This window comes from Nocardiopsis sp. EMB25 (assembly GCF_026797795.1).
Classification (GTDB): domain Bacteria; phylum Actinomycetota; class Actinomycetes; order Streptosporangiales; family Streptosporangiaceae; genus Nocardiopsis; species Nocardiopsis lucentensis.
The window spans coordinates 2,819,132-3,049,817 of sequence record NZ_JAMTDN010000001.1; the positions used below are offsets into that span (position 1 = coordinate 2,819,132).

At 70.8% G+C, this 230,686-nt stretch carries 202 protein-coding genes, 3 rRNA genes, 3 pseudogenes and 1 riboswitch (1 of these 209 only partly in view); of the genes and pseudogenes, 61 read left to right on the forward strand and 147 right to left on the reverse strand.

The window, feature by feature from the left end; all coding sequences use genetic code 11:
* Positions 1-30, forward strand: partial view of a hypothetical protein gene (locus KIK06_RS12075; RefSeq protein WP_268643214.1) — the 3' end only. It extends 957 nt beyond the left edge of the window; 30 of the gene's 987 nt are visible here — the last part of the coding sequence; its start codon lies off the left edge, out of view; the stop codon is at positions 28-30.
* 54 nt (positions 31-84) lie between these two features.
* Here KIK06_RS12075 and KIK06_RS12080 read toward each other — a convergent pair whose 3' ends face one another.
* Both KIK06_RS12080 and KIK06_RS12085 read right to left on the reverse strand, forming a co-directional pair.
* The gene (locus KIK06_RS12080; RefSeq protein WP_268643215.1) at positions 85-1,881 is read right to left on the reverse strand and encodes a solute symporter family protein; all 1,797 of its coding nucleotides are present in this window, start codon (positions 1,879-1,881) and stop codon (positions 85-87) included.
* Positions 1,881-2,192: a DUF485 domain-containing protein gene (locus tag KIK06_RS12085; protein ID WP_017598453.1), complete on the reverse strand. Its 312-nt coding sequence runs from the start codon at positions 2,190-2,192 to the stop codon at positions 1,881-1,883. Before KIK06_RS12085 ends, KIK06_RS12080 begins: the two co-directional genes overlap by 1 nt.
* A gap of 611 nt (positions 2,193-2,803) precedes the next feature.
* Here KIK06_RS12085 and KIK06_RS12090 point away from each other — a divergent pair.
* Entirely contained in the window at positions 2,804-3,079 is a 276-nt protein-coding gene (locus KIK06_RS12090; protein ID WP_017598454.1) for a hypothetical protein, read from the forward strand.
* 191 nt (positions 3,080-3,270) lie between these two features.
* Here KIK06_RS12090 and KIK06_RS12095 read toward each other — a convergent pair whose 3' ends face one another.
* The 8 genes from KIK06_RS12095 to KIK06_RS12130 all read right to left on the reverse strand — a co-directional run bounded on the left by KIK06_RS12095 (position 3,271) and on the right by KIK06_RS12130 (position 12,475).
* Positions 3,271-4,365: a GNAT family N-acetyltransferase gene (locus KIK06_RS12095; RefSeq protein WP_017598455.1), complete on the reverse strand. Its 1,095-nt coding sequence runs from the start codon at positions 4,363-4,365 to the stop codon at positions 3,271-3,273.
* 198 nt (positions 4,366-4,563) lie between these two features.
* On the reverse strand, positions 4,564-5,769 hold the full coding sequence (gene hutI, locus KIK06_RS12100) for an imidazolonepropionase (protein WP_268643216.1): 1,206 nt from the start codon (positions 5,767-5,769) through the stop codon (positions 4,564-4,566).
* Positions 5,766-7,148: a formimidoylglutamate deiminase gene (locus tag KIK06_RS12105; protein WP_268643217.1), complete on the reverse strand. Its 1,383-nt coding sequence runs from the start codon at positions 7,146-7,148 to the stop codon at positions 5,766-5,768. The genes hutI and KIK06_RS12105 overlap by 4 nt, the downstream gene beginning before the upstream one ends.
* Positions 7,145-8,467, reverse strand: coding sequence for an allantoate amidohydrolase (locus tag KIK06_RS12110; protein ID WP_268643218.1), 1,323 nt, complete (start codon positions 8,465-8,467; stop codon positions 7,145-7,147). Before KIK06_RS12110 ends, KIK06_RS12105 begins: the two co-directional genes overlap by 4 nt.
* A gap of 2 nt (positions 8,468-8,469) precedes the next feature.
* Positions 8,470-10,146: a urocanate hydratase gene (hutU, locus tag KIK06_RS12115; protein ID WP_268643219.1), complete on the reverse strand. Its 1,677-nt coding sequence runs from the start codon at positions 10,144-10,146 to the stop codon at positions 8,470-8,472.
* 17 nt (positions 10,147-10,163) lie between these two features.
* Entirely contained in the window at positions 10,164-11,711 is a 1,548-nt protein-coding gene (gene hutH, locus KIK06_RS12120; protein ID WP_268643220.1) for a histidine ammonia-lyase, read from the reverse strand.
* Positions 11,712-11,816: 105 nt separating this feature from the next.
* Positions 11,817-12,218, reverse strand: coding sequence for a type II toxin-antitoxin system VapC family toxin (locus KIK06_RS12125; RefSeq protein ID WP_268643221.1), 402 nt, complete (start codon positions 12,216-12,218; stop codon positions 11,817-11,819).
* Positions 12,215-12,475, reverse strand: a complete 261-nt coding sequence (locus tag KIK06_RS12130) for a FitA-like ribbon-helix-helix domain-containing protein (RefSeq protein ID WP_017598462.1) — start codon at positions 12,473-12,475, stop codon at positions 12,215-12,217. The genes KIK06_RS12125 and KIK06_RS12130 overlap by 4 nt, the downstream gene beginning before the upstream one ends.
* 121 nt (positions 12,476-12,596) lie before the next feature.
* Here KIK06_RS12130 and KIK06_RS12135 point away from each other — a divergent pair, with 121 nt between their 5' ends.
* Entirely contained in the window at positions 12,597-13,361 is a 765-nt protein-coding gene (locus KIK06_RS12135) for an IclR family transcriptional regulator (RefSeq protein ID WP_268643222.1), read from the forward strand.
* On the opposite strand, the gene KIK06_RS12140 is transcribed toward KIK06_RS12135, so the two are convergent.
* Complete coding sequence (locus KIK06_RS12140; protein WP_017598463.1) at positions 13,353-14,033, reverse strand: hypothetical protein; 681 nt, start codon at positions 14,031-14,033, stop codon at positions 13,353-13,355. The genes KIK06_RS12135 and KIK06_RS12140 overlap by 9 nt on opposite strands.
* 125 nt (positions 14,034-14,158) lie before the next feature.
* Between KIK06_RS12140 and KIK06_RS12145 the strand changes: the two genes are divergently transcribed.
* Positions 14,159-14,416, forward strand: a complete 258-nt coding sequence (locus KIK06_RS12145) for a hypothetical protein (protein ID WP_017598464.1) — start codon at positions 14,159-14,161, stop codon at positions 14,414-14,416.
* 503 nt (positions 14,417-14,919) lie between these two features.
* Here KIK06_RS12145 and KIK06_RS12150 read toward each other — a convergent pair.
* The 10 genes from KIK06_RS12150 to uvrC all read right to left on the reverse strand — a co-directional run bounded on the left by KIK06_RS12150 (position 14,920) and on the right by uvrC (position 25,274).
* Entirely contained in the window at positions 14,920-15,291 is a 372-nt protein-coding gene (locus KIK06_RS12150; protein WP_017606310.1) for an RNA polymerase-binding protein RbpA, read from the reverse strand.
* Between the two features lie 80 nt (positions 15,292-15,371).
* A complete protein-coding gene (gene secG, locus KIK06_RS12155; RefSeq protein ID WP_017598465.1) occupies positions 15,372-15,605 on the reverse strand; it encodes a preprotein translocase subunit SecG in 234 nt (77 codons plus the stop codon).
* Positions 15,606-15,897: 292 nt separating this feature from the next.
* Positions 15,898-16,674, reverse strand: coding sequence for a triose-phosphate isomerase (gene tpiA / locus KIK06_RS12160; RefSeq protein WP_017598466.1), 777 nt, complete (start codon positions 16,672-16,674; stop codon positions 15,898-15,900).
* Between the two features lie 142 nt (positions 16,675-16,816).
* A complete protein-coding gene (locus tag KIK06_RS12165) occupies positions 16,817-18,001 on the reverse strand; it encodes a phosphoglycerate kinase (protein ID WP_268643223.1) in 1,185 nt (394 codons plus the stop codon).
* A gap of 140 nt (positions 18,002-18,141) precedes the next feature.
* On the reverse strand, positions 18,142-19,146 hold the full coding sequence (gene gap / locus KIK06_RS12170; RefSeq protein ID WP_017598467.1) for a type I glyceraldehyde-3-phosphate dehydrogenase: 1,005 nt from the start codon (positions 19,144-19,146) through the stop codon (positions 18,142-18,144).
* Positions 19,147-19,479: 333 nt separating this feature from the next.
* Positions 19,480-20,460: a DNA-binding protein WhiA gene (gene whiA / locus KIK06_RS12175; RefSeq protein WP_017598468.1), complete on the reverse strand. Its 981-nt coding sequence runs from the start codon at positions 20,458-20,460 to the stop codon at positions 19,480-19,482.
* 261 nt (positions 20,461-20,721) lie between these two features.
* Positions 20,722-21,132 (reverse strand): DUF488 domain-containing protein, encoded by a 411-nt coding sequence (locus tag KIK06_RS12180; RefSeq protein WP_268643224.1) that lies wholly within the window; start codon positions 21,130-21,132, stop codon positions 20,722-20,724.
* Between the two features lie 37 nt (positions 21,133-21,169).
* Positions 21,170-22,144, reverse strand: a complete 975-nt coding sequence (locus KIK06_RS12185; protein WP_026127577.1) for a gluconeogenesis factor YvcK family protein — start codon at positions 22,142-22,144, stop codon at positions 21,170-21,172.
* A gap of 212 nt (positions 22,145-22,356) precedes the next feature.
* Positions 22,357-23,241 carry an RNase adapter RapZ gene (gene rapZ, locus KIK06_RS12190; RefSeq protein ID WP_017598471.1) on the reverse strand — a complete coding sequence of 295 codons (885 nt, stop codon included), beginning with the start codon at positions 23,239-23,241 and terminating at the stop codon, positions 22,357-22,359.
* The gene (uvrC, locus tag KIK06_RS12195) at positions 23,238-25,274 is read right to left on the reverse strand and encodes an excinuclease ABC subunit UvrC (RefSeq protein WP_268643225.1); all 2,037 of its coding nucleotides are present in this window, start codon (positions 25,272-25,274) and stop codon (positions 23,238-23,240) included. The genes rapZ and uvrC overlap by 4 nt, the downstream gene beginning before the upstream one ends.
* Before the next feature lie 147 nt (positions 25,275-25,421).
* Here uvrC and KIK06_RS12200 point away from each other — a divergent pair, with 147 nt between their 5' ends.
* Positions 25,422-26,564: a mechanosensitive ion channel family protein gene (locus KIK06_RS12200; RefSeq protein WP_268643226.1), complete on the forward strand. Its 1,143-nt coding sequence runs from the start codon at positions 25,422-25,424 to the stop codon at positions 26,562-26,564.
* A gap of 77 nt (positions 26,565-26,641) precedes the next feature.
* Here the strand turns inward: KIK06_RS12200 and KIK06_RS12205 are convergent, their stop codons facing one another.
* From KIK06_RS12205 to KIK06_RS12310, 22 genes are all read right to left on the reverse strand, one after another.
* On the reverse strand, positions 26,642-27,028 hold the full coding sequence (locus KIK06_RS12205; RefSeq protein WP_268643227.1) for a Rieske (2Fe-2S) protein: 387 nt from the start codon (positions 27,026-27,028) through the stop codon (positions 26,642-26,644).
* A 216-nt stretch (positions 27,029-27,244) separates the two neighbouring features.
* Positions 27,245-27,769: a GNAT family N-acetyltransferase gene (locus tag KIK06_RS12210; protein ID WP_268643228.1), complete on the reverse strand. Its 525-nt coding sequence runs from the start codon at positions 27,767-27,769 to the stop codon at positions 27,245-27,247.
* A gap of 13 nt (positions 27,770-27,782) precedes the next feature.
* Complete coding sequence (locus tag KIK06_RS12215) at positions 27,783-29,360, reverse strand: asparagine synthase-related protein (protein ID WP_268643229.1); 1,578 nt, start codon at positions 29,358-29,360, stop codon at positions 27,783-27,785.
* Between the two features lie 42 nt (positions 29,361-29,402).
* Positions 29,403-29,561, reverse strand: a complete 159-nt coding sequence (locus tag KIK06_RS12220; protein ID WP_017602384.1) for a hypothetical protein — start codon at positions 29,559-29,561, stop codon at positions 29,403-29,405.
* A 386-nt stretch (positions 29,562-29,947) separates the two neighbouring features.
* Positions 29,948-30,196, reverse strand: a complete 249-nt coding sequence (locus KIK06_RS12225) for a hypothetical protein (protein ID WP_268643230.1) — start codon at positions 30,194-30,196, stop codon at positions 29,948-29,950.
* Positions 30,193-30,459, reverse strand: a complete 267-nt coding sequence (locus KIK06_RS12230; protein WP_268643231.1) for a hypothetical protein — start codon at positions 30,457-30,459, stop codon at positions 30,193-30,195. The genes KIK06_RS12225 and KIK06_RS12230 overlap by 4 nt, the downstream gene beginning before the upstream one ends.
* Before the next feature lie 281 nt (positions 30,460-30,740).
* Positions 30,741-30,941, reverse strand: a complete 201-nt coding sequence (locus KIK06_RS12235; protein WP_241479766.1) for a hypothetical protein — start codon at positions 30,939-30,941, stop codon at positions 30,741-30,743.
* Positions 30,942-30,994: 53 nt separating this feature from the next.
* Entirely contained in the window at positions 30,995-31,243 is a 249-nt protein-coding gene (locus tag KIK06_RS12240; protein WP_268643232.1) for a hypothetical protein, read from the reverse strand.
* Between the two features lie 118 nt (positions 31,244-31,361).
* On the reverse strand, positions 31,362-32,567 hold the full coding sequence (locus KIK06_RS12245; protein ID WP_268643233.1) for a helix-turn-helix domain-containing protein: 1,206 nt from the start codon (positions 32,565-32,567) through the stop codon (positions 31,362-31,364).
* 173 nt (positions 32,568-32,740) lie between these two features.
* On the reverse strand, positions 32,741-33,349 hold the full coding sequence (locus KIK06_RS12250) for an RDD family protein (RefSeq protein WP_268643234.1): 609 nt from the start codon (positions 33,347-33,349) through the stop codon (positions 32,741-32,743).
* A gap of 34 nt (positions 33,350-33,383) precedes the next feature.
* Complete coding sequence (uvrA, locus tag KIK06_RS12255; RefSeq protein ID WP_268643235.1) at positions 33,384-36,218, reverse strand: excinuclease ABC subunit UvrA; 2,835 nt, start codon at positions 36,216-36,218, stop codon at positions 33,384-33,386.
* Between the two features lie 373 nt (positions 36,219-36,591).
* The gene (locus KIK06_RS12260; RefSeq protein WP_268643236.1) at positions 36,592-37,617 is read right to left on the reverse strand and encodes a TerC family protein; all 1,026 of its coding nucleotides are present in this window, start codon (positions 37,615-37,617) and stop codon (positions 36,592-36,594) included.
* A 319-nt stretch (positions 37,618-37,936) separates the two neighbouring features.
* Positions 37,937-39,025 carry a glycosyltransferase family 4 protein gene (locus tag KIK06_RS12265; protein ID WP_268643237.1) on the reverse strand — a complete coding sequence of 363 codons (1,089 nt, stop codon included), beginning with the start codon at positions 39,023-39,025 and terminating at the stop codon, positions 37,937-37,939.
* Positions 39,022-40,650 carry a murein biosynthesis integral membrane protein MurJ gene (gene murJ / locus KIK06_RS12270; protein ID WP_268643238.1) on the reverse strand — a complete coding sequence of 543 codons (1,629 nt, stop codon included), beginning with the start codon at positions 40,648-40,650 and terminating at the stop codon, positions 39,022-39,024. The genes KIK06_RS12265 and murJ overlap by 4 nt, the downstream gene beginning before the upstream one ends.
* Positions 40,651-40,660: 10 nt before the next feature.
* Entirely contained in the window at positions 40,661-41,626 is a 966-nt protein-coding gene (locus KIK06_RS12275; protein ID WP_268643239.1) for a hypothetical protein, read from the reverse strand.
* Positions 41,627-41,631: 5 nt separating this feature from the next.
* Positions 41,632-42,708 (reverse strand): copper transporter, encoded by a 1,077-nt coding sequence (locus tag KIK06_RS12280; RefSeq protein WP_268643240.1) that lies wholly within the window; start codon positions 42,706-42,708, stop codon positions 41,632-41,634.
* Entirely contained in the window at positions 42,705-43,910 is a 1,206-nt protein-coding gene (steA, locus tag KIK06_RS12285; RefSeq protein ID WP_268643241.1) for a putative cytokinetic ring protein SteA, read from the reverse strand. Before steA ends, KIK06_RS12280 begins: the two co-directional genes overlap by 4 nt.
* Positions 43,911-44,075: 165 nt before the next feature.
* A complete protein-coding gene (recN, locus tag KIK06_RS12290; RefSeq protein WP_017602156.1) occupies positions 44,076-45,785 on the reverse strand; it encodes a DNA repair protein RecN in 1,710 nt (569 codons plus the stop codon).
* Between the two features lie 85 nt (positions 45,786-45,870).
* Entirely contained in the window at positions 45,871-46,797 is a 927-nt protein-coding gene (locus KIK06_RS12295) for an NAD kinase (protein WP_268643242.1), read from the reverse strand.
* A gap of 373 nt (positions 46,798-47,170) precedes the next feature.
* Positions 47,171-47,971, reverse strand: a complete 801-nt coding sequence (locus tag KIK06_RS12300) for a TlyA family RNA methyltransferase (protein WP_026128254.1) — start codon at positions 47,969-47,971, stop codon at positions 47,171-47,173.
* 2 nt (positions 47,972-47,973) lie between these two features.
* The gene (locus KIK06_RS12305; RefSeq protein ID WP_026128255.1) at positions 47,974-48,174 is read right to left on the reverse strand and encodes a hypothetical protein; all 201 of its coding nucleotides are present in this window, start codon (positions 48,172-48,174) and stop codon (positions 47,974-47,976) included.
* A 24-nt stretch (positions 48,175-48,198) separates the two neighbouring features.
* Positions 48,199-48,960 (reverse strand): accessory factor UbiK family protein, encoded by a 762-nt coding sequence (locus KIK06_RS12310; protein WP_268643243.1) that lies wholly within the window; start codon positions 48,958-48,960, stop codon positions 48,199-48,201.
* A gap of 205 nt (positions 48,961-49,165) precedes the next feature.
* Here KIK06_RS12310 and KIK06_RS12315 point away from each other — a divergent pair, with 205 nt between their 5' ends.
* Both KIK06_RS12315 and KIK06_RS12320 read left to right on the forward strand, forming a co-directional pair.
* Positions 49,166-49,516: an SCP2 sterol-binding domain-containing protein gene (locus KIK06_RS12315; protein ID WP_026128256.1), complete on the forward strand. Its 351-nt coding sequence runs from the start codon at positions 49,166-49,168 to the stop codon at positions 49,514-49,516.
* Between the two features lie 80 nt (positions 49,517-49,596).
* The gene (locus KIK06_RS12320; RefSeq protein WP_268643244.1) at positions 49,597-50,898 is read left to right on the forward strand and encodes a DUF1015 domain-containing protein; all 1,302 of its coding nucleotides are present in this window, start codon (positions 49,597-49,599) and stop codon (positions 50,896-50,898) included.
* Between the two features lie 38 nt (positions 50,899-50,936).
* On the opposite strand, the gene KIK06_RS12325 is transcribed toward KIK06_RS12320, so the two are convergent.
* Entirely contained in the window at positions 50,937-52,436 is a 1,500-nt protein-coding gene (locus tag KIK06_RS12325) for a serine hydrolase domain-containing protein (RefSeq protein ID WP_268643245.1), read from the reverse strand.
* 134 nt (positions 52,437-52,570) lie between these two features.
* Here KIK06_RS12325 and KIK06_RS12330 point away from each other — a divergent pair, with 134 nt between their 5' ends.
* On the forward strand, positions 52,571-53,374 hold the full coding sequence (locus KIK06_RS12330; protein WP_268643246.1) for an aminoglycoside N(3)-acetyltransferase: 804 nt from the start codon (positions 52,571-52,573) through the stop codon (positions 53,372-53,374).
* 101 nt (positions 53,375-53,475) lie between these two features.
* Positions 53,476-54,483, forward strand: a complete 1,008-nt coding sequence (locus KIK06_RS12335) for an HAD-IIA family hydrolase (protein WP_268643247.1) — start codon at positions 53,476-53,478, stop codon at positions 54,481-54,483.
* Positions 54,484-54,488: 5 nt separating this feature from the next.
* Here the strand turns inward: KIK06_RS12335 and KIK06_RS12340 are convergent, their stop codons facing one another.
* Positions 54,489-54,851 (reverse strand): single-stranded DNA-binding protein, encoded by a 363-nt coding sequence (locus tag KIK06_RS12340; protein ID WP_268643248.1) that lies wholly within the window; start codon positions 54,849-54,851, stop codon positions 54,489-54,491.
* 161 nt (positions 54,852-55,012) lie between these two features.
* Here KIK06_RS12340 and KIK06_RS12345 point away from each other — a divergent pair, with 161 nt between their 5' ends.
* Both KIK06_RS12345 and KIK06_RS12350 read left to right on the forward strand, forming a co-directional pair.
* Positions 55,013-55,987: an MBL fold metallo-hydrolase gene (locus KIK06_RS12345; protein ID WP_268643249.1), complete on the forward strand. Its 975-nt coding sequence runs from the start codon at positions 55,013-55,015 to the stop codon at positions 55,985-55,987.
* 19 nt (positions 55,988-56,006) lie between these two features.
* Positions 56,007-56,897, forward strand: a complete 891-nt coding sequence (locus KIK06_RS12350; protein ID WP_268643250.1) for a GNAT family N-acetyltransferase — start codon at positions 56,007-56,009, stop codon at positions 56,895-56,897.
* Here KIK06_RS12350 and KIK06_RS12355 read toward each other — a convergent pair.
* The 7 genes from KIK06_RS12355 to tyrS form a co-directional block, all read right to left on the reverse strand.
* A complete protein-coding gene (locus tag KIK06_RS12355; protein WP_268643251.1) occupies positions 56,875-57,261 on the reverse strand; it encodes an NUDIX domain-containing protein in 387 nt (128 codons plus the stop codon). The genes KIK06_RS12350 and KIK06_RS12355 overlap by 23 nt on opposite strands.
* A 20-nt stretch (positions 57,262-57,281) precedes the next feature.
* The gene (locus KIK06_RS12360) at positions 57,282-57,932 is read right to left on the reverse strand and encodes a hypothetical protein (protein ID WP_268643252.1); all 651 of its coding nucleotides are present in this window, start codon (positions 57,930-57,932) and stop codon (positions 57,282-57,284) included.
* A 29-nt stretch (positions 57,933-57,961) separates the two neighbouring features.
* A complete protein-coding gene (locus tag KIK06_RS12365; protein WP_268643253.1) occupies positions 57,962-58,633 on the reverse strand; it encodes a hypothetical protein in 672 nt (223 codons plus the stop codon).
* Between the two features lie 430 nt (positions 58,634-59,063).
* Positions 59,064-59,179 (reverse strand): 5S ribosomal RNA (gene rrf / locus KIK06_RS12370).
* A gap of 100 nt (positions 59,180-59,279) precedes the next feature.
* Positions 59,280-62,368, reverse strand: a 23S ribosomal RNA gene (locus KIK06_RS12375).
* Between the two features lie 325 nt (positions 62,369-62,693).
* A 16S ribosomal RNA gene (locus KIK06_RS12380) occupies positions 62,694-64,226 on the reverse strand.
* Together the 16S, 23S and 5S rRNA genes form the textbook arrangement of a ribosomal RNA operon.
* An 836-nt stretch (positions 64,227-65,062) precedes the next feature.
* Positions 65,063-66,367: a tyrosine--tRNA ligase gene (tyrS, locus tag KIK06_RS12385; RefSeq protein ID WP_268643254.1), complete on the reverse strand. Its 1,305-nt coding sequence runs from the start codon at positions 66,365-66,367 to the stop codon at positions 65,063-65,065.
* Between the two features lie 265 nt (positions 66,368-66,632).
* On the opposite strand from tyrS, the gene KIK06_RS12390 reads away from it, so the two are divergent.
* The 3 genes from KIK06_RS12390 (at position 66,633) to KIK06_RS12400 (ending at position 69,153) form a co-directional block, all read left to right on the forward strand.
* Positions 66,633-67,442, forward strand: coding sequence for an alpha/beta fold hydrolase (locus KIK06_RS12390; protein WP_268643255.1), 810 nt, complete (start codon positions 66,633-66,635; stop codon positions 67,440-67,442).
* A complete protein-coding gene (locus tag KIK06_RS12395; protein WP_268643256.1) occupies positions 67,435-68,064 on the forward strand; it encodes a TetR/AcrR family transcriptional regulator in 630 nt (209 codons plus the stop codon). The genes KIK06_RS12390 and KIK06_RS12395 overlap by 8 nt, the downstream gene beginning before the upstream one ends.
* 369 nt (positions 68,065-68,433) lie before the next feature.
* Positions 68,434-69,153, forward strand: a complete 720-nt coding sequence (locus tag KIK06_RS12400; protein WP_268643257.1) for an HNH endonuclease family protein — start codon at positions 68,434-68,436, stop codon at positions 69,151-69,153.
* 76 nt (positions 69,154-69,229) lie between these two features.
* Here KIK06_RS12400 and KIK06_RS12405 read toward each other — a convergent pair whose 3' ends face one another.
* The 35 genes from KIK06_RS12405 to KIK06_RS12575 form a co-directional block, all read right to left on the reverse strand.
* Positions 69,230-69,733: a hypothetical protein gene (locus tag KIK06_RS12405; RefSeq protein ID WP_268643258.1), complete on the reverse strand. Its 504-nt coding sequence runs from the start codon at positions 69,731-69,733 to the stop codon at positions 69,230-69,232.
* Positions 69,734-69,905: 172 nt separating this feature from the next.
* Entirely contained in the window at positions 69,906-71,123 is a 1,218-nt protein-coding gene (gene lhgO, locus KIK06_RS12410) for an L-2-hydroxyglutarate oxidase (protein WP_268643259.1), read from the reverse strand.
* A 47-nt stretch (positions 71,124-71,170) separates the two neighbouring features.
* The gene (locus KIK06_RS12415) at positions 71,171-71,680 is read right to left on the reverse strand and encodes a DUF742 domain-containing protein (protein WP_268643260.1); all 510 of its coding nucleotides are present in this window, start codon (positions 71,678-71,680) and stop codon (positions 71,171-71,173) included.
* Positions 71,670-73,886, reverse strand: a complete 2,217-nt coding sequence (locus tag KIK06_RS12420; RefSeq protein ID WP_017599940.1) for a sensor histidine kinase — start codon at positions 73,884-73,886, stop codon at positions 71,670-71,672. The genes KIK06_RS12415 and KIK06_RS12420 overlap by 11 nt, the downstream gene beginning before the upstream one ends.
* Positions 73,887-74,159: 273 nt before the next feature.
* Positions 74,160-75,077 (reverse strand): sirohydrochlorin chelatase, encoded by a 918-nt coding sequence (locus KIK06_RS12425; protein WP_026127844.1) that lies wholly within the window; start codon positions 75,075-75,077, stop codon positions 74,160-74,162.
* A gap of 155 nt (positions 75,078-75,232) precedes the next feature.
* Entirely contained in the window at positions 75,233-75,850 is a 618-nt protein-coding gene (locus tag KIK06_RS12430) for a GTP-binding protein (protein ID WP_268643261.1), read from the reverse strand.
* Positions 75,831-76,349, reverse strand: a complete 519-nt coding sequence (locus KIK06_RS12435; RefSeq protein WP_268643262.1) for a DUF742 domain-containing protein — start codon at positions 76,347-76,349, stop codon at positions 75,831-75,833. Before KIK06_RS12435 ends, KIK06_RS12430 begins: the two co-directional genes overlap by 20 nt.
* A complete protein-coding gene (locus KIK06_RS12440) occupies positions 76,346-76,780 on the reverse strand; it encodes a roadblock/LC7 domain-containing protein (protein ID WP_017599944.1) in 435 nt (144 codons plus the stop codon). The genes KIK06_RS12435 and KIK06_RS12440 overlap by 4 nt, the downstream gene beginning before the upstream one ends.
* 1 nt (position 76,781) lies before the next feature.
* Positions 76,782-79,280 (reverse strand): sensor histidine kinase, encoded by a 2,499-nt coding sequence (locus KIK06_RS12445; RefSeq protein ID WP_268643263.1) that lies wholly within the window; start codon positions 79,278-79,280, stop codon positions 76,782-76,784.
* Between the two features lie 483 nt (positions 79,281-79,763).
* A complete protein-coding gene (argH, locus tag KIK06_RS12450) occupies positions 79,764-81,236 on the reverse strand; it encodes an argininosuccinate lyase (protein ID WP_268643264.1) in 1,473 nt (490 codons plus the stop codon).
* A 198-nt stretch (positions 81,237-81,434) separates the two neighbouring features.
* On the reverse strand, positions 81,435-81,965 hold the full coding sequence (locus tag KIK06_RS12455; RefSeq protein ID WP_268643265.1) for an arginine repressor: 531 nt from the start codon (positions 81,963-81,965) through the stop codon (positions 81,435-81,437).
* Positions 81,962-82,909 carry an ornithine carbamoyltransferase gene (gene argF / locus KIK06_RS12460; RefSeq protein WP_268643266.1) on the reverse strand — a complete coding sequence of 316 codons (948 nt, stop codon included), beginning with the start codon at positions 82,907-82,909 and terminating at the stop codon, positions 81,962-81,964. Before argF ends, KIK06_RS12455 begins: the two co-directional genes overlap by 4 nt.
* Positions 82,906-84,117: an acetylornithine transaminase gene (locus tag KIK06_RS12465; protein ID WP_017599949.1), complete on the reverse strand. Its 1,212-nt coding sequence runs from the start codon at positions 84,115-84,117 to the stop codon at positions 82,906-82,908. The genes argF and KIK06_RS12465 overlap by 4 nt, the downstream gene beginning before the upstream one ends.
* The gene (gene argB / locus KIK06_RS12470) at positions 84,114-85,151 is read right to left on the reverse strand and encodes an acetylglutamate kinase (protein ID WP_268643267.1); all 1,038 of its coding nucleotides are present in this window, start codon (positions 85,149-85,151) and stop codon (positions 84,114-84,116) included. Before argB ends, KIK06_RS12465 begins: the two co-directional genes overlap by 4 nt.
* The gene (locus tag KIK06_RS12475; RefSeq protein ID WP_268643268.1) at positions 85,148-85,948 is read right to left on the reverse strand and encodes a bifunctional ornithine acetyltransferase/N-acetylglutamate synthase; all 801 of its coding nucleotides are present in this window, start codon (positions 85,946-85,948) and stop codon (positions 85,148-85,150) included. Before KIK06_RS12475 ends, argB begins: the two co-directional genes overlap by 4 nt.
* Positions 85,949-85,974: 26 nt before the next feature.
* On the reverse strand, positions 85,975-87,003 hold the full coding sequence (argC, locus tag KIK06_RS12480) for an N-acetyl-gamma-glutamyl-phosphate reductase (protein ID WP_268643269.1): 1,029 nt from the start codon (positions 87,001-87,003) through the stop codon (positions 85,975-85,977).
* A gap of 438 nt (positions 87,004-87,441) precedes the next feature.
* Complete coding sequence (locus KIK06_RS12485) at positions 87,442-88,866, reverse strand: NAD(P)/FAD-dependent oxidoreductase (RefSeq protein WP_268643270.1); 1,425 nt, start codon at positions 88,864-88,866, stop codon at positions 87,442-87,444.
* Positions 88,867-89,062: 196 nt separating this feature from the next.
* Positions 89,063-89,554: a MarR family winged helix-turn-helix transcriptional regulator gene (locus tag KIK06_RS12490; protein ID WP_040690199.1), complete on the reverse strand. Its 492-nt coding sequence runs from the start codon at positions 89,552-89,554 to the stop codon at positions 89,063-89,065.
* A gap of 251 nt (positions 89,555-89,805) precedes the next feature.
* Positions 89,806-91,032, reverse strand: a complete 1,227-nt coding sequence (locus KIK06_RS12495; protein WP_026127849.1) for an aminotransferase family protein — start codon at positions 91,030-91,032, stop codon at positions 89,806-89,808.
* Positions 91,033-91,573: 541 nt separating this feature from the next.
* On the reverse strand, positions 91,574-94,063 hold the full coding sequence (gene pheT, locus KIK06_RS12500) for a phenylalanine--tRNA ligase subunit beta (protein WP_268643271.1): 2,490 nt from the start codon (positions 94,061-94,063) through the stop codon (positions 91,574-91,576).
* Positions 94,063-95,181 (reverse strand): phenylalanine--tRNA ligase subunit alpha, encoded by a 1,119-nt coding sequence (gene pheS, locus KIK06_RS12505; protein ID WP_017599959.1) that lies wholly within the window; start codon positions 95,179-95,181, stop codon positions 94,063-94,065. Before pheS ends, pheT begins: the two co-directional genes overlap by 1 nt.
* A 178-nt stretch (positions 95,182-95,359) precedes the next feature.
* Positions 95,360-96,601 (reverse strand): sensor histidine kinase, encoded by a 1,242-nt coding sequence (locus KIK06_RS12510; protein WP_026127850.1) that lies wholly within the window; start codon positions 96,599-96,601, stop codon positions 95,360-95,362.
* A gap of 495 nt (positions 96,602-97,096) precedes the next feature.
* The gene (locus tag KIK06_RS12515) at positions 97,097-97,954 is read right to left on the reverse strand and encodes a TrmH family RNA methyltransferase (protein ID WP_017599961.1); all 858 of its coding nucleotides are present in this window, start codon (positions 97,952-97,954) and stop codon (positions 97,097-97,099) included.
* Positions 97,955-97,974: 20 nt separating this feature from the next.
* Positions 97,975-98,346 (reverse strand): 50S ribosomal protein L20, encoded by a 372-nt coding sequence (gene rplT, locus KIK06_RS12520; protein ID WP_017599962.1) that lies wholly within the window; start codon positions 98,344-98,346, stop codon positions 97,975-97,977.
* A gap of 158 nt (positions 98,347-98,504) precedes the next feature.
* The gene (gene rpmI, locus KIK06_RS12525) at positions 98,505-98,699 is read right to left on the reverse strand and encodes a 50S ribosomal protein L35 (protein ID WP_017599963.1); all 195 of its coding nucleotides are present in this window, start codon (positions 98,697-98,699) and stop codon (positions 98,505-98,507) included.
* A 188-nt stretch (positions 98,700-98,887) separates the two neighbouring features.
* Positions 98,888-99,472 (reverse strand): translation initiation factor IF-3, encoded by a 585-nt coding sequence (gene infC / locus KIK06_RS12530; protein WP_083924251.1) that lies wholly within the window; start codon positions 99,470-99,472, stop codon positions 98,888-98,890.
* A gap of 371 nt (positions 99,473-99,843) precedes the next feature.
* Positions 99,844-100,677, reverse strand: coding sequence for a shikimate dehydrogenase (locus KIK06_RS12535; RefSeq protein ID WP_268643272.1), 834 nt, complete (start codon positions 100,675-100,677; stop codon positions 99,844-99,846).
* Positions 100,678-100,692: 15 nt separating this feature from the next.
* Positions 100,693-103,236 carry an endolytic transglycosylase MltG gene (gene mltG, locus KIK06_RS12540; protein ID WP_268643273.1) on the reverse strand — a complete coding sequence of 848 codons (2,544 nt, stop codon included), beginning with the start codon at positions 103,234-103,236 and terminating at the stop codon, positions 100,693-100,695.
* Positions 103,233-103,721, reverse strand: coding sequence for a Holliday junction resolvase RuvX (ruvX, locus tag KIK06_RS12545; protein WP_026127851.1), 489 nt, complete (start codon positions 103,719-103,721; stop codon positions 103,233-103,235). The genes mltG and ruvX overlap by 4 nt, the downstream gene beginning before the upstream one ends.
* A gap of 655 nt (positions 103,722-104,376) precedes the next feature.
* Complete coding sequence (alaS, locus tag KIK06_RS12550; protein ID WP_268643274.1) at positions 104,377-107,049, reverse strand: alanine--tRNA ligase; 2,673 nt, start codon at positions 107,047-107,049, stop codon at positions 104,377-104,379.
* Between the two features lie 257 nt (positions 107,050-107,306).
* Positions 107,307-107,693 carry a hypothetical protein gene (locus KIK06_RS12555; RefSeq protein ID WP_268643275.1) on the reverse strand — a complete coding sequence of 129 codons (387 nt, stop codon included), beginning with the start codon at positions 107,691-107,693 and terminating at the stop codon, positions 107,307-107,309.
* 224 nt (positions 107,694-107,917) lie between these two features.
* Positions 107,918-108,373, reverse strand: a complete 456-nt coding sequence (locus KIK06_RS12560; protein WP_268643276.1) for a hypothetical protein — start codon at positions 108,371-108,373, stop codon at positions 107,918-107,920.
* Between the two features lie 134 nt (positions 108,374-108,507).
* The gene (locus KIK06_RS12565; protein WP_268643277.1) at positions 108,508-109,101 is read right to left on the reverse strand and encodes a hypothetical protein; all 594 of its coding nucleotides are present in this window, start codon (positions 109,099-109,101) and stop codon (positions 108,508-108,510) included.
* 259 nt (positions 109,102-109,360) lie between these two features.
* Positions 109,361-109,642 carry a hypothetical protein gene (locus tag KIK06_RS12570; protein ID WP_268643278.1) on the reverse strand — a complete coding sequence of 94 codons (282 nt, stop codon included), beginning with the start codon at positions 109,640-109,642 and terminating at the stop codon, positions 109,361-109,363.
* The gene (locus KIK06_RS12575) at positions 109,639-110,031 is read right to left on the reverse strand and encodes a DUF948 domain-containing protein (protein WP_268643279.1); all 393 of its coding nucleotides are present in this window, start codon (positions 110,029-110,031) and stop codon (positions 109,639-109,641) included. Before KIK06_RS12575 ends, KIK06_RS12570 begins: the two co-directional genes overlap by 4 nt.
* Before the next feature lie 372 nt (positions 110,032-110,403).
* On the opposite strand from KIK06_RS12575, the gene KIK06_RS12580 reads away from it, so the two are divergent.
* On the forward strand, positions 110,404-111,990 hold the full coding sequence (locus tag KIK06_RS12580; RefSeq protein ID WP_268643280.1) for a serine/threonine-protein kinase: 1,587 nt from the start codon (positions 110,404-110,406) through the stop codon (positions 111,988-111,990).
* Here the strand turns inward: KIK06_RS12580 and KIK06_RS12585 are convergent.
* Positions 111,980-113,317, reverse strand: a complete 1,338-nt coding sequence (locus KIK06_RS12585; protein ID WP_017599974.1) for a replication-associated recombination protein A — start codon at positions 113,315-113,317, stop codon at positions 111,980-111,982. The two genes, KIK06_RS12580 and KIK06_RS12585, sit on opposite strands and share 11 nt — an antisense overlap.
* A 23-nt stretch (positions 113,318-113,340) precedes the next feature.
* On the reverse strand, positions 113,341-115,380 hold the full coding sequence (locus KIK06_RS12590) for a SpoIIE family protein phosphatase (RefSeq protein ID WP_017599975.1): 2,040 nt from the start codon (positions 115,378-115,380) through the stop codon (positions 113,341-113,343).
* Positions 115,381-115,981: 601 nt separating this feature from the next.
* On the opposite strand from KIK06_RS12590, the gene KIK06_RS12595 reads away from it, so the two are divergent.
* On the forward strand, positions 115,982-116,122 hold the full coding sequence (locus KIK06_RS12595; RefSeq protein WP_017599976.1) for a hypothetical protein: 141 nt from the start codon (positions 115,982-115,984) through the stop codon (positions 116,120-116,122).
* Between the two features lie 164 nt (positions 116,123-116,286).
* Here the strand turns inward: KIK06_RS12595 and aspS are convergent, their stop codons facing one another.
* Both aspS and KIK06_RS12605 read right to left on the reverse strand, forming a co-directional pair.
* Positions 116,287-118,059 carry an aspartate--tRNA ligase gene (aspS, locus tag KIK06_RS12600; protein WP_083924252.1) on the reverse strand — a complete coding sequence of 591 codons (1,773 nt, stop codon included), beginning with the start codon at positions 118,057-118,059 and terminating at the stop codon, positions 116,287-116,289.
* 169 nt (positions 118,060-118,228) lie between these two features.
* Complete coding sequence (locus KIK06_RS12605) at positions 118,229-118,906, reverse strand: MBL fold metallo-hydrolase (RefSeq protein WP_268643281.1); 678 nt, start codon at positions 118,904-118,906, stop codon at positions 118,229-118,231.
* A gap of 504 nt (positions 118,907-119,410) precedes the next feature.
* On the opposite strand from KIK06_RS12605, the gene KIK06_RS12610 reads away from it, so the two are divergent.
* From KIK06_RS12610 to KIK06_RS12620, 3 genes are all read left to right on the forward strand, one after another.
* Complete coding sequence (locus tag KIK06_RS12610) at positions 119,411-120,643, forward strand: DUF349 domain-containing protein (protein WP_017599979.1); 1,233 nt, start codon at positions 119,411-119,413, stop codon at positions 120,641-120,643.
* Positions 120,644-120,771: 128 nt separating this feature from the next.
* Positions 120,772-121,482: a response regulator transcription factor gene (locus tag KIK06_RS12615; RefSeq protein ID WP_268643282.1), complete on the forward strand. Its 711-nt coding sequence runs from the start codon at positions 120,772-120,774 to the stop codon at positions 121,480-121,482.
* Positions 121,475-122,983, forward strand: coding sequence for a sensor histidine kinase (locus tag KIK06_RS12620; protein WP_268643283.1), 1,509 nt, complete (start codon positions 121,475-121,477; stop codon positions 122,981-122,983). The genes KIK06_RS12615 and KIK06_RS12620 overlap by 8 nt, the downstream gene beginning before the upstream one ends.
* A gap of 53 nt (positions 122,984-123,036) precedes the next feature.
* On the opposite strand, the gene KIK06_RS12625 is transcribed toward KIK06_RS12620, so the two are convergent.
* The 14 genes from KIK06_RS12625 to pyrR all read right to left on the reverse strand — a co-directional run bounded on the left by KIK06_RS12625 (position 123,037) and on the right by pyrR (position 138,893).
* Positions 123,037-123,687: a hypothetical protein gene (locus KIK06_RS12625; RefSeq protein ID WP_268643284.1), complete on the reverse strand. Its 651-nt coding sequence runs from the start codon at positions 123,685-123,687 to the stop codon at positions 123,037-123,039.
* Positions 123,688-123,782: 95 nt separating this feature from the next.
* Positions 123,783-124,976 (reverse strand): methionine adenosyltransferase, encoded by a 1,194-nt coding sequence (gene metK / locus KIK06_RS12630; RefSeq protein WP_268643285.1) that lies wholly within the window; start codon positions 124,974-124,976, stop codon positions 123,783-123,785.
* 189 nt (positions 124,977-125,165) lie between these two features.
* The gene (gene coaBC / locus KIK06_RS12635) at positions 125,166-126,350 is read right to left on the reverse strand and encodes a bifunctional phosphopantothenoylcysteine decarboxylase/phosphopantothenate--cysteine ligase CoaBC (protein ID WP_268645954.1); all 1,185 of its coding nucleotides are present in this window, start codon (positions 126,348-126,350) and stop codon (positions 125,166-125,168) included.
* Positions 126,351-126,461: 111 nt separating this feature from the next.
* Positions 126,462-126,728 (reverse strand): DNA-directed RNA polymerase subunit omega, encoded by a 267-nt coding sequence (rpoZ, locus tag KIK06_RS12640; protein WP_268643286.1) that lies wholly within the window; start codon positions 126,726-126,728, stop codon positions 126,462-126,464.
* 80 nt (positions 126,729-126,808) lie between these two features.
* Positions 126,809-127,399, reverse strand: coding sequence for a guanylate kinase (gmk, locus tag KIK06_RS12645; RefSeq protein WP_268643287.1), 591 nt, complete (start codon positions 127,397-127,399; stop codon positions 126,809-126,811).
* 235 nt (positions 127,400-127,634) lie between these two features.
* Positions 127,635-127,958: an integration host factor, actinobacterial type gene (gene mihF, locus KIK06_RS12650; RefSeq protein ID WP_017546565.1), complete on the reverse strand. Its 324-nt coding sequence runs from the start codon at positions 127,956-127,958 to the stop codon at positions 127,635-127,637.
* 349 nt (positions 127,959-128,307) lie between these two features.
* Entirely contained in the window at positions 128,308-129,021 is a 714-nt protein-coding gene (pyrF, locus tag KIK06_RS12655) for an orotidine-5'-phosphate decarboxylase (RefSeq protein ID WP_268643288.1), read from the reverse strand.
* Between the two features lie 316 nt (positions 129,022-129,337).
* Complete coding sequence (locus tag KIK06_RS12660) at positions 129,338-130,279, reverse strand: dihydroorotate dehydrogenase (protein ID WP_268643289.1); 942 nt, start codon at positions 130,277-130,279, stop codon at positions 129,338-129,340.
* A gap of 27 nt (positions 130,280-130,306) precedes the next feature.
* The gene (locus tag KIK06_RS12665; RefSeq protein WP_017599989.1) at positions 130,307-131,206 is read right to left on the reverse strand and encodes a dihydroorotate dehydrogenase electron transfer subunit; all 900 of its coding nucleotides are present in this window, start codon (positions 131,204-131,206) and stop codon (positions 130,307-130,309) included.
* Between the two features lie 100 nt (positions 131,207-131,306).
* Complete coding sequence (gene carB / locus KIK06_RS12670) at positions 131,307-134,609, reverse strand: carbamoyl-phosphate synthase large subunit (protein WP_268643290.1); 3,303 nt, start codon at positions 134,607-134,609, stop codon at positions 131,307-131,309.
* Positions 134,610-134,621: 12 nt separating this feature from the next.
* On the reverse strand, positions 134,622-135,767 hold the full coding sequence (carA, locus tag KIK06_RS12675; protein WP_017599991.1) for a glutamine-hydrolyzing carbamoyl-phosphate synthase small subunit: 1,146 nt from the start codon (positions 135,765-135,767) through the stop codon (positions 134,622-134,624).
* 50 nt (positions 135,768-135,817) lie between these two features.
* Positions 135,818-137,119 (reverse strand): dihydroorotase, encoded by a 1,302-nt coding sequence (locus KIK06_RS12680; RefSeq protein WP_268643291.1) that lies wholly within the window; start codon positions 137,117-137,119, stop codon positions 135,818-135,820.
* A 125-nt stretch (positions 137,120-137,244) separates the two neighbouring features.
* Positions 137,245-138,153, reverse strand: coding sequence for an aspartate carbamoyltransferase catalytic subunit (locus KIK06_RS12685; RefSeq protein WP_268643292.1), 909 nt, complete (start codon positions 138,151-138,153; stop codon positions 137,245-137,247).
* Positions 138,153-138,893 carry a bifunctional pyr operon transcriptional regulator/uracil phosphoribosyltransferase PyrR gene (pyrR, locus tag KIK06_RS12690; protein WP_268643293.1) on the reverse strand — a complete coding sequence of 247 codons (741 nt, stop codon included), beginning with the start codon at positions 138,891-138,893 and terminating at the stop codon, positions 138,153-138,155. Before pyrR ends, KIK06_RS12685 begins: the two co-directional genes overlap by 1 nt.
* 498 nt (positions 138,894-139,391) lie before the next feature.
* Between pyrR and bldD the strand changes: the two genes are divergently transcribed.
* Both bldD and KIK06_RS12700 read left to right on the forward strand, forming a co-directional pair.
* Positions 139,392-139,886 (forward strand): transcriptional regulator BldD, encoded by a 495-nt coding sequence (bldD, locus tag KIK06_RS12695; RefSeq protein ID WP_017576791.1) that lies wholly within the window; start codon positions 139,392-139,394, stop codon positions 139,884-139,886.
* 289 nt (positions 139,887-140,175) lie between these two features.
* Positions 140,176-140,781, forward strand: a complete 606-nt coding sequence (locus KIK06_RS12700; RefSeq protein WP_017599995.1) for a GNAT family N-acetyltransferase — start codon at positions 140,176-140,178, stop codon at positions 140,779-140,781.
* On the opposite strand, the gene metF is transcribed toward KIK06_RS12700, so the two are convergent.
* Positions 140,702-141,562 carry a methylenetetrahydrofolate reductase [NAD(P)H] gene (metF, locus tag KIK06_RS12705; RefSeq protein WP_026127855.1) on the reverse strand — a complete coding sequence of 287 codons (861 nt, stop codon included), beginning with the start codon at positions 141,560-141,562 and terminating at the stop codon, positions 140,702-140,704. The two genes, KIK06_RS12700 and metF, sit on opposite strands and share 80 nt — an antisense overlap.
* Before the next feature lie 226 nt (positions 141,563-141,788).
* Between metF and KIK06_RS12710 the strand changes: the two genes are divergently transcribed.
* The 6 genes and pseudogenes from KIK06_RS12710 to KIK06_RS12735 all read left to right on the forward strand — a co-directional run bounded on the left by KIK06_RS12710 (position 141,789) and on the right by KIK06_RS12735 (position 147,134).
* A complete protein-coding gene (locus KIK06_RS12710; RefSeq protein WP_017599997.1) occupies positions 141,789-142,592 on the forward strand; it encodes a DUF817 domain-containing protein in 804 nt (267 codons plus the stop codon).
* Positions 142,593-142,659: 67 nt separating this feature from the next.
* Positions 142,660-143,748, forward strand: a complete 1,089-nt coding sequence (locus KIK06_RS12715; protein WP_268643294.1) for a polyprenyl synthetase family protein — start codon at positions 142,660-142,662, stop codon at positions 143,746-143,748.
* 113 nt (positions 143,749-143,861) lie between these two features.
* Positions 143,862-144,461 (forward strand): annotated as a pseudogene (locus KIK06_RS12720) (DUF418 domain-containing protein); the annotation flags it as partial.
* 172 nt (positions 144,462-144,633) lie between these two features.
* Complete coding sequence (locus KIK06_RS12725; protein ID WP_268643295.1) at positions 144,634-145,767, forward strand: RNA-guided endonuclease InsQ/TnpB family protein; 1,134 nt, start codon at positions 144,634-144,636, stop codon at positions 145,765-145,767.
* Positions 145,768-145,914: 147 nt separating this feature from the next.
* Positions 145,915-146,172: pseudogene (locus KIK06_RS12730) on the forward strand (DUF418 domain-containing protein); the annotation flags it as partial.
* Positions 146,173-146,240: 68 nt separating this feature from the next.
* Positions 146,241-147,134 (forward strand): SDR family oxidoreductase, encoded by an 894-nt coding sequence (locus KIK06_RS12735; RefSeq protein ID WP_026127857.1) that lies wholly within the window; start codon positions 146,241-146,243, stop codon positions 147,132-147,134.
* A 148-nt stretch (positions 147,135-147,282) separates the two neighbouring features.
* On the opposite strand, the gene thiE is transcribed toward KIK06_RS12735, so the two are convergent.
* Positions 147,283-147,945, reverse strand: coding sequence for a thiamine phosphate synthase (gene thiE / locus KIK06_RS12740; RefSeq protein WP_268643296.1), 663 nt, complete (start codon positions 147,943-147,945; stop codon positions 147,283-147,285).
* 149 nt (positions 147,946-148,094) lie between these two features.
* A complete protein-coding gene (locus KIK06_RS12745) occupies positions 148,095-148,472 on the reverse strand; it encodes an Rv2175c family DNA-binding protein (protein ID WP_394296858.1) in 378 nt (125 codons plus the stop codon).
* A 103-nt stretch (positions 148,473-148,575) separates the two neighbouring features.
* Positions 148,576-148,688: riboswitch (TPP riboswitch) on the forward strand.
* Between KIK06_RS12745 and thiO the strand changes: the two genes are divergently transcribed.
* From thiO to thiI, 7 genes are all read left to right on the forward strand, one after another.
* Positions 148,687-149,919, forward strand: coding sequence for a glycine oxidase ThiO (gene thiO, locus KIK06_RS12750; protein ID WP_268643297.1), 1,233 nt, complete (start codon positions 148,687-148,689; stop codon positions 149,917-149,919). (Overlaps the previous riboswitch by 2 nt.)
* Positions 149,910-150,125 (forward strand): sulfur carrier protein ThiS, encoded by a 216-nt coding sequence (gene thiS / locus KIK06_RS12755; RefSeq protein ID WP_268643298.1) that lies wholly within the window; start codon positions 149,910-149,912, stop codon positions 150,123-150,125. Before thiO ends, thiS begins: the two co-directional genes overlap by 10 nt.
* Positions 150,126-150,127: 2 nt before the next feature.
* Positions 150,128-150,898, forward strand: coding sequence for a thiazole synthase (locus KIK06_RS12760; protein WP_268643299.1), 771 nt, complete (start codon positions 150,128-150,130; stop codon positions 150,896-150,898).
* A gap of 264 nt (positions 150,899-151,162) precedes the next feature.
* Complete coding sequence (pknB, locus tag KIK06_RS12765) at positions 151,163-153,130, forward strand: Stk1 family PASTA domain-containing Ser/Thr kinase (protein WP_268643300.1); 1,968 nt, start codon at positions 151,163-151,165, stop codon at positions 153,128-153,130.
* 87 nt (positions 153,131-153,217) lie between these two features.
* Positions 153,218-153,880, forward strand: a complete 663-nt coding sequence (locus KIK06_RS12770) for a response regulator (RefSeq protein WP_017600008.1) — start codon at positions 153,218-153,220, stop codon at positions 153,878-153,880.
* Positions 153,881-153,990: 110 nt separating this feature from the next.
* Entirely contained in the window at positions 153,991-155,016 is a 1,026-nt protein-coding gene (locus KIK06_RS12775) for a 6-phosphofructokinase (RefSeq protein ID WP_017600009.1), read from the forward strand.
* 301 nt (positions 155,017-155,317) lie between these two features.
* The gene (gene thiI, locus KIK06_RS12780) at positions 155,318-156,601 is read left to right on the forward strand and encodes a tRNA uracil 4-sulfurtransferase ThiI (RefSeq protein WP_268643301.1); all 1,284 of its coding nucleotides are present in this window, start codon (positions 155,318-155,320) and stop codon (positions 156,599-156,601) included.
* Between the two features lie 179 nt (positions 156,602-156,780).
* On the opposite strand, the gene aroF is transcribed toward thiI, so the two are convergent.
* Positions 156,781-157,827, reverse strand: coding sequence for a 3-deoxy-7-phosphoheptulonate synthase (gene aroF / locus KIK06_RS12785; protein ID WP_017600011.1), 1,047 nt, complete (start codon positions 157,825-157,827; stop codon positions 156,781-156,783).
* Positions 157,828-158,213: 386 nt separating this feature from the next.
* Between aroF and KIK06_RS12790 the strand changes: the two genes are divergently transcribed.
* Positions 158,214-158,849 carry a molybdopterin-dependent oxidoreductase gene (locus KIK06_RS12790; RefSeq protein ID WP_268645957.1) on the forward strand — a complete coding sequence of 212 codons (636 nt, stop codon included), beginning with the start codon at positions 158,214-158,216 and terminating at the stop codon, positions 158,847-158,849.
* Positions 158,850-158,859: 10 nt separating this feature from the next.
* Here KIK06_RS12790 and macS read toward each other — a convergent pair whose 3' ends face one another.
* The 3 genes from macS to KIK06_RS12805 are packed head-to-tail and all read right to left on the reverse strand — an operon-like array spanning position 158,860 to position 161,732.
* The gene (macS, locus tag KIK06_RS12795) at positions 158,860-160,074 is read right to left on the reverse strand and encodes a MacS family sensor histidine kinase (RefSeq protein ID WP_268645958.1); all 1,215 of its coding nucleotides are present in this window, start codon (positions 160,072-160,074) and stop codon (positions 158,860-158,862) included.
* A 3-nt stretch (positions 160,075-160,077) separates the two neighbouring features.
* Entirely contained in the window at positions 160,078-160,938 is an 861-nt protein-coding gene (locus tag KIK06_RS12800; RefSeq protein ID WP_017600014.1) for a hypothetical protein, read from the reverse strand.
* Positions 160,935-161,732 carry an alpha/beta hydrolase gene (locus KIK06_RS12805; protein WP_017600015.1) on the reverse strand — a complete coding sequence of 266 codons (798 nt, stop codon included), beginning with the start codon at positions 161,730-161,732 and terminating at the stop codon, positions 160,935-160,937. Before KIK06_RS12805 ends, KIK06_RS12800 begins: the two co-directional genes overlap by 4 nt.
* Positions 161,733-162,183: 451 nt before the next feature.
* Here KIK06_RS12805 and KIK06_RS12810 point away from each other — a divergent pair, with 451 nt between their 5' ends.
* Complete coding sequence (locus KIK06_RS12810) at positions 162,184-163,035, forward strand: lysophospholipid acyltransferase family protein (protein ID WP_017600016.1); 852 nt, start codon at positions 162,184-162,186, stop codon at positions 163,033-163,035.
* A gap of 285 nt (positions 163,036-163,320) precedes the next feature.
* On the opposite strand, the gene KIK06_RS12815 is transcribed toward KIK06_RS12810, so the two are convergent.
* Together KIK06_RS12815 and KIK06_RS12820 are read right to left on the reverse strand one after the other, a co-directional pair.
* Complete coding sequence (locus KIK06_RS12815) at positions 163,321-164,268, reverse strand: ROK family glucokinase (protein WP_017600017.1); 948 nt, start codon at positions 164,266-164,268, stop codon at positions 163,321-163,323.
* Positions 164,269-164,410: 142 nt separating this feature from the next.
* Positions 164,411-164,842: a hypothetical protein gene (locus KIK06_RS12820; RefSeq protein WP_268643302.1), complete on the reverse strand. Its 432-nt coding sequence runs from the start codon at positions 164,840-164,842 to the stop codon at positions 164,411-164,413.
* A gap of 382 nt (positions 164,843-165,224) precedes the next feature.
* Between KIK06_RS12820 and KIK06_RS12825 the strand changes: the two genes are divergently transcribed.
* Positions 165,225-167,039: an AMP-dependent synthetase/ligase gene (locus KIK06_RS12825; RefSeq protein WP_268643303.1), complete on the forward strand. Its 1,815-nt coding sequence runs from the start codon at positions 165,225-165,227 to the stop codon at positions 167,037-167,039.
* Here the strand turns inward: KIK06_RS12825 and KIK06_RS12830 are convergent.
* From KIK06_RS12830 to ctaE, 5 genes are all read right to left on the reverse strand, one after another.
* A complete protein-coding gene (locus KIK06_RS12830) occupies positions 167,036-168,322 on the reverse strand; it encodes an RNA-guided endonuclease InsQ/TnpB family protein (protein ID WP_442789765.1) in 1,287 nt (428 codons plus the stop codon). The two genes, KIK06_RS12825 and KIK06_RS12830, sit on opposite strands and share 4 nt — an antisense overlap.
* Before the next feature lie 238 nt (positions 168,323-168,560).
* On the reverse strand, positions 168,561-170,204 hold the full coding sequence (qcrB, locus tag KIK06_RS12835; RefSeq protein ID WP_268643304.1) for a cytochrome bc1 complex cytochrome b subunit: 1,644 nt from the start codon (positions 170,202-170,204) through the stop codon (positions 168,561-168,563).
* 3 nt (positions 170,205-170,207) lie between these two features.
* Entirely contained in the window at positions 170,208-171,398 is a 1,191-nt protein-coding gene (qcrA, locus tag KIK06_RS12840) for a cytochrome bc1 complex Rieske iron-sulfur subunit (protein WP_268643305.1), read from the reverse strand.
* Positions 171,391-172,380 carry a cytochrome c gene (locus tag KIK06_RS12845; RefSeq protein WP_442789766.1) on the reverse strand — a complete coding sequence of 330 codons (990 nt, stop codon included), beginning with the start codon at positions 172,378-172,380 and terminating at the stop codon, positions 171,391-171,393. Before KIK06_RS12845 ends, qcrA begins: the two co-directional genes overlap by 8 nt.
* A 17-nt stretch (positions 172,381-172,397) precedes the next feature.
* Positions 172,398-173,024, reverse strand: coding sequence for an aa3-type cytochrome oxidase subunit III (gene ctaE / locus KIK06_RS12850; protein WP_169548899.1), 627 nt, complete (start codon positions 173,022-173,024; stop codon positions 172,398-172,400).
* A gap of 482 nt (positions 173,025-173,506) precedes the next feature.
* Here ctaE and KIK06_RS12855 point away from each other — a divergent pair, with 482 nt between their 5' ends.
* Entirely contained in the window at positions 173,507-173,944 is a 438-nt protein-coding gene (locus KIK06_RS12855) for a hypothetical protein (protein WP_017600025.1), read from the forward strand.
* 227 nt (positions 173,945-174,171) lie between these two features.
* Complete coding sequence (trpD, locus tag KIK06_RS12860) at positions 174,172-175,260, forward strand: anthranilate phosphoribosyltransferase (RefSeq protein ID WP_017600026.1); 1,089 nt, start codon at positions 174,172-174,174, stop codon at positions 175,258-175,260.
* A 236-nt stretch (positions 175,261-175,496) separates the two neighbouring features.
* Here the strand turns inward: trpD and KIK06_RS12865 are convergent, their stop codons facing one another.
* The 3 genes from KIK06_RS12865 to KIK06_RS12875 are packed head-to-tail and all read right to left on the reverse strand — an operon-like array spanning position 175,497 to position 178,328.
* Positions 175,497-175,772 carry an Lrp/AsnC family transcriptional regulator gene (locus KIK06_RS12865; RefSeq protein WP_017600027.1) on the reverse strand — a complete coding sequence of 92 codons (276 nt, stop codon included), beginning with the start codon at positions 175,770-175,772 and terminating at the stop codon, positions 175,497-175,499.
* A 53-nt stretch (positions 175,773-175,825) separates the two neighbouring features.
* Complete coding sequence (locus KIK06_RS12870; RefSeq protein WP_017600028.1) at positions 175,826-176,590, reverse strand: rhomboid family intramembrane serine protease; 765 nt, start codon at positions 176,588-176,590, stop codon at positions 175,826-175,828.
* A complete protein-coding gene (locus KIK06_RS12875; RefSeq protein WP_268643306.1) occupies positions 176,568-178,328 on the reverse strand; it encodes a DEDD exonuclease domain-containing protein in 1,761 nt (586 codons plus the stop codon). Before KIK06_RS12875 ends, KIK06_RS12870 begins: the two co-directional genes overlap by 23 nt.
* 133 nt (positions 178,329-178,461) lie before the next feature.
* Between KIK06_RS12875 and KIK06_RS12880 the strand changes: the two genes are divergently transcribed.
* The 5 genes from KIK06_RS12880 to KIK06_RS12900 all read left to right on the forward strand — a co-directional run bounded on the left by KIK06_RS12880 (position 178,462) and on the right by KIK06_RS12900 (position 184,071).
* Positions 178,462-178,743: a hypothetical protein gene (locus KIK06_RS12880; RefSeq protein WP_017600029.1), complete on the forward strand. Its 282-nt coding sequence runs from the start codon at positions 178,462-178,464 to the stop codon at positions 178,741-178,743.
* The gene (locus tag KIK06_RS12885) at positions 178,740-180,134 is read left to right on the forward strand and encodes an NYN domain-containing protein (RefSeq protein ID WP_268643307.1); all 1,395 of its coding nucleotides are present in this window, start codon (positions 178,740-178,742) and stop codon (positions 180,132-180,134) included. The genes KIK06_RS12880 and KIK06_RS12885 overlap by 4 nt, the downstream gene beginning before the upstream one ends.
* Before the next feature lie 353 nt (positions 180,135-180,487).
* On the forward strand, positions 180,488-181,486 hold the full coding sequence (locus KIK06_RS12890; protein WP_268643308.1) for a C40 family peptidase: 999 nt from the start codon (positions 180,488-180,490) through the stop codon (positions 181,484-181,486).
* Between the two features lie 326 nt (positions 181,487-181,812).
* Positions 181,813-182,880 carry a C40 family peptidase gene (locus tag KIK06_RS12895; protein ID WP_268643309.1) on the forward strand — a complete coding sequence of 356 codons (1,068 nt, stop codon included), beginning with the start codon at positions 181,813-181,815 and terminating at the stop codon, positions 182,878-182,880.
* A 51-nt stretch (positions 182,881-182,931) separates the two neighbouring features.
* Positions 182,932-184,071 (forward strand): glycosyltransferase family 4 protein, encoded by a 1,140-nt coding sequence (locus KIK06_RS12900; RefSeq protein WP_268643310.1) that lies wholly within the window; start codon positions 182,932-182,934, stop codon positions 184,069-184,071.
* A gap of 58 nt (positions 184,072-184,129) precedes the next feature.
* Here KIK06_RS12900 and KIK06_RS12905 read toward each other — a convergent pair whose 3' ends face one another.
* From KIK06_RS12905 to ctaC, 4 genes are all read right to left on the reverse strand, one after another.
* A complete protein-coding gene (locus tag KIK06_RS12905; protein ID WP_268643311.1) occupies positions 184,130-185,425 on the reverse strand; it encodes a L,D-transpeptidase in 1,296 nt (431 codons plus the stop codon).
* 177 nt (positions 185,426-185,602) lie between these two features.
* A complete protein-coding gene (locus KIK06_RS12910) occupies positions 185,603-186,028 on the reverse strand; it encodes a cytochrome c oxidase subunit 4 (RefSeq protein WP_017600035.1) in 426 nt (141 codons plus the stop codon).
* A 13-nt stretch (positions 186,029-186,041) separates the two neighbouring features.
* Positions 186,042-187,715 (reverse strand): aa3-type cytochrome oxidase subunit I, encoded by a 1,674-nt coding sequence (gene ctaD / locus KIK06_RS12915; protein WP_268643312.1) that lies wholly within the window; start codon positions 187,713-187,715, stop codon positions 186,042-186,044.
* Positions 187,712-188,740 (reverse strand): aa3-type cytochrome oxidase subunit II, encoded by a 1,029-nt coding sequence (gene ctaC, locus KIK06_RS12920; RefSeq protein WP_442789767.1) that lies wholly within the window; start codon positions 188,738-188,740, stop codon positions 187,712-187,714. The genes ctaD and ctaC overlap by 4 nt, the downstream gene beginning before the upstream one ends.
* A 395-nt stretch (positions 188,741-189,135) precedes the next feature.
* Here ctaC and KIK06_RS12925 point away from each other — a divergent pair, with 395 nt between their 5' ends.
* Positions 189,136-189,390, forward strand: a complete 255-nt coding sequence (locus KIK06_RS12925; RefSeq protein ID WP_040690288.1) for a sulfurtransferase TusA family protein — start codon at positions 189,136-189,138, stop codon at positions 189,388-189,390.
* 154 nt (positions 189,391-189,544) lie between these two features.
* Here the strand turns inward: KIK06_RS12925 and rpsD are convergent, their stop codons facing one another.
* The 8 genes from rpsD to KIK06_RS12965 form a co-directional block, all read right to left on the reverse strand.
* On the reverse strand, positions 189,545-190,156 hold the full coding sequence (gene rpsD / locus KIK06_RS12930; protein WP_017600039.1) for a 30S ribosomal protein S4: 612 nt from the start codon (positions 190,154-190,156) through the stop codon (positions 189,545-189,547).
* A 333-nt stretch (positions 190,157-190,489) separates the two neighbouring features.
* Positions 190,490-191,461 (reverse strand): carbohydrate kinase family protein, encoded by a 972-nt coding sequence (locus KIK06_RS12935; RefSeq protein WP_017600040.1) that lies wholly within the window; start codon positions 191,459-191,461, stop codon positions 190,490-190,492.
* Positions 191,462-191,682: 221 nt separating this feature from the next.
* Positions 191,683-192,030 carry a HesB/IscA family protein gene (locus tag KIK06_RS12940; RefSeq protein WP_017600041.1) on the reverse strand — a complete coding sequence of 116 codons (348 nt, stop codon included), beginning with the start codon at positions 192,028-192,030 and terminating at the stop codon, positions 191,683-191,685.
* Positions 192,031-192,375: 345 nt separating this feature from the next.
* A complete protein-coding gene (locus tag KIK06_RS12945; protein WP_268643313.1) occupies positions 192,376-193,485 on the reverse strand; it encodes a glycerate kinase family protein in 1,110 nt (369 codons plus the stop codon).
* 91 nt (positions 193,486-193,576) lie between these two features.
* Positions 193,577-194,191 carry a PspA-associated protein PspAB gene (pspAB, locus tag KIK06_RS12950; protein WP_268643314.1) on the reverse strand — a complete coding sequence of 205 codons (615 nt, stop codon included), beginning with the start codon at positions 194,189-194,191 and terminating at the stop codon, positions 193,577-193,579.
* Between the two features lie 32 nt (positions 194,192-194,223).
* Positions 194,224-195,150: a zinc metalloprotease HtpX gene (gene htpX / locus KIK06_RS12955; protein WP_017600044.1), complete on the reverse strand. Its 927-nt coding sequence runs from the start codon at positions 195,148-195,150 to the stop codon at positions 194,224-194,226.
* Between the two features lie 222 nt (positions 195,151-195,372).
* Positions 195,373-195,651 (reverse strand): PspA-associated protein PspAA, encoded by a 279-nt coding sequence (gene pspAA / locus KIK06_RS12960; protein ID WP_268643315.1) that lies wholly within the window; start codon positions 195,649-195,651, stop codon positions 195,373-195,375.
* On the reverse strand, positions 195,648-196,403 hold the full coding sequence (locus tag KIK06_RS12965) for a PspA/IM30 family protein (RefSeq protein WP_268643316.1): 756 nt from the start codon (positions 196,401-196,403) through the stop codon (positions 195,648-195,650). Before KIK06_RS12965 ends, pspAA begins: the two co-directional genes overlap by 4 nt.
* A gap of 117 nt (positions 196,404-196,520) precedes the next feature.
* Between KIK06_RS12965 and KIK06_RS12970 the strand changes: the two genes are divergently transcribed.
* Together KIK06_RS12970 and KIK06_RS12975 are read left to right on the forward strand one after the other, a co-directional pair.
* Positions 196,521-197,159: a DUF3043 domain-containing protein gene (locus KIK06_RS12970; protein WP_040690293.1), complete on the forward strand. Its 639-nt coding sequence runs from the start codon at positions 196,521-196,523 to the stop codon at positions 197,157-197,159.
* Between the two features lie 131 nt (positions 197,160-197,290).
* Positions 197,291-198,301 (forward strand): aldo/keto reductase family protein, encoded by a 1,011-nt coding sequence (locus tag KIK06_RS12975; protein ID WP_268643317.1) that lies wholly within the window; start codon positions 197,291-197,293, stop codon positions 198,299-198,301.
* A 224-nt stretch (positions 198,302-198,525) separates the two neighbouring features.
* On the opposite strand, the gene KIK06_RS12980 is transcribed toward KIK06_RS12975, so the two are convergent.
* Together KIK06_RS12980 and KIK06_RS12985 are read right to left on the reverse strand one after the other, a co-directional pair.
* Complete coding sequence (locus tag KIK06_RS12980; protein WP_268643318.1) at positions 198,526-198,990, reverse strand: hypothetical protein; 465 nt, start codon at positions 198,988-198,990, stop codon at positions 198,526-198,528.
* Between the two features lie 57 nt (positions 198,991-199,047).
* Positions 199,048-199,254: a hypothetical protein gene (locus KIK06_RS12985; RefSeq protein ID WP_268645966.1), complete on the reverse strand. Its 207-nt coding sequence runs from the start codon at positions 199,252-199,254 to the stop codon at positions 199,048-199,050.
* A 206-nt stretch (positions 199,255-199,460) separates the two neighbouring features.
* Between KIK06_RS12985 and KIK06_RS12990 the strand changes: the two genes are divergently transcribed.
* The 10 genes from KIK06_RS12990 to KIK06_RS13035 all read left to right on the forward strand — a co-directional run bounded on the left by KIK06_RS12990 (position 199,461) and on the right by KIK06_RS13035 (position 211,283).
* Positions 199,461-200,456, forward strand: coding sequence for a bifunctional adenosylcobinamide kinase/adenosylcobinamide-phosphate guanylyltransferase (locus tag KIK06_RS12990; protein ID WP_268645968.1), 996 nt, complete (start codon positions 199,461-199,463; stop codon positions 200,454-200,456).
* A gap of 26 nt (positions 200,457-200,482) precedes the next feature.
* Complete coding sequence (locus KIK06_RS12995) at positions 200,483-201,241, forward strand: adenosylcobinamide-GDP ribazoletransferase (protein ID WP_268645970.1); 759 nt, start codon at positions 200,483-200,485, stop codon at positions 201,239-201,241.
* A gap of 306 nt (positions 201,242-201,547) precedes the next feature.
* Positions 201,548-203,062, forward strand: coding sequence for a leucyl aminopeptidase (locus KIK06_RS13000; RefSeq protein WP_268643319.1), 1,515 nt, complete (start codon positions 201,548-201,550; stop codon positions 203,060-203,062).
* 140 nt (positions 203,063-203,202) lie between these two features.
* Entirely contained in the window at positions 203,203-204,579 is a 1,377-nt protein-coding gene (lpdA, locus tag KIK06_RS13005; RefSeq protein WP_268643320.1) for a dihydrolipoyl dehydrogenase, read from the forward strand.
* A 103-nt stretch (positions 204,580-204,682) separates the two neighbouring features.
* Complete coding sequence (gene sucB, locus KIK06_RS13010; RefSeq protein WP_268643321.1) at positions 204,683-206,425, forward strand: 2-oxoglutarate dehydrogenase, E2 component, dihydrolipoamide succinyltransferase; 1,743 nt, start codon at positions 204,683-204,685, stop codon at positions 206,423-206,425.
* Positions 206,426-206,658: 233 nt separating this feature from the next.
* The gene (locus tag KIK06_RS13015; RefSeq protein ID WP_268643322.1) at positions 206,659-207,222 is read left to right on the forward strand and encodes an NADPH-dependent FMN reductase; all 564 of its coding nucleotides are present in this window, start codon (positions 206,659-206,661) and stop codon (positions 207,220-207,222) included.
* A 425-nt stretch (positions 207,223-207,647) separates the two neighbouring features.
* Entirely contained in the window at positions 207,648-208,580 is a 933-nt protein-coding gene (locus tag KIK06_RS13020) for a TIGR01777 family oxidoreductase (RefSeq protein WP_268643323.1), read from the forward strand.
* A gap of 9 nt (positions 208,581-208,589) precedes the next feature.
* On the forward strand, positions 208,590-209,288 hold the full coding sequence (lipB, locus tag KIK06_RS13025; protein WP_026128273.1) for a lipoyl(octanoyl) transferase LipB: 699 nt from the start codon (positions 208,590-208,592) through the stop codon (positions 209,286-209,288).
* A gap of 103 nt (positions 209,289-209,391) precedes the next feature.
* The gene (lipA, locus tag KIK06_RS13030) at positions 209,392-210,369 is read left to right on the forward strand and encodes a lipoyl synthase (RefSeq protein ID WP_268643324.1); all 978 of its coding nucleotides are present in this window, start codon (positions 209,392-209,394) and stop codon (positions 210,367-210,369) included.
* A gap of 191 nt (positions 210,370-210,560) precedes the next feature.
* A complete protein-coding gene (locus KIK06_RS13035) occupies positions 210,561-211,283 on the forward strand; it encodes a DUF4191 domain-containing protein (protein ID WP_017602333.1) in 723 nt (240 codons plus the stop codon).
* A 58-nt stretch (positions 211,284-211,341) separates the two neighbouring features.
* Here KIK06_RS13035 and KIK06_RS13040 read toward each other — a convergent pair whose 3' ends face one another.
* The 7 genes from KIK06_RS13040 to KIK06_RS13070 form a co-directional block, all read right to left on the reverse strand.
* Positions 211,342-211,566 carry a helix-turn-helix domain-containing protein gene (locus KIK06_RS13040; RefSeq protein WP_017602334.1) on the reverse strand — a complete coding sequence of 75 codons (225 nt, stop codon included), beginning with the start codon at positions 211,564-211,566 and terminating at the stop codon, positions 211,342-211,344.
* Complete coding sequence (locus tag KIK06_RS13045; RefSeq protein ID WP_268643325.1) at positions 211,566-212,219, reverse strand: DUF2975 domain-containing protein; 654 nt, start codon at positions 212,217-212,219, stop codon at positions 211,566-211,568. Before KIK06_RS13045 ends, KIK06_RS13040 begins: the two co-directional genes overlap by 1 nt.
* Before the next feature lie 161 nt (positions 212,220-212,380).
* On the reverse strand, positions 212,381-213,739 hold the full coding sequence (locus KIK06_RS13050) for an LCP family protein (RefSeq protein ID WP_268643326.1): 1,359 nt from the start codon (positions 213,737-213,739) through the stop codon (positions 212,381-212,383).
* A gap of 196 nt (positions 213,740-213,935) precedes the next feature.
* Positions 213,936-215,375 carry an LCP family protein gene (locus KIK06_RS13055; protein WP_268643327.1) on the reverse strand — a complete coding sequence of 480 codons (1,440 nt, stop codon included), beginning with the start codon at positions 215,373-215,375 and terminating at the stop codon, positions 213,936-213,938.
* 275 nt (positions 215,376-215,650) lie between these two features.
* Positions 215,651-217,285 carry an IS200/IS605 family accessory protein TnpB-related protein gene (locus tag KIK06_RS13060; protein WP_268643328.1) on the reverse strand — a complete coding sequence of 545 codons (1,635 nt, stop codon included), beginning with the start codon at positions 217,283-217,285 and terminating at the stop codon, positions 215,651-215,653.
* Positions 217,278-217,853, reverse strand: coding sequence for an IS607 family transposase (locus tag KIK06_RS13065; protein ID WP_268643329.1), 576 nt, complete (start codon positions 217,851-217,853; stop codon positions 217,278-217,280). Before KIK06_RS13065 ends, KIK06_RS13060 begins: the two co-directional genes overlap by 8 nt.
* Positions 217,854-217,927: 74 nt before the next feature.
* Complete coding sequence (locus tag KIK06_RS13070; protein ID WP_017602094.1) at positions 217,928-218,404, reverse strand: RDD family protein; 477 nt, start codon at positions 218,402-218,404, stop codon at positions 217,928-217,930.
* Positions 218,405-218,735: 331 nt separating this feature from the next.
* On the opposite strand from KIK06_RS13070, the gene glnA reads away from it, so the two are divergent.
* A complete protein-coding gene (gene glnA / locus KIK06_RS13075) occupies positions 218,736-220,160 on the forward strand; it encodes a type I glutamate--ammonia ligase (RefSeq protein WP_017602093.1) in 1,425 nt (474 codons plus the stop codon).
* 137 nt (positions 220,161-220,297) lie between these two features.
* On the forward strand, positions 220,298-223,351 hold the full coding sequence (locus KIK06_RS13080) for a bifunctional [glutamine synthetase] adenylyltransferase/[glutamine synthetase]-adenylyl-L-tyrosine phosphorylase (protein ID WP_268645972.1): 3,054 nt from the start codon (positions 220,298-220,300) through the stop codon (positions 223,349-223,351).
* A gap of 117 nt (positions 223,352-223,468) precedes the next feature.
* Here the strand turns inward: KIK06_RS13080 and KIK06_RS29370 are convergent, their stop codons facing one another.
* From KIK06_RS29370 to KIK06_RS13100, 4 genes and pseudogenes are all read right to left on the reverse strand, one after another.
* Positions 223,469-223,816: a carbohydrate-binding module family 20 domain-containing protein gene (locus tag KIK06_RS29370; protein WP_268645973.1), complete on the reverse strand. Its 348-nt coding sequence runs from the start codon at positions 223,814-223,816 to the stop codon at positions 223,469-223,471.
* A pseudogene (locus KIK06_RS13090) lies at positions 223,802-225,610 on the reverse strand (carbohydrate-binding module family 20 domain-containing protein); the annotation flags it as partial. The pseudogene KIK06_RS13090 and the gene KIK06_RS29370, both read right to left, overlap by 15 nt.
* A gap of 387 nt (positions 225,611-225,997) precedes the next feature.
* Positions 225,998-226,336 (reverse strand): hypothetical protein, encoded by a 339-nt coding sequence (locus KIK06_RS13095; RefSeq protein WP_017602089.1) that lies wholly within the window; start codon positions 226,334-226,336, stop codon positions 225,998-226,000.
* An 83-nt stretch (positions 226,337-226,419) separates the two neighbouring features.
* Positions 226,420-227,040 carry a hypothetical protein gene (locus KIK06_RS13100; RefSeq protein ID WP_268643330.1) on the reverse strand — a complete coding sequence of 207 codons (621 nt, stop codon included), beginning with the start codon at positions 227,038-227,040 and terminating at the stop codon, positions 226,420-226,422.
* A 267-nt stretch (positions 227,041-227,307) separates the two neighbouring features.
* Between KIK06_RS13100 and KIK06_RS13105 the strand changes: the two genes are divergently transcribed.
* Positions 227,308-227,505, forward strand: a complete 198-nt coding sequence (locus KIK06_RS13105; RefSeq protein ID WP_268643331.1) for a hypothetical protein — start codon at positions 227,308-227,310, stop codon at positions 227,503-227,505.
* Between the two features lie 153 nt (positions 227,506-227,658).
* Positions 227,659-230,631 (forward strand): helix-turn-helix transcriptional regulator, encoded by a 2,973-nt coding sequence (locus KIK06_RS13110; protein WP_442789823.1) that lies wholly within the window; start codon positions 227,659-227,661, stop codon positions 230,629-230,631.
* Positions 230,632-230,686 lie beyond the last annotated feature (55 nt).

Below are 230,686 nucleotides of genomic sequence, written 5' to 3' on the forward strand. Positions count from 1 at the left end.
CAGGCGATGGCCGAGGCCCCCGGTGACTGACCGCGCGGCCACGTCGGCGGGCGCGGGCGGCACGCGACGACCGCCCACGCCCCCTCAGGGGGAGGACTCGGTGCCCCACCCGGTGAGCGAACGGACCCGCAGCTCGGTGTAGCGGGAGGTGTCGCGCTCGTCCGAGAGCAGACTGCCGACCACCGCGCACAGGAACCCGACCGGCACGGCGAACAGGGCGGGGTTCTCCATCGGGATGAGCTGGATGTCGATCCACGCGGGCAGCACCGACAGGTTCTCCCCGGTCACCGGGTGCGTCTTGCCCGACATCACCGGGGAGAACAGCATCAGCACCAGCGTGCAGGACAGTCCGCCGTAGATACCCCACTCCACGCCGCGGGTGTTGAACCGCCGCCAGAACAGGGTGAGCACGATGACGGGCAGGTTGGCGGCGGCCGCGATGGCGAACGCCAGCCCCACCAGGAAGGCCACGTTGAGCTCCTGGGCCCGGATGGCCAGCACGATGGCCGTCCCGCCGACCGCGCACGCCGCGAAGCGCGCCACCCCCATCTCCTGCGACTCGCGCGGCCGCCCCCACATGAGGATGTGTCCGAACAGGTCGTGGGCGATGGAGGACGACGAGGCCAGGGTGAGACTGGCGATCACGGCCAGGATCGTGGCCAACGCCACGGCTGAGATCAACGCGAGCAGCACGGCCGCGCCCACCGGCCCGGCGACCAAGCGGCCCAGCTCCTCGGCGAGCATCGGGACCGCGCTGTTGCCCGAGGGGTCCAGACCCAGAATGCGGTCGGAGCCCACCAGCGCGGCGGCGCCGAAGCCCAGCGCGAGGGTCATGAGGTAGAACGCCCCCACCATGACGATGGCCCGGTTGACCGACGTGCGCGCCGCACGCCCGTCCGGCACCGTGTAGAAGCGGATGAGGATGTGCGGCAGCGCGACCGTGCCCAGGACCAAGGCCAGGCCGAGGCTGATGAGGTCGAGCTTGTTGAACATCGTGCGCGCGGGATCGCCGGGCACCTCCACCCCCAGGCGCAGCCCCGGTTCGAGGAAGGCACGGCCGTGTCCGCTGGCCTGGGCCGCCTCCGTCAGCAGCGCGCGGGGGTCGAAGGAGAACTGGGCCAGGACCAGGACGGTGAGCAGTCCGGTGGCGCCCAGCAGCACGACCGCCTTGATGATCTGCAGCCAGGTCGCGGCCTTCATCCCGCCGTACATGACGTAGACGATCATCAGGACGCCCACGAGCACGATCACGCCCGAACGCGCCTGACCCGCGCTCAGCCCGAGGAAGGTGCCTCCCTCGTGCAGGCCGAGCAGGACCGCCACCAGCGCCCCCGCCCCGACCATCTGCGCGACCAGGTAGAACACGCACACGGTGACGGTGGAGACGGTGCAGGCGAGCCGTACCCGCATCCGACGCATGCGGAAGGCGGGCAGGTCGGCCATGGTGAAGCGGCCGGTGTTACGCATCAGCTGCGCCATGGGCAGCACGAGCAGCCAGGCCACCAGGAAGCCGATGGAGTACAGGAAACCGTCGTAGCCCTGGAGGGCGATCATCCCGGCGATACCGAGGAACGAGGCGGCCGAGAGGTAGTCACCGGTCAACGCCAGACCGTTCTGGGTGCTGGAAAAACCGCGCCCCCCGGCGTAGTAGTCGACCGCCCCGCGCGTGGTCCGGCGGGCCCGAACGGTCACGGCCAACGTGACGAGGACGAACACGGCGCACAGGGCGAGCGTCCAGCCGTGCGCGGCGCCGAACCGGCCGCCGAGGACACCGGCGAGGTCGAACGACCCGACGGCGTGGTCGAGGGTCGCGCGGGCGATGCCGTCCCCCGCGGCGGCACCGCCCGCGGCCCCGGGCGTGAGATCGGACAAGGTGATCATCAGCGGATCACCCGCCCGGACATGCACTCCTCCTCGCGCGCCCGGTCACGGATCCGCTCGGCGAGCGGATCGATCGCGCGCGCCGAGAAACGACCGAAGGCCCAGGCGAGCGCGAACGCCAGCAGGAACTGGCCGATTCCCATCAGCAGGGCGACGTTGATCGGTTCGATGACCGTCATGCTCATGAATTCCCGGGCATAGGCCGAGAGCAGGAGATAAGCCAGGTAACTGATGAGGAATCCGGATACCAGGACAGCGGACTGGAGCGCGAACCTCCTTCGCAGCTTCACGAAACTCGGGTCCACCGACATACGCTCGCACGCGCGCACCACGTCAGCCCTCTCACGCCGTCGCGCCGCCGCCGACCTGGGACCCCGTGGGCGAAAGGGCTCCCTCCGCCCGTCGACACGCCTTCCGTACGCGCCCTCCATATACTCGACCACGGTCCTCCCCCTGCGTTTCTCCTACGGATTCCGCTCCCCCACGGCATCCGCCGATGACCGGTGCGCGCCACGCGGGCCCGCGTCCGGTTCCTTCGCGGCCACCGCGTACGCGCGGACGTGCTTCGCGAAGTGGGAAATACGATAGCCAGGAGAACGGGGCCGTGTTCGCCAAACTCACAAATCGGTTGACGCGACTGACGCACACCGATCACGCGAACCGGACGAAGAAGTGCGAAATCCAACAAGTGGCGCCAAACCACGACCGGGCGTCCGCACACCGCCCTCCCGGCGCCGACACCCGCCGCCCTTCCAGCGCGGACGCGTCGTGTGCGGGCGCGGGCAGCACCCGGTCTTCGCTAGGCTTCGGGGCGACCCCGAACCCATCACGGAATCCGACATACCTCGGTTTTCCGTGTTCGTACACGTGTATGATTACGGGGTCCGCACTATTCACGCGATACCGAAGGGAAATCCCCGCCGTGGTCACCGAGGTCTTCACGCGCAAGTACTGCGATCCCCACGCCGTCCGCGAGGAGAAGGTCGAGGCGACTGAGGTCATCCAGTTCGCCTGGGAAGGCGCCGTCCGCGAGGTCGACGCCTGCGACGAGTGCGCCAAGGAGCACGAGTCCCGTTACGAGCCCCTCGTCGACTACTCGCGCCCGGTGAAGAAGCGCCGTGCCCCCAAGAAGGCACCTGCCCCGGCCCCCGCCGACAACGGTGACGCCGCCGCGGACAGCGGATCTGAGCAGGACTAAGGCCCTCCCGTCGCCCGCCACCGCCCGAGGGACCGCTTCGCGGCGGGGCGGGCACCCTCAACCGACGCCTGCGGCGCAACACCCACCTCCCGTCGCCCGCCACCGCCCGAGGGACCGCTTCGCGGCGGGGCGGGCGAAGCGGGGATCGGAGACACCCCCAGTGGTCACCGACCCCCGCGTTGTGTCACGGGTCAGCCCTGGCCCATCAACCGCGCCACCTGACCACCGCGACGCGCATCGCCGCCCACGCCCGCCTGCACCGCCTCGGCGACCGGCAGGCGGGCGTGCACGTAGGTACCACCCTGGGCCTGGACCGACGCGCCCATCCGGCGCATGATCCGCAGCATGCCCGTGTTGGCCAGACTCGTCTCCGCCCGCACCTCGGCCAGCCCCCAGTCGGCGGCCACGACCGTCAGCGCCCGCGCCACGGCCGTACCGACACCGCGGCCCTGCCACGCGTCCTCGACCAGGAAGGCGATCTCGCCCACGCCTGGATCCAGTGTGTACATCAGATGCCCCAGCGCCACGGGCGCCTCCTCCCCACGCGGCCGCACGGCCAGGGTCAGCCCGCGCTCGGGATCGCAGAACACCCGCAGCATGTGCGGACTCAGCTCACTCATCCCCGTGAAGTACCGGTTGCGTACCGTCTCCTCCGAGCAGCGACGGTGCAGATCGCTCAAGGCGGGCGCGTCACTGTCACGCACCTGTCTCAGGGACAGCACCGCTCCCTCCCCGGTACGCACGACCCGGTCGGTGGGGACCGGCCCCGTCGAGGGCATCACCGAACGCACCAGGGCGTCCGCCCTGCTGGACTCGGTCCAGGTGAACGGGTGCGAGGCACGGCGCACCAGCACCCCGCGCAGCGGACCGACGGGGACCAGCATGGCCCCTCCCTCGTCCGCGTCGCCGGCCTCCTCGATCCGGGTGAGGTTGGTCCAACACGCGTCGTCGGCCAGCAGGAGCTCCGCCAACGCCTCCGGCAGCCGGTTGGGGTGCGCGCGCAACCGCGCGGTCAGCAGCAGCGCCCGGGTGACGTCGTCCCCGACCTCGCGCCTGTGGGCGGGGACGGCCGTCACCGTGCCGGAGGGACTCAGCCGAGCGACCTCGCGGACGGCCCGGGCGTGGTTTCCGGGCACGTCCACGACGAACTCGTCGACCACGCCCGCCACATCGGTGTGCAGGGACAGGTCGACGATGTTGCCCCCGTGCCGTGCGAGAGCCCCGACGACCGCGGCGAGCCCTCCGGGCCGGTCTTCGACCGCCGTCCTAATCCGCCACAGGCCCACAGTGTCCCCCTCGGATGAAGGTGCTCCCGTCGCCGCGGTACGGCGCTGGACCGCGACGACGGGACGCGCACCGACGTGGTTCCACGGTCGGGGACCCACGTTTCGCGGACGTTAGGCGTCCGTTGAGTTCCGGCGGAGGTTTGCTGGACGCGCGTGATACGGCGTAACCGGGCGGGCCCGGGGCCGGCTCGGGCCCGGTCAGGGACGTCCCGAGACGAGCTCACCGTCCTTCCACACCGCCGCCACCAGCGGAACTCCCGGCCGGTAGGCCAGGTACAGGTGGTTGGGCGCCTCCAGGAGCGTGAGGTCCGCGCGTGCGCCCGGCGCCAGGTGGCCCACATCCGTACGGCGCAGCGCACGGGCGCCACCCGCCGTCGCCGCCCATACCGCCTCATCCGGTGTCATGCCCATGTCGCGGACGGCGACGGCCACGCAGAAGGCGAGGCTGGAGGTGAAGCACGATCCGGGGTTGCAGTCACTGGCCAGGGCGACCAGCGCACCGGCGTCGATGAGCGCCCGCGCGTCCGGGTAGGGCTGACGGGTCGAGAAGTCCACCCCCGGCAGCAGCGTCGCCACGGTCGGGTCGGGCCGCCCGGCCGCCTGCGCGAGGGCGTCGACGTCCTCCGCGGTGAGGTGGGTGCAGTGGTCGACGGAGGCGGCGCGCGTCTCCACCGCCAGCCGCACCCCCGGCCCCTCACCGAGCTGGTTGCCGTGCACCCGGGGCAGCAGACCGCGGGCGACGCCCGCGGCGAGCACCCGCCGTGAGGCCTCCTCGTCGAAGGCTCCGCGCTCGCAGAACACGTCCACCCACCGCGCGTGCGGCGCACACGCCTCCAGCATCGGCCCGGTCACGAGGTCGACGTAGCCCTGCGGGTCGTCGGCGTACTCCGGCGCGACCACGTGGGCGCCGAGGAAGGTGACCTCGTCCGTGACCCGCCCGGCCACCGCCAGGCTGCGCTCCTCGTCCGCGACCGTGAGCCCGTACCCGGACTTGACCTCCAGGGTGGTGGTGCCCTGCGCGCGGGCCTCACGCACCAGGCGGCGGGCCCCCGCCAGGAGTTCGGCGTCGCTGGCGTCCCGGGTGGCGGCGACGGTCGTGCGGATACCGCCCGCCGAGTAGGGCCGGCCGCTCATCCGGGCGGCGAACTCACGGCTGCGGTCGCCCGCGAACACGATGTGGGAGTGGCTGTCGACGAAGCCGGGCAGGACACAGCGCCCGGCGGCGTCGACCCGGACGTCGGCGTCCGGGGCCTGGGCACGCGGCCCGGCCCAGGCCACACGCCCGTCCTCGATCACCAGCGCGGCGTCGGCGATCTCACCCACCGACCCGCGTCCCAGACCGGGGTCGTTGGTGACCAGTGTGGCGATGTCGTCGACGAGGACCGCGCGGGGCGTGTCGGTCATGAGTGCAGCTCCTTGATCACCGTGTCGAGGTCGTGTGCGGTGTCGGACAGGCGCGTGTGGACGCCGCCGCGGACGGTCCACCGACCGTCGGCCATCACATGGCGCACGTCGGCGGCGGTCGCGGCGAAGACCACCGCGTCCGTGGCGCGGGCGGGGTCGGCCCCGGCGAGCCGGACCCCCTCCAAGGGGACGTTGACCAGGTCCGCCCTGGCCCCGGCGCGCAGCTCCCCCGCGTCGGCGTCCCCGTCCTCGGCGGCCCAGCCCAGCGAGCGGTGACCGTGCGCGGTGGCCGCGCGCAGCAGCGCGCCGCTGCCCAGGGTGCCGCGCCGGTGCGTGCGCAACCGCTCGTGGAGTTCGACCCCGCGCGCCTCGGCGAACAGGTCCGACTGCGCGTGCTGGTCGGTGCCCAGACTCAGCGGCGCCGGCACGAGGTCGCCCGTGCGGGGCAGGCCGTCGGCCAGGTCCCGTTCGGTCGTCGGGCACAGGCACACGGTCGCCCCGAAGTCGCGGACCGCGGCCACGTCCCCGTCCGTCAGGTGGGTGGCGTGCACCAGGGTGGTGCGTTCGGTCAGGGCGCCGGCGTCGGCGAGCACCCGGGTGGGTGTGCGATCGTAGGCGGCCAGGCAGGCGGCGTTCTCCGCGGGTTGCTCGGACACGTGGACATGCAGGGGAGCCCGGCGCTCGTCGGCGAACGCGGCCACCCCGGGCAGGTCCTCGGCCGGGACCGCCCGCACCGAGTGGGCCGCCGCGCCGACCCGGACGTGGCCGCCCTCCGGGGCGAAGGCGGCCACGCGCTCAGCCCACCCGGCCACGTCCGCGTCGCCGAACCTCAGCTGCGGACCGGTGAGCGGCAGGTGCGAGCCGTGTTCGTTCAGCCCCCCGGACAGATAGCACACGTCGAGCAGGGTGAGGCGCACCCCGGCCTGCGCCGCCGCCTCGACCAGGGCATGTCCCATCGCGTTGGGGTCGGCGTAGCGCGCACCGCCCGGGGCGTGGTGCAGGTAGTGGAACTCGCCCACGCACGTGACACCGGCCAGCGCCATCTCCGCGTAGGCCGCCCGGGCCAGGCGCAGGTAGGCGTCCGGATCCAGGCGCTCGGCGACCCGGTACATGACCTCCCGCCAGGTCCAGAAGGAACCGCCGCCCGCGTGCGTACGGCCGCGCAGGGCCCGGTGGAAGGCGTGCGAGTGGGCGTTGGCCAGACCAGGCAGGGTCAGGCCGGTCAGGACCTCGGCGTCCCCGGCCGGGTCGGCGTCCGCTGACACCGAGGTGAACCGCCCGCCGGCCACCTCCAGCAGCACGCCGCTGACGGGGGCGTCGCCGCCCAGCCAGGCCCACTCGCACCAGTACCGCCGCACGTCGGTCTCACGTCCGGTCACGACGCGGCCTCCCCCACCGGTCGGGCGAGCAGGTCCTGGAGCACATCGGCCAGGGCGAGCACCCCGGCATGGCAGTCGTCGGGACGGGCCCACTCCTGCGGCGAGTGCGACACCCCCGTGGGGTTGCGCACGTACAGCATGGCGGTGGGCACGTGGGCGGCGAGCACACCGGCGTCGTGCCCGGCGCCGGTGGGAAGAATCGGCACGCCAGTGGCCGTTGAGGGTGGAAACCCGCCACCCCGCGAAGCGCCTTCGGGCGATGGTGGACGACCGGTGGGAAGCACGGGCCCCCGGGCATCGGGGGCCCGGGTGCCGACGACGGCGGCCAGGCGGTCGCGCAGTCCGTGCGTGAACGACACCAGCGGGGTGAGCGACTCAGCCGTCATCGCGACCCCGACACCGTGCTCGCGCGCGGCGGCCTCGGCCTGGGCGCGCACGCCCTCGACCACGGCCATGAGCGTGTCCTCGGAGTCGGCTCGGGCGTCCAACCAGGCGTTGACCAGGGACGGAATAGCGTTGGTGCCGTTCGGGACGATCACCGACCTGGCCACCGTGGCACGGGCGTCATGCTCCTCGGCCAACGCGCGGGCGGCCAGGACGGTGTGCGCGAAGGGGAGCATGGGATCGTTGCGGTCGGCCAGGCGCGTGGTCCCCGCGTGGTCCGCGCGGCCGGTGAAATCCATCCGCCACCGGCCGTGCGGCCAGATCGCGCTGGCCACGCCCACCGGGTGGACGGTGTCCTCCAGGGCGCGTCCCTGCTCCACGTGCAGCTCGACGAACACGTCCAGCAGCGCGAGGGTGTCCGGGTCGGGGCCCATCAGGTCCGGGTCGTGCCCGGCCCCCTCCATCGCCTCCGCCCAGGTGACACCGTCGGCGTCGGTCAGCCCCCGCGCCCGTTCGGGGGAGATCTCCCCCGCGGTCAGGCGGCTGCCCAGACAGGGCACCCCGAAGCGGCCGCCCTCCTCCTCCACGAACACCGCGAGCACGAGCGGACGGGCGGGCCGCACACCGCGGGCGCGCAGCTCGTCGACGGCGGCCAGGGCGCTGGCCACGCCGAGCGGCCCGTCGAAGGCCCCGCCGTCCGGCACCGAGTCCAGGTGGGATCCGGTGGCCACGGCGCCGGGGCCGGGCGCGCCCCACCAGGCCCACAGGTTGCCGTTGCGGTCGGTGCGCACGTCGAGTCCGCGCGCGGCCGCCTCCCCGGTGAACCAGGCGCGGGCGTCGGTGTCGGCGCCCGCCCAGGTGTACCGGTGGTAGCCGCCGCTGTCGGCATCGCGCCCGACCGGGGCCAGGTCGGCCCACATACGGTCGAACGACACGGCTACTCCCCCTCCGCCATGGGGACGCGGATGCCGTGCTCGGCGGCCACGCGGGCCGCGTCCTCGTACCCTGCGTCCACGTGCCGGATCACACCCATGGCGGGGTCGTTGGTCAACACGCGGTCGAGCTTGGCGGCGGCCAGCTCGGTCCCGTCGGCGACGCTGACCTGCCCCGCGTGCAGGGAGCGGCCCATACCCACGCCCCCGCCGTGGTGGATGGACACCCACGACGCTCCGGAGGAGGTGTTGACCAGGGCGTTGAGCAGCGGCCAGTCAGCGATGGCGTCGGAGCCGTCCTTCATCCCCTCGGTCTCTCGGTAGGGGGAGGCCACCGAACCGGTGTCCAGGTGGTCGCGGCCGATCGCCAGCGGCGCCGAGATCTCACCGGAGGCGACGAGCTCGTTGAAGCGCGCTCCGGCGGCGGCCCGCTCGCCCTGGCCCAGCCAGCAGATCCGCGCGGGCAGACCCTGGAAGGCCACGCGCTCCCCGGCCATGCGGATCCACCGGGCCAGATGGTCGTTGTCGGGGAACAGGTCGAGGATCGCCTGGTCGGTGCGGGCGATGTCGGCGGGGTCACCGGACAGGGCCGCCCACCGGAACGGGCCCTTGCCCTCGCAAAAGAGCGGACGGATGTAGGCGGGGACGAACCCGGGAAAGTCGAAGGCGCGGGTGAACCCGCCCTCGCGGGCCTCGTCGCGGATGGAGTTGCCGTAGTCGAACACCTCGGCGCCCGCGTCCTTGAAACCGACCATGGCCTCCACGTGCGCGGCCATCGACTCGCGGGCTCGGACGGTGAACTCCTCGGGCTTGGCGGCGGCCAGGTCGCGCCAGTCCTCGAAGGCCACACCGACCGGCAGGTAGGCCAGCGGGTCGTGCGCGGAGGTCTGGTCGGTGACCACGTCGATCGGGGCGCCGCGCCCCAGGAGCTCGGGCAGGACCTCGGCGGCGTTGCCGAGCACGCCGATCGACAGGGCGCGGCGCTCGTCGCGGGCCCGCGTGGCCAGTTCGAGGGCGTGGTCCAGGCTGTCGGCGCGCACGTCCAGGTAGCGGTGCTCGATCCGGCGGTCGATGCGGCTGGAGTCGCACTCGACCACGATCGCCACGCCGCCGTTCATGGTCACGGCCAGCGGCTGGGCTCCGCCCATCCCGCCGAGGCCGGCGGTGAGGGTGATGGTCCCGGCCAGGGAACCTCCACTGTGCTCGCCTGAACCGCTCAGCTTGGCGGCGACCGCGGCGAAGGTCTCGTAGGTGCCCTGGAGGATGCCCTGGGTGCCGATGTAGATCCACGAACCGGCGGTCATCTGCCCGTACATGGTCAGGCCCTGGGCCTCCAGGCGGCGAAACTCCGGCCAGTTCGCCCAGTCGCCGACCAGGTTGCTGTTGGCGATGAGGACGCGGGGCGCCCACTCATGGGTGCGCATGACGCCGACGGGGCGGCCGGACTGCACGAGCAGGGTCTCGTCACCCTCCAGGTCGCGCAGGGAGGCGGTGATCCGGTCGAAGCTGCGCCAGTCGCGCGCGGCCTTGCCGGTGCCGCCGTAGACCACCAGGTCCTCGGGGTGCTCGGCCACCTGGGGGTCGAGGTTGTTGTGGAACATGCGCAGGGCGGCCTCCTGTTGCCAGCCCTTGGCGGACAGGACGGTGCCGCGTGCGGCGCGGACGGTACGCGGGGTGCTCATGAGGGCTCCTCGGGATCTCAGGCGAGCGCGGTGACGGATTCGGCGGCCGCGACGACGGCGCCGTCGGCGACCAGAGCGGCGACGGCGGCGATCTCGGGCGCCAGGTGGCGGTCGGGGCCGGGCCCGGACACGTGCTCGCGGACAACGCGCAGGACGGCGCCGGTGGCGGGTCCGGGCTCCAGCGGCGAGCGCAGGTCCAGTGCGCGGGCGGCGGTGAGTAGCTCGACGGCGAGCACACTGGTCAGACCGTCCACGGCGCGGCGGAGCTTGCGCGCGGCCGACCACCCCATGGACACGTGGTCCTCCTGCATCGCGGAGCTGGGGATGGAGTCGACGCTGGCGGGCGCGGCCAGGCGCTTGAGTTCGGAGACGATGGCGGCCTGGGTGTACTGGGCGATCATGTGCCCGGAGTCGACGCCGGGGTCGTCGGCGAGGAAGGCGGGCAACCCGTGGGAGCGGGCGACGTCGAGCATGCGGTCGGTGCGCCGCTCGGCGATGGAGGCGGTGTCGGCGACCGCGATGGCCAGGAAGTCGAGCACGTAGGCCACGGGCGCGCCGTGGAAGTTGCCGTTGGACTCCACGCGGCCGTCGTCGAGGACGACCGGGTTGTCGATGACGCTGTCGAGCTCGCGTCCGGCGACCAGGAGCGCGTGGTCGAGGGTGTCGCGGGCGGCACCGGCCACCTGGGGGGCGCAGCGCAGGGAGTAGGCGTCCTGGACCCGGTTGCACTCGGGGCCGCGGTGGGAGGCGACGATCGGCGAGTCGGCGAGCATGGCGCGGATGTTGGCGGCCGAGGCGGCCTGACCGGGGTGGGGACGCAGGCGCTGGAGCTCCTCGGTGAACACGCGGTCGGTACCCAGCAGCGCCTCGACGCTCATCGCCGCCGTGATGTCGGCGACCTTGAGCAGCCGAGCGAGGTCCTGGCAGGCCAGGACGAGCATGCCGAGCATGCCGTCGGTGCCGTTGATCAGGGCCAGGCCCTCCTTGGCGCCGAGCTCCACGGGGCGCAGGCCGACCTCGTTCAGGGCGGCGTGGGCGGACGTGCGCTCACCGGAGGCGTCACGGACCTCGCCCTCCCCCATGAGGGCGAGCGCCACGTGGGACAGCGGCGCCAGATCGCCCGAGCAGCCCAGGCTGCCGTACTCGTGGACGACGGGGGTGATCCCGGCGTTGAGCATCGCGGCCAGGGTCTCCACCGTGGCGACCTCCACCCCGGTGTTGCCCGAGGCCAGGGTGCGCAACCGCAGCAGCATGAGCGCCCGGACGACCTCACGCTCGACCTCGGGGCCGGTCCCGGCGGCGTGGGATCGGATGAGGGAGCGCTGAAGGCGGGCGCGCAGGTCGGGAGCGATGTGACGGGTGGCCAGGGCGCCGAACCCCGTACTGACCCCGTAGGCGGGGACCTCGCCGCGGGCGAGCGACTCGACCCGCTCCCTGCCGTGTCGGACGGCCTTGCGGGTGTCCTCGGGGATGGTGACGCGGGCGCCCTCGCGCGCGACGGCCAGGACCTGGGCCGGGGTGAGCGGGGCTCCGCCGACGGTGACGGTGGGAACTGCTGTGGTCATGCCCCCATTGCACCGCTGGTGGGCCTCCTGATGAAGGGGTGACCCGCGGGTTGTGTCTGGTATTTCAGACGACCCGACGGGGAACCCGCTCGCCCCACCCTCTCCCTACCGGATCACGCGCACCTCGCACCGCAGCCCCGGCGCGGCGGCGAGGCGAGCGTCTCCCGTCACCAGGGCGCAGTCCAGTGCCTCGGCCACCGCGACGTAGGCGGCGTCATAGGGCGTCAGGTTGGACCGCAGCGCCCAGATCCTGTCGGCCACACCCCCAACCGCATCCACATGCGCGATCGCCTGTAGGCCGTAGAGCTTGCGCGCGGCCTCCGCCTCACCGATGGACACCTTCTTGCCGAGCACGAGCCCGCGCAGCGCGCTGAGGAACTCGACGGGCTGATGGCCGGGGGCGTACCACTCACTGTCGGCCCCCAGCACACGACGCGCCGCACTGTTGGACCGCCCCGGCGCCCCCAGATAGAGGTCGATCAGGACAGACGTGTCAACGACGATCACGCGGCACCGCTCTTCCCTTCGCCGTCCGGCGACTCGTCACCACGAGCGGCCCGAACGGCCGCGACGATCTCGTCCATGGTCAGGTTGGCCCCCGGCAGAGGCGTCTGTTCGACGACCTCCCGGTTGCGGGCGAAGCGTGCTTCGCGCTCCAACACGGCGAGCACGTACGCCTGGAGCGACTGCCCCGACCGCTTGGCCTCCGCGACCAGGATCTCTCTGACCTCATCCGGAACGTCTTTGACCTGAATAGCTCCCATGGCGCCACTGTAGCTTAATTAGAGTCAATATTGGCTCTAATTAGATCCCATTTAAGCGCCAGAACAGCGCCTCGATGCGCATTCTCCTCCTCGCCCGTGACCACCGTGGAACAATCGGGGCATGAGTCTCGTACCGGCGGCCACCCGTGCTCTACGGCTGCTGCGCTACCTCGCCTCGCGGCCCGGCCCCGTGTCGGCCTCGACCGCCGCCGCCGAGCTCGACCTGCCCCGCTCCAGCGTCTACCAACTGCTGGAGGCCATGGCCGAGGAAGGGTTCGTCACCCACCTGCCCGAGGAGCGCCGCTGGGGGCTGGGCGTGGCCGCGTTCGAGATCGGCTCGGCCTACCTGCGCCACGACGGACTCGAACGGCTGACCCGACCGCTGCTGCACCAGCTGACCGAGGCCACCGGAGCCACCACCCACCTGGGCATCCTGCACGGCGCCGACACCCTGTACCTGCTCAAGGAACAGCCCCCGCACGCGCCCACACTCATCACCGGTGTCGGCGTGCGCCTGCCCGCGCACCTGACCGCCTCGGGCCGGGCCATGCTCGCCCTGCTCCCCCGCGCCCAGGTGCGTGCCCTGTACCCCGACGCGGCGGCCTTCACCGATCGCACGGGACGCGGCCCCGCCACCCCGTCCGAACTGCGCCGCGTCCTGGCGGAGGAGTTCAGGCAGGGGTGGTCCATGGAGGACGGACAAGTCACCGAGGGGTTCGTGTCCGTGGCGGCGGCCGCCACCGACCACAACGGACGCCCCGCGGCCGCGATCAGCCTGACCGTGCCCAGTGCCCGCCCGGTCACCCCTCAGGCGCTCGCCGCGCGGGTACGCGACGCGGCGGCCGACCTCACCCGGCGGCTGGACGGGCGTCGCGCCTCACCGTAGCGGTTCGCTGCGCTCGACGACCGACGGCAGCGGCGCCGTGCGCTCGACCATGCGCAGGATCCGCTCCTTGACGTCCTCGGGGACCTGGACGTAGAACTGCGTCGCCGCGTCGGCCTCCTCCAGTGCCAGGCTCTCGGCGGTCTCCGCCCAGCTGGGCAGTTCGGGGTCGGTGCGGTGGGTGTCGAGGACGAACTCGATGAAGTAGGTCAGCCTGCGGCCTCCCACGTGCACCTCGCGGATCCGCCGGATCTCCGGCCAGGCGATGAACGTCCCCTCCCCCGGAAACCACCACTTGCGTTCCTGCAGAACGGTCACCCCGTCGCTGTCGGCGCTGATGCCCTGACGAGTGATGCGCTGCGGCAACCCCCGCACGACGACGACGTTGCTGCCGGGGCCGACGAAGGCCATCACCACGGCGGCCGTACTCCACAGGACGACGGAACCGATCGGCGGATCCCCCGACACCAGGGTCCACACGAGCGAGCCGACCACGACGAGGAACCCCAGGGTCAGGACCGCGGAGAAGTACGCCACCGTCATCCACATCCGGGCGTTGGGCCCGCGCAGACTGACATAGCGCCGCAGGTGTGACACCCCGGAGGGCTGCTGGGTCAGGTCCGAGGGCACACCCAGGGCCGGGTCGGAGGCGTCGGGAGGTTCGGGGGAAGCCATACCCCCATTCTCCCAACTCTCCGGGGTGGCCGGTGCGCCGGGACAGCCCACACCACAGGCGCTCGCGGGCGGGAATCCGCGTGAAGCCCGGGCGTCGGTACCGCGCTCGGTCTAGGGTTCGCTCCATGAGACGCAACGCACGCGAGTACGACACCGAACTGCGGGCCAACGGTCGGATCATCTCCCTGGACGGAGTGGCCTACCAGGGCCGGACCGTCCTGCGGGAGGGACCCGAGCAGTTCGCACCGCTGGAGCGCTGGGCCAAGGGGGTCGCCGAGATCCTGGGCGAACCGGTGACCTGGCGCGCCCTGGACCGTGGGGAACTGGCCGCACGGGGCACGGTGCAGCCCGGGCCGGGAGCTCAGAACCTGCGCGCGCTCTGAGCACCGCACTTGGCGCACTGGAACTTGCGGTCATCACCGAGAATCCAGTCGTGCTCGCCACCGGTCGGACACGCTGACATCGACACCATCTCCTCAGGAGGGGCTGTTGGGGGTGCGTGGCGATCACTGTAATTCCCACCAACCACACGAGTCCCGGGAATGAGAAAGTCCACCCCATCCTTCACATCCGCGTCGGACCATGCCATTCCGCGATGGAAACGTCGGCACGCGGTGTGATAACCCCGTCATTCCACGCCACTACCCCCGCCTCCAACGCAGACACGCACGACCCATCCCCGCGAACACCGCGAGGGGCCCGTCGCGACGGCGACGGGCCCCTCGGACGAAGTCACGGCTGGGACGATCCCGCGGGGCTACACCTCGGGCGCCCGAACAGCGTGGGTGTCGCGCGGCCGACGCCCGTTGAGGATGCTCCGCCCCGTCGTGAAGCGGCCACCGGGGCAACGGGCGGACGAAGCGAGGCGGCTCGGAACGAGCACGGCCTAGTTCTGGGAGGCCTTCATGTGGGCCTCGACCGCCGCGCGGTCGGCGCGCAGCTTGGCGAGCGCCTCGTCGAGGATGAGCTTGCCCTCCTCCTCGCTCCGCCGCTCCTTGACGTAGGCCAGGTGGGTCTTGTAAGGCTCGGTGCGCGGCGGCGAAGGCGGGTTGGCCTTGTCCTTGCCCGCGGGGAAGCCGCAGCGTGGGCAGTCCCACTCGTCGGGGACGGCTGCCTCGCTCGCGAAGCTGGGCACGACCTCGTGCAGGTTCGCACAGTAGAACGGAACCCGGATCCGCGGGGCGGCCTCGCCGCGCTCCGCCTCGCCCATCGGGCCGGCTCCGACTCGGCTGCCACGGATGGCACTGCCACTACCCACGAAAAACTCCTTCGGCGAACGCGCTCACCGGCACTCGGGCGAGCGTGACTGTGGACGGGGGAAGCCTCTGGGGGCGCCTGCTAGGCCCGGCCGTACAGGATGCCGAGGACGATGACGGAAAGGATCCACACGATGCCGACGGCCACCGTCATGCGGTCGAGGTTGCGTTCGACCACCGACGACCCGCCGAGCGAGGACGTGACCCCGCCGCCGAACATGTCGGACAGACCGCCGCCCTTGCCCTTGTGCAGCAGCACCAGGAAGATCAGCAGCACACTGAGAACCATCACGAAGATGGACAGACCGAGAGTCACACGCTCACCCGTAGCTCGACCCCGAAGCGGGGGGATGGACACCACGGCCCCCGTTTCCCATCCGTACCGGCGACGGCGCCGCGGCGCCTGGCCGACCGGTCGGATCATGGAAGGAGGAGACCGGGACGATTTCGGATTTTACCGTGCCGCCGGCGGCACGGGTGGGGACTTGCGCGATGCACGCAGATCCCCTCAGCGAAGTCTAGCCCGACGAGAGCCCCCGTCGGACACCCCGTCCGCCGAACCTGGACGAACCGGTCCGGTGGACGGGACATCGTGAGACGTCCAGCGACTACTGGTCGCCGTAACGGATCACCTTGACGAACTCGTCGGCCTTCAGGCAAGCACCGCCGACCAGGGCGCCGTCCACATCGGTCTGGGCCATGATGCCCGGGGCGTTGTCGCCCTTGACGGAGCCGCCGTAGAGCACGCGCACCGCGTCCGCGACCTCCTGGGAGTACAGCTCGGCCAGACGCACGCGAACGGCCGCGCACACCTCCTGGGCGTCCTCGGGGGTGGCGACCTCTCCGGTACCGATCGCCCACACCGGCTCGTAGGCCACCACGATCCTGGCGGCCTGCTCGGCGGTGACCTCCTTCAGAGCGCCGTCCAGCTGGGCCAGGACGTGCTCGACCTGGCGGCCCTCCTTGCGCACCTCCAGGCCCTCGCCCACGCAGAGCAGCGGCACGATGTCGTTCTTGAAGGCTGCCTTGACCTTGGCGTTGACCAGGGCGTCGTCCTCGTGGTGGTACTCACGGCGCTCGGAGTGGCCGACCAGCACGTAGGAGCACTCCAGCTTGGCGAGCATCGCGCCGGAGACCTCGCCGGTGTAGGCGCCCTTGTCGTGGGCGGAGATGTCCTGGGCGCCGAAACCGATGCGCAGCTTGTCCCCGTCCACGAGCGTCTGCACGCTGCGCAGGTCGGTGAACGGCGGCAGGACGACGACCTCGACCTTGTCGTAGTCCTTGTCCTTCAGTGCGAAGGCCAGCTTCTGGACGAGCGCGATGGCCTCCAGGTGGTTGTTGTTCATCTTCCAGTTGCCCGCGATGAGCGGCAGGCGCTGGGACATGTCGTCACTTCCCGTCTAGGCTGTGCTTGTTTGGAGCCGGGCTCGCTCCGGGCCGCCGCTTGGCTTCGGCCCGTGTTCGGGCGCCCGAACGGCGACCCCCGGAGCTTGGCGCCCCACCGGGGGCCACCGGAGGGGGAGCGTCTCAGGCGAGGGCGTCGATACCGGGCAGGTCCTTGCCCTCCAGGTACTCCAGGCTGGCGCCGCCACCGGTGGAGATGTGGCCGAAGGCCGACTCGTCGAAGCCCAGCGCGCGCACCGCCGCGGCCGAGTCGCCGCCGCCGACCACGGTGAAGGCGTCGGAGTCGATGAGCGCCTGGGCCAGCGCGCGGGTGCCGTCCGCGTACGGCTCCATCTCGAACACGCCCATGGGGCCGTTCCAGAACACCGTGCGGGTGTCGGCGATCTTCTCCGCGAACAGCGCCTGGCTCTTCGGGCCGATGTCCAGGCCCATCCGGTCGGCCGGGATCGCGTCGACGTCCACCGCCGCGTGGGGAGCGTCCGCGGCGAACTTCTCCGCGGCCACGACGTCCACCGGCAGGACGATCTCCACACCCTCGCGCTCGGCGCGCTCCAGGTAGCCGCGCACGGTGTCCAGCTGGTCGTTCTCCAGCAGGCTGGAGCCGACCTCGTAGCCCTTGGCCTTGAGGAAGGTGAACACCATGCCGCCACCGATGAGCAGGCGGTCGGCGGTGCCGAGGAGGTTGTCGATGACGCCGAGCTTGTCGGAGACCTTGGAACCGCCCAGCGCCACGGCGTACGGGCGCGCGGGCTCCGCGGTCAGCTTGCGCAGGACCTCGACCTCGGTCAGGACGAGGCCGCCGACGGCGTGCGGGAGCTTGCCGGGCAGGTCGAAGACACTGGCGTGCTTGCGGTGCACGGCGCCGAAGGCGTCCCCGACGTACAGGTCCGCCAGCCGGGCGAAGCGGTCGGCGAGCTCGCCGCGCTCGGCGTCGTCCTTGCTGGTCTCGCCGGGCTCGAAGCGCACGTTCTCCAGCAGCGCGACCTGGCCGTCGGTGAGGGCCGCGCAGGTGGCACGGGCCGACTCACCGGCGGTGTCGGCGGCGAAGGCCACCTCGGTGCCGAGCAGCTCGCCCAGGCGGGCGGCCACGGGTCGGAGGGAGAAGCGCGGGTCCGGGGCGCCCTTGGGGCGGCCCAGGTGGGCGGCGACGATGACGCGCGCGCCGCGCTCGCGCAGCTTCTCGATGGTGGGCAGGGCCGCGCGGATACGGCCGTCGTCGGTGATCCGCTCGCCGTCCAGGGGCACGTTGAGGTCGGCCCGGACGAACACGCGCTTGCCGGAGACGTCGATGTCGTCGATCGTCCGCATGCTGGTCTCCTCGGTGGTCTGATCAGCCCGGACGTCGCGCCGGGCGAGGGTCGGGTGGGTGCTCGGACAGCGGCACCCCCTCGCGGTGGCGAAGGGGTGCCGTGGGGCGACGCGCGACGGGCGGGCCCTGTGTCCGGTGGTTACAGGTTGGAACCGACCAGCTTGGCCAGGTCGACCAGGCGGTTGGAGTAACCCCACTCGTTGTCGTACCAGCCGACGATCTTGACCTGGTTGCCGAACGCCATGGTCAGGCTGGAGTCGAAGGTGCAGGAAGGCGAGGTGCCGACGATGTCGGAGGAGACGATCGGGTCCTCGGTGTAGACCAGGACGTCCTTGAGCGGGCCCTCGGCGGCGGCCTTGAACGCGGCGTTGACCTCGTCCTTGGTGACCTCGCGGTCCAGGGTGACGACCAGGTCGGTCACGGAGCCGTCCGGCACCGGGACGCGCATGGCCATGCCGTCCAGCTTGCCCTGCAGCTCGGGGATGACCAGGGCGGTGGCCTTGGCGGCACCGGTCGTGGTCGGGATGATGTTCTGCGCGGCGGCGCGGGCGCGGCGCAGGTCCGAGTGCGGGAAGTCCAGGATGACCTGGTCGTTGGTGTAGGCGTGCACCGTGGTCATCAGGCCCTGCTGGATGCCGAAGCTGTCCATCAGCACCTTGGCCATGGGCGCCACGCAGTTGGTGGTGCACGAGGCGTTGGAGATGACGTCGTGCTGGGCGGCGTCGTACTTGTCGTCGTTGACGCCCATGACGACGGTCAGGTCCTCGCCCTTGGCCGGGGCGGAGATGATGACCTTCTTGGCGCCGGCGCTGATGTGCTTCCGGGCGTCCTCGGCCTTGGTGAAGCGACCGGTGGACTCGATGACCACGTCCACGTTCAGGTCGGACCAGGGCAGCTGGGCCGGGTCGCGCTCGGCCAGGACCTTGACGGTCTTGTCGCCGACGCGGATGAAGTCGTCGCCCACCTCGACGTCACCGTCGAGGGTGCCGAGCACAGTGTCGTACTTGAGCAGGTGCGCGAGCGTCTTGGTGTCGGTGAGGTCGTTGACCGCGACGATTTCGATGTCGCTGCCGCCAGCGGCGACCGCGCGCCAGAAATTGCGGCCGATCCGACCGAAGCCGTTGACGCCTACACGGATGGTCACGGAACCAATCTCCTCATATGTCGCACATCATTTCCACCCGCGCATTCGTCCTCGCTCGCGACGTCCGCCCCGGTGGGAGGCCGAGGCAACCGCATTGAACAGGGTTAACACGCGCCAGGTGTTGTCAGAGAGCCTAGCGGAGCGCCAACGGACCACAGCGACGGGCCCTGAGTTCGCCGCCTCGCCGACCCTCATGGATTCGCGACCATACTGACACCGACCAGCGAAGAGGTCTATACCATTGTTGGAAGTTATCCGAGGGTTTCCCCAGTTAACAAAGCCGAACACCTGAGGGGCCACAGGCAACCGCGCGTTCACACGGCGACGCTCCGGTCAGGGGACCAGCATGTCCGGAGTGAGGTTCGCCTCGGTCCCCTCGATGCCCAGATCGCTGGCCCGCTTGTCGGCCATCGCGAGCAGCCTGCGGATACGTCCGGCGATGGCGTCCTTGGTCAGCGGCGGAACCGACAGCTGACCCAACTCCTCCAGGGACGCCTGCTTGTGCGCCAGGCGCAGTTTCCCGGCGGCCACCAGGTGCTCGGGGGCGTCCTCTCCCAGGATCTCCAGAGCCCGCTCCACGCGCGCCCCCGCCGCCACCGCCGCACGGGCGCTGCGGCGCAGGTTGGCGTCGTCGAAGTTGGCGAGTCGGTTGGCGGTGGCCCGCACCTCGCGGCGCATCCGACGCTCCTCCCAGGCCAGCACGCTCTGGTGAGCGCCCAGCAGGGTCAGCAGCGCGCCGATGGAGTCCCCGTCGCGCACCACGACACGGTCCACACCGCGCACCTCGCGCGCCTTGGCGTGCACCTTGAGCCGCCGCGCCGCCCCGACCAGTGCCAGCGCCGCCTCCGGCCCCGGGCAAGTGACCTCGAGCGACATCGACCGCCCCGGTTCGGTCAGGGACCCGTGGGCGATGAACGCGCCCCGCCAGGCCGACTCGGAGTCACAGGCCCCGCCCGCGACCACGTGCCGCGGCAGCCCGCGCACCGGACGGCCGTTGTTGTCCACCAACCCCGTCTGACGGGCCAGGGACTCGCCGTCCTTGATCACCCGGACCACGTACCGGTTACCCTTGCGCAGACCGCTCGGAGACAGGACGACCACCTCGGACTCGTGCCCGAAGACCTCGGAAATGTCCTTGCGCAGGCGGCGCGCGGCCGCACCGGTGTCGAGCTCGGCCTCGATCACGATCCGCCCGCCCACCAGGTGCAGCCCCCCGGTGAACCGCAGGATGGTGGACACCTCCGCCTTGCGGCAGCATGGCTTGAGAATGGCCAGACGGCTCAACTCATCCTTCACCACGCCGGTCATCGCCATCGCCGCGATCCTCCCCTTCGAACTGGCCCGTCCCAGTGACCCGCACCGGGCACCGGTGTGCACCGACGCGGCCCCGCCACGCCCGGTTTCCTTCGAGGCAGACTACTTGACCGCTCCCCTCCCCGAAGGGAAGGGATTCACCGGCGAGTCCACCTCCCATCATGAAATGTGTCGGGATTCCCGGCCGGCGGGGAGCAGCGACGGCGAAAGACGACTCCCCGGCCCAGCCGTGGGTGCGTCCCGCCGCGTACCGGCGTGCGGTCAACCGCTCCCGGCGTCCTCCGACAACCGCTCCTCCACGTGGTCGCGCAGGACGAGCGCGTGGTTGTGCTCGGTGTCACGGGCGGCGTACAGAAGGGTGACCGGGCCGCGGCGCGCAGCCGCCAGCACAGGCTCCACCGCCTCCGGGCGGGCGTCCAGTTCAGCGCGATAGCGCTCGGCGAACCCGGCGAACCGCTCAGGGTCATGACCGAACCAGGACCGCAGCTCGGAACTGGGGGCCGCCTCCCGCAGCCACTCCACGCCCTCCAGGGACGCCCGGGACACACCGCGCGGCCACAACCGGTCCACGAGGAAGAGGCGCCCCCGCGGCGACGTCCGCCCCTCCTCCGAGTTCCCACGCGCACGCACCACGTCATACACCCGCTCCACGTGAACACCGTGAACAACCATGTCGCGGGTCTTCCCCAGCGACACCCCGTCCACGCGTTCAGCCGACCAGGATCCGCTCGAAGGCCGCTGCGAGGCGCTCGGCGTCATGGCGCGGTGAACCGTCGTCACGCCCCAGGTCGGCCAGCTCCAAACGACCGCCGATCCCGCGCACCACCCGCTCCAGCGGTTCGATCTCCTCCACCGTGCCCCGATCGGCCAGCACCACGTCCACCCCGAGTTTGGGCGCGTGCTCGTGCAGGACCTCCAGGTAGGTCTCGGGCCGAAAACCGTCGGTCTCGCCCCGTTGCGGCGACAGGTTGAGCGCCACCACACGCCGGGCCCGGGTGGTGACCAGGGCGTGCGCCAAGTCGGGGACCAGCAGGTGCGGCAGGACGCTGGTGAACCACGACCCCGGGCCGAACACCACCCAGTCGGCCTCGCGCACCGCCTTGACCGCCTGCGGGCTGGCGGGCGGAGCCTCAGGGATCAGGGAGATCGACCGCACCCGCCCGCTCGTGCTCGCGCACGCCACCTGTCCCCGAACCGTCGTCAGCTCCCCGGGCCGGTCGGGATCGATCCCCGCGACCTCGGCCGCGATGTCCAACGGCACCGAGGACATCGGCAGCACCCGCCCGTGCGCGCCCAACAGCTGACCCACCCAGTCCAGACCCGCCACCGAGTCCCCCAGCAACTCCCACAACGCCACGATCAGCAGATTGCCGACCGCGTGGCCGTGCAGTTCGCCCTCGGACCGGAACCGGTGCTGGACCACCTGACTCCAGGTGTGCCCCCACTCGTCGTCGCCGCACAACGCGGCCAGGGCCATCCGCAGGTCACCAGGGGGAAGCACACCCAGCTCTCGGCGGAGCCGACCACTGGAACCGCCGTCGTCGGCGACGGTGACGATCGCGGTGACGTCGGTGGTCACCCTGCGCAGTGCCGAGAGGGACGCGTGCAGCCCGTGCCCGCCACCCAGGGCGACCACACGGGGTGGGCGCCTCCCGTCACCGTGCGGCACCGTGCTGTTCGACATGATGGCTGTGGCCTGCCCCTCGTCCCGTGTACGGCTGGCGCTCGCGACCGCCCCGCCGCAGACGGCGCGCAGACGGTCGACCCACGCCCAGGACCGCCGGACACCGGCCCGCCAAAGGACCGGTACCAGCGGTGACCGGGCCAATCTAAGCGAAGACACCGCACTTGGCGATTCCGCTCACTCTGCGTGCGGCGCCCGGATCGGCGAGGAGGTCACTCCCGCCCGACGTCCCGGTGAACGACGTGCACGTCCACGCCCTGCGCACGGAGCCGCTCACCGAACTGCTCGGCCATGGCCACACTGCGGTGCTTACCGCCCGTGCACCCCACCGCGAGCGTCATGTAGTGCTTACCCTCACGCTGGTAGCCCTCGATGGTCAGCTTGAGCACCTCGGAGTAGGACTCCAGCATCTCCTTGGCCCCGTCCTGGGACAGGACGTAGTCGCGCACGGGGGCGTCCCGGCCGTTCATCGGCCGCAGATCGGGCACCCAGTGGGGGTTGGGCAGGAACCGGCAGTCCAGGACCAGGTCGGCGTCCACGGGCAGCCCGTGCTTGAACCCGAACGAGACGACGTTGGCGCGGATACGGCCCTCGCCGTCCTCCCCGAAGAAACCGAGCACGCGCGCCTTGAGCTGGTGCACGTTGAGCTGGGAGGTGTCGATGACCAGGTCGGCCTCGCCCCGGATCGCGCGCAGGGTCTCGCGCTCACGGGTGATGCCGTCGGTGAGCAGACCGTCGCCCTGGAGCGGGTGGCGGCGGCGCACCCCCTCGAAGCGGCGCACCAGCGCCTCGTCCCCCGCCTCCAGGAACAACACGCGCGCGGTCATGTCGCGCTTGCGCAGCTCCTCCACCGTGGACAACAGGTCCTCGGTGAAGGCCAGCGACCGCACGTCCACGACGACGGCGACCCGCGGCACGGCGCCGTGGGTACGTCCGGCCAGTTCGATCATGGTCGGCAACAGCCCGGGAGGCAGATTGTCCACCACGAACCAGCCCAGGTCCTCCAGGGCCCTGGCCGCCGTGCTCCGTCCCGCCCCGGACATACCGGTGACGATGACCACCTCCGGTGGCAGCTCGCCACCCAGTTCGACCGTCATGTGTCTCCTCCCCCGTGGGTGCCTTGCTGTGCTGGTGCCCCGTCGCCGTTTCGGTCCGAACCGGCGGTCTCGCCGGACAGGTGGGCGTGCACGGCCTCGGCCAGTTTGGGACCGATGCCCGGGACCGCCGCGATCTCCTCCGCCGTGGCCGAGGCCAGGCGTTTGACCGACCCGAACTCCTTGATCAGCGCCGACCTGCGGGTCGGGCCCAGGCCCGGCAGGTCGTCCAACGCGCTGCCCGTGAGCGCCTTGGCGCGCTTGTGGCGGTGGTAGCGGACGGCGAAGCGGTGCGCCTCGTCGCGCACCCGCTGGAGCAGGTACAGACCCTCGCCCGTACGGGGCAGGATCACCGGGTCCTCGTCGTCGGGCAGCCACACCTCCTCCAGGCGCTTGGCCAGACCGCACACGGCGATGTCCTCGATGCCGAGTTCGTCCAGTGCCCGACGCGCCGCCTCGGCCTGCGGGCGGGCTCCGTCGACCACCACCAGGTTAGGGGGGTAGGCGAACTTGCCGGGTGCGGGTACCTCCCCGGCGGAGCCGTCGCCGTGGCCACCGGTCCCACCCATCCGGGCGACCTCACCGGCGCGGGCGCTCTCCTCAAGGTAGCGGGTGAACCTGCGTTTGATCACCTCGTACATGGCGGCGACGTCGTGCTGTTCGGCGCCGCCCGCCCCGGACCCCCGAATGCTGAACCGGCGGTACTCGGACTTGCGGGCCAGACCGTCCTCGAACACCACCATGGACGCCACCACATGCTCACCCTGGAGGTTGGAGATGTCGTAGCACTCGATGCGCAGCGGCGCCTCGGGCAGGTCCAGGGCCTCCTGGATCTCGTTGAGGGCCCGGCCCCGGGTGCTCAGGTCACCGGCGCGGTGGGTCTTGTGGCGGGCCAGCGCCTCGCGGGCGTTCTTGGCCACGGTCTCCATCAGGTCCTTCTTGTCCCCGCGCTGGGGCACGCGCACGGTGACCGACGAACCCCGGCGTTCCGAGAGCCAGGAGGCGACGGCGGAGGCGTCCACTGGGGCGTCGGAGACCAGGACCTCGCGCGGGACCGCGCCGCCGGTGTCGGCGGTGGCGTCCTCGTCCGCGGCCTCCCCCGCGTCGCCGTAGAGCTGGCCGAGGAAGGTCTCCATCAGTTCCGCGGGACCGGCGTCGGTGACCTTGTCGACCACATACCCCCGACGCCCCCGAATCCGGCCGCCGCGCACGTGGAAGATCTGCACGGCCGCCTCCAACTGGTCGTCGGCCATCGCGATGACGTCGCAGTCGGTGGAGTCGGGCAACACCACGGCCTGCTTCTCCAGGGCGGCCCGCAGGGCCTCGATGTCGTCGCGGATGCGGGCGGCCCGCTCGTACTCCATCTCCTGGGCGGCCTCGCCCATCCGCGCCTGCAGTTCGCGGATGAACCGCCCGGTGTCCCCGGCCAGGAAGGAGCAGAAGTCCTCCACCAGCGCCCGGTGCTCCTCGGGGGTGGCCCGGCCCACGCACGGGGCCACGCACTTGCCGATGTAGCCGAGCAGGCAAGGGCGGCCGCTGTTGCGCGCGCTCCGGAAGACACCCGCCGAGCAGGTCCGCACCGGGAAGACGCGCAGCAGCAGGTCCACGGTCTCGCGGATGGCCCAGGCGTGGGAGTAGGGGCCGAAGTAGCGCACCCCGCGCCGCTTGGCGCCGCGCATCACCTGGACCCGGGGGATGTCCTCTTGGAGGGTGACCGCGAGATAGGGGTAGCTCTTGTCGTCGCGGTACTTGACGTTGAAGCGGGGGTCGTACTGCTTGATCCAGGAGTACTCCAGCTGCAGCGCCTCCACCTCGGTGCCCACGACCGTCCAGTCGACGTCGGCGGCTGTGGAGACCATCTGCTGGGTGCGCGGGTGCAGTCCGGCGAAGTCGCGGAAGTAGGAGGACAGGCGCGAGCGCAGGTTCTTGGCCTTGCCGACGTAGATGACCCGCCCCGAGGCGTCACGGAACCGGTAGACGCCCGGGTCGCGCGGGATGGATCCGGGGGCGGGGCGCAGGTGAGGAGTCGCAGCCATACCCCCATTCTGGTCGGTGCGAAGGACATCCGGCCACCCGAGCCGCCCACGTCACACCGGTGAAACGTCACGGGTGGATATCGGAATGCCCTAGGTTGGGCAGTACCGACGAACTTCCCAACCCGGACGTGAAAGGGGCCCTCCGCCGTGTCAGCTGGCCAATGGATCGCGATCGGTGTCGCCGTCGCGATCGCCCTGCTGCTGGTCTTCGTGGTCCACTGGCTGCTCAACCACCAGCTGGGCCGGATCTGGCCGCAGGCCCGCTTCGTGGTCGCGCGGTCGACCTTCACCGCCTACGCCGCGGCCGCGGTGGTGGGCGCCAACCTGGCGCTGCCGGACAAGGGTGACGTCGACTGGAGCACGTACCGGACCATCGAGCACGCGATGGTCATCCTCATGATCGCGTCGCTGACCGGTCTGGGGATCAGCCTGGCCTACGCCGCGACGGACATGATCCTGGCGCGCCTGTCGAACTCCAACGGCGACGCCGACCGCCGCGCCCGCCGCATCCAGACCCAGGTGCGGCTGCTGCGCCGGGTGGTCACCTCGATCATCGTGGTCCTGGCGATCTCCGCGATCCTGTTCACCTTCGACGAGGTGCGCGCGCTCGGCGCCGGTCTGCTGGCCTCCGCGGGCATCATCGGTATCGTCGCCGGTGTGGCCGCCCAGTCCACCCTGGCCAACCTGTTCGCCGGCCTCCAGCTGGCCTTCAGCGACTCCCTGCGCATCGGCGACGTCGTCGTCATCGAGGGCGAGTGGGGCCGGGTGGAGGAACTGACCCTGGTCAACGTCACGGTGAAGATCTGGGACGAGCGCCGCCTGGTCGTGCCGGTCGCCAACTTCACCACCATGGTCTTCGAGAACTGGACGAAGCAGGGCACGGAGATCATGGCGAAGGTCATGCTGCCCCTGGACTGGGAGGTCCCGGTCGAGGCCCTGCGCGAGGAGGCGGGCCGCCTCATCACCTCCAGCAAGCACTGGGACGGCCGCAGTTGGTCCTGCCAGGTGGTGGACATCCTCAACGAGGGCCTGGTGGTGGTGCGGGTCGTCGCGACCGCCTCCGACACCGGCGACCAGTGGAACATCGCGTGCGAGATCCGTGAGCACCTGGCCGCCTGGCTGGTCGAGCACTACCCCGAGTCCCTGCCGCGCAAGCGCACCGAGTTGGTCACCGGCGGGGACGACGCGGACTACGCGGCCCGGTTCCCCACCTCGGCGTTCCGCCGGTCGGGGAGCGCCCGCAGAGCCGAGAGGGCCCTGGTGGAGCACGAGGAGGCCGGGGAGAACTGATCCGAACGCGGCGGGGCCCAGGACACCAGCGTGTCCTGGGCCCCGCGGCGTTCCCGGGCACCGCCCGTGGCGCGTCCTCAGTCGAGGATGATATCGGTGCCGTCGACGGTGACGGTGAACGGCTCCAGGGGCTCGGTGGCCGGGCCGACCACGGCCTCACCGGTGACCAGGTCGAACTGGCTGCCGTGGCACAGGCAGCCGATGACCTCGGTCACCTCCTGGACCGTGCAGCCGCCGTGCGTGCAGGCCGCGCTGAAGGCCCGGTAGTCGCCCTCCTCGGGCTGGGTGACGACGAGCTTGCTGTTGCTGAAGACCGCTCCCCCGCCCACCGGGACGTCCGTGGTCTGCCCGACCACCGTGCCGCGCCGCACGTCCTGCGGCTTGGGCGGCTCACCGCAGGCCGCGGCACCGGCCGTGACGGCCGCGGCCGCCCCCGCCGTCCCGAGCAGGCGGCGCCTGCTCATCCCGCACCCGCACGTTCTCTGACCGGACACGACCGAACGCTCCTCATCTGCACCGCTACGTCCAACACTACGAACTGTAGTAGGTACTGTGGGCGGTCCTGACCAGGGGTGGCCCCGCCCGCTCCGAAGCCCGCCGTGCCGGGGGTCAGCGCACGTCCAGCACCACGGTCCCGGCGATCTTGTCGTGGATCCCCTGCTGGTTGGGCCAGTTCAGGATCAAATGGTGACCACCGTCGTCAGTCCGAGTTCGGCCAGGTCAAGGCGCTCCGCTCGGCGCGCGAGCAGGTACAGGTGACCGGCTCGCCGGTCCATCTCCTTGACCAGGGCGAACCCCTGGGTCTCGTAGTACTTGACCAGCTCGGGGAAGAAGCATCCCCGCCGCACCCACTGTCGCCCCTGACGCGCGGCCTGGTCGACCGCCCACAGAGCGATCAGGGTTCCAGGCTTGTGCTCCCGGTACCCGGGGTCGGTGACGGTCGTGAACAGGTACAGGCTCCGCTCTTCGGCCTCTTCGGGTGTCCAGTCCTTCGGCGGCGCGTGGGTCGTCACCGTGGTGCATCCGACGATGCCGCCCTCGGTTTCGAGTACCCACATGAAGCCGCTTCCAGCCTGTCCGGCGAGATCGTCGACGTTCTCACGCCATGACTCCAGTCCGCGCTGTTCCATCCAGTCACAGCGCGCGGTGATCATCGACTCGACTGCGGCGGTGTCGGCCTCGATGGCGGGGCGCATGGTGAACACGGCTGATCCTCTCTCAGTGCAGGAAGGCGGTGGCGGACAGGTGCAGGCTCAACACTTCCAGGATCTTCGCGTCGCGCTCTTCGACGTAGCGCCCGGGAGTCAGACGGTCGACCGCGGTACGCAGCCCGTCGGGGTCCACCAAACCCTCATCGAACAGCACTGAACCCTCGGCCAGCATACGAGCGAACAGCTTGGGTGCGTAGGTGGTCAGGGCGTACTCGACGACCTCGGCGAAGCTCTCCCGCTCCACCGGATACACGACGTCGTCACTCATCCCGAGCGTGGCCAAGCGACGCCGCTGAAGCTGCTTCAGCTCACGCCAAGCGAACGGGAGCTGCTCGCCGAGCGCCACCATGTCCGGGTCCGCGAACGGGTGCACCGGCCACAGTCCATGCTTGAGAAGTACCGGGGCGGTCGTCTCCAGCGTCAGCAACGTCATGGAGTTGATCAACGCAGGAGGAGCGATGCCGTCGTCGGCGAACTCCAGCACGCTCGGAACCCGCGGGCCGACCCACGAGAGGATCTGCGCGTCGGTGATCTCGCCGAGCCCCTTGTGGGGCTCCTCCTCCTGAGTGAGGGCGACCATCTCGTCTCCCCCGAGGCCGGTCACGACGGTGCGGGCCCCAGCGGCGGCGATCGAGCGTGCCATCTCGACGAACGGCCGGTGCAAAGGCTCCTCCGTGGGGTTGACCACGCGGCCGTTGACCCAGGGGCAGTCAGGCGAGAGCGGCAGGTACCGCATGGCGTCGACGACCAGGTCCGAGTCGGCGAACCGCACACGGTCGCGGATCTCGGCGCGACGCCGGATCTGCTGCTCACGCCCAGGACCGCCGATCAACAGCGTTGCCGTGGGAAACCGGCCCGGGTACCGCTCGGCCGCGCGGGTGGCCACGGTGCCCGAGTCGAACCCGCCGGTCAGGTGGAACAGCGTGGTCTCCTCCGCCCAGGGGCGGCGGTCCATCGCCGTGTCCATGGTCGAAATGAACGCCCCCAAGACGTCGGCATCCGGTGCCAAGTCACGAGGCGTGCGGTGCAGGGCGGGATCGGGATAGGTGATCCACAAGTGCCCGCCGAAGTGCGCGGTCGCGCGCTCGGTGAGCCGGTGCACACCCCGGTACAGCGTCTCCGTCGAGTAGCGGGGCCGGTAGATCAGCAGCCGAGAGACCTCCTTGGGGTTGAGCCCGGTGGCGTGTGCGCGCAGGTCCGCCATGTCCCACGACCCGACCAGGGCCGTGCCGTCGGTGGCCAGGTAGAGCGGAGTTGTCCGGGCCGAACCGGCGGTGACGCGCACCGGCCGGTCGGGTTCGGTCTCGACGAGGACGACGTCGGTCGGCCAGCCGGTGACGGCGTCGCGGGCCTGGTCGTACTCGGCGGGGGTGAGGTCGCGAACCTCGGGATCGCAGACCGCCCGGTCGGCGACGCGTTCGCGGACCACGAGCAGGGTGCGCCGTCCGTCGGTCGCGGCCAGGTGCTCGACCATCGGGTGGTCGAAGGGCTCGATGCGGCTGCGGGTGTCCAGGGTGCTGTAGCACGCCCCGGACCAGTGCCAGGTCGGATTCTCGCTGTAAGGGGTCAACTGCAATCGCAGCATGGGCGCTACTCCGGGGCGTGCGTCGTTCAACGGGTCAGGTGGTTAGCGGGCGGTCGTGTCGTAGGTGTGGGCGGCGTCGCCCGACCCCGAGGACTTCTTGTACTCGTGGCTCTGCGCCGGGGTCTGCACGACCGCGCGGCGGGTCGCGAGGAACAGGCCGGTCACCTGCTCGCTCGTGGGCGGTGGGGTGAAGTCGTTCACCGCGTTCTCCTCTTCTGCTGGTGTTGACGGTTGCCCAGCGGGTGATCCCTACTGGGCGGGCACCGTTCCCGCAGGGGGACGGCGCTTGGTCCCGCGTGCCTGGGTCGGAACCAGCCAGGCACGCGGGGTCTGTGGTGGTGCCCGTTATCGGGGCGGATCTCCGTCTCGGCTGACGGACTCATCCGTCTGCGGGGTTTATCTGGTCACGGTCAGGACGTCTCGGCAGTGGCGGCAGGTCGCGGTGCGAATCCGATCCTGCGCGCCGGGTGGGTCCGGGATGTAGTCGTGCTGCCCGCTGGCGGTACCAGTGCACCGGGTAGCTCCGTCCACCGTTCCCTCCTCGGGGGAGGGTGCGGCCCCGGCCGGGGGCAGGGGCCGCACCCGGCTCAGACCGCCGCGACGGCATCCGGCAGGTTCTCCAAGGGGGACTCCCACACGAGCGTGTGCGGGTGCGGATCCCGGTATCGCGAGCGGGCCACCCGGATCACCGGCCCTACGGCTGCGGCGTAGACCGCGTGGCATTTCAGATCGGGACCCAGGTAGTGGACGACGGTGCCACGCTCGGCGGCCCACTGCTTGAGGGCGGACACGTCGGGCAGCTCACGAATGTCGCACACCATGCGTCGGTGCTTCATCGCGCCACCACCCCCTGGCGGGGCACCCGCTCGTGCCCGGTCTGGTAGGTGATCGGCGAGGCCGCGATCGCGTTGTCGAGCAGATCGACCGCGCCGGTCAGGTCGCCAGTTCCAGCCGCGTAGTCGACCGCCTGGCGGACGGCGTCGGCGCGGGTGTGCTCCAAGGCGTCCCGGTCGGCGCGGCCGGTGTCGGTCGGCGCGGCCGGGAGGGTGAGCGCGTCCCGGATCGAGGCGAGCAGGTCGCCCATGTCGGTGTCGATCATGCGGCGCCTCGCAGCAGGATCTTCACGGCCGGGGAGAGCGGGGCGAGGTCGCCGCCAGGCCAGGCCATGTGGGCCCGGACGCGGGCGGCCGGGGCAGAGGGGCGGGTGTAGCGCCGGACTCGGCGCGACCGGTGTCGTGAAAACAGTACGATCTTCATGTCTGCCTGCCTCTTCAGGTAGACCGGGCCCGGGGTGTTCGCTGCACCGCCGGGCCGTTTCAATGTGGTTGGGGCCTGATCCGAACGGAGACGGGGATCAGGTGCGCAACGCGGTAGGCGGCTTCACTGGTGCGTCGCTGTTGACGTGACCCTCAGCGCCTCGAAGAGCCGCACACGGAGTTCGGTGATGCTCGCTGCGGTGACACCGACGAGACCGTTGTCCGCGCCGGTTCGCAGGGCGCACCACCAGCCGGGGGACTTCCACACTTCCCAGCCCGGAAACTCCCTGTGGAACTGGGCGACCTGACGGTCACGGTCGTCCACCAACCGCGGCCTTGCCGGTGCCACCGGTTCGGTTTTCTGCCGGGGTCGGTGCGTCACGACGCCTCCAGCTGCTGCACGAGGTCGTCGTAGGTGTCAGCGGTCAGCTCCTGCGGCCTGCCCGAGGCGGGGGTGGTGATACGTACGGCGCACCACTCGCGGGCTGACTGGTCCTCGTCCCTGGACCGCCAGAAGCGCCATCCGGGGTACGTGCGCCGCAACTGTCCCAGCCGCTGCTCACTGCCGTGGTCGCTGGGCCATGGGCCGTGCAGCGACTCCCTTTCGAGCGCGCGTGTTCGCGCCATCGTGGACCTCCCTCACTGGTAGGTGAGGGAGACGCTACGCAGAGTTCGATGGAGTTCCCAGGGACAGAGCGTCCGGGTTCACGAGTGACGTGTCAGTAACCCGGACGCTCCGTCCGAGTTACTCGCTGGTGGTGCGGAATGCGGACACGAGCCCCGCCAACGGGTCGCTCATCCGCGCCTTACGCCGCCGCAGTTCTTCGGTGAGCGCAGCTCCGAACTTCTGGTGCCGGAACCACTCCGGCGACAGGGCTTGCGCCTGCGCGGCCGTCTCGATGGCGTCATCAGTCCGACGACGCAGAGACTGAGACTTCGCCACATCCAGCAGGTGCCGCCCGTACTGGATTGACAGCAACTGCCGGGCGTCCACCTTCCCAGCGGCCTTGAGTGCCTCGGCGGGCTTGCCCAGGACGGTGTAGATGTGCGCCGACTGGACCGCGAGCTGGGTCGGACCGAAGCTGATCCAGTACCGGCGCGAGTCCTGGTCCATCTGAACAGCAGCCGACCGAGCGTCTCGCAGGAACTGTCGCGCAGACGAGAGCCGGTCCGCGTCCGATCGGTGAGCGTCTGATCCCGCCAGCACTGCGGCCTGCATGAGCAGCCCGCCCCATGCCGCGATCCGTGCTTGGTCGCGGTCACCCATTCTCGGAGCGACGCTTTCGGCTGCACGCACCACGAGATCCTCAGCTTCGGCGTAGCGGCCCATGTGCAAAAGCACCCACGCGTAGGTGCCCGTGAAGCTCACGGGGCGGTAGGGGTCATCGCCTTGGCGAGCGATCATGATCGCGCGTTCCACACCGGTCAGTGCGGCGTCGACCTTGCCGGTGTGGACCAGCAGGGCGCTCGCGAGGTCGTAGGCGTGTGCGTAGGGTGCCGCGACGGCGGAGGTGCCGTGTTCGTACTCGGCGATCCGGCAGTCTCGGAGCAGGTCGGGTACGAGTGCGGCGAGTGCTCCGAACTCTCCTGCGAAGTACGCCCCGTAGCCGCGTCGGACCGTGCGCATCAGCTCCTCGGGGGAGGCCGGGCGACCTTGAGGGCGGTCGGGCAACAGGAGCTGGGGGTCGAAGATCGCGTTGCGTACGGCGATCACCGAGGAGGTGCCCACGGGGGTCAGGCGGGCGCGTTTGCGGATGAGGTCACCGGGGTCGCAGTCCAGGGCTCGGGCAAGCTTGACGATGCTGGGTAGTGAGCCGACCCGGGCACCGCGTTCGAGGCGGCCCACGTAGTCGGCCGAGACGCCTGCCCGGTCGGCGAGCGCTTCTTGGGTGAGTCCGGCGTCTTCTCGGCGTTCCTTGAGCTCGGGGCCGATCCTGATGGCCTCGTCCATAACGAAGGTCCCGTCTTCGGCTGGGGAGTGTGCACTGCCAGCCTAGGCTGGGACCTTCCTTCATGTCAGGGTTGCAGCGGGGTTGTGCCCGTGCTTCCCACCTGCGTAGGTGCGCTGTGGGCGGTCCTGACCAGGGGTGGCCCCGCCCGCTCCGAAGCCCGCCGTGCCGGGGGTCAGCGCACGTCCAGCACCACGGTCCCGGCGATCTTGTCGTGGATCCCCTGCTGGTTGGGCCGGTCCCAGGCGGCCATCCCACCGGTGAGCAGGACCACGACCATGAGGGCGGCCCACTGCGGCACGCTGGGCAGAGCGAACAGCAGGACGGGCAGGCCGAACAGGGCGGCCCGGACGGTCAGGGCCGCGACGGGCACCGGGCCGAGGCGGCCCGCACCGGCCGCGGGCGCCACCTTGACACCCACCAACCGCTTACCGAGGGTCTGCTGCCAGCGGGCCACCGCCAGGGTCTCGTAGCCGGTGTACAGGACGAAGAACGTGACGGCCAGGAAGTACCCGTACCTGCGCGGGCCGTCACCGGAACCGCCCAGGAGGTTGAGCGCCCCCAGCCAGACGAGGGCCAGGAGCAGGGCCACCAGCAGGGCGGGCAGCGCCACCACCACCATGTCGACGGCGCGGGCCAGGACCCGCGACCACCAGGTCGCCAGCGGGTACAGCCGCTCCTCGGGCCCGGCAGGGCCGGGCCGCCCCCCGGCTCCCGGGGTGCCCGGGTACGGGTACCCCTCCCGGGGCGCTCTCCAGTGCGGGTCCGGGGGTGGCTGGTTCATGCGGTGTCCGACCTCCTGGACGGTTCGCGGCGACTCAGAGCATCTTGGCCAGGAACTGGCCGGTGTAGGACTCGGCGACCGCGGCGACCTCCTCGGGAGTGCCCTGGGCCACCACCCGGCCGCCCCCGGAACCGCCCTCGGGACCCATGTCGATCACGTGGTCCGCGGTCTTGATGACGTCGAGGTTGTGCTCGATGACGATCACCGTGTTACCGGTGTCCGTCAACCGGTTGAGCACACCCAGCAGCTTACGGATGTCCTCGAAGTGCAGGCCCGTGGTGGGCTCGTCCAGAACGTACACCGTCCGCCCGGTGGAGCGCCGCTGGAGCTCGGCCGCGAGCTTGACCCGCTGGGCCTCACCGCCGGACAGCGTGGTGGCGGGCTGGCCCAGGCGCACGTACCCCAGCCCCACGTCGGTGAGGGTCTGCAGGTGGCGGCGGATGGCGTTGATCGGCTCGAAGAACTCCAGGGCCTCGGCGATGGGCATGTCGAGCACCTCGGAGATGTTCTTGCCCTTGTACCGCACCTGGAGGGTCTCCCGGTTGTAGCGGGCGCCGTGGCACACCTCACACGGCACGTACACGTCGGGCAGGAACTGCATCTCGATCTTGAGCGTGCCGTCACCCGAGCACGCCTCGCAGCGGCCGCCCTTGACGTTGAACGAGAACCGGCCCGGCTGGTAGCCGCGCGTCTTGGCGTCGGTCGTCTGCGCGAACAGCTTGCGGATGTGGTCGAAGACACCGGAGTAGGTGGCCGGGTTGGAGCGCGGGGTGCGGCCGATCGGGCTCTGGTCCACGTGCACGACCTTGTCCACCTTGCCGGTGCCGTTGACCCGCAGGTGGCGCCCGGGGACGTCGCGCGCCCCGTTGAGCTCCTTGGCCAGCGCCTTGTACAGGATCTCGTTGACCAGCGTGGACTTGCCCGACCCGGACACGCCCGTCACGGCGGTGAACACGCCCAGCGGGAAGGTGACGTCGACCCCGTCGAGGTTGTTCTCCCGCGCCCCGCGCACGACGAGCTCGTGCCCCTTGGTGCGGGGGCGGCGCGAGGCGGGCAGCGCGATGGAGCGACGTCCGGCCAGGTAGTCGCCGGTCATGGAGTCAGGGGAGGTGAGCAGCTCGTCCACGATGCCCGACACCACGACGTGGCCGCCGTGCTCACCCGCGCCCGGACCGATGTCGACCACCCAGTCGGCGGCGCGGATGGTGTCCTCGTCGTGCTCGACGACGATCAGCGTGTTGCCGATGTCGCGCAGGCGCTGGAGCGTCTCCAGCAGCCGGGCGTTGTCGCGCTGGTGCAGGCCGATGGACGGCTCGTCCAGGACGTAGAGCACACCGACCAGGCCCGACCCGATCTGGGTGGCCAGGCGGATGCGCTGGGCCTCGCCGCCGGAGAGCGAACCGGCCGAGCGCGCCAGGCTGAGGTAGTCGAGCCCCACGTCCAGCAGGAAGCCCAGCCGCGCGTTGATCTCCTTGAGCACCTGGGCGGCGATGACCATGTCCCGCTCGGACAGCTTGAGGTCGGCGAGGAAGGCGGCGCTCTGGCTCAGCGACATCTGCGCGACCTCGGCGATGGACCTGCCGCCGACCGTCACGGCCAGCACCACCGGCTTGAGACGGGTTCCCTCACAGGTGGGGCAGGGCACGGTGCGCATGTAGCCCTCGAGCCGCTCGCGGCCCCAGTCGCTCTCGGTCTCGGAGTGGCGCCGCTTGACCCAGGGGATGACGCCCTCGAACTCGGTGTAGTAGGAGCGGTTGCGCCCGTACCGGTTGCGGTAGGTGACGTGGACCTGGGTGTCGTGGCCCTCCAGGATGGCCTTGCGCACGCGGCGCGGCAGCCGCTCCCACGGGGTGTCCAGGTCGAAGCCGATCGCCTCGCCCAGGGCCGTGAGGATGCGGTCCCAGTACCCGGAGTTGGTGCCGCCCGTCCACGGGGAGACGGCCCCCTCCGCCAGGGTCTTCTCCGGGTCCGGAACGAGCAGGTCGGCGTCGACCTCCATCCGGGTGCCCAGCCCGGAGCAGTCCGGGCAGGCGCCGTAGGGGGCGTTGAAGGAGAACGAGCGCGGTTCGAGCTGTTCGAAGGACAGGTCGTCATAGGGGCAGAAGAGGTGCTCGGAGAAGACCTTCTCCCGATCGACGTCGTCCTCGGGCAGGTCGACGAAGTCCAGGACGATGGTCCCACCCGCGAGCTTGAGCGCGGTCTCCACCGAATCGGTGAGGCGGCCCCGGGCGGAGGGCTTGACGCTCAGGCGGTCCACGACCACCGCGATGTCGTGCTTGTCGTAGCGGCCGAGCTTGGGCGGCTCGTCCATGCGGACGGCGGCGCCGTCGACGACGGCGCGCGTGAAGCCCTTGGTCTGCAGGTCCTTGAAGAGTTCGACGTACTCGCCCTTGCGGCCGCGCACGACCGGGGCGAGCACCTGGAAGCGGGTGCCCTCGGTCATCTCCAGGACCCGGTCCACGATCTGCTGCGGAGTCTGCCGTGCGATCTCGCGGCGGCACTCAGGACAGTGCGGCACGCCCACGCGCGCCCACAGCAGCCGCAGGTAGTCGTACACCTCGGTGATGGTGCCGACGGTGGACCTGGGGTTGCGGCTGGTGGACTTCTGGTCGATGGACACCGCGGGCGAGAGGCCCTCGATGAAGTCGACGTCCGGTTTGTCCATCTGCCCCAGGAACTGGCGGGCGTAGGCCGAAAGGGACTCGACGTAGCGCCGCTGTCCCTCGGCGAAGATCGTGTCGAAGGCCAGGGAGGACTTACCGGACCCGGACAGGCCGGTGAACACGATCATGGAATCGCGTGGCAGGTCCAGCGAGACGTCCTTGAGGTTGTGCTCGCGTGCTCCCCGGACTACCAGTTGTTCGACCATCGAGTGAGACATCCTTCGGCTTGGGCGCACAGGACGCGACCTCGTCGCGCGACGTCGGCTGACCCGTGTGTGGGCTTCGCGGTCCGGTGGACGATCAATCGGCCGCCCCGGCCCGGGAACCGGGCGCGCGAAAGGGGGTGGGAAGAGGACGCGGGCCCCGCGGTCCCTCCCGTCCGACAAGACTAACGACCACCGGCGGCGGTTTCTTCCACCTCGAGGAAGTGGTGGCGCCCGGACGACTCCACGTCGGGCACCACCACTATAGACGAACAGGCGTTCGAATTTGGTTGTTTTCGAGAACCTGGACGGAAAACCGGACCCGCCCAGCGCCCTGACCGGGGAAGGACCGCGGCACCGCCCTCTCCGCCAGCGGTCAGGACCGGTCAGCCGCGGCGTCCTCCTCCGCCGCCGCCTCGACGGCGGGCCTGCGGCGGGCGTCGGCACGGGCCTTGACCAGGCTGGCGACGATCGTGACCGCCATGAGGCCGATGATCACGGTCAGCGAGGTGCCGATACCGATCTCCGGGGCGTGCACGCCGTTCTCGTGCAGCGCGTGCAGGATCATCTTCACACCGATGAAGACCATGATCGCGGACAGGCCCCAGCTGATGTAGACGAGCTTGTCCATGAGACCGGCCAGCAGGAAGTAGAGCTGGCGCAGACCCAGCAGCGCGAAGGCGTTGGCGGTGAAGACGATGTAGGCGTCCTGGGTCAGCCCGAAGATGGCCGGGATCGAGTCGACCGCGAAGACGAGGTCGACGACGCCGATGGCGACGATGACCAGGAGCATCGGGGTCACGTGCCGCCTGCCGTCCAGCTTCACGGTCATGTGCGCGCCGTGGTAGTCGTCGGTGACCGGCCAGAAGCGCTTGACCAGGCGCACGGCCGGGTTCTGGGTGAAGTCCTTCTCCTCCTCGTCACCCTTCACGTGGTCACGGACGATCTTGTAACCGGTGTAGATGAGGAAGGCGCCGAACAGGTAGAAGACCTCGCTCCAGGCGTTGATCACCTGCGCGCCGAGGATGATGAAGAAACCGCGCATGACGAGCGCGATGACGATGCCGATGAGCAGGACCTCGTGCTGGTACTTCCGGGGCACCGCGAAGGCGCCCATCAGGAGGTAGAACACGAAGAGGTTGTCGACGCTCAGGCTCTTCTCGGTGATGAACCCGGCGAAGTACTCCGCGCCGGCGGTCGAACCGCCGAAGTACATCAGGCCGAAACCGAACAGGACGGCCACACCCACGTAGAAGGCCGCCCACCAGGCGGCCTGACGGACCCCGAACTCCTTCGGGCCGCTCTTCTTGCTCCAGGGGTGGTCGACGATGGCCAGGTCGATCGCCAGGACGGCGACCATACCCAAAATGGTGACGGCCCAGACCCACAGGGGAACGCTCACGGTCGGAAACTCCTCCGGTCGGTGCGCGCGGGAGCACTGCGCGCACGTCGAACTACCGGAGGTCTCTCCCGTTCGCCCGACGTCGGCACGAACCGACGGAACCGGGAACACGACACTGTGCTCCGTGATGACGGCCCCGCCGCGACAGGGATACTCCCCTCACGTGACATACGAGGGTACCGAGGCACACCTCACGACATGAGTGCGAAACCCGGCCCGCACCCAGCATGTCATCAAATACCCACGGAGGGAAGTCGGCCACAGGGTGGCGTTCACCATGCACCGGGGTTCGGAGCACGTCCCAGACCCCGCCGGCACGTCAGACGCCCCGACGCGCGACCGCCGCGTACACGCCCTCGGCCGCCGCCACCGCGTCCTCCTCCGTCGGCAGGTTCCGGGCCGCCGCACGCGCGCGCACACGCAACTCCCCGGCCAACTCCGGCTCGTCCAGCACCCGCCCGACCGCCGCCGCCAGGGCACGCGGGTCGTCCGGCGGCACCATGAGCACCGTCCCCGTGTACAGGTCAGGGATACCGCCCACCCGCGTGGCCACGACCGGCAACCCCGCCCGGAGCGCCTCCATGATCACCAACGACGGCCCCTCCCACCGGCTGGACAGACAGAACACGTCCGCCGCCGCCAACAGGTCGGCCACGTCCGAGCGGTGACCGAGCATGCGCACGTCCGCCTTCAGCTCGGCCGCCGTGTCGTGCAACCGCCCCCACAACGGCCCGTCCCCGGCGATCGCCACCACCGGCTCGGGACGCCGCTCGGCGATCGACGGCGCCGCGGCCAGCAGGGTGTCCAACCCCTTCTGCTCGGACAACCGGCCGATGGTCAGCACCAGCGGCCGCTCAGGACTCACCGCCAGATCGGCCCGCGTGGCCTCACGCCCATTCAACGGATCCCCGACCGCGGGCGCCGCCACCACCGCCATCCGGGCCTCACGTGCCCCAGCCGCACGCAGCCGCCGAACCAGATCACCCGAAACACCCAGGGCCACCTCCGCCCGCCGAGCCACGATCCGCTCCAGCACGGGATAGGCCAACGACAACGGCCCCGTGACCGACGGCGGCGCGTTGTGCGCCGTCACCACCAACGGCGACGCCCCCGCCAACGCGCACAGTGCCCCCGCCCGCACCCCGTGGGCGTGCACGACATCCGCTCCGCTCACCAGAGCGCCCAACCGCAGGACGACCCCCGGGTCACCCAACGACGGGGCGGCACCGATCGGGACCGGCACGAACCGGATCCCCGCCCCGGTGAACCCGAACGCCCGGTCGGCCGAGGCCGGCCCGAGCACCGCCACCCGGTGTCCCCGCCCGCGCAACCCCTCGGCCAGCGAACGCACGTGCCGCCCGACCCCTCCGGTGCTGGTCCCGACGACCAGCGCGATCCTGCGGTTCACCGCTCTGCCCTCCTGCCCTCTCGTACGCTCCTGACACGGGTGGCCACCGCCCGCGGCGCGGACGGGTCCACCAACGCGGCCACGACCGCGAACACCACCAACCCGGCCCCTGCGGCCACCATCGCCGAACCCGCGGCCCGCCACACGTCGTCCAGGGGCAACACCGCCGCGACCGTACGGCCCACGGCCCACCCCGCGACGCCTCCCACCAGGGACGCGACCACCGACCGGCCCACCCCCGCCAGCGCCGCCCGTCCATGCGCACGCGCCGAACCCGCGCACGACAAGACCGCCGCCAAGGTGAGCCCCACCGTCATCGACGCGCCCTGCGCAGCGATCGTCCACTCCGCGGGCACCGCCCACACCAGCACGACCGCGCCCGTCATCACCACCACCCAGCCGGCGACCTGGGCGGCGGCCGCCCGGCGGCCGTCGTGGGAGGCGTACAGCGCCCGACCGAGCAGGGCCACCAGACCGAACCCCACCACGCCCGGAGCGTAGGCGAGCAGCGCCCGCTCCAGCGCCAACGGGTCCTCCCGCGCGAAGACCACCGCGACCGGGACGGCGCCCGCCGCCAGCGCGGTGCCCGCTCCCGCCGTGGCCACGGTCGTGGCCCGGGCCGCACCGGAGACCAGGGTGGCGAACCCCTGCCGGTCACGGTCGGCGTGCGCCACCGCCAGGGCCGTGAAGGCACTGGTGGCGACGGGGACCGCGATCACCCCGTAGGGAAGGGTGAACAGAGCCCAGGCGTAGGTGTGCAGCACGGCCGCGCCCGCGCCGCCGCCGTGGTTGGCCAAGGCCACGAACAACAGCAGACACACCTGCATGGCCACGAGGGGCAGGAGAGAGGCGACAGCCAGCGCCCTGACCCGCTCCCCCACCCCGGGCGGGAACGTCAGACGCGGGCGGGGACGCACGCCCAACCCCGCCATCGGGCCGAGCACGGTGAGGAACAGGGCGGCCACCCCGGCGGTCGTCCCCAGCGACAGCGTGAGCTCGGCGGCCGTGGACAGCTCCCCCACGTCCTGGCGGCCTCCGGCCCCCAAAGGGACGAAGACGAGGTAGGCGGTGATCACCACGAGACTCGACACGAGCGGAGCCAAAGCGGGCGCGAGGAACCGGCGGTGGGCTTGGAGCACCCCGTACAGGACCGCCGCCAGGCCGTAGAAGACCACCTGGGGGGCGAACACGACGAGCATGCGCGCGGCCAGGGCGAGCAGGTCGGCGTGGTCGCAGCCGCTCACCGGCCCCAGCATGAGCGCGACCACGGGGACCGCGGTGGCGGCGAGCAACACGGACAGGGGAACAGCCAGCAGCAGGACCCAGGTGATCAGCGCGGAGACGGTGTGGCGTACCCGCTCGTGGTCGTCCCGCCTCACGGAGGCCGCCAGAACCGGCACGACCATCGCGGCGAGCGCCCCGCCGATGACGATCTCGAACAGAACCGCGGGCAGCTGGTTGGCCGTGACGTAGGCGGTGCCCAGACAGGTGTCTCCGACCGTCCGGGCGAACACCACCGTCCGCCCGAAGCCCGCCACCCGCGCTCCGACGGTGGCCAGCGCGATGACCGCCGCCGCCGTGCCGACGCCGCGCGTCACCTCGCGGCCGAGGGCGGCGCGGGGCACCGTGCTCCCCTCACACGCACCTGCCCCAGCGGTCGAGGCGGCGCAGGGCCGGCACACGGTCGATGACCCGGGAGAAACTCGTGCGCTCACTGGCCAGGGTCAGGGCGACGGCCCCGCCGAGCAGCACCAGGCGCACCGGTCTGGGCGCGCGGGCCACGGCCGCCACCCCCAGGGCGGCGCCGAGCGCGTTGGCGCCCGCGTCACCGAGCATGGAGCGTTCGGCCAGGTCGTCGGGGAGCAACGCGGCCGACGCCCCCACCACCGGACCGACCAGGGGCGCGGCCGGGGAGGCCAGCGCCGGGGCCGCCGCCAGCAGTACGAGCTTGGCCGCACGGCCCGGGCGCAGGTCGAACAGGTTGACCAGGTTGGCGCTGGCGGCGATGAGCGCCCCGTCCAGGAGCGTGTCGGCCGCCGACCGGCGCAGCAGCGCGGCCGAGGCCACCCCCGTGGCACCGATACCGACCATCTTGACCAGCCCCGTGGTCACGCGCCCCCGGGCCAACGCCCCCAGGTGACCGCGCAACCCGCGCGCGGCGGGGGATCCCGACAGGTCGTCGTAGGCCCCGAACGCGGCGGCCCCGGCGGCGGCCAGGGCACAGGAGGCACGCGCACGCGGGGTCAGCCCCGGAGTGACCAGGCTGGCGGCGCACACGCCCGAGGCGAGCGCGGGCCCCTCCTGCAGGGTGACGGATCGGCCCCGGAAGTTGGTCCGCCGCCACGGGTCCGGCTCGTCCGCGACGGTTCCGGCGCCCGACCCCTCCCCGGGCCCCTCAGCCCCGGCCGGTGCTTTCGCCGACGGCCCGGGCGCGCGGACCGGCCGGGGCCGCGTGAGCAGCGTGTAGGCGGCGCGGGCGGCCACGGCCCCCGCCATGGCGCCGACCAACCCCTGGCTGAGGGGACGCCCACAGGACAGGAGGACCTCAACGATCGAAGGCCGACCACCGGGGGTGGCGGAGGACGACGGACGCGTCACCACCGGCCTCACTCCCCGGCCCGGGCGGCGTGGCGCGCCTCGTCCCGCGAACGGGTGTCCCCCGCCCCGTCGGACTCTCGCCCCCCGGAGTCCTCATCCTCGGTGTGCCTCGGTTCGGGCAGCGGGTCGGGAACGAAACCCACCGCTCCCTCGCCCATCCCGTAGGCGAGGGCCGCCCCCTCCAGGCTCGCCGCCAGGGCCAAAACGGTGATCACATCACCCATCGGACGCCCAGCCAGGTCAACAGTGGTGAAGGCGGACTCCTGGGCGCGGGCTCGGGCGATGAGACCGCCGGGTTGGCCGGAGACGGCGTCCCCGGCCAGGACCGTGGGGCCGACCTCCTCGCGCAAAGCGGCGACGAACGCGGTCAGGGCGGTCTGAGCGGCCTCGGAGTCGCCCTCGGAACCGAACGCGGGCGCGACCACGACCACCGCGTCGGCGGCCTCGGCCGGATCACCGTGGAGCTCGACCAGCCCGCCCTCGGCGAAGGCGGCCAGCACCGCCTCAGCCGTCCGGTCGTCCGCCTCCTCGTCTTCACCCTCGTCGCCCTCGTCGTCCTCGTCCTCGTCCTCGTCGTCCTCAGAACGCGTGTCGCGAACCAGCGCCCGGCCCAACTCCGTACCCGCCCGGTGGTGGGCTCCTCCAGTGAGCCGGTCGGGGTCGCGCGCGACCTGGACCGCCAGCTCTCCGATGAAGGTCGCCTTGTCACCGTCCACCAGATCCGGGGTGAGGTCGACACGACCGACCACCTCGCCGTCGGCCTCCTCGACCCGGTCGGCCAGCGCCGCGACCACCTCACCGTCGGCCCCCGGGGCGGCCACCACGACCACCCCCACATCGTCGAGCCGACGGTCGAGCACGTCCTCGGAAGCGGCCTCGGCGAACATGTCGGCACCCGCACCGACGCGCTCGGCCTCGTCACGTTCGGCGCGCAGCTGCTCGCTCTGGCCGCGCAGGTCGGCGGTCTCCGACTGGAGGGTGTTGAGCAGCGGGTCCTGAAGCATGGTGGTACCCAGGACGAGCCCCACGGTGAGCGCGAGGAACACCGCGACGATGGACACCAGGTGGTAGCGGAAGTCGATCACGTGAACAGCCCCGTCATCCAGTAGGAGAACGCGTCCCAGCGCGCCGCGAGGAAGGTGAGGTAGACCTGGCCCGCCGGGGAGCTGTAGGCGGCGACGACGATGGTGATCAGGCAGGCGGCCACCAGGCCCAACAGAGCCCACGGAGAGATCCGCGAACGGTAGAGGCGGCTGACCCCCTTGGCGTCCACGAGCTTGCCGCCCACCCGGAGGCGGGTGAGGAACGTACTGGCCATCCCCGAACGCCCCTTGTCGAGGAACTCCTCCAGGGTGGCGTGGGTGCCGACGGCCACGATGAGCGCGGCGCCCGCACCGTCGGCCAACATCATCGCCACGTCCTCACTGGTCCCGGTCGCGGGGAAGACCACGGCGGTGTGACCGAGATCGGTGAGCCGGGACAGCCCGGGGGCGCGACCGTCACGGTAGGCGTGGACGACCAGTTCGGCGCCGCTGCCCAACGCCCGGTCGGAGACGGAGTCGAAGTCCCCCACGATGATGTCGGGCCGGTACCCGGCCTCCATGACCGCGTCCGCTCCCCCGTCGACGGCGATGATCACCGGCCGGAACTCGCGAATGTAGGGGCGCAGGGCCGCGATGTCCTCGCGGTAGTGGTAGCCGCGCACCACGATGAGGGCGTGGCGTCCCTCGATGCCGGTGGTGATGGCCGGGATACCGACACCGTCGAGCAGCAGGTCGCGCTCGTGCTGGAGGTAGGCCATGGTGTTGGCGGCGAAGGCCTCCAGCTGGGTGGCCAGGCCCGCGCGCGCCTCGGCCATGGCCGCCTCGACCGTCCCAGGGTCCTGGAGGGTGCCGCGGGCGATGACCTCGTCCCCCCGGTAGAGGGTGGCGCCGTCCAGACGCAGACGCTCACCGTCGCGCGCCCGGGTGAACACCTCGGGGTCGACGTCGTCCACCAGCGGGATCCCCGCCGCGACGATCATCTCGGGGCCCTGGTTGGGGTAGCGACCGCTGATGCTGCGGGCGACGTTGAGCACCGCCGAGACACCGCACCCGACGAGGGCCTCGGCGCTGACCCGATCGAGGTCGACGTGGTCGATGACGGCGATGTCGCCGGGGTGGAGCCGTTTGGTCAGGTTCTTGGTGCGGCGATCCGAACGGACAGGCGCGACCAGCCCGGCGGGCGCGTCCCCCCGGGAGCGGCGCAACCGCAGGACTGTGGCGCTGAGCGCATCCGATACCTTCATCGATCGCATACTGTCAGAACTCACTTACTGTGAGTCATAACAGCTGGTCGGTCGGCGTGTTCTCAGCGTCAGTGTGCCCTCAGCACCCGCCCGCGCAAGGAACTCGGGAAACCCCACGGACCCCGCACCAGGTATCGGAGCGGGGCCCGGACGGGGTCTCGCGGATCAGGCCGCCGGGTAGGCGCGCTCCGGATCGGCGTTGGTGAGCAGCTCCTCGGCGTGGGCCCGACCCAGCTCGGAGTCCTCCAACCCGGCGAGCATGCGCGACAGCTCCCGAACCCGCCCGGCCCGGTCCAACCGGACCACACCGCTCTCGGTGACCAGCCCTTCGGTGGACTTCTCCACCACCAGGTGGGCATCGGCGAAGGCCGCGACCTGGGGCAGGTGGGTCACCACGATGACCTGGGCCCGCTGGGCCAGGCGGGCCAGACGGCGACCGATCTCGACGGCGGCCTTACCGCCCACCCCCGCGTCGACCTCGTCGAAGACGAACGTGGGCACCGGATCGGCACCAGCGAAGACCACCTCGATGGCCAACATGACACGGGAGAGCTCACCACCGGAGGCCCCCTTGTGCAGAGCCAACGGAGGCGAACTCGGATGCGGCGCCAACAGGAGCTCCACATCGTCGCGCCCGTGCGGCCCGAACTCCTCCCCCGTCTGGATGCGCACACTCACCCGCGCGTGCGGCATCGCCAACGCGGTCAGCTCCTCGGTCACGGCCACGCCGAACCGCTCGGCCGCCTCGGCACGGATCCGCGTCAACTCCCCAGCCGACTCCTCCAACCGGGAGTACAGGTCGTCGGCCTCAGCCCGCAGCGCGTCGATCCGCTCGTCGTCGCCCTCCAGCTCGTTGAGCCGCTTAGCCGCGTTCTCCGACCAGGCCAGCACCTCGTCAGTCGTCTCACCGTACTTGCGGGACAGCTGGGTGAGCAGGGCGCGCCGCTCCTGCACCGCCGCCAGACGGGCCGGATCGGCCTCCACCGACTCCCCGTAGGAGGCCAGCTCCGTGGCGGCATCGGAGATGATGTAGGACGCCTCGTCCAAACGGTCCCCGATCGCACCCAACCGCGCGTCGTGCTCACGCACCGACGTCACCGCCTGCCGGGCCGTCGAGAGCAGGCCGACCACGTCGACCTCCACATCGGAGGCCGGGTCTCCGACCAGCGCCTCGTGCGCCGTCGTGGCCGCCACCCGCAGGCCGTCGGCGTGCGCCAGACGGGTCTCCTCCGCGAGGAGCTCGGCGTCCTCACCGGGCTGCGGCTGCGCCGCCTCGATCTCCTCCACCCCGAACCGCAGCAGATCGGCCTCCTGTGCGCGCTCACGGGCGCGACGCACGATCTCCTCCAACTCGGCCGAGACCTCACGATGCCGCCGATAGGCCGCCGCGTACCGCTTCAGCTCCTTGGCCAGTTCCGGCCCGGCGAACCGGTCCAGGGACGAGCGCTGACGGTCAGCCCGCAGCAAACGCTGCTGGTCGGACTGGCCGTGCACCGCGACCAGGTCATCCGCCAGGTAGGCGAGCAGACTCACCGGGGCCGACCGGCCGCCCATCGTCGCGCGCGAACGCCCCTCCGCCGACACGGCACGGGTGAGGATGAGGACATCGTCGTCGATGTCGCCACCGGCCTCCAGGACCCGCGAAGCCACCCGACCGTCGCCGGGAACCGTCAAACGGCCCTCGACGACCGCCCTGGGGGCGCCGGGGCGCACACGCTGGGGGTCGGCCCGTCCGCCGAAGAGCAGCCCGAGCCCGGTGACGACCATGGTCTTTCCCGCACCGGTCTCGCCCGTCACGACGGTCAGTCCCGGTGACAACTCCAGAACGGCGTCATCGATGACCCCGAGCCCCTGGATGCGGACTTCCTCCAGCACCGAACCCTCTCCTGATAGTTGACGCCTGTGCGTTCACACGCGCGCCGCACGCGCGTACGCGACGTGCCAGGAACCGTGTCCTGGTTCAGCGGTCGCGCTCGCCCCGCCCGCGCCAGCCCGCGACCGGCAGACCGAACTTGGCCACCAGCCGGTCGGTGAACGGCGCCCGGTGCAACCGGGCCAGCCGAACCGGCGTGTCCGCACGGGTGATCTCTATCCGTGCCCCGGCGGGCAATTCGACCATACGCCGTCCATCACACCAGAGCACGCCCGGCGCCGTGTCCGGCAGCACCTCCAACGCGACCGTCGCACCCGGCCCCACCACGAGTGGACGGGCGAACAGGGCGTGGGCGCTGAGCGGGACGACGAGCATCGCGTCGACGTCGGGCCAGACCACCGGCCCCCCGGCGGAGAAGGCGTGTGCGGTGGACCCGGTGGGGGTCGCGCACACCACACCGTCACAGGTCCAGCGGGACAGCGGACGGCCATCGATCTCCAGGACGGCCTCAAGAATGCGGCGGGCCTCGCCCTTCTCCAAGGTCGCCTCGTTGAGCGCCCAGGTCCGCACCGGGGGCGCCCCGTCACCACGACCGCCGTTGAGAACCGCGACGTCGAGGGTCATACGCTCCTCGACGACGTAGTCACGTCGGACCACGCTCTGCACGGTCTCCCCGAGATCCTCGCGTTCCGCCTCGGCCAGGAAACCGACATGGCCCAGGTTCACACCGAGCAAGGGGGCACCCGCCGGACGCGCGATCTCGGCGGCGCGCAGCAGGGTGCCGTCACCGCCAAGCACCATGACCAGCTCGACACCCTCGGCGGCCTCCGCCGGTTCGACCGCCTCGACCGGTGCCAGAGCGCACCCCTCAGCCGCCAGCTCCTCGACCTCGCCCTTGAGCATGCGCACCGTCAGCCCGGCCCGGGTGAGGCTCTGGTGGACCAGGTGGGCGCTGCGGATCGCCGCGGGCCGACCGGTGTGGGCCAGCAGGAGAACACTGCGTCCGCTGGTCATCGCCGTCCCCTTACGTTGGCTCCCCCGGCGGGGAGTCGGATGCGGGCCGGGAGCGGTCGCTGACCCGGCCGGGTCACGTTACCGGACACCGAGGACACGGTGCCACGCCGTCAGGGCATGCGCGGCGGACACCTACTCCGCCGCGCGACTCCCCAGCACAACCCTCGCGACGTCCTCATCAGCCGAAAGTCGGCCCGGGCGGGCCCCGCCGCGCGACGCCGTTGAGCTTACGAAGCAGGCACGGCGGGGAAACCCCTTCTCCGGCCTCGCCGGAACCGCTCTGGGGACGCCCGCCCGTCGCCCTCCACCGCCCTCAACGAACGCCTGCGGCGCGGTCCCCACCCCGCGACGAGCAGCATCCACCGAACACGCCCTAGCGGGGCCCCTCGTCAATCGCCCGGGCCAGCCGATCAGGATCCAAGGGCGGCGCACCCGCGCGCATCCACAGGAAGTACTCGACATTGCCTGAGGGCCCCGGAAGCGGACTCGCGGTAACGTCCACAGTGCCCAACCCCAGTCCGAGCGCGTGCTCGGCGACACGGGTGACCGCCTCGGCTCGCAGGGCGGGGTCACGGACCACACCACCGGCCCCGACGCGCTCCTTGCCGACCTCGAACTGGGGCTTGACCATGAGGACGAAGTCGGCGTCAGGGGTGACGCAGTCACGCAGCGGAGCCAGGACCAGGGTCAACGAGATGAACGACAGGTCGCCCACAACCAGGTCGGGGCGGGGCTCACCGATCCGCTCGGGCGTGAGCTCACGGACGTTGCACCGCTCCATCACCCGCACACGCTCATTGCTGCGCAGGGACCAGGCGAGCTGCCCGTAACCGACGTCGACCGCCGTGACGCGCGCGACCTCACGTCGCAGCAGCACGTCGGTGAACCCACCGGTGGAGGCCCCCGCGTCGAGCGCGTGCCGACCGGAAACGTCCAGAGCGAACGCGTCCAGGGCACCGATGAGTTTGTGGGCGCCCCGGGAGACGTAGGGCGGTTCCTCCGAGGGGGTGCGCACCACGATGGGCTGATCGGTGCCGACCTGGGTGGCGGCCTTGGAGGCCACCATCCCGGCCACACGGACGTACCCGCCCTCGATGATCTCGGCGGCGTGGCCGCGGGAGCGTGCGTGCCCGCGGCGGACGAGTTCCGCGTCGAGCCGACTGCGTTTTGCCATGGTCACCTAGGATACCGGGGGCCGGCGGGGGCGTTCGCGTCCTGGTCCAGGGCACCGAGCACCGACGACAACTCCTGGTGCAGGGAGTCGAGGACACCGACGTGCTCGGCGGTGGGCAGCCCGTCCAACGCGGCCAGCCGCTCGCGCGTACTCGTGAGGGTCCGCTCGGCCAGTTCCGCGGCCTGTTCCGTGGGGTCCGTCATCACTCTCCCCTACTCGTGTCGGCGCTACTTCTTCGCGGTTCCCTTGCCCTTGGTCGTCCGCTTGCTCGCGGCGCTCTTACCGGTCGAGCGCGCACGGCTGGACCGCGTGGTCGACTTCGCGGCGCCCTTGGCCGTGGAACGCCCCTTGCCGGTCGCACCCCCCGTCTTGGCGGGCTGGGGCTCGGCACCACCGTCAGCCTCCGACCGCTCCTCCCCGGAGTCCTGCCGCTCCCGGGGGTCCCCCTCGGTTTCGGAAGCGGAGTCGTCGGCCACCGGAGACTCGGTGTCGACGGAGGCCCCATCTGCGGGCTCGGGTCGCGGTTCGGGAGCGACCGCCTCCTCGACGGGGGCGGTCTCCGGTCCCGGGGCGGCGATCGCGTCGGGTCCGGGACCAGGCTCCGGGCCCGCCTCGACGGGCGCGAAGACCCGCTCGGAAACCTGGTGGCGCGCGGCCAGACGGCGTTCGAGTTCAGCGACCCGACGCGCGAGGCGGTCGTGCTCCCCCCGGGGGACGACGTCCATCCGTTCCAACTGCCGTTCGACCTCGGACCGGACCAGGGCGGCGATGGCGGCACGGTTGGCCTGACTGGTCTCGATGAGCTCCCCCGCCAAGGCCTGGATGTTCTGACCGACCCTCGGCGGCAGCGCCTCGCCACCCGCCCGCTCCGGCGCGGCGGTACCGCTGGCTCGCAACAGCGCCTTGGCCGCCGCGACGGCCTCCTTACGCGACAGCTCTGTGAGGCCACTGGCGGCATCGAGATAGGTGCGTACCGCGTCGACGACCATGTTTCACGTGCTCCTTGATGGGACCGTGGAAGGAAGGGCAAGGGGAGGGGCGCACGGGGCGGGGGAGCCGCGGCGCGACGTGGGGGGTCGCGGTCAACGCTACCGGGGCGCGGGCCCCGATCGCACGGGAACCCGGGAGGCGGCGCCTTTCGTCCCGTTCGCGACGGCAGGCCCCAACGCGCACCGGATAGGGCATCATGTGGCCATGAGCAGCATCGAGGCGTGCCTGGCCGGCATCGCGAGGGTGAACGAACGCATTATCGCCCAACCCGAGTCCGAACGCCGCAAGCACATCCGCGAACGTTCGGTCAGCGTCGTGGTCCCGGACCTGTCGACGGTGTTCGACATGCGACTCACCCTGGACGGTCTCGTGGACATCACCCACCGCCCCTCCGACCAGACGGCACCCTCCCCGCAGGTGCGGGTGACCGTGGGCAGCGCCGACCTGGTCGAGCTGGCGGAGGATCGGATGGACTACGCCCGTGCGCTGCTCACCCGCCGCGTCAGGGTGGACGCCAGCATCAGCGACCTGCTGCGTATGCGCCGCCTGATGTAGCGCCTCCCCCGCGGGCCGAGCGGATCGGGATGACGCCCCGACCAGGCGGCACACCGGTGGATAGGCGGTACCGTTCTGAGATGCCACGCCAACCTCTCGCACTGGCTCCCTTCCGAGGGCTGCGCTACACGGACCTGGACGTCGGGCGGATCCTCGACTCCGGTGAGTTCGAGGTCGCCAACCTCCTCGCTCCTCCCTATGACATCCCCGGCCCGGAGGAGACGCTCGAACTCCTGCGATCGGACCCACACAACGCCGCCTACCTCACGGTTCCCTACCAGCTGAACCTGACGATGCCCGGTAGCTGCGGCGGCCAACCCGCACGGTTCATCTACGAGAAGGCGGCCGCACGCCTGAACACGTGGATCGACGACGGTGTGCTGGCCCAGGACCCCGAAGCCGCCCTGTACGTGTACGAGCAGGTGACCGTGGACGGGACCCGCCAACGCGGGCTCATCGGCGCGCTGAGCCTGCCCTCGTCCACCGCGCCCGGCCCGGTGCGACCGCACGAGCAGGTGGAGCACGGCCCGGTGGGCGACCGAACCCTGCTGATGTCCAGCACCCGCGCCAACCTCGAACCGATCTTCCTGCTGTACCCCGGCGGGAACGGTGCGGCCACCCAGATCACCGAGGACGCGGGGAATCACGGGGAACTGCTGGTGGAAACCCACACGGCCGACGGGACCCGGCACCGGCTCTGGGCCATGACCGACCCGGCGACCCACGCCGAGATCGAAGCCGACCTCGCCCCCCGCACCGCCCTGATCGCGGACGGCCACCACCGTTACGCCGCCTACCAGCGAATGCACGAGTACGGCGACGACCCGGGATGGGCGTACGGCCTCGCCTACCTCGTGGACAGCGACGCCAATCCCCCGGCCCTGAACGCCATCCACCGCGTCGTGCCGAAGCTGACCGCCGACCAGGCGGCCGAGTCCGCGCGGTCGGTGGCCCGGGTCGAACGCCTGGACGCCTCCTGCCTCCCCGAAGCCGAGCGGACCCTCGCCAAGGCGAAGCACCCGGCCCTGCTCCTGGCCGACCCGAGTGGCGGCTTCCACCTCGTGTCCGGTTTCAACCCGCGGCGTCTGGCGGAGGCCGCCCCCTCGCGGTCCGACGCCTACCGGGAGCTGCCCACGACCGCACTGCACCACGTGCTCCTCCCCCTGTGGGACATCCCCGACCACCGCGTGCGCATGGTGCACGACGATTCCGCCGAGGCGATCGAGGCGGCCCGCCAGGGGGAGGGCACAGCCGTCATCGTGCCCCCACTGAGCGTGGAGCAGGTGTACGCGGTCGCCGAGCACGGCGAACTCACCCCGCGCAAGTCCACCTCGTTCGGCCCCAAACCTCGCAGCGGCCTGGTCATGCGGGTCCTGCCCTGACCATCGCGCTCCGCCCACCCCCCGAGTGCGGACCACGATCACCCCCGACGCGGGATCGAGCTCGCCCACCGCACCGCACGAACCGCGTACACCCCGGCCACCGCGACCCCGGCGACCACCAACAGGGTGAACCCGGTGGGAATGACGTAGAAGGTCTGTTCCCAAGTGACATGACGGTTCTGGGCCAACAGCCCGAGGAGACGATTCACGAACACCGCGGCGAGGATCACGGCCAGGCCCGGCAGCAGACGCACCGCGGTACGCCACCGGGGGCGAGCTCGGGCGGCCTCGACCCAGACCCCGGCACGCCGCACCCCCCGGTACCCGAGGTGGACGGCGAGCCCCGTCAGGGCGACCAGGACCAGGTCGAGCGCCAACAGAACCGCTCCGGCCGGGTCGGTGGGCTCCTCGCCAACGGCGAGGGCCACCAGCCCCGACAGCAGGGCGTAGGAATCGGAGCTGCCCAGCCCAGTGGGAGCCATCACCGCGATCCCGTACCCTCTCTCCGGCAGCAGCGCCTGGTAGGCCGTGTACGTGAACTGGACACCACCGTGCGACAGCATCGGCGTCCCCGCCGGTGTGTCCCGGGTGTTCCAGCCCAGGGCGGTGCTCTCGCCCAGCCCGTCCTCCGCGAGAGGGGTGTGTGTGGTGTCGACCCCCTCCCCCGACAGGACACGGGCACCGTCGGCGCCCTCTCCCCCGTTGTTCTGCGCGATGAGCCACCGGGCCATATCCGTGGCGGTCGTGACCATTCCGCCCGCGCCGTTGAAGTAGCTCTCCGGCTCCACGATGGGGACCGCTCGGCCGAGGATCGAGATATGGCCTCGTGCCACACCCGCCTCGAACACCTCGTCGGCGGTGTCCACCGTGGTGGTGGCGTCCATGCCCAGGGGTGTGAACGTGCGCTCGTCCAGGAACTCGTCGAAGGGTCGCCCCCCGACGACCTCCACCATGCGTGCCGCCACGTGGTAGTTGGGATTGTGGTAGTGCTCCTCGGTCCCCGGTTCGGCGGCCAACCGGACGTCGGCGAGGCGGGCGACCGCACCCTCCAGGTCGTCGGGGACGGGCGCCCCCTTCTCCGCGAAGGTGCTGTCGGCCATCCCGGAGGTGTGGGTCAGCAGTTGGCGGACGGTGATGTCCTCCGAACGCGGGTCCGCCGTCGTGAACTCGGGCAGGTGCGCCACCACCGGGTCGTCGAGCGTGATCTCCCCGTCCTCGACAAGTTGCATGACGGCGAGCGCGGTGAAGGCCTTGCTGACCGAGGCCGCGCCCATGGGGGTGTCGGCGGTCATCGGCTCGCCCCGGGAGTCGGTGCCATACCCGGCGGTGTGCACCACCCCCGACCCCCGGGTGACAGCGACGGTGGCGCCGGGCAGCGGCGAGGAGTCCAGATAGCCACCCACGTAGGCGTCCACGGTCTCGGGCGTCAGCGGACCGGAGGAGACCGCGGACCTGGTGTCGGCCGCGACGGGAGCGGCGCTGAGGAAGGTGGCGGCGACGGCCAGGAGGCCCGCCGCCACAGCCTTGATCGGGAACATGGTGACCATCGTGTTCCACGGGACACGGCCGGCGCGACGGTGTCGGCCGCACCATGACCCTGCGGTCCACCACACCCACATCCGTACCGTCGTCCCCCGCCGTGGGGAATGACCGAACGAAAGCCGAGGACCCCATGACCGTCCCCCGGCCCACGAATCCCCGCTCCCCCCTGACCCGGTCCTCGCTCACCCGAGACCTATCCGCTCTCGGCGTCAGAGAGGGCGACACCCTCCTGCTCCACTCCTCCCTCCGCTCCCTCGGCTGGGTGTGCGGCGGAGCACCGACGGTGGTCCACGCACTGACCGACGTGCTCGGCGCACGGGGAACCGTCACCGTACCGACCCAGACCATGGACAACTCCGACCCCGCGACCTGGACGCACCCACCCGTCCCCGAGGACTGGTGGCCGGTCATCCGAGCCGAGTCGCCACCGTTCGACGCGAGGGTGACCCCGACCCTGGCCATGGGGCGGATCGCGGAAACCCTGCGCACATGGCCCGGCGCGGTACGCAGCACACACCCGCAGACCTCCTTCGCCGCCCTGGGGCCCCAAGCCGGCCGACTCATGTCGGAGCACGCGCAGGACTGCCGACTGGGCGAACGCTCCCCGCTCGCCGGGCTGGAGCGGGCCGGCGCCCGCGTCCTGCTGCTCGGGACGGGGTACGCGTCCTGCACGGCCTTCCACCTCGCGGAGTACCGGTTGCCCCGGCCCGCCCAGGAGGAGTTCTCGTGCGCGGTCATGACCACCGAGGGGCGGCGGGCGTGGGTCACCCACGACGACGTGGCTCTGGACGCGAGCGACTTCGAACACCTGGGAACGGCCTTCGAGGGCACGGGTGCCGTGACGACGGGGCGAGTGGGCCAGGCCACGGCACGGTTGTTCTCCCTGCCACGGGCCGTGGAGTTCGCGACGGGGTGGCTGCCCCGACACCGCTGACGAGTGCGACGCAGCGCACACCGGGGACGGGCGGCCCCGCTCACCCCGGCGCCCGTAGCCTGGACACGTCCACTCCCATCGCACGGAACGGGTGCCCCGCCATGTCCCTGCTCGCCGCCGACCGCCCGCTCTCGGAGCTGTACGACGCGATGCTCCTCGACCTGGACGGCGTGGTCTACATCGGTCCGCGTGCGGTGCCGAGCGCACCGGAGGCCGTGGGCAAGGCGCGCGCGGCGGGGGCACGGGTGGCGTTCGTGACCAACAACGCCGGGCGAACCCCCGCCCGGATCGCCGAGCACCTCACCGATCTCGGCGTCACCGCCACCCCCGAGGACGTCGTGACCTCGGCCGAAGCCGCGGCACGTGTGGTACGCGATCGGTTCCCGACCGGGTCGGACGTGCTCGTGGTGGGCGACACCGGACTGCGCCAGGCCATCCGGCGCATGGGGCTGCGGCCGGTCACCGTGGCGACGGAGTCGGTGGTGGCCGTGGTGCAGGGATACGCGCGCGGAATGTCCCGCGACCTCCTCGACCAAGGCGCGCTCGCGGTGGCCCGGGGCGCGCTGTACGTGGCGAGCAACGCCGACGCCACCGCACCCAACGAGTGGGGGATCACCCCGGCCAACGGCTCCTTCGTTCGAGTCATCGCCCACGCGACCGGCGTGGAGCCGATCATCGCGGGTAAACCCATGCGCCCGCTGCACGAGGAGGGCATCCTGCGCACCGGAGCCCGCAATCCGCTGATCGTCGGCGACCGCCTGGACACCGACATCGAGGGCGCCACGACGCACGGGGCCGCCGGGATGCTCGTGTTGTCGGGAGTGGCCACGCCGTTGGACGCGCTGGCCGCACCAGCGCACCAGCGCCCACGCTACCTGGCCTGGGACGTGTCGGGGATGAACCAGACGCACCCAGCCGTGGTCCGGGAGGGAACTCGGACCCGCTGCGAGGGGTGGACTGCCGGCACCGACGGCGGCGAGCTCCGCCTGGAGGGAACCGGAGACCGGTTGAACGGGCTGCGCGCACTGTGCGCGGCGGCGTGGGCGGACGACACGGTGGACCCGACCGGCCCGTCCGTACACGAGGCGCTGAACCACCTGGGTTGGTGACCCGATCACGACTCCTCCCCCTTCTTTCCCACCCGCTCCGCCGTGCGCACTTCCACCTCATAGATGGCGCGCACCCCATCACGGACCCGCCGGACACGCCTGCGCAGTGCCCCGGTCATCTCGACGACCTCATCCAGCCTCCAGGCACGGACCCGTTCCTGAACACCGGGGTCGAAGCTGACACAGGTGATGGAGTCGGAGCGGTGTCCCCGGAACCTGGACTCGTCCGTGCGGGCCGCACAGATCCGCCAGGTGGCGATCCGGTCCCCACTGGGCAGTTCCCGGACCGAGGGTTCGCCGGTGATGCGCCCCGCCACGACGATCTCATTGCGATGCCCCGCCCGCGCGGGGGTCGTCCGCTGGCCCATGTACCGTCCTTCCCGAAGTGCGCTAACTCCAGGCTCGCGTGGCCTGAGCCGAAGGAAAAGCCCCATCTCGAACCTGTGGACAACTCCCCCTGCTCCCTCCCGTCAGGGACGACCTGTCCTAGAGTCGGTGGTCTCAGCCGCGTGACCGGACAGGAGTGCTTGTGGACGTGAACGACCTGCCCGAGGGAATCACCCACCTGGGCGACGACGTCTTCGCCATCGACACGATGCTCGCCGGGTACCCGGGCGTGGTGTCGGCCTACCTGATCCGATCCGAACGACCATGCGTCGTCGAGGTCGGCACCGCCGGGTCGGCACCCGTTCTGCACCGCGCGATCTCCCACCTGGGGCTGGCCGCCGAGGACCTGGCGACCATCGTCGTCACGCACATCCATCTGGACCACGCGGGCGGCACCGGCGACATGGCGGCCGTGTTCCCCGACGCGGAGATCGTCGTCCACGAGCGCGGCGCCCGGCACCTGGCCGACCCGAGTCGGCTGATGAGCAGCGCCGCGATGGTCTGGGGCGACCGGTTGGAGACCCTGTTCGGGCACATGCGCCCCACCGAGGCGCCCCGGATCCGCGCGGTCGGCGAGACCGGGGAGATCGATCTGGGCGGAGGCCGCCGCCTGGTGTCGCACTACGCCCCCGGACACGCCAAGCACCACATGGGCCTGGTCGACACCGCCAACGGCGACCTCTACGTCGGCGACGCCCTGGGGGTGTACAACCCGCTCACGGGCGACGTCCGACCGGCGACCCCGCCCCCGGACTTCGACCTGGACGCGTGCCTGCGCACCCTGCGACTGTTCGGCGACATCGAACCGCGACGGCTGATGTTCTCCCACTTCGGTGCCGCGGAGTCGGTTCAAGAGACGATCGAGCGCGCGGAGGCCGAACTGCGGGTGTGGGTGGAGACCGTACGCGAGTCCCACGGCACCGTCGGCGACCTGGACCACGCGATCGCCATGGTCCGCGACAAGGTGATGACCCGGTACGCCCCGATGCCCGCCGGGGGTCCGGAGGTCCTCGACACGCTCGCGGGAGCGGAGACCAACGTGTCCGGCATCGTGCACTGGTTGGACCGGCTGGAGGCCGAGCGCGCCGAGAAAAAGGACATGCGGCCCGGGGAGTGACGCACTAGGGTCGCCCGACATGACGATCCGAGAGCTCACCGCGGACGACGTCCCCGAGGCCCACCGTCTTCTGAGCGACGCCTTCCCCGCTCTGGTCGTGTCCGAGGAGGCCGTGGGCTGGCGCCTCGAACACGGATCACCCGGCGCGGACCACCGCGCCCTGGTCCGTGTGCAGGACGGCCGGATTACCGGGCACGTCCGTTCGGTGCTGCGCGACGGGGTCGGTACCACCCTGCTCATCGCGGGCGAGGACGGGACGGGCACGGACCTGTTGACCGCCTCCGAGCGGAGCTTGGTCGAGCGGGGCGCTCGGAGTCTGCGTGTGACGGCGGCCGAAGAGGCGGTCCAGCGCGACGGTCAGGCTCTCCTCGAACTCCTCGGCGGGAGCGAGGTGGTCGACACCCACCAGATCCTCGGGCTCGACCTCCAGAACCTGCCGCCTCTTCCGGCCGCGCCCGTCGGCGCGGAGCTGCGCACGTGGCACGAGCTCGATCCGCGCGCGCTGTACGAGCTCGACCGCCTCACCAGCGCGGACGAACCCGGGGAAGCACCTGCATTCGCGTCGTTCGAGAACTGGTACGCAGAAGTGTGGGGGCACCCTCTCTACGACCTGGACCTGAGCCTGGTCCTGCTGCTCGACGGCAGGCCGGTGGCCATCACCTGTTACGTCTCAGACCGCAGGGCCCGGATGGAGTCGGCGATGACCGGCACCCTCCGTGAGTACCGGGGCCTGGGGCTGGCCGGCTATGCCAAGACCGCCGCTCTGCACCGTGCGCGGGAGAAGGGCTTCACCCGTGCCTACACGGGCAACCACACGGACAACGCGCCCATGCTCGCGATCAACGAACGACTGGGATACCGGCTCGTGGGCAGCGAGCACACCTTCGTCAGGGAAGTTCCAGCTCCGTGAGCAGATGGGCGTACAGGCCATCGGACCACGACAGGTCCTCGGGCAGGTAGGCGAACTCCCGCACCTCGACGGTCTCGAAGTCGCCGCTCAACGGCGCGACGTCCACGACCTGGGCGCTGGTGACCACGGTGACGTGCCCGCTGGCCAGAACGTAGTACCCCAGCACGGACACCTCCCCGAGGGTGGCGTTCGCCTCCTCCCGGACCTCACGCACGACGGTGTCGTGGACGTCCTCCCCGGGTTCGGCGTGTCCGCCGGGGAACTCCCAGGCCCGATCCCGGTGGCGCACCATCAGCAGCCGGTCGCCCCGCAGCGTCAGGCACACCACCGAGTCGTGGGACTCGGGCAGCACCCCCAGATGCACCCGAGCCCCACCGAGCGGCCTCAGTCCCGCTCCTCGTCGTCGGTCTCCTCGGCTTCTTCGGCGTCCGTCCAGATGATGCCGTCGTGGTCGACATCCACGAGTTCGACACCCTCCAGGGCGGCGAGGCGCTCGTCCGCGTCGGTGACGCCCTCACGGTCCACCGCGGACGCCCGCGCGAAGTACTCGCGAGCGTCGTCCTCGCGGCCGAGTTCCTCCAGGACGTCGGCGTAGGCGTAGAAGAGCCGTGCGATCCACGGCCGCGCGCGGCGTTCCTTGAGTTCTGGGACCTGGAGTTCGACCAGGGCGGCCTGGAGATCACCCATGTCGCGTCGGGCCCCGGAGGCGACGATGCGCAGCTCGATCCGATCGGCGGCGTCCAGCTTCGCGGCCGCCGGGTCGTTGCCGATCTCCAGCGCACGCTCGGGTCTGCCGAGACCACGCTCGCAGTCGGCCATGATCGCCAAGAAGCTGTCCCGACCACTCATCCGACGAGCGGCTCGCAGGTCGGCGAGGGCCTCCTGCCACTTGCCCACCGTGTAGGCCGCGACACCCGACGCCTCACGGACTCCGGGTACACGCGAAGCCTTGCGGCGAGCGAAGGCCGCGTGCCCGTACGCCCGCTCCGGGTCCTCGTCCAGCAGCAGGCCGGCGGCAACGATGTGCTTGCCCACGAGTTCGGCCAGGGACTTCGGCAGCGAGTTCAGGTCACGCTTGGTCTCGGGATCCAGCTGCTCGTAGGTGGCCGCCTCCGGCAGCGGAGGCGCGATGTCCGCGGGGTCGCGGTCACGATCACGGGATCGGTCGTCCCGGCGGTCGTCGCGACCCCGGAAGCCGCCACGGTCATCGCGCCGGTCGCCACGGAAACCACCCCGACGATCATCACGCCGGTCTCGGTAACCACCACGCCGGTCATCGCGACGGCCCTCACGGCGATCACGGTCGTCGCGACCCCGGTAACCACCACGGTCATCCCGCCGGTCATCGCGACCCCGGAAGCCACCACGATCGTCCCGCCGGTCATCCCGACCCCGGAAGCCACCACGATCGTCCCGCCGGTCATCCCGACCCCGGTAACCACCACGGTCATCCCGCCGGTCATCCCGACCCCGGAAGCCACCACGATCGTCCCGCCGGTCATCCCGACCCCGGTAACCACCACGGTCATCCCGCCGGTCATCCCGACCCCGGAAGCCACCACGATCGTCCCGCCGGTCATCCCGACCCCGGTAACCACCACGGTCATCCCGCCGGTCATCCCGACCCCGGAAGCCACCACGCCGGTCATCGCGCCGGTCGCCGCCGCGTCCCCTCTCACCCCGGGAACCGCTATAGCCGGAACGGGAGCGGGGTCCGTCGCCGCGTCCCCGACCATCGGGCCTCCCGGAACGGTTGCCGCTACGGTCGTTGGCTCCGGAATCCTCGCGGTCTCCCGATCGGCTGTCCTCAGTCATCAACCCGTCCGTCAACATTCAAAAGCGCCGCCAGCGTAGGGTGCGGCAGCGCATCAAGTATTTGTCCCCCCAGCTTACGGTATCTGTACCCCCGGAACGCCCTCCCCAGGGGTGACCAGTCCCCCAGCACCGAAGGCGCCGTGAGGTCACAGCACCTGGCTGGGAGGTGGCCCGTTGGTTGTCCACAGGTCCACAACACGGGATAGCACCCCACCTCCCACCCACGCTTAACTAGAAACCGGGGGGACCCACCCCACGCACCCACCCCCACACCCCATCGTTCACAAACGCACAAACCCCGGCACACAAAAAAAGGGGGCCGCCCCGTCAAGGACGACCCCCCAAGAAAAACCGTGGCAGCGACCTACTCTCCCACCCCACCACAGGGCAGTACCATCAGCGCACAAGGACTTAACGACCGGGTTCGGAAAGTTACCGGGTGTAACCCCTCTGCCATAACCACCACGGAAACCCAACACCACCACAACCCCCACCCCCACAAAGGGAACCAAGGAGCCACAGCGGAAAACCGTGTGAAACAGTATGCGCGAACACCCAATTATCTGCAGCGGACAAGCCCTCGACCTATTAGTACCGGTCAGCTCCACCCCTCACAAGGCTTCCACACCCGGCCTATCAACCCTATCGTCTCTAGGGAGTCTTACCCTCTCAAAGGAGGCAGGAGACCTCATCTCGAAGCAAGCTTCCCGCTTAGATGCTTTCAGCGGTTATCCCTCCCGAACGTAGCCAACCAGCCATGCCCTTGGCAGGACAACTGGCACACCAGAGGTTCGTCCGTCCCGGTCCTCTCGTACTAGGGACAGCCCTTCTCAAGTCTCCAACGCGCACAGCGGATAGGGACCGAACTGTCTCACGACGTTCTAAACCCAGCTCGCGTGCCGCTTTAATGGGCGAACAGCCCAACCCTTGGGACCAACTCCAGCCCCAGGATGCGACGAGCCGACATCGAGGTGCCAAACCATCCCGTCGATACGGACTCTTGGGGAAGATCAGCCTGTTATCCCCGGGGTACCTTTTAGCCGTTGAGCGACACCGCTTCCACACGCCGGTGCCGGATCACTAGTCCCAGCTTTCGCTCCTGCTCGACACGTCCGTCTCACAGTCAAGCTCCCTTGTGCACTTACACTCAACACCTGATTACCAACCAGGCTGAGGGAACCTTTGGGCGCCTCCGTTACTCTTTAGGAGGCAACCGCCCCAGTTAAACTACCCACCAGACACTGTCCCCGAACCGGATCACGGTCCAAAGTTAGATGCCCGAAACAGTCAGAGTGGTATTTCACCAACGCCTCCACCGCCACTAGCGTGACAGCTTCACCGGCTCCCACCTATCCTACACAAACCATCCCAAACACCAATGTCAAGCTATAGTGAAGGTCCCGGGGTCTTTCCGTCCTGCTGCGCGAAACGAGCATCTTTACTCGTAGTGCAATTTCACCGGGCCCATGGTTGAGACAGTGGGGAAGTCGTTACGCCATTCGTGCAGGTCGGAACTTACCCGACAAGGAATTTCGCTACCTTAGGATGGTTATAGTTACCACCGCCGTTTACTGGCGCTTAGATTCCCAGCTTCGCGGGCCGAAACCCACTAACCAGTCCTCTTAACGTTCCAGCACCGGGCAGGCGTCAGTCCGTATACAGCGTCTTACGACTTCGCACGGACCTGTGTTTTTAATAAACAGTCGCTTCCCCCCGCTATCTGCGACCCCACCCAGCTCCGACCGAAAAGATCTTCACCAGACAGGGCTCCCCTTCTCCCAAAGTTACGGGGACAATTTGCCGAGTTCCTTAACCATGGTTCACCCGAACGCCTCGGTATTCTCTACCTGACCACCTGCGTCGGTTTAGGGTACTGGCCACACACGAACTCGCTAGAGGCTTTTCTCGACAGCATGGGATCACTCACTTCACCAAAAACGGCTCGGCATCACGTCTCAGCCACACGGTGCGCGGATTTACCAACACACCAGCCTACACGCTTACCCCCGGACAACCACCGCCGGGTAGAGCTACCCTCCTGCGTCACCCCATCACTTACCTACTACAACATCGGTTCCCAGACCAGAAAACCCAAGCTCCCCGAAGGGACCCTAGGCATCCAGCGTGGTTAGCATCCGTCGCCTCGATACTGGACGCTCGTGCACGGGTACGGGAATATCAACCCGTTATCCATCGACTACGCCTGTCGGCCTCGCCTTAGGTCCAGACTCACCCTGGGCGGATTAACCTGCCCCAGGAACCCTTAGTCAATCGGCGGCAACGTTTCTCACGTTGCTTTCGCTACTCATGCCTGCATTCTCACTCGCACACCCTCCACCACACGATCACTCGGCAGCTTCACCGGATGCACGACGCTCCCCTACCAACCCAGCCAAACGACTGGGCTCCACAGCTTCGGCGGTGTGCTTTAGCCCCGCTACATTATCGGCGCAGAACCACTTGACCAGTGAGCTATTACGCACTCTTTAAAGGATGGCTGCTTCTAAGCCAACCTCCTGGTTGTCTCAGCAACTCCACAACCTTTCCCACTTAGCACACGCTTAGGGGCCTTAGCTGATGATCTGGGCTGTTTCCCTCTCGACTACGAAGCTTATCCCCCGCAGTCTCACTGCCGCGCTTCACTTCACCGGCATTCGGAGTTTGTCTGACGTCAGTAACCTTGTCGGGCCCATCAGCCAAACAGTAGCTCTACCTCCAGCAAGAAACACGCGACGCTGCACCTAAATGCATTTCGGGGAGAACCAGCTATCACGGAGTTTGATTGGCCTTTCACCCCTACCCACACCTCATCCCCCAGGTTTTCAACCCTGGTGGGTTCGGGCCTCCACGAGGTCTTACCCCCGCTTCACCCTGGACATGGGTAGATCACTCCGCTTCGGGTCCACAGCATGCGACTCAACGCCCTCTTCAGACTCGGTTTCCCTACGGCTACCCCACCCGGGTTAACCTCGCCACACACCATGACTCGCAGGCTCATTCTTCAAAAGGCACGCCATCACCAACCCGAAAGTCAGCTCTGACGGCTTGACAGCACACGGTTTCAGGTACTATTTCACGACCCCTCACCGGGGCACTTTTCACCTTTCCCTCACGGTACTAGTGCACTATCGGTCACCAGGACGTATTTTGGCTTAGCAGGTGGTCCTGCCAGATTCACACGGAATTCCTCGGGCTCCGCGCTACTCGGGAGAACATCAACACCTAACCAACGACTTCATCTACGGGACTCTCACCCACTACGGTGCTGCTTCCCAACAGCTTCAACTATCGTCGATATCAGCGCTCCAGGCCGGCAGACCTGAAAAGATGCACCCCACAACCCCGCACACGCAACGACTGCCGTCTATCACACGCGCACGGTTTAGCCTCTTCCCCGTTCGCTCACCACTACTCAGGGAATCACTGTTGTTTACTCTTCCTACGGGTACTGAGATGTTTCACTTCCCCGCGTCACCACCAACTGCCCTATACATTCAGACAGCGGCAACCCGACACAACTCGGGCTAGGTTTCCCCATTCGGACACCCACGGATCAAAGCTCGGTTGACAACTCCCCGTGGACTATCGCGGCCTCCCACGTCCTTCATCGGCGCCTGGTGCCAAGGCATCCACCGTATGCCACTATCACTTGGCCACTACAGATAACAAGATGCTCGCGCACACTATTCACAAATCAAAACACCAACCGCATACCCAAACACCACTCACACCAGAAGCAAGAAGACTCATCGTCTCCCACCACCAGAACAAGAGTTCTCCGGGGCGGTCCGCGGGAACCAACCCAAGGGTTGCTTCCTCAGACACCCAACAGCGCGCCCCCGGGCGCTTCTAGTCGCCCGGGGCAAAGTTCGATTCTCATCTAAGCCACTCCCAACCGGTTCCACCAAGGGAACCCGGCGGGTCCACTTTCGAGTCCGACCAGCACATAGGAAAAACGCTGGTCTGTGAAAGACTCCTTAGAAAGGAGGTGATCCAGCCGCACCTTCCGGTACGGCTACCTTGTTACGACTTCGTCCCAATCGCCAGCCCCACCTTCACTCATTCCCTCCCACAAGGGGTTGGGCCACAAGTTTCGGGTGTTGCCGACTTTCATGACGTGACGGGCGGTGTGTACAAGGCCCGGGAACGTATTCACCGCGGCGTTGCTGATCCGCGATTACTAGCGACTCCACCTTCATGGGGTCGAGTTGCAGACCCCAATCCGAACTGAGACCGGCTTTTAGGGATTCGCTCCACCTCACGGTATCGCACGCCCATTGTACCGGCCATTGTAGCATGTTTGCAGCCCAAGACATAAGGGGCATGATGACTTGACGTCGTCCCCACCTTCCTCCGAGTTGACCCCGGCAGTCTCCCATGAGTCCCCACCATTACGTGCTGGCAACATGGAACAAGGGTTGCGCTCGTTGCGGGACTTAACCCAACATCTCACGACACGAGCTGACGACAGCCATGCACCACCTGTCACCCACCAACTAAATGACCCCACATCTCTGCAGGTCCACGGGTGATGTCAAACCTTGGTAAGGTTCTTCGCGTTGCGTCGAATTAAGCAACATGCTCCGCCGCTTGTGCGGGCCCCCGTCAATTCCTTTGAGTTTTAGCCTTGCGGCCGTACTCCCCAGGCGGGGCGCTTAATGCGTTAGCTACGGCGCGGAAACCGTGGAAAGTCCCCACACCTAGCGCCCAACGTTTACGGCATGGACTACCAGGGTATCTAATCCTGTTCGCTCCCCATGCTTTCGCTCCTCAGCGTCAGGTAAGGCCCAGAGACCCGCCTTCGCCACCGGTGTTCCTCCTGATATCTGCGCATTTCACCGCTACACCAGGAATTCCAGTCTCCCCTACCTACCTCTAGCATGCCCGTATCCACTGCAGAACCGGAGTTAAGCTCCGGTCTTTCACAGCAGACGCGACACGCCGCCTACGAGCTCTTTACGCCCAATAATTCCGGACAACGCTCGGACCCTACGTATTACCGCGGCTGCTGGCACGTAGTTAGCCGGTCCTTATTCCCCACCTACCGTCAACCCCGGGAGAACCCGGAGCCTGCGTTGGTGGTAAAAGAGGTTTACAACCCGAAGGCCGTCATCCCCCACGCGGCGTCGCTGCGTCAGGCTTTCGCCCATTGCGCAATATTCCCCACTGCTGCCTCCCGCAGGAGTCTGGGCCGTGTCTCAGTCCCAGTGTGGCCGGTCGCCCTCTCAGGCCGGCTACCCGTAATCGCCTTGGTAGGCCGTTACCCCACCAACAAGCTGATAGGCCGCGAGCCCATCCCTGACCGAAAAACTTTCCACCCTCCACCATGAGGTGGTGGGTCGTATCCGGTATTAGACGGCGTTTCCACCGCTTATCCCGGAGTCAGGGGCAGGTTGCTCACGTGTTACTCACCCGTTCGCCGCTCGTGTACCCCGAAGGGCCTTACCGCTCGACTTGCATGTGTTAAGCACGCCGCCAGCGTTCGTCCTGAGCCAGGATCAAACTCTCCATAAAGGTCACTCAACCCTGCCCGACCACCTGAAAGGGGTCTGGGCGGGTAAACCTAGAAGTAATCCTGACCAACCACTCTCGTGGTTAATCAAAGGAACCCTTCACACCGAACACGTGGTTCGTGTGTGACGGGGCCAAAACAAACATGGCTTAAAGAAAATCAAACACGCGCTGTTGAGTTCTCAAGAAGCAACCGCTCTTCCCGTACAAGCCCCGGTTTGTGTGTCCGGTCGCTCTTCCGTGGAAGGCGTCTGCGTTTCCGCTTTGTTGTGTCTTTACTTTATCAGGTGTTCCGTGTCCCGCCAAATCGGCGGTTTCGGATCAACCGAACGGGGTAAAGCACCCGTCTTTGTTCCATCTGCGTCGTATCCGTTCCGGTGATAACCATCGGTCTGGAAAGCGACTCCCCGACTCTACCGGATTCAAGTGGATGCCCGAACCACGATGAGGAGAGGAAGATATGGAGTGCGGCCCGGTTCTGAGCTGACCCCTGAGGATCGCTCGCCGTCCCGCAGCGACTCTTTCGAGTATAGGGAGATGACCTCTGGACGTCAAACCAGACCCCGGATCGGGTGGCAACCCGTGGATCCGGGGCCCTGTCGCCCCTGTCCGGGCGGCATCTTCAGGCCCCTGACGCGTCCGGACCTCACACCAGGACCGGGTGACCGCGTCGGCTCTGTCACTGTCAACTCGCTACCTGCCCAGGACATTCCTCATCGAAACCCCCATCCCGTCGACAACCGTCAGCGCATCCCCGAACCCCCGCGATCACACCCGCGCACGCGTCGGGGCCGACGCCCCAAGGACATCGGCCCCGATCGGCACGGAGGCGTCGCGGGTCAGGCTCCGTCGAGGATGACTCCACCGATGTTGCGCTTGCCCTTGCGCAGCACGACGAACCGTCCCTCGAGGACGTCAGCCGCACTGATCCGCGCCTCGACGTCAGCGACCTTCACGTTGTTCACGTACGCCCCACCCTCCTGGATGGCACGGCGGGCGGCGGACTTGCTGTTGGTCAGACCGCTCTGCGCGAACAGCTCAGCGACGGTCGGCAGTTCCTCGACCGGCCCCGACACCTCGGCCTTGGGCACCTCCGACAGCGCGGCCTCCAGCGTGCGAGCGTCCAGTTCCGCCAGGTCGGCACGGCCGAACAGGGCCAGGCTGGCGTCGATGACCTTGCGGCACTCCTCCTCACCGTGCACGAGCGTGGTGAGCTCCTGCGCCAGGGCGCGCTGGGCGGCGCGGGCCTGCGGCCGCTCCTCGGTCTGGCGCTCCAGCTCCTCGATCTCGCTCCTGCTGAGGAAGCTGAACACCTTGAGGTAACGGATGACGTCGCGGTCGTCGGCGTTGAACCAGAACTGGTAGAAGGCGTACGGCGACGTCAGCTCGGGGTCGAGCCAGACACTGCCCGACTCGGTCTTGCCGAACTTGGTGCCGTCGGCCTTGGTGAGCAGATTGGTGGTCAGGGCGTGCGCCTGGCCGTGCGGCTCGTTGCCGTCCATCCTGCGGACCAGGTCCAGCCCCGCCGTGATGTTGCCCCACTGGTCCGAACCGCCGGTCTGCAGGGTGCACCCGTAGCGCCGGTAGAGCTGGACGTAGTCGTAGGACTGGAGCAGCACGTAGCTGAACTCGGTGTAGCTCATCCCCTCGCCGTCGAGGCGGCTGCGGACGGTCTCACGCGCGAGCATCTGGTTGACACTGAAGTGCTTGCCGACGTCGCGCAGCAGTTCGATCGCGTTGATCTCGCCCAGCCAGTCGGCGTTGTTGGCCAGGATCGCGTCGGTCGGCTCCGGCTGCTCGCCCTCGGGAGTGAACCGGAGGAAGGCCGACAGCTGCGTACCCAGGTTGTCGACCCAGTTCAGCACCGTCTCGACCGAGTTCATCTGCCGCTCGGCGGTGGGCTTGGGGTCACCGATAAGCCCCGTACCACCGCCGACCAGCGCGATCGGACGGTGCCCCGCCTGCTGGAAGCGGGCCAGGGTAAGGATCTGGGTGAGGTGACCGACATGCAGGCTGCCCGCCGTCGGGTCGAATCCGCAATAGAGGGTGATCGGACCATCGGCGAGCGCCTTGCGGAGTGCGTCAAGGTCGGTCGTCTGCGCGAGCAGGCCGCGCCACTGGAGTTCGTCGATGATGTCGGTCACTGTCGTCTCTCTGTCGCTAGGGCGGGCCCCGGGCCCGATCTGCTGGGAAGTGTAGGCCGGGTCATTGCGGACGATCACCCGGTTTTCCTCGTACCCCACGCTATCGGGCCCGCTGGGGTGACCATCCGCCACACACAACGCCAGGGGCCACCGGGAAGAATCCCGCCCCGGCACCGCCCCTCGGCGCCTTGGCGGCCTTGACAGGAGAAAGCTAACAGTCTTAGCTTTTAGGCTATAAGCGCTAGCCAATACAGGGGAGCTCGACGTGCACCGTCTCCACCGCCCACAGGGGCGGATCGCCTACGACCTCTACGGCCCTGGAAACGACGGCACGCTCGTCGTCTGTGTTCCCGGGATGTTCGACCACCGCGCCTCGTTCCGGTTCGTCGGCGCCGCACTCGCCGCCGCCGGATTCCGAGTCGCGGTCATGGACCTGCGCGGCCACGGCGACAGTGACACCACCTTCGACCGCCACGACAACCGCGCGGCCGCCGAAGACGCCCTCGCACTCATCGAGGAACTCGGTGGGAACGACGCCATCGTGGTCGGCTGCTCCATGGGCGCAGCCGCGGCGGCCATCGCCGCCCAGGAGCGCCCCGACCTGGTCGCCGGGATCGCCCTGCTGGGTCCGTTCCTACGCAACGCCAAGCCGAACCTGTTCACCAGGATCGCGCAGAGGCTGCTGCTCGTCCGCCCATGGGCGCCCAGGGCGCTGGTGGCCTTCTACGACAGCCTGCACGCCGGCCGAAAGCCGGAAGGACACGAGGAGCAGAAGGCGCGCGTCCTGGCGATGCTGCGCCCCGCGGACCGTTTCCGGGCCGTGTTCTCCACCATCTACGCGCCCAACGAAGAGGTTCTGGAGCCGAGCGGCCTCAGGGCGAAGGCCGTGGTGCTCGTCGGTGAGCAGGACCCGGACTGGCCGGACCCCGCGGCCGAGGCCGCATGGGTGGCGTCGGTGGTCGGCGGATCCGTGGAGATGGTCCCCGAGTGCGGTCACTATCCGCAGTCCCAGCGGCCCGATGTCGTCGTGCCCGCCCTCCTGAACCTGGCCGAGCGGGTGCGTGCCGATGCCTAGGGCCGGACTGTCCCCACGGCTGGTGGCGGAGGAGGCGGCCCGGCTCATCGACGAGCAGGGCCTTGACGCCCTCTCACTGGCGGCAGTCGCCAAACGGTTCGGGGTGGCGGTTCCGAGCCTGTACAAGCACGTCGACGGCCTGACCGGGCTGCGGCGCGAGGTCGGCCTCCTTGGAGCGGCCGAACTCGGTGAGCGGCTGCGCGCCTCCGCCACCGGCCTCGCCGGGGTCGACGCACTACGCGCCGTGGCCGCGGCCTACCGCCGCTACGCGCACACCCATCCAGGTCGTTACGCCGCGCTCCAGCGGGCCCCCGGCGGGGACGACCGCGAGGCGCGGCGGGTTTACGCCATTCCGGTGGAGGTGCTCACGGCCGTCCTGAGCGGGTTCGGCATCGACGGCGACCAGGCGGTGCACGCCGTCCGTGCCCTGCGCAGCGCACTGCACGGATTCGTGGACCTGGAGGCGCAGGGTGGGTTCGGGCTGCCCGAGGACGTCGACGAGAGCTACGGACTCCTGGTCGAGGGGTTCGTGCGGGCCTTCCGGAGCTGGCCCGGCACCGGGCCCGCCCGAATCGGGGACGAGAAGGGCGCCGAGGGCGAACCGACGGGAGGAGGGTACTGACGCTGGCTGAACGTGTCGGCGTCGCGGGTGTCGTCAGTGACGACAGCGGTCGAGGGACCCTGGTGCTGGCTGGCGGCCGTCCTGTACACGTGGCGTACCTTCCGGGGGCGACTGAGCCGGACACGGGCATCGCTGTACAGCGCGGGCATCGGACCGCTGCTCATGGGATCGTTCGTGTACGACCTCCTCTCCGGTCAGCGTCTCCCCGGTCGATCCCCGCGGTCTCCTCCCGAGCACTCGTTCCCTCTCCACGCGCGAGGCGAGTCCCCGTCGGCCCGGCGCTGTTCCCCCTGGCCCACGCATACGCCAAGCTGGTGGGGCGCCCCGGAGCACCCCGCCCGGGGAATCGGACCGCGTTGGAGTACCCCCATGTCCAAGAAGATCCTCACCAGTGCCGCCGGTGTCCTCGTCGTCGTCGCGGCACTCGCCCTGTACCAGATGGGGGTGATCGACCTCGGCCCTCAGGAGTCGGACCAATCGGGTACCGGTGGCACCGCGGCCAACGGGGCACCCACCGAAGGGGCCGGCGAAACGTCGGCGAACGGTTCCCCCGACGCGGACGGGGCTCTCCAACTGCTGGAGGAACTGAGCATCGTGGAGGAGAACGATCCTCCCGGCTACGACCGTTCCCTCTTCCCGCACTGGGAGTCGGGGGTGCGGGACAACTGCACCGCCCGCCAGGTGGTCCTGCTGCGTGACGGTGAGAACGTGGAGGTCGACGACGAGTGCCAACCGGTCTCCGGTACCTGGTACAGCGAGTATGACGGGGAGACCCTCAACGAGGCCGGTGACATCGACATCGACCACATGGTTCCGCTCAAGGAAGCCTGGCGTTCGGGTGCGAGCGAGTGGACGACCGCCGAGCGCGAACGCTTCGCCAACGACCTGGACGCCTCCCCTCAACTGTGGGCCGTCAGCGCCTCCAGCAACCGCTCCAAGAGCGACGAGGACCCGGGTGACTGGCTACCCCCGCTGGAGTCCTTCCACTGCGACTACGCGGTGTCCTGGATCGAGGTCAAGCACACGTGGGAGCTCACCGTGGACCCGGACGAGGCGCGGGCCCTGCGCGAGGTGCTCGCGGGCTGCTGAGCCTCCGCCCGGATCGCCGGCCCATGGCCGCGTCCGCCCGTCCGACGCGACGGGCGGACGCGGCCGCACCGCTCCGTCAGACGAGGGGACGCTGACTGATCCCGCGCGCCGTCGCCAGCAGTTCCTCCTGGCCGAGGAGTCCGAAGGTGTCCCGGACCTCCACCGCGACCCCCGGCTCGGGGGACCAGAAGGCCTCGGTCTCGCCGTGCAGGGCCCGGGCCCCCTGGTTGTCGAACTCGTCGAGCTCCCAGTCGTCCGGGGAGCGCTCGTGGTACTCGGCAAGGAACGCGCGGACCGAGTCCAGGTCCGCGAGCCGGTCCCCGCGCATGACGAGAACCTGGAGGACGACCCTGGCGCCTCCGCCCTCCAAGGCCTTCTCCCACACGCGGGTGGAGAAGGACACGTCGCCCCACTCGTAGTCGAACTCGTCGACCGACGTCTGCTCGTCGACCTGCGCGGGCAGGTAACCGACGGTGAAGCCGTCCACGTCTCCTCCAGGGTCGGCGGCGGCCGGTGCCGCCGTGAGTACGAGTGCGATCAGGGCGGCGAGTGCCGCCACGAGCCGTCCGGTCATGGTCATGGGCACCTCCGACGGTGGTCCCGGGCCCCTCCCGATTCCCCGTCCCCATCCATGATCGAAGCGCTTCGGTCCCCTCACCAGGGTGCGCCCGAACCTGTGGATAACTCCGCTCCGACACACCCCCGAACATTCCCGGAACCGCCCGTGGACGTCCTGTCCCGGTCGGCCACAGTCAGCGTTCGGGGACGTGGTGGTCGGCGAGGAACTCGGCGATCGCCAGCGAGGACGTGGCCGCGGGTGAGGGGGCGTTGCGCACGCACACCACCCGCCCGTGGGTGTCGACGTGGAAGTCGTCGAGCAGGGCACCGTCCCGCCCCAGCGCCTGCGCCCGAACCCCGGATCCGGCGGGGCGCAGGTCGGCGGCGCTGATCTCGGGTACGAGCCGACGCGCCTGGCGGGCGAAGACCGCCCGCGAGGACGACACGAGGGCCTCGCGGACGCCCATCGTCCAGTGGCGGCGGGCCAGCTTCCAGAAGCCGGGCCAGGCGAGTGTCCGCGCGAGTTCGCGCGAGTCGAGGTCACGGGCCAGATAGCCCTCGCGCGCCGTCGCGAGAATGGCGTTGGGACCGGCCATGACCTCACCGTGGACGTGGCGTGTCAGGTGCACCCCGAGGAACGGGTACCTGGGGTCGGGGACGGGATAGACCAGCCCTCGCACAAGGTGGCGGCGCTCGGGGACGAGTTCGTGGTAGTGGCCGCGGAAGGGCACGACCCTGGGGTCGGCGGTCGATCCCGCCATCCGCGCGAGTTCGTCGCCGTACAGGCCGCCGCAGACCACGAGACGGTCGAAGCGGTGGATGCGCCGCTCGCCCTCGGGGGTTCCGGTGAGGACCTCGACCCCGTCGTGGTCCTGCCGCATGTCGATGACGGGAGTGTGCAGGAGCACACGCCCGCCGGAGCGACGCACGTCGTCGGCGAGTTGTTCGGCGACGGCGACGAAGTCGGTGATCGCCGTGGTGGGCGAGTGCAGAGCCGCCACACCTGCGGCGTGGGGCTCGACGTCGCGCAGTCCGCCGGGGCCGAGTCGGACCACGCCGGGGACGCCGTTGTCCTTCGCGCGCCGCTCGATGGCCTCCAGCCGCGCCGTGTCGTCGGCGTCGGCCGCGACGAGGAGCTTGCCGACCTCCTGGTAGGGCAGCCCGTGCTCCGCGCAGTACTCCCTGAGCAGCCCGACCCCCCGTCGGCACAGGGTGGCCTTGAGCGACCCCGGCCGGTAGTACAGGCCGGCGTGGACGACGCCGCTGTTGTGGCCGGTCTGGTGCGCGGCGACCCGGGCCTCCTTCTCCAAGACCGTGACGTGGACGCCCGGTCTCTGGAGGGCGAGCCGCCGGGCGAGGGCCAGTCCGATGATTCCGGCGCCGACGACGCCGACGTGTTCGGTGCTGCGCATGCCGGAACGCTAGCAACACCGAACACCGACGCACCTGGCAGGGTCGGTCAGAGTGACCTCAGTCCCACGAGAACCGCGTGCAGGATGTCCTGGTGGGCCAGTGGCCGGGAGGGGCCGCAGAGCTGGAGCGACCCGTCGTCCACCATGTCGGCGACGATCACTCGGACCTGGCCCACCGGCAGCCGCACCTCCACCGCCAGTTCGACCAGTGTCCGTGCGTACCGGGCGTGCTCCAGTATGGCGCCGCGCTCGGGCCGCAGCCACTCCCGCCGTCCGGGCGTTCGGGCGGCGACGACGTGCCCGAGCAGGTCCATCCCGCGTCCGCGCGCGATGCCGCCCGACCCCGCCGCGTCGGGGTCGCCCGCGTCGACCGCGAAGGGACGCAGGAACCTCTCCCGACCGTCCCAGGCGCCGTCCGGGTCGGGCCGTGCCGTGTCGGGGACGTCGGGCTCCGGTGCGCGTGGGACGTCGACCTCCGGAACCGGGACCGACCCGATGTCAGGGTCGGGGAGACGGTGACCGTCCCCGATTCCCGCCCGTGATGTCTCAGCGCTCACCGTGGCTCCCGTGCGGTGTGTGGGGCGGGGGGACGACCTGGGGCCCGCTGGGGTGTGCGGGGTGGGGGGGAACCCCGCCGGGCGGAGCGGTGACCTGGGGCCCGCTATGCCCGATACCGGGGACGGGTGCCCCTCCCCCTTCCTCGGGGTGCCGTGTGGGGTCAGGTATCGGGCCGCCCGTCGGCACACCCGACGGCGGGGTCCCCCGTCCCGCGACCGTCGTCGCGTTCTCCAACGGTTCGAGGAGGGTGTCGGGAACGAGCACGGTCGCCCGTGTCCCGCCGTAGGGAGACGGGCGCAGCCAGACACGGACCCCGTGCCGTCCGGCGAGCCGGGCCACGACGAACAACCCGAGACGGGGGTCGTCGGGCAGGGCCATCACGTCGAACTCCGGAGGCTGGTCGAGCGTCCGCGCCGCGGCCGCGTACCCGTGCTCGGACATGCCCAGGCCCCGGTCCTCGACCTCCACCGTCAGGCCGTCCGCCACGGGCGCGCAGCTGACGTCCACGGGGGTTCCGGCCGGGGAGAACTGGGTGGCGTTCTCCACCAGTTCCGCCAGCAGGTGGACGACGTCCTCGACCGCTTGCCCCTGGAGGAGGGCCCGCGGCGCCGAGGTCAGGCGCACCCGTTCGAAGTCCTCCGTCTCGGCGATGGCCGCGCGCAGCACGTCCACGAGCGGACGCGGCTGTCGCCAGCGGCGGGCCGACTGGCCGCCGCCGAGGATGATGAGGTTGTCGGCGTAGCGGCGTGCCCGTGTGGCCAGGTGGTCCAGACGGAACAGGCGGCGTAGTGCCTCCGGGTCCTGCTCGTGGTACTCGATCTCGTCCAGTAGGCGCAGTTGGCGCTGGACCAACGTCTGGTTGCGGAAGGCGACGCCGAGGAACGCCCGGTTGGCGCCGCGCCGGATCTCCGCCTGGCGGACCGCCGCCTCCACCGCGGCGACCTGGGCGCTGTCCAGGGCTTCGGCGACCTGCCCGATCTCGTCGTCCCCGCACTCGTCCAGCAAGGGCAGCTCCTCATGGACGTCGACCCGGTGTCCCCTCTGGGCCCGGTCGAGGATGGTGGGCAGGTCCTCGTCACGGTCCAGGATCTGTTCCCGAAGCCGGTCCAGCCGGTCGGTGAGGCGGCGCGAGGAACGGCCGACGACGGCGATCGCGGCGACGCCCGCGCCGAGGGTGGCCACCGCGGCGGCCACGCCGAGGGAGACGCGCAGCAGCGCGGTGCTCCAGGCCAGGTCGACGGTGCGTTCGACCTGGAGCCGGGTCAGCCCGTCCAGGGCCAGCGCGGCGGCGGCCGAGGAGCCGTCCCACTCGACGTCGGTGACGTCGATGTGGGTGTTCCATCCGGGGAGCGCGCCCTCGATCGCCTGATCACCCTCCCCCGTAGCGGCCTCGGCGATCGGGGAGCGGGTGACCACCCGGCGGCTGACCCTCTCGGCCCGGGTCCAGGCGTCCTGGGAGACCATCTCCTCGTAGCGTTTCCTCACGCTGGGGTGCATGGCGGGTTCGGCGGTCTCCAGAGCGTCGCGGTAGGAGGCGGTGAGGTAGGTGAAGTGGGCGGTCTCCTCATAGCTCATCTCCCCCGCGGCGATGACCCCGGCCAAGAGCGCGTCCGCCCGGGCGAAGGCGGACCGGGCTCCGAGCAGTTCCTGGGTGAGGACCGCGTCGGTCAGATTCTCGCCGCCGTCGGTGGAGTGCAGAAGGGCGGTCGTGGCGTCCTGGACACCGTCGAGGACGTCGCCGTACCGGATCAAGGCCTCTCCTCGGCCCGCGTTCCCCTCGTCGACGTCCGTGCGCAGCTCGGTGAGCGCCGTGGGCGCCTCCTCGACCGTGGCCGCGCTGCGTTCGACCTCGTCACCGCCGACCGACGAGGAACCCGCAACGGTGACCGCCCGGGTCAGGGATGCGTCGGTGCGCTCACGCTGCGCCTCGAGCTCGGCGCGTCGTCCGTCGTCGGCCGCCTCCCGCTCGCCGAGGCCGAGATGGACGACGGTCAGACGCCGTTCGGCCCGTAGTTCGTTGGCTGCCGCGGAGTAGGCACGGGCCCCCTCCCTCGCTTGGGCGACCGCGTCCATCAGCTGGACCGCCTGGACCGTGCCCACAGCGGCCACGACGAGCCAGAGCGCCAAGAAGCACAGGCTCGGGATCAGCACGATACGGGTGAGCTGCGCGCGGATCGTGGGCGCGCGGTCGCGGGTTCTACGCATGGCCCCCTCCAGCCTGTGGATCCGCCGTGCTCCTCGGCAGGCGCTTCGGCGGAGTGCGGTCGTTGTGAGGCTATCGGAGTTTCATTGCCCTACGCTGTCAAACAATCACGAATAGTTATCCTTTGTGGCGGGAGCGTCCTCTCCAGGTGTGCTAAGGAATCCCTGTTTCGTCTCGAAACCCGCAGGTCACGGCAGCACACACGGCAAAGGGCCACCCGTGGAACGGATGGCCCCGTATGTCTTGCCGTGGGACTCGGCGTGTCGCGCCCCGGGTCAGGATTCCGGGCGGTGTCGGGAACCCACCGGCGCGGGGAGTTCGTCGACGGTCGGCGGCTGCTCGACCCCCAGCGAGTTGAGGACCTCGGCGTAGCGCAGCGCCGCGATCTTACCCAGAAGGCTGTCCGCCCCCAGCGATGTACCCAGTCGCGCCCCGAAACGCTCGGCCAGCGCCTCCAGATCCGCGCGGGGCAGCTCGGGCCCCAGCGCGCTCGGTGCGATCACCGGACGCTGGCACCCGCCCTGGCGGAGCTGGCCGACGGTCTGCTCCACCGACGCCGCACTGTCCAGATCCGCGGGCAGGACGGTCAGCCCGAGACGGGCCGCGAGCAGGACCGCGCTCACCCCGGCCGCGCCCACCGCGCCCTCACCGCCGACCGCGCCGACGACGACACCGTCAGCCATCGTCGTGTCTCGAGCCACCACGCTGATCAGGCGCATACGGTCGGCCCGCACGAAGCCGGCCTCGGCCAGGCGCAGGTGCAGGACCTCGGCCAGCATCGGGTGGGGACCCAGTCCCTCGGTGACGCGCACGTTCGCGCCCGAGGCGGCCACGGCCGCGGAGATCACCTCGGACACGGTCTCGTGCGGCGCGGTGACCAGGGGCACCACGACACCGGCCAGCGGACGGTCGTCCCCGTCGTCCAGTCCGGTGAGCGCCTCGGCGAGTGTCTGTTCGTCACCCTCGGTGTGTCCGAAGCGGATCGTGACCTCTGGGCGGTAGGCGCGTACCAGATCGGCCATCCGGGCACCGATCGACCCGCCGTCGGCGTCCCGGGCCTGTTCGGCCGTTCCCGGGACCGCCATGACCAGCGCGGGAGTACCGAACCAGTTGTCGAAGGACAACGGGTTGCGGTGTCGACCGGAACGACGCTTGGGGAGTTCGCGTGGAGGAAGTCGGTCTGAGTTTCGCATACCAGGATTCAGATAAGAGGCGGATGGGGCGATCAGGGCAGATCACGGCCAAGGTCACTGCCGCGACATTGTAGCGTTCAACACCGCATTTCGAGGGCGTGTGTCCCGAACGTATACCGGACCCGCCCGTCGGCCCGGCGCCGGGGCGCCGAACCTCATCCGCTCAGAGCCGGGCTCCGCACCCTGAGAACGTGCGTGATCAGCTCAACGAGGACCTCCTTGCACGACGCGCGTACCCGTGCGTCGGCCATCAGGATCGGGACGCCCTCGGTGACGTCCAACGCCTCGCGCACCTCCTCCGCCCCGTAGTCGTCGGCACCGTCGAACCGGTTGACCGCCACGACGAACGGCACCCCACGCCGCTCGAAGAAGTCGACGGCGTGGAAACAGGTGTCGAGCCTGCGTGTGTCAGCGAGCACCACCGCGCCCAGCGCTCCCTCGGACAACTCGTCCCACATAAACCAGAACCGGTCCTGGCCGGGCGTCCCGAACAGGTACAACACGATGTCCGAGTTAATGGTGATGCGACCGAAGTCCAGAGCCACCGTGGTCGTGGTCTTGTCCTCCACGCCTCCGGTGTCGTCCACCCCGAAACTGGCCTCGGTCATGACCTCCTCGGTACTCAGCGGGGCGATCTCGCTGACGGAGCCGACCAGGGTGGTCTTGCCCGCGCCGAACCCCCCGGCGACGATGATCTTGACTGCCTGCGGGATCGGCTCCTGCCGGGTCGGTTCCCGCGCCCCCGGCCGGGTCTCAGAGTCTGCGGATGCCATCGAGTACCGCCTGAAGTACTTTCTTCTCGGGAAGCTGGGTCACGGGTACGGAAGCCCGCGTGCGAACGTCTCCCTCAGCGACGAGATCGCCCAGGAGCACCTTCACCACGGTCATGGGGACATCGAGCCGTGCCGATATCTCCGCGACCGAGATCGGCCGCCGACACAGCCGCAGGATCTCCCGTTGCTCGGGCTCCAGGGGCCGTTCGGCCCGGCCGCGGACGGCGACCACGATGGTGATCATGTCCAACCGCGGCCCGTAGTCACTGGGGCGCGTGCGCCCCCTCGTCATCGTGTAGGGGCGGACCAGGGAGCCTCCTGGGGCATCACCCGCCAGGACGCCCGGCGAGGGCCCCTCGGAGGTCGGGTGGGTCCGCCCCCGATACCAGGGCGCGGACCGGCCGTCGGCCGGCTCCGTGCCCGAGGTCCCGGTACCCGCCCCCTCCGCGGATACGGGTCCCGGAAGGACGATGCCACGTTGTTCGCCCGGTGTGTTCACGAACCCGTCCCTCCCATGGCGCTGAGTCCAGCGGACCGCCGGGGCGCAGCCGTGAGGAACTGCCCCACCCGCCTGACCCGCAGGTTCATCTCGTAGGCGACCAGACCGACATCCGCGTCCGCGCTGGCCAGCACCGCCAGGCAGGCCCCCGACCCCGCCGCGGTGACGAAGAGGTAGGAGTGCTCCATCTCGACCACGGTCTGGCGGACCTCTCCTCCGCCGAAGTGCCGTCCCGTCCCGCGCGCCAAGCTCTGGAACGCGGACGCGAGCGCCGACAGGTGCTCGGCGTCCTCGGCGGCCAACGCGCGGGACCGTCCCAGGGACAGCCCGTCGGCCGACAGCACGATCGCGTGGTCGGCGCCGACCACGCGATCGACCAGATCGTCCAACAACCAGTCCAGGTTGTCCGCGGCCTTGCTCTTGCCCACCATCTCAGTCGCTCTCTCCCGTGTGATCGTCGGTACCCGCACCGACCTGACCGTCACTTCCGTGTTCGCTCCCGTCGACATCCCCGGCCCGTCCGCGGCGCGTCCCCGCGTTGAAGGCGTTCATCATCTGGCGTGCCTGTTCCGGGCTCCGGCCCGCCGACCTCGGCGCGCGATCCTCGCCCCGGTCCTCCCTGAGCTGTGGTGCGAGGTTGGCCTGCCGCCTGCGTCTGGGCAGCCCGGGCCGGTCGGGACCGGCCCCCACGCGGCCGTGTCCGTGTTCCTCAGCCTCACCGGCGCCGGTTCCGTCGGCGTCCGGGGACGCCAGGTTGGGAACCCTCCGGAGCACGGGCGAGCCGGTACCGCGCGGGGACCGGCCCACGCGGGTGTCACCGTCCGGGTACGGGGGCACCGGGCGCAGCAGGGGGCGCTGACGTCCGGAGGGCCCGCCCGCGGCGGCGAGGATGTCGTGCGTGCGTGCCTGGTCCCACCGCTCCGGTGTGGCGTTCCCCCCGGTCCGGGCGACGCCGTTGATCCGGGGCCGCTCAGTCCCCCCGCCCGTACCGGACGTGATGAGCGCCGACGGAATGAGCACGACGGCGCGCGTCCCTCCGTAAGGCGACGAGCGCAACTGCACGCCGACGCCGTGTTTGTGCGCGAGGCGGGCGACGACGAACAGGCCCAGCCGGGCGTCGGTGCCGGGGCCCATGACGTCGAACTCGGGCGCCTCGCTGAGGGTGGTGTTGGCCCTGAACAGGGCGTCCTCGGTCATGCCGAGTCCGCGATCCTCGACCTCGACGGCGACCCCCTTGGGCACGGTCTCGGTGGCGATGGTGACCTCGGTGTGCGGCGGGGAGTAGGCGGTGGCGTTCTCCACCAGCTCGGCCAGCAGGTGGATGACGTCGGCTACGGCGGCGCCGGCCAGCGAGAGTTCGGGTACGGAGGTCACCCGGACCCGCGCGTACTCCTCCGTCTCGGAGATGGCGCCGCGCAGGATGTCCATGAGGGGGATGGGGTGGCGCCAGCGCCGACCGGGCTGCGCCCCGCCGAGGATGATGAGGTTCTCAGCGTGGCGACGGCCGCGGGTGGCCAGGTGGTCGAGCTGGAAGAGGCTCTCCAGCAGGTCGGGGTCCTCCTCCTCGCGTTCGACCCGGTCCAGCAGTTGGATCTGGCGCTGCACGAGTGACTGGTTCCGGTGGGCGATACCGAGGAAGACCCGGTTGACGCCCGCCCGGAGGTCGGCCTGTTTGACGGCGGCGCTGACGGCGGTGCGCTGGGCGATGTTGAAGGCGTCCGCGACCTGGCCGACCTCGTCGTCTCCGTGGTCGAGCTGCTTCATCTCGGTGTCGAGGTCGACGGTGTCGCCCGCCTCCAGTCGACGCACGATGCGGGGCAGGTCCGAACGTGCGGTGCCGAGGGTGTCGGAGCGCAGTTTGGCGAGCCGGTAGGTGAGCCGGCTGGCGGAGCGGGCGGCCACACCGTAGGCCACGGTGCCCGCGAACAGGGAGACGATGCCGCCGCCCAGGGCGAGGGTGAGCATCCAGGAGCTGGCGTCCTCCCCGGCCGTGACGACGGATCCGGTTCGGGCGTCGATGACGGCGCCCAGATCGTCGGTGACGCGGTCGGCCGCCGCACGCCACCCGTCGGTCCCGATGGGCGGGGTGGTGTCACGGGTCTGTTCCGCCGTCACCGGATCGATGGTGATCGGGGGGTCGTGGCGGGCGAGAGTGTCGGTGATGTCGAGGGCCTCGTGCCAGGCGTCGCTCTCGGCGAGCGCACTCGCGGTGGGGGCGTCCGCGTCGAGGGCGGACCGGCCGGGGCTGCTGGTGGTCACCCGGTGGCGGGCGTCGGCGGCGAGCTCGGCGACGCGCAGCTGGTCCTCGCGGGTGAGGCGGTCCCCCGCGAGGATCGCGCTGACGCGGGCGTCGGTGTGGCTGAAGCTCTCCAGGGCCCACATGAGGTCGGTGGCGGCGGAGGCCTCGGCTGAGGCGGGGCCGTCGTCGAGAGCGCGCGCGATGCTGGCGTAGAGCCGAATGCCCTGGTGGACTGCCTTGGTGTAGCTCGCGATCGTGTCCTCGGTCCCACCGGGGGCGGCGAGGTTGTCGGCGCGGGTCTGCTCGACCTCGTCCAACGAGGTGAAGAACGCGTCAGCGAGGTCGGGGACACCCGGCTCATCGCGTGCGCCGAGGCTGCCGCGTAGGTCCCGCACGCGTTCGAGGGCCGTATCCGTGGAGCCGACGGCGTCGACGAAGGGGCGTCGCGTCTCGGGCCCGGGGGCCGCCAGGTACTCGACGCTGAGTCGGCGCTCCTCCTGGAGCCGGGCGAGCGCGCCGGCGAGTTCGATACCGTCGCGTCCGTCGTTGACGGCGGCGCGAAGGGAAACCGCCTGGATGAGCGTGGCCGTGCTCAGGACGACGAACAGGGCCAGGAAGGTGATGCTGGGGATCAGCACCATCCTGTTGAGCTGTGCTCTGATGCCGTGACCGGTGGTGACCGGCTGTCCCATCGCGCTCCTCCCCACCGACTGGTCGCGAGCTCCGATCGGCGTGGCCCCTCCGCACCCGGTCGGACTGGCCGTCCGGGGGTCGTCGCGTGGCGTGCCGGGCCCGTGGAGGCACGCGCGATCCCGCTGTGCGCGGGGAGTACAGGCAAGGCCACGTTTGGTGCCCGCAGACTCAGGACGCTATCGCACTCAGGGACCCGGTGCCGGGGGAACGCGGAAATGGATACGCGGTGGCCGCTGGAGCCGTGGAAGCGGACGTGGTACGGGCTCGGATACGACGCGAAGGGGGACCGCGCCGCAGGCGACGTTTGAGGGTGGTGGAGGGTGACGAAGAGGGAGGGACCGCGCCGCAGGCGACGTTTGAGGGTGGTGGAGGGTGACGAAGAGGGAGGGACCGCGCCGCAGGCGACGTTTGAGGGTGGTGGAGGGTGACGGGCGGGCACGCCCGCCACCCGCGGACGCGCCCGCCGCCGACCCGGATCCCGGTTACCCGGCCTGAGCGGTGAGCTGGTCGGCGAGCCAGCCGTCCCGGTGCTCGGCGACCCCGGCGCGCAGACGCTCCAGCTGGTCGGCGACGCGGACCGGCGCTGTGCCGCCCTTCCCGGCACGGGAGGCGAGGGAGCCCTGGACGGTGAGGACCTCGCGCACCTTCGGCGTGAGGTGCTCGGAGACGGCCGCGAAGTCGTCGTCGGTCAGGTCGGGCAGGTCGATCCCGCGCTCCTCGCACACGCGCACGCAGGCCCCGGCGATCTCGTGCGCCTCGCGGAAGGGCACGCGCTCACGGACGAGCCACTCGGCGATGTCCGTGGCCAGGGAGAAGCCCTGGGGCGCCAGCTCCGCCATGCGGTCGGTGTGGAAGGTGAGCGTGGCGACCATGCCGGTCATCGCGGGCAGCAGCAGGTGGAGGCTGTCGACCGCGTCGAAGACCGGCTCCTTGTCCTCCTGGAGGTCCCGGTTGTAGGCGAGGGGGAGCCCCTTGAGGGTGGTGAGCAGGCCGGTGAGGTCACCTACGAGTCGGCCGGCCTTGCCCCGGGCGAGTTCGGCGACGTCCGGGTTCTTCTTCTGCGGCATGATCGACGAACCGGTGGAGAAGGCGTCGTCCAGGGTGACGAAGGAGAACTCCTTGGTCGCCCACAGGATGACCTCCTCCGACAGGCGGGACAGGTCCACGCCGATCATGGCCGTGACGAACGCGAACTCGGCCACGACGTCGCGGGCGGCGGTCCCGTCGATCGAATTCTCCGCCGATGCGGGGAAGCCCAGCTCGGCGCCGACCGCCTCCGGGTCCAGGCCCAGTGACGACCCGGCCAGCGCGCCCGACCCGTAGGCGGACACGGCGGCCCGGCGGTCCCAGTCGCGCAGGCGCTCGACGTCGCGCAGCAACGGCCAGGCGTGGGCCATCAACTGGTGGCCGAGGAGCACGGGCTGGGCGTGCTGGAGGTGGGTGCGGCCGGGCATGGCCGCGTCGGGGTGCGCCCCGGCCTGGTCGGCCAGGGCACGGACCAGCGCCAGGAGCTCGTCGGCGATGGAGCGGGCCTCCTCGCGCAGGTACATGCGCACAAGGGTGGCGATCTGGTCGTTGCGGGAGCGTCCGGCCCGTAGTCGGCCGCCCAGCTCGGGACCGACCCGTTCGATGAAGCCGCGCTCCAGGGCGGTGTGCACGTCCTCGTCCTCGAAGACGGGGGTGAACGCGCCCGATGCGACGTCGGTCTCCAGCCGGTCCAGCCCCTCGATCATCCGGTCGAGTTCGTCTGCGGTGAGCAGTCCGGCGCGGTGCAGCGCGCGGGCGTGGGCGCGCGATCCGGCGATGTCGTGCCGGGCGAGCCGCCAGTCGAAGTGGGTGCTCAGCGAGAGCCGGGCCAGCGCCTGGTCGGGGCCGCCCTCGAAGCGGCCGCCCCAGAGGCGCAGGGCCTCGGGCTGGCCGGTGCCTGGCGTCTCGGTGCCGGGCTGATCGGCCATGGTGGTCTCCTTCGGTGGAACGTGGACGTGGACGTGTGGGGGGTGGGCCTCAAGCTACTCCCGGGGTGGTCGGCCCGAGGGGGCTACCGTTCGGCTGCCGTCAGGTGAGGGTGGCGGCGGGTGAGGGGCGGGCGAGAACCCCCGGCCTTTCGGGCACCCGAACACGAGCCGAAGCGAAGGCTCGGAGAGAGCACCCACTCAGGGCCTGCGGTCGGCCAGGCGTAGGAGCGCGTCGGCCAACTCCTCGCCGCCCTGGGGGTCGCGGGATATCACCAGGATGGTGTCGTCCCCGGCGATGGTGCCCAGGATGGCGTGGAAGTCGGTGTGGTCGATCGCCGAGGCGAGGAACTGGGCGGCCCCGGGAGGGGTACGGACGATGACCATGTTGGCGGAGGCCTCGGCCGACACCAGCAGGTCCTCGGCCAGCCGGGTCAGGCGGGCGCCGGAGGCCTCCGACAGGTCGAGCGTGTCGGGGCGGGTGCGTTGCAGCCGCTCGCCGCCCTCCCCGGGCAGCACGTAGGCCAGGTGGCCGTCGGCGGTGCGCAGCTTGACCGCGCCGAGTTCGTCCAGGTCCCTGGAGAGGGTGGCCTGGGTGACCTGGACGCCCGCCGCGGCCAGGCGTTTGGCCAGCTCGCCCTGGGACCGGACGTCCTCGCGGGTGAGGACGTCGGTGATCCGGGCGTGCCGGGCCGCCTTGGTCATCGGCGCGGTACCGGCGTCGTTGGTCATCGGCGCTCGCCCCGGGTGTCCCCACTGGCCCCCAGGAGGAAGGCGAGGAGGGCCTTTTGGGCGTGGAGGCGGTTCTCCGCCTCGTCCCACACCACGCTCTGGGGGCCGTCGATGACCTCGGCCGCGATTTCCTTGCCCCGGTAGGCGGGCAGGCAGTGCAGGACGATCGCCTCGGGGTGCGCCGCGCCGAGGAGTGCGGTGTCGACGATGTAGGGGCGGAAGGGCGCCTCGCGATCGTCGGCCTCGCCCTCCTGGCCCATGGAGACCCAGGTGTCGGTCGCCAGGACGTCGGCGCCGTCGGCCGCCTCGCGAGGATCGGTGGTGACGGTGACCGAACCGCCCGTGTCCTTGGCGATCTCGGCGGCGCGGGCGAGGACGGCGGGGTCGGGATGGTAGCCCTCGGGCGCTCCGACCCGCACGTGGAGTCCGGCCGTGGCGCCGCCCAGCAGGTAGGAGTGGGCCATGTTGTTGGCGCCGTCGCCGAGGTAGGCGAGGGTGAGGCCGGCCAGGACGCCCTTGTGCTCGCGCACGGTCTGGAGGTCGGCGAGGATCTGGCAGGGGTGGAACTCGTCGGTGAGGGAGTTGACCACCGGCACCGAGCTGGAGCGGGCGAGGGTCTCCAGGTCGGCCTGGGCGAAGGTCCGCCAGACGACGGCGGCCACCTGGCGTTCCAGGACACGGGCGGTGTCCGCCAGGGGTTCGCCTCGGCCCATCTGGGTGGTGGCGGTGTCCACGACCAACGGGGTGCCACCGAGATCGGCGACACCGACGCTGAAGGACAGCCGGGTCCGGGTGGAGGGCTTGTCGAAGAGGAGCGCGACGGTCCGCGGTCCGGCGAGCGGGCGGTGGTCGAAGCGATCCTTCTTCATCGCGTCGGCGAGGTCGAGCACCCGGGCCTGTTCGGCCGGGGAGAGGTCATCGTCGCGCAGGAAGTGCCGGTTCATGACTGCTTCTCCTTCGTGGCGGCGGCCTCGGCGGCGTCGAGGACGGTCGGCAGGGCCTCGATGAACACGCCGATCTGCTCGGGTGTGATGACGAGGGGCGGGGCGAGGCGGATGGTCTCGGGGCCCACGGCGTTGACGAGGAAGCCTCGGACGGCGGCCTGGTCCTGGACGTGGGCGGCGACGGGGGCGGTCAGGGTGAGGGCCCGCCAGAGTCCGCTGCCGCGCTGCCCCTCCAGGAGCGGGTGGTCGATCGCGTCGAGCTGTTCGGCGAGCAGGTCGCCCATGACGGCGGTGTGGGCGAGCAGGCCCTCGCTCTCGATGGTGTCGAGGACGGCGAGGGCGGCGGCGCACGCCACGGGGTTGCCGCCGAACGTGGAGCCGTGGTCGCCCTTCTGGAAGGCGTCGGCGTAGTCCCCGAAGCCGACGCAGGCGCCGATGGGCAGTCCGCCGCCGAGGCCTTTGGCGAGGGTGAGGACGTCGGGACGCACGCCCGCGTCCTGGTGGGCGAACCACTGGCCGGTGCGCCCGACACCGCTCTGGATCTCGTCGAGGACGAAGGCGGCCCCGGTCTCGTCGCACACGGCGCGCACGCCCGCGAGGTAGCCCTCGGGCGCGGGGACGACCCCGGCCTCGCCCTGGGTGGGCTCGGTGAACACGGCGACGCAGCCCGTGTCGACGGCCTCGGTGAGGGCGTCGATGTCGCCGTGGGGGACGAACCGCACGTCCATCCCGTAGGGACCGAAGGGCTCACGGATGGAGTCCTTGCCGGTCAGGGCGAGGGAGCCGGAGGTGCGGCCGTGGAAGCCGCGCGTGGCGGCGACGAAGTAGTGGCGGCCGGGTCCCGCGGCGCGCTTGACGAGCTTGAGGGCCGCCTCGTTGGCCTCGGTGCCGGAGTTGGCGAAGAAGACCTTGGCGTCGCCTCCGAGGAGGGCGACGAGTCGTTCGGCGAGCTCGACCTCGCGCTCGTGGACGAACAGGTTGCTCGTGTGGGCGAGCGTGGCCGCCTGGTGGGCCACGGCCTTGACGAGGGCGGGGTGTCCGTGGCCGAGACCGGAGACCGCGATTCCGGCGATGAGGTCAAGGTACTGGCGGCCGTCGACGTCGTAGATCTCGCAGCCTCGCCCGAGGCTGAGGGCGATGGGAGGGACCCCGTAGTTGGGCATGAGCGCGGCGGAGAACCGCTCGCGCAGGTCGGCACCGCTGGTCACTTCACGCCTCCTGTGCTGTGGGTGGTGGTGTCGGTGGGGCGCCAGGGGCGCGGGTGGTGGCCGTTCCCGGCGAGCAGGGCGGCTTCGAGTTCCTCGTCGGCGACCATGGTGCCCACCCCCTGGTCGGTGAAGACCTCCAGCAGGAGCGAGTGCGGGACGCGGCCGTCGATGATGTGCGCCTGGGGCACGCCGCCCTCGACCGCGTGCAGGCAGGCCTCCATCTTGGGCAGCATGCCAGACGACAGGGTCGGAAGGAGGGAGCGCAGCTCGTCGACGTTCAGGCGGCTGATCAGCTCGGTGTTGTCGGGGTAGTCGGCGAAGAGCCCCTCGACGTCGGTGAGCATGATGAGCTTGCTGGCCCCCAGGGCGACGGCCAGCGCGGACGCGGCGGTGTCGGCGTTGACGTTGTAGACGCCCCCGTCGTCGGCGCGGGCGACGCTGGAGACCACGGGGACGCGGCCGTCGGCGAGGAGCGCGGCGACGGCGCCGGGGTCGACGGCGGTCACTTCGCCGACCCGCCCGATGTCCACGGTCTCGCCGTCGACGGTGACGGTCTTGCGTTCGGCGGTGAGGATGTTGGCGTCCTCCCCGGACACGCCGACGGCGAAGGGGCCGTGCTGGTTGACGAGGCCGACGATCTCGCGGTTCACCTGGCCGGTGAGGACCATGCGCACGATGTTCATGGCCTCGTCGGTGGTCACGCGCAGGCCGGCGGTGAAGGTGGACTCCACCCCGGCACGGTCGAGTTCGGCGCTGATCTGGGGGCCGCCGCCGTGGACGACGACGGGGCGCAAGCCGGCGTAGTGCAAGAACACGATCGACTCGGCGAAGCGGACCCGCAACTCCTCGCTGACCATGGCGTTGCCGCCGTACTTGACCACGACGGTGCGGCCGTGGAAGCGGGAGAGCCACGGCAGCGCCTCGATGAGGTTGGCGGCCTTGTCGATGGCGCGTGCCCGGTCCTCCACGGGGTCCGCGGTGGGGCCGTGTTCGGTGTCGGGGTTGGGTTGCTGGGCGGGCGGACGGGAGATCATGTGGGTGTTCCGTGGTCGGTGGCGGGGACGTCGGTGCCCATGGCTCCGGTGTCGGTGTCGACCTGGGCGGCCAGGTCCGCGCAGACCTCGGCGAGCAGCGCGGCGAACGCGTCCGGGTCGGGGCGGACACCGCTGGCGCCGCTGGCCATGAGCAGTGCGACGTCGTTGGTGGCGGTCAGCGGGGCGAAGGACTTCGCCATGGCCGGGGCCAGCACCTCCTGGCACTGGTCGGCGGTCAGGTCCGCGTCCGTGGTGAGCACGCACTGGACGGTGGCCACGGAGGGGTCGGGCCCCTTGGCCATCGCTCCGACGGTGTAGCCGTCGCCGCGTCGGAAGACGATCTTGGCGACGGTGTCGGTGGTGCGGATCGCGTCGGCGGCGGCCAGTCCCCCGCCGCGGCTCGCCTCGTCGAGCGCGGCGGTCACGCCGTCGCACAGGAAGTCCAGGGGCGGCCGGACGTCGGCGGGGCCGCTGGAGCACACCACGACCTCGGCGGCGGAATCGGACAGGGCGTCGGCGGTGTGTTCGGCGACGGCGTGCACGTCCTGGAAGCCGAGGGGACCGGTACCCGCGTTGGCGCCGTCGGAGTTGAGGACGGCGGCGCGCACGCGCCCGCCCGCGACGACCTGCGCGGACCACAGGACCGGTGCGGCTCGGTCGGTTCCGCCGGTGAACACGGCCCCGGCCGCTCGGGAGGGACCGTCGTTGACGACGACGGCGACGTCCCGGGCGCCGCCGGTGGACAGACCCGCGGCGACTCCCGCGGCGCGGAAGCCCCGGGGTGCGGTGACACTCACGGTGTGCCTTTCTGTCTTGGGGCGTGTCAGGGAGCGACCGCGGTGAGCGGCAGTCCGGTGGTCTCGGGCAGGCCGAGGGCGAGGTTGGTGCTCTGGACGGCGCCGCCCGCGGTGCCCTTGGTGAGGTTGTCCAGGGCGGCGACGGCGACCATGCGGTTCGCGTCGGGATCCACGGCGACCTGGAGGAGCGTGGTGTTGGCCGCGAGGGTCATGGCGGTGCTGGGCCAGGTGCCCTCGGGCAGGAGGTCGGTGAAGGGCTCGTCGGCGTAGGTGGTCTCGTAGGCGGCGCGGACCTGCGCGGCGGTCACGCCGGGACGCAGGGGAGCGGTGCAGGTGGCGAGGATGCCGCGGGGCAGGGGGGCGAGGACCGGGGTGAAGGACAAACGGACGGGTTCGCCGGTCACGGAGGTCAGGTTCTGCACGATCTCGGGGTTGTGGCGGTGGGTTCCGCCGACACCGTAGGGGCTCAGGGCCCCCATGATCTCACTGCCGACGAGGTGCGGCTTGGGTGCCTTGCCCGCACCCGAGGTGCCGGTGACGGCGACGACGGTCAGGTCGGGCTCGACGAGCTGTTCCGCCAGTCCGGGGAAGAGGGCGAGGGTGGCGACGGTGACGTGGCAGCCGGGAACGGCCACCCGCCGCGCTCCGGCGAGTCGTTCCCGCTGCCCGGGCAGTTCCGGGAGACCGTAGGGCCAGGTGCCCGCGTGCGGGGTGCCGTAGAAGCGTTCCCAGGCGGCCGCGTCGTTCAGTCGGAAGTCGGCGCCGCAGTCGACGACCAGGACGTCGTCGCCCAACTGCTGGGCGATGTCGGCGGACTGGCCGTGCGGCAGGGCGAGGTAGACGATGTCGTGGCCGCGCAGCTCCTCCACGGTGGTGGGGGCCAGTACGCGGTCGGCGAGCGGGCGCAGGTGCGGCTGGTGCTCGATGAGGGGGGATCCGGCGTTGCCTCCGGCCGTGAGGGCACCGATCTCGATCTCCGGGTGGCCCAGCAGCAGACGCAGCAACTCGCCTCCCGCGTATCCGCTGGCTCCGGCGATCGCGGCGGTGTATCCCATGGTGCTCCCCCATTCGAAGCTGACTGAACTATCATGCACGCCTCTGCAAGTTTATGCAAACGTACACGAAAGAGACCCGGCCGCTCCGGCCGGGGTCGTAACGCACGCGAAGGGGACCGGCACGTCGACTGCTCGGTGACCTCGATCTGCCAGCGTGAGGTCGGTTTCCCCGGAACCCGCCGGCAGAGTTCCTCTCGCCCCTTGACGGCCTCCGAGGCCAGGGATGCGGGCCTCGTCCGCACGAGGGCGAGCAGGAGACGCGACGCGGTCCCCGCGCCTCGGGCTCACTCCACCCCCCCGGTGGAGGCACCGGACCGAGGTCGGCACCAGGGTCACCCTGACGGGTCAGCGCCGCGAGGGTCTCGAGATCGGCGCAGACCTCGGCGGTGTGCCTCCACCGTGTCACCGGGGGAAAGACCGGGGCAACCGAAGAACTGGTCAGCGACCCGCGATGCGGGTGGCCAGCCCGGCGAACCGGGAGGTGTGGGCGCGCTCCTCGGGGGTGCGGGACTCACGGCGGTCGGCCGTGCGGTAAAGACCGTAGATCACCTGCGTGCCCACCCAGCGCAGGGGTTCGGGTTCCCAGCCGCGGACCTGGTGGCCTACCCACGGCAGGCGGGTGAGGTCGGTGCTCCGGCCGAGGACGAGGTCGCGCAGGGTCCGCCCAGCGAGGTTGCTGGTGGCCACGCCGCTGCCCACGTAACCGCCCGCCCAGCCCAGGCCGGTCTCGGTGTCCAGGTGCACGGTGGGGCACCAGTCGCGCGGCACACCGAGCACTCCGGACCAGGCGTGCTCGACCGGCACGTCGGCCACGTCGGGGAACATGCGCGTGAGGGCGCGCCAGAGCTCGGCGATCGCCTGCGGCTGGGTGGATCCGTCCCGGTCCTGAGCGGATCCGAAACGGTAGGGCACACCCCGGCCGCCGATGGCGATGCGGTCGTCGGCGGTGCGCTGGGCGTAGACGTAGGAGTGCGCGGTGTCGCCCAGGACCTCGCGTCCGCTCCAACCGATCTTCTCCCACAGGGCGGGGGCGATCGGCTCGGTGGCGATCATCGAGGAGTTCATCGGCAGCCACTCGCGGCGCTGACCGCGCAGAGTGGAGGTGAACCCCTCGGTGCCGCGGATGACGTGGTCGGCGTACACGGTGCCGTGGTCGGTGACGGCGGCGGGGCGACCGGTGTCCCGGCGCGGGCGGATCTCCTCCACGGAGGTGCCCTCGAAGATGTCCACGCCCAGGGACTCGACCACACGGGCCAGGCCCGTGACGAGTTTGGCGGGCTGGACGCGGGCCGCGTGCGGGGAGTAGGCGGAGGCCACGGCGCCGTGGACGGCCAGCCGGGGCTCGTGCTCGGGCTCCAGCACGTGGATGTCGTCGGGCCAGTAGCCCCACTCCTGGAGGTAGTCGATCTCCTCGACCAGGCGGTCGCGCTGGGCGGCGTTGGTGGCGACCAGGCGCATGCCGCCCTTGACGATGTCGGCCTCGATCCCCTCGGCCTCGGCCACGGAGGCGACCTCGTCGACCGTCGCCATCATCGCGCGCTGCAGGGCGATCATGGCGGCCTTGCCGTGTGACTGCGCGTAACGTTCACGGGAGCCGGCGAACTCAGCCGACAGCCACCCTCCGTTGCGCCCGGAGGCTCCGAATCCGGCGAACTCGCGCTCGACGATCGCGACCCGCAGGTCCGGCTGGGCCTTCTTGAGGTAGTAGGCGGTCCACAACCCCGTGTAACCTGCGCCGACGACGCAGACGTCGTAGTCCGCGTCGCCGGGCAGGGCCGCCCTGCGCTCGGGCAGCCCGGACTCGCGGAACCAGAACGAGACGGCGCCGTTGCAAAAGCGCGAGGATCGGGGAATCGGCCTCATCTGCGCGGCTGTGGTGAAAAGTCTCATCATTCCCCCCGGAACCTCATCGCCCACGGCCCACCCCGCGTGGGACCCCAGAACTCCCGCCAACCTACACGGGAACGAAGGCGCGTGGGATGTTTTCGACACGTTCGGGCGGATCGGCGTGGGGAGGTCGGAGGAAAACGACTACACAGCGTCCGAGCCGAGGATCCCGTCAACGGCACGCACTGTCACGGAGAGTACGCGCCAGCGAGGCCAGTTGTCGAACTCCGTCAGCGCCGAGCGGGTCCAGGACGTGCTCGCGGAGCCGTTCAACGTGCTTGACGCGCACCTGGTCGATGAAGGCCAGTCCGGCGTCGGTGAGGGTCGCGTACACGACCCGGCGGTCGGAGTCACAGGCCGCCCGCTCCAGGTAGCCCTCGCGCTCCAATCGATCGGCGAGCTTGGTGAAACCGCCCGTGCTCAGGCTGACCTCACGTGCGAGGCGACTCATGGGCAGCCGGTGGCCGGGGGTCCGCTGGAGGCGGATGAGCACCTCGAACCAGGGGCCCGCCATGTCCCTGCCGTCCGGTGTCACCCCGCCGAGCAGTTTGGGCTGGAGCGCGTTCATCGCCTCGTGGAGCAGCCCCCAGGCGGTGATGAGGTCATCGTCGCTGGGCACCCCGGAGCCCACACCCGCTGAGCCGTCTGCCGTCCGTGCCGTCATGTCCCGCGCTCCCCCGTCGTCCGCGGGTGGGCTCCGACGCTTCCCACCCTCAAGAAATATCTTCCCAGAAAATATTACTCGATGGTGGAGATAGAGGCCAGCACGTTCCCGGCGTCGCACCCGAAGCGTGACGATACGCATCGGATCGGATATTCCAGAGGCGGCGGAGAGGGTGGAGAGGAGGGGCCGGTGCGGGGTTCGTCCTTGATCGTGTCCCTGCCGTCTTCGGGGCACGGCAGGGACACGATCCCTCAGTGCCTCGCGGCCACCGCGTCCAGGGCGGCCGTGAGAGTGGAGACCATGTGGTCGATCTGCTCCCACGTGATGACGAGGGGCGGCGAGACGAGCAGCGCCCGGGGTACCGGCCGCAGGATGACCCCGCGGGAGCGCGCCTCGGCGAACACCTCCGCCGTGGTGATCCCCCGTTCGGTGAGCGCCTCCTCGGTGAGTTCCACGGCGCCCATGACACCCACGCCCGACCGGACCTCGGCCACCAGCGGGTGGCCGCTCAGGGTGCGCAGCGCGCTGTCGAGGTGGCGCTCGACCTCCAGCGACACCGTGAACAGGTCCTCGCGCTCCAGGATGTCCAGGTTGGCCATGGCCGCGGCACAGCACGCGGGGTGCCCGGCGTAGGTGGTGCCGTGCATGAACGGGTGACCCGGTTCGTTCCAGAACGGATCGGCCACCCGCCCGCTGACCACCACCCCGCCGAGGGGCAGGTACCCGCTGGAGACACCCTTGGCGAACACGATCATGTCCGGGCTGACACCGAAGCGCTCGATGCCGAACCAGTTACCCATCCGGCCGAAGCCGCAGATGACGCTGTCGACGACGAACAGTACTCCGTACCTGCGACAGACACTCGCCACCTCGGCGAAGTAGCCCTCCGGCGGCGCGAACACGCCGCCGGCCCCGATGACCGGTTCGGCGAAGAAGGCCGCCACCCGCTCCGGCCCCACGCGCAGGATCTCCGCCTCCAGAGCGTCCGCGGAGTCGTACGGGACCACGGAGGTGTCCTCGACGAGCGGACCGTAGCCGGTGCGGAAGCGCTCCATGCCGATGATGCTGGTCCCGAAGCCGTGCAGTCCGTGGTAGCCACCGGTGCGGCTGATGAGGTGGGTGCGCTGCGGTTGCCCGAGGACCCCCCAGTAACGACGGGCCAGCTTGGCGGCGGTGTCGATCGACTCGCCTCCCCCGCAGGTCAAGATGACCTTCGGGTCGTCGACCGGCGCGTGCGCGGCCAGCCGTTCGCTCAGCTCCCAGGCGGGCCGGTTGGTGAAGTCCCCGTAGACGGTGTAGGCCTCCAGGGTGCTGATCTGCCGGTGGACCGCGTCCGCGATCTCGGTGCGGCCGTGCCCGACGTTGCTGTACCAGAGGCTGGACGTCCCGTCCAGATACCGGTCGCCGGACGTGTCCCAGAGCCACACACCCTCGGCGCGCTCCACGACGAACTCCGGGCCGGTGGCCACGGTGTTCATGTCGCAGAAGGTGTGCCAGAGGCGACTGGGCCCCCTGTGTTCCTTCGGGACGAGCGCGGACGAGACAACCGTTTCGGTCATATGGCGACCTCCGAGCCGAGTCATGCGCATGAGCGCAGCGGAAAACTCAGGTTGAACCGACCCACACTTGGGCGCCCAGAGTGTGTCAGGTGCTTGCAGGCTAAGTTCTCCACCCACCAGTGAGCAAGAGCCAAAACGATCCTTCATGCCCCGAAACCCAAACTTCATGCGGGCTACCCTCGGCAACCAGCACCAAAACCCCTTCTACGCAGGAAAAACGGGGCGAAAATCAGTTCAGATCCGACCCGCGGGAACCGACGGTTTCGCCACGCTCCGGGTGTCCCGGTTCACGTGTGCGGCATCCACCCGACACGACGACGGCGGGGCCGGTCGCCCCCTTCCGGGAGAACCGGCCCCGCCGTACCTCTCCGGGCCCGCGGCCTGTCTTCTGGGGCGATCGCCCCAGGGGTGGCGCCCGAACACGGTCCGAAGCGCGGCGAAGGCCCGAAGAGAACACCGCCTACGCGCGCGGAGTCGCCCCCGTGCGCTCGGCCGCCGTCGCCACGGCGGCGTCGCGCGCGGCGGTGGTCTCCTCGGCGGTCAGCGTGCGGTCCTCGGCTCGGAACCGCAGGGTGAAGGCGATCGACTTACGCCCCTCCCCGACCTGCTCACCCGTGTAGACGTCGAACAGGCGGACGCTCTCCAGCAGGTGACCCGCGCCCTCGGCCAGGGCATCGCCGACCGTTCCGGCCGGGACCGCCTCGTCCACGATGAGGGCGACGTCCTGGGTGGCCACCGGGTAGGTGGACACCTCGGGAGCGACGGTCTCGGTGCGGGCCCGCTCGATGCGGTCAAGGTCGACCTCGACGGCCGCGCTGCGCTCGGGCAGGGAGAACGCCTTGACCGTGCGCGGGTGCAGCTCACCGGCGTGGCCGACGAGCACGCGCTCACCGTCCACCCGCGTGTAGAGCGCCGCGCAGCGGCCGGGGTGCCAGGGGGCGTGCTGGTCGGCCTCGACCTCCAGCTCGACTCCGGCGACCCGGGCGACGTCCCGCGCCACCTGGATCGCGTCGGCCCAGGAGGCCGGGCGGCCCCGTCCCCACCACCCCGCACGCTCGGCGTCGCCCGCCAGGACCGCACCGACCCGGCGCGGTTGGTCGGGCAGGGCGGCGTCGATCTGGCGGAGCTCCTCGGCGCTGGGCCCCCGGTCCACCGGCAGCAGCGGCGCGCGGGTCGATCCGGGCTTGGGGCGGTACACCAGGCCCATTTCGAAGAGCGCGACGTCGGGGAAACCTCGGCCCACGTTGCGCGCCAGGGCCTTGAACAGGCCCGGCAGCAGCGTGGTGCGCAGTAGCGGCTCCTCGTCGTTGAGGGGGTTGGCCAGGCGCAGGCCCACCCTGCGGGCGTCATCGGCCTCCAGCTGGAGCCCGTCGAGGTCACGTTCACCCACGAAGGGGTAGCTGAGCACCTCGTTGTACCCGGTGGCGGCCAGGGTCCGCCCGACCGCGCGGCGCAGTCGCTGGCCGGCGGTCAGCCCGCGCCCGGAGGGGGCTCGCGGCGGAACCGAGGGGATGTTCTCGTAGCCCTCGAGCCGGATGACCTCCTCGGCCAGGTCGTTGGGGTCGGTCAGGTCGGGCCGCCAGGTGGGCGGGGTGACCGCCAGGGTGCCGCCGTCGGCCTCGATGGAGCAGCCCAGGAGGCGCAACCACTTCTCCGTGGTGCCCTCGGGGTAGTCGACCCCGGCGACGGCGCCCGCGTGGGCGGCGTCGGCGCGGATCGGCTCGCGGGGCGTGGTCTGGTCGACGTGGGTGTAGGCGTTCTCGACGGTGGCACCGCCCAGCTCGGCGAGGAGCCCGACCGCACGGGTGGCGGCGGCCAGCTGGACGGCGGAGTCGATACCGCGTTCGAAGCGGCGGGAGGACTCCGAGGACAGCTGGTGGCGGCGCGAGGTCCGCGCGATGTGCATCGCCTCGAAGTGCGCGGCCTCCACGAGCACCTCGGTGGTGGTCAGGGAGATCTCCGTGGACAGCCCGCCCATGACGCCCGCGATGTTGACCGGACCGGTCGGATCGGCGATGACGATGTCGTCGGAGTCCAGGGCCCGCTGGACGTGGTCCAGGGTCTCCAGCTTCTCCCCCTGCGCGGCGGGACGCACGCTCAGGGCGCCCTTGAGGCGACCGCGATCCCAGGCGTGCAGCGGCTGTCCGAGTTCGAGCATCACGTAGTTGGTGACGTCGACCGCCAGGGAGATCGGACGCACACCGCTCTGGTGCAGGCGGCGGCGCATCCACATCGGAGTGGGCGCCTGGGGGTCGAAACCGGTGGCGCCGCGCAGGACGTAGCTGTCGCACACCTTCGGGTCGACCTCGGCCGGGTGGCCCTCACCGGTGGGCACGGCGACGTCGACGGCGGCGGGGTCGCGGAAGTCCACCCCGTACAGGGCGGCGGCATCGCGAGCCACGCCGCGCATGGACAGGGCGTAGCCGCGGTCCGGGGTGACGGCGATGTCGAGGACGTCCTCGCGCAGGCCGAGCGGACCGATGGCGTCCGCGCCGGGCTCGCCGAAGCCCTCGGGCAGGACGATGATGCCGTCCGGGTCCTCCCACAGCCCCAGCTCGGGGGTGGAGCAGATCATGCCCGCCGACATGCGGCCGTAGGTCTTGCGGGCGCCGATGCTGAACCCTCCGGGCAGCACCGCGCCGGGCAGCGACACGACGACGAGGTCGCCCTCGACGAAGTTGCGGGCGCCGCAGACGATCTCCTGCGGCTCTCCGGTGCCGTTGGCCGGCCCGACGTCCACCCGGCAGAACCGGATGGGCTTCTTGAAGCCGGCGAGCTCCTCGATCTCCAGCACGCGGCCGACGACGATCGGGCCGCTGATGTCGGAGCCGAGCTCGTCGACGGTCTCGACCTCCAGCCCGGCCAGGGTCAGCTTGGCGGCGAGGTCGCGGGCGGTGACGTCGGACGGCAGGTCGACGTACTCCCGCAGCCAGGTCATGGGGACGCGCATCAGTTCTCACTCCCGAACGCCGAGGTGAAGCGGACGTCGCCCTCGACCATGTCGTGCATGTCGCGCACCCCGTGCGCGAACATCAGTGTCCGTTCGATTCCCAGGCCGAAGGCCCAGCCGCTGTAGACCTCGGGGTCCACCCCGGCGGCGGTGAGCACGCGCGGATTGACCACGCCGCAGCCGCCGATCTCGATCCACCCCTCGCTGGAGCAGGTGCGGCACGGCGCCTCCGGGTCGCCCACGGACGCGCCGCGGCACGCGAAGCACTCCATGTCCACCTCGGCGGACGGCTCGGTGAAGGGGAAGTAGGAGGCACGGAACCGGGTCCGCAGGCCCTCGCCGAACATGCCGTGCACGAAGGCGTCGATGGCGCCGCGCAGGTGTGCCAGGGTGATGCCCCTGTCCACGACCAGGCCCTCCAGCTGGTGGAAGACGGGACTGTGCGTGGCGTCGAGCTCGTCGGTGCGGAAGGTCTTGCCGGGCGCGACCACGTAGACGGGCAGCTCGCGCGAGAGCAGGGCACGCACCTGGACCGGGGAGGTGTGGGTGCGCATGACCAGGCCGGTCTCGCCCCCGTCGGGGCTCTCGACGAAGAACGTGTCCTGCATGGTGCGGGCCGGGTGGTCGGGCAGGAAGTTGAGGGCGTCGAAGTTGAACCACTCCGCCTCGATCTCCGGCCCCTCGGCGACCTCGAAGCCCATGCCGACGAAGATGTCGGCCATCCGCTCGGCGACGGTGGTCAGCGGGTGCCGGGCCCCGCGCGGCGCGCGGTCCCAGGGCAGGGTGACGTCGACCCGCTCCTCGACGAGGACACGCTCGTCGCGCTCGGCCTCGAGGACCGCCTGGCGGGCCTTGAGTGCCTGGCCCACGTCGCGGCGGGCGCCGCCGACGCGCTTGCCCGCGTCGGCCTTGGCGGCCGGGGGCAGCGCGCCGATCTCCCGGTTGGCGAGCGCCAGCGGCGAGCGGTCGGAGGCGTGCGCGAGCCGGACCTCCTTGAGTTCGGCGAGGTCTCCGGCGGCCTCGATGGCGGCCAGAGCCTCCTCACGCATACGGGCGACCTCGTCGGGGTGCAGGGGGGTCACCTCGACGGGGTCGAAGGAATTGTTCGGTGCAGACATGGTTGGTTGCCTCGCCGCCGGGCCCCGCGACGGGGGTGGGCGGCAGTCACGGTCCGCCCCCGGGGGCGGACGAAGCCGACAGGACAAGCACAGGCGGGTTGCGGGCGGCCCGGGTGACGGGTCCACCGCCGCGGCCCGGGCACGCTGAGACGCCCACCGGGGCCGAAGGTCTGAGGTCTCAGACGAACTCGGGGGTCCCGGCGGGCATGGTAAATCGGAACTCGGCGCCGCCGCTGGGGGCGCGCCCGACGGTGATCGTGCCGCCGTGGGCCTCGACGAGACCCTTGACGATGAACAGCCCGAGGCCGGTCCCGCTCCGGTGCTTGCTGCGCCAGAACTGACGGAAGACGCGCGGAATGGTCTCGGGCGCGATGCCCTGGCCCTCGTCGCGCACCGACACCGCTGTTCCTCCCTCGCACGGCTCGATCACGATACTGACAGTACCAGCGCCGTGCCGCACCCCGTTTTCCACCAGGTTCGACAGGATCTGGCCGATCTTGTCGGAGTCGAGCCACATCTGCGGGAGTTCGCCCCGGGTCTCGACGCGGAAGCGCTCCTCCGGCTCCCCGGCGGCCACGCGTCCGGCGACGACACGGCGCACGGCGTCGGGAAGGTCGACGACCTGGCGGCGTACCTCCAGACGGCCGGACTCGATCCGGGAAACGTCGAGAAGGTCGTGGATGAGGCGGGTGACGCGGTCGGCGTCGGCGTTGACCGTCTCCAGCATGAACAGCTTCTGCTTGTCGGTGAGCCGTTCCCACTTGGTCAGCAGGGTGGAGGTGAACCCCTTGACGCTGGTCAGGGGGGAGCGCAGTTCGTGGGCGACCTCCGAGACGAGGTCGGCGCGGCTGCGGTCGGCGCTGGTGGCGGCGTCCCTGAGCGTGATGACCAGGCGGACCAGGTCACCGCCGGGCCGGGCGCGCACGTAGCGGGCGGCCACGAGGATCTCACGGTCGTCGGGGAGGTAGAGGGCGCGTTCGGCCTGTCGGACGCGGTCGCGATCACCGCCGTAGGGGTCGCTGGCCTCCCACCAGTCGTGGCCGTCGGGGCCGACGAGGGCGAGGGCCTCCCGGAAGTCGCGGCCGAGGGCGGAGCGAGCCGGGATACCGGTCAGATGGGAGGCTTGGGCGTTGAACAGGACGACACGGCCGCCCGCGTCGGCGACCACCACCCCGTCGGGGAGGTCGTCGGCGTGCAGGGGGGCGCCACCAGGTCCTCCGGAGGCGCCGTCGACGTCCCAGAGGGCGGTGTCGCCTGCTTCCGTGACGGTTGTGAAACGAACGCCCGAATCGCGCGTATTCTCCGGTTCAGAGGGAATGTCGGTAGCTGGTTCGGCCCCCCGAACGGGGTCTCCCATGGCGTGCCCGGTCCCACCGTCTGAGTCCTCCGCCGGGTGACCCGCCTGCCGGCCGCTGCCCACGCCTCTCCCCGCTCCCCTTGAAGATCCACGACCGCACGTGCGCCGGGCCGAGAACCGCTGACCGGTGGCGTCCGCCCCACGTCCGCGGGCACCACCGCAGGTTGTCTACCCTGCACTCCGACCTGGTACGCCTTGTGGACCGGGATCGGGACGTCCAGCGGTAGACGAGCGTACAAGCACTCCCCGAGCGCCCGCCCTCCGTGGACGGGGATCCTCCGTCCACACGGCGCGGCGCGTGCTCACACCGTGTCGTCAAGCCTGCCCGGCGACGACGGTCCACCCCAGCCCCGACCCGTGAGGCGGGTGGGCGCGCGACCGCCTACGCGGAATCCGCATGGTCCTCCGTGGCCCGAGAACGACCTTATCGGTACCGGCCGCCTGAGGATGTGCGTTTGAGGTCGAACGCACGACCAGCGGCAGGTTGTGCCCGGCCCGCTCGGACGCCGGGTGCCACGGAGAGTGAGGGCGCGCCCTCTCCGGTGGGGCGGGACCGGGTCAGGCGTCCACGCTCGGGGATCGCCGCTGCTGACGGGCGGTGGTGTAGAGGCAGACCGCCGCGGCCGTGGCCAGATTCAGGCTTTCGGCCCCGCCGTAGATCGGAACGCTGACCGCTCCGTCGGTGAGGCGCACCGTCTCCTCGGGCAACCCCCAGGCCTCGTTGCCGAAGACCCATCCGACAGGGCCGTCGAGGTCACCGCCGTCAGCGACCTCGTGCAGGTCGCGGGGGCCGCCGCCGTCGGCGGCCCACACCACGGCCCCGCGTTCGCGCAGGAAGTCCACGGCCCGGGCGACGGGGACGCCGACAACCACCGGCAGATGGAACAGGCTCCCGGCGGATGCGCGCACGCACTTGCCGTTGTAGGGGTCGACGGAGGCGTCGGTGAAGATCACGACGTCGGCCCCCGCCGCGTCGGCGGTCCGCAGGACGGTGCCCGCGTTGCCGGGGTCGCGCACGTGGGAGAGCACGACCGCCAGACGGACGTCGCCGACCCGGTCGAGGGGCACGTCGACGAACTCGCAGACCGCGATGATCCCCTGGGGGGTCACGGTCTGGGCCAGCTCCGACATCACGTCGAGACTGACCCGGTGGGTGGGGACCCCGGCCTCACGGGCGGTGTCCACCAGCGTGAGGTGGCGCTGCATGGCCTCCGCCGTGGCGAAGACCTCGACCACCCCGGCACCGGCCCCCTCCGGGGACCGGCTCTCATCGGCCGCGGCGGCCAGGGCCTCCCGGACCGCCTGTGGTCCCTCCGCCAGGAAGCGCCGCTCGCGTTGGCGGAAGGTGCGCTTGGCGAGCCGCCGAACCCCCTTGATCCTGGGTGAACGGATACTCGTGAACTCGTGGCTCGCCATCGCGTCGTCTCCCGAGGGCGTCAGGCCGCGGCAGAGGCGGGGAGGGCCTGCTTGGCCTTCTCCACCAGGGCGGCGAACGCGGCCTCGTCGTTGACGGCCAGCTCGGCCAGCATGCGACGGTCGACCTCGATGCCGGCCAGCTTCAGGCCCTGCATGAGGCGGTTGTAGGTGAGGCCGTTGGCGCGGGAGGCGGCGTTGATGCGCTGGATCCACAGACGACGGAACTGCCCCTTCCGGTCCTTGCGGTCCCGGTAGGAGTAGGTCATCGAGTGGAGCATCTGCTCCTTGGCCTTGCGGTACAGGCGCGAGCGCTGACCGCGGTAACCACTGGCGCGGTCGAGGATGACCTTGCGCTTCTTCTTGGCGTTGAGAGCCCGCTTCACGCGTGCCACTGTGACTCCCTCGTTGTCTCTTCCGGCGCGCACGGCGCACGGAGGCGGCCCGGCTCAGACGAGCCCGGCGACCGTGATCGCTTCAGGTTGCTCTCCTCCGGGTGCCGTCACCGCGCCGGGCGCGTGGGCACTCCCGAACGGGAGGAGAAGGGTTCGGCCTACTTGCCGAGGAGCTTCTTGATGCTCTTGGTGTCGGCGGGGGCAAGCACGGCCTCGTTGCTCAGCTTGCGCTTGCGCTTGGAGGTCTTGTGCTCAAGGATGTGGTTCTTGTTGGCACGGCGGCGCATGATCTTGCCGGAACCGGTGACCTTGAAGCGGTCCTTGGCTCCACTGTGGGACTTGTTCTTCGGCATGTCGCCGTCGTCTCCTACTCCGTCGGCGCGCCACCAGCGGTGGGCTGGTGACGCGGTTCTTCCGCTGCTATGGCGGGCTCCCAGCGCGCGTCCGACCGACGCGTCCGGGCCGTTCGCGCACAGCCCACCCCACCACCCGGCTTCCGTTCACACGGCGACCGGGCGGTGGGGGACTTCCCCTGACGCCGCTACGCCTGTTCGCGCTGCTGGCGGCGGGTCCTGTCCCCCGCCGCTGCACGGGCCTCGGCCTTGTGCTCGGACCGCCGCTTGTGCGGGCCGATCACCATGACCATGTTGCGGCCGTCCTGCTTGGGCTGGGACTCGACCGTGCCAAGATCCTGGACGTCCTCGGCCAGCCGCGCCAGCAGTCGACGGCCGAGTTCGGGCCGGGACTGCTCGCGCCCGCGGAACATGATCGTCACCTTGACCTTGTCCCCGCTCTTGAGGAACCGGACGACGTGACCCTTCTTGGTCTCGTAGTCGTGCGGATCGATCTTCGGGCGGAGCTTGATCTCCTTGATGATCGTGTTCGACTGGTTCTTGCGCGACTCGCGCGCCTTCACCGCGGACTCGTACTTGAACTTGCCGTAGTCCATCAGCTTGGCGACCGGCGGGCGGGCGGTCGGCGCGACCTCGACGAGATCGAGGTCGGACTCCTGCGCCAGACGCAGCGCGTCCTGCACGGAGACGATGCCGACCTGCTCACCGTTGGGTCCGACAAGACGGACCTCGGGCACCCGGATGCGGTCATTGATGCGGGGCTCGGCGCTGATGAGACCCCTCCCTAGCTTTCTCGGATTACCTGGGACCGGCCGTCCGCCGGGAGGAGGACGGCCTGTTCGACCGGGGCTCCCGAACCCGTCGGGCCTCCCGGCCGCGTCGGGGTCCCCGAAAAGCGAAAACCCCGCCAGCATGTGCAAGCGGGGCGATCCGACCGATGTTCCCGACGGCGGACACGCGTGTGCGCCGGATCCCCTGGGGGACCACTGGCCAGCACGACGCGGCTGCCCGTTCATCGGACCGGAACCCACACGGGCCGAGCCCGGCAGGTGGGAGGATCATTCTCCGCTTGCGGTTCCGGTGTGCGCGCACACCGGACCAAGTCGATACCGCACCACTCTAGCACCACACCCGGGGTGCTCGGTCACGTGGCGTCGGCGCCCGCGCGGCGGTCCAGTTCCGCCTCACCCGCCGCGCGCATGGCCGCGACCGGAACGTCGGCGATCCCGGTCATCAACCGGACCTGGGCGACCGCCTGGTGCAGGAGCATCGGGAACCCGCCGACCACACGACCGCCGCGCTCGGCCACCGCGCTCGCGGCGGCGGTGGGCCACGGCGAGTAGACGACGTCGAACAGGTCGGCGCGCGAGGCGGCCAGGAGGTCGGCGTGGCGGTCGGCCGCGCCCGAGGGCAGGGACGACACGACCAGGTCCACGTCCAGGTGGGCGCCGATCTCGGTGAGCGGCGCGACCCGCACGGGGTGCCCGAGCCGCTCCGCCGCGGCGGTGACCTCGCCCGTGCGGGACGTGTCGCGGGCCAGGACCGTGACGGCCGAGGTGAGGCCCAGCCGGAGCAGTGCCGCGAGCGCGGAGGCCGCCGTGGCTCCCGCGCCCAGGATGACCGCCTCGCGCGGTGAGCCGATCCCGGCCTCGGCGAGCGCGGTGGCCACACCCTCGACGTCGGTGTTGTGGGCGTGCCACCCGCCGTCGACACGGACGAGGGTGTTGGCCCCGCCCACCCGGCGGGCCAGGTCGCCGACCCTGTCGGCCAGGTCCAGGGCCCGGCGCTTGAGCGGCATGGTCAGCGACAGGCCGGCCCACGTCTCGTCGAGTTCCTTGAGGAAGGGCGCCAGCCCCTCCTCGTCACACTCGTACCGGCCGTAGGACCAGTCGTCCAGACCCATCGCCGCGTAGGCGGCGGTGTGCAGGACCGGTGAGAGCGAATGGGCCACCGGCGAGCCCAGGACCGCGGCGCGCACGGGCGCCTCCCTTCCCTACCAGCCGTCGCTGTACTCGGCCACCATCTGGTTGTGCTCATCCAGGGTCCGGGAGAAGCCGGTCTCACCGGTCTCGGGGTTGACGAGCGCGAAGTAGAGGTAGTCCGTCTCGGCCGGTTCCAACGCGGCCTCGATGGCGGCCTGTCCGGGAGCCACGAACGGGCCGGCGGGCAGGCCGGCCCTGCCGTAGGTGCCGTAGTCGCCCGGGTCCGCCTCACAGTCGATCTGCTGCTGCTCGGTCAGTGCGAGGCCGTGCGTGCCGAGTTCGTAGAAGCACGTGCTGTCCATCTGGAGCGGCATGCCCTGGTCCAGGCGGTTGTGCACGACCGCCGAGATGTTGGCCATGTCCTCCTCGCGGCCGCTCTCCGCCTGGACGATGGAGGCGATCGCCATGACCTGGTTGGGGTCGTATCCCAGGCCCTCCGCACGCTGCTCCAGGTCGATCTCCTGGGCGACCCGGCGGAACTCCGTGACCATGGTCCGCAAGACCCCGGCCGGCTCGGCGCCGGGGTCGAACCGGTAGGTCTCGGGGAACAGGTACCCCTCGGGGCCCTGGGTCGCGTACTCGGGCAGCCCCAGGTCGGCGTTGTCGTAGGCCTCCTCCAGGTCGGCCACCGGGATGCCCAGCTGCTCCGAGAGGGTCTGGAGGACGCCGTCGCCCTCCTCGACCGCCTGCGCCCGCAGCCCCTCCGGGATGGTCACCCGCCCGCCGAGGCGGTTGGCGTCGTCGAGCAGGGCGGCCACCGCGCTCTCGCCGCTCATGTTCTCGGCCAGGGAGTAGGTACCGGGCTCCAGCCCGCCCCCGCCCTCGTCCTCGGCGTCACCGAGCGCGGCGGTGAAGGCGCGGACGCTGGCGACCACACCGGCCTCGACCAGGGCCTCGCCGACCGCGGCGCCGGACTGGCCGTTCTCGATGACGAAGACGACCTCACCCGCCCCCTCCCCGTCGTAGTCGGCGGGCACGACGTAGCGGAACGCGCCGTAGCCGCCCGCGCCGACGACCAGGACGAGCACGACGGCGGCCGCGGCCGTCAGCTTCCTGCCCCGGTTCCTACGGGCCTTGGCTCCGCCCGAACGCTTGTTCCTCTGCGCCTGCTTGAGTTGCTTGCGCTTTCTGCGGCTGCCGCCGTAGGCCTCGGCGATGTCGTTGAGGTTGGGCTCCTCGTACCCGTCGTCCTCGTCGTCGTAGGCGGGCTCGTCCGGCTGGTCCTCGACGGGGTCGGGCTCGGCGACCGCGGGGGCGCGCCTGCCGCCGCGCCTGCGGCGGCCCCGGCGACCGGCGGGCTCCTCGTCACCGCGGCCGCGTCGACGGCGCCCCCGACGTCCGGCGGGCTCGTCGTCGGCGGGCGGTTCCTCCTCGGCCGTGACGGAGTCGTCGTAGTCGTCGTAGTCCGCGTAGGCGTCGTAGTCCGCGTAGCCGTCGGCCCGGTCCTCGTCGTGGCCGGGCTCGGAGAGCGCGTCGGCCTGGGCTCCGGGCGCGGCCAGCGCCGCGGTGTCGGCCGGGACGTCGGCGAGGAAACCGCTCTCGTCGGCGGCGGGCTCCGGGGCCGCGCGCCGCGAGGAGCGGCGCCGGCCGCGACGGCCGGGAGTCTCCTCGGCGGGCGGTGGCGTGTCCGGTTCCTCCTGGCGGGCACGCCTGCGGCGGGTGCCGCGTCGGGGTTCGTCGACCACCGGCGTGGGGCCCGTGGCGGGGGCGTCGTAGGCCTCCGCGGGGGCCCCGGTCTCGTCCTGGGCGGGTTCGGGGGCTCGGCGGCGCCCGCGCCGTGCGGCCGGGGGATCGGCGGGGGCCTCACGCTTGCGGCGGCCCCGGCGGGGACGGTGCTCCTCCTCGGGCTCGTCCATGAGGAAGGACGGCATGGGACCGTCGTCCTCGCCCCACAGCGGTGACGGGGACTCGGGTTCCTCGGCGGGTCGGGCCCTGCGGCCGCGCTGGGGCGGCTCCTCGGCCGGAGCGGAGGGGGCCGTCGGGTGCTGGCCGCCGAGGTCGGCGAGGGCGGCGAGCGCGTCCTGGGTGGGGTCGGCGGCGCCGCGCGGGGGCGCGGCGGCACCGGGCCGCTGGGGACGCGGGGTGTCGGAGGCCTGCTGGGGGTGAGGGGTACCGGGCGGCTGGGCACGGTCCGTCTCGGCTCCCTGGGGGCGGCCCGCGGCGGAGCGCGCGGCACGTCCGCCGCGCAGGGCGTCGGCGGCCCCACCACGACGCGGCGGCTCACTGGGAGGGCCCTGCCTGCGGCGGCGCCCGGGGTTCTGCGCGCCGGGGCCCAGGGGGTCCTCGACCGTACCGCCGCGGGGGGCACGGTCGGGTGTACGGGGGTCTCCGGGCGCGCGACGGTCACCCCGCGCACGGGGGTCGTCCGCGGCGCGGCGCGGCTGAGGACGGCCGTCGGCGTCGAACCGCTCGCCTCGGGGCTCCGGCTCGGGACGGGCCCGACGTCCGCGGGGCCTCGGCTGGGTGGGGATGGGGTCGGTCAGCGGGTCGTAGTCGTAACCGCGATCGACGTGTCCACGAGAGGGATCGTCGGGGTAGGAATCCCTGTCGTTCATGATTCTCCCTGGCTGGAGCGGACGATCTCGCCCGGGGGGTGGCCTGTGGACCGTTCCTGGTCCAAGGTGCTCTGCAGGAGCACGGTGGCGGCCGCTTGGTCGATCACCGACCGACGCGCCCTGCCACCCTTGGCGCCCTTCTTGGCGAAGGCGGCTCCCGAGAGCAGCTGCGCCTGGGCCGTCACCGTGGTGAGGCGCTCGTCGACCAGGCGTACGGGGATGGGATGGAGGATCCCGGCGAGGGCGGTCGCGAACTCACGCGCGGACCGGGCCGCGGGCCCCTCCTCGCCGGACAACGACGCGGGATAGCCCACGACGACCTCACGTGCCTCGCGTTCCACGACCAACTGGGCGATGCGGTGGATGTCGCCCTTGCCGCGTCGGATGGTCTCGACCGGGCTGGCGAGTACGCCGCTCGGGTCACTCGCCGCGACCCCGATACGGGCGTTACCGGGGTCGATCGCCAGACGCACACCGTGCCTCAAGGGCGTGTCTCCCCCGGACCGGGGACGGCGTACGGGCGGTCCGTGCCGTGGACGGCGCGGCACCGCGGCTGGGAAATCCTCAACACGGTGGTCCTGTTCGTCAGCTGGATCGCGGGAATCGCCGCGTGGACAGCCGCGTGATCGGCTGTGACGCGCCACAGTATGCCCGATTCGGTGACAGTGCGCAGCCTCGCAGGTGGTGACTGGTCGGCAGCTCCCCGTGGAGCGGAGACCGCGGTCACGCCCGCGTCAGCGGCGGATCCGGGGCCCGCACGTCTCGTCCGAGTGTAAGCCACCCACGTGGGATGTCCGGGCAGGCCGCTTTCTGAAAAGGTGTACCACTACGTACCGTGGTGGGACGACACGCCCTGGTACGCGGAAATACGAAGGCGGGTGCGGAATCGGTTCCGCACCCGCCTGGCGTGTCGTGTCTGTTTGGGGCCTCCGCTTCGCTTTGGCCCGTGTTCGGGCGCCCGAAGAGGCAGGGATGCTTCATCCTCGGCTACGCCTATCGCTCGTTCCTCGCTGCGCGGCTCGCCTCGCCCGCCCGTCGCCCGCCACCACCCTCAACGGACGCCTACGGCGCAGCCCTATTCATAAGCACCCTGCCGGCGCCCGAACGACAAACCCCCTGGGGCTGCCTGGGGCTGAGCCGTCAGGAGGCGGCCACACGCGCCTCCACCGCGCGCAGCGCCTCGTCGACCTTGCTCGCGTCGCTACCGCCGCCCTGGGCGATGTCCGGCTTGCCGCCGCCACCGCCGCCGAGCGCGCGCGCCGCGACGCCGACCAGCTCGCCCGCCTTGATCCCGGCCTTCTGCGCCGCCTTGTTCGCCGCGATCACCACGACCGGGCGGTCCTTGGGCACCGATGTCATGGCGACGACGACGGGCTCGTCCTCCCCCAGCCGCCCGCGCACGTCCAGGACGAGCTTGCGCAGGTCGTCGGCGCCGGCGCCGTCGGGCGCCGGGGTGGCGACCACCAGCGCGGAGCCGTGGCGGCGCGCACCGTCGGCGATGGACCCCGCGGCCTGGAGCACCTGGGCGGCCCGGAGCTTGTCGATCTCCTTCTCCGCGGCGCGCAGCCGGGAGACCATGGCGTCGATCCGCTCGGGCAGCTCCTCGCGCGGGGTCTTGAGCTGCTCGGAGAGCTGTCCGACCAGGGCCGACTCCTTGGTCAGGCGGCGGAAGGCGTCGACGCCGACGGCGGCCTCGACGCGGCGCACGCCCGAGCCGACGGAGGACTCGCCGAGCAGCTTGACGATGCCCAGCTTGCCGGTGGAGCCGACGTGGGTGCCGCCGCACAGCTCGACGGAGTAGTCGCTCATCTCGACGACGCGAACGCGGTCGCCGTACTTCTCGCCGAACATGGCCAGGGCGCCCATCCTCAGCGCCTCGTCCAGGCTCTTCTCCTCGGTCTGGACGTCGATGTCACCGGAGAGGACGTGGTTGACCTCCTCCTCGACGCTCGCCAGCCGCTCGCCCCCGAGCGGGTTGTCGGCGGTGAAGTCGAAGCGCAGGTGGCCGGGGCGGTTCTCCGACCCCGCCTGGCCCGCCGAGGGGCCCAGCGCGTTGCGCAGGGCGGAGTGGATGAGGTGGGTCGCCGAGTGGGAGCGCTCGATCGCGTGGCGGCGGCCGGTGTCGATGGCCGCGTGCACGGAGTCGTCCAGGACGACCTCGCCCGAGCGCACGGTGCCCCGGTGCACGAACAGGCCCGGCAGGGGCTTTTGGACGTCCTCGACGTCCACCACGCCGCGGCCGTCGACGGTGAGCGTACCGGTGTCGGCGAGCTGACCACCGCTCTCGGCGTAGAACGGCGTGCGGTCGAGGACGATCTCGACCTTCTGCCCGGCGCGTGCCACGGGCACGCCCTCGCCGTCGACCACGATGCCGCGCACGAGCGACTCGCTCTCGGAGTCGGTGTAGCCGAGGAAGTCGGTGTCACCGGCCTTCTCGTGCAGCCGCGCGTACAGGGAGATGTCGGCGTTGCCGAGCTTCTTGGCGCGCGCGTCGGCCTTGGCCGTGTCGCGCTGGCGCTGCATGAGCTCGCGGAACTGGTTCTCGTCGACGCTCAGGCCCTGTTCGGCCGCCATCTCCAGGGTGAGGTCGATGGGGAAGCCGTAGGTGTCGTGCAGCTGGAAGGCGTCCGCGCCGGAGAAGACGGTGCCGCCCGCCGCGCGGGTGCGCTCGGCCGCCCGGCCGAACAGGGCGGTGCCCGCGCGCAGGGTGTCGGCGAAGTTGCGCTCCTCGGCGTCGATGACGCCGTGGATGACCTCCGCCTTGTCCAGCAGGTCGGGGTAGATGTCCTTCATCGCGTCGATGCTGACGTCGGTCAGCTCGTGCAGGAAGAGGGTGTCACTCTCCCCGGACAGCAGACGCAGGTTGCGGACGGAGCGGCGCAGGATGCGGCGCAGGACGTAGCCCGCCTTCTCGTTGCCGGGCTTGACGCCGTCGCCGACGAGCATGACGGCGCTGCGCACGTGGTCGGCGACCACGCGGAGCATCACGTCGTTGTCGTGGTCGTCGCCGTAGCGGGTGCCGGTGAGTTCGGCGGCGTGGTGCAGGACACGGCCGATGATGTCGGTCTCGTAGATGTTGTCGACGCCCTGGAGGACCGCCGCGAGCCGTTCGAGGCCCAGACCGGTGTCGATGTTCTTCTTGGGCAGTTCGCCCAGGATCGGGAAGTCGCCCTTGTCGCCGCCCTCACCCCGCTCGTACTGCATGAAGACGAGGTTCCAGATCTCGATGTAGCGGTTGTCGTCCACCGCGGGGCCGCCTTCGGCACCGTACTCGGGACCGCGGTCGTAGAAGATCTCCGAGCACGGGCCGCAGGGCCCGGGGACGCCCATGGACCAGTAGTTCTCCTCCATGCCCAGGCGCTGGATGCGCTCGGGCCGGACGCCGACCTTGTCGCGCCAGATCTCGGCGGCCTCGTCGTCGTCCAGGTAGACGGTCACCCACAGCTTCTCCGGGTCGATGCCGAAGCCGCCGTCCTCGACGGGTGTGGTGACCAGCTCCCACGCGAGCGGGATCGCCCGCTCCTTGAAGTAGTCGCCGAAGGAGAAGTTTCCGAGCATCTGGAAGAAGGTCGCGTGCCGGGAGGTCTTGCCGACCTCCTCGATGTCCTTGGTCCGGATGCACTTCTGGACGCTGGTGGCGGTGGAGTACTGGGGCGTGCGCTGGCCCAGGAAGTAGGGCTTGAACGGGACCATGCCTGCGGGCACCAGCAACAGGGTCGGATCCTCGGCGATCAGGCTTGCCGAGGGCACGACGGTGTGTCCGTTCTTCTCGAAGAAACTGAGGAAGCGGCGCGCGATCTCTGCCGTCTCCATTGATGCCCTCCTGTGCTTGCCTGCGCCGCCCGGGGCGACGTGGGGGTCCCGTGGGACCGTCGTGACGCGTGATCTGGTGACCGGCCCATCGTAGAGGGGACCGCACCGCACGCGCGCGTGGTTTCGCGGTGGCCGCCGGGGCCCGTGCTGATGACGACAACGGCGGCGGCCTGGTTGTTCCAAGGCTTCGGGTGTTGGTCCAAGGCTATCGCCGCTGGCCACCGCGCGGGCCCTGGCGGGGTCCACCGCCCGTCGGATCAGAGCCGGTAGAACGCGCGCACGCCGGGGGTGAACATCAGTCCGAGCATGAGTCCGGCGAAGGCCAGCGGAACGAACGAGAGGTAATCCCCGGCGATGATCGCGACCACAAGGATCAGCGACGCCACCGTGTGGAAGGCGATGATCCCCCAGAACAGCCCGCGCCTACGGCGGCCCATCATCGCGGCCAGCGTGGTGGACACGACGCCGTAGGTCAGGGGGATGAGCGCGACGAACCCGGCGAACGCGAGGAGGAATCCGAAGGCCCCGGCGGCCTCCTGATCCTGGGAGAGCTCCGCCGAGGCCTGGCCCAGGCCGAGGCCGAGGAGGGATATCCCGCCGATGAGGAGACCGATCAGGATGCCGAGCACACCGCCGATGAACATGAGGACGCGGACCGCGACGCCCGCCCCGGGCAGCGCGTCGGGGTCCCGGTGGGTCGGGGCCGCGGGAGGGGGCGGGGGCGCGGGAACCTGCCCAGGTTGTCCGTAGCCGACGGGGGATACGGATGCCCGTGGCCGGGCTGCGGTGGGTACTGGGAGGGGCCAGAGTCGCCTGAGGGGTGCACGGTGACCTTTCTGGGATGTCTGTTCTGGCTCGGCGGGAAAATCTACAGAGGGCGTCCGGGGTATCCCGGACCACGCTGGTCGGGGCGGTACCGCGGTGGGCCGGTGCGGGCCCGGCGGAAGTAGGCGCGACCGTCCGAGGTCATGAGGAGCGCGACGGTCGCAACAGCGAAGAAACCGAACGCCGCGGCCGGGACGAAGTCGAGCGCGGCGAGGAGCGCCGAGGACGGGATCGACAGCGCCTGGAAGGCGACCACGGACCAGAGCACGGCCGGCCCGCCGCCCCTGAGCAGGGATGCCAAGGCACCGGAGGCGATCGCCCACCCCGACGCGGTCAGGAGCACGACGAGCGCCTGTGCGGGGTCGTCCGAGGTCTCCACACCGGTCAGGAACGCGCTGTCCGGGTAGAGGAGATACGAACCGTACCCCCCGGCCATCAACAGCTCCAGGCAGGCGCCGACGATCATCAGCGCCCTCGCCGTCGTCACGACCGTGGGCATCCGGAGCGGATGGTGCCGCGGAGGCGCCGGTGGTGCGTGGTGGACGGGCGGGGGCACCGGGTGTCCGGGCGGCGGGCCGTGACCGACGGGCGGGGCCGGTTGCCACCGCGGTCCGTGGTGTGGGGGGTTCGGGTTCACCGCGTGCCCTGCCCGCCGGGAGGAGGCGTCGGCGGCTGGTGGTGGGGCGGGTGCCCGCCGGGGGGTCGGGACGGACCGTATGCCCCCGGGGCCGTGGCGGCCTGTTCCGACGGCTTCCTGTAGTACCGCCCGGTGGGCGGGATGGAGATGAGGATGATGTTGGTCAGGGTGAACAGGTTGCCGAGACTCCGGATGGAGCTCCCCGGGTCCGGCTCACCCGGTGGCGGTGTGGGCGCGGCGCTGTAGGTGAAGCCCAGGTAGAGCAGAGCGAGGATATGGAAGGCGAGGATGCTCCACCTGACCGCCTTGGCGCGGCGCTTCGCCAGGATCGCGAGCGCCAGGGACCCCACTCCGTAGAGTCCGAAGACCCCTCCGGCGAGGAGGGCGAACACGGGATCCGCGGCCGCCACGAAGAGGCCGACCGCGGCGGCCAGCGACAGCCCCGCCGTGGCTCCGACGAACATCAGGATCCGGACGGTCAGGAGCGTGCCCGGCATCCTCTGGGGCACGGCCGCCTGCGCGTAGCCGGGCGACGGCACGGGGTAGGGCGCGTACCCGGACTGCTGCGGGTAGCCGCCGTGCGAAGGCATCGGCCCCTGGGGGTGACCGTACGGATGGACTGGGGGGTGCGCGCCGGGATGCGGCGGGGTATCCGGGACGTGCGCGTCCGGAGCGTGGGGCTGCGGCACACGGCCCGGCTGGTGCGGGAACTGCCCGTGCGGGGGTTGGGGTTCACTGCGCGCCTTCTCGTGGCATGGGGTCAGGACCCGGAAACCCTACTGTGCGTTCCCGACAAGTCACGAAAGGTCCTGGTCGCGCACGGCTCACACCGTGCGCGACCCGCGTCCGTCACCGACCGGGAAGGCGCCGCGGTGTCTCCCCCGGAGCGGACAGTGCCGCCCGCCCCCTCCCGGGCGTGTAGCGCGCCAGGAGTTCGGCCTCCCGCTCCCGGACCTCCTCGGCCAGGTCCTCGTTGAGCTCGCGCAGAGCCCCCTTGTACTCGGTGACCTGGCCCTCGACCCGTTCGGCGATGCCGCCCGGGGTGAGCGCGCGGCGCGCCCGACCGACCCGGTGGACGACGTAGCCGCCCAGCGCGGCCCCCGCCGCGAGGTAGAACAGCTTCCCGATCACCGGTTCTCCTTCCGCCTGCGGGAGCGCACGACCGCGAGGGCGCGGCGCTGTCCCACAACCCGGCGTACCGCGTAGGTGAACGACGCCACGCGCACCAGCGGTCCGGTGACCACCGAGCGGGTCAGCGCCGTCATCGTGGACACGTCCTCGGAGGTGGCCTGCACGTTGGCGGTGATCTCCTCGACGCGCTCGAGCGAGGAGTTGGTCCGTTCCACCGTGGAGGCGACGTCCTCCAGCAGGGGCGGGGTGCGGTCCCCCACTTCCGAGACCACCGCCGTGGCCGCGTTGATGAGCTTGATGAGTTTGACGAGCGCCACGCACATGAACGTGGCCAGCACCGCCCAGACCACCGCGGCGACGAGCGCGGCGACCTCTCCTCCGGTAAGCATGCGGGCTCCGTGAGCAGATAGAGGATGACTTCGAGGGTGTGAACGGCCCCTCATGCGGGGGCGTCGGGGGTGGCTCCCAGGTGTGGGCGTCGACTGCGCCGGGTCGGGCCGCCGGAACCGTGACCGGGCGGCCCCGGGATGGGTCGGGGTTCGCCGGTTTCGGCTGACCCTATCGCGTCCGGCCACCGTCCGCCGGAGGGCGGCACGGCGAGCCTTGGGACGAAACGGTCACGGGTACATCACCAATCCGCTGGTGAGCGCTGTGAGGGATCGACGGTCGCCCACTCGTCCGGGAGAATGACTGCAGAGTGGGATCTTCCCCATGAAGTCCGGACACTCCTCACCGCGCTGGAAGCACCGACAGGACCACCCATGAGCGCTCGTCCTCCCCGAGAGATCTCCGTACTGGTACCCCCGGACCTGTCTCCGCTGTACCCCGCCGACCCCGAGCGGATCGGCCCGTACCTGGTCCTGGGCCGACTCGGCCAGGGGGCCACCGGCACCGTCTACGCCGCCGTCGACGTGACCTCGCCGTCCCCTGGCGACCGTCTGGTCGCCGTGAAGACACTGGTCTGTCCCGAACTGGACGAGCCGGAAGTCTATCCCGCCCTCGCCCGGCGGCTGCGCGCGCTGTCCGGAGTCGACTCCACGCGCGTGGTCACGCCCCTGACCTTCGACTCCGACGCCAACCCCCCGTGGCTGGCCATGCCCTACGTCGGCGGGCAGCGCCTGTCCCACTACGTCACCAGGCGCGGCGGGCTCGGCAGCGGCAAGTTGATCGCCCTGGCCACCGGCCTGGCCGAGGCCCTGTCCGCGCTGCACGCACACGGTGTCTCCCACGGGTCGCTGCGTCCCAGCGACATCGTGGTGGGACCGGACGGGCCGCGTGTGATGGAGTGCGCCGTGGCGGCGTCGCCGGAGCGTCTGCGTGGCACCGCGGCCAGCTGGACGAGTCCGGAGCGGGCCAGGGGCGGGGCCGCGGCCCCCGCGGCGGACGTGTTCGCCTGGGGCGCCCTCGTGGCCTTCGCGGGGACCGGGCGTCTGCCTTTCGGTTCCCGCGAACCGGACGAGATCGTCGAACGCGCCGCGGCCGGAGCGTTCGACCTCGACGACCTGCACGCGGGCCTGCGGCCGATCGTGTCCCGTGCGTTGGATCCGGACCCGGACCGTCGTCCCACCGTGGCGGAGGCGGTTGACGCGGTCCTGGCCGTGTGGGCGACCGAACTCGCGGCGGCCAGGACCGCTGAGGAGGCCGAGGAGGGCGGGGAGACGGCACAACGCCCCGTACCCGACCGTGCGGAGCTCCTGCGGCTGCTGGAGCACGAGTGGCGGGCCCTCGAACCGCCCGCCCGCGTGCCCGAGGTGGTGCGGCTGGAGGGGCGCCTGTCCCAGCACCGCCCGCGCCGGGCCCTGTTCCTGTCCGGGACGGTGGCGCTGGCCCTCGGGATGATCGGCGTCGGAGGGTGGATCCTCACCGGCCTGTTCGCCGACGACGAGCCCGAGGACACGCTGGTCTCCGAGGTGGCCGAGGCCCCCTCTCCCTCCCCGAGCGAGGAGGAGGAACCACTGACCCTGGTGGCCCGGTTCGACCCCGCCGAGCAGGAGGATCCGGTGGAGGGACCGTGGGTGTTCACCCCCGTCGACCGCGAGGACGAACCCGTGCGCGGCCAGGGCGTCCCGACCCACGACGAGTGGGCCGAGCAGTGGGACGTGGCGGGCGAGCCCCGGGAGGCGGTCATCCGCGAGGACGCGGCGGTGCTGTGCGCGAAGTTCTGCGCCGCTCCCGACCACCTGTTCATCGACGTGGACGGACGGGGCACGTGGGAGCTGACCGGCTCCGACTTCATCGACTACCTGTCGTGGGGGCCCGTGATGATCGTCGAGATCACGTTCGCCGAGGACGGCGGGAACGACGGGCCCCGGGAGATCGTCGCGGTCACCGAGCTGTTCACGGACTGATGCCGCGCAGCACGTCCTTGATGCGACGCAGGACCTCGCCGAACCGGCGTTCCGCGCCGTGGCCGGTGGGCCGGTAGTACTCCCGGTCGGTCAGCCCGTCGGGGGCGTGCCGCTGGGGCGCGACCCCGCCCGGGTAGTCGTGGGCGTAGCGGTAGCCCTCACCGTGGCCGAGTTCGGCGGCGCCCTTGTAGTGGCCGTCGCGCAGGTGGACGGGGACCGGTCCGGCGTTGCCCGCGCGCACGTCGCCGACGGCCTCGTTGATGGCGGTGATCACGGCGTTGGACTTGGGCGCCAGGCTGATGTGGATGACCGCCTGGGCGAGGTTGATCCGCGCCTCGGGCAGACCGACCAGTTCGACCGCCTGCGCCGCGGCCACCGCGGTCTGGAGGGCGGTCGGGTCGGCCATGCCCACGTCCTCGCTGGCGTGCACGACCAGGCGCCGCGCGATGAACCGGGGGTCCTCCCCCGCCTCGATCATCCGCGCCAGGTAGTGCAGGGCGGCGTCGGGGTCGCTGCCGCGCATGCTCTTGATGAACGCGCTGATGACGTCGTAGTGCTGGTCGCCGGAGCGGTCGTAGCGCACGGCGTGCCGGTCGACGGCGCGCTCGACGTGATCGGCGGTGATGGTCCTCGGTTCGGCCCCGGGAGGACCTGAGACGAGCGCCGCGGCCTCCAGGTAGGTCAGGGAGCGGCGGCCGTCGCCACCGGCCAGGCGGACCAGGTGCTCGACGGCGTCGTCGGCGAGTGTGTAGCGGCCGTCCAGACCGCGCTCCTCGGCCAGCGCCCGGTCGAGCAGTGCGCGCACGTCGGTGTCGTCCAGGGACTCCAGCGACAGCAGCAGGGAACGGGACAGCAGGGGACTGACCACGGAGAAGAAGGGGTTCTCCGTGGTGGCGCCGATGAAGCTCACCCAGCGGTTCTCCACGGCTGGGAGGAGGGCGTCCTGCTGGGTCTTGTTGAAGCGGTGCACCTCGTCGACGAACAGGAGCGTCCGAGTGCCGTGCATCCCCAGCCGCCGCCGGGCCTCGTCGACGACGGTGCGCACGTCCCTCACCCCGGCGCTGACCGCCGACAGCTCCACGAAGCGGCGCTTGGTGACGTGGCTGACCACGGTGGCCAGGGTGGTCTTGCCGGTTCCGGGCGGGCCCCACAGGAACACGGACATGGGCGCGTCGTCCTCGACCAGGCGGCGCAGCGGGCTGCCCTCGCCCAGGAGGTGGCGTTGGCCCACGACCTCGTCCAGGGTGCGGGGCCGCATGCGCACGGCGAGCGGTTCCTGTCCCCGGGCGGCCTCGGCTCCGGCGTCATCGAACAGTGTTTCGGACACCCACCCAGGGTAGGGCACGCGCGTCAGGGCACCGGTTGGTCCGCCCTGTCCGGCTCGGTGCCGAGCCCGGCGTTCGCGTTGTCGGTCATGCGGGTGATGAGCAGGGCGATGTCGTCACCGCGACCGGCGGGCGCCATCTCCGCCAGGACGTGGGCGGCCGCCTCGGGGTCCTCACCGTGTTCGGCCAGGGCCTCCCCGACCAGGGCCAGCCCCTCGTTCATGGGCAGCTCCGAGCTCTCCACGAGCCCGTCCGAGCAGAGCAGCAGCGTGCCGCCGGGCGGGAGGGCACGCGTGGTGACGGTGTACTCGGTGTCAGGCAGGACGCCCAGCGGCGGCCCGGTCTCGGGCTCCCAGAACTCGTAGCTGCCCTTGGAGGCCAGGACGACGGGCGGCTGTCCCGCCCACGCGGCCTGCATGATTCCCGTCTCCCGGTCCAGGACCAGGTAGCCGCACGTGGCGAAGACGATCTCGCCGGTCTCGGTGAGCAGGCGGTTGGTCTCGCCCAGGACCACACCGGGGTCGGACTGGTTGGTGGCGTAGGCGCGGAAGGCGACGCGGATCTGCCCCATGGCGGCGGCCGCCTCGACACCGTGGCCCTGGACGTCGCCGACGAGCAGCCCGACGCGGTTGTCGGGAAGCTCGATGACGTCGTAGAAGTCGCCGCAGATGCGCCAGTCCGCGCGGGAGGGCAGGTACTTGGTGGCGATGGCCATGTCGGGGAAGCTGGCGACCTGGCGCGGCAGCATGCGGCGCTGGACGGCGTCGGCGAGTTCGAGCTCCGCCTGCTGGGCCTTGATCCGCTGCAACGCCTGACCGGCCAGCCCGGCGAAGGTGAGCATGAGGGCGCGTTCGTCGCGGCTGGCGTGGTGGGGCCGGTCCCAGGTCATCTGCCACACGCCCAGGGCGACCTTGCCGTCGCCGAAGATCGGGACGGTCGCCCAGGCCTGGCCGCTGACGTTGCGCATGAGCTCGACCGCGGCCGGGAAGCGGCTGATGATCTCGGCGCGGCTCTCGAAGAAACGGGGCTGGCGGTCCTGGATCACCGCGCCCATGGGGAAGTCGGTGTCGTCGGCCCGGCGGCCGTCGAGCTGTTCGATGTTGCCGCCGCGCGTGCGGGCTCCGGGCGAGGTGCGCAGCAGACCGTCCTCGACGTAGAGGGCGGCGGCGTTGATCCCGCCGAAGATCGGCAGGAACTCCTCGCTGAGCAGGTCCATGACGTTGTCGACGGTGGTGGCCGACACGAGCTTGGACGACAGTTCGGTGACCAGGCGACCGTGCTCGGCCTCGGTACGGCGGCGGTCCGCCAGGCGGCGGACCAGCTGCACGTGTTCGGTGACGTCGTCCACGATCCCGACGAGGCGGTCGGGGCGGCCTGGGACGAACCGGGCCCGCACGTGGAGGGAGCGCTCGTCGCCGAGGCGATCGAAGACGCGGAAGCGTTGTTCGTAGTCGCGACCGCGGAAGGCGGCCGACATGGCGTCACGCACCCGGGCGATGTCGTCGGGGTGTACGCGCTCCAGGATGTGTTCGAGCTGTCGCTCGCCGCCCGCGAGGAGGTCGCCGAGGGGCGTGGGCCCGAACAGTTCACGCAGGCGCCCGGTGCCCAGGTCCAGGCTCCAGAGCACCGAGTCGGAGTTGTCCGTGCGCAGCTCGCCGACCACGCGCAGGTCCGCGTCGTCGGCGGAGAGGACGTGCAGGAGTACGACCAGGCGGGGCTCCGGCGCGGCACCGTTGGCGGAGGGCACCGGTCGCAGGTCGGCCTCGACCAGCTGGGGGCACGAGGAGTCGGAGACCAGCCGCAGGTGGACCCGTTCAGCCCAGTTCCCGTCGAGGGCCCGCGCGTGGGCCCGCGCTCCGCGGGCGGCGTCGTCACCATCGAGGAGGTCGTACCAGGCGCGCCCGGCCAGCTCCGTCCCGTCGAGCCCGACAAGCTCGGCGAAGGCCAGGTTGGCGTGCAGGATCGCGCCGTCTTCCCGAGTGAGCACCATGGGCTCGGGAGCGTGGGAGAACGCCCCCGCGAGCGCGTACTCGGAGCCATCGCCTGAGGCGCGTTTTCCGTTCACGTATGACTCATCCTCATGTCGTCTCGGACGTCACACCCGCGCCCGGACGCGGTACCCCCGGAACGTTCCGATTCGGCCCATTCTAGTGTCCGGAACCGGGCTCCTCAGGTGGGGAACCGACGGCCGTGGCCGTCGGTCAGCCCCTTCACCACCCGCGTGACCTGGGCAGGCGCGGCGCACCACGGTTGGCTGGGAACAGGGGTGAGCTGCCGACCCCGCTTGAGGTGGGACTTTGGCCGACCTCAGGGCGCGAATCGTTACGCTCGTGTGACTCATTGGCGCACAATGCGCTCGGCCACCGATCCGACCGCGAAAGTGGGCGGACCCACCGTTTCACCGTGCCCACTCCACGACACGCGCGAACCGCGGTTCGGAAAGGGTGATTCGCCCCCAACGGTAGGGGATGACGGGCCTCACCGCATCCGTGACGGCCTGCCGCGGGCGTCCGCGGCCGAGTCCGGCCACAATTCCCACGCCGGGGTCACTCCCGATAATCCCTGAATATCGCCAAGTGACCGAATGCGACAGGTTCGAAGTCATGCGAATCCGGGCACCGAACATGTCAGGTTCGAAAACTCGCCGGAGCCCCAAGGACGCATTCATGTACCTGGTACGCGAGGCCGCCGTCGTGGACCTGGCCACCCACGGCACCACCTGGAACTGGACCTGTCGACTCTGTAACCACAGCAACCCCGACGACGAGAACATCTGCTGCCAGCACTGCGGAGCGACGAAGCGCTGAGACGCCGCCTCTTGCCCAGCGCGACGTCCGTCGGCCCCGGCCCGGACACGACGGGGGGCGGCACGCACGTCGCGCACCGCCCCTTCGGGCGCCGTCATCGCCATCGCGGCGACCGCGGCTCCTTGTCGGCGATCACCGCCGTGGGCTCGACCCCTGCCCGGCCGTCACTGCTTCTTCTGGTGCTCAGGGGGCAGGACCGTGCGGATGTGCACGTCGTGTAGCTGCTGGTCGGAGACCGCGGAGGGCGCACCCATCATCAGGTCCTGGGCGTTCTGGTTGAGCGGGAAGGCGATGGTCTCGCGGATGTTGGGTTCATCCGCGAGGAGCATGACGATCCGGTCGACACCGGGCGCGATACCGCCGTGCGGCGGGGCACCGAACTTCAGTGCCCTGAGCATGCCGCCGAACTCGGCCTCGACAGCCTCCTTGTCGTATCCGGCGATGTCGAAGGCCTTGTACATGATCTCGGGTGAGTGGTTCCGAATCGCCCCGGAGGACAGTTCGACACCGTTGCAGACGATGTCGTACTGCCACGCGAGGATGTCCAGCGGGTCCTGGGTGTTCAGGGCCTCCATACCGCCCTGCGGCATGGAGAAGGGGTTGTGGCTGAACGCGACGTCGCCCTGCTCGTTGATCTCGAACATCGGGAAGTCGACGATCCAGCAGAAGCGGTAGACCTTCTCCTCGAAGAGGTCCGCGCGCTTGCCCGCCTCGACGCGGACCGGCGCCATGATGCGGTTGATCTCCGCCTCGTCCTCACTCGCGCAGAAGAACAGGCCGTAGCCGGGACCGGCGCCCAGGGTCGAGAGCAGTTCGTCGCTGATCTCGGTGACGAACTTGGCGATGGGGCCGGTGAGCTCACCGTTCTCTCCGACCTTGAGCCAGGCCAGGCCCTTGGCCCCCTGCTCGACCGCGAAGTCGCCGATACCGTCGAAGAACTTCCGAGGCTTGTCACCGACCCGCGGGACGGCCAGAGCGCGCACCTTCTTGCCCTCGAAGGCGCGAAAGTCGGTCTTGTCGAACAGCGCGGTGACGTCGAGCATCCGCATCGGCACGCGCAGGTCGGGCTTGTCCGTCCCGTACCACTCCAAAGCGTCCCGGTAGGCGATGCGCGGGTAGGGGGAGGTGATTTCCCAACCGTCGGAGAACTCCCGGAAAACGTCGGTCATCACCTTCTCGATGACCTCGAAGACGTCCTCCTGCTCGACGAAGCTCATCTCGACGTCAAGCTGGTAGAACTCGCCCGGGGAGCGGTCCGCGCGGCTGTCCTCGTCACGGAAGCAGGGAGCGATCTGGAAGTAACGGTCGAACCCGGCGACCATCAGGAGCTGCTTGAACTGCTGCGGCGCCTGGGGAAGAGCGAAGAACCGGCCGGGGTGCAGACGCGACGGCACCAGGAAGTCGCGGGCTCCCTCGGGGCTGGAGCTGGTCAGGATGGGGGTCTGGAACTCGTTGAAGCCCAGGTCCGTCATCTTCTGCCGGATCGAGGCCACCACCTGGGAACGGAGCATGATGTTGCGGTGCATCCGCTCACGGCGCAGGTCGAGGAAACGGTATCCGAGACGACGCTCCTCGGAGGTGTTGTCCTCCGGGAAGACGGTGAGGGGAAGTTCCTCGGTCGTGCCGAGCACCTCCATCTCCGTGGCCTCGATCTCGATCTCACCCGTGGGGAGGCCGGGGTTGACGTTCTCGTCGCTGCGCGCCGCGACCTGGCCGGTGACCCGGATCACCGACTCCTTGGAGATTCGGCTGAGCTGCTCGAACACCGGGGACTCGGGGCGTGCCATGAGCTGCGTGACGCCGTAGTGGTCGCGCAGGTCGACGAAGAGCAGACCGCCGAGATCACGACGGTTGTGCACCCAGCCCGAAAGGCGCACCTGCTGCCCGACGTGCTCCTTACGGAGCTGACCACACGAATGAGTCCTGTAACGATGCATGAGTTACCAAGTCCACTAACTACACGGCTGGGCGAGGATGCCGGGTTTCCCGAAGACGGACCCGGCTGGAGGCACGGCATGCCCCTTGACATCTGGAATCCTACCGCCAACGACTCGGCCGAGCCGCCCGGTCGAGGGCGGCCGGGGCGGGGTGGTCGGAGCCGCGCGGTCAGCCGGTCAGGGCACGCAGGTAGGGGTTGGTGGCCCGCTCGCGTCCGACGGTGGTGGCCGGACCGTGGCCGGGCAGAATCCGGGTGTCGTCGGAGCGTGCCAGGACGGCCGAGGCGAGGCTGGCGTTCATCGCCGCCGGATCGCCGCCCGGGAAATCGGTCCGGCCGATGGAGCCGGCGAAGACCAGGTCCCCGGCGAGCATGACCGGGGACTGACCGGCGGAGGCCAGGTGGTAGACGACCGACCCCGGTGTGTGGCCCGGGGTGTGCTCGACGGTGAACTCCAGTCCGGCGAGGGTGAGGGTGTCACCGCCGTCGACCTCCACGAGGTCCTCCGGCTCGCGGAAAGGGCCCGGGCCGAGCAGCGCGGACAGCTGCGCGGCGAAGCCGGGGTCGACGCCCGCGGCGGGCTCGGTCAGCAGACGCCGGTCGGCGGCGTGCAGGTGAACCGGCAGGCCCGCCCGGTCGGCCAGCTCGGCGGCCGACCACACGTGGTCGAAGTGGCCGTGGGTGAGCAGGACGGCGGTCGGAGTCAGGCCGTGTTCGGCCAGGGCCTTGCCCACCTGCTCGGTGGCGTCCTGGCCCGGGTCGACGAGGACGCAGTCACCGCCCGGGGCCGGAGCGAGCACGTAGCAGTTCGCGGCGAGGGGCCCGGTGGCGAGCGCGGTGATGAGCACGCAGGATCGTCCTGTTCCTCGGTTGGTTGCGGTTGCTGGATTCGGGGGTGGAGGGTCCGGGGCCGGCGAAGGCACCGCCCGGCCACGCGCCCCGCCCGTTCCGGCTGACCGGGCGGACGTACCCTACGAGTACAGAGCCTACCGACGCGCGCGGGGGCGGCGAACCGATGTGCGAGGGGGTGCGCGGCTTTGATCACCATTCGATCACCGCACGCGTCGGGCCTCTTTGCCAAACCGCGTGGTAATGCCATATTGGTCACCGGTGCCGTGTGCGCCGCGTCCGCCGACCAGCGCCTCTCCACGGCGGGTCCCCGGCCCGGCCAGACGCACGAGGGCGCCGCCGCAGACACGGTGATCTGCGCAAGAGTGAACCACGGCGCGTCGATGCCCGCCCAATCGTATGGATATCGTGCTGAGCACGGTGGTACCCATCACGAACAGGTGCGGGACGCCGCGACGACCCGAACCCGCCTACGGCCGGGCTCATGACAGCAGGAGGACACGGTGACCACGGACCCTTGGGGCCGCGTAGACGACGACGGCACGGTCTACGTGCGCACGAGCGAAGGCGAGCGGGTCGTCGGATCGTGGCAGGCGGGGGCCCCGGAGGAGGCCCTGGCCTTCTTCCGCCAGAAGTACGACGCGCTGGTCACCCAGGTGGAGCTGCTGGAGAAGCGGCTCCGCAGCACCGACCTGTCCGCGTCGTCGGCGATGTCCAGCATCGACAAGCTGCGCTCCCAGGTCAGCGAGGCGCACGCGGTCGGTGACCTGGACGCCCTCACCCGGCGGCTCGACGCGCTCGCCGGACGCGCCGAGGAGCGCAAGGTCGAGCAGAAGCACGCGCAGGAGCAGGCGCGCGGGCACGCCCGCGAGATCAAGGAGCGCATCGTCGCCGAGGCCGAACGGGTCGCGGTGGAGACGACGCACTGGAAGTCCGGCGGTGAGCGGATGCTCCAGCTCATCGAGGAGTGGAAGAAGGCCCCGCGCGCCGACCGGCCCACCGAGCAGGCGCTGTGGAAGCGCATGTCGGCGGCGCGCAACTCGTTCTCCAAGCGGCGCAAGGCCTACTTCGCCAACCTCGACCAGCAGCGCGAGGAGGTGCGCGCGGTCAAGGAGCGCATCGTCGCCGAGGCCGAGGCCCTGTCCGACTCGCAGGACTGGGGCCCCACGGCCCGCGCCTACCGCGACCTGATGCAGCAGTGGAAGAGCAGCGGACGCGCGGACCGGGCCAGCGAGGACCGGCTGTGGGCACGGTTCAAGACGGCCCAGGACCGGTTCTTCGACGCGCGCAACGCGGTCTTCGCTGAGCGTGACGCCGAACTGCGCGTCAACGCCGAGGCCAAGGAGCGGATCCTGGCGGAGGCCAAGGACGAGATCCCCACGATCTCCGACCCCCGCCGGGCCCGCGCGCGCCTGCGCGACTTCCAGGAGGCGTGGGAGGAGGCAGGAGAGCTGCCACGCGACGTGCGTGACCAGCTGGAGGGCGCCTTCCGCCAGATCGAGGACTCCGTGCGCCGCGCGGAGGACGCCGAGTGGGAGCGGACCAACCCGGAGGCCCGGGCCCGCGCCCAGGCCACGGTCGAACAGCTGGCGACCGCGATCAATGATCTGGAGGCGAAGCTGGAGAAGGCGCGCGAGCGCGGCGACTCCCGGCGGATCAAGGAGCACGAGGACGCGTTGCAGGCTCGGCGCTCCTGGCTGGCCGAGGCGGAGAAGGCGCTCAGCGAGCTGAGCTGACGCTTCTCCCGGACACGGGCGGGCCGCGTCCCCTGGCAGGGGACGCGGCCCGCCCGTATTGGTGAGAATGGTGGGGAGTCCGGGCCCGAACCGGGGGCCCGCGCCCATCGACGTGCTCCGAGGTCTCCATGCCCGACTCCACACCGCCGCCGACCGTCCTGGTCGTGGACGACGAACCGAACATCCGCGAGCTCCTCGCCGCTTCCCTGGAACTGGACGGCTTCACCGCGGTCCGGGCCGGGGACGCGGCGGGTGCGCGGGAGAGCGCACGGGAGCACGGACCGGCACTGGCGGTCGTGGACGTCATGCTTCCGGACGGGGACGGGTTCGCGCTCGCCGCCGATCTGCGGGCGGAGCACCCGGACCTGCCCGTGCTGTTCCTGACCGCGCGGGACTCGGTGACCGACCGTGTGGCGGGTCTGCGGGCCGGCGCCGACGACTACGTGACCAAGCCGTTCAGCGTGGAGGAGGTCGTCCTCCGGATCCGCGCGATCCTGCGGCGGGTGGGAGCGGTGGGGCGGCCGGACGAGGGTCGCGTCCTGCGGTACGAGGACCTGGAGTTGGACGAGGACGCCTATGAGGCGCGCCGGGGCGGGCGGACGATCCGTCTGTCCCCCACCGAGTTCGAGCTGTTGCGGTACCTCATGGCCAACGCCGGGCGTGTGCTGACCAGGCCGCAGATCCTGCGGACGGTGTGGGGCCAGGACGGCGACGACAGCCGGGTCGTGGAGACCTACATCAGCTACCTACGGCGCAAGGTGGACGTGGACGGCCCCCCGTTGATCCACACCGTCTGGGGCGTGGGGTACAGCCTGCGTCGGAGCCGTGACCGTGGCTGAGTTCCGGCGTGCGCGCCGCCTGCTGCCCGTGAGCCTGTGGGGGCGGCTGGTGTTGTCGGTGCTGGTGCTCACCACGGTGGCGATGGCGATGTTCGGTGTGGCCGGGTCCGTGCTGCTGCGCCAGTCGCTGACGGCGGAGGTGGACGAGCGGCTGGCCCGGATGATGGCCCCGTCGGTCTCGCGCGAGGAGTCGCCGCCGGACATGGGGCACGCCGAGCCGCCGGCCCTGCCGTCGGATCTGCGGGAGTTGCGGCTGGCCTCCGACGGGACGCTGCTGTGGCGTGTGGGACAGACGGAGGAGGACCCCTCGGGTCCCGACGTGTCGGGGTTGACCGCCGAGGAATTGCGAGAGGCTGACGGGTCCGTCTTCGAGCTGCCGGACACGGAGGGTGGCGCCGACTGGCGGGTCAGGGTCGGGGCGGCTCCGGACGGGACCGTCGCGATGCTGGCGCAGTCCCTGGCCGGGGTGGACACGACGTTGGCCCTGCTGAGGTGGGTGCAGCTCGGTGCGGGCACGGCGGTGCTGGTGGCCCTGGCCTCGGGCACGGTCGCGATCGTCCGTGTCCAGTTGCGCCCGTTGACGCGCATGCAGCGCGCGGCCGACGCCATCGCGGGTGGCGACTTCGAGGCACGCGTTCCGGAGGACCGGCGGCACGGCTCCGCCTCCGAGACCGCGCGCCTGGGCGCCGCGCTCAACACGATGTTGGGGAGGCTGTCGGAGGCGTTGAGGGAGCGGGAGGCCACGGCGGAGCGGATGCGGCGGTTCGTGGCCGACGCATCGCACGAGTTGCGCACCCCCCTGGCGTCGATCCGGGGGTTCGCGGAGCTGTTCCGACTGGGGAGGGAGCGTGGCCGGGTCTCGGCCGATCCGGTGGTGGACGACTGGATGCGGCGCGTGGAGTCCGAGGCGGAGCGCATGGGGACGTTGGTGGACGGCCTTCTGTTGCTGGCCCGCCACGACGAGCAGCCGGAGGTGGCCGCCGAGGACGTGGACCTGGCCGAGCTCGTGCGGGAGGGGGTCGCGGCGGCGCGGGCCCGGGAGGGGGGCACGGGGGAACGGGTGGCGTCGGAGACGGTGCCCGGGGTTCGGGTGGTCGGTGACCGGTCACGCCTGCGGCAGGTGCTGGACAACCTGATAGGCAACGCCCAGGTGCACACGCCGCCCGGAACCCCCGTACGGGTGTGGGTGGAGGTACTGGAGGACCCGGATCGGTGGACTCCGTCGGAGGAGGCGGTCCGGGTCGGCGCGCTGCCGTCGAGGGTGGGCCGTGTGGTCGCGGTGTGCGTACGCGACGAGGGGCCCGGGATCCGGGCACAGGACCGAGCACGGCTGTTCGACCGGTTCTTCCGGGCGGACGAGGGCCGCTCGCGCCACACGGGGGGCGCGGGACTGGGACTGGCGATCTCGGCCGCCGTCGTGTCCGCGCACGGCGGGGTCCTGGAGGTGGTCAGCGGGCCCGGTCAGGGCACGCTGTTCCGTGTGTTGCTACCGCTCGGCTGACGGGTACATCCCCCGTACCGGCCCTGTCCCCCGGGCCTGGCCACCACGGTCGGTCAGCGGCGTGAGTCCAGGTGGTAGACGTTCGCGGGCGTGGGATCGGCGGTCCCCTTCGGTTCCGCGCCGGTCCCCTGGTCCGCCTCGGCCGCCGCCTCCGTTCCCGTTTCCCGCTCCGCGGCGGACGCGGGCCGCCGCAGGCGTCGGTGGAGTCCGATCGCGCCGGCCGTCAGTAACGCCGTCAGAGCGGCACCGCCGATGACCCACGGAGCGATGACCGGACCGCGAACGATGTGGACCGCCGAGGCGCACGACGCCAGTGTGGCGTCGGGAGCGGGGCGCACGCACACGGTGGTGACCGAACGGTCCTCGTCCGGGACATCGGTGATCTCGCCGACGGCGGTCAGCACCGCGCGTTCCCCGGCTTCCAGGGCCCCGGTCCAGACGATCCGCCCGTCCTCGACGGCGGCCTCGGGTGAGGTGGAGGTGACCTCCATGGCCGGGGAGACGAACTGCACCACCTGAGCCTCGGGAAGGGCCTCGCCACCGGAGTTGCGGATCCGGATGGTGAGGTCGACCCGGTCGCCCTCGCGCAGGGGCTCCGCCTCGACCGCGGCCTCCACCACGACGTGGAGTGTGTCAGCCCCTGGAACGGGCGCCATCAGGAGGGCCGAGAGTCCTCCGGCTGACAGCGCCGTGAACACGGACATGGCGGACCCCCTCCGACAACCAGAATCACTATGCGTACATAGTATGTCGCAATGGGTGATATTTCTAGTTCGGGAGAGGATCCGCCGGTGAGATCCTAGGCGCCGACGGCCGACCGCAGCGCGGAGGCACGGTCGGTCCGCTCCCACGTGAAGTCGGGCAGCTCGCGGCCGAAGTGGCCGTAGGCCGCGGTCTTCGCGTAGATCGGGCGCAGCAGGTCGAGGTCGCGCACGATGGCGGCGGGCCGCAGGTCGAAGATCTCCTTGACCGCCTTCTCGATCAGCTCCGGGGCGACCTTCTCGGTACCGAAGGTCTCGATGAACACACCGACCGGGTGCGCCTTACCGATGGCGTAGGCGACCTGGACCTCGGCGCGCTCGGCGAGCTCGGCGGCGACGATGTTCTTGGCGACCCAGCGCGTGGCGTAGGCGGCCGAGCGGTCCACCTTCGACGGGTCCTTGCCGGAGAAGGCGCCGCCGCCGTGGCGGGCGTAGCCGCCGTAGGTGTCCACGATGATCTTGCGGCCGGTCAGACCGGCGTCGCCCATGGGGCCACCGATCTCGAAACGGCCGGTGGGGTTGACCAGCAGCCGGTAGTCGTCGGCGTCCAGGCCGAAGGCGGACACGACCGGCTCGATCACGTGCTCACGCACGTCCGGGGCGAGCATCTCGTCGAGGTTGATGTCGGCGGCGTGCTGGCTGGAGACGACGACCGTGTCGAGGCGGACCGGGGTCTGGCCCTCGTACTCGACCGTGACCTGGGTCTTGCCGTCCGGGCGCAGGTAGGGCACCGTGCCGTTGCGGCGGACCTCGGACAGGCGCTCGGAGAGCGAGTGCGCCAGCTTGATCGGCAGCGGCATGAGCTCGGGGGTCTCACGGTTGGCGTAGCCGAACATCAGGCCCTGGTCACCCGCGCCCTGCCGGTTGAGGGCGTCGTCCTCGTTCTCGACACGCGCCTCATAGGCGGTGTCGACACCCTGGGCGATGTCCGGGGACTGCGCGTCGATGGAGACGTTGACCCCGCAGGAGTCACCGTCGAACCCCTTGGCGGACGAGTCGTAGCCGATCTGGAGGATCCGCTCACGCACGATGGCGGGGATGTCGACGTAGGTCTGGGTGGTGACCTCACCCGCGATGTGGACCTGACCGGTGGTGATCAGCGTCTCGACCGCGACCCGGCTCGTGGGGTCGTTGGCGAGCATCGCGTCGAGGATCGAGTCACTGATCTGGTCGGCCATCTTGTCGGGATGGCCTTCGGTGACCGACTCGGAGGTGAAAAGGCGGCGGGACACGTTGCCTGACTCCTTGCAGCGGCTGCTGGCTGACATGTACCGGCGGCACGGGGCCGACCGGCGTGGTTGGTTGTCGCTCCACTGTAACGGGACCGATGAGGGTGGAAGTCCCGTGGTCGGGAGATCACGGGTTCCCGAAGGAAGTGTTGCGTACTCGGAGGTAGGAATCCAGTCCCGCGTGGTGGTGATTTACGGCAGACGCTCGGCCACGAGATCCCAGACCCGGTCCGCCAGGTCCTCCTTGGGGCCGAACGGCACGTCCACGGCGGCGCCCTCGGAGGTGAAGATCACCGCCTGGTTGTCCTCGGTGCCGAAGGCACGACCGCCACCGACCTGGTTGACCACGAGGAGGTCGCAGCCCTTGCGCTCCAGTTTGGCGCGCCCGTGGGCGAGCACGTCGTCGGTCTCGGCGGCGAAGCCCACGATGGTCTGCTCCCCGCCGTCCGCCGCCCGGGAGGCGACCAGTCCGGCGAGAATGTCGGGGTTCTCTGTCAACTCGATCGGCGCGGGCGCGGCCCCGGACTTCTTGATCTTGCTCCCGACACTGGCGGCGGGGCGGAAGTCGGCCACCGCGGAGGCCATGACCACGACGTCGGCCCCGACTCGCTCGGCGGCCATGGTCTCGGACAGGTCGAGCGCGGACTCCACTCGGACGACGCGGACCCCGGCGGGATCGGGCAGGGCGACGTTGGCCGCGACGATCGTCACCTCGGCGCCTCGGGCGGCGGCGGTCCGGGCCAGGGCGTATCCCTGTTTGCCCGAGGAGTGGTTGCCGATGAAGCGGACCGGGTCGATCGCCTCGCGCGTGCCCCCCGCGGAGATCACCACGCGCCGGCCGGTGAGGTCGGCGCCGCCCCCGCGTAGGGCCATGCGGGCCGCGTCGAACAGCTCGGCGGGCTCGGGCAGGCGCCCTCTGCCCGTGTCGGCCCCGGTCAGGCGCCCCTCAGCCGGGTCCAGAACGGTCGCTCCGCGCGCGCGGAGGGTGGCCACGTTGGCCTGGGTGGCGGGGTGCTCCCACATCTCGGTGTGCATCGCCGGGGCGAACACCACCGGGCATCGGGCGGTCAGGAGCGTGTTGGTCAGCAGGTCGTCCGCCAGCCCGGCGGCGGCCTTGGCCAGGATGTTGGCGGTGGCCGGGGCGACGAACACGAGGTCGGCGGACTGACCGATGCGCACGTGGGGCACCTCGTGCACGTCGTCCCAGACCGCGGTCGCCACGGGCTGCCCGGACAGGGCGGCCCAGGTGGGCTCTCCCACGAAGCGGAGCGCGTCGACGGTGGGCACGACCCGGACGCGGTGACCGGACTCGGTCAGTCGCCGGAGCAGCTCGCAGATCTTGTACGCGGCGATGCCGCCTCCGACGCCGAGGACCACCTGGGGCGTGCGGGCGGGTTCTGTCTCACTCACGAAAGGAGTTCTACCAGGTGCCGTCGCGGACAGGCACGGTCGAGCCCCGGCCGAGCTCGCGAGGCCGCGTAAGCGCCGTCAGTTGCCCTCGTAGGGCTCGGCGGTCAGCAGACCGGACTTGACCTCGCGCAGGGCGATGGACAGGGACTTCTCCTGGACGTGGGTCTCCACGAGCGGGCCGACGTACTCCAGCAGGCCCTCGCCGAGCTGAGCGTAGTAGGCGTTGATCTGACGGGCCCGCTTGGACGCCATGGTGACCAGGCTGTACTTGCTGTCGACGCACTCCAGCAGGTCGTCGATCGGCGGGTTGGTGATGCCTTCGGCGACGGGCTCGGTACCAGCCACTTCGTATCCCCCCAGGGACGGTCTCCGGCTCGTCGAAAGCCGTGACGTGATTGACAGGTGGGCGCCCGCGAACGGCGGTATCACGCCTTGGGCGCTCTGATCAACGCTAGCAGCTCGTCGCATACGTCCCGTACGGACGTGTTGACCAGCGTGGTGTCGAACTCCTTCTCCGCGGCGAGCTCGATTCTGGCCGCGTCCAGCCTGCGCTGGACGACCTCCTCGGACTCGGTGCCGCGGCCGGTCAGACGCCGGACGAGCTCCTCCCACGAGGGCGGCGCGAGGAAGACGTGCAGGGCGTCGGGCATGGACGCGCGCACCTGGCGGGCGCCCTGGAGCTCGATCTCCAGCAGGACGGGAACACCGGTGCTCAGCCGGTCGCGGACCGGGGCGCGGGGGGTGCCGTAGCGGTTGCCCGCGAACTCCGCCCACTCCAGCAGTTCGTCGTCGGCGACGAGCCGGTCGAACTCCGTGTCGGAGACGAAGTGGTACTGGACGCCCTCACGCTCACCGGGTCGGGGAGCCCGGGTGGTCACCGACACCGAGAGCCACACGTCGGGGTGGTCGCGGCGGATGGCGTCGACCACCGTGCTCTTCCCCACACCGGAGGGACCGGACAGGACGGTCAGCCGTTTCTCCTGCGGGCTGGTCTGGGCTCCGGACGCGTCTGGCATGGGTGGATCGGGCTTCCCTTCGAGGTCTCCGCGGTCGCGGGAAGCTCCATTTATACCACCGCGCCGCGGCACGGAGGACGCGTCGACCTGGGGCCGAGCGCCCGCCGTCCGCGGCGCGGGTCAAGCCTCACCGGGGGTTGGGCCACCACTGTGGCACGATGCCGCTCCCGCACGATCGGGGAACGGTTCCCGCCGCGACTGTGGGGGACGCGGACGGGCCGGTGCACTACGGGAACTACTTGGTCAGGTCCCCGAACTCGCTCTCGAGAGCGGCGCGCTGGTTGGTTCCCAGGCCGCGGACACGGCGGGACTCAGCGATGTTGAGCCGCTCCATGATCTGCTTGGCACGGACCTTGCCGACACCGGGCAGGGATTCGAGCAGAGCCGAAACCTTCATCTTGCCGATGACGTCGTCCTTGAGGCCGTTCGAGAGGACCTCGGACAGCGAGATGCCGCCGTTCTTGAGCTTGTTCTTGACCTCTGCACGCTCTTTTCTGGCCTTGGCGGCCTTCTCAAGAGCGGCACTGCGCTGCTCGGGTGTGAGGGGAGGAAGGGCCACGCCGGGTCACCTCGGATTTCTACTCGTTTGTAGAGGGCGGACGCCTGCGCAAGTTAGTAGGTCCGACCCCCCTTAGGCAACGCAAAGTGGCCCTTCAGCGGCTATTTCATCGAATGAACTACTGAGAGTTACAGCTTCATTGCGTTCTGAGACGAAAATCAGGACCTTGGTCCCGGTTGAAGAGACCGAAAAGCGTGCCACCAGTGCAGGTCACAGAGGGGTGACGCAGGTCACTGTCGGCTTTGAATTTCGGTTTTCGGACACACTTAATTGGTGACCGTCCGTGATCCACAACTGCGCGTGATGGGACCACTGCGACATCCCGCCCACACCTCCCTCCGATGCTCCGCTAGGCACGGACCCCGGCGCGCCGTACCGCGGCGGCGATCGCCGCCGCGGCGGCGCCGGGGTCCGCCGCCCTGGTGATCGGCCGACCGACGACCAGCAGGTCCGCTCCGGCCGCGACGGCCTCCTCCGGGGTGGCGACCCGGGACTGGTCACCCCTGTCCGCCCCCGCCGGGCGCACGCCCGGCGTGATCAGGGTGATGTCCGACCCCACCTCGTTCCTCACCAGGGCCACCTCCTGCGGCGAGCACACCAGGGCACGGGCCCCGGCGCCCACCGCCATCGCCGCCAGACGCCGCACCGCGTCGCGAGCCGGACCGAGCAGCCCCACCTGCTCCAGATCCTTCTCACTCATCGAGGTGAGCACCGTCACGGCGGCGATCCTCGTGTCCGGCGCGGCCTCCACCGCCGCCCGGACCATGTCCGCTCCCCCACTGGCGTGCACCGTGAGGATCGACGGCCGCAGGCCCGCGACGCTGCGCGCCGCGCCCGCGACCGTCGCCGGGATGTCGTGCAGCTTCAGGTCGAGGAAGACCCCGACGCGGTTGGCGCCGCGTACCGCGCTGACCACCTCGGGGCCGTACCGCAGGTACAGCTCCAACCCCACCTTCACCGTGCTCACGTGCGGTGCCACGGCGGAGGCCCAGGTGGCGGCGGTCTCGATGTCGTCGGCGTCGATCGCGACGGCGATCGGCGCGGGCGCGGTGGGCGCGGTCATGTCGGTTTCCCCTCTTCGTCCGACACCGTACAGTCGGTGTCAGCACCTGCACCTGTGCTTACGAATGTGCTTACGAAAGCACTAGCCGATGCACGTTCACTGTCATGTGCACACACCAAGGTGTGCGATTCCCCGGATGAGGCACTTCATGCGCCCCAGCCATGTCACTTCCCCGTAACGGCTGTCGAGACGGCCGTGAGCGGCCCTTTTCCCGGATCGGATGATCGGGGTGCCGGATACGCGCGTTCGGCCGGAGAAGGCCGTCTGAGCGCCGTTCAGCCCGGTCAGGGCACCCACGCCCGGTCCAGACCGGGCCTCAGGCCCCCACCCCCGATCTGTGGGCCGCGCCGACCAGGTCGACGGCCCGCTCCACCCCGCGCGCCTCCAGCGCCTCGGTGAACTGCCGGAGCACACGCGCACACGCGGACGGATCGGAGAAGTTGGTCGTACCCACCGCGACGGCGCTCGCCCCGGCCGCCATGAACTCGACCGCGTCCTCGCCCGTGCGCACCCCGCCCATGCCCACGATCGGCACATCGGGCAGAGCCTCGTGCACCCGGTAGACACAGCCCACCGCGAGCGGGCGGATCGCCGGACCCGACAGCCCGCCGATCCCGCCCGCCACGGCCGGGCGCAGGGTGCGGGTGTCGATCGCCATACCGCGCACGGTGTTGATCATCGACAGTCCGTCCGCCCTCGCCTCCACGCACGCCGTGGCCAGTTCCACGACGTCGGGCACATCGGCGGAGAGCTTGGCCAGGACCGGGACGTCCGAACGGGCGTGCGAGCGCACCGTGCTCACCACCGCCGCCGCGCTCGCCGGGTCGTCGACGAAGTACCGTCCGCCCGGGTCGGCCGGGTCCGGGCAGGCGAGGTTGACCTCGATGGCGCTGACGCCGTCCGCCTCGGAGACGCGTCGAGCCAGTTCGCCGAACTCCCCCATGCCCGTTCCGGCGATGGACACGATCGCCCGTCCGCCTCGGGAGAGCAGCCAGGGAAGGTCGCGCTGGAGGAAGACGTCGACTCCGGGCCCCTGCATGCCGGTGGTGCTCAGCATCCCGCTGGGCGTCTCGGCCATGCGCGGCGCGGGGCGTCCCGCGTGCGGTTCCAGCATCACCGACTTGGTGGTCACCGCGCCGATCGTGGAGATGTCGAAGAAGCGCGCCAGTTCGCGGCCCGCCCCGGCGCACCCGGCGGCGGTCACCACCGGGTTGGGCAGCTCGGCCGGGCCGAGCCGGATCCTGAGGTCCGTGTTCACCGTTCCCACCCTCCAGGTGCGTGCCGGTCAGGCGATGTCGCGCGCGGACTCGGCCGCGCGGGCGGCTTTGGAGCCCTTCCAGCCCGGTGCGCCCAGGGCGTCGAAGGGGATGGAGCCGACGTCGTCGAAGCGCACCCGTTCGCCGCGAAACACCGGGCCGTCCACGCAGGAGCGCACCATGCGGGTGACACCGTCCTCCCCCACGACGGGGATCACGCAGGTCATGCAGATCCCCGTACCGCAGGCCATCGTCTCCTCCACCGAGACCTGGACGGGCACGCCGTGTTCGCCCGCCACCGCCGTGACCGCGCGCAGCATGGGCATGGGGCCGCAGGCGTACACCGCGTCGGACCGGGCCTCCTCGATGACCCGGCCGAGCACGTCGGTCACCTGGCCGCGTGTGCCGAAGGACCCGTCGTCGGTGGTGAAGACGGCCGTCTCGGCGACACGGCGGGCGGTGATGGCGCTGAACACGCGGTCGGACGAGGCCGCGCCCAGGACGAAGTCCACCCGGCAGCCCCGCCGGCGCAGGGCCTGGGCGAGCGGGAACAGCGGGGCGCTGCCCGACCCGCCGCCCACGAGCACGCAGTTGACCGGGTCCCGCGGCAACGGGAAGGGGCGGCCCAACGGTCCGACCACGTCCAGCAGGTCGCGCGATCTTCGTTCGGACAGCCACGCGGTACCCGTCCCCCGCACGGCGAACAGGAACTCGACGGTGCCCCCGTAGTCGGGTTTGACGTCGTGGATGGCGAAGGGGCGGCGCAGCAGGGTGCTGGAGTGGTCGCCGCCCACCCCCACCGTGACGAACTGCCCGGAGCGGAAGCGCTCGGCCACGCCCGGCGCGACCACGGTGATGGCGTAGTAGGCGTCCACCCGGCGCACGTTCAGCACGGGGCACCTGATCTGCACCGGTCCGTTGTCGCTCATGGTGTCCTGGAGCCTTCCTCGCCTCGGCCGTGCGTTCGCCGTGGGCGCGCGGTCCACGGCGAACGCACTCTACTGCGTCCGAGCCCGGTCTCCGGCCCGGTTACGCCCGGCTGGCGTCGAGGGTGCTCGCGTGCTCCTGGAGGGAGCGCACTCCCACATCGCCGCGCACTCGCGCCTCGATCGCCTGTACCGCGGCGGCCAGCCCCTGGACCGTGGTCACGCTGGGCACGCCGCGCACGACGGCCGCGGTGCGGATCTCGTACCCGTCCAGACGCGGTCCGGCCTGCCCGGCGCTGCCGAAGGGGGTGTTGACGATGAGGTCGACCCCGCCGTCGTGGATGAGCTGCACGATGGTCGGCTCGCCGTCGGGACCGGGGCCCTCGCTGTGCTTGCGCACGACGGTGGCGCGCACCCCGTTGCGGCGCAGGACCACGGCGGTGCCCTCGGTGGCCAGGATCTCGAAGCCCAGGTCGGCCAGGCGCTTGACCGGGAAGATCATCGAGCGCTTGTCCCGGTTGGCCACGGACACGAACACCCGGCCGCTGGAGGGCAGCTGTCCGTTGACGGCCAGCTGCGACTTGGCGTAGGCGGAGCCGAACTGTACGTCCAGGCCCATGACCTCGCCGGTGGAGCGCATCTCGGGGCCGAGGATGGTGTCGACGCCCTCGCCCTGCTTGTCGATGAACCGGCTGAAGGGCAGCACGGCCTCCTTGACCGAGACCGGCGCGTCGGCGGGCAGGTCTCCGCCGTCGCCCTCGGCGGGCAGCATGCCCTCGGACCGCAGCTCGGCGATGGTGCTCCCGGCCATGACGCGGGCCGCGGCCTTGGCCAGCGGCACGGCGGTCGCCTTGGACACGAACGGCACGGTGCGGGAGGCGCGCGGGTTGGCCTCCAGCACGTACAGGACCCCGGAGGCGAGCGCGTACTGGACGTTGAGCAGGCCGCGCACGCCGGTCCCCCGGGCGATGGCCTCGGTGGAGTAGCGGATCCGCTCGATGTCCTCGCTGCCCAGGGTGACCGACGGCAGGGTGCACGCCGAGTCGCCGGAGTGGATCCCGGCCTCCTCGATGTGCTCCATGACGCCGCCCAGGTACAGGTCGGTGCCGTCGTAGAGCGCGTCGACGTCGATCTCGATGGCGTCGTCGAGGAAGCGGTCGATCAGGACCGGGTGCTCGGGGCTGACCTCGGCGTTGCGCCGGATGTAGTCGGCGAGCATCGTCTCGCTGTAGACGATCTCCATGCCCCGGCCGCCGAGCACGTAGGACGGGCGGACCATGACCGGATAGCCGATCTCGTCCGCGGCCGCCTTGGCCTCCTCGAAGGAGTAGGCGGTGCCGTGCTTGGGCGCGGGCAGCCCGGCCTCGGCCAGGACCTTGCCGAACTCACCGCGGTCCTCGGCCAGGTCGATGGCCTCGGGGCTGGTGCCGATGACGGGCACCCCGGCGGCCTTGAGGCGGCGGGCCAGGCCGAGCGGGGTCTGTCCGCCCAGCTGCACGATGACCCCGGCGACCGGTCCGGTGGCCTGCTCGGCGCGGACGACCTCCAGGACGTCCTCCAGGGTGAGCGGCTCGAAGTAGAGCCGGTCGCTGGTGTCGTAGTCGGTGGAGACGGTCTCGGGGTTGCAGTTGACCATCACGGTCTCGTACCCGGCCTCGGACAGCGCGAAGGAGGCGTGGACGCACGAGTAGTCGAACTCGACGCCCTGGCCGATGCGGTTGGGTCCCGAACCGAGGATGATGATCTTGGGCCGGTCGCCGGTGGGGACCTCCGTCTCCTCGTCGTAGCTGGAGTAGAGGTAGGGCGTGCGGGCGGCGAACTCGGCGGCGCAGGTGTCCACGGTCAGGTAGACGGGGTGGATGCCCAGGGCGTGACGCAGCTCGCGGACCACGTCCTCGCGCTTGCCGGTGATCTCGCCGATCTGGACGTCGGAGAAGCCCAGTCCCTTGGCCTCGCGCAGCAGGTCCGCGTCGAGCTTGGGCGCGTCGGCCAGCACGCGGGCGGTCTCCTCCAACCGGAGCATCTGGTCGAGGAACCACGGGTCGATCCGGGTGGCCTCATGCAGTTCCTCGACGGTCGCTCCGGCGCGCAGGGCCTGCTGGACCTGGCGCAGGCGGTGCTCGGTCGGGGTGGCGGCCCGGCGCAGCAGGTCGCCCTTGTCCCCGGGCTCGCCCGCCCAGGTGAAGCCGACGTCCGCCTTCTCCACCGAGCGCATGGCCTTCTGGAGGGCCTCGGGGAAGGAGCGGCCGATGGCCATCGCCTCGCCGACGGACTTCATCGTGGTGGTGAGGCCGGGGTCGGCGCCCGGGAACTTCTCGAAGGCGAACCGGGGAACCTTGACGACCACGTAGTCGAGCGTGGGCTCGAAGCTGGCCGGAGTCTCCCGGGTGATGTCGTTGGGGATCTCGTCGAGCGTGTAACCGACGGCGAGCTTGGCGGCGATCTTGGCGATCGGGAAGCCGGTGGCCTTGGAGGCCAGCGCCGAGGAGCGGGACACGCGGGGGTTCATCTCGATGACGATGATCCGGCCGGTGGTGGGGTGGACGGCGAACTGGATGTTGCAGCCGCCGGTGTCCACGCCGACCTCGCGGATGACCGCGATGCCGATGTCGCGCAGTTTCTGGTACTCGCGGTCGGTCAGGGTCATGGCGGGGGCCACGGTGATGGAGTCACCGGTGTGCACGCCCATGGGGTCGAGGTTCTCGATGGAGCACACGACCACGACGTTGTCGTTGGTGTCGCGCATCAGCTCCAGCTCGTACTCCTTCCAGCCGAGGATGGACTCCTCCAGGAGCACCTCGGTGGTCGGGGAGAGCGCGAGGCCCTGTCCGGCGATACGGCGCAGCTCGGCCTCGTCGTGGGCGAAGCCGGAGCCGGCGCCGCCCATGGTGAAGGACGGCCGGACCACGACCGGGTAGTCCAGCTCCTCGGCGGCGTCCAGGCACTCCTGGAGGGTGTGGCAGATCCGGGAGCGCGCGGACTCGCCGCCGATGCGCTCGACGATCCCCTTGAAGGTCTCGCGATCCTCGCCGGACTGGATGGCCTCGATGTTGGCGCCGATCAGCTCGACGCCGTACTTCTCCAGGATGCCCGCCTCGTCCAGGGCGACGGCGGCGTTGAGCGCGGTCTGCCCGCCCAGGGTGGGCAGCAGGGCGTCGGGGCGCTCCTTGGCGATGATCTTCTCGATCATCTCGGTGGTGATCGGCTCGACGTAGGTGGCGTCGGCGATCTCCGGGTCGGTCATGATCGTGGCCGGGTTGGAGTTGACCAGGATGACCCGCAGGCCCTCGGCCCGCAGAACCCGGCAGGCCTGGGTACCCGAGTAGTCGAACTCGGCCGCCTGCCCGATCACGATCGGGCCGGAGCCGATCACGAGGACGGATGAAAGGTCACTACGGCGCGGCATGCTCTTCCTCTACTACTGCTTGGCAGCCGGTGCGGGCTGGGCGGACATCAGGTCGCAGAACTCGTCGAAGAGTCCGGCGGCGTCGTGGGGGCCCGCGGCGGCCTCCGGGTGGAACTGGACGCTGAACGCGGGGCGGTCCAGCAGCCGCAGGCCCTCGACGACCTGGTCGTTGAGGCCGATGTGGCTGACCTCGGCCCGGCCGTACGGGGTGTCGAAGGGGGCGTCGAGCGGCGCGTCGACGGCGAAGCCGTGGTTCTGGCTGGTGATGGCGACCTTGGTGGTGCGGGTGTCGCGCACCGGCTGGTTGACGCCCCGGTGGCCGAAGGTCAGCTTGTAGGTGCCCAGGCCCAGGGCGCGGCCCAGGATCTGGTTGCCGAAGCAGATGCCGAAGAGCGGCTTGCCCGCGTCCAGGACTCCGCGCATGGCGGCGACGGGGCCGTCGGCGGTGGCGGGGTCGCCGGGGCCGTTGCTGAAGAACACGCCGTCGGGGTCGAGGGCGAGGATGTCCTCGGTGGTGGCCGCGGCGGGCAGCACGGTGACGCGGCAGCCGCGCTCGGCCAGGCGCTGGGGCGTCATGGCCTTGATGCCGAGGTCGACGGCGGCCACGTGGAAGCGGGTCTCGACGCCCTCGGGCGGCAGGACCTCGTAGGACGCGTCGGTGCTGACCTCGGCGGCCAGGGCGGACCCGGCCATGGGCGGCTGCTCCATGATGCGGGCCAGCAGCGCCTTCGGGTCGGTCTCGACCGTACTGATCGCGGCGCGCATGGCGCCCCGGTCGCGCAGGTGGCGGGTCAGGGCGCGGGTGCCCCTGAGGGCGATGCCGACCACGCCCTGGCGGCGCAGCTCCTCGTCGAGGGTGCGCTGGGCGCGCCAGTTGGAGGGGATGCGCGCGGGCTCGCGGACGACGTACCCGGCGACCCAGATCCGGCCGGACTCGGGGTCGTCGTCGTTGACGCCGGTGTTGCCGATGTGCGGCGCGGTCATGGCGACGATCTGGCGGTGGTAGGAGGGGTCGGTGAGGGTCTCCTGGTAGCCGGTCATCCCGGTGTTGAAGACGGCCTCGCCGAAGGTCTCCCCGGTGGCGCCGAAGGAGCGGCCGTGGAACACGCGGCCGTCCTCGAGCACCAGAATCGCCGGTCCGCCGGTTTCCTCGGACACGTTCTCCCCCTCTACCGAACCAGTTCTGACCTGGATGTTCGCTGTCGTGTTCAACTGATCTTCCCCTCCAGGACGGTCGGAACCCCGCGCAGGAAGGTCGCGCGGACCCGGCCGGGCAGGGTCATGCCGCGGAAGGGGGTGTTGCTGCTCTTGGTGGCCATGGCCCCGCCGTCGACCTCGACGGGGTCCGCCGGGTCGTACAGGACGACGTTGGCGGGCTCACCGGCGGCCAGGGCGCGGCCGTGCTCGGAGACGCGGCCGATGCGGGCGGGTGCCGCGGACATCCGGTCGGCGACCTGGTCCCAGGTGAGCAGGCCGGTGTCGACCATCGTGCGCTGGACGACCGCGAGGGCGGTCTCCAGGCCGACCATGCCCATGGCGGCGGTGGACCACTCGGTCTCCTTGGCCTCCACCGGGTGGGGGGCGTGGTCGGTGGCCACGATGTCGATCGTTCCGTCGGCCAGCCCCTCGCGCAGCGCCTGGACGTCCTCGGCGGTGCGCAGGGGCGGGTTGACCTTGTAGATCGGGTCGTAGCTCTCGACCAGGTCGTCGGTGAGCAGCAGGTGGTGGGGGGTGACCTCGGCGGTGACGTCGCAGCCGCGGGCCTTGGCCCAGCGGATGATGTCGACGGACCCCTTGGTGGAGACGTGGCACACGTGCAGGCGGGATCCGACGTGCTGGGCGAGGAGGCAGTCGCGGGCGATGATCGCCTCCTCGGCGACCGCGGGCCAGCCGGGCAGGCCGAGGCGGTCGGAGACGCAGCCCTCGTTCATCTGGGCGCCCTCGGTCAGGCGGGGCTCCTGGGCGTGCTGGGCGACGACGCCGTCGAAGGCTTTGACGTACTCCAGGGCGCGGCGCATGAGCAGGGCGTCGGAGACGCAGATGCCGTCGTCGGAGAAGACGCGGACCTGGGCGGCGGAGTCGGCCATGGCGCCGATCTCGGCGAGGCGTTCACCGGCCAGTCCGACGGTGACGGCGCCGACGGGGCGCACGTCGCAGTAACCGGCCTCGCGGCCCAGGCGCCAGACCTGCTCGACGACCCCTGCGGTGTCGGCGACGGGGTCGGTGTTGGCCATGGCGTGGACCGCGGTGTAACCGCCCATCGCGGCGGAGCGGGAGCCGGTGGCGACGGTCTCGGCGTCCTCGCGGCCGGGTTCGCGCAGGTGGGTGTGGAGGTCGACCAGACCAGGCAGGGCGATGAGGCCGTCGGCGTCGATGGTCTCCGCGCCCTCGGGGGCGTTCAGGTCGGGGCCGACGGCCTCGATCCGGCCGTCGGCGAGCAGGATGTCGACGGGGTCGCCGCCGAGCGCTCGGGCGCGGCGGATCAGGTGCGGTCCGTGGGTGTCGGGCATCGCTGTGTGGATTTCCTCGTGTTCGGTGTGCGGAAGGCGGGTGCGGGCGCGACGGGGCGCGGGCGCGCGGCCCTGGTGTGGCGGGCGCGCGGCCCGGCGGACGCCGGTCGGGCCGTCGTCGGCGGTCAGGAGCCGCCGAGCAGCAGGTAGAGGACGGCCATGCGCAGGCTCACGCCGTTGGCGACCTGTTCGGTCACGGTGCAGCGCGGGGAGTCGGCGACCTCGGCGGAGATCTCCATGCCGCGGACCATCGGGCCCGGGTGCATGACGATGGCGTCCCCGGGCATGCGTGCCAGGCGTTCGCCGTCCAGTCCGTAGTTGCGGCTGTACTCGCGCACGGACGGGAAGTAGGACTCGGTCATGCGCTCGGCCTGCACCCGCAGCATCATCACCACGTCGGACTTGGGCAGGACCTCGTCGAGGTCGTAGGAGACCTCGCAGGGCCAGGTGTGCACCGAGACCGGCAGCAGGGTGGGCGGCGCGACCAGGGTGACGTGCGCGCCGAGGGTGGTCAGCAGGAGCACGTTGGAGCGGGCGACGCGGCTGTGCAGGATGTCGCCGACGACGGCGACCCGCAGCCCCTCCAGGCGGCCCAGGCGGGAGCGCATGGTGAAGGCGTCCAGGAGGGCCTGGGTGGGGTGTTCGTGGGTGCCGTCGCCCGCGTTGAGCACGGAGCCGTCGACCCAGTTGGCGAGCCGGTGGGCGGCCCCCGAGGCGCTGTGGCGGATGACGACGCCGTCGGCGCCCATCGCCTGGAGGGTCAGGGCGGTGTCCTTGAGGCTCTCGCCCTTGGAGACGCTCGACCCCTTGGCGGAGAAGTTGATGACGTCGGCGGACAGGCGCTTGGCGGCGAGCTCGAAGGAGGTGCGGGTGCGCGTGGAGTCCTCGTAGAAGAGGTTGACGACGGTGCGCCCGCGCAGGGTCGGCAGTTTCTTGACGGAGCGGTCGCTGACCCGTGCGAGCTCCTCGGCGGTGTCCAGGACGAGCGTGGCCTCGTCGCGGGTGAGGTCTCCGGTGGAGAGCAGGTGGCGCATCAGGAGTTCCCCTCCGTCGTACCGGGGCGCGTCGGGCGAGAACCGGGCCGCAGGCCTCCTTTGAGGGTGGTGGAGGGCGACGAAGAGGGAGGCTCGTCGGCCGTAGGCCGTCGTTTGAGGGTGGTGGAGGGCGACGGGCGGGCGGGGCCGAGCAGGACCGCGTCGTGGCCGTCGGTCTCGGTCAGACGGACGGTGACGTTCTCACGCAGGGAGGTCGGCAGGTTCTTGCCGACGTAGTCCGCGCGGATGGGCAGTTCCCGGTGGCCGCGGTCGACGAGGACGGCGAGCTGGACCGCGCGGGGGCGGCCGAGGTCGCCCAGGGCGTCCAGGGCGGCGCGCACGGTACGGCCGGAGAAGAGGACGTCGTCGACCAGGACGACGACGCGGTCGTCGAGGCCGCCCGCGGGGATCTCGGTCTTGCCGAGCGCGCGGGCGGGGGCCATCCGCAGGTCGTCGCGGTACATGGTGATGTCGAGGGAGCCCGTGGGCACCTTCAGGTCCTCGACGCGTTCGATCCGCTGGGCCAGGCGCTGGGCGAGGGGGACGCCGCGCGAGGGGATGCCCAGCAGGGTGACGTGTTGACCGCCCTTGGTGCGTTCGAGCACCTCGTGGGCGATGCGGGTGAGGGCCCGGTTGATCTCGGCCCCGTCGAGGACGGCCCGGCCGTCCTCGGGTGTGTCGGGGGACGTCGTGGGGTCGGTGGACCCGGCGTCACCCCTCGTCTGGTTTTGCGCACGCAAAGTAGTGACCCCTTCCCTGCCTCACTGGACAGGACGTTAAAGGATGTCGATCGGGGCCACGCTACCAGCGACGACAGGGACCCTCCAGAGGCGTCCGGCGCCAACCCGTCACGAATGTGACTCTCGTCACATAAAGAGTGGGCGCTTCATCACCCAAGGGTGACCGTTTCATGACTGGCCGGATTGGCCCCACGAGTAGGCAAAACACGAAAATGCCTGTCAGATCGGGCTTTTCGCCCACCTGATCTGCCCCACTCGCACCGATCAGTACAGACATGAGAGGTGTCTCACTTACGCACGGTTTGGCCACTGATTCGTCGCGTTTCACACCAACGGCTTGACCTGGAAGCCAGACCCCCCTAGCGTCACTGTCTGTAACCATTGCCGGGTGGGGTTGCACCCCGTGACCACCGATGGACCGCCTCGGCGGCCCGCCGAGGACGAGCGGACGTCTCCCCCACCACGCCAGCCACCGTCACGGCCGGGAGCGACAAGAAGATGCCATCCGAATACGCGAAGTCCCTCGGTGCGCGACTGCGTGCCATCCGCACCCAGCAGGGCCTGTCCCTGCACGGCGTGGAGGAGAAGTCCCACGGGCGTTGGAAGGCCGTCGTGGTCGGCTCCTACGAGCGCGGTGACCGCGCGGTCACCGTCCAGAAGCTCGCCGAACTGGCCGACTTCTACGGCGTCCCCATGTCGGAGCTCCTGCCCGGCGGAGCCGCCCCCACCCCCCTCGGCCCGACGCCCAAGCTGGTCATCGACCTGGAGCGCATGCAGCAGCTCCCGCAGGAGAAGGCGGGCCCGCTCTCCCGCTACGTGGCCACCATCCAGAGCCAGCGCGGTGACTACAACGGCCGCGTGCTGTCCATCCGCCAGGAGGACCTGCGCTCACTCGCGGTCATCTACGACAAGTCGCCGTCGGACCTGACCGAGGAGCTCATCAACTGGGGCGTCCTCGACCCCGAGGCGCGCCGCGCGGTCGACGCCTTCTAGGACCGACGCACCGCCCCGACCGGGCACGCACGAGAACCGGCGATCCACGGGACGCCGGTTTCTTGTGTGTCCGGGGCCGCCGCCGACCGTGACCGGTCCCGACGGGCCGCCCCGAACACGAGGGCGGCGCGGCCGGACGTGGGGCTTCCCCTCCCCAGCCCGGCCGCGCCGTCGTCCGCGGGGGTGACCCGTCGGACCACAATCGAACGCCAGTTCGATTGACCCCCAGTTAACCCCAGCCCGCCGAACGCGTCAAGCGTTCCGGTGACGGTCGGACTACGCTTGCGGAGTGGTACCAGACACCGAACTGCGCGAACTCGCCCCCGCGGCCTTCGCACACGCCGTCCCCGCCCTCCTCGGGGTGTACGAGGCGGCCATGCGCCCCCCGTCCGAACAACTGCCCGGCCGGGCCTCCGTCATGAACGGCCACGCCCACTACCCCGGTTTCCGCTCGGTGGTGGCGGTACACGGAGAACGACCGGTCGGCTTCGCCTACGGGTTCCACGGCTACGACGGCCAGTGGTGGCACGACGTCGTCACCGACGCGCTACGCGCCCGCGGCCGGACCCGGCTGGCGCGCCGGTACCTGTCCGACCCCCTGGAGATCGCCGAGGTCCACGTCCACCCGGACACGCAGAACCAGGGGGTGGGCAGGGCGATGCTGCACGCCCTGTGCGAAGGCAGGACGGAGCGCACCGCGGTGCTGTCCACACGCGAGGGACCGACCGCGGCCCGCCACCTGTACCGTTCGTGCGGGTTCACCGAACTGCTGGAGGAGTTCTCCTTCCCCGGCAGCCCGGATCAGCCCTTCTCGATCATGGCCGCGCGGTTGCCGCTGCGGAACTCCGGGGGGCGACCTCCCGGTAGATCTCCCTGGTGGCGGTGGACTGGTTGAAGGTGATGAAGTGGATGCCCGGCGCGCCCTCCTGGAGCAGCCGCTCGCACATGCCCTGGGCGTACTCGATACCGAAGGCCCGCACGGCCTCGGGGTCGTCGCCGAGGCCCTCGTAGCGCCGCGCCAGCTCGGGCGGGAAGGGGGCCCCGGACAGTTTCTCCGAGTGCGGGATCGAGGCCAGCTTCACCACGGGGAACACCTCGGGGATGATCGGCACCTCGCAGCCGCGGGCGGCCACGCGGTCGCGCAGCCGCAGGTAGTCCTCGACGTCGAAGAACATCTGCGTGATGGCGTAGTCGGCGCCGGCCTCGCACTTGCGCACGAAGTGGTCGGTGTCGGTCTCGACGTCGGCCGACCGGGGGTGCTTGTACGGGAAGGCCGCCACACCGACGCTGAAGTCACCGCTCTCCTTGAGCAGTCGGACCAGCTCCTCGGCGTAGGTCAGCCCCTGCGGGTGCCGGACCCACTCGCCCGTCGGGTCGCCGGGCGGGTCGCCGCGCACGGCCAGCATGTTGGACACGCCCGCGTCGGACAGCCGTCCGATGAGGTGCCGCAGCTCCGCCACCGAGTGGTCGACCAGCGTCATGTGCGCGACCGGCAGCAGCGTGGTGTCGGTCGCGATGCGCTCGGTGGTCTCCACGGTGAGGTCGCGCGTGCCACCGCCCGCACCGTAGGTGACCGAGACGAACGAGGGGCCCAACGCCTCGATCTCACGGATCGCGCGCCAGAGCCGCGCCTGGGACTTGGGCCCGCGCGGAGGGAAGAACTCGAAGGAGAACATCGGTTCGCCCGCGTCGAGGAGTTCCCGGATCTGACGCGGCCGTGCGGCCGTGTTTCGGAGCCCCGCGGGGCGTGTCGGTGCTGCCAGCATGCGTACAACCTTAGGCGAGCCCCCCTCACCCGCCGGAAGGGGTGTCCCACTCCGTGAGACGGTGAACGCGAAATGTGTCCGGACACACCCCCCGAATCCGGATGCGTCGGACGGGTGCTCCTGCGATCATCGGCCGATGGCACCGCGTTCCCCCCGACTCCTGTACGTCCTCGCGCAGCTCCTGAGGTTCGCCTGGCTCCAGGCCCGGGCGTGCGCCTTCGCGGCGTGCATGTTCGTCGGCATGGCGGCGTCCACCGTGGTGCCCCTGCCCCTCCCCCGTTACGACGCGCTCCTGCTGTACGCCGTGGCCGTGACCGCCGTGTTCTGGGGGCTGCGGCTGGAGAGCGGGCGGGAGATCGCCGCGATCGCGGGCTTCCACGTCGTGGGGCTGGCCTTCGAGCTGGTCAAGGTACGGCTGGGGTCGTGGTCCTACCCCGAGCAGGCGTGGACGGTGCTGTGGGGTGTGCCCCTGTACAGCGGATTCATGTACGCGGCCGTGGGCTCCTACATCGTGGGGGCGTGGCGACTGCTGGAACTGTCCCTGGTGGGCTACCGGGCCCGGGCCACCACCGCCGTGGCGGTCGCGATCTACCTCAACTTCCTCACGCACCACTGGCTCCCCGACCTGCGAGCGCTGTTGGCCGTCGTGCTCATCGTGGTGACGTGGGGGACGTGGGTGTACTTCACCGTGGGTGAGGCGCGCTACCGGATGCCGCTGTCCCTGTCGTTCCTGTTGATCGGGGTGTTCCTGTGGGTGGCGGAGAACGTGTCCACCCTGTTCGACGCCTGGCGCTACCCGCACCAGGCGGACGGGTGGGACTTCGTGCACGTCGCCAAGCTCGGCGCGTGGGCGCTCCTGGTGACGGTGTCCTTCGTCCTGGTCGCCAGCTGGCACCAGACTCGGGACAGCGGGGAGAAACACGCCTCGGACGTCCGCTGAGCGAAAGCCGGCCGGCGTTCCCGCGAAACCGGACCGCCCGTCCCGACCAGCCGCTAGTGTGCTGGGTATGGCCCCTTCCCCTTCCTCAGCCACGTCCGTCTCACCCGTCTCCGTCATCCGCTCCGCCGTGGACGGCGAGCTGACCGCGTTCTGCACCACGCACCGGGCGCGGCTCCTGGAGATCGGCGCCGAGCTGGCCCCGGCCATGGACGCCCTGGAGGCGATGCTCTCCGGTGGCAAGCGTCTGCGCCCCACTTTCTGCTACTGGGGCTGGCGCGGCGCGGGCGGCGCCGGGGACGACGGGCGGATCGTACGCGCGGCGGCGTCCCTGGAGTTCCTCCAGGCGTGCGCGCTGATCCACGACGACGTGATCGACCGCAGCGACACCCGGCGGGGGCTGCCCGCCACGCACAAGCGGTTGGCGGCCCTGCACGCCGAACACGGGTGGAGCGGTGACAGCGAGGGGTTCGGGCAGGGCGCGGCGATCCTCATCGGCGACATCTGCCTGGCCTGGTCCGACGAGATGTACCAGGCGAGCGGGTTCGCCCTGGAGACGCTCCAGGCCGGTCGGCCGCCCTTCGACGCGATGCGCACCGAGGTGATGGCGGGACAGTACCTGGACACCCTGGAGCAGGTGCGGGGCACGAGCACCCGTGAGGCCGCGCTGCGCGTGATGCGCTACAAGTCCGCCAAGTACACGATCGAGCGGCCCCTGCACCTGGGCGCGGCGCTGGCCGGACGCCTCGACGCCCTGGAGGGCGTCTACACCGACTACGGCCTGCCCCTGGGAGTGGCCTTCCAGCTGCGCGACGACGTCCTCGGGGTGTTCGGCGACCCCGGCACCACCGGCAAGCCCGCTGGGGACGACCTGCGCGAGGGTAAGCGCACCCTGGTGGTGGCCGAGACCCTCGCGCGCGCGGGGAAGGCCGACGCGGACCGGTTCCGCACCCTGTTGGGAACACCCGACCTGTCGGCGGAGTCGGTCGAGTGGATGTGCGCGCTGATCACGGACTCCGGGGCGCTCAAGGCGTGCGAGGCCGTCATCGAGGAGTACGCCGGGCAGGCGATGGACGCCCTGGAGAGCCCCGGTCTGGACGCCGCCGCCCGCGAACCGCTGCGGCGGCTCGTGGTGGCCGCCACGTCCCGGACGCACTGACCGCCCCGGGGCGATCGCTCCCCGACGAACGGGTGGGACAGACCGTACGAAAGTAGGTTGTCCCACCCCGTTTCCCCCCGGTTGAATCGGCGGCAGCCACATCGCCAGCACGGGGGGCGTCGGACGCGGCCGCGCAGTTCTTCACCATGGTGGCCGTGGACTCGCGCAGCTACCCCATGTTCGCGTTCCTGTTCGGCTACGGCATCGTGCGGCTGGCCACGCGTCAGGAGGCGGCCGGGGCCGGCCCGAAGGACGTGTCCGCCCTGCTGCGGCGGCGCAACCTGTGGCTGCTGGGGTTCGGTTTCGTCCACGCCCTCCTGCTGTGGTTCGGCGATGTCCTGGGCGCCTACGGACTGGCCGGTCTGGTGTTGTGCTGGCTGTTCCTCCGCCGCAGGGACACCACGCTGCTGGTGTGGGCCGGGGCGCTCACCGGGATCATGGTGCTACTGTCCGCGGTCGGCCTGCTGGGGCTCGTGTTCCAGCAGACCGGTACGGAGACCGCGACATCGGTCTCCGACGGTGTGGACATGATGGCCGGCAACATCGAGAACCCCTCCGTGATCGGCGCCGCCCTCGGCCGTATCACCGCCTGGCCCGTGGTCGTCCTCGGCCAGGGTCTGGTGGGGCTGGTGGTCCCCACCGTGATACTGCTCGGATTCTGGGCCGCGCGCCACCGGATCCTGGAGGAGCCCGGGCGCCACCTCGTCCTGCTGTGCGTGGTGCTGACCGCACTGACCGCCGCCGGGAAGCGCTCGATCTCGTGCTACCTGTCTTATCCGAGAGTGCTCCGGCGTTCACGCCGAAGGTGAATCGAATCCGAACCCTCGCTCGTCCGTCAGCACAGGCGGCCCCGGTCTTGTCGTAGGCGGGTGTGAGGATGCGGGTGTGCAGCTCCGATACCAGTTCCGTGCGTACCCGGACGCCGACCAGCGCACCGCGCTGGCCCAGACGTTCGGGTGCGCTCGCGTGGTCTACAACGACGCCCTGCGAGCGCGTGAGACCGCCCGCGCCGACGGCGAGGCGTTCCCCAAGACCGACGAGTTGTCCACGCGGTTGATCACCGACGCGAAGAAGACCGCCGAACGGTCCTGGCTGGGCGAGGTATCGGCTGTGGTCCTCCAGCAGTCCCTGCGCGACCTGGAGGCGGCCTACCGCAACTTCTTCGACGGTCTCAAAGGCAAGCGCCCCAAGATGGGGCCGCCCCGGTTCAAGTCCCGCAAGGACCACCGCCAGTCGGTCCGGTTCACCGCCAACGCCCGCTGGAAGATCACCGAGCAGGGCAAACTGTCGCTGCCCAAGATCGGCGAGGTAAAGGTGAAGTGGTCCAGGCCCCTTCCCTCAACCCCGTCCACGGTGACCCTCATCAAGGACGCTGCAGGCCGGTACTTCGCCTCGTTCGTGGTCAAAACCGACGACGAGCCGTTCCCGGAGACCATGGCTGATGTGGGCATCGATCTGGGGTTGGGGCACTTCGCGGTGCTCTCCGACGGCACTAAGTTGTCCAACCCGAGGTTCCTGCGTCGCGCGGAGAGGAAGCTGAAGAAGGCCCAGCGCGCCCTGTCCCGCAAACAGAAGGGGGCCAAGAACCGGGTCAAGGCGCGGGTCAGGGTCGCCCGCGCCCACGCGAAGGTCACCGACGCGCGCCGCGAGTTCCACCACCAGCTCTCCACGAGGATCATCCGCGACAACCAAGCGGTGTACGTGGAGGATTTGTGTGTGAAGGGGCTGGGGCGCACCCGGTTGGCCAAGAGTGTGCACGATGCCGGGTGGTCGGCGTTCGTGGCCATGTTGGAGTACAAGGCCGCCCGGTACGGGCGCACGTTCGCCAGGGTGGACCGGTTCCTGGCCTCCTCCCAAACCTGTTCGGAGTGCTGGGTGGTGGACGGGCCCAAACCGCTGCACGTGCGCACCTGGACGTGCTCGGGATGCGACACCGAACACGATCGGGACGTGAACGCGTCCAGGATTGTGCTCGCCGCTGGACGGAAACTCGCCGGAGCGCGGGAAGCGGAGAGCTGAAACGCCTGTGGAGTCGGGGTAAGACCACCACTTTCGGGTGGGGCTCCGGTCAGCGAAACAGGAACCAGCGGGCGCCGTGAGGCGCACCGCGCCCACAGCCGCGAGGCTGTGGGAATCCCCGGGGGCCGACCCCGGGGAGGACGTCAACTCGGGCAGTCGGTTCTGTGCGCGCCGCTGCTGTCCGCCTGGGGGCTCGGACTGGCCGTGCATCTGACCTCGTGGAGCATGGTCCTGTTCGCCGTCGGCGTGTGGCTGGTGACGGTCGTGACCGCCTACGTGCTGGAGCGTGCGGGCCGACGCGGGCCGGCCGAGGTCCTGCTGCGCCGGCTGTCCTACCGTCGCCCGCTCGGGAGACAGGTCACGGGGTCCTCCGACGACACGGACCAAGAGCGGACCACCCGCTGACCGGAAGCCGCAAAAACGCGCGTGCCGTTCGGCGCCCGGCCCGCCTCGATCCCTCAGGATGGGGTGTCATGGGCGACGATCACATGACAAACCACACCATAGGGGTGACCGGGGCGACCGGGGCGATCGGTGGACGCGTCGCGGCCCGGATCGCACGGCTCGGGCTGACGCAGCGGCTCATCGTCCGCGACATCAACCGGGCACCCGAGTACCCCGGAAGCAGCGCCGCCATGGCGGCCTACGAGGACACCACGGGCTTCGAACGGGCCTGCCGCGGGGTGGACACACTGTTCCTCGTGTCGGCGACCGAGTCGGAGGACCGGATCGACGCGCACACGAGCGCGGTGGACGCGGCGGTGAAGGCGGGGGTGTCGCGGATCGTCTACCTGTCCTTCCTGAACGCCGGGCCCGCGGCCACCTTCACCTTCGCGCGGACCCACTTCTTCACCGAGGCGCACATCCGGCTGTCCGGCGTGGCGCACACGTTCCTGAGACCCAGCCTGTACCTGGACCTGTTGCCGCGGTGGGCGGACGAGCACGGTGTGGTGCGCGGGCCCGCCGGTGACGGCCGCGTCGCCTGGGTTTCACGCGACGACGTGGCGGACGTGGCGACCGCGGCACTGACCGACCCGGCGGTGGTCGCGGTGTCGGCGAACGCGACCTACGACGTGACCGGACCGGAGGCGCTGACCCTGGGCGCCACGGTGGACAAGCTGTCCTCGCTCACCGGACGCACCGTCCGGTACGTGCCGGAGACCTGGGATGAGGCGTTGGAGTCACGCCGCGCCGGCGGGGCACCCGAGTGGGCGGTCGAGGGGTGGGCGTCGTCGTACGCGGCGATCGCCACCGGGGAGATGGACGTCGTCGCACCCACCGTGCCGAAGCTGACCGGCCACCCGGCCCAGTCCATCGAGGGGTTTTTGCGGCGCCACCCGAGCGCGCTGTCGCACGTGGCCGTGTGACCGCCGCCGCGGGTGGCGTCCCCTGAGGCGGTCGCCTCAGGGGGTTTCGGTCGGGCGCCGCCAGAGTTCTCAGAGGTCGGGAGCGCGCCGTAGGCGCCCGCCGAGGGTGCCCGCCCCGCAGTGGGGCGAAGGCCCGGGGAGAACACCGCTACGCGCGGGCGGCCAGCCGGGCACGCAGCTCGGCGGCGGCCGCCCTGGGGTCCTCCGCCTCCGTGATCGCACGGACGACCACGACCCGGCGGGCCCCGGCCTCCAGCACACGGTCGATGTTGGACAGGTCGATGCCGCCGATGGCGAACCACGGCTTGTCGGTGTCCAGGGCCGCGACCCGCTCGACGAGTTCCAGTCCGGCGGCGGGCCGTCCCGGCTTGGTCGGGGTGGCCCAGGTCGGGCCGACGCAGAAGTAGTCGCTACCGAGTTCGGCCGCGGAGGCGGACGCGGCCTCGATGTCGTTGTTGGAGCGGCCGATGATCGGGTCCGCCCCGATGATGTCCCGGGCCATGGGGACGGGCAGGTCACGCTGGCCCAGGTGCAGGATGTCGGCGCGTACGGCGCGGGCGATGTCGGCGCGGTCGTTGACGGCGAGCAGGGCGCCGTGCCGCTCGCAGGCCTCCCGCAGCACCTCCAGGGCCGCGATCTCCTCGCGGGCCTCCAGGTCCTTGTCGCGGAGCTGGATGATGTCCACGCCCCCGGCGAGGGCGGCGTCGGCGAACTCGGCGAGATCACCGCGCTCGCGCCGGGCGTCGGTGCACAGGTACAGAAGGGATGCGTCCAGGTGCTTGCGCAGGCTGGTTCCGTGGCTGGTCCTCACGTTGCCACCCTAGGGCCTGTGCCGTGGGTCACCCAAGGGGAGACCCACGGCGGCGTGCCCCGGGTCCGTCCGCGGCACGGTGGCCCGCCGGGGTCGCCGTTCGCCCGACGGACGGGCCGGAGCGAGGCGAGGGCCCGGGGAAGGGCGGCTCAGAAGGCCAAGCCCTGGGCCCGACGGCGGACCTCGGTGCCCCGGTTCTCGCGCATCGCCTGGATCGGGGTCCCCGGCAGGGACTCGTCGGGCGTGAACAGCCAGCGCAGGGCCTCCTCGGTGGAGAAGCCCGCGTCGCTGAGCAGCACCAGGGTGCCCGGCAGCCCCTTGACGAGGTCGTCACCGTCGAGGAACGCGGCCGGGATGGACAGTTCGCCGGAGCGGACCACGCCCATCATGCGGTTCTCCCGGATCAGCTGCTTGATCCGGTTCGGGCTCACGCCCAGCGGCGCCGCCGCCTCCCTGAGGGTCAGCCACTCGCCGACCAGAGCGTCGATGTCGGGTTCGTGTTGTGTCACACCACCAATCTGCCACATCGGCGAAGGGGGGCGGACACCCTCGTGGGGCGGGGCCCCGAGCCTCCGGGGAGATCCCCGTCACCACCTCCCGGACCGGGGTCATCTAGGATGAACGCGGAAGTGAACGTCCCGCGGGAGCCGGGTGGACCCGGCTGAGAGGGAGGCTGGTCCGGCCTCCGACCGCACGAACCTGATCCGGGTCATACCGGCGAAGGGAGTGGAACCCGGCGCCATGCGCATTTCGAACGAACCCCGCCCCGCGACGAGTCGTCCTACCAATGTCGGTGACCGGGTGGTGGTGGTCGGCGGGGGCCTCATCGGGCGGGTCACCGCCTGGCGCGCCGCCCAACGCGGGCTGTCCGTCACCCTGGTCGAACCCGACCCCGTCGACGAACCGCGGCGTGCCCGGGCCTCCTCCGTGGTCGCGGCGGGCATGCTCACACCCACCACCGAGGCGGTGTTCGGGGAGGAGCGGCTCGTGGAGCTCGGTGTCCGCTCCGCGGGACTGTACGCCGACTTCGTGGCCGAGCTGGAGGAGGTCAGCGGCGTTTCGGTGGGCCACCGCACCACCGGCACGCTCCTGGTCGCCTTCGACCGGGACGACCTGGCCGTCCTCGACGACCTCCACGGTCTGCAGAAGCGCATCGGCGCCACCGGTGAGCGGCTGACCAGCCGCGAGTGCCGACGCCTGGAACCCATGCTCGCCCCGTCCGTACGGGGCGGCCTGCTCGCCCCCGACGACCACTCGGTGGACCCCCGTCTGCTGCTGCGCGCCCTGGCCGTGGCGGGTGAACGGGCGGGTGTGGTCGAGGTGGCCGACCGGGTCGAGGGGGTCGACCGCGCCACCGGCGGCGCCCGGCTGGGCGTGCGTCTGGCGGGAGGCGGTGTGCTGCCCACCGACCAGGTGGTCCTGGCCGCGGGCTGCTGGAACGAGCGGATCGCGCTCCCCGAACCGGTGGTGCCGCACCTGCGCCCGGTCAAGGGCCAGTTGCTGCGGATGCGCCCGCCCGCCGGTGAACCGCCGCTCGTCTCCCGTACGGTCCGTGGCCTGGTCCGGGGCTTCCCCGTCTACTTCGTGCCCCGGGAGGACGGCGAGGTCGTCGTCGGCGCCACCCAGGAGGAGCTGGGGTATGACACCGCGCTGACCGCCGGAGGGCTCTGGCAGGTCCTGCGCGACGCGCGCGAACTCGTCCCGGGGGTGACCGAACTGGAGATCACCGAGACCTGCGTCGGCCTGCGCCCGGGTTCACCCGACAACGAACCGCTCCTGGGTCCCACCCGGATTCCCGGGGTGCATCTGGCGGGCGGGCACCACCGGCACGGCGTTCTGTTGACGCCGGTCACCGGTGAGGCCATGGGCGAGGCCCTCACCAGCGGCACCCTGCCGGAGTACGCCCGCCCCTTCGCCGCCGACCGCGGGCTGGGCGGCGACCACACGAGCACGTGGGAGAAGCAGTGGAACTGATCATCAACGGCGACCGGCGCGAGGTCACCGAGGGCACCACCGTCGGCGCCGTCGTGCGCGACCTGACCGTGACCGGGGACGGCGAGGTCCCCGGCGGCATCGCGGTGGCCGTCAACGACGAGGTCGTGCGACGGACCGCCTGGGCGGACACGCGCCTGGACACCGGAGACCGTGTGGACGTCCTGACCGCCGTGCAGGGAGGCTGACCATGACCGACATCCTCGACGACCCGCTGGTGATCGCCGGCACCTCCTTCGGGTCCCGACTCATCACCGGCACCGGGGGCGCCCCGTCGCTGGAGGTGCTGGAGGAGGCGCTCGTCACCTCGGGGACCGAGCTGACCACCGTGGCGATGCGCCGCGTCGCTCCCGGCACGCGGGGGTCGGTGTGGGACGTCCTGACCCGCAACAAGATCCGGCCCCTGCCGAACACGGCGGGCTGCTTCACCGCCGCCGACGCGGTGCGCACCGCCAGGCTCGGCCGGGAGGCCCTGGGCACCGACTGGGTGAAGTTGGAGGTCGTCGCGGACGAGCACACGCTCCTGCCCGACCCCGTGGAGCTGCTGGACGCGGCGGAACGACTGGTCGACGAGGGCTTCACCGTGCTCCCGTACACCAACGACGACCCCGTCCTGGCCCGCCGCCTCGAACAGCTGGGCTGCGCGGCGGTCATGCCGCTGGCCGCGCCGATCGGCTCCGGCTTGGGCATCCGCAACCCGCACAACCTGGAGCTGATCGTCGAACAGGCCGGGGTGCCGGTGATCGTGGATGCCGGGATCGGCACCGCCAGCGACGCCGCCCTGGCCATGGAGCTCGGTTGCGACGCCGTCCTGCTCGCCACGGCCGTGACACGCGCCCAGGACCCGGTGCGGATGGCGGCGGCCATGCGCGACGCCGTACGCGCGGGGCGCGGCGCGCGTCTGGCGGGGCGGATCCCCGTCCGCCGACACGCCCAGGCGTCATCCCCGGCGATCGACTGACGACGCGCGGTAGGCGCCGCCGGAGCCCCCGGCGGCGTCACGTACGGTGGTGGGGTGAGCGGTGCGCCCGGAGCGGCACCGCACGACTGACGACGACCCAGGCGCGAACGCCTCCCACACAGGCGGTGTGGGGCGGCGCCACCGCGATCCGCGGGGCGGTCCGGGCACGAGCTTCCGCTATCGTGTCGGTTCGACACCCGGTGTCGGGTACGCGCCACCGGCCGCGAACGCCCGCGCTCCCCGCAGCAAGGACACTACTCCGCCGTGGACATGACGACTTCCGATCCCCTCGTAGGCGCGACGCTGGACCGACGCTACTTCGTCGAGTCCAGGATCGCCGGTGGCGGGATGGCGACCGTCTACGTCGCCCACGACCTGAGGCTCGACCGGCGACTGGCGCTGAAGGTGATGCACCCGTCGCTCGCGCAGGACCCCACGTTCGTCCAGCGCTTCATCAACGAGGCCCACTCCGTCGCCAAACTCTCCCATCCCAACGTGGTCCAGGTCTTCGACCAGGGTGAGGACCAGGGCCACGTCTTCCTGGCCATGGAGTACGTGCCGGGTCTGACCCTGCGCGACCGGTTGAAGGCCGCCGGACGGCTGAGGCCGCGCGAGGCCCTGCACGTGATGGCCTCCGTGCTGGCCGCGCTGGGCGCCGCCCACCAGGCGGGGATGATCCACCGGGACGTCAAGCCGGAGAACGTCCTCATCACCCAAGAGGGCATGGTCAAGGTGGCCGACTTCGGTCTGGCCCGGGCCGTGGAGCAGTCCAACCAGGGCCTCACGCGTACCGGCACCCTCATGGGTACCGCCGCCTACCTCGCTCCCGAACAGATCGAGCAGGGTGTGGCCGACGCGCGCACCGACGTCTACGCCGCGGGCATCATGCTCTACGAGCTGCTCACCGGCGGGCAGCCGCACACCGGTGAGACGCCGATCGCCATCGCCTACCAGCACGTGACCGAGGACGTCCCGCGTCCCTCGCACTTCCTGCCCGGGCTTGCGCCGGAGGTCGACGACCTGGTCACCAAGGCCACGGAGCGCGATCCCCGGTACCGGCCGAGCAACGCCGGACAGTACCTGGCCAAGGTCCTGGAGGTCCTCAACCGGCTGCCCGAGGACGGGGAGTCCGCCGGGGGGCCGCTGCCCCCGGTCGCGCAGACGGGCGCCTCGACGGCGTCCGTGACCGCCCCGCAGCTCATCGCGGGCGGTGCCGGCCCGGGCACCGAGAACGCCACGATGGTCGTGGACATGGGCGGCGCGGACCTGGACGGTGACGGCTACGGCGACGGTTACGACGAGGACGAGGACGACGCCCTGCGCAGGCGGCGCCGGCTCCTCCTCGGGATCGGCGGCGCGATCATGGCGATCGTCGTGTTCGTCGCCGGCTGGTGGCTGTTCCTCGGCCGTTTCGAGAACGTTCCGGACGTGACGGGCGACAGTATCGACGTGGCCCGCGACACGGTCCGCTCCGAGGGCCTGATCCTGGTGGAGGCGGCCGAACCCGTCTACAGCGACGTCGAGGCCGGAGCGGTCGCCCGGACCGAACCGGAGGCCGGGGAACGGCTGTCGCCCGGGGACGAGGTCACCGCGTACGTGTCCCAGGGCCCGCAGGTCGTGGAGATGCCCGACCTGGTGGGCGAGGACATCGCCGACGCCACGGCGGCCATGGAGGAACTCGGCTTCAGTCCGGACAGCCTCGAGGAGGAGGTCGTGGACGCCGAGGACGTCACCCCCGGCGAGGTGATCTCCACCGATCCGGCTCCCGGGGAGGACGCCGACCGCGAGGAGACCGTCACCATCCAGGTCAGCCGGGGCATCCAGGTGCCCGCCGTGGCCGGCCAGAAGGTGGAGGACGCGCAGCGGACCCTGGAGGACCTGGGGCTGACCGTCGATGTCGTCGAGGAGGAGAGCGAGGACGTCGAGGAGGGTGTGGTGATCACCCAGGACCCCGACAACGGCAGCACGGTGGGCGCCGGCGGCACCGTCACGCTCACCGTCTCCACCGGACCGCCCGGGGTCGAGATCCCCGACGTCGTGGGCCTGCAGGTCGGCGAGGCCCGCGAGCAGCTCAAGGAGGCCGGGTTCAAGGTGAAGGTCGAGCGCATCGCGGGCGGCAGGACCGTGGCCCGGCAGTCCCAGACAGGCGAGGCCCCGGAGGGCACGGAGATCACGATCACCGCGACGCCCGGCGGCATCGACTTCGGCGACTTCGGCGACTTCGACGACTGATCGATCGCGGTGAGGGGCGGGTGGGGCGCGTGGCGCCCCGCCCGCCCCTTCTCCTGTGCGTCCTCCTCCCGGGATAGGCTCGCCCGCATGGAGAGCGAAGCGATCCGGGTACTGGTGGTGGACGACCACCCGATGTGGCGTGACGCGGTGGCGCGCGATCTCGACGAGGCGGGTGTCGAGGTGGTGGGGACGGCGGGCGACGGCGCCAAGGCGCTGCGTATCGCCCCGGCCGTCCGGCCCACGTTGGCCGTCGTGGACCTCAATCTGCCCGACATGACCGGGGTGGAGCTCACCGCGGGCCTGGTGGCCCTGGACGAGCCGCCACGCGTACTGGTGCTCTCGGCCAGCGGGGCCAGTGACGACGTCCTGGCCGCCGTCAAGGCGGGTGCGACGGGCTACCTGGTCAAGTCGGCGGGCCGGGAGGAGCTGTTGGACGCGGTACGCCGCGTGCACACCGGCGAGGCGGTCTACACCCCGGGGCTGGCGGGTCTGGTCCTGGGTGAGTACCGGCGCCTGTCGGCGGCGGGCTCCCCTGGGACCGCCGATGAGAAGCCGCCGGTACTCACCCCCCGGGAGACCGAGGTCCTGCGGCTGGTGGCGAAGGGACTGGCTTACAAGCAGATCGCGCGGCGACTGTCCATCTCCCATCGGACGGTCCAGAACCACGTCCAGAACACCCTCACCAAACTGCATCTGCACAACCGGGTCGAACTGGTCCGATACGCCATCGACCAGGGCCTCGACGGGTGAACGAGCGGTGAATTCGCCCTCGGGGTTGGCCTGGGCCGCGCCCGGACACTATGGTCTAGACCATATGGCGGCAGGCGCCGCCCAGATCCACAACGTCGAGGAGAAGTCGCATGCGAGTCGGTGTTCTGACCGGTGGTGGGGACTGCCCCGGTCTCAACGCGGTCATCCGCGCCGTGGTGCGCAAGGGCATCAAGGACCACGGCTACGAGTTCGTCGGCTTCCGGGACGGGTGGCGCGGCCCCCTCGAGGGCGACACCATGACGCTGGACGTGGAGGCCGTCCGCGGCATCCTGCCGCGCGGCGGAACCATCCTGGGCTCCTCCCGCACCAACCTCATGAAGATCGAGGGCGGTGTCGAGCGGGTCAAGGACAACATGGCCGGTCTGGGCGTGGACGCCCTGGTCGCCATCGGTGGTGAGGACACGCTGGGCGTGGCCCGCCAGCTGCACGAGCGCGGCGTCAACGTGGTGGGCGTGCCCAAGACCATCGACAACGACCTCAACGCGACCGACTACACGTTCGGTTTCGACACCGCCGTGAACATCGCCATGGAGGCGATCGACCGCCTGCACACCACGGCGGAGTCGCACCACCGGGCGCTCGTGGTCGAGGTCATGGGCCGCCACGCCGGATGGATCGCCCTGCACTCGGGCATGGCCGCGGGTGCCAACGTCATCCTCGTTCCGGAGCGCCCGTTCGACATGGACGAGGTCGTCAAGCACGTCGAGAGCCGGTTCCGCACCCAGTACGCGCCGATCATCGTCGTCGCCGAGGGCGCCCACCCCAAGGAGGGGCAGATGGAGCTGGCCACCGGCGAGAAGGACTCCTTCGGCCACGTCCGCCTCGGCGGCATCGGCCAGCGCCTGGCCGACGAGATCGAGCGCCGCACGGGCAAGGAGGCGCGCTCGGTCGTGCTCGGCCACGTGCAGCGCGGCGGCACCCCCACCGCCTTCGACCGCGTCCTGGCCACCCGCCTGGGACTGCACGCGATCGACGCCGTCGCCGCGGGCGACTTCGGGAAGATGGTCGGCCTCCAGGGCACCTCCATCGTCCGCGTCGACCTGGCCGAGGCCACCGACACCCTCAAGACCGTCCCGGCCGAGCGCTACCAGGAGGCCGAGACCTTCTTCGGCTGACGGGAGCCCCTCCGTCACCCCTCACCGCCCAGGGGCCGCTTCGCGGGGGAGCGCACCTCCCCGACGGTCACCTGCGGCGCGGTGCCCCTTCTCGGCGCCGCGGGAGGCCGAGCCCCCCGCTCGCCGTCGCCCCCGAGCGCGGCGGGCGGGTGCGTTCGCGGCCCCGTGTGGCCGGTACCCCCCGGAAAACGGCTGGAGCGGTGGGCCCGGTGTTCGATACTGGAGGGGGACGGCGGGTGTGCCCGGTCCCGCCGCCGTCGCATCCACGTCGCACCGGGGCGCATCCACCGGAGGTAGCACCATGTCCGCGTCGCTTGAGTCCGCGCCGCTCCCCGCAAACCCGGCCGGAGCCGACGCCGGACTGGGCGAGCTCTGCGTTCTGATGAAGCTCGGGGAGATCGTCCTCAAGGGCTCCAACCGCAAGCTGTTCGAGCGGCGGCTGCACAACAACATCCGCAACTCCGTACGCGATCTCGGCGAGATCCGGCTCTCCCAGCGCGGGTCCGGCGTGATCATCGTCCGCAAGCCCGGCGCCTCCGACATCGAGGTCGCCGAGATCGCCGACCGCATGGCCAACGTCATGGGTGTCGTGTGGGTGCACCTGGTCCGCAGGGTCGCCAAGGACCTGGACGTGGTCACCGACGTCGCGGTGCGCTCCATGGCCGACCGGGACGGGACCTTCGCCGTGCGGGCCCGCCGTCGCGACAAGCGCTTCGAGATGACCTCGGCCGAGCTGGCGGGCTACCTCGGCTCGAAGATCATCGAGGCGCACGGGTACCCCGTCAACCTCAAGCGCCCCGACAACACCCTCTACGTCGAGGTGGACAAGGACGAGGCGTTCGTGTTCACCGACGGCGTCCCCGGCCAGGGCGGTCTGCCCGCCGGGATGAGCGGGCGCGGCCTGGTGCTGATGTCCGGCGGGATCGACTCCCCCGTCGCCGCGCACCGGATGATCCGGCGTGGACTCAAGGTCGACTTCCTGCACTTCTCCGGGATGCCGTTCACCGGCCCCGAGTCCATCTACAAGGCCTACAGCCTCGTGCGCCAGCTCGACCGCTTCCAGGTGGGTTCGCGGCTGTTCGTCGTGCCCTTCGGCAAGGCGCAGCAGCAGCTCAAGAGCTCTGGGATCGAGCGGCTCCAGATCGTCGCCCAGCGGCGGCTGATGCTCAAGACCGCCGAGGCCCTCGCCGACGACCTGGGCGCGGAGTGCCTGATCACCGGGGACGCGCTCGGCCAGGTGTCCAGCCAGACGATGACCAACATCACCGCCCTGGACGACGCCGTGGACATGCCGATCCTGCGCCCGCTCATCGGGATGGACAAGACCGAGATCATGGACCAGGCCCGCCGGATCGGCACCCTGGCCATCTCGGAGCTCCCGGACGAGGACTGCTGCACGATGCTGACGCCGCGCCAGGTGGAGACCGCGGCCAAGATCCCGGACCTTCGGCAGATCGAGAAGCGGCTCGACGCCGAGGAGCTGGCCGAGTACCTGGTCGGCACCGCCCAGCTCCACAAACCCAGCTTCCTGGGCGAGGAGGCCCCCGCTCGGGTGGCGGGCCCAGCGGCCGCCACCAGCGCCTGACCAACGCCGCCCCGTCCGTGCCGGCGGCACGGACGGGGCGGCGTTGGTCACGGACGCCTACGGCGCAGTCCGATTCACGCTCGTTCCCCGCTCGCGGCTCGCCTCGTCGTGCGGCACCCCGCCGGCGCCCAGACCGAACCCTCCCGGGCCTGCGCCCCGCTCCGGAGCGCCGTGACCGCTCAGAGGGCGGCGAACTGACGGCCCGGGGCCGGGGTCAGCTCACGGCCGCCGAGGGTCGCCAAAGTGCCCGCCACGTCGCGCAGCTCGGCCAGGTCCTCCTCCAGGAGCGCCTGGGGGCCGTCGCACAGCGCGTTCTCGGGGTCCGGGTGCACGTCCACGATGACACCGTCGGCACCGATGGCGATGGCCGCGCGCGAGAGCGGCAGGACCAGTTCGCGCTTGCCTCCCGAGTGCGACGGGTCCACGATCACCGGCAGGTGGGACAGGTTCTGCGCGACCGGGACCGCGCTGATGTCCAGGGTGTTGCGTGTGGCCTTCTCGAAGGTGCGGATGCCGCGCTCGCACAGGACGATGTCGAGGTTGCCACGCTGGGCGATGTACTCGGCGGCCATCAACCACTCTTCGATGGTGGCGCTCATACCGCGCTTGAGCAGGACCGGCTTGCCCGCGTCGCCCGCCGCCTGGAGCAGGGCGAAGTTCTGCATGTTGCGGGTACCGATCTGGAGCATGTCGGCGTAGGAGGCGACGAGTTCGACGTCGGCGGCGTCGACGACCTCGGTCACGATCGGCAGCCCGGTCTCCTCGCGCACGTCGGCCAGGATCCGCAGACCCTCCTCCCCCAGGCCCTGGAAGGCGTACGGGGAGGTGCGCGGCTTGTAGGCGCCGCCCCGCAGCAGGGACGCACCCGCGGTCAGCGCCATGCGCGCCGCTTCCAGGGTCTGCTCGGGCGTCTCGACGGCGCACGGACCCGCGATGACCGTCATGTGTTCGCCACCGATCGGCACGCCGCGCACGTTCACCACGGATCGGCTGCTGTGGTTCTCTCGGCTGACCAGCTTGTACGGGGCTGAGATGCGCAAAACGTCGCTCACGCCGGGTTTGGCGGCCAGTCCCAGGTCCTGGAAACGCTCGACGTCACCGACCAGGCCGATGATCGTGCGGCTCACGCCGCGTGTCACGTACGCCTCGCCCCCGGCGGAGGAGACGAGCTCGACGAGATCGTCGATGTTGTCGGAAGTGGCGTCCGGTGCCATCACGATGACCATGTGCGTTGTCCCTGTTAGTCGTATGGGTGGCTGAGCCGCACGGTAGCCGCGCTTCACCGGGTGGTCGGTCCGAAACGCCAAGGAGCCCCGGACCGTCCGGCCCGGGGCTCCTTGTGAGGTCTTCCCTGTCAGCGCAGCGCTTGACAGGCGACCGTCCGAGGATCGGGCCGGTAGCCATAAAAGCGCCAAAAGTTCCGCTGCATGTGAGCGACTATAGCGCACACCCGGCGATCCGCCACACAACCGGGGGGAGTGACGTAGCTCTCGTGTCGGCCTGGCAGGATGGCCAGATGTCGACCTTTCCCCACAGGACGGGAGGAGCCGCCCACCAGGGGCGGACACGAGAGCTGGGCCGACAGGCCGGAACCAGACGAACGGAGGACGCGTTGTCCGACGGAACGGGGGATGGTGACCGGGGGGACACACGGGCGGCCAGGCTGCCGCCGGGTCAGGCGCTACGGGGCGAGCACAAGGCCTTGCACTACGGGCCCGTACCGACCTTCCGGCCGCACAGGTGGGATTTTCGGGTGATGGGAGCCACCGAGACACTCGGCAGCCACCGGTGGACGTGGGAGGAGTTCGGGCGACTGCCCGTGACCGACTCGGTGAGCGACTTCCACTGCGTGATGCGCTTCAGCGTCCCGGACGTGCGCTGGCGGGGAGTACGCGCGGTGGACCTGGTCCGGGTGGCGCCACCCGGACCCGAGGTCACGCACGTGATGGCGTGGGGCGAGTACGGCTACAGCGCCAACCTGCCACTGGACGTCTTCCTGGGTGAGGACGTCGTCCTCGCCACGCACCGGGGCGGTGAGCCGCTGGCCCCGGAACACGGGTTTCCGCTGCGTCTCGTGGTGCCCAGCCTGTACGGATGGAAGAGCGTGAAGTGGCTGCGCGCCGTGGAGTACATGACGAAGGACCGGCGGGGGTTCTGGGAGGAGCGCGGCTACCACAACCGCGCCGACCCCTGGAATGAGCAGCGCTTCTCCTACCAGGAGGAACCCGGTCACGGCCCCCCGGCGTAGGGCCTCCCGGTCAGGCGCTCCCCCGCGCGCGGTCGCGGGGGAGCCGCAGTTCGACCTCCGTGCCCTCACCGGGCTCGCTCACGACCTCGGCCGTCCCTCCGAGGTCGCGCAACCGCCCCAGGACCGACTGGGCGACGCCCAGTCGGCCGTCCCGGCGCGCTTCCTGGAGCCTCCCCCGCGGGATGCCGGGCCCCTCGTCCCGGACCGACACGGTCACCGCGTCATCCTCGTCCTCCACCAGGACCCAGGCGGGGGTGCCCGCGGGACAGTGCCGCGCCACGTTGTCCAGTGCCGCCGCCACGGCCGCGGCGAGTTCCCCCGCCGCCCAGGCCGGCAGGAGGACCGGCGTGGCGGGCGCGGAGACGGACACGTGCACCGACTCCGACCGGCGCACCAGATCGCGCAGGTCCAGCGTGCCGGAGCCGTCCGCGCTGTCATCTCCTGGGCCTCCGGGCGCGGGCGCCCCGACCGCGACGGCGCCCACCGTGCCCCCGGCGCCGGCGCCGTCGCCGTCGACGAGCCCGTCGGTGAACAGGGAGCGCAGCCGGACCTCCTGTTCCCCTGCCATCCGGCCCAGTTCGGCGGCTTCTCCGCCGGCCTCGGCGCCGCGTCTGCTCACCAGGGCCAGCACCTGGAGCACCGAGTCGTGGACGGAGCGGGCCAGCTGTTCGCGCTCGCGGATACGCGCCTCCAGGGCCACCGCCCTCGCGAAGCGCTCCTCGGCGCGTTCGGCCACCTGTGCCATGTAGCCGACGGCCAGGCCGGTGAGAAGGAGCAGCACCACCCCCCGGACGGTCGCGTCGGTCACGGCGGCGTCCATGAGGACGCGCAGGGTGATGTCAGCGAAGCCGTAGAGGAGGGCGACGGCGGCCGCGCCGCGGCGACCCCAGATGACGCTGGCCGACAGAGCGGCCCCGGCGAACCAGTAGCCGCTCAGCGGCGGGGCCTGGGTGAGGTAGTAGGCGGTGGCGGCGGGTGCCGTGGCGAAGAGACAGGCGAAGGCCACGGTGAGGTCTGCGCTCAGGAGGCGTCGCGTGCGCCGCGAGGGGCGGGCGTAGGCGCGGGTGGTCACCGCGGTCCACACCATCATGAGGGCGAGCACTGTCCACGCCACCCAGGGGCGGCTCAGGTAGGCGTGGTGCTGCACGGCGAGGACGACGGAGTAGACGAGGGAGGCGGCACGGAAGACGGCGATCGCGCGCCAGAGGGGGACGTCGAAGCCCAGGGCTCAGACCACCGCCCCGTCGTCGGGTCCGTCGCCTCCGGGTCTGCTGTCGGTCATGCGCAGGATGAGCACGACGAAGCTGACGAGGAAGGCGGCGATCGCCACGAACATCAGCCAGTTGGGCAGCGTGATCCCGACGAAGGCGGCCCCGAAGAGTACGGTCGGCCCGCCCAGGAGTCCGAACCAGGCGGCGATGCCCGCACGATCGCCCTGGAGCAGCGGGGGCGGGGGCGGCGGTTCGTAGTGGCCCTCGCGGTCGGCCTCGACCCTGCGGCGCGCCTCCTCCTCGGCGGCCTCGCGGGCCAGCGCGTCACCGCGGTCGAACGGCGGCCCGTCCGCGAGCAGATCGCCGAGGGGCGGCTCGTCGCGCTCGTCGGGGACACTCAGGTTCTCCGCGTCGGGCCAGGCGGCCCGACGCCGGGCCGCGGCGGTGTCGCCCTCGCCCTCGTAGAAACGGGCGACCAGGTCGCTCCAGACCTCGTCCTCGTTCGGGGGTTCCACGGGGGGCGCGTCGGGATCGCCGTGGGTGGGCGGCCCGTCCAAGAGGTCCCCGCCGCGCGGGGTGTCGAGGGCCCCGGCGGTGGGTGCGGTACCGGTCCGACCGCCGAGGTCGGGCAGCTCCGATCCCAAAACGCGCTCGGCCGCGGCGCGTTCCTCGGCATCCACGTACAGGTGGTCCGTGGGCGGATCCTCGGTCTCTCCCCCACCGCCCGGTTCGAGGACGTCCTCCTCCAAGGGCACGGCGTAGGCGGCGATACCGCTGCGACGCAGCGCCTCCAGCATCCGGTCGGCGTGGGAGGGCGCGAGCAGGACCAGGGGAACGTAGGCATCGGCGAGCAGGCCGTTGCCCCGACGTTGTGTCATCGGACGGCTCCTTCCCCGCTTCTCCTCTGCTCTCGCACGAAGGCGAGGCTTCCGTCGAAGATCTCGGCGGCGTCGTGGTCGAGCGTCGCCACGTGGTAGCTGTCGTGGAGCAGGTGGATCGTCAACGACGTGTTGACCGCCCTTCTGGCGAGCATACGCAGACTTCGCGGTCCGACGACATGGTCCTGAGGGCTCCGGTAGGCCAGGATCGGCGCTCGCAAAGCGGACATGCCCACCTGAACCTCGCGCCACAGCTTCGGGAGTGTCGCGGCGGCGGCCGTGGGCGTGCGCGTGTAACCGCCCTCCCTCTCCCCCGGCTTGGCCACGTCGCTCGTCAGCCCCGGGGTGGAGGGCATAACCCGCCTGACCAGCCCGCGGAACGGGGCGACGAGCGGGAGTCGGATGTCCTCCACCACGAGGGAGGGGTTGACCAACACCACACCGCGCACGGTGTCGGGGTGCTCCTGGGCCAGGCGCAGGGTCAGGGCGCCGCCCATCGAGAGCCCCATGACGAACACCTCGTCACAGCGCGCCGCCAGGTCCAGCAGCGCCCGTTCGACGGCGGCGTACCAGTCGTCGCTGGTGGTGAGGTTCATGTCCTGCCAGGTGGTGCCGTGGCCCGGCAGCAGGGGCACCTCCACGCTGTGCCCCTCCGCCGCCAGGTGCTCCGCCCAGGGGCGCATGGAATAGGGCGATCCGGTGAAGCCGTGGCAGAGGAGGACGCCGACCTCGGACCCCCGGTGGCTGTACGGTTCCGCGCCCGGCAGCAAGGGGGTGACGGCGGTCGGTCTCATGGAGCGGCTCCAGGGGCTCGTGCGGTACGGGGGCGGGTGACGGCAGGCCCCCGGCTTCAGCCTGCCTCGGCGTGAAACCCCGGGCTCTCACCCCCGGGAGGAATCGCCACACAGACTACCCCGGGTACCTCGACAGGCACCGAATCCCCCTTGCGGAACCGCTTCCCGCGTCCGGGCCCGCGGAGGGGCGGTCGCGGAGGTCCGGTTTCACCCGGTTCGGCCGACACCGGCCGATCACCGGGGGAACGGTATCCTTTACCAGGCCGGGCGCGGCAGTCCGTTTGGAGGCGCTTTGGCAGTCGCCCCCGTGCGATGGGAGGATGGCGCACGTCAGGTAACGCTCCTCCCCACCCTTCGGGCGGAGGCGCTTGCGACCTTGTTGGCCGAGCGGGACAGGAACCGTGGCAGACCCTGCCCAGGACTCCCCGCGTGTGCAGGGGTGATCTCAACGATGTTCTACTGGGTGGTCAAGGCGATCCTGGGGCCGGTACTGGCCGTTCTGTGGCAGCCGCGCGCCGAGGGCGTGGAGAACGTGCCGCGGCGCGGCGCGGCGATCATGGTGAGCAACCACCTGTCCTTCTCCGACCACTTCTTCGGTCCCCTGCCGCTGCCGCGCAAGATCACCTTCCTCGCCAAGTCCGAGTACTTCACCGGCACCGGGGTCAAGGGGCTGGTCAGCCGGGCGTTCTTCACCGGTGTGGGGCAGATCCCGATCGACCGCTCCGGTGGAAAGGCCAGTGAGGCGGCGCTGCGCACGGGTCTGCGTGTGCTCAAGCGCGGCGACCTGCTGGGGATCTACCCCGAGGGCACCCGGTCCCCCGACGGCCGCCTCTACCGCGGCCGTACGGGTGTGGCGCGCCTGGCCCTGGAGGCCAAGGTCCCGGTGGTGCCGATGGCGATGATCAACCTGGAGAAGATCATGCCGCCCGGCCGGACCGTCCCGAAGCTGGGCGTGCGCCCCAAGGTGGTGTTCGGCGAACCGCTGGACTTCTCCCGCTACCACGGGATGGAGCGCGACCCCCGGGTGCTGCGCGCCGTCACCGACGAGATCATGTACGCGCTGATGTCGCTGTCCGGCCAGGAGTACGTGGACCGGTACGCCCAGTCGGTCAAGGCGGAGCTGGAGGCCGAGGCCAAGGAGGCCCGGCGTGAGCAGCACGCCAGCGACAAGGACCGCAGGCGTGCCGAGCGCGCCAAGCGCAAGGAGGAGCGCCGTACCCGCAAGGAGGAGAAGCGGGCCGAGCGCAAGGCCGCCAAGGAGCGTGCGAAGGACGGCGGGGAACCCTCGGGCTCTGAGGACTGACTCCGTTCCCGACACGAGTAGGGCGCGGCTCCGGTGATCGCACCGGGGCCGCGCCCTGTTTGTTTTGGTCCTCCGCTTCGCTTTGGACCGTGTTCGGGCGCCCTCAAGGCAGGGATTCTGCCCGCCCGTCGCCCACCACCACCCTCAACGGACGCCTACGGCGCAGTCCCTCCTTCGGCGGCGCCTATCGCTCGTTCCTCGCTACGCGGCTCGCCTCGTCGTGCGGAACCCTGCCGACGCCCGAACGGCAACCCCCTCGGGTAACCACCCCGCCCAGGGCCCCGGTCAGTGCCGGGCGAGGTCTCCGGCGCCGACGATCCCCGCCTCGCCGCCGAGCTCGGCCAGGCGCACCTCGGCCAGGCGGCGGTGGGGGCGCCCGGACACGTGGCGGCCGAACGAGGCGCGGACCGGGTCCAGCAGAATCGCCCCCGCGTCGGACACACCGCCGCCGAGGACGAAACACTCCGGGTCGAGGATGGCGGCGAGGTCGGCCAGTCCCAGCCCCGCCCACTCGCCGACCGCGGCGAAGCACTCCAGGGCGGCCGCGTCGCCCTCCAGCGCGGCCTGGGTGATGATCGGGCCCTGGACCCGCTCCACGGTCCCGTCGGCGAGCTTGAGCATGCGCTCCGCCTTCTGGGGGTCGGTACGGGCGCGGTCCTGAGCCTCGGCGACCAGTGCGCGTCCGCTGGCGTACTGCTCCCAGCAGCCGTGGTTGCCGCAGGGGCACCGGCGGCCGAAGGGCACCATCCGGTAGTGGCCCACCTCCGAGGCCACGCCGAAGCGGCCCCGGTACAGGGCGCCGTCCAGGACCAGACCGCCGCCGATACCGGTGCCCAGGGTCACACACACGATGTGGTCGCTGCCGCGACCCGCGCCGAAGCGGGCCTCGGCCCAGGCGGCGGCGTTGGCGTCGTTCTCGACCACGACGGGCAGGCCGACGCGCTCCTGGACGCGGTCACGGAGGGGGTGGTCGCGCAGGCCGAGGTTGACGGCGATCTGGACCGTGGCACGGTCCTCGTCGACGAACCCGGCCACACCCACGCCGACCGCCCCGCAGTCCGCCTCAGGGCGCCTGTCCCGCAGTTCGCGGACGGCGCGGGCGACGACGTCGGCGAGGGCCTCGGGGTCATCGGCCGGAGTGGGGTACTTGACCTTGTCCAGGATCTTCCCGTCGAGGTCAACGACCCCGGCGGCGACCTTGGTCCCGCCGATGTCTACGCCGATGGTGAGCATGGGGGCGACTCCTCCGTACTTACGCCCGAACTCTGACATAAGTAACAAGGTTCATGGCAGAGATCTTGCAAATGGGGTACAAACCATTCGATTAAACCAGCCCGCAACCCCTGGGAACACCCCTTCGGCGAAACCCGTGGATCTAGACCGGTTCGCGCCCTGTGACCTGCTTGTCCGCACTGGGCGCCGCGGCACCGCCACGCTCCGCCCCCGGGGTGTCGTTACGGGTCTGCTCCAGGGAGCGCTCGACCACGTCCCAGGTGCGCCCGAGCGCGTCGGCCACGACCAGACCCGCCCGGCCCAGGTGTCCGGCGAGCTCCGGAGCGCTCGTGCGCACGATGTCGAGGACCTCGCCGAGCGGCCGGCGCTCCGGTTCCGTCTCCAGCCGGATCGCCTCCGACCACACGTCCTCCTTGACGGGAGGCGCGGTGACCGCGCTGACTCCGCGCCGGACCCCCGCGGCGAGCAGCTTGCGCTGGAGGCCGTCGACCAGTCGCAGCGCGTCGTCGACGAGGTCGGGGGCGGGAGCGCGCCCGCCAGAAGCCCCTTCGCCCCGAGCGTTGTTCTCCGTCATGTCAGACCTCCTTGGGACCGGCTTGCCGTTGGCTTCACGTTAACCGGGCCCCGAACCGCCCTACAGGCCCCTCAGGGCCGAATCAGGGGCGAACCAGGGGTGCCCCGACCGCATCGGGCCCCGGCCTCCCAGCCCAGAAAACCCGGCATTTCACGCGTTCTTCACGTCGGGTGCACGAACACCACGCAGGCGATAGTGTCGCGTGCGCGGGAGGAGGAGTCGGGACGAACCGTCCGCCCCACGCGTCCACCCACGTCAGACACCGGGTTCGGTCACCGTTGGATACCGAACGGCATGCCGTCCTACTCACGAGTAGCATGGTGTTGTTACGGTCGTCACGTCCCCACACATCAAAACCCCGTACACGCCCAGGAGCCACAACGTGCGCGAATACAGTTCTCCCGCGAAAGCTGAGATCTCCGACGACGCGCGACTGACCGACACGCTCTACGCGCGCGCGGCCAGCGAGCCCAACGCCGTCGCCGCCCGCCGGCTGGAGTCCGGACAGTGGCGCGACGTCACCGTCGCCGAGCTGCACGGCGACATCACCGCGTACGCCAAGGCGCTGATCAACGCGGGCATCGAGCACGGTGACCGGGTCGCCCTGATGTCACGGACCCGCTACGAGTGGACGGTCGTCGACTACGCGATCTGGTCCATCGGCGGCGTCACCGTCCCGATCTACGAGACCTCCTCCGCCGAACAGGTCGAGTGGATCCTCTCCAACTCCGGGGCCAAGGCCGCCTTCGTCGAGACCGACTCCCACGCCGAGCGCGTCGAGTCGGTCCGCGCGAACACCCCCGACCTGGGCAACGTATGGCGGTTCGACGGAGACGACCTCACCTCCCTGCGTGCCACCGGCGCCGACATCGACGACGAGACCTTCGACAAGCGCCGCACCGCGGTCAAGGTCGACGACCTCGCCACCCTCATCTACACCTCCGGCACCACCGGCCGCCCCAAGGGCTGCAAGCTGACGCACCGGAACTTCCTCTTCATCGCGCACTCGGCGCTGGAGGGTCCGGCCAAGCAGATCCTCAAGGGCACGTCGAACCCCTCCACCCTGCTCTTCCTGCCCCTGGCACACGTGTTCGCGCGCTTCGTCCAGGTGATGGTGATCGAGGGCAAGGCGGTCCTGGGCCACTTCTCGACGACCGGCCCCGAACTGATCGACCAGTTCTCCGTCTTCAAGCCCACCTTCATCCTCGCCGTCCCGCGCGTGTTCGAGAAGGTCTTCACCAAGGCCGAGCAGAAGGCCACCGCCGAGGGCAAGGGCAAGATCTTCAACGCCGCCGCGAACACCGCGATCGACTACAGCAAGGCACTCGCCACCGGCCAGGTGCCCTTCGGTCTCAAGCTCAAGCACGCCGTGTTCAAGAAGCTCGTCTACGGCAAGCTCATGGACCGCCTGGGCGGCCAGTGCAACTACGCCGTCTCCGGCGGTTCGGCCCTCGGCGCCCGGCTCGGCCACTTCTTCCGGGGCGCGGGTCTGACCATCATCGAGGGCTACGGCCTCACCGAGACCACGGCGCCCACCACGGTCAACAGCCCCGGCTTCAACAAGATCGGCACGGTCGGCCAGCCCCTGCCGGGCACCAGCGCGCGGATCGGCGAGGACGGCGAGATCCTCGTCAAGGGCGACCACATCATGGTCGGCTACTGGGACAACGAGAAGGCCACCGAGGAGGCCTTCACCGAGGACGGCTTCTACCACACCGGTGACCTCGGCGCCCTCGACGACGACGGCTTCCTCAGCGTCACCGGCCGCAAGAAGGAGATCATCGTCACCGCGGGCGGCAAGAACGTCGCGCCCGCGGTCCTGGAGGACCGTATCCGGGCGCACACCCTGGTCAGCCAGTGCATGGTCGTCGGCGACAACCGCAAGTTCATCGCCGCCCTGGTCACGATCGACCCCGAGTCGTTCGAACAGTGGAAGTCCGACAAGGGCAAGACCGGCGAGATCGCCGACCTCACCGAGGACCCCGACCTCAACGCCGCCGTCCAGGAGGCCGTGGACAACGCCAACAAGGCCGTGTCCAAGGCGGAGGGCATCAAGAAGTTCCGCATCCTGCCCAGTGACTTCACCGAGGAGAGCGGCCAGCTCACCGCCTCCATGAAGGTCAAGCGGCACGTGGTGAACAAGAGCTGGAGCAAGGAGATCGACGAGATCTACAACGTGTCATCTTCTCAGTCCTAAGACCGAGCTTGCCGGTAGGCGCCCGGCTGGCTGCCGGATCGACCTCCGCGTCCAGGCAACCTCAGGGGCTTCCAGGGACGGATGACTGCCGCCACGCGTCCCACGCGACCTCGCCTCGAGCGGCATGGTCGCGGGAAGCGTTCCGGTAGGCGCGCGCGGGCGACGCCGCACGACCGGCGGGTGAACAAGGTCTGGCTGGTGCGGTCGCCCTTTTCGCGGTGACCGCACCAGCTACGCGTCTGGGACGTGTGGGCCGGATCCACGAACACCACGGGTACACCCGCCCCGCGGGCCCCATACGAGATGAACTCGCCTAACCGGGCGAAGGCCCAGGAGTGCGGCGCGGCCCGTTGGGGCGCCCGGAGGGGACTGCGGCCGAAGACCGTCGGTTGGGGCGGTGGAGGGCGACGGGCGGGACGTACCCTCTGCCGGATGCCCGAAAGATCTTCCAGGGCGATCCCGCGCGAGGTGCGTTCAGCCTCGGCCACGATGCGTTCGGAGATGCAGTGGTTGGCGTCCTTGGCGACGCGTGATTCCCTGCGTCGCTGCCGCTTCAACACACGTTTGGCGGACGTGGTGCCCTTGGCCTGCAACTTCTGGCGTAGACGCTGCTGCCGCCCGCGGTACCGGTTGAGCTTGCGCCCGGCCATGACACGGCCATCGCTGGTGGTGGCGATGTTGACGATCCCCAGATCCACACCCAGGAATCCCTCCGGGTCATACTCCTCGTCGTCGGGCACGGTGAGCGTGACGGACAGGAACCACACCCCGTCCCGATACAGCAGGTCGGACTCTCCGCGCTTGTGCTCGCCCAAGGCCTTAGCCGCATCAGGTGAGCAAGCAAAGGGCACGTCCTTCAACCGTCCCCGGACAGTCCACAACGAGATCGTGCGGGCGTCCACACAGAAGGAAAGGTTCCTCTGGTCGTAGGGCTGTGCGGCGTCCGACCGGAAGACGATCGGCTTTTCCTCGACGCGCTTGCGCCGCTTCGACCCGGGTTTTCCATAGTTCCCGGCCTTCAGGTTGGCCTTGAACGTCGTGTAGGCGTCGGCGACCTTCTTGATCACGTGCTGGGCGGCCTGCGATCCGAGCCCGGCGGCTCGTACACCGGCGTGGGCGAGCTTACGCAACGGGTAGTTCTTGGTCGTCCCCGTCTCGTGCGCGATCTCGGATACCCGATTGGCCTGGTCGTTGACCGCGCCCAGGGTCGCCTCCAACGCCGCCGCCCGCTCAGGCGACGGCGTGAGTCTGAGCTGCACGATGATCGTCGACACACGCACCATTGTGTGCCCGCTCGGTGACAGAGTGCAGCGAAGCGCACCTGAAAATGATGCTCGTCACTCATGGTTCGCCAGGGCATGGGCAGCGATTCCTCCCGGGCCTGAAGCCCCGGGTCCTGGCCCAAACGAGCCGTCCCCGCAGTCACACGCCCGTGCTCGCACCCGCACCGTGGGATCCCGGACACACGCGACGGGCCCGGCCGAAACACGGCCGGGCCCGTCGTCGTCGGATGCGCGCGTCCTAGTGGGCGGCGGACTCCTTCTCCTCGGCGGAGTGGTGCAGGTGGTGGCCGCTGTGCGGCTCCACACCCTCGAAGGACACGTTGTCCTTCGTGTACCAGTGCGCCAGGGCGCGGCGGAGCCTGCCCGTGGTCTTGCGCTTCTGGGGGCTCTCCACACCCTTGTCGTCGGTCTCCTCGCCCAGGGCGGTCGAGGTGATCGTCGGCTTGCTCAGGAGCGCGTCCACGGTGTCCTGCGAGCTCTCCTTGTGCACCTCGATGAACTCACCGCTGGGCAGCTGCTGGATGATGCCGCTCTCGTAGCCGTGCTCCAGGGTGTCGCGGTCGCGCCGCTGCAGACCCAGGCAGATCCGCTTGGTGACGATGAACGCGATGATCGGCCCGATGATGATCGACGCACGGAAGATGTACGTCGTCAGGTACAGGTCGATGGAGAACGTCTCCGACAGGATGTCGTTCGAGCCGGCGAGCCAGAGGATGCCGTAGGCGGTGACGCCCGCGACGCCCAGACCCGTGCGGACCGGGGCGTTGCGCGGCCGGTCGGCCACGTTGTGCGGCCGCCTGTCCCCGGTGATCCAGGCTTCCAGGAACGGCCAGGCGGCCAGACCGCCGAACAGCAGACCCATGAGGCCCAGACCCGGCACGAGGACCGCCACCGGGACCGCGTAGCCGAAGATCTGGAAGTCGAACGTGTTCGGGAAGATCCGCAGCGCTCCCTCCAGGAAGCCCATGTACCAGTCCGGCTGGAGGCCGGAGGTGATGGAGGTCGGCGTGAACGGACCGAACAGGTGGATCGGGTTGACCTGCACGAGCCCGGCCAGGCCGGCGGCCACGGCGAACGTGAAGAAGAAGAACCCGCCCGCCTTGACCGCGAACCCGGGGAACATGGGCGTTCCCACCACGGTCTTGTTCGTCTTGCCCGTGCCCGGGTACTGCGTGTGCTTCTGGTGCCACAGGATCATGAAGTGCGCCACGATGAGCGCGAGCAGCAGAGCCGGCAGCAGCAGGATGTGCAGCATGTACAGGCGCGGGATGATCAGGTCGCCCGGGAACTCCCCGCCGAACAGGAACATCGAGACGTAGCTGCCGACCAGCGGCAGGGCCATGATCACACCCTGGAGGATGCGCACGCCCATGCCGGAGGGCAGGTCGTCCGGCAGCGAGTAGCCGAAGAGGCCCTCGACGATGGCGATCGTGAAGATCCCGACGCCGATCAGCCAGTTGATCTCGCGCGGCTTGCGGAACGCACCGGTGAAGAACACACGGAGCATGTGCACCACCAGCGAGGCCACGAAGATCAGCGCGGCCCAGTGGTGGATCTGCCGGACGAGGAACCCGCCGCGCACATCGAAGTCGATGTACAGGGTCGAGGCGTAGGCCTCACTCATCTCGACGCCCTGGAGGCGCTCGTAGGAGCCGTCGTAGACGATCTCCGCCATGCTCGGCTTGAACCACAGGGTCAGGAAGACACCCGTGAGGAGCAGGATGATGAACGAGTACAGCGCGATCTCGCCCAGCATGAACGACCAGTGGTTCGGGAAGACCTTGCGAAGGTTCTTCTCACCGGTCTTGGCGAGGTGGAAGCGGTCGTCGATGAAGTTGCCGACGCCGCGCAGCGCCTTGGGTGCTTGCGTGGTCTTACTCATCGACTAGTCCTTCGCGTAGTCCCAGAACGTCGGCCCGGGCGGCTCGGTGAAGTCGCCCGTCGCGACCAGGTAACCCTCGTCGTCGACGCCGATCGGCAATTGCGGAAGGGGACGGTGCGCCGGACCGAACACGACCTCGGCGGCGTTGGCCGCGTCGAAGGTCGACTGGTGGCACGGGCACAGGATGCGGTGCGTCGTGCGCTCGTACAGCGCCGCCGGGCAACCCACGTGGGTGCAGATCTTGGAGTAGGCGACGATTCCGTTGTGCGTCCAGTTGATCCGCGGCTCGTCCTGGCCCTCGACCGTCTCGGTCATGCCCGACTTGTAGTCGCCCTCCGGGATCTTGATCAGGAGGATGACCGACTTGGCCTTGTCGTTCAGGCTGAGGTGGTAGTTCTCCGCGTACCGCTCGGACTCGCCCTCGCCCTCACCGTGGTCGCCCTCACCGTGGCCGCCCTCGTGCACGACGTAGGGCAGCGCGGTGATCATGCCGTTGGGCTCGGACTCCAGGTCCTCGGCTCGGATGAACCGGTCGGTGCCCTCGACCACCATGCGCACGCCGTCCGCCCAGGGGGTGTCCCTGAGCTTGTCGCCGGGCAGGGGGCCGGTGTCGCGCAGGAGCACGATCGGGGCGATGCCCAGCGGCAGCATGGCGGCGATGAGCGTCCGCCGCATCAGCGGACGCTTGGTGAAGCCGCTCTCGTCGGCGCTCTTCATGAAGAAGGCGCTGAAGGAGCTCTTCTCCTCGTCGTCGGAGGGCAGGTCGTCATAGGGCGAGGAGACCTCGTAGTGGGGCATCACCCTGCGCGCCCATACCGTCATACCCGCGCCGATACCGAACAGCGCCAGGGCGAGCGTGCTGCCGAGCAGCACGTTCGAGTACTGGCCGATCCGCGGGTCCGCGATCGCCGGGACGTCCTGCGCGTTCGGCGGGAACAGGTAGTAGGAGACCAGGAAGCCGATACCGCCGAGGAAGGCGATGACGAACCACAGCGAGGCGATCTTCTCGCCCCGGCGCTGGACCTCTTCCGGGTGTGCGTGGGTCTCGGAGGCCGGATAGGGGCCCTCGTGCTCGGCCTCGGCGGAGGCGGTGGAGACCACGCTCTCCTCGGCCTCGGAGGACGGGGTGCCGAGCACGCGCTCGGGACCGTCGGCTCCGGCCTCGGTGTTGTCGTTGTTGTTGTTCTCAGTCATGTGCACGCTGCTTCGCGGTGATCCAGATCGCGCAGGCGATGATCAGTGCCAGGCCGATGGTCCACGAGATGAAGCCCTCGGCGACCTGACCGACGCGCGCCAGGTCGAAGACGCCGCCGGCGTTCGGCTCGGCCTCCAGGGTCTTCACGTACGAGATCAGCTCCTGCTTCTCGTCGGACGTGATGACCGTGTCGGAGAACATCGGCATGGCGCCGGGGCCGGTGACCATGGCCTCGTAGATCTCGCGCGCGCTGGCGTCGCGGATCTGGGGAGCCCAACGGCCGTCGGTGAGGGCGCCGCCGCCACCGGACCAGCTGTGGCAGTGCGCACAGTTGGTCAGGTACAGCTTCATGCCCAGCTCGGTGTCGTCGGCACCGGCGATGTAGGCCTCGTACTCCGCCTCGAACTCCTCGAGCGCGGCCTCGTACTCGGCTTCGGCTTCCTCGACGGCCTCGTGGTACTCGTCCTCGGAGTCGAAGTCGGCGCGGTTGACGCTGAACTCGTCCCGTTGGGGGGCGGTGTCCGGGACGTCGTAGGGGATGTCCGCGCCGCTCTGGCCGTCCCTGATCTGCGCGTTGTAGTACGCGATCAGGTTGACCAGGTCCTCCTCGGACATGGCCATGGGCTTGCGCGGCATCTGCGCGTCCGGGTTCGCCGACGGCATACGGCCGGTGCTGACCTGGAAGTCGATCGCCGCGGGGCCGACCTCACGCAGGTCCGGGCCGATGACGTCGCCGTCCTCGGTCCGCATACCGGAGCCGTCGTAGTTGTGGCACGTGGCACACGTCTGGTCGAAGATCTCGCGGCCCTCGGCGACGTCGACGTCCTCGGGGGACGGCGCGTCAGCGGCGAGGGTCTGCGCCTGCGCCTGGTCGGTGGTGGGGGCCAGTGCGGCGTACCCCACCCCGAACAGGGCTAGCGCGAGGATGACGACGACATACCCCGCCAGGGGATGCCGTCGCCGCGCGGTAATCCATTTCACGGTTTCCCCGTTTCGGGTTACTGGATGAAGTAGATGGTGAAGAACAAAGCGATCCAGACCACGTCGACGAAGTGCCAGTAGTAGGACACGACGATCGCGCTGGTCGCCTGCTGGTGGGTGAAGCGCTTCGCGGCGTACGTGCGTCCCAGCATGATGAGGAACGCGATCAGCCCACCGGTGACGTGAAGCCCGTGGAAGCCCGTGGTCAGGTAGAACATCGACCCGTAGGCGCTGGACTGGAGAGTCAGGCCCTCGTGCGCGATGAGCACGTAGTACTCGTAGGCCTGTCCGAGAACGAAGAACAGGCCCATGAAGAACGTCAGGAAGAACCACGCGCGCAGCTTCTTGACGTCACCGCGCTCGGCGGCCCAGACGCCGGCCTGCGCGGTGAAGCTCGAAGCCACGAGCACCACGGTGATCGCGGTCGCCCACGGCACGTTGAGGTGCGTGTCCGGCCACGGCCCCAGTTCGGGGTTCCCGTTGGTCACCGATCGGATGGTGAAGTACATCGCGAACAGCGCTGCGAAGAACATGAGCTCGTTGGCCAACCACACGATGGTGCCAACGCTCACCAGGTCAGGACGCTTTGCCGCACCATGCTCTGGTGTCGGTGTTGTTTTGAGGTTCGCGGTTGCTGTCGCCACGGGAGCATTATTACGGCATCTCGCGGAGACCCGTACTCGACCCCCCGTAAGGGGGCGGATCAGTACCGGTTTCGACCATCCGGACGCCCCGGACCGGGGCGTTCACCGTGACTCGCGCGTTACTGTACCGACTCGGCCGCCGTTCGTGCGTCAGCGACCCGCCCACAGCCGCCGACAGGCGTGATCCTGGGCGGCTGAGGCGATCCGTACCCCGGCGGAAACCGCTCCAATCCACCTCCGCCAACGCGCAGGTATCGAAACGGTCACCGTTGCACAACGCCACGCGCGGGGCGGGTGAGTACACCCCCCGGGAGTGCTGGCATCCTGGGAGTGTCGAAGGTCTCAACCCCGGAGCCCCGGCCCCACCGGGCCCTGGGCACCGGGAGCGCGAGGCAATAGAGTCGATGACGAGAGAACCAACGAACGCCCGGCCGCGCCCCCTCGACGGCGGCCGAGGACCGACGTGATGGGACGGTTGCGCGATGGTGGTCAGCGGTACGGACACGGGTGCCCGGATGCGCGTGCTGGTCTACAGCGACAAGGCTGAGACCCGCGAGCAGGTGCGCATGGCCGTCGGCCGCCGCCCGGCCGCCGACGTGCCCCGCGTGGAACTGGTCGAGTGCGCGACCGCGCCCGTCGTGATCCGCAGGCTGGAGTCGACCGACCCCGCCGAGCGCATCGACGTGGCGATCCTCGACGGCGAGGCCGCCCCGGTCGGCGGCATGGGCCTGTGCCGCCAGCTCAAGGACGAGATCTTCCGCTGCCCGCCGGTCCTGCTCCTGGTGGGCCGCCGCGACGACGGCTGGCTCGCGACCTGGTCGCGGGCCGAGCAGGTGGTGAGCCACCCGATCGACCCCGTCGCGCTGGCCGAGTCCCTGGCGGAGCTGATGCGTCAGCGCGCCGCCGCCCTCAGCGGGTGACCCGGTGGGCGCCCCCACGACTCTGAGCGACCGAGAGAACGCCGACAGGGAGATGCGTCGGCGTTCCGTCGTGCACGGAGCACTCAACCACGGTGCGGACACCGGGCGATGGCGTGGCCACGCCCCGTCCCTTCCCCTGGGGCGTTGAGCACCGGTCGGCCGCCGTCGCGCGCCGCCGTCTCCGTACGCCCCCACGCCCGAACCCGCACCGTGGAGTCGAAGAGAAGATGAACACCGTCCCGCCCACCGCTTCCGACGACCAGTCCGCCGTCACCGAGCGGACCTGGTCCAACCTGATCACCGCCCTTCTGGGCGGGGTGACGCTCAGCGCCGCCGACACGGCCTGGGCGATGAACGAGATCATGTCCGGATCGGCGACCGACGCGCAGATCGCCGGATTCGCCATCGCGCTGCGCGCCAAGGGCGAGAGCGTGTCCGAGGTGACCGGCCTGGCCAGGGGCATGCTCGACAACGCCGTCCGCGTCAGCGTTCCCGGGCCGACCCTGGACATCGTCGGGACCGGCGGCGACCGCGCGCACACCGTGAACGTGTCGACGATGGCCGCGATCGTGGCGTCGGCGGCGGGCGCGCGCGTGGTCAAGCACGGCAACCGCGCGGCCTCTTCCTCCTGCGGGACCGCGGACGTCCTGGAGCGGCTCGGCGTGGTCCTGGACCTGCCCCCGCGGCTGACCGCCCGGGTGGCGGAGGAGGCGGGCATCACCTTCTGCTTCGCGCCGCTGTTCCACCCGTCGCTGCGCTACGCCGCCAAGCCGCGGCGCGAGTTGGCCGTGCCGACGGTGTTCAACTTCCTGGGGCCACTGACCAACCCGGCGCGGCCCACCACCTCGGCGATCGGGGTGTTCGACGAGCGCATGTGCGAGGTGATCGCGGGGGTCTTCGCCGGTCGCGGTTCCTCGGCGCTGGTGTTCCGCGGTGACGACGGCCTGGACGAGCTGACCACGTCGACCACGTCGACGGTGTGGGTGGTCAGCGGCGGCGAGGCACGCCGGGAGCGACTGGACCCGGCGGACCTGGGGATCGGGCGTTCCGCGCCCGACGCGCTGCGCGGGGGCGACGTGGAGTTCAACGCCCAGGCCGTGCGCGACCTGCTCGCGGGCCGGCGCGGCCCGGTGAGGGACGCGGTCCTGCTCAACGCGGGCGCGGCGTTGGCGGCCGTGGACGGCGTGGAGGGCTCCCTGGTGGAGGCCGTGCGCGCGGGTTACGAGCGCGCCGCCGCAGCCGTGGACAGCGGAGCCGCCGAGCGGGCGCTGGCCGCGTGGGTGGAGACCAGCCAGGGCCTGGCCAAGCAGGTCTGAGACCGCCCCGGCCGGGCCCGCGAGCTTGCGAGCGCGCGAAGAGCACGGCGAGGGGCGTACGGGGTCCTGCAGGACGAGGCAAGCCGCCAGCGAGGAACGAGCCAGGCGCCGCCGAGGACGAAGGATCCCCGTTCCCCACGCCCCGAGCCCCGACGCGAGCTTGCGAGCGCGCGAAGAGCACGGAGGGGCGCGGTGTCCGGGTGTCCGGACTCCGCGCCCCGCGTCGTTCCGGTGTCCTACCAGCCCAGGGCGAAGGCGGACTCCAGGTCGTGCTTGGAGTAGGCCTGGAAGGAGATGTGGGTGTCGGAGGAGATGACTCCGGGCACCTTGTTCACCCGGCCCGGGATCACCTCCGCCAGGTCCTCGTGGCGGCGGACCCGCACCATGGCGATGAGGTCGACGCCGCCGGTGACCGAGTAGACCTCGCTGACACCGTCGATGTCGGCGATCGCCTCGGCGACCTCGGGGATGCGGTGGACGTCGGCCTTGATCATGACGATCGCGGTGATCACGGTGCCTCCATGGCGGGTCGGCGCGGGACGGGCCCCGGGCGAGGGGCGCACCGTCAGTAGACGTCGGACAGCCGCGTCCCGGAGCGCCATCGCAACCGGTAGACCACCAGTCCCGCGGCCACCCCGGCGAGGAATCCGTACACGTGCGCCGCGTAGGCGACGTTGGACCCGCCTCCCGGAGTGGTGGAAGTGGTGACGTAGAGAAGATACTGAACCGCGAAGTAGCTGCCCACCAGGGCCCACCCGGGCAGCCGCATCGGGATGACGACGAACACCAGCGTGGTCACCCTGCTGCGGAACTGTACGACGAGGTAGGCGCCGAGCACGCCGGAGATCGCCCCGGAGGCCCCGACCATGGGGATGACGCCCTCGGTGTCCACCAGCGCGTGCCCGTAGGCGGCGGCCAGGCCGGTGACCAGGTAGAGGATGAGGAAGCGGAGGCGGCCGATCCGGTCCTCCACCACCGGTCCGAAGACGAACAGGTACACCATGTTGCCCAGCAGATGGGCCGCGCCTCCGTGGACGAACATCGAGGTGAACACGGAGAGCCAGACGGACTTGCCGTCCAGCGCCCCGCACTCGGGTGTCATGGGGGGTGCCAGGTCGGTGCGGCCGAGCATCTCGTCGGGGACCGCGCCCCAGCGCATGAAGTAGTGGTCGATCGCGCAGAACCGCTCGGCGAGTTCGACCGGATACCAGACCGCGGTCATCGCCAGCGGGGACGCCAGGTAGGCGAGCACGTTCACCGCGATCAGCGTGTAGGCGACCACGGGGGCGCGGCGGACCGGGTAGTCGTCATTCAGCGGAAGCGCGGCCATGCGCCCAGTGTGTCATTCCGGTGTGGGCCTCCGCGCCGCGCAGCGGGCAGGTCCACTCTCCCTCGATCTCGACCAGCCTGGTGGCGGGGTGGACGAGCCAGTCGAGGATCAGCTCGGTCTCCTCGGCGGTGGCCCGCGGGGTGGGCCCGACCCCGGCCGGGACGCGTTCGGCGGTGGCCGTGAGCGAGGTCAGGAAGGCCGCCGGGTCGGTGCCGGGGGTCAGGACGGCGCTGGCGGCCAGGCGGCCGTGGCGGACGACGCAGGTCTCCCACCCCGTTCCTCCGGGACGCGAGGCGACCAGGTGCGGGACGGCGGCGATGGCGGACAGGCGTTGCGCGCGCCGGGCGCCGCGCAGGAACGCCACGAGCCGGTCGCGGTGCGCGGCCGCCTCCTCGTAGCGCAGGTCTGCGGAGAGTTCGGCGATGCGACCGGTGTGGGCGGTCATGACGGGTCCCGGGTCCCCGGTCATCGCGGAGCGGGCGGCGTCGGCGTGGACGGTGTAGCCGGCGTGGCTCTCGGTGCCGTCGCACGGAGCGCCGCACCGGCCGAGTTGGGCGAGGACGCAGGGCTCGACCAGCCGGTCCCCGGCGCGGGAGGCCAGCGGCCGCCCACCGGGGACCGGGGTGAACGTGTGGGTGCACTGGCGCAGCGGGAACGCGTGCAGGAGCGCCTCCTTGGCCCGTTCGGCCTCCTTCGCCGAGGAGTAGGGGCCCAGGTAGGGGGCGCCGTCGTCGCGGACCGCGCGCACCACCGACAGCCGGGGGTAGGCGTCGGTGGTGAGTTTGACCCAGAAGACCCGTTCGGGGTTGCGCGACCTGCGGTTGTAGGGCGGTTTGCGCTCGGCGATGATCCGCAGCTCCCGGACCGAGGCCTCCAGGTCGGTCGTGCAGACGATGGGGGTGACGCCCTCCACGAGCGCGGTCATCTCCCGGATGCGCTGGCGGTTCTCGGCCGCGGTGAAGTACGACCGCACGCGTCGGCGCAGGTTGGCGCTCTTGCCCACGTAGAGGGTGGCGCCGCGCGCGTCGGTGAGGACGTACACCCCCGGTTCCTCGGGCAGGTCCTCGGCCAGGTGGCGCCGGGCCCGCTGGGCGCGGCTGGCGGGCTTGGTGACCGCGCGCAGCTCCTCCAGGCTCTGCACCCCGGCGGGGGCGAGGCGCTCGATGAGTCCGTGCAGGACCCCGACGGTGGCGCGGGCGTCGTCCAGGGCGCGGTGGGTGGGGGTGGTGGTCACGCCGAAGTGCGCGGCGAGCGTGCCGAGCCGGTGGTTGCGGACCTGACCGCGGTCGAGCGCGGCGCGGGCCAGCCGCAGGGTGTCCACGACCGGGGGGTCGGGCCACCGCTGGCCCAGGCGTTCACAGGCGGCCCGGAGGAAACCGGTGTCGAAGGCCGCGTTGTGCGCGACGAACGCGGTGTCGGGCTCGGCGGTCAGCAGGGCCAGCAGGTCGGGGAGGACCTCCTCCAGGGAGGGGGCCGTGGCCACCATGGACTGGGTGATGCCGGTCAGGAGGGTGATGTTGGCCGGGATGAGGGTGCCGGGGTCGACCAGTGTGGAGAACTCGTCCAGGACCTTCCCGCCACGCGTCCTGACCGCGCCGATCTCGGTGATGCGGGACCGCTTGGCGCTGGTCCCGGTGGTCTCCAGGTCCACCACGACGAACGTCGTCGCGGCCAGCGGAGTGCCGAGGTCGACGATGCTCGTTTGGACGCCGGTGGACGCCGCGGACTGTGGAACCACGCGGTCAGGGTAGTCGGGGCCGCCGACCGAATGACCGACGAATACGGTCTGACCTGCCCGACATGGAAAGATGGGGGTGAAGGGGCTGAAGTGTCCTTGCGCCCCAAGATGAGCACGATCGAAGGAGGAAACCGTGGGGATCGCGATGCCGGGTGACAGTGAACGGTGGCGGTGCACCGGGTGCGGCAACCTCACGCGGTTCGACGTGACCCGCACGGTCCGCTCCGAGGACTTCGTCCACCAGGATCTGGCCGGTCGCGGCCTGGTCGAGGAGCGGTCGGTACTCACCGAGACGGTGGAGCGGGTCCGGTGCCGTTGGTGCGGCGCCACTGACAGCGTGGAGATCGTCCCCCGCCCCGACGCCGACGGCTCGGCCGCCGACGCCTCGGCTGAGAGCACGACGGGTCGGGCATGAGCGCCCGCCCGGAGGCGGGCGGCGACTCCGACGACTCGGAGCCGCTCGGCCGGGACGAGGGGTCGGACCGCGGGGAGCGGGCCGACGCCGAGGACGAGCGGCTGCGCAGACCCCTACCGGAGCAGGTCCGGGCGAGGGTGGTCGAGTACGGTTCCGACGTGCTGGGCGGCATGCCCACGAGCGAGCTGCCCCCGCTGCTGCGGCGGGTGGCGCGGTTCGAACCGCGCCGCCGCGCCCGGCTGGCCGGACCCCAGATCGCCGCGCAGTTGGAGACCGACGACGACTTCCGGGGGCGGGTGGCCGCCCGGGTGGACCAGGTCTGGCCCGAGCTGGCCGAGGGGCTGCGCTCGGGCGTCGTCCCACCCGCCGCCGACCCGGTGGCGGTGGCGGCCTGCGCCTACCTGCTGCGCCCTCGGGGGTGGCCGGAGATCATCGAGGGCGTCCACACCGAGTTGGAGCGCCAGAGCAGCGCGAAGGAGGCGGACGAGACCGCCGAGGCGCTGGACGCGGTGCGTCGGCAGCTGGACGAGACCAAGCACGGCCACCAGGCCGACCTGGAGCGGCTGCGCGGCCAGATCCGGGGGCAGCGCGCCGAGATCTCCGAGCTGCGGCGCAAGGTCCACACCGAACGCCAGCGCGCCAAGGAGGCCAAGGCCAGGGCCGAACGCGCCCTGGCCGAGACCGCGGACCGGGAGAGTGAGTCGGCGACCCAGGTCAGTGCCCTGGAGTCGGAGAACCGACGGCTGCGCTCCCGGTTGGCGGAGGCCGAGGCCCAGGTGGAGAGCGCCCGCCGCGCGGTGCGATCGGAGCGCAACGCCGACGAGGCGCGGCTGCGCGTGCTCCTGGACGTGCTGGTGGAGGCCTCGCACGGACTGCGTCGCGAACTGGCCCTGCCCACGTCCCTGGACAGCCCCGCCGACCACGTCGCCGAGGCCACGCGGGAGCAGCGCCGAGTGCCGTTGGGCGGACTGCCCGACGACGACCCGGGACTGCTGGAGCACCTCCTGACCGTTCCGCGCGTGCATTTGTTGGTGGACGGCTACAACGTCACCAAGACCGGGTACGGAACGCTGCCGCTGGCCGACCAGCGCACCCGCCTGCTGGGCTCCCTGGAGGGGTTGGCGAGCCGGACCAAGGCCGAGATCACGTGCGTGTTCGACGGCGCGGACGTCGACACCCCGCCGGTGGTCGCCCAGCCGCGCCGGGTTCGGCTGCTGTTCAGCGCGCCCGGGGAGACCGCCGACGAACTGATCGTGCGGCTGGTGCGCGCCGAGCCGCCGGGGCGGCCGATCGCGGTCGTGACCTCGGACCGGGAGATCGTGACGGCCGTGCGCTCGGCCGGAGCGCGGGCGGTACCGTCACCGATCTTCCTGCGCAGGTTGGAGCGGTAGGAGTGACGGGGTCGTGCCCGGCGGTGGCGGCACGACGACCACACAGGTTCGTTACCTCTTCGTGACCATGGGTCGCGCACGTGTGTCTGCCTGGAACAACACCACTGGTGGGGTTCGGGTGGCCGCGTGCGCGGTTCCGTGTGTACTGGGTCCCATGGTTGAGGGGTGCGGTACCGTCCGCTAGGTTCTTTCCGGAGCGTGAGTGCTCTACCGGGTAGAACGCGACACTTGTGCCCGCCGCCCGGTCGGATCCCCTCGCTCACGCGCGTCCGCGCCCCCGCGCGGACGGCCTCCCCCGTTGTCTCCCCAGCACCCCCGTGCGGATGTCCCTACCCCAAGGAGCGTGGACCGCCATGAAGAACCCCGGTGGTCGGCGTACGGCTCGCCGACTCGCGACGACCGGTCTCGGTGTGGTCGTCGCCGGAACCCTGATCTCCCCCGGAACCGCCCACGCGGAGCCGACCCAGGAGGAGGTCGAGGACCGCATCGAGGAGCTCAACCAGGAGGCCGACGCCGCGGTCCAGGCCTACAACGAGGCCGAGGAGGACCACGAGACCGCCAAGACCCAGTACGAGGAGCTGGACGAGCAGGTCGGCGACGAGGAGGAGCGCTACAACGAACTGCGCGAGCGCGTCCAGCAGTTCGCCAGCGCCGCCTACCAGTCGGGTGACCTGGACTCCACGGCCAACATCCTGACCTCCGACGGCCCCGAGGCCCTCCTGGAGCAGAACGACGACCTGAACTACCTGTCGGAGCAGCAGCTCGCCCAGCTGGACGAGTTCGGCGAGTCCTCCGAGCGCCTGTTCTCGCTCAAGGACGAGGCCGAGGAGGCCCTGGAGGAGGCCGAGGAGGCCCTGGAGGAGGCCGAGGAGGCCAAGGACGAGGTCGAGGAGGCCATCGCCGAGCAGGAGGCGCTGCTGGCCCAGTTCCCCAGTGCCGACGCCTCCACCGACGGCGCCGACGACACGCCGGGCGGCTCCTACACCGGACCCGCCTCGGGCAGCGCGGGCGCGGCCCTGGACTTCGCCTACGCGCAGATCGGCAAGCCCTACATCTACGGCGGCACCGGCCCAAGCGGCTACGACTGCTCCGGTCTGGTGCAGGCCGCCTGGCGCGCGGGCGGGGTCAACCTGCCGCGCACCACCTACGCGCAGGCCGAGGTGGGCCAGCGCATCTACGACATGAACGCGCTCCAGCCCGGCGACATCATGTTCTTCAGCAACCTGGGCCACGACGGCCTGTACGCGGGCAACGGCCAGATGGTGCACGCCCCGCGCACGGGGCGCAACATCGAGGTCGTGGGACTGGCCGCCTACTGGGCGGGCAAATTCCAGTTCGCCGTCCGTCCCTGACGGCGCCCCAGATCTCAGCGAGGGCCGTCACCCGTCCGGGTGGCGGCCCTCGCGCCGTCCGGGGTGCGGCCCGTCACAACATATTTCGGACACCTACGGCGATCCGCCCGAAGGTAACGAATCAGTTGAGACCGGAGTGAAGGATGCACTAGTGTTCATCGCCGAGCGTGGTCGCTCCTCTTCACCGCCCCCTGGTGGTGACGGCCTCGCCCGGATCGGGCACACCCCCACACCGTTTCGGCTGGCGCCGTTCACTGCCCGAGACCCGCCCGGTTCAACCCTCGGCCCCGGACGGCCGGACCCGAGGGGAGAAAGGTGTCCCCACCGTGTCTGCTTGCCCTGCCCCCAGCGGCCGCCGCGCCGCGATCATCTCCTCCCTCACCGCCGGTGTCCTCCTCGTTCCCACCGCCGCCCTCGCCGAGCCGTCCGTCGAGGACGTACGCGAGCAGATCGAGGCCCTGGACGAGGAGTTCGGCCGCCTCAACTCCGACTACAACGAGGCGCAGGAGACCCACGAGGCCGCCGAGGCGCGGCTCGAGGAGATCAGGGCCGACCTGGAGGACACGCGCGAGACCGTCGACGAACTCGGTCTGAGCGTGCGCGCCCTGGCCAACCTCGCCTACACCGGCGCCGACCTGACCTCCCCCGCCCAGCTCTTCGGCGCCACCGGCCCCGAGGACATGCTGGCGCACGAGGCCGACCTGACCTACCTCTCCGAGCAGAACGACGACGACCTCGCGCTCTACGTCGAGGAACTGGAGTACCTGGAGTCGCTGGAGGTCGAGGCCGTCGCGACCGAGGAGGAGGCCGCGCAGGCGCTGGAGGAGGCGGAGGAGGCCACGGAGGAGGCCGAGGAGGCCATCGCCGAGCAGGAGGAGCTCCTGGAGGAGCTCACCGCCGAGGAGCGCGCCGAGGCCACCCAGAACACGACCGGTGGCGGCAGCGGCGGAGGCGGCGGCAACAGCGGGAGCGGAGGCGGCAACGGGGGAAGCACGGGCTCGTCCGGCGGCGGCGCCACCTACACCGGTCCGGCCTCCGGCAACGCGCGCACCGCGTTGAACTTCGCCTACAACCAGATCGGCAAGCCCTACGTCTGGGGCGGCACCGGCCCGAACGGCTACGACTGCTCCGGACTCGTCCAGGCCGCGTGGGGAGCGGCGGGCGTGCGACTCCCCCGCACCACCTACGACCAGGTCAACGCGGGTACCCGGGTCTCCTGGAGCAACATGCAGCCCGGTGACCTGATCTTCTTCCGGGGCCCCAACCCCACGCACGTCGGCATGTACGCGGGCGACGGCATGATGGTGCACGCCCCGAACTCACAGAGCACGATCTCCGAGGTGAGCCTCAGCGGCTACTACCAGTCGGTGTTCTACGCCGCCGTCCGCCCCTGACCGGGTGCGCCCACGCGGCACGGGCGCGGCCGCGACCCTAGACTCGCGTCCGTGCCGCGAACCCTGATCATCACCAACGACTTCCCGCCGCGCCCCGGGGGGATCGAGTCCTTCGTCCACGAACTGGCCCTGCGCCGCCCGGACGACTCGGTCGTCGTGTACTGCTCCTCACCCGCCGACCGCGACGCGCGGGCCGACCCCGACTTCGACCTGCGCCAACCCTTCCCCGTCGTGCGCGACGGCGCCCGCGTCCTGCTGCCCACCCCGCGGGTGGCGGCACGGGCCCGGGCCATCGCCGGCCTGGAGGGGTGCGACACGGTCCTGTACGGCGCGGCCGCCCCCCTCGGCCTGGTGGCGGGCACCCTGCGCGAACACGGCACCGTACGGCGCCAGGTGGCCCTCACCCACGGCCACGAGACCGGCTGGTCGGCGCTGCCCGGGGCCCGCGAGGCGCTGCGGCGGATCGGCGACACCACCGACACCGTCACCTACCTGGGCGAGTACACCCGCCGTCGGCTGGCCCGCGCCCTGTCCCCAGGGGCCGCCGACCGCATGCGCCGCCTCGCCCCCGGCGTGGACACCGAGCGCTTCCGCCCCGGGGCGGGCGGCGAGGAGATCCGCGCCCGCCACGGACTGGGCGGGCGCCCGGTGGTGGTGTGCGTGTCGCGGCTGGTGCGGCGCAAGGGTCAGGACACGCTGCTGCGCGCCTGGCCGCGCGTCCTGGCGGACGTGCCCGACGCCGCGCTGCTCGTCGTCGGGGACGGGCCCGACGCGGAGCGGCTGCGCTCGGCGGCGCGCGGCATGGACTCCGTGGTCCTGACCGGCGCGGTGCCCGCGGAGGAGCTGCCCGCCCACTACGACGCTGGAGACGTGTTCGCCATGCCGTGCCGGACTCGGCGGGGCGGACTGGACGTCGAGGGACTCGGCATCGTCTACCTGGAGGCGTCGTCCACCGGGCTGCCCGTCGTCGCCGGTGACTCCGGCGGGGCCCCGGACGCGGTGCTGGCGGACGAGACCGGGTACGTCGTCGACGGCTCCCTGCCCGGACCCACCGCGCGGGCGCTCATCCGCCTGCTGCGCGACCCCGACCGAGCCGCCCGGATGGGCGCACGGGGCCGGGAGTGGGTGTCGCGGGAGTGGAGCTGGGACAGGGTCTCCCAGCGCCTCGACGCGCTCCTGAGCGCTCCCTGAACGCCTGGCCCGAGCGCCGGGCCGGAGCGAAGCGCAGCGCAGGCCCAAGCGAACACGGCTACAGGTCGTCGCCGTGGACGGAGCCGGGGGTACCGGAGCCGTCGGTCACCTGCGGCTCGCCCGTGACGCTGTGCTCCAGCCACTCCTCCCACGACCGCTGGTAGAAGCCCCAGCCGTTGTCCCACTCCAGTTCGCGGGAGGTGCCCGTGGTCACCAGCAGATCCCCCATGAGGGACCGCTCGTAGAACCACCGGGCGTCGGCCACCGACATGTTCGTGCAGCCGTTGGAGGCGTTGGCGCGGCCCAGGTTGCCGAGGTTCCACGGGGCGGCGTGGGTGAACTCACCGCTGTTGGACGTGCGCACCGCCCAGTCGACGTCGAGGCGGTAGTAGCCGGGTGAGCCCTTGGGGATGCCGACCGTGGCCGAGTCCATCACCAGCGTCGCGTACTTCTCCATGGTCACGTGGATCCCGGACGTGGTGGTGTTGAAGCGGCGCAGGCCCTTGCCGTTGCTCACCGGGATGGTGCGCACGGCCTCACCGTCCACCGCCACCCGCATGCGGTGGTCGGGCACGTGCATGGTGGCGACCAGCTCACGGCCCACCTCGAACTCGATGCGCCGGTCGCGCGTCCCGTACACACCCTCCGCGGCCTCCACGCCCGCCAGGCGCAGGTCGACGCTGACGCGCTGGTAGGGCTCCCAGTACTCTCGGGGCCGGAAGACGGCGGTCTCGTCGTCGAGCCAGTTCCATGCGCCCTCGGTCGCCTCCTCCGAGGTGACCTCCATGGAGTTCTCCACCTGCCGCTTGTACTCGACCGGCTGGTCGAAGGTGACGACCACGGGCATGCCCACGCCCACGACGTCGCCCGTCCTGGGAAGGTTCGCGGCCAGTTCGAGCCGGTGCTCCCCGTCCACGCCCGCGGTGGCGAACTGGGAGACCACCTCGGTCTCTCGGCCCGTCCCGTCCTCCGCCGTGGCGTACACGCGCACGGAAGCGCCGGGTCTCAGGTTCCAGTCGCTCACCCAGGAGGTCCGGTCCTCGCTCAGGTCCCCCTCGGCCGCCGCGTCCGTCTCCCCACCGCCGCCCGCGGCCACCGGCCGCGCGGTCCCGGGCTCCGCCGGTTCCTCGTGGGCGGCCTGCTCGATCCGCACGTCGGTGATGGTCCCGTCCTCGACCGAGACGCGCACGGGGGTGTTCGGCGGCACGGAGGCCCGCCCCGGGGCCGGGGTCACGGTGATGCGCGGACCGCCGCCGGGTTCCGCGCTCTCCCCTCCTCCGGTGGTGCAGGCCGTCGCCACGAGGACGGCCACCGCCGTTCCAGCCACCGCTGACCGGGAAACTCGACCGCTCACGCCAGGACCTCCCGCCTTACGAAGGGGTCGCCGCGGTACCGCCGCACAAGGCGAACCCCGGTGGCCGGACGGGTTCCGCTGACACGGAACCCTCCGGCCACCGGGGCGGCGACCTCTATATCCTACCCTGAGCGATGAACCAAGTACAGAAGGTGATCATCTGGGCGGGTCAGGACATCAGTGCTGGAACTCCTTGCGGTAGTACTCGAAGACCCAGCCGATGGCGGTGAGGGTGACGGCCAGAGCGCCGATGAACACCATCCACCAGCCGATCGCCACACCCACCGCCATGAAGGCGATGGCCAGCGCGACGAACAGCGGCCACCAGCTGTGCGGGCTGAAGAACCCGAACTCTCCGGCGTTCTCGGCGATGTCGCCGTCCAGCCGCTCCTCCGCGGGAAGGCCGTGGAAGTGCTCGCTGCGACGGGCCGCCTGCCAGAGCCAGAAGCCGATCATCCAGCCGAAGCCGATCGAGACCACCAGGGCGGTCGAACCGGTCCACTCGATCGAGCCCGTGTCCTGGTAGGACCAGTACATGTACAGCAGGGCGGCCAGACCGAAGAAGGTCGATACGCCCATGAACAGATAGGCCTGCATCTTCATCGTGAGCTCGCCCCTACTCCTTCGTGACGCCCACCGGGACGGCGCCCGGGGCCGCGGCGTGCGGGTGGTTCAGGTCGAACGCGGGACGCTCGGAGCGGATCCGCGGCAGCGACGTGAAGTTGTGCCGCGGCGGCGGGCAGGAGGTCGCCCACTCCAGGGAGCAGCCGTAGCCCCACGGGTCGTCGACGGTCACCTTCGGCGCCTTCTTGGCCGTGATGTACATGTTCCAGAAGAAGATCAGCGTCGAGGCGCCCAGCACGAACGACGAGATCGACGAGAACTGGTTCAGGTCGGTGAAGCCGTCCGTGGGCAGGTAGTCGGCGTAGCGGCGGGGGAAGCCCATCGCGCCGAGCCAGTGCTGCACCAGGAACGTGCCGTGGAAGCCCAGGAACAGCAGCCAGAAGTGGACCTTGCCGAGCCTCTCGTTGAGCATCCGCCCGGTGAACTTGGGCCACCAGAAGTAGAAGCCCGCGAACATCGCGAAGACCACGGTGCCGAACACGACGTAGTGGAAGTGGGCCACCACGAAGTAGGAGTCGGTGACGTGGAAGTCGATCGGCGGTGAGGCCAGCAGCACACCGGTCAGACCACCGAAGAGGAAGGTGACCATGAAGCCGATCGTGAACAGCATCGGCGTCTCGAAGCTGAGCTGTCCGCGCCACATCGTGCCGATCCAGTTGAAGAACTTCACACCGGTCGGGACCGCGATGAGGAAGGTCATGAACGAGAAGAACGGCAGCAGCACCGCGCCGGTCGGGAACATGTGGTGCGCCCACACGGTCACCGACAGGCCGGCGATCGCGATCGTCGCGCCCACCAGGCTCTTGTAGCCGAAGATCGGCTTGCGGCTGAACACCGGCAGGATCTCCGTCGCGATACCGAAGAACGGCAGCGCGATGATGTACACCTCGGGATGGCCGAAGAACCAGAACAGGTGCTGCCAGAGGATGGCGCCGCCGTGCTCGGGGTTGTAGACCTGTGTTCCGACCATGCGGTCGGCGCCCAGGGCGATCAGGGCCGCGGTCAGGACCGGGAAGGCGATGAGCACCAGGACGCTGGTGAGCATCGTGTTCCAGGAGAAGATCGACATGCGGAACATCGTCATGCCGGGGGCGCGCATGCACAGACCGGTGGTGATGAAGTTGACCGCCGCCAGGATGGTGCCCAGACCGGACACCGCCAGGCCGAGGATCCACAGGTCGCCGCCCAGGCCCGGGGAGCGGACCGCGTCGGACAGCGGGGTGTAGGCGAACCAGCCGAAGGCCGCCGCGCCGCCGGGGGTCAGGAACCCGCTGACGACGATGAGGCTGCCGAACAGGTACAGGTAGTACCCGAACAGGTTCATCCTCGGGAACGCCACGTCCGGTGCGCCGATGTGCAGCGGCATCATGATGTTGGAGAACCCGACGAACAGCGGGGTCGCGAACATCAGCAGCATGATCGTGCCGTGCATGGTGAACAGCTGGTTGAACTGCTCGTTGGACATGAGCTGCATGCCCGGGGCGAGCAGCTCGGCCCGCATGAGCAGGGCCAGCACGCCGCCGAAGAGGAAGAAGGCGAACGAGGTGATCAGGTACATGTACCCGATGACCTTGTGGTCGGTCGACGTCAACCAGTTGACGATGATCGACCCCTTGCGCGACGGTGCCTGACCTTCGGTGCGCGCTTTACTCACGGTGGTGGTCATGACTCGTCATTCTCCTCGGCGTCGGCCGACCCGGTGTCGTCCTCGGTGTCCTCCGCCTCGGCTTCGTCACCCTCGTCGGTCGCCTCGGTCTCCTCCTCGGCGGCCTCGGTGCCCTCGGCCCGCTCGGAGGCCTCGTCATCGTTGGCGGCCTCGGCGTCTGCCTGGGCCTGGGCGGCGGCCTCGTCCAGCTCGGCCGCCTCCCGCTCCGCGAGGGCGGTCTGTTCGGCGGCCCACGCGTCGTACTCCTCCTGGGAGACGACCTCGACGTTGAAGAGCATGCGGGTGTGGTCGGCGCCGCACAGCTCGGCGCAGCGGCCGATGTACTCCCCGGAGGTGCCCTCCTGGAGCTGGACCTGGAAGGCGTTGTCCCGGCCGGGGATGACGTCCATCTTGAACGCGAACTCCGGGATCCAGAACGAGTGGATGACGTCCGTCGCCCGGAGGTCGAAGTGCACGACCGCGCCCTCGGGGAGAACGAGGGTGGGCTGCGTCGAGGGGTCGGCGCTGCCGGTCGGGTCGGGGGTACCGACCTCGGAGAACTGCACCTCGCCGCCGTCGTCCAGCGTCTCGTCCAGGTAGTTGAACTGCCAGGCCCACTGGAAGGCGACGACCTCGACGTGGACGTCGGCGGGCTCGTCGGTCTCCAGCAGGTAGGCCTGATCGCGCGCGGTGAAGTAGAAGAGCACCGAGATGACGACGATCGGCAGGATGGTGTAGAGCGCTTCGATGGGCATGTTGTACCGCACCTGCGGCGGCAACTGCTCAGAGCGCTTGCGGTGGAAGATGACCGACCAGATGATCAGTCCCCACACGAGAATGCCGACCGCGAACGCCGCCACCCAGGAGCCCTGCCAGAGCGAGAGAACCCGCTCGGCCTGCTCGGTGATCGGCTCCGGCATGCCCAAACGAGTGAGCTCGTTCGACGCGCAGCCGGTCGCGGCCAGCCCCAGCACGGCGAGCGCGGCGCCGCGTGGTGCCCATCGGCGCGTCTTGGAGCGCCGATTCTCTTGGCGGGTCGGACTCACGGATTGCCTTCCCAGCGGTGAAGCCCGCGGATCGTCCGCGGGCGGCCTAAGTATCCAAAGCTTGTCAGGGGGAAACATTATCGCGAACCGTCCAGCGTCCTGTTCATGGGCTGACCTGGTCAGCGTGTTGCCAGACAGCCTTTACGGGACGCGCGGCGGCACACGGAGCCGGGCCCGTTCGCCCGCGGAGGGCAACCCTCCCGGCTGGCTACGAGGCGCGGCCCGGCGCGTCCCCCCGGGCCCCCGTCCGCGATCGTTCGCCGTCGACCGGCGCGCGGTGCGCGAGGCGGGACCAAGGTGAGCGTATCGCTGGGTTTACGACGCCCTTAACCGGGTTCGCCTTAGTCGGAGGAGCGGGTCAAGATTGGGACACAGGACGACGACACCGCGGGGGGATGACCGTGCCCGAGTATCCGAACGAGCGACCTTTGGTGACCGTGGAGGCGGTCGGCCGCAAGTGCCCGATCCCGATCCTCATGCTCGCCCAACGCCTGCACGAGGTGCCCATCGGCTCCGTCATCGCCGTCACCGCGGACGATCCCGCCGCGAAGGCGGACATCCCCGCCTGGTGCCGGATGAAGATGCACGACTTCGTCACGGAGGAACCCCTGACCCGGGGTAGCGCTTATCACATCCGCCGCAGGTACTGAAAGGCCGCCCCTGGTCGCGGTTGCGTTGCGGTAACGATGTGCCTCCTCCGGAACCGGCGGGTGGCGCACACCACGCCGTGGACGCGCCAGAGGCCGCGCGGACGGCGAACGTCCACACGGCCTCTGCCCGGCTCGGGGCTGGGAACAGCCCTGTCTAGCGAGCGTAGAACTCGACGACGAGCTGCTCGTCGAAGGGCACCGGGATCTGCTCACGCTTGGGGCGGTCGACGACCGCGATGCGCAGGTCCTGGTGGCTCACGGCGAGGTGGCCGGCGATCTTGTCGTCGGCGTGGACGCCCTCGGCGGCCTCGACGAACGGGACCATCTGGCGGGACTTCTCCCGCACGCTGATGATCTGGCCCGGCTTGACCTGGAAGGACGGGATGTCGACCTTCTTGCCGTCCACGGTGATGTGGCCGTGGTTGATGAACTGGCGGGCGGCGTAGATCGAGGCGGCGAAACCGGCGCGCAGCACGACCGTCGCCAGGCGCAGCTCCAGCTCGGCGAGCATCTCCTCACCGGTACGGCCGGGGCGCTTCTTGGCGTTCTCGTAGACGCGCAGCAGCTGCTTCTCGGTCAGGTCGTAGTACCAGCGCACCTTCTGCTTCTCCGCCTGACGGACGGCGAAGTCGCTGCTGTTGCGGCGGACACGGCGACCGTGCTCACCGGGCGGGTACGGACGCTTCTCGAAGTAGCTGACCGCCTTACGGGTCAGCGGGGTGCCGGCGCGCCGGGACAACCGCACCTTCGGTCCGGTGTAGCGCATGCGTAGTCCTTTCACAGTGAATCCGGGAATCCCAGGTAAGGCTGGCCTAGATCTGGGAGGCGCCTACGGCGCCCGAGTCCCGCCGACGGTGCGGCTGGGACGGGTTCCCACCGTCGCGGCGACCCCGCGCGGACGGCTTGGGCTCGGAAAAGCCCGGCACGCGTTTCAGCGCACCGGGTGGCACGGGGCTCCCCGTGCTGGTCGGCGGAGGCCGACCGTCGGGCAGCGGCCCGGTCCAGGACCGGGTCGTGCGGGTCGCGACTTACTACTCTACGGGTTCGCGGACACCGCCCCGACCAGGACGGCGCGTCCAGGCCGGGGCGGCACGGCGGATCACACGAACGGAGCGACCTCGGCGGCGACCTCGGAACCGTAGGAGCGCTCCAGGCGCTCGGTCAGGGAGGCGCCGGTCAGGGAGTACTCCTGGGGTCCGTCCGCCTCCAGGCAGTGCGCGGCCGTGGCGTTGCCGACCTGCGCGGCGCGCTCCAGGGGCAGGCCCCACGAGTGGGCGGCGAGGAAGCCGGCCCGGAAGGCGTCGCCCATGCCCGTGGGGTCGACGAGTTCGCCGACGGCGGCGGACGGGACGTGCACGCTCGGCTCGCCCTCGCGGTCGATCCGCGCGCCCTTGGCTCCCAGGGTCGTGACGCGGGTGCCGACCAGTTCGAGGATCTCCTCGTCCGACCATCCGGTCTTCTGTTCGGCGAGCGCCTTCTCGTACTCGTTGCTGAACAGGAAGGCCGCCCCCTCGATCAGGGAGCGGACCTGCTCGCCGTCCATACGGGCGAGCTGCTGCGAGGGGTCGGCGGCGAACGGGATGGAGCGCGACCGGCACTCCTCGCTGTGGCGGACCATGGCGGCCGGGTCGTCGGCACCGATGAGGACGAGGTCGAGGCCGCCGACACGGTCCGCGATGGGCTGGAGTTCGATGTTGCGGGCCTCGGCCATGGCGCCCGCGTAGAAGGAGGCGATCTGGTTCTGGTCGAGGTCGGTGGTGCAGATGAAGCGAGCGGTGTGCCGCAGTTCGGAGATATGGACCGCGGAGGTGTCGACGCCGTGGCGGTCCAGCCAGGAGCGGTACTCCTCGAAGTCGGTGCCCGCCGCGCCCACGAGCACGGGGGTGAGGCCGAAGCCACCCATACCGAAACAGATGTTGGCGGCGACCCCGCCGCGCCGTACGTCCAGCTCGTCGATGAGGAAGGAGAGGGACAACTGCTGGATCTGGTCAGGGATGATCTGCTCCGAGAACCGGCCCTGGAAAGTCATCAGGTGGTCGGTGGCGATGGATCCGGCAACCGCGATACGCACGGGACGAGGGCTCCTTGCTGGGAGGCGTCAGTCGGTGTCGACTCGATGGGCGCGGTCGCGCCCGTTCGGACCGCCCCAGGGTATACAGCGACTCACCGTTCTCGGGAGGAGACCGGCCGGAACCGGGCATGGCGGAGGGGAGGGCGGTCGTGGCCGCCCTCCCCTCGGGCACCGTGCCCCGGTTGGCCCGGGGTCAGGGGGATCGCCGTGTGGCGTGGCGCCTAGTTGAAGGAGTCACCGCAGGCGCAGGAACCGGTCGCGTTGGGGTTGTCGATGGTGAACCCCTGCTTCTCGATGGTGTCGACGAAGTCGATCGTGGCACCCACGAGGTAGGGGGAGCTCATCCGGTCGGTGACGACCTCGACCCCGCCGAAGTCGGTGACCACGTCCCCGTCGAGGTCACGCTCGTCGAAGTAGAGCTGGTAGCGCAGCCCCGAGCAGCCGCCGGGCTGGACGGCGACGCGGAGACGCAGGTCGTCGCGGCCCTCCTGCTCCAGGAGCGCCCGAACCTTGGCGGACGCCTCGTCGGTGAGGATGATCCCCTCGGTGACCTCGCTCTGAACCGTCATGTTGTAAAGCTCCTCTGGAAAGGGGTCGCGGCTGCCTGGCCACCCCGGGTGGCGTACGGGACGGACCCGCCTCGACGGATCCGATCCTCCTCAACGGGTGTCAACGTCCGGGGTCGATACCGCATTCCGCCGCGCGGCGGCTGTGTTCTCCCTGCCGCCGTGGCCCCTGATCGTGGAGTGGCCACGGCTACGCACGATATCTGTGTGCGGTTCCAGGGTAATCCTCCCACCCGTCGCCCGCCACCGCCCAGGGCGCCGCTTCGCGGAAGGGCTGGGGCACCCTCAACCGACGCCTGACGGCGCAGCGCCCCCCACTTCGTCGCCCGCCACCGCCCAGGGGCGGTCTCAGCGCGACCAGCGGCGGGCGATGTCGGCGGCCATCGAACGCAGCTCATCGGCCGAGCGGCCCATCGCGGCCTTCACCGAACCCGCCGACTCCACCAGGGAGTAGGTCTCCGTGATACCGGCCGCGGCCGCCTCGGCGCGGCCGACCTTGACCGCACCGGCGGTCACCACACACGGAACCCCGTACTCACTGGCCATGCTCGCGACTCCGTGCGGAAGCTTGCCCCGCAGGGACTGCGAGTCGAAGGAGCCCTCACCGGTGATGACGAGGTCCGCGTCGGAGAGGCGTTCAGCCAGGCGGACCGCCTCCAGGACGCGCCGGACACCGGACTCCACGGTGCCGCCCAGCAGGAGCAGGCCGAAACCGAGACCGCCCGCGCCTCCCGCGCCGGGGGTGTCGCGGATCTCCCCCCGCGGGTCGACCCGGTCGGCGAACGCGGTCAGTGCCGCGTCCAGGCGCTGGACCTGGTCGGGGTCGGCACCCTTCTGCGGGCCGAACACGGCGCTGGCCCCGTGGATGCCCAGGAGCGGGTTGTCGACGTCGGTGGCGGCGATGAGGCGGACCCCGGACACGGCCCGGCGGGCCGGTTCGAGGTCGACGCCCTCGGGTGTGTCCGCGAGGGGGCCGCCGCCGTGGCTGAGAGCGGCGGCCGGCCCGGCGCCGAGGGCCGCCAGCATGCCCGCGCCGGCGTCGTTGGTGGAGCTGCCGCCCAGGCCGACGACGACGGTCGTGGCGCCCGCGTCGACCGCTCGGGCGATGAGCTCGCCCACACCGTGACTGGTGGTCCGGCCGGGGTCCCGGTCGACGGCCGGGACCAGGTGGAGCCCGCAGGCCTGCGCGCTCTCCACGTAGGCGGTACCGGTCCCGGTGTCCAGGAGGTACTCGGCGGTCACCGGCGTGCCGAGGGGACCGGTGACCCGGGCCTCGTACACCTTGCCGCCCAGGGCGGCGTGCAGGACCTCGACGAAACCCGGGCCACCGTCGGAGAGCGGAAGCAGCTCGGTCGTGGCGGAGGGATCGGTCCGGTGCCACCCGTCGGCGACGGCCTGAGCGGCCTCGACCGCGGAGAGGGTTCCGGCGAACTTGTCTGGGGCGATGACGATACGCACGTGGCCATTGTGCCGGTCAGTCCGCGGTCGCACCAGACCTTCGGAGCAAATTTATCCGTTTAGTGGATTTTGATTTCCGTATAGTGGAATCTCAGTTCTGAGGATGCAGCCCCGGGGCCCCGTAGACCGGGAACCAGCGGGACCTGTCGCGCTCGACCGGCAGGTCGGTACCGATCACGGCCTCGACCTGGAGTTCGAGCGGGTTGTCCCGCCGGTGCCCTCCCAGCGGGGCGAACGGGTAGAAGGTGCCGCGTTTGTACAGGTAGACCAGCCCCAACGCCCGTCGCCGCGTGTCGGTGAACCCCACGAGCGAGCACAGCAGCGAGGGGCCGTAGCCGTTCGCCTCCAATGTCGAGTTGACCGCGTGCAGGTCGGTGACCAGGCCGGAGATGTCAGGATCGGTGACCTCCCCCTCTCCCGGCTCCGCGCCCCCCGCGCGCATGACCAGCCAGGTGTAGCCGTAGTCGTCGGCCACCTGCTCCACGGGGGGCCCACCGCCCGCGCTGAGCAGCGCGGTCACGTCGCGCTCCAGGTCGGCGAAGGCGGCGCCCTCCGCCGCCCGGAAGGCCACCGACCCGGTGCCGGTGGGCGAGAAACCCGCCGACGCCCGCAGGGTCAGGGCCGCCGAGGGCAGCCCGAACAGTGCGTCCAGGTCGGGGCGCGCGGGCTCGGAACGGCCCAGGATCGCACGCCAGAGTCTCTTCACGGGTGCCTCGCCTCGGTGTCGTGGTGTGGTGGTCAGGACCCTTGGCCGAGTTGCCGGGAGATCTCGGCCAGCTGGGCCAGGCGCTGGTCCACCGGAGGATGCGTGGCGACCAGGCGACTCATGCTGAAGCCCTTCCGGGTGAGGGCGGGAGCGAAGAAGAAGGCGTTGAACGGTTCGGCCTGCCGCAGGTCACGGGTGGGGATGCGGGCCATGTCACCGGTGATCCTGGTGAGCGCGCTGCCCAGCGCCGACGGACGACCGGTCAGGTAGGCGGCGGAGCGGTCCGCGGACAACTCGCGGTAACGGGACAGCGCCCGGGTCAGCAGGAAGCTCAGTGCCCAAGCGACCGCGCTGACCAGGACCACCAGCAGGGCGATCACGGCGGGCGCCGGTCCGCCGTTGTTGCTCCGCCCCCCGGCGGCCCCGCTGAACACGGCGAAGCGCAGGCCCGCCTGGGTCAGGAAGCCCGCGACGATGCCGAGGAACCCGGCGATGGTCATGACCATGACGTCGCGGTGCGCCACGTGGGAGAGCTCGTGCGCCAGGACCGCCTCCAGCTCCTGGCCCTCCAGGCGCCGCAGGAGACCGGTCGTCACGCAGATCACGGAGGTCTTCTCGCTGTGCCCGGTGGCGAAGGCGTTGGGTACGTCGGAGTCGGCGATACCGACCCGCGGTTTGGCCATGTCGGCCATGGCGCACAGCCGGTCGATCACGGCGTGCAGCTCGGGTGCCTGCTGGGGGCTGACCTCGTGCGCGCCCATGGAGAACATCGCGATCCTGTCGGAGGCGAAGTAGGAGAAGAGCGCGAACCCCCCGACCACCAGGAGGACCAACCAGACACTCATGCCGACCGCGATGAGACCGACGACGAAGGCGACGTAGACCAGGGTGAGCAGACCCATGGTCGTCACCATCCGCGTGGTGAGCCCTCGGTCCGGCCTGAACTTCGAACCCGCCATGACGACTCCTCCCAACCCGTGGTTCGGAGTCTAGTTCGCCCAGGTCGGAAAGGGTTTGAGACACACCACGGCCGCCGTGACGCGAGAAGGGTCACGGCGGCCGTGGGCAAAGCACGCGCACGCTGTCACGGGGCGCGTCCGACTCGCTCACCGGTCGACGCGCGCCGTTCGTGGGGACGGGCGGTCCGCCTGGACGGAGGGCGGCCCACCCGGTCGGAGGGGTCAGCCGGGGATGAGACCGTCGTCCTGGAGCATCTCCCGCACCTCTTCCATGGTGGCGTCGGCGGGCGGGAGGATCACCTGTGAGGGCTTGAGGTCCTCGGGGGGGAGCGGCTTGCCGTCCGCGCGCACCCTGTCCAGCAGGTCGTGCAGCGCCTGACGGAACGTGGCCTCGTCGCCCGACTCGATCGCCGCCTCCAGCTGGGAGTCGACGGAGTTCAGGACGTCCAGGTCGGCGTCGGTGAGGTCGAGCTGCCCCTCACCCAGGATGCGGACGATCACGAGCCCTCCCGGTTGTTGCCGCCCTCGATCTGCGGGGCGGAGCCGCCGTTGCCCTGTCCGAGCTCCATCTTCATGCGCTCGAGCTCGGCGTCGACACCGGAACTGCTGGCCATCCGGTCCAGCTCGGCCTGAATGTCGTCCTTGGCGGTGCCGGTGACGTCGTCGAGCGCCCCGGAGGCCAGGAGCTCGTCGACCGCGCCCGCGCGCGCCTGCATCTCGGCGGTCTTGTCCTCGGCGCGCTGCACCGCCATGCCGACATCGCCCATCTCCTCCGAGATCCCGGAGAAGGCCTCGCTGATCTGTGTCTGGGCCTGGGCGGCGGTGTAGGTGGCCTTGATGGTCTCCTTGCGCGTGCGGAAGGCGTCCACCTTGGTCTGGAGGCGCTGGGCCGCCATCGTGAGCTTTTGCTCCTCGCCCTGGAGGTTGGCGTGCTGCTCACGCAGCCCCTCGATCTGGCTGGCCAGACCGGAACGGCGGGTCAGGGCCTCACGCGCGAGGTCCTCACGGCCCTGGCCCAGGGCCGCGCGGCCCTGGTTCTCCAGCTTCTCGGACTGCTGCTCCAGCTGCTGGATCTGCAGCTCGACGCGTTTGCGGGAGGTGGCGACGTCCGCGACGCCGCGCCGAACCTTCTGCAGGAGCTCAAGCTGCTTCTGGTACGAGTAGTCGAGTGTCTCCCTTGGGTCCTCGACCGAGTCCAGGGCCTTGTTGGCCTTGGACTTGAAGATCATGGAAAGTCGCTGAAACACGCTCATCGGCGTGGCCGTCCCCTTCTCGGTGCGTACATCGGCTGTTCCCAGCGGGCGCTTCGCCCAACCCTACGCGGTCTGGCCCGCGGTCGCCATAAAGCTGTGACCGGCTACCCTGAAGGTGTGTTCCGACGTCGCTCCGCTACCGCAGCCACGGATTCGAAGCTTGCCGAATCCGCCAGCCAAGAGGCCACTGAGTCCACCCAACCTAAGGGATATACCCCTAAGAAGGGTGTCCCCACCCCAAAGCGCAAGGAATCCGAACGTGACCTGCGCAGGCCGCTCAACGTCCCGCAGTCGCGCAAGGAGGCCTACCGGGCCTACCAGGAGCGCCTCGACCGCCAGCGCGGGCGCAAGGCCCGTGACGCGGGCGCTCCCAAGGGCGAGGAGCGCTACTTCCGCCAGCAGGACATGGGCGAGGCCAGGGCCTTCGCCCGCGACTTCGTCGACTCGCGGCGCTGTGTCAGCGAGTTCTTCCTCCCGCTGTCGGTGCTCATCCTCGCGCTGTCCCTCGTGAACGTGCCCCTCGTGCAGATGGCCGTGTACCCGCTGTTCGTGCTCATGCTGGTCACGATCGTCACCGAGGGCGTCATCGTGGGCCGCACGGTCAAGAGGCGCGCCGCCGAGTACTTCCCGGACGACCCGTTGGTCAGGGGTGCGGGCTGGTACGCGGCGATGCGGCAGATCCAGTTCCGCCGCCTGCGCCTGCCCAAGCCCCGGTTGAAGGTCCGGGACGACCCCACGCCGCGCCACGCGCGCTGAGGCCGGGGCCACGGACGGTGAGCAGGGCCGGTGCGTGCACCGGCCCTTCACCCGAACCGACATGGGAGCGCTCCCGAACAGGCTCCGGCATGTCTCGCGCGCCGGCGCGCTCCCCCGCTACAGTGCTCCGCATGGAGTTTCGGCATCTGGGCAACAGCGGTCTGGTCATCAGTGAGATCGCCTACGGAAACTGGATCACACACGGCTCTCAGGTCGAGGAGGAGACCGCCGCCGCCTGTGTGCGCGCGGCGCTGGACGCGGGCGTCACCACGTTCGACACCGCGGACGTCTACGCGCAGGGCAAGGCGGAGGAGGTCCTCGGCCGGGCGCTGAAGGGCGAGCGCCGCGACGGGCTGGAGATCTTCTCCAAGGTGTTCTGGCCCATGGGCGAGGGCAAGAACGACCGGGGGCTGTCCCGCAAGCACGTCATCCGTGGCGCGGAGGACTCCCTCCGCCGGCTGGGAACCGACTACCTGGACCTGTACCAGGCTCACCGGTTCGACTACACGACCCCGCTGGAGGAGACCATGCGGGCCTTCGAGGACCTGGTCCGCCAGGGCAAGGTCCTCTACGTGGGCGTCTCCGAGTGGCGGGCCGAGGAGATCGAGCGCGCGCTGAAGATCGCCGACGAGATGGGGTTCGACCGCATCGTCTCCAACCAGCCGCAGTACAACATGGTGTGGCGGGTCATCGAGTCCGAGGTCGTGCCGGTGTGTGAACGCGAGGGCATCGGCCAGATCGTGTGGTCGCCCATCGCGGGCGGGGTGCTCACCGGTAAGTACCGCCCCGGCCAGGCCGCCCCGAGCGGTTCGCGCGGAGCCGACCCGAAGAGCAGTCACTTCGTCAAGGACATGACCGAGGACGAGGCGCTCCTGCGGAAGGTCGCGGAGCTGGAGCCGCTCGCCGCCGAGGCGGGGCTGAGCATGGCGCAGCTGGCCATCGCCTGGGTCCTTCGCAACCGGAACGTGTCCGCCGCGATCGTCGGCGCCTCCCGCCCGGAGCAGGTGCGCGACAACGTCGAGGCGGCCGGGGTCACACTCGACGACGCGCTGGTCGCACGCATCGACGAGATCCTGGGCGACAGTGTTCGGCGGGACGCCGCGCTCACCCGCAGCCCGGAGGACATCCGAAACCTCGGTTAGGTTTCCGGAGCCCTCACCCGAGGGGGTTGTCGTTCGGGCGCCGGCAGGGTTCTGCACGACGAGGCGAGCCGCGTGGCGAGGAACGAGCGGCAGGCGTGGCCGAGGAGGAAGAATCCCTGCCTTGAGGGCGGCCGAACACGGGCCGAAGCGCGGCGGAGGCCCAAAACAAACACGACGGCGCCCCGGCACCCGACGGGTGCCGGGGCGCCGTCGTGTCCGGCGGGTCAGCGCGCCATGTCCCGCGCCAGGTGGGAGCGGTGCGGCCGTCCGGTGCGCCAGAGCCGCCGCAGGTCGGCGCGGGTCTGGTGGGAGAGCTGGAGGTGGAAGTAGTTGACGTGCTCACCGACGGCGAACAACCACATACCGACCCCGGGCCACACCCGTGTCCAGAGGATCCCGTCGGACAGGGACCAGCCGATGAACGCGCCCGCGAGGAGGAGGAGCCCCGCGTTGACCCACCTCAGGAAGCGAAAGACCGCCATACCCACCGGTCGCGGCGCCCGGGTGCGCAGCTGGTGGACCTTGGCCCACCAGTAGGCGCTGCCCTCGACCAGCAACAGGGTGCCCAGACCGAACCCCGCCAGGTTGACCGGGGAGGGCGGCACACTGAGCACGTCGAAAATGATGAAGGCGAACAGGGGGATGTTGACGAGTTCGAGTACCGCGAGGTTGCGGAGGGTGGAAACCATGCCCCAATGGTCCCGTTCCGTCGGGACATCCGCGTTCTCGGTGCGGCCGGGAGCGGACTACTCGGCCCCTTCGAGCGACATCGCGTAGGCCTCCCGGTCATCATCCATCAGCGCGACCCGCTCCACGCCGACCTCGGCGAGCTCCCTCCAGTGCTCGCCCAGCCAGCTCTCCGCGTCGCCCCGCGAGGTGAAGGCCTCCTCAGGCAGGTCCGCGCCCTGGGGCTCCCCCTCGTCGGCCCCGATGTACCGCCAGGTCCACGCCATGTCCGGCCGCCCTTCGTCGCCGATCCGCCGGTGTCCGTCACCGGCTCCTGCCCCGAGCTTAACCAAGGCTTGGCGCGTCATGCTGTTTACTTCTTCGGGTGCGTATCCGATTTCTCGGGACAGCGGGTCACGCGGGCTGGCCGGCCCCGCAGTGCACCTGTGCCTCCTGCAACCAGGCGCAGGCGGAACGCCGCCTGCCGCTGCGCGTGACCGTCGACGACCGCTTCCGCATCCGCCCGGAGGGCGCGGTCGGACCGGTGCCCCCCGGGTACACGGTCACCCACGCCGCGGACGGCGTTCTGGTCGAGGGCCCCAACGGTGGGCGTCTGCTGTTCGCGCGCTCCTCCCCGGGGCCCGCACCGGGCGGGCCCCCGGTCGAATCCGACCACGCGGACACCTCCGCTTACGCCGCGACGGCACCACCGCAACAGGTGGACATGGTGATCGTCGACGTGGCGCGACGACCTGAGGTCATCGGGGAGCTGCGGCGGTCCGGAGTGATCGGGGTGACCACGGCGGTCGTGGCGGTCGGCGGTGACCACCGGGTCCGTTCTCCTTGGGAGTTCGCCCGCAGGGCGCGGCTGTGGGGGGCGTTCGCCCCCGGCGACGGTCACGTGATGTCGTGCCCGCCCACCGTGTGGCCCGAGTCCCGGCCGCACGGCCCGCACCGCGTGCTGATCACCGGCGGGGCTCGTTCCGGTAAGTCCACCGAGGCCGAACTCCGCCTGCTCGCCGAGCCCCGCGTGGTCTACGCGGCCACCGGCCCCGCACCCGACCCGGAGGAGGACCCCGAGTGGGCGGAGCGGGTCGCAACGCACGCCGGCCGCCGTCCCTGGTGGTGGCGGACCGAGGAGACCGCCGATCTGGTGGGGCTGCTCAAGGGGGCGCGCGGCTCCGTGCTGGTCGACTGCCTCGGCACTTGGCTGACCGCCGTCATGGACCGGCACGGGATGTGGGCCGACCCGCCCGGCCGGGACGCCCCGGAAAGGCTGGAGGCGGAGGTCGGCGGCCTCCTGGAGGCATGGCGGACCACCCAGGCCTACGTGGTGGCGGTGACCAACGAGGTCGGCTCGGGCGTGGTCCCCGCGACCCCTGCCGGGCGACTGTTCCGCGACCACCTGGGCAGGCTCAACCAGTGGGTGGGGGCCGAGTCCGAGGAGGTCGTCCTGGTGACGGCGGGCCGCGTCCTGGACCTGCCGTGAACGGGGACGCCACGGCGGGCGCGCGGATGGCCCTGGGCACGTTCACCGTCGCGCCCGTGCGCGTGGAGCGGGTGGACCGCGCCGCCGCCGGGTGGGCGATGTTCTGGGCCGCGCCGCTGGGCGGGGTGCTCGGCGCCCTCATCGGAGCCGTCGCCCTGGCGGGCGCGGCCCTCGGCCTGTCCGATCCGCTGGCCGCGCTGTTGGCGGTGGGCCTCGGCGCGCTGCTCACCCGGGGACTGCACCTCGACGGACTGGCCGACCTCGCCGACGGCTTCGGCAGCAACCGCCCCGCCGAGGGCGCGCTGGAGGTGATGCGGCGGTCGGACATCGGCCCGTTCGGCGTCATCACCCTGGTGGTCGTGCTGGCCGCGCAGGTGCTGGCGCTCGGCCAGCTGGTCGGGACGTCCCCGGGCGCCACCCTGGCCGGTGCGGCCGCCGCGTGGGCGGTGGGACGCCTGGCGGTCACCCTCGCCTGCACTCCGCGGGTGCCCTCGGCCCGGCCCGAGGGGTTGGGCGCGCTGGTGGCGGGCACGGTGGGCGCCCGGCTCGCCGCGGCGGGCTGCGTGGTCGTGGCCGTGGTGTGCGCGATGGCCTGGCTCCACTCCCCCCTCTCGACCGCGGGCTGCGTGGCCGGAGTCGTGGCCGGACTGCTCGTGGCGGGCGTGCTGCTGCGGCGCTCGGTACGGCGCCTCGGTGGGATCACGGGTGACGTGTTGGGCGCCCTGGTGGAGTCGGCGACGGCCGCGGCACTGGTCACGGCGGCGGCCGTCACCTCCTGGGGGTGAACGGCCCGGCCGTGACGCGGCCCACTTCGTACCAAGCTCCAAGCACCCCGCGGACCGATGTCACCAGCATCACATTTTTTCACACGGAGTTTCGCACCCCGCCCGCCTGGGCAGAGCCGACCGGTCCGGGCGACCCCGTACGACACCCCCCACCGGCGACCAGAGCCCGCCTCCCCGCGTGGAGCGGACGCGGTCGCCCCGGGGAACGCCCCTGCTCCCGCCGCGCACGGAGTGCCCCGTCAGCGCCCGGGAGGGCGCGGGGTGCCGCGTCGCCGCCGCGTTCACGAGGCGACTAGCATCGGGGACGTGAGCACGTCGTTGTCAGTACATACGGAGTCCCCCAGTTCGCTCGACGCCGACGCGGTTGTCGTCGGTTACCACTCCGGAGGCGACGCTCCGGAGCCCGCGTCGGGCGCTCATGACGTCGACGCCGCCTTCTCCGGTGGCCTCGGCTCGACCCTGTCGCTCCTGGGAGCGAGCGGCGAACCCGAGGAGGTGCACACCCTTGCCTCCCTCGGAGCCGTCACGGCCCCGGTCGTCGTCGCGGTCGGTCTCGGCCCGGCGCCCACCGACGGTCCCGTCGACTCCGACATCCTGTCCCGCGCCGCCGGAGCGGCCCTGCGTTCCCTGTCCTCGCGCCCCGAGGGCACCGGCCGCGTCGCCCTGGCCCTGCCGGCCGGAACCGCCGATGAGGCGGCCGCGGTGGCGCTCGGCGCCCAGTTGGGCGCCTACTCCTTCGACCGGTACCGCACCGGGGAGAAGGCCGCCAAACGCGACGGCCGGACCGTCGACCTGACCGTGGTCTCCACCGCCTCCGGCGCCGCCGAGGCCGTGGAGCGCTCCAGGATCCTGGCCGAAGCCGTCTCCCTGACGCGTGACCTGGTCAACACCGCCCCCGCGGACCTGGTCCCCGAGGACCTGGCCGCGGCGGCCCAGGACACGGCCCAGCAGGCCGGCCTCCAGATCGAGGTCCTGGACGAGCAGGCCCTCGCCGAGGGCGGCTACGGCGGTCTGACCGGAGTCGGCCAGGGTTCGACCAACCCGCCCCGGCTGGTCCGCCTGGCCCACAGCCACCCGGAGGCCGGCAAGACCGTCGCCTTCGTCGGCAAGGGCATCACGTTCGACTCCGGCGGCCTGTCCCTCAAGCCCGCGGGCTCGATGGACTGGATGAAGTCCGACATGGCCGGCGCCGCCTCCGTGCTCGCCGCCATGCGCGCCATCGCCGCCCTGGAGCTGAAGGTCAACGTCGTGGCCTACCTGGCCGTGGCCGAGAACATGCCCAGCGGTACCGCCCAGCGCCCCTCCGACGTCCTGAGCATCTACGGCGGCAAGACCGTCGAGGTCCTCAACACCGACGCCGAGGGCCGTCTGGTCATGGCGGACGCCCTGGTCCGCGCGCACGAGGACGAGCCGGACCTGATCGTGGACATCGCCACGCTGACCGGCGCCCAGCTCGTCGCGCTCGGCACCCGCGTGTTCGCCGTCATGTCCAACGACGACACCGTCCGCGACGAGGTCGTCGCCGCGGCCGGAGCCGCCGGTGAGGCCGCCTGGCCGATGCCGCTGCCCTCCGAGCTGCGCGCCGGCCTGGACTCGTCCGTGGCCGACATCGCCAACGTGGCCGGGGAGCGCTGGGGCGGCATGCTCTCCGCGGGCGTGTTCCTCAAGGAGTTCATCGAGGACGGCGTCAAGTGGGCGCACCTCGACATCGCGGGCCCGTCCTTCAACCAGGGCGGACCGCACGGCTACACGTCCAAGGGCGGAACCGGCGCGGGCACGCGCACCCTGGTCCGCATCGCCGAGGAGTACGCCGGCAAGTAGGACTCGGGGAGGGACGGCGGTCCCGTGAGCCGGAGCGCCGCCCCTCCCCGGTCCCCGCGGACCGGGCGCCGTCCCCCCACGTGCCGGTTCCGCGACCCACCACCCGGAATCACCAGCCACTGAACAAGGAGTTCGTTCCCGTGAGTGAGAGCGGCGGCACATTCGACCTCGTCGTCCTTGGCGGCGGCAGCGGCGGCTACGCGGCGGCGCTGCGCGCGGCGGAGCTCGACATGAGCGTCATCCTGATCGAGAAAGACAAGCTGGGGGGCACCTGCCTGCACCGCGGCTGCATCCCCACCAAGGCGCTCCTGCACTCGGCCGAGGTCGCTGACTCCGCCAAGGAGAGCGAGAACTTCGGTGTCAAGGCCACCTTCGAGGGCATCGACATCGACGCGGTCCACAAGTACAAGGACAAGGTGATCAGTGGCCTGCACAAGGGCCTGAGCGGGCTGGTCAAGTCCCGCAAGATCACGGTCGTCGAGGGTGAGGGCCGCCTGACCGGCCCCGACGAGGTCACCGTCGACGGCACCGTCTACAAGGGGCGCAACGTCCTGCTCGCCACCGGTTCCCAGCCCAAGACCCTGGGTCTGGACATCGACGGTGAGAAGGTCATGACCAGCGACCAGGCCCTGGACCTGAACCGCGTCCCCGAGTCGGTCATCGTCCTGGGCGGCGGCGTCATCGGCGTGGAGTTCGCCAGCGTCTGGCGCTCCTACGGAGCTGACGTCACCATCGTCGAGGCCCTTCCCCACCTGGTCCCCGTGGAGGAGGAGTCCAGCTCCAAGCTGCTGGAGCGGGCCTTCCGCAAGCGCAAGATCAAGTACGAGCTGGGCACGCCGTTCGAGTCGGTCAAGACCACCGACGCCGGTGTCACCGTCACCCTCCAGGGTGGCAAGACCCTCGATGCCGAGGTGCTGCTCGTCGCCATCGGACGCGGCCCGGTCTCCGAGGGCCTCGGCTACGAGGAGCAGGGCATCGCCCTGGAGCGCGGCTTCGTCAAGGTGGACGAGAACCTGCACACCGGTGTGGGCAACGTCTACGCGGTCGGCGACCTGATCCCGACCCTCCAGCTCGCCCACGTCGGCTTCGCCGAGGGCATCTTCGTCGCCGAGCACATCGCCGGGCTCAACCCGCCCGCGATCGACTACGACGGTGTCCCGCGCGTCACCTACTGCGAGCCCGAGGTGGCTTCGGTCGGCCTCACCAGCAAGGCGGCCAAGGAGCGCGGCCACGACGTGGTCGAGATGAACTACAACCTGGCGGGTAACGGCAAGAGCCAGATCCTCCAGACGCAGGGCGCGGTGAAGGTCATCGCCGAGAAGGACGGGCCGGTCCTGGGCGTCCACATGGTCGGCAGCCGCGTCGGCGAGCTCATCGCCGAGGGCCAGCTGATCTACAACTGGGAGGCGCTGCCCTCGGAGGTGGCCCAGCTCATCCACCCGCACCCGAGCCAGTCCGAGGCGCTGGGCGAGGCGCACCTGGCTCTGGCGGGCAAGCCCCTGCACGTCCACGACTGACCGCACCACCCGGGGGCGGGCCGACGCGGCCCGCCCCCGCCACATCCGCGCTGCCCAGTCAAGGCGTTGGGCAGATTCCGCGCCCAGATCCAACGAGGAACCCATGCCGACTTCCGTTTCCATGCCCGCCCTGGGTGAGAGCGTCACCGAGGGCACCGTCACCCAGTGGCTGAAGAACGTGGGCGACACCGTCGAGGTGGACGAACCACTCCTTGAGGTCTCCACCGACAAGGTGGACACCGAGATCCCCTCCCCGGTCGCGGGAGTACTCACCAAGATCCTCGTCGACGAGGACGAGACCGTGGAGATCGGCGCGGAGATCGCGGTCATCGGCGGCGAGGGGGAGGGCGCCGACGAGGGCGAGAGCGCTCCCGCCGCCGAGGCCGCGCAGCCGGAGCCGACCCCGGAGCCCGAGCCCTCCCCGGAGCCCGCCGCCCCGGCCGCGGCTCCCGCTCCGGCCGCCGAGGCTCCGTCCGCGCCCGCGCCCAGCGGCGAGGAGACCCCGGTGACGATGCCCGCCCTGGGTGAGAGCGTCACCGAGGGCACCGTCACCCAGTGGCTGAAGAACGTGGGCGACACCGTCGAGGTGGACGAACCACTCCTTGAGGTCTCCACCGACAAGGTGGACACCGAGATCCCCTCCCCGGTCGCGGGAGTACTCACCAAGATCCTCGTCGACGAGGACGAGACGGTCGACATCGGCGCCCAGATCGCGGTCATCGGCGGCGAGGGTGCCGCTCCCGCGCCCGAGGCCCCCGCCCCGCGGGCCGAGCCCGCCCCCGAGGCCGCCGCGGAGCCCGCTCCGGCTCCGACGCCGGCTCCGGCCCCCGCGCCGGAGCGGGAGGCCGACGTCCCCAGGGTGGACATCGAGACGCTCAGCGGCACTGGTCGGGCCTCCGGCACCGACGCCGTCACCGAGGCGTACGTGACGCCGCTGGTCCGTAAGCTCGCCGCCGAGAACCGTGTCGACCTGAGCCGGGTCAAGGGCACCGGCGTCGGTGGCCGGATCCGCAAGCAGGACGTGCTCCGGGCCGCCGAGGAGCAGAAGGCGGCCGCCGCGCGCGCCGCCGCCCCCTCCTCGCCGTCCTCGACCGCGCGCAAGGGCGCCACCGACACCTCCCTTCGGGGCCGCACCGAGAAGATGAGCCGCCTGCGTCGGTCGATCGCCGACCGTATGGTCGAATCGCTCAACACCGCGGCCGAGACCACGCAGGTCATCGAGGTCGACGTCACCAAGATCGCGCGTCTGCGCGAGCAGGCGGCCGCCGACTTCGCCCAGCGCGAGGGCGTTGCGCTGGACTTCTTCCCGTTCTTCGCGCTGGCCGCGGTGGAGGCCCTCAAGGCCAACCCGAAGCTCAACGCGGTGATCGACAGTGACAACGACGAGGTCAGCTACCACGACGTCGAGAACCTCGGCGTCTCCGTGGACACTGACCGCGGCCTGCTCGTCCCGGTCATCCGTGACGCCGGCCACCTGGGTCTGACCGACCTGGCCCGCAACATCACGGCACTGACCGAGCGGGCGCACACCGGGCTGCTCGGGCCGGACGAGCTCGGCGGCGGTACGTTCACGATCGCCGAGACGGGGAGCACCGGAGCCCTGTTCGGCACGCCGATCATCAACACGCCGCAGGTGGCCATCCTCGGCACGGGCGCGGTCGTCAAGCGGCCCGTCGTGGTCGAGGACCCGGCGATGGGCGGCGAGGTGATCGCCGTCCGGTCGATGGTGTACCTGTCGCTGTCCCACGACCACCGCCTGATCGACGGCGCCGACGCGGGCCGTTTCCTCCAGTCCGTCAAGGAGCGCCTGGAGGAGGGCGCCTTCGAGGCCGAGCTGGGTCTGTAGCCCCGTTCCTCCTGTTCCGTCGGGTCGGACGCCGCGCGGCGTCCGGCCCGACGCCGTCACGGAGGGGGGACGCGCACCCCGGGTTGACCTCAAGTCAGGTCGAGGTTCTACCGTGGACAGCGCCCCCCGACGAACGAACGCGGCCGAGCCATCCCTCCCAGGGCGGCCCGGCACACGAGGTCGGCGGCAGTGCGCGGCACGCGCGCCGTCGGCCCGCGGACACGAGGACGTACATGCACAACCTTCGTATCGCGGTCATCCTGGGTGGTAATCGCAACGGCCGGACAGGGCCGGCGGTCACCCGCTGGTTCCTCGATCGGGCACGAGGCCACGGGGGCGCCGAACTCGATGTCCTGGACGTCGCCGACCTCGGGACCGCGGAGGGCCACGGCGCTCCGCTGGCCGATTTCGGTGCCCGGATCGACGCCGCGGACGCCTTCGTGGTCCTCACCCCCGAGTACAACCACGGCTACCCCGGACCGCTCAAGGCGGCGATCGACTCGGCCCGCCGGGAATGGACCGCCAAGCCGGTCGGGTTCGTCTCCTACGGCGGCCTCTCCGGAGGTCTGCGGGCGGTCGAGCAGCTCCGGTTGGTCTTCAGCGAGCTGCGCACCGCGACCCTGCGCGACACCGTCAGCTTCCACAACGCGCAGGCGCTGTTCACCGCCGACGGCTCCCCCAAGGAGGACATGTCCGGCGCGGAGGTGGCCGTGGCCACCCTGCTCGACGAGTTGCTGTGGTGGGCCCGGGCGCTCAGGGCCGCCAGGGAGCGTGAGCCCTACCCAGGTCAGCCGTAGGCTGTGCTCGTTTTGGGCCTCCGCTTCGCTTCGGCCCGCCCGTCGCCCGCCACCGCCCGGGGGCCGCTTCGCGACGGGGCGGGCACCCTCACTTGCAGCACCCTGGCGGCGCCCGAACGGTAACCCCGGAGACGGGGACGGGGCGGCGCCGATGGCGCCGCCCCGCCTTCTTACCCCACCAATCACCATCCCCTGATGATCCCCATCATCAAAGGTCTGTGGACGGGCGTGCACGGCCGGCCCGGCAGTGCGTCGCCCACGGTAGCTCCGCGCTGACGCGGAGTTCCATGTCCCACCTTCAACGTAGAAGACCTCGGCGCGCCGTGCAGGACTTTCGGCGAAAAAGGCCGGGAAAAATTCGCCGACCGCCCGCGCGATCGGCTGGTGTGGTCCGTGTGTGATCCGCAGAGGGTAGGTCCCAGGACATGAGAGTCGCTATCACGGGAGCCTCGGGATTCATCGGCGGCGCGCTGACCGCGTCCCTACTGAAGGACGGCCACTCGGTGGTGCGGATGGTGCGTCACCCTCCGCGCGCGGAACGCACCGCCCGTCTGGAGGAGGCGGAGTGGCGCCCCGAGCAGGGCAGGGTGGACACCGTGGCGCTGCACGGCGCCGACGCCGTCGTACACCTGGCGGGCGTGCCCATCGGCACCGCGCTGTGGACACGGCGCAGGCGCTCGCTCATCCGGCGCAGTCGGGTTCGCGGCACGCGGATCCTGTGCCGGGCGATCGCCGCCATGGACTCCCCTCCCCCTCGCCTGCTCAGCGCCTCGGGTATGCACTTCTACGGAGACACCGGCGGGGCCGTGGCCACCGAGGACTCGCCATCCGGCACCGGTTTCCTCTCCGAGGTCGCCCAGGCTTGGGAGGCCGCCACCACCCCGGCGGAGGAAGCGGGGGTGTCGGTGGCGCACCTGCGCACCGCGGTCGTCCTGGACCGCTCGGGTGGCCTACTGCGATCGCTGCTTCCCCTGTACCGGGCGGGGCTGGGCGGGCGCCTGGGGTCGGGGGCCCAGTACATGAGCTGGATCGCCCTGAGGGACCACGTCGGGGCGATGCGCTTCCTCCTGGAACGCCCCGAGCTCACCGGCCCGGTGAACCTGTGCGCGCCCGAGCCGGTGAGCAACGCGGCCTTCACCGAGGCGCTGGGACGGGTGTTGGGGAGGCCCACACTGCTGCCCGTCCCGGCGACGGCGTTGCGGGCGACGCTGGGGGACTTCGCTGAGGAGACCGCCCTGCTGGACCTGCGGGCCGTGCCCGAACGCCTTGTGAACGCGGGGTATTCCTTCACGTTCCCCACCATCGACAGTGCGCTATCCGACATCCTGGCCAGACCCGCCCGCCGCGCCGGGGCGTAAGGTGTGGGTGTGAGTGATCTCGTTTACGCATGGATGGGCGACTCGCCAGTCCCGTACCACCAGGGCTGGGATCTCCAGAAGCGGCTCCACGAGCGCCGCGTCGCCGACGAGGTGGCCGACACGGTCCTCCTGCTGGAGCACGAGCCCGTCTACACGGCGGGCAAGCGCACCGGGAGGTGGGATCGTCCCACCTCCGACCCGGGAGCCCCCGTCGTCGACATCGACCGCGGCGGGAAGATCACGTGGCACGGTCCCGGCCAGCTGACGGTGTACCCCATCGTCAGGCTGCGCGACCCGATCGACGTGATCGCCTACGTCCGCATGCTGGAGGAGGCCATCATCCGCACCATCGCGGAATACGGCCTCACCGGGAAGCGGGTCGAGGGGCGAACCGGGGTCTGGCTGGACGCCGCCCCGGAGCGGGGGCTCATCGAACGCAAGATCGCCGCGATCGGCTGTCGCATCGCCCGCGGGGTGGGGATGCACGGGCTCGCGTTGAACTGCGATAATGATCTGTCGTGGTATGACCGGATCGTCCCGTGCGGCATCTCCGACGCCGGCGTCACCACGCTCACGGCCGAGGTCGGGCGTGCCGTGACCGTCGGCGAGGTGCGACCGCACATGGAACGACACCTGGCGGACGTCCTCGGCGCGGAGGGGTACAGCCACGCCGACGGCGCCGCGCTGCTCGCCGACGCCACCGCCTGAGGATGACCACCCACACCAGCCACAAGTCCCCCACCGGGACCCAGTGCCCCCACGAGGGGCGGAGTCGTCCCCGTCACGGGGCACAGAAGGGAACGGGTTCACGTTGACCGTCGCTCCTGAGGGCCGCAAGCTGCTGCGCGTGGAGGCGCGCAACAGCGAGACCCCCATCGAGAAGAAGCCGCCGTGGATCAAGATCAAGGCGCACATGGGGCCCGAGTACACCGAGCTCCACTCCCTGGTCAAGAAGGAGGGTCTGCACACGGTCTGCCAGGAGGCCGGGTGCCCCAACATCTACGAGTGCTGGGAGGACCGGGAGGCCACCTTCCTCATCGGTGGTGACCAGTGCACCCGCCGCTGCGACTTCTGCCAGATCGCCACGGGCAAGCCCACCGCGCTGGACCGCATGGAGCCGACCAAGGTCGCCAACTCGGTGAAGACCATGGAGCTGCGCTACGCCACCGTCACGGGTGTGGCCCGCGACGACCTGGAGGACGGCGGCGCGTGGCTGTACGCGGAGACGGTCCGCAAGATCCACGAGCTCAACCCCGGCACCGGTGTCGAACTGCTCATCCCGGACTTCAACGCCGACCCCGACCAGCTGGCCGAGGTCTTCGGGTCGCGGCCCGAGGTTCTGGCGCACAACGTGGAGACCGTGCCGCGGATCTTCAAGCGCATCCGTCCGGGCTTCCGCTACGAGCGCTCCCTCGAGGTCATCACCCGCGCCCGTGCGGACGGCCTGGTCACCAAGTCCAACCTGATCCTGGGCATGGGCGAGACCCGTGAGGAGATCAGCGAGGCCATGCGGGACCTGCACGAGGCCGGGTGCGACCTGCTGACCATCACCCAGTACCTGCGCCCCTCCAAGCTGCACCACCCGATCGACCGTTGGGTGAAGCCGCAGGAGTTCGCCGAGCTGGGCGAGGAGGCCGAGGAGATCGGCTTCGCCGGGGTCATGTCCGGGCCGCTCGTGCGTTCCTCCTACCGAGCCGGACGCCTGTACAAGCAGGCCCGGGAGAAGCGGGACGCCGAGGCCGCTTCCGGGGCGAACGCCACGCGTTCGGACATGACAGCCCAGTCGTAACCAAGCTGGAACGGTGGCCCTCGGGTCACCGTTCCGCAGTTGGGGGGCGGCGCGCCTATCCTGGTGTGGAGAGGCGCCCCGCTGGCGGCGCCGGATGGCGCCGCACGTAGGTCGACCGCGAAGAGGAGGCAAGGCAGCCCGGGGACGCCGTTCCCCGCCGACGGAGTCGGCGCTCGCTGCCTGAGAGCACGATGGCGAAGAAGCCCAAGGGTTCCGAGAAGACGACCCCGGCCAAGGGCCAGGCCGAGAAGCAGCCGGGCCGGCTCAAGCAGATCGGCATGGTCGCCAAGGTCGTCCACCAGCAGAGCCCGCGCAGTATCCCGATCGCCGTTGCCGTCGCGGTCGTCATCCTCGCCGTCGCCGTGGGGATCGGCGCCTGGACCGGATCGTGGCTCCTGTGGACGCTCACGGGTGTCCCGGTGGCCTTCCTCGTCGGCTTCATCATCTTCACCCGGTCGGCCCAGCGCGTCCAGTACAAGATGCTGGACGGCCAGCTCGGCGCCGGGATGGCGATCCTGGAGAACATGCGCGGCAACTGGGTGGTCGAGCCGGGCGTGGCCGCCAACAAGCAGATGGACGTCGTCCACCGCGTGGTGGGGCGCCCCGGCGTGATCCTGGTCGGAGAGGGCGACCCGGGCCGCCTCCGGCCGCTCATCGCCGGTGAGAAGAAGCGCGTCGCGCGTGTGGCGCACGACATCCACATCTACGACTACAAGGTCGGCAACGGCGACGACCAGGTGCCCATCGACAAGCTCCAGCGCACGCTGGTCAAGCTGCCCAAGCTCCTGGACAAGCCGGACGTCGCCGAGCTGAACTACCGGCTCAAGGCGCTCCCGCCCGCCATGCAGATGCCCAAGGGCCCGATGCCCAAGGGCGCGAAGCTGCCCAAGGGCATGCGCGGCCGCATGGGCTGACCGCACGCCACGCGCGCGAGGGGCCGTCCCGCTTCGGGACGGCCCCTCGCGCGTGCGTTCAGTCCTCCTCGTATCCGATGAGGTCGCCCGGCTGGCAGTCCAGCTCGCGGCACAGGGCGGCCAGGGTGGAGAAGCGGATCGCGCGCGCCCGACCGTTCTTGAGGACCGACAGGTTGACGACGGTGACGCCGACCCGCTGGGCGAGCTCGGTCAGCGTCATCCCCCGGTCGCTGAGCAGCTCGTCGAGGTGGATCCGGATACCGGTGGCCTCCTCGGGCGGCATCAGACCAGTCCCTCGACGTCCTCGCGCAGGCCGGTGCCGCGCCGGAACACCTCGGCCAGAGCGGCCAGGGCGAGGCCGACGAAGACCAGCGGGAAGGGAACCTCGCCGACTCCGACCCCGAAGGCGACCAGGACCAGGCCGTCGGGGTCCAGGGCCCGGGACTGGAGTTCGGCGTCGGTGAAGACCCGCACCAGCGGAACGGCCAGGGAGCCGACGGTGACGGTGGCCGCGACGACGTACATCCGGCGCACGTTGGCGGGAACGAACGGGTCTCCTTGGGCGAGCGTCCGGGCCATCCGCAGCAGGACGACGAGCACGAGGAGGGTGGCCGCGACGCCGACCAGCGTCGGGAGCACGAGCAGGAGCCGCTCCGGGAGCGTGGGGTCGTGGAAGGTGACCGCCAGGGACTCGGTGGCACGCACCTCCACGTCCTCGCCGGTGACGGGGACGTCGACCGGTGGCGGGGGGGTCGCGGCGGGCGCGTGGACGGTGATGGTGGTCAGCTCCCCGGCGGTGTCCGCCGGTAGGAGCGGCGTGGTCCACACCAGGAGGAAGAGCCCGGTGAGGGAGGTGGCCGCGATTCCCATGAGGAGAAGGCCCCGAAGGACGACGTCATCCGCCTTGGACCAGGCGAGGCGGGTGCGGGTGGACATGTTCGACCTCTCTCATATCGTTTTTCGATAATAACGATAAACGATAAGTCCATGTCTGTCATCCGCCCGAACGGCGGGCCGCACCGGCTCCGGGCACGCCGAAGGCCCCGCACAGGCCCCAAACGGGCACCTACGGGACCTTCGGCGGTCAGGGCGGGGAATCAGTCGCAGGAGACCTGGTCGGCGGCGGAACGGCTGTCCAGTTCGTCGAGGGGGCTCCCACCGTCCTCGGAGTCGGCCCCGCCCCCATCGGAGCCCGCGGTGGCCAGGCCCGCCCAGTCGGCGGCGCCCATCACCAACTCCAGGTCGTCGCCGAGGTCGGGAGCCTCCTCCACTCGGGCGGTGTCGAGCGCGTCGGCCAGCGCCCGGGCCTGCGCCTCCCGGCCCGGTCCGTGGTAGACGGTGGTCTCCTGGGGGGTCCGCAGTTCGGGGTTGCCGATCCCGGTGACCGTGAAGCCCTCGGCCTCCAGCAGCGGCCGGACCACGCCGGCCAGACCGTCGGTCGCGGTGCCGTTGAGCAACCTCAGGGAGACGTCCGAGGGCTCGACGTCCTCCTCGGCGGCGCCGTCCCCCCCGCCCTCGTCCCCTTCGGCCAGGGACTCCCCGGCTGAGACGGCCGCGAACAGCTCGCTCGCCTGCGGCTCCCGGAGCTCCACCTTGTACCTGAACTCCTGCGAGTCCCCGACCGGCACCGTCACCATGTTCATCCGATCCAGGTCCACGTCGCGCATGGCGATGACCAGTTCGGCCATCGTGTCCATGGTGAGCGCGTCGTCGGTGACCAGGTTGTCGGTGACCGAGTCGAGGAGGGAGTAGACCGAGGTCGGGCTGGAGAGGAAGTCACCGCCGGTCACCTCCCGCACCAAAGAGCCGATCAGCCGCTGCTGGCTCTGGATCCGCTCCAGGTCGCTCCCGTTCTCGGTGCTGGCCCTGGACCGCGCCAGGCCCAGGGCCTCGGTCCCGTTGAGCCGCTGCCGTCCGGCCTCCAGCCGGAGGTGGGCCTTGGGGTCGTCGATCGGCGCGGGGATGCACATCTCCACGCCACCGACGGTGTCCACGATGTCCTCGAACCCGGCGAAGTCGACCTGCACCATGTGGTCGAGGTGGACACCGGTGGTGTTCTCCATCGTGTTGCCCAGGCAGTTCAACCCGCCGTACATCATCGAGTGGTTGATCTGGTCCCGGCCGCCGGACCACCCCGGGGAGTCGCCGACCGGATCGCAGGCCGGGATCTGCACGATGAGGTCGCGCGGCACGTTCACCATCGTCACCGCGCCCGCGTCGACATTGACGTTGACGATGATCAGGACGTCGGGCCGGTCGCCCCCCGACTCGGTGTCCACCCCCAGAAGCAGGATGTTGTGGACGCCCTCGACGCGGTCGGGCCGGTCGCCCCAAGCGTCGGTGTCGATGGTCTCGGTCCGGATGTCGAACGCGGACACGTAGGTTCCGTAGGCGGTCAGACTGACGGCGATGAGCACACCCGTCAGGACGCACGCCACCCATTGGCCCGCGCTCATGCGTGAACGCGGGAACGGGCGGGAGGGTGTCTTCCTGGCGGCCAAGGGGGCACCGATCCGGTATGGGACGGGGAGGGGGGTGTCCGACGGGGGCACGGTGCTCGGAACACACGGAAACGGACGTGATGGCCCGGATCGTACCCGACCGCCGTGATCTCCGCGAGACCATGAACCGGGCGGCTGCCCGGGCCACGGCTCAGCAGGGGCTGTCCTCCGCCGCCTCCGCGGTGATGCCGCCCAGGTCCTCCGTGACCGAGGCCTCCGACTCAGCGGCTCCGGAGCCCGCGACACCGACCCAGTCCGCGCCCAGGACCAGCTCGAGGTCGGCGCCCAGCCCCTCGGCCTCCTCGGTCACGGCCTGCTCCAGAGCGTCGGCCAGCACGGAGGCCGCCGCCTCCTGGCCGGGCGCGTGGTAGACGGTGGTGACGTCGGGGAACCGGGCCCCGGGGTTGCCGGTGTTGGTGACGACGAACCCCTCCGTCTCCAGCTCCCCCTGAACCTGCGCCGCCAGCCCGCTGATCCCGGTGTTGTTGCGAACGTCGACCGTGATCTCCGAGGGGTCGGGAGCGTCCCCGTCACCACCGGAGTCGTCGGGACCCTCCTCCTCGTCCTCCCCGTCGCCGCCCGTCAGGTCGGCGCCGGCGTTGATCGCCTCGAAGAGCTCGGAGGCGTCGGGTTCGCGCATGATGAGCCGGTTGGCATCGTTGGGGCTCTGCCCGTTGGGGACGGTCAGGAACTGGACGTTGGCCAGATCGACCTCGCGCATGGAGATGGCGATGTCGGTCATGGTGTCGACGGTCAGGTCCTCGTCGGTGGAGATGGAGTCGGTGACCGCCCCGAGGAAGTTGGTGACCGTGACCGGGCTGGTCATCACCTCGCTGCTGAGGACGCCGCGCAGCATCGCGCCCATGAACTGCTGCTGGCGTCCGATCCGCGACAGGTCGCTGCCGTCGCCCTGCCCGTAGCGGGAGCGGACGAAGCCGAGCGACTGCTCGCCGTCCAGGGTCTGGAGTCCGGCGTCCAGTTCCAGGTGGGCCTTGGGGTCGTCGATCGGCGCGGGGATGCACATCTCCACCCCGCCGATGGCGTCCACCATGTCCTTGAAACCGGTGAAGTCCATCATGACGAAGTGGTCCAGGTGCACACCGGTCACCTGCTCGACGGTGTTCCACTGGCAGCCGATGCCGCCGAAGGTCATCGCCGAGTTGAGCATGGCCGTCTGGGGGATCATCCCCTCGTAGCCCTCGGCCGGCTCGCAGCCGGGAAGGTCCACGACCAGATCGCGGGGGAGGTTCACCAGGGTGGCCGTGCCGCTGTCGACGTTGATGCTGGCGATGAGCATCGTGTCGGGACGCTCGCCCTCCGCCTCGCCGTAGTCGGCGTTCTCCCCCGACCGGATGTCGGAGCCGATGATGAGCAGGTTCATCACGCCCTCGACGCTCACCGGCCGGTCCCAGGCGTCGGTGTCCACCTGGTGGGTGGTGATGTTACCAACGATCCCCTGATACCAGCCGTATCCGCCGAGGCTGGCGATGATGGCCAGCGCGGTGGCCACGCACGCGACCCATTGACCGGTGGACAACCGCCCACGGTCGAACGGGCGCGAGGAGCGGGGGGCGGAGCGTCTTCCAGCCATACGAACCTTCGGGATGGTGCGTTACGACCCGTCGAGGGGCGGGGCGATGGGGCCCGTGGGTCAAGAATGTTCCCAGGGAGAGTAATGAACGGATGTTAACAGCAGCTAAGAAGGGGTGTGTCCCGCTCCGTTCGAGGCCGCGGGCCGGCGGGGAGCCCACCGAAGGCACACGCGGCGGTGTCCGGGGAGGGAAGGGCAGGTGAAGTCGGGGTGGCGGCGCGGGAACCGCGCGCGGGCGGGCGCGTGGGATGAGGGGATCCTTGACGAAACCGTTCCTAAAAACTGAGCATGAGTTGCGCATGCTCAGCCGAGCGCCCCGAACGGTCTTGGGCGTTCTGGTCCACCGCGTTCCGTCCGCGTCCAGCGCCATCGGATCGTGTCCGTGGTCCGGGTGCGCGGGGGCGGTCTCCCTCACGCCCCCGGTCACGTGGTCCGCCCTGGGCGGCCCGATGCCCCGCACCATCACCCTGGTGGTGCGGGGGCGGTGCCACCCGTCGCCGGATCGCGTGCCCCAGGGCGCGCCTACCGATCGCCACCGAGGCGGCGGCGTGTCGGGAAGTCCTGCGTTTCTTGCCGGTCAGCGGCTTCTGCCAGTGCCGCGCACCCCACATCGAGGTGTAGGCGGGATCGACGGCGATGACGCCGATACCGGTTTCCGCGCACATCGACACCAGCCGTGCGCGGAGTCTGCCGGTGGGGATGCCCGAGATGAGGTGCCGGAACCGCTTCCTGCGGCCGTGCTTCTCCCGGCTCTTGGAGTCGGTGAAGTCAAGGTCTTCGATCGCGATGGCCCGCACACCGCGGCCCCGTGCCCAGTGAAGGAGGCGGGTGAGGGCGTGCCGGAGTTGGGCGTCACGCCGGTTGGCGGTTCCGGACAGGTCGTAGTCGAAGCGGCGCGGGGCACCCATCGGGTTGCCGTGGGTGTCCAGGAGCCATGCGGCCAGGTGGTCGGCGTTGGTGTCCACACCGATCACACCCCCGGCCCGCAGCGTGTCCAGCCCGACGACGGGCAGGTCTTTTCGGGCCCAACTGGCGTCCAGGTACCAGCGGTCTCGTTCGGTGTCCAGGTGGACGCGGTAGGCCACGGCCCGGTTCGCCTCGATGCGGTCGCGCCACTCCTCGCCCCGGTGCGCGAAGGAGACCTTCGCGGCCAGCACGTACCGTCCGTGGCGGGCGTTGGCCAGGCCGACGAGCGGCGCGGGCAGCTTGATCGACACTTCGCCGTCCGGGGTGAGGCGGATCGTCTCGTTCCCGTGCCGCTTGCCGGACTCGCCATCGGCGGCCAGAAACCAGCGGGCCGCTTCCCACTCCGAGCGCCACTCGGCTTCGGTTTTCTGCGCGGCGGTGAGGTTGTGGCGCTGGTGGAGCAGCCGCCCGCCGCCGCGAACGACCGAGACCTTCCCCGCCTCCCACTCAGCTCGCACACGCTCGTAGCGCTCTTCGAGGATCGCCAGGCGACGCGTTTTGTGGAACCACTCGCCCCTGGAGCGGTAGCCGCCGGGCTTGCCCCGGCTGCCCTTCTGCCCGATCGGGAGCGACAGGCGGTGCCGGATCGTGCGGATTCCAGCGTCCAGCGACTGCAGGTGTGCGTGTTGGGCACGGCGGGACAGGCCCCACTGGTCGTGGGTGGTGGCGGTGACCGAACCCGCCCACCGCGACGAGGACTCGGCGGTCAGGTCCCGCTTGCGCTGCGCCCAGGTGTGGGTGGAATGGTCCAGGCCGTCACGGCAACGCCGAGCCAGATCGGCCGATGCGAGGCCTCCCATGTGATCGCCCACAGCACGCAGGACCTTCTCGTCCTCGGGCGTGAGGTCCTTGAGACGGTCGCGGATGCTCACGCCGCAGGGCCCGGCGGCGACGAACGGCCGGGCGATCTGCCGCAGATGCTTCTTCTTCGCGGGCTCAGCCATGCTCGGCGGCCTCCAGGGCCTTGCGGGCACGGTTCTTCGCCGACCGGCGCCCGTACAGGCGGGCGCAGAACGATGTCAGGACATCCGCGATGTCCTGCGTCAGGTCGTCCTCGCCCTCGCCCTGGTCGAGCACCACCAAGCGGCGGCCCGTCGCGGACAAAGCGGCTTCGATCAGCTCGACGTTCATCCGGCCGAGGCGGTCTTTGTGCTCCACCACGACCGTGGTCACCGCCGGATCGGCCAGCAGCCGTTTCGCCTTCGGGCGGCCACCATTGACGCCCGAAGCGATCTCGGATTCGATCCGCACGACCTTGTGCCCGGCCTTCGCGGCCCACGTCGACAGGCGCGCCGTCTGCCGGTCCAAGTCGGACTTTTGATCGTGGGAGCAGACACGGGCGTACAGACCCAGGCCACCGATCGTTTCCGGTGTTGTGGCGGCGTCGATGTTCACCAGGATCGTGCGTGGCCCCACGCGCCGAGCCGGCACGGGAAGCGTGCCGTTCTTGAACCACCGGTACGCGGTGTGGGGGTTCACCCCCTGTGCCCGTGCCCACTCCGTCAGATTCACACCATGATCATAGTGCAACCAAAGTCATGTCATGCACACTTATACACACTCCGCCAACGGCAGTTCGCTACCCCTCAGAAACGGGTGGCGACCGTGCCCGCGGCGCGGTCGTGCAGTCCCCGGGTGTCACGGTCGTAGATGACGGCGGGGATGACCAGGCACAGCAGCAGCGTGCGAACGGTCATGGACACGAACCACGGCCAGGAGCGCTCACCGGTCGCGGTGATCCCGACCCCGACCAGACGGCGGCCGACGGTGGTGCCGAACAGCGTGAGCAGCACGATGCTGAGCGCGGCGTACACGACCAGGGCCGTGTTGCTGATCAAAGGGGCGACCTCCGCTTGGGCGGAGACACCGGACCCGACCAGCCCCACGCGGTAGGCGACCAGGGCCAGCAGCATCGCCAGGGTCCAGTCCAGTGCCAGTCCGGCGAGGCGGCGGCCGACACCGGGCACCGAGCCGGGGCCGCTCTCCGGCAGGCCCAGGCGGTTGCCCCGGTAACGGAAGCCGTCCTCGGGCGCGGCCGCGCCGCTGCGCCTCTCGTCGCTCATAGCCTTCACGGTATCGGCCCGGCACACGCGTCCGCGCCGGTCCCGGCGTCGGATGGGCCGGATTCGACACGCGTACCGGAGTGGTTCCGGTCACGGGAGACCCCCGGCGAACGTCCTGTTTTCTCCCCTTGCATGGTGGAATCACCTGTTAACGCGGGTTGGTCTGCGAAAACGGCGGGCTCCGTAACATGCAGGAAACAATCGAGACATGGCGTGGAAACCACCCCCTCCTAGCTTCGATGACGAAGCCGGGAGGCGGCGTGTGCTCCGAGGCGTCCGCGACGGAGCGGATCGGAGCCGGTCGCCTCAGCCACCTGCACGGAGGTTCGTTTTGTTCAGCAGCGTCGACGAGGTGCTCGCCTATATCCGAAACGAGGACGTCAAGTTCCTCGACGTCCGGTTCACGGACCTGTTCGGAGGCGTGAACCACGTCACCCTCCCGACCGAGAACGTCGACGAGTCGACGTTCACCGATGGCCAGATGTTCGACGGGTCCTCGATCCGCGGCTTCCAGGCCATCCACGAGTCCGACATGCTGCTGCTCCCCGACCTGAGCACCGGCGTGCTGGACCCGTTCCGCAAGCACAAGACGCTGAACATGACGTTCTTCGTGCACGACCCCCTCACGCTGGAGTCCTACAGCCGGGACCCGCGTAACGTCGCCCGCAAGGCCGAGGCCTACCTCCGTGGCTCGGGTGTCGCCGACACCGCCTTCTTCGGCCCCGAAGCCGAGTTCTACATCTTCGACGACGTCAAGTTCGAGACCCGGGCCAACACCGGCTTCTACGAGATCGACTCCATCGAGGGCGCCTGGAACACCGGTTCCTCCATCGAGGGCGGCAACCGCGGCTACCGTCCGCGCTACAAGGGTGGCTACTTCCCGGTCGAGCCGGTCGACCACTACAGCGACCTGCGCTCCGACATGGTCCGCGCCCTGATCGACTCCGGTCTGGAGGTCGAGCTCCAGCACCACGAGGTCGGCACCGCCGGCCAGGCCGAGATCGGCATCAAGTTCGGCACGCTGCTCCAGCAGGCCGACCGCGTGCAGCTGTACAAGTACATCGTCAAGAACGTCGCCAACGAGGCGGGCAAGACGGCCACGTTCATGCCCAAGCCGCTGTTCGGTGACAACGGCTCCGGCATGCACTGCCACCAGAGCCTGTGGAAGGACGGCGCGCCGCTGTTCTTCGACGAGTCCGGCTACGGCCAGCTCTCCGACACCGCCCGCTACTACATCGGCGGTCTGCTCAAGCACGCGTCGGCGCTGCTCGCCTTCACCAACCCGACGGTGAACTCCTACCACCGCCTGGTGCCGGGCTACGAGGCCCCGATCAACCTGGTGTACAGCCAGCGCAACCGCTCGGCCTGCATCCGCCTGCCGCTCACCGGTTCCAACCCGAAGGCCAAGCGCATCGAGTTCCGCGTGCCGGACCCGTCGGCCAACCCGTACCTGGCCTTCTCCGCGATGCTCATGGCGGGCATCGACGGCATCAAGAACAAGATCGAGCCGCCGGAGCCGGTCGACAAGGACCTCTACGAGCTGCCCCCGGCCGAGGCCCAGGCCATCAAGACCGTGCCCGCGTCGCTGGACGAGGCCCTGGAGGCCCTGGAGGCCGACCACGAGTTCCTGCTCGAGGGCGGTGTCTTCACCAAGGACCTGCTGGAGACCTACATCGACTTCAAGCGCACGGAGGAGATCGACTCCCTGCGGCTGCGCCCGCACCCGCGTGAGTTCGAGCTCTACTACGACATCTAGGTCGTCGGGAAGCTCCCAGGGGTGACGCCCCCGCGCACCCCTCCTCGGGGCCGGTATCCGCTCGGATACCGGCCCCGACCCGGTTCCGGGGCCTGCCCGGTTACCGTTGACGCGTGGCAAGGGACGGAAAGACCAACATGACAGCAGGCGCGCTGGCCAGGCGTGGCTTCAGTGACAGCACCCGGGCCCTGCGACTGGTCGAGGAGGCCGGTCTCGATCCCCGGACCGACACCGACGTCATCGACGCCCTCGCCGAGGCGCCGGATCCCGACCAGGCGCTGCTCGGCCTGATCCGGGTCCTGGAGGCCGACCAGGACCCGGACGAGGTCCTGGCGGTCCTGCGCGAGGACTCCGACCTCCGTGCCCGGTTGTGCGCTGTCCTGGGCACCAGCACCGCGCTCACCGACCACCTGGTCCGCCACTCGGGCGACTGGCGTGAGCTGCGCGGAGCCGACGCCGCCCGCTCCCCCGCCCCGGAGGAGCTGCGCCGGGGCCTGTTGCACACCGTCGGCGCCGATCCCGACTCGCCGGCGCCGACCGCCGCCGTGTTCGACGGGGGTTCCCCCGACAGCCTGCGGCACGCCCTGCGCGTCGCCTACCGCAGGCGGGTCCTACGCCTGGCCGGTCGGGACCTGACCGGGGTGTGCGGCGTCGAGGAGGTCGCCGCCGAACTGGCCGACCTGGCCGCCGCCACCCTCGACGCGGCGCTGGCCGTGGCGCGCGCCGAGCACCCGGAGGACGCCGCCCGGTGCCGTCTGGCCGTGATCGGCATGGGCAAGTGCGGCGGCCGCGAGCTGAACTACGTCAGTGACGTCGACGTGGTGTTCGTGGCCGAGCCGGCCGAGGTTTCCGAGGGCGACGAGCCGGTGGACGAGCAGGCCGCGATGCGGGCGGCCACCCGCCTGGCCACCGCCATGATGCGCATCCCGTCCGAGACCGACGCCGAGGGCGTGCTGTGGGAGGTGGACCCGGCCCTGCGGCCGGAGGGAAAGAACGGGCCGCTGGTCCGCCCGCTGGCGAGCCATCTGGCCTACTACGAGCGCTGGGCCAAGACGTGGGAGTTCCAGGCGCTCCTGAAGGCCCGCCCGATCGCGGGCGACGCCGAGCTGGGCGCGGCCTACCAGGCGGCGATCTCGCCAATGGTCTGGGAGGCCGCGGGACGCCCGGACTTCGTGGAGGACGTGCAGGCGATGCGCCGCCGGGTGGTGGCGCACATCCCGGTCGGCCAGGCCGAGCGGGAGCTCAAGCTGGGGCCGGGCGGACTGCGCGACATCGAGTTCTCGGTCCAGCTGCTGCAGCTGGTGCACGGGCGCACGGACGAGCGGTTGAGGTCGGGGAACACCCTGGACGCGCTCGCCACCCTGTCCGAACACGGGTACGTGGGTCGCAGGGACGCGGTGGGCCTGGCCGACGCCTACCGGTTCCTGCGCCGTGTGGAGCACCTGCTGCAGCTGGAGCGGCTGCGTCGCACGCACATGATGCCCGACCCGGCCAGCCCCGACGGACCGGGGCAGCTGCGGCGGCTCGGGCGGGCGCTGGGGTACACGGCGGACCCGGTGCGGGAGCTGACCGAGGCGCGGCGCAGGGTGTCGGCCGAGGTGCGGCGGCTGCACGAGAAGCTGTTCTACCGCCCGCTGCTCAACGCCGTGGCGCGGCTGCCGGAGGAGGAGGCGCGGCTCTCGCCGGACCAGGCGCGGGCACGGCTGGAGGCCCTGGGGTTCGCCGACCCGGGCGGGGCCCTGCGACATCTGGAGTCGCTGACCTCGGGGGTGTCGCGGCGGGCGGCGATCCAGCGGACGCTGCTGCCGGTGATGCTCGGCTGGTTCTCCGACGCCCCGGACCCGGACGCGGGGCTTCTGGGGTTCCGCCAGGTCAGCGATGCCCTGGGCACGACCCCGTGGTACCTGCGGCTGTTGCGCGACGACGTGCGGGTGGCCGAACGGATGGCCCGGTTGCTGGGCACCAGCCGGTACGTCACCGACCTGCTGCTCCGCGCCCCCGACGCGGTCGCGACGCTGGCCGACGACGCCGACCTGGCACGCCGTGAGCCGAAGGTGCTGGCCGGGGAGGCCGAGGCCGCGCTGCGGCGCTACGACTGGTCCGAGGAGTCGGTGTCCGCGGTGCGCGCGCTGCGCCGCCGAGAGCTGCTGCGGACGGCCGCCGCGGACCTGTTGGAGGTGTCGTCGGTCGAGGAGGTCGGCGCGGCCCTGACCGACATCGCGGCCGTCACCGTCGAGGCGGCGCTGAAGGTGGCGTGCAACCGGGTGGTCGCCGCGTCCGGGGACGAACCGCTCACACGGGTCTGCGTGGTCGCGATGGGCCGGTTCGGCGGCGGTGAGCTGACCTACGCCAGCGACGCGGACGTGATGTACGTGCACGACCCCCTGCCCGGGGCGGACACGGGAGCGGCGACGCGCCAGGCGCTGGCGATCGTGCGGGAGCTGGCGCGGCTGCTGGAGATGCCCGCCGCGGAGCCGCCGCTGAAGGTCGACACCGACCTGCGCCCGGAGGGCCGGAGCGGACCGGTGGTGCGCACGCTGGAGTCCTACGCCGCGTACTACGGGCGCTGGTCCCAGGTGTGGGAGAGCCAGGCGCTGCTGCGGGCCCGGCCGATCGCGGGCGACCCGGAGCTGCGCGCGGCGTTCACGGCCCTGATCGACCCCGTCCGGTACCCGCAGGGCGGCATCGACCCCGCCGCGGTCCTGGAGATCCGCAAGCTCAAGGCCCGGATGGAGGCCGAGCGGCTGCCGCGCGGCGCCGACCCGACCCTGCACACGAAGCTGGGCCGGGGCGGGTTGTCGGACGTGGAGTGGGTGGCCCAGCTCGTGCAGCTGCGCCACGCGCACGAGTTCCCGGACCTGCGGACGACGGGGACGTTGGAGGCGCTGGAGGTGGCCGTGGCGCACGGTTTCCTGGCGGCCGACGACGGGACGGAGCTGGAGCGGGCCTGGCGGCTGGCGTCGCGGGTGCGCGGCATGGTCATGCTGGTGCGCGGCCGGGGCGGCGACTCGCTGCCGAGCGACCTGCGTGTGCGGGCCGCCCTGGCGGAGGCGATGGGGTTCCGCAGCGGTGAGGAGACCGAGGACGGCGAGGAGGCGTCGGAGGGGCCCGCCGAACAGCTGACGGAGACCTACCTGCGCACCACCCGGAGGGCGCGGTCGGTGATGGAGCGGGTCTTCTACGACGACTGAGGGACGTGGAACGGGGGCGCCCCCGCGCGAAGGAGTGTGCGCGGGGGCGCCCCGACCGGGGGGAGTGGTCCCGGTCCGTCACCGGAGGCCGTGACGGGGACGCCCGCCGGTGGTGTGTCAGCTCCAGTGGTCGCTGAACGCCTGCGTGCAGCCGCCGTCGCTGTCGTCACTGGTCGCGACGAAGTTGCCGCCCGACGTCCACTCGACGTTCCCGGAGCCGTCGATCTTCACGTACTTGTACTCGAACTCCGTGCCGATCGTCAGCTCGGTGGAACCGCCCCACCAGGGGTAGCTCGCCTCGTTGGTGCTCAGCCGCAGGCCGCTGGCCGGGTCCCAGGAACCGAGCTCGGGAATCGATCCGACGACGTAGACCTCCTGGCCGTAGTGGGTCTCGGCCTGGACGTTGAACTCCGTGGCCACCGTGGTGCAGGTGGTTCCGCCACCGCCGCTCGACCCCCAGGTCACGCCGCCGGAGGGGGGACCGACGCGGTTGTCGCCCTCCTCCCAGACGGCGTTCCCGGAGCCGTCGACCTTCACCAGCTTCCACTCGGCCGCCGAGCCGATCTCGGGCGTTCCGGTCCACACGGGGTAGGAGCTCTCGTCGGTGGTCAGCCGCACTCCGTCCTGGGGGGTCCAGGAGCCGAGCTCGGGCGTGGATCCGACGACGTACACCTCCTGGCCGTAGTCGGTGTGGACGGTCGCGGAGAGCGTGTCGTCGGTGCCCCCGTCGCACTCCTCGGGGTCGTCGCACACGCCGCCGACGTGCAGCGCGACGGCTCCGTTGGCGGGGACCGAGACGGTGACCCGTCCGTCGGAGACGGTGAACGAGCCGTTTCCCGCAGCGTTCTCGTAGGTGTCGTCGGGAAGGTTGGTGTCGACGGTCAGGTTCCAGGTGCCCCCTCCGGCGTTGAAGGCGGCGAACCCGCGGTCGCCGCGGTCGAAGGCCAGGCGGGAGTTCCCGTCGGTGGCTCGCTGGATGACGGCGGTGTCACCCGTGGAGTTGCGGAAGGCGGCCATCCCGGCGACGGCGGGGTCGCGGTGCTCGCAGATCCATGCGGCGCTGGAGCAGTCGGTGTCCTCGGTGATCCAGCCCGCCGGGTTGCCGGGGACCTCACCGACGCTGGGCGGCCCCTGAGCCTCTTCGTGGAAGTCGTAGCTCGACATCACCTTCGGGTGCCCGTAGGGGTGGGCGAGCATGAACGCGGTGGCCAGGTAGTAGCGTTCACCGTCCTTGTGGGTGAGGGCGGGGGCCGAGCGCTGGGTGTCGTGGTTGTCGATGAACACCGTGGCCTGGTCGTCGGAGAGGCCGCCGTAGTCGGGCAGGTCCGCCAGCCCGGAGATGTTGCCGTCGGCGAACTTCCCGGCGACGTCGCGCTGGTAGTCGAAGTTGGTGGCGCGGCCGCCGTCGAAGGTGTACTGGGTGTAGGGGATGGTCGCGTCGCCGTAGACCTCGTAGTAGACGTCCGGCTTGCCTCCGAACCCGGGCACGTCGTCCAGGTTGGCGAAGATGTCCTGGACGTGGGCCTCGGGGACGTGCTTGGCGGCGTCCACGCGGAAGCCCGCCACACCCATGTCCACCAGGCCGTTGAGGTACCGCCGGATGTTCCCGCGCACCTGGGGGTCGGCCGTGTCGAGGTCGGACAGCTCCAGGAGTTGACAGTTCTGCACCTCCCACTTGTCGCCCCAGTCGGAGATGGTGTCGTAGCAGGGTTCGAAGTCGCCGTGCTCGTAGGCGGCCGACCCGTCGCCGAACAGGTCCGGGTAGTCGTAGTACTCCCAGTCGGTGCCCGCGCTTCCGGTGCCGGAGCCGGGACCCGTCATGTGGTTGATGACGGCGTCGACGTAGATCCTGACCCCGTTGTCACGGCAGGTGTCGACCATCGTCTGGAACTCCTCGGCGGTTCCCCGCCGGGTGTTGTCGATCCGGTAGGAGACCGGCTGGTAGTCCTGCCACCAGGGGTACTCGGCCCCCTCGGCCGAGGGGATGACCACGTGCTCCTGGGGCGGGGAGACCTGGACGCCGCCGAAGCCGTTGGGGCCGAGGAAGTCGGCGCACTCCGCGGCGACGGAGTCCCAGGTCCATTCGAAGAGGTGGACGATCGTCTCACCGTTGGCCTCGACCGTGGCGGCCGGGGCCTGGGGGACCTCCTGGGGTGTCGCCGCTGAGGCGGGCGCCGCCGCCAGCGCGGGTACCGCCAGTGCGGTACCGAGGGCGAGGGCCGCCAGGGCCCCGCCGAGTCGGTGTCGTTTCGAGCTCATGCGCGCTCCTTGGGGGAGTTTCTCGGTGGGGCCGCGCTGCCCCGCCGTCACACTCTTGCACTTGCTGCAAGAGTTTGCGTGGAGGTGACGAACGTAACAGAACCCCCGACTCTTGTGAACAGGGGTTCGCTTCGCGTTTCCACCGTCACGCAGTGCGATGAATTCGGCTCCGAACTGCGATAACCCAAGCGCGCGGCGGATGCCCCGACCTGACCGGGACTCTGGCGAAGCGGTCTTGACCTGCGAGTCAACTCTGCTCTGGGGGACGGAAAATCAACGCAAGATTCCTGAAAGCACGCAAGAAAAAGCCGGCGCCGGCGAGGTTCGAGACCTCGCCGACACCGGCGGTCGAGCGGATCGGACGACTGCGGGGCCGTCCCGGACCCCTTACCAGAACACCGCGACGCCGATGTTGACGATCGCGAGGACACCGGCCGCGGCGGCCAGCCGGTTCGAGGGCTTGCGGAGGTTGAGGACCCCCAGGATCACCACGGCCAGGGCGATCACGAGCTTGACGCCGACCTTGACGTGGTTCATCTCCGGGTCGCCGGCCATCTCGGCCACACCGACGAGGGCCAGTCCGGTGACGAGCTGGAGGAGGGAGCTGTGCAGCAGCACCTTCGTCGACTTGGCGTTGCCGGTGATCACCTGCATGAGGAAGCCCGCGACGATGCCGGCCAGGCCGATCATGTGCAGGAAGACGAGCGCGGAGTAGAAGATGTCCATGGCGCCAGACTACTACGACGCGTAGTTTTCGAACCGGTTTTCATGACACACCGACGTAACGATACCCCGAGGGACTGTCCCGGTCAGGGCCGCGCCGTCCTTCGCGTGCGCCAGAGCAGCCAGACCAGCGCCAGGCCGAGCGCCGCCCCGGCCACCCGCACCGACCCGGCGCCCACGAACGCGTCCACCCTGGACATCATGGTCGGTTCACCCACCACCAACGTGTCGCTCGCGCACGACGTCGGGTCGGCGTCGCGGTCCAGCAGCAGGCACGCCGTGCTCATCAGGCGGTCCCCCGCGACGGCCCCCGAGGGCACCCGGACCCGCAGCGCGAACTCGGCCTCCCCTCCGTCGGGCACGTCGGCCCGCCAGTTCACGATGCCCCCGGCGAGAACCCCCTCACCCGCCGCCACGATCTCCAGCTCCTCGGGCACGTGCTGGGCGAGCAGGGCGCCCTCCACGGGGGTTCCCCGGCCGTTGGCCACGGTCGCCCGGAACACGGCCTCCTCCCCCGGCATCGGACTCCGGTCCTCGGCGGTCAGCACCAGACCGACCGCACCCGACGGGTCGAGCCCGGGCACGGCGGACCCGACCCCCGCCCCCGCGGCCTCCCCGTCGGCCCACCCCGGCGCCGCCCCCGCCCCCGCGGCCGCCAGCACGGCGACCGCCGCGGCGCCCCGGATCCCCCACGCGACCCGACCCATGCCTCTCCCCCCACTCTCGCTCACCGTCAACACAAGACAACTACGAGCGACGCCATGATGGCATTGGGTGACACGCCTGAGCGGCAACCCGCTCCTCAGAGGCGTTCTTAGCCATACCGCCCCAGTTCTTAGGCATCTCTTAGCGGTTCGCCCCCCATCCGTCGGCCAGGACTGGGATTCCTCCCCATGCGCGCGAGCGGGTCTTAGGGCGATCGTTGGTCGCAGACGGCGGGACAGGGGGTTTCGCCGCGAGGGGAGAGGATCACCGTGTTCCACAGCGAACTCATGAACGCGCACGCGCAGAACCTGACCAAGGAGCGGCTGCGCGAGTTCGAACACCTGCGTGCCGCCCGCCAGGCCCGCGCCCAGGAGCGGGCCAGACGCCGGGAGGAACGCGGTCGGGCCCGCCGGGCACGTTCCGCGGACGAGGAGAAGCGCAAGGGGCGCTTCGGTCGGGCAGCGTGACCCCCGCCCGCCGAAACCCATCCGGCACACCGGCCACCACGTCCGGCGTGGAGGACAGACACCGTGTCCGCGTTCGAGGGCGACGCCGTGCCCACCTCCGCGTCGGGCGTGGCGGGAGAAGCCGAACGAGAGGTGCACCCCCTGCTCGGCATAATGGACGGCATGTCCAACCAGGCCGGAACCAGTCCCGTCGTCATCGGCAGGGAGGAGCAGCTCCGATTCCTGGCGGAACACGCCGAGCGGTCGTACTCGGAGTCCTCCGGGACCGTGCTCGTCGGCGGGGATGCCGGGGTGGGCAAGACACGACTGGTCACCGAGTTCGCCGGGACCCGCCCCGCAGGAACCGTCTTCGTCGGCGGCTGCCTGCAACTGGGAGTGGACGGCCTCGCCTACGCACCCTTCACGGCGCTCCTGCGCCAGTTCCTCCGTGAACACGGCCGAGCCATCGTCGAGGAGTCGTTCCCGGGCGGCGCCGGCGAGCTCTCCCGACTTCTGCCTGAACTGGGCGACCCGCCGGAAGGGCGCCAGGAGGCGCGGGGGCTCCTCTTCGAGCAGGTCCTGCGTCTGGTCCAACGGGTCGCCGGGGAACACGGGGTCACACTGGTGCTGGAGGACCTGCACTGGGCCGACGGCGCCACCCGCGACCTGCTCGTCTACCTGGTCCGCAACCTCGACCTACCGGGTGTCCAGATCATCGCCACCTACCGGTCCGACGACCTACACCGCGCCCACCCGCTACGCCGCCTCCTGCCGGAGCTGGAACGGCTGCCCGAAGTCACCCGCCTGGAGTTGGCGCCGCTCACCAGGGAGGAGGTGGCCGCGCAGGTGACCGCCATCACCGGGGCCACGCTCACCTCCGCCTCCCTGGACGACCTGTACGAACGCAGCGACGGCATCCCCCTCTTCGTCGAGGCGCTCGCCGCCTCCGGGGAGAACCACGCGACCGGCTCCGACACGGTGCCCGACCACTTCCGTGAACTCCTGCTGTCCGCCCTGCACGGACTGTCCGACGCGGCGGTCGCGGTGCTGCGCGTGGCCTCGGTCGGCGCGGTCTCCGGGGAGATCGGCCACGAGACCCTGGTCCGCGCCTGCGACCTCGCGGAGCCCGAGGCGGAAAGCGCCCTGCACACCCTGGTCGACGCCAACCTGCTCCGGGTGCACGGGACCGGTTACCGGTTCCGGCACGCCCTGCTGCGGGAGGCGGTGCACGACGGTCTGCTGCCCGGCCCGCACGCCCGGCTGCACCTGCGCTTCGCCCGACTCGTCGACGAGTCCCCCGAATCGGTCCCCGCCGACCGCCGCGCCGCCGAACAGGCCCACCACTACCAGGCCGCCCACGACCTGCCCCGGGCCCTCCAGGCCGCGTGGTGGGCCGCCGAACGGGCCGGTGCGTCCCTCGCCCACGCCGAGCAGCTCACGATGTTGGAACGCGTCCTGGGCCTGTGGGACCAGGTCCCCGACGCGGTGGAGCGCGTCGCGGGCCGTTCCCGGGAGGAGGTGCTCTCGAGCGCGGCCCTGGCCGCCCTGGCTGCCGGTCGGCCGCGCCGGGCGTGGGAACTGTGCGATGAGGCCCTGGCCGCCCTGCCCGCGGCGGACGACGACCGCACCAGGACGGTCCGCGCGGTGCTGCTCCGCTGCCGCGGCCAGGCCAGGACCCACTGCGTGGACCGGGGCGCGGTCGAGGACCTCGCGCAGGCCCTGCGCACCCACCCCCCGCACATGCCCGGGTACGGCGTCATGCTGTCCATCCTGGCCCGGGAGACCATGTTCCGGCCGAGGGAACAGCTGCACCTGGGCGCCTCCTCCACCGACCTGGCCCAACGTGCGCTCGACGTGGCCGAGCGGACCGGCGACCGCTCCGCCGAGGCGGCGGCGCTGGTCACCCTGGGTTCCGTCCGGATGAGCCGGGGCGACCGGCGGGAGGGCCGCGCGATCATCGAGCGGTCGATTCGGGTCTCGCGGGAGATCGGCGACACGGCCATGGAGGCGCGCGGTGTCAACAACCTCGCCCATTTCCTGCGGGAGCGGGGCGAGCACCAGGAGGGGCTCGAACTCCTGGACAGGCTGCTCAGTGACCACCGGGCCTGGGGCCGGAGCGGAGTGCACAGCAGCTTCATGCACCAGAACCGCGCTGAGATCCACTTCGAGCTCGGCCGCCTCGACAGCACCCGGTCCATCGTGGACGAGACCCTGCACCGCAGTGCCTCACCCATGCACCGGGTGTTCCTCCTGGTGCCCTGGAACCGTGCGGCGATCGCCCAGGGCGACCTCGCCGCCGCCCGTTCCGGGGCGGCGCACGACGACCTGGCGGCCGCCCGGTCGGGCATCGCCCGGGTGGACCGGACGGCGGTGCTGAGCATGGAACGCCTGGATCAGGCCCAACAGGCGGTCACCGCCTGGCTGGACCTGCTCCTGACCGAGGGTGATGACGCGACCGCGCTGGACTACTCCACCCAGGTCCTCGACCGGTTGCCGCTCGCCGACTCGCCCGGGTACGGGTGGGCGGTGCTGGATCTCGTGTCGGAGGCGGTGCGACGACGCGACGGCGACCCCGCCCGCCCCGTCCGATCCCGCTTGGGCGAGGTGTCGGCGGGCATGCCCGCGCACGGACCGGTGCAGAACGCCACCCGCTCGACCGTCCGCGCCCGATTGGCCGAGGCATCGGGGGCACACGAGCGGGCGCTGGAGGCCTGGGGTGAGGCGGTCACCGGGTGGGAGCGCACGCCTATGGTGCTCCACCTGGCCAGGGCCCGGCTCTCGGCCGCGCGGACCGCTCTGGCGGCGGGCGACGGCTCCACCGCCCGTACGTGGGCGGGCCAGGCGCACGCGGCGGCTGTCGAGTGCGGCGCGCAGCCGCTGGAACGGGCAGCCGTCGGACTGGCGCGCCGTCTCGGGGTGGCGCTGGACGGGCACGCGTCACCGCCCACCGCCCCCGCCGGACTCACCGCACGGGAGACCGAGGTCCTCGGGCTGCTCGCCGTGGGCGGCACCAACGCCGAGATCGCGCGTGAGCTGTTCATCACGCCCAAGACAGCGAGCGTGCACGTGTCCAACATCCTCGCCAAGCTCGGTGTGGCCAACCGGACCGCGGCCGGGGCGCGTGCCCGCGAACTCGGCCTGGTCTGAGTCCCGGACGGAGGGGCGAGGTCGCGCGGGCGCCGCGGGAGCGGAACCGACACGT

Coding starts and splice junctions, on each gene's coding strand:
- KIK06_RS12080 (WP_268643215.1), bottom strand. CDS start 1,881: ATGATCACCTTGTCCGATCTCACGCCCGGGGCCGCGGGCGGTGCCGCC.
- KIK06_RS12085 (WP_017598453.1), bottom strand. CDS start 2,192: ATGTCGGTGGACCCGAGTTTCGTGAAGCTGCGAAGGAGGTTCGCGCTC.
- hutI (WP_268643216.1), bottom strand. CDS start 5,769: ATGACCGACACGCCCCGCGCGGTCCTCGTCGACGACATCGCCACACTG.
- hutU (WP_268643219.1), bottom strand. CDS start 10,146: ATGAGCACCCCGCGTACCGTCCGCGCCGCACGCGGCACCGTCCTGTCC.
- hutH (WP_268643220.1), bottom strand. CDS start 11,711: ATGACCACAGCAGTTCCCACCGTCACCGTCGGCGGAGCCCCGCTCACC.
- KIK06_RS12130 (WP_017598462.1), bottom strand. CDS start 12,475: ATGGGAGCTATTCAGGTCAAAGACGTTCCGGATGAGGTCAGAGAGATC.
- KIK06_RS12135 (WP_268643222.1), top strand. CDS start 12,597: ATGAGTCTCGTACCGGCGGCCACCCGTGCTCTACGGCTGCTGCGCTAC.
- KIK06_RS12140 (WP_017598463.1), bottom strand. CDS start 14,033: ATGGCTTCCCCCGAACCTCCCGACGCCTCCGACCCGGCCCTGGGTGTG.
- KIK06_RS12145 (WP_017598464.1), top strand. CDS start 14,159: ATGAGACGCAACGCACGCGAGTACGACACCGAACTGCGGGCCAACGGT.
- tpiA (WP_017598466.1), bottom strand. CDS start 16,674: ATGTCCCAGCGCCTGCCGCTCATCGCGGGCAACTGGAAGATGAACAAC.
- KIK06_RS12165 (WP_268643223.1), bottom strand. CDS start 18,001: ATGCGGACGATCGACGACATCGACGTCTCCGGCAAGCGCGTGTTCGTC.
- whiA (WP_017598468.1), bottom strand. CDS start 20,460: ATGGCGATGACCGGCGTGGTGAAGGATGAGTTGAGCCGTCTGGCCATT.
- KIK06_RS12180 (WP_268643224.1), bottom strand. CDS start 21,132: ATGGTTGTTCACGGTGTTCACGTGGAGCGGGTGTATGACGTGGTGCGT.
- KIK06_RS12185 (WP_026127577.1), bottom strand. CDS start 22,144: ATGTCGAACAGCACGGTGCCGCACGGTGACGGGAGGCGCCCACCCCGT.
- rapZ (WP_017598471.1), bottom strand. CDS start 23,241: ATGACGGTCGAACTGGGTGGCGAGCTGCCACCGGAGGTGGTCATCGTC.
- uvrC (WP_268643225.1), bottom strand. CDS start 25,274: ATGGCTGCGACTCCTCACCTGCGCCCCGCCCCCGGATCCATCCCGCGC.
- KIK06_RS12205 (WP_268643227.1), bottom strand. CDS start 27,028: ATGAGCAGGCGCCGCCTGCTCGGGACGGCGGGGGCGGCCGCGGCCGTC.
- KIK06_RS12215 (WP_268643229.1), bottom strand. CDS start 29,360: ATGCTGCGATTGCAGTTGACCCCTTACAGCGAGAATCCGACCTGGCAC.
- KIK06_RS12225 (WP_268643230.1), bottom strand. CDS start 30,196: ATGAAGCACCGACGCATGGTGTGCGACATTCGTGAGCTGCCCGACGTG.
- KIK06_RS12230 (WP_268643231.1), bottom strand. CDS start 30,459: ATGATCGACACCGACATGGGCGACCTGCTCGCCTCGATCCGGGACGCG.
- KIK06_RS12240 (WP_268643232.1), bottom strand. CDS start 31,243: ATGGCGCGAACACGCGCGCTCGAAAGGGAGTCGCTGCACGGCCCATGG.
- KIK06_RS12245 (WP_268643233.1), bottom strand. CDS start 32,567: ATGGACGAGGCCATCAGGATCGGCCCCGAGCTCAAGGAACGCCGAGAA.
- KIK06_RS12250 (WP_268643234.1), bottom strand. CDS start 33,349: ATGAACCAGCCACCCCCGGACCCGCACTGGAGAGCGCCCCGGGAGGGG.
- uvrA (WP_268643235.1), bottom strand. CDS start 36,218: ATGGTCGAACAACTGGTAGTCCGGGGAGCACGCGAGCACAACCTCAAG.
- steA (WP_268643241.1), bottom strand. CDS start 43,910: ATGAAGGTATCGGATGCGCTCAGCGCCACAGTCCTGCGGTTGCGCCGC.
- KIK06_RS12295 (WP_268643242.1), bottom strand. CDS start 46,797: ATGACCAGCGGACGCAGTGTTCTCCTGCTGGCCCACACCGGTCGGCCC.
- KIK06_RS12300 (WP_026128254.1), bottom strand. CDS start 47,971: ATGGCAAAACGCAGTCGGCTCGACGCGGAACTCGTCCGCCGCGGGCAC.
- KIK06_RS12305 (WP_026128255.1), bottom strand. CDS start 48,174: ATGACGGACCCCACGGAACAGGCCGCGGAACTGGCCGAGCGGACCCTC.
- KIK06_RS12310 (WP_268643243.1), bottom strand. CDS start 48,960: ATGGTCGTCGACGCGGTACGCACCTATCTCGATGCCGCCAGTGGCCTC.
- KIK06_RS12315 (WP_026128256.1), top strand. CDS start 49,166: ATGAGCAGCATCGAGGCGTGCCTGGCCGGCATCGCGAGGGTGAACGAA.
- KIK06_RS12320 (WP_268643244.1), top strand. CDS start 49,597: ATGCCACGCCAACCTCTCGCACTGGCTCCCTTCCGAGGGCTGCGCTAC.
- KIK06_RS12325 (WP_268643245.1), bottom strand. CDS start 52,436: ATGTTCCCGATCAAGGCTGTGGCGGCGGGCCTCCTGGCCGTCGCCGCC.
- KIK06_RS12330 (WP_268643246.1), top strand. CDS start 52,571: ATGACCGTCCCCCGGCCCACGAATCCCCGCTCCCCCCTGACCCGGTCC.
- KIK06_RS12335 (WP_268643247.1), top strand. CDS start 53,476: ATGTCCCTGCTCGCCGCCGACCGCCCGCTCTCGGAGCTGTACGACGCG.
- KIK06_RS12340 (WP_268643248.1), bottom strand. CDS start 54,851: ATGGGCCAGCGGACGACCCCCGCGCGGGCGGGGCATCGCAATGAGATC.
- KIK06_RS12350 (WP_268643250.1), top strand. CDS start 56,007: ATGACGATCCGAGAGCTCACCGCGGACGACGTCCCCGAGGCCCACCGT.
- KIK06_RS12365 (WP_268643253.1), bottom strand. CDS start 58,633: ATGGTCGGGGACGCGGCGACGGACCCCGCTCCCGTTCCGGCTATAGCG.
- KIK06_RS12395 (WP_268643256.1), top strand. CDS start 67,435: ATGCCTAGGGCCGGACTGTCCCCACGGCTGGTGGCGGAGGAGGCGGCC.
- KIK06_RS12400 (WP_268643257.1), top strand. CDS start 68,434: ATGTCCAAGAAGATCCTCACCAGTGCCGCCGGTGTCCTCGTCGTCGTC.
- KIK06_RS12405 (WP_268643258.1), bottom strand. CDS start 69,733: ATGACCATGACCGGACGGCTCGTGGCGGCACTCGCCGCCCTGATCGCA.
- lhgO (WP_268643259.1), bottom strand. CDS start 71,123: ATGCGCAGCACCGAACACGTCGGCGTCGTCGGCGCCGGAATCATCGGA.
- KIK06_RS12420 (WP_017599940.1), bottom strand. CDS start 73,886: ATGCGTAGAACCCGCGACCGCGCGCCCACGATCCGCGCGCAGCTCACC.
- KIK06_RS12425 (WP_026127844.1), bottom strand. CDS start 75,077: ATGCGAAACTCAGACCGACTTCCTCCACGCGAACTCCCCAAGCGTCGT.
- KIK06_RS12430 (WP_268643261.1), bottom strand. CDS start 75,850: ATGGCATCCGCAGACTCTGAGACCCGGCCGGGGGCGCGGGAACCGACC.
- KIK06_RS12440 (WP_017599944.1), bottom strand. CDS start 76,780: ATGGTGGGCAAGAGCAAGGCCGCGGACAACCTGGACTGGTTGTTGGAC.
- KIK06_RS12445 (WP_268643263.1), bottom strand. CDS start 79,280: ATGGGACAGCCGGTCACCACCGGTCACGGCATCAGAGCACAGCTCAAC.
- argH (WP_268643264.1), bottom strand. CDS start 81,236: ATGGCCGATCAGCCCGGCACCGAGACGCCAGGCACCGGCCAGCCCGAG.
- KIK06_RS12455 (WP_268643265.1), bottom strand. CDS start 81,965: ATGACCAACGACGCCGGTACCGCGCCGATGACCAAGGCGGCCCGGCAC.
- argF (WP_268643266.1), bottom strand. CDS start 82,909: ATGAACCGGCACTTCCTGCGCGACGATGACCTCTCCCCGGCCGAACAG.
- argB (WP_268643267.1), bottom strand. CDS start 85,151: ATGATCTCCCGTCCGCCCGCCCAGCAACCCAACCCCGACACCGAACAC.
- argC (WP_268643269.1), bottom strand. CDS start 87,003: ATGGGATACACCGCCGCGATCGCCGGAGCCAGCGGATACGCGGGAGGC.
- KIK06_RS12485 (WP_268643270.1), bottom strand. CDS start 88,866: ATGAGGCCGATTCCCCGATCCTCGCGCTTTTGCAACGGCGCCGTCTCG.
- KIK06_RS12490 (WP_040690199.1), bottom strand. CDS start 89,554: ATGACGGCACGGACGGCAGACGGCTCAGCGGGTGTGGGCTCCGGGGTG.
- KIK06_RS12495 (WP_026127849.1), bottom strand. CDS start 91,032: ATGAACACCGTGGCCACCGGCCCGGAGTTCGTCGTGGAGCGCGCCGAG.
- pheT (WP_268643271.1), bottom strand. CDS start 94,063: ATGCGCGTCCCCATGACCTGGCTGCGGGAGTACGTCGACCTGCCGTCC.
- pheS (WP_017599959.1), bottom strand. CDS start 95,181: ATGTCTGCACCGAACAATTCCTTCGACCCCGTCGAGGTGACCCCCCTG.
- KIK06_RS12515 (WP_017599961.1), bottom strand. CDS start 97,954: ATGGCGAGCCACGAGTTCACGAGTATCCGTTCACCCAGGATCAAGGGG.
- rpmI (WP_017599963.1), bottom strand. CDS start 98,699: ATGCCGAAGAACAAGTCCCACAGTGGAGCCAAGGACCGCTTCAAGGTC.
- mltG (WP_268643273.1), bottom strand. CDS start 103,236: ATGAACGACAGGGATTCCTACCCCGACGATCCCTCTCGTGGACACGTC.
- alaS (WP_268643274.1), bottom strand. CDS start 107,049: ATGGAGACGGCAGAGATCGCGCGCCGCTTCCTCAGTTTCTTCGAGAAG.
- KIK06_RS12555 (WP_268643275.1), bottom strand. CDS start 107,693: ATGTTCATCGGCGGTGTGCTCGGCATCCTGATCGGTCTCCTCATCGGC.
- KIK06_RS12560 (WP_268643276.1), bottom strand. CDS start 108,373: ATGCCCACGGTCGTGACGACGGCGAGGGCGCTGATGATCGTCGGCGCC.
- KIK06_RS12565 (WP_268643277.1), bottom strand. CDS start 109,101: ATGCCTTCGCACGGCGGCTACCCGCAGCAGTCCGGGTACGCGCCCTAC.
- KIK06_RS12575 (WP_268643279.1), bottom strand. CDS start 110,031: ATGCTTACCGGAGGAGAGGTCGCCGCGCTCGTCGCCGCGGTGGTCTGG.
- KIK06_RS12580 (WP_268643280.1), top strand. CDS start 110,404: ATGAGCGCTCGTCCTCCCCGAGAGATCTCCGTACTGGTACCCCCGGAC.
- KIK06_RS12595 (WP_017599976.1), top strand. CDS start 115,982: ATGTACCTGGTACGCGAGGCCGCCGTCGTGGACCTGGCCACCCACGGC.
- aspS (WP_083924252.1), bottom strand. CDS start 118,059: ATGCATCGTTACAGGACTCATTCGTGTGGTCAGCTCCGTAAGGAGCAC.
- KIK06_RS12615 (WP_268643282.1), top strand. CDS start 120,772: ATGCCCGACTCCACACCGCCGCCGACCGTCCTGGTCGTGGACGACGAA.
- KIK06_RS12625 (WP_268643284.1), bottom strand. CDS start 123,687: ATGTCCGTGTTCACGGCGCTGTCAGCCGGAGGACTCTCGGCCCTCCTG.
- gmk (WP_268643287.1), bottom strand. CDS start 127,399: ATGCCAGACGCGTCCGGAGCCCAGACCAGCCCGCAGGAGAAACGGCTG.
- pyrF (WP_268643288.1), bottom strand. CDS start 129,021: ATGACCGCGCCCACCGCGCCCGCGCCGATCGCCGTCGCGATCGACGCC.
- KIK06_RS12665 (WP_017599989.1), bottom strand. CDS start 131,206: ATGAGCGACAACGGACCGGTGCAGATCAGGTGCCCCGTGCTGAACGTG.
- carB (WP_268643290.1), bottom strand. CDS start 134,609: ATGCCGCGCCGTAGTGACCTTTCATCCGTCCTCGTGATCGGCTCCGGC.
- KIK06_RS12680 (WP_268643291.1), bottom strand. CDS start 137,119: ATGCCCGACACCCACGGACCGCACCTGATCCGCCGCGCCCGAGCGCTC.
- KIK06_RS12685 (WP_268643292.1), bottom strand. CDS start 138,153: ATGCGCCACCTGCTCTCCACCGGAGACCTCACCCGCGACGAGGCCACG.
- bldD (WP_017576791.1), top strand. CDS start 139,392: ATGCCATCCGAATACGCGAAGTCCCTCGGTGCGCGACTGCGTGCCATC.
- metF (WP_026127855.1), bottom strand. CDS start 141,562: ATGTTCTCCTTCGAGTTCTTCCCTCCGCGCGGGCCCAAGTCCCAGGCG.
- KIK06_RS12710 (WP_017599997.1), top strand. CDS start 141,789: ATGGCACCGCGTTCCCCCCGACTCCTGTACGTCCTCGCGCAGCTCCTG.
- KIK06_RS12715 (WP_268643294.1), top strand. CDS start 142,660: ATGGCCCCTTCCCCTTCCTCAGCCACGTCCGTCTCACCCGTCTCCGTC.
- KIK06_RS12735 (WP_026127857.1), top strand. CDS start 146,241: ATGGGCGACGATCACATGACAAACCACACCATAGGGGTGACCGGGGCG.
- KIK06_RS12745 (WP_394296858.1), bottom strand. CDS start 148,472: ATGTGGCAGATTGGTGGTGTGACACAACACGAACCCGACATCGACGCT.
- thiO (WP_268643297.1), top strand. CDS start 148,687: ATGCGCATTTCGAACGAACCCCGCCCCGCGACGAGTCGTCCTACCAAT.
- KIK06_RS12760 (WP_268643299.1), top strand. CDS start 150,128: ATGACCGACATCCTCGACGACCCGCTGGTGATCGCCGGCACCTCCTTC.
- KIK06_RS12770 (WP_017600008.1), top strand. CDS start 153,218: ATGGAGAGCGAAGCGATCCGGGTACTGGTGGTGGACGACCACCCGATG.
- KIK06_RS12775 (WP_017600009.1), top strand. CDS start 153,991: ATGCGAGTCGGTGTTCTGACCGGTGGTGGGGACTGCCCCGGTCTCAAC.
- thiI (WP_268643301.1), top strand. CDS start 155,318: ATGTCCGCGTCGCTTGAGTCCGCGCCGCTCCCCGCAAACCCGGCCGGA.
- aroF (WP_017600011.1), bottom strand. CDS start 157,827: ATGGTCATCGTGATGGCACCGGACGCCACTTCCGACAACATCGACGAT.
- KIK06_RS12800 (WP_017600014.1), bottom strand. CDS start 160,938: ATGACACAACGTCGGGGCAACGGCCTGCTCGCCGATGCCTACGTTCCC.
- KIK06_RS12805 (WP_017600015.1), bottom strand. CDS start 161,732: ATGAGACCGACCGCCGTCACCCCCTTGCTGCCGGGCGCGGAACCGTAC.
- KIK06_RS12810 (WP_017600016.1), top strand. CDS start 162,184: ATGTTCTACTGGGTGGTCAAGGCGATCCTGGGGCCGGTACTGGCCGTT.
- KIK06_RS12815 (WP_017600017.1), bottom strand. CDS start 164,268: ATGCTCACCATCGGCGTAGACATCGGCGGGACCAAGGTCGCCGCCGGG.
- KIK06_RS12820 (WP_268643302.1), bottom strand. CDS start 164,842: ATGACGGAGAACAACGCTCGGGGCGAAGGGGCTTCTGGCGGGCGCGCT.
- KIK06_RS12830 (WP_442789765.1), bottom strand. CDS start 168,322: ATGGTGCGTGTGTCGACGATCATCGTGCAGCTCAGACTCACGCCGTCG.
- qcrB (WP_268643304.1), bottom strand. CDS start 170,204: ATGAGTAAGACCACGCAAGCACCCAAGGCGCTGCGCGGCGTCGGCAAC.
- qcrA (WP_268643305.1), bottom strand. CDS start 171,398: ATGACTGAGAACAACAACAACGACAACACCGAGGCCGGAGCCGACGGT.
- KIK06_RS12855 (WP_017600025.1), top strand. CDS start 173,507: ATGGTGGTCAGCGGTACGGACACGGGTGCCCGGATGCGCGTGCTGGTC.
- trpD (WP_017600026.1), top strand. CDS start 174,172: ATGAACACCGTCCCGCCCACCGCTTCCGACGACCAGTCCGCCGTCACC.
- KIK06_RS12870 (WP_017600028.1), bottom strand. CDS start 176,590: ATGGCCGCGCTTCCGCTGAATGACGACTACCCGGTCCGCCGCGCCCCC.
- KIK06_RS12885 (WP_268643307.1), top strand. CDS start 178,740: ATGAGCGCCCGCCCGGAGGCGGGCGGCGACTCCGACGACTCGGAGCCG.
- KIK06_RS12890 (WP_268643308.1), top strand. CDS start 180,488: ATGAAGAACCCCGGTGGTCGGCGTACGGCTCGCCGACTCGCGACGACC.
- KIK06_RS12910 (WP_017600035.1), bottom strand. CDS start 186,028: ATGAAGATGCAGGCCTATCTGTTCATGGGCGTATCGACCTTCTTCGGT.
- ctaD (WP_268643312.1), bottom strand. CDS start 187,715: ATGACCACCACCGTGAGTAAAGCGCGCACCGAAGGTCAGGCACCGTCG.
- KIK06_RS12925 (WP_040690288.1), top strand. CDS start 189,136: ATGACCGTGCCCGAGTATCCGAACGAGCGACCTTTGGTGACCGTGGAG.
- rpsD (WP_017600039.1), bottom strand. CDS start 190,156: ATGCGCTACACCGGACCGAAGGTGCGGTTGTCCCGGCGCGCCGGCACC.
- KIK06_RS12940 (WP_017600041.1), bottom strand. CDS start 192,030: ATGACGGTTCAGAGCGAGGTCACCGAGGGGATCATCCTCACCGACGAG.
- htpX (WP_017600044.1), bottom strand. CDS start 195,150: ATGGCGGGTTCGAAGTTCAGGCCGGACCGAGGGCTCACCACGCGGATG.
- KIK06_RS12965 (WP_268643316.1), bottom strand. CDS start 196,403: ATGAGCGTGTTTCAGCGACTTTCCATGATCTTCAAGTCCAAGGCCAAC.
- KIK06_RS12975 (WP_268643317.1), top strand. CDS start 197,291: ATGGAGTTTCGGCATCTGGGCAACAGCGGTCTGGTCATCAGTGAGATC.
- KIK06_RS12980 (WP_268643318.1), bottom strand. CDS start 198,990: ATGGTTTCCACCCTCCGCAACCTCGCGGTACTCGAACTCGTCAACATC.
- KIK06_RS12985 (WP_268645966.1), bottom strand. CDS start 199,254: ATGGCGTGGACCTGGCGGTACATCGGGGCCGACGAGGGGGAGCCCCAG.
- KIK06_RS12995 (WP_268645970.1), top strand. CDS start 200,483: ATGGCCCTGGGCACGTTCACCGTCGCGCCCGTGCGCGTGGAGCGGGTG.
- sucB (WP_268643321.1), top strand. CDS start 204,683: ATGCCGACTTCCGTTTCCATGCCCGCCCTGGGTGAGAGCGTCACCGAG.
- KIK06_RS13015 (WP_268643322.1), top strand. CDS start 206,659: ATGCACAACCTTCGTATCGCGGTCATCCTGGGTGGTAATCGCAACGGC.
- KIK06_RS13020 (WP_268643323.1), top strand. CDS start 207,648: ATGAGAGTCGCTATCACGGGAGCCTCGGGATTCATCGGCGGCGCGCTG.
- KIK06_RS13035 (WP_017602333.1), top strand. CDS start 210,561: ATGGCGAAGAAGCCCAAGGGTTCCGAGAAGACGACCCCGGCCAAGGGC.
- KIK06_RS13040 (WP_017602334.1), bottom strand. CDS start 211,566: ATGCCGCCCGAGGAGGCCACCGGTATCCGGATCCACCTCGACGAGCTG.
- KIK06_RS13045 (WP_268643325.1), bottom strand. CDS start 212,219: ATGTCCACCCGCACCCGCCTCGCCTGGTCCAAGGCGGATGACGTCGTC.
- KIK06_RS13050 (WP_268643326.1), bottom strand. CDS start 213,739: ATGAGCGCGGGCCAATGGGTGGCGTGCGTCCTGACGGGTGTGCTCATC.
- KIK06_RS13055 (WP_268643327.1), bottom strand. CDS start 215,375: ATGGCTGGAAGACGCTCCGCCCCCCGCTCCTCGCGCCCGTTCGACCGT.
- KIK06_RS13060 (WP_268643328.1), bottom strand. CDS start 217,285: ATGGCTGAGCCCGCGAAGAAGAAGCATCTGCGGCAGATCGCCCGGCCG.
- KIK06_RS13070 (WP_017602094.1), bottom strand. CDS start 218,404: ATGAGCGACGAGAGGCGCAGCGGCGCGGCCGCGCCCGAGGACGGCTTC.
- KIK06_RS13080 (WP_268645972.1), top strand. CDS start 220,298: ATGACAGCAGGCGCGCTGGCCAGGCGTGGCTTCAGTGACAGCACCCGG.
- KIK06_RS13095 (WP_017602089.1), bottom strand. CDS start 226,336: ATGGACATCTTCTACTCCGCGCTCGTCTTCCTGCACATGATCGGCCTG.
- KIK06_RS13100 (WP_268643330.1), bottom strand. CDS start 227,040: ATGGGTCGGGTCGCGTGGGGGATCCGGGGCGCCGCGGCGGTCGCCGTG.
- KIK06_RS13110 (WP_442789823.1), top strand. CDS start 227,659: ATGGACGGCATGTCCAACCAGGCCGGAACCAGTCCCGTCGTCATCGGC.